The 165310-nt window shown below is 66.7% G+C and carries 140 protein-coding genes, 3 tRNA genes, 1 pseudogene and 1 other annotated feature; of the genes and pseudogenes, 69 read left to right on the top strand and 75 right to left on the bottom strand.

Annotated elements, in window-relative coordinates; all coding sequences use genetic code 11:
• Nucleotides 1-498: histidine-type phosphatase (locus BSZ14_RS01010; RefSeq protein WP_139330246.1), on the bottom strand; the 498-nt coding region annotated here is incomplete at its 3' end.
• Nucleotides 499-643: 145 nt separating this feature from the next.
• Between BSZ14_RS01010 and BSZ14_RS01015 the strand changes: the two genes are divergently transcribed.
• Complete coding sequence (locus tag BSZ14_RS01015) at nt 644-2452, top strand: DUF885 domain-containing protein (protein WP_076709352.1); 1809 nt, start codon at nt 644-646, stop codon at nt 2450-2452.
• A 143-nt stretch (nt 2453-2595) separates the two neighbouring features.
• On the opposite strand, the gene BSZ14_RS01020 is transcribed toward BSZ14_RS01015, so the two are convergent.
• Both BSZ14_RS01020 and BSZ14_RS19950 read right to left on the bottom strand, forming a co-directional pair.
• A complete protein-coding gene (locus BSZ14_RS01020; RefSeq protein ID WP_076709353.1) occupies nt 2596-4335 on the bottom strand; it encodes a chloride channel protein in 1740 nt (579 codons plus the stop codon).
• Between the two features lie 124 nt (nt 4336-4459).
• The gene (locus BSZ14_RS19950; protein ID WP_076709355.1) at nt 4460-4693 is read right to left on the bottom strand and encodes a hypothetical protein; all 234 of its coding nucleotides are present in this window, start codon (nt 4691-4693) and stop codon (nt 4460-4462) included.
• 157 nt (nt 4694-4850) lie between these two features.
• On the opposite strand from BSZ14_RS19950, the gene BSZ14_RS01030 reads away from it, so the two are divergent.
• On the top strand, nt 4851-5957 hold the full coding sequence (locus BSZ14_RS01030; RefSeq protein WP_076709481.1) for a DNA alkylation repair protein: 1107 nt from the start codon (nt 4851-4853) through the stop codon (nt 5955-5957).
• A 49-nt stretch (nt 5958-6006) separates the two neighbouring features.
• Here the strand turns inward: BSZ14_RS01030 and BSZ14_RS01035 are convergent, their stop codons facing one another.
• The gene (locus BSZ14_RS01035; protein WP_042487819.1) at nt 6007-6327 is read right to left on the bottom strand and encodes a hypothetical protein; all 321 of its coding nucleotides are present in this window, start codon (nt 6325-6327) and stop codon (nt 6007-6009) included.
• 147 nt (nt 6328-6474) lie between these two features.
• Between BSZ14_RS01035 and BSZ14_RS01040 the strand changes: the two genes are divergently transcribed.
• From BSZ14_RS01040 to BSZ14_RS01055, 4 genes are read left to right on the top strand one after another with little or no spacing between them, the layout of a single operon-like run.
• Entirely contained in the window at nt 6475-6969 is a 495-nt protein-coding gene (locus tag BSZ14_RS01040; RefSeq protein WP_241823589.1) for a Csu type fimbrial protein, read from the top strand.
• A complete protein-coding gene (locus BSZ14_RS01045) occupies nt 6969-7700 on the top strand; it encodes a fimbrial biogenesis chaperone (protein ID WP_083748024.1) in 732 nt (243 codons plus the stop codon). The genes BSZ14_RS01040 and BSZ14_RS01045 overlap by 1 nt, the downstream gene beginning before the upstream one ends.
• Nucleotides 7678-10077 (top strand): fimbria/pilus outer membrane usher protein, encoded by a 2400-nt coding sequence (locus BSZ14_RS01050; protein ID WP_076709356.1) that lies wholly within the window; start codon nt 7678-7680, stop codon nt 10075-10077. Before BSZ14_RS01045 ends, BSZ14_RS01050 begins: the two co-directional genes overlap by 23 nt.
• Entirely contained in the window at nt 10074-11024 is a 951-nt protein-coding gene (locus BSZ14_RS01055) for a Csu type fimbrial protein (RefSeq protein WP_076709358.1), read from the top strand. Before BSZ14_RS01050 ends, BSZ14_RS01055 begins: the two co-directional genes overlap by 4 nt.
• A 391-nt stretch (nt 11025-11415) precedes the next feature.
• On the opposite strand, the gene BSZ14_RS01060 is transcribed toward BSZ14_RS01055, so the two are convergent.
• Both BSZ14_RS01060 and BSZ14_RS01065 read right to left on the bottom strand, forming a co-directional pair.
• Nucleotides 11416-12057, bottom strand: coding sequence for a UPF0149 family protein (locus BSZ14_RS01060; RefSeq protein ID WP_241823590.1), 642 nt, complete (start codon nt 12055-12057; stop codon nt 11416-11418).
• 5 nt (nt 12058-12062) lie between these two features.
• On the bottom strand, nt 12063-12245 hold the full coding sequence (locus BSZ14_RS01065; RefSeq protein WP_042487991.1) for a hypothetical protein: 183 nt from the start codon (nt 12243-12245) through the stop codon (nt 12063-12065).
• Between BSZ14_RS01065 and BSZ14_RS01070 the strand changes: the two genes are divergently transcribed.
• Complete coding sequence (locus tag BSZ14_RS01070) at nt 12229-12546, top strand: aldo/keto reductase (protein ID WP_445190528.1); 318 nt, start codon at nt 12229-12231, stop codon at nt 12544-12546. The genes BSZ14_RS01065 and BSZ14_RS01070 overlap by 17 nt on opposite strands.
• Here the strand turns inward: BSZ14_RS01070 and BSZ14_RS01075 are convergent, their stop codons facing one another.
• Nucleotides 12547-12858: an ArsR/SmtB family transcription factor gene (locus BSZ14_RS01075; RefSeq protein ID WP_076709484.1), complete on the bottom strand. Its 312-nt coding sequence runs from the start codon at nt 12856-12858 to the stop codon at nt 12547-12549.
• Nucleotides 12859-12989: 131 nt separating this feature from the next.
• Here BSZ14_RS01075 and BSZ14_RS01080 point away from each other — a divergent pair, with 131 nt between their 5' ends.
• Entirely contained in the window at nt 12990-13724 is a 735-nt protein-coding gene (locus BSZ14_RS01080) for an SDR family oxidoreductase (protein WP_198930425.1), read from the top strand.
• A gap of 269 nt (nt 13725-13993) precedes the next feature.
• Entirely contained in the window at nt 13994-15100 is a 1107-nt protein-coding gene (locus BSZ14_RS01085; RefSeq protein WP_241823591.1) for a metallophosphoesterase, read from the top strand.
• Between the two features lie 10 nt (nt 15101-15110).
• On the opposite strand, the gene BSZ14_RS01090 is transcribed toward BSZ14_RS01085, so the two are convergent.
• Nucleotides 15111-16901 (bottom strand): ABC transporter ATP-binding protein, encoded by a 1791-nt coding sequence (locus tag BSZ14_RS01090; protein WP_076709362.1) that lies wholly within the window; start codon nt 16899-16901, stop codon nt 15111-15113.
• A gap of 233 nt (nt 16902-17134) precedes the next feature.
• Nucleotides 17135-18043 carry a LysR family transcriptional regulator gene (locus BSZ14_RS01095; protein ID WP_076709364.1) on the bottom strand — a complete coding sequence of 303 codons (909 nt, stop codon included), beginning with the start codon at nt 18041-18043 and terminating at the stop codon, nt 17135-17137.
• Between the two features lie 89 nt (nt 18044-18132).
• Between BSZ14_RS01095 and BSZ14_RS01100 the strand changes: the two genes are divergently transcribed.
• Both BSZ14_RS01100 and BSZ14_RS01105 read left to right on the top strand, forming a co-directional pair.
• Nucleotides 18133-19167 carry an aldo/keto reductase gene (locus BSZ14_RS01100; RefSeq protein WP_076709488.1) on the top strand — a complete coding sequence of 345 codons (1035 nt, stop codon included), beginning with the start codon at nt 18133-18135 and terminating at the stop codon, nt 19165-19167.
• Nucleotides 19168-19184: 17 nt separating this feature from the next.
• Entirely contained in the window at nt 19185-20348 is a 1164-nt protein-coding gene (locus BSZ14_RS01105; protein WP_076709365.1) for an MFS transporter, read from the top strand.
• A 165-nt stretch (nt 20349-20513) separates the two neighbouring features.
• Here the strand turns inward: BSZ14_RS01105 and BSZ14_RS19530 are convergent, their stop codons facing one another.
• The 4 genes from BSZ14_RS19530 to BSZ14_RS01120 all read right to left on the bottom strand — a co-directional run bounded on the left by BSZ14_RS19530 (nt 20514) and on the right by BSZ14_RS01120 (nt 22306).
• Nucleotides 20514-20666 (bottom strand): hypothetical protein, encoded by a 153-nt coding sequence (locus BSZ14_RS19530; protein ID WP_158069149.1) that lies wholly within the window; start codon nt 20664-20666, stop codon nt 20514-20516.
• The gene (locus BSZ14_RS19535; RefSeq protein WP_076709366.1) at nt 20663-20875 is read right to left on the bottom strand and encodes a hypothetical protein; all 213 of its coding nucleotides are present in this window, start codon (nt 20873-20875) and stop codon (nt 20663-20665) included. Before BSZ14_RS19535 ends, BSZ14_RS19530 begins: the two co-directional genes overlap by 4 nt.
• Before the next feature lie 196 nt (nt 20876-21071).
• Nucleotides 21072-21146 (bottom strand) — tRNA-Gln (locus BSZ14_RS01115).
• Nucleotides 21147-21208: 62 nt separating this feature from the next.
• Nucleotides 21209-22306: a branched-chain amino acid aminotransferase gene (locus BSZ14_RS01120; RefSeq protein WP_076709367.1), complete on the bottom strand. Its 1098-nt coding sequence runs from the start codon at nt 22304-22306 to the stop codon at nt 21209-21211.
• Between the two features lie 57 nt (nt 22307-22363).
• Here BSZ14_RS01120 and BSZ14_RS01125 point away from each other — a divergent pair, with 57 nt between their 5' ends.
• Nucleotides 22364-22861, top strand: a complete 498-nt coding sequence (locus tag BSZ14_RS01125; protein WP_042487794.1) for a MarR family transcriptional regulator — start codon at nt 22364-22366, stop codon at nt 22859-22861.
• A gap of 213 nt (nt 22862-23074) precedes the next feature.
• Here the strand turns inward: BSZ14_RS01125 and proC are convergent, their stop codons facing one another.
• The 5 genes from proC to BSZ14_RS01150 all read right to left on the bottom strand — a co-directional run bounded on the left by proC (nt 23075) and on the right by BSZ14_RS01150 (nt 26193).
• Nucleotides 23075-23875 carry a pyrroline-5-carboxylate reductase gene (proC, locus tag BSZ14_RS01130; protein WP_274533632.1) on the bottom strand — a complete coding sequence of 267 codons (801 nt, stop codon included), beginning with the start codon at nt 23873-23875 and terminating at the stop codon, nt 23075-23077.
• Nucleotides 23872-24375 (bottom strand): YbjN domain-containing protein, encoded by a 504-nt coding sequence (locus BSZ14_RS01135; RefSeq protein ID WP_042487792.1) that lies wholly within the window; start codon nt 24373-24375, stop codon nt 23872-23874. Before BSZ14_RS01135 ends, proC begins: the two co-directional genes overlap by 4 nt.
• 138 nt (nt 24376-24513) lie before the next feature.
• The gene (locus BSZ14_RS01140; protein WP_076709369.1) at nt 24514-24795 is read right to left on the bottom strand and encodes an accessory factor UbiK family protein; all 282 of its coding nucleotides are present in this window, start codon (nt 24793-24795) and stop codon (nt 24514-24516) included.
• Between the two features lie 21 nt (nt 24796-24816).
• On the bottom strand, nt 24817-25335 hold the full coding sequence (locus BSZ14_RS01145; protein WP_076709491.1) for a TspO/MBR family protein: 519 nt from the start codon (nt 25333-25335) through the stop codon (nt 24817-24819).
• A 123-nt stretch (nt 25336-25458) separates the two neighbouring features.
• Entirely contained in the window at nt 25459-26193 is a 735-nt protein-coding gene (locus BSZ14_RS01150; protein WP_083748027.1) for a TlyA family RNA methyltransferase, read from the bottom strand.
• Between the two features lie 162 nt (nt 26194-26355).
• Here BSZ14_RS01150 and BSZ14_RS01155 point away from each other — a divergent pair, with 162 nt between their 5' ends.
• On the top strand, nt 26356-27036 hold the full coding sequence (locus BSZ14_RS01155) for an RBBP9/YdeN family alpha/beta hydrolase (protein ID WP_076709370.1): 681 nt from the start codon (nt 26356-26358) through the stop codon (nt 27034-27036).
• A 355-nt stretch (nt 27037-27391) separates the two neighbouring features.
• On the opposite strand, the gene BSZ14_RS01160 is transcribed toward BSZ14_RS01155, so the two are convergent.
• The gene (locus BSZ14_RS01160) at nt 27392-27574 is read right to left on the bottom strand and encodes a hypothetical protein (protein ID WP_076709372.1); all 183 of its coding nucleotides are present in this window, start codon (nt 27572-27574) and stop codon (nt 27392-27394) included.
• The gene (dxs, locus tag BSZ14_RS01165) at nt 27571-29496 is read right to left on the bottom strand and encodes a 1-deoxy-D-xylulose-5-phosphate synthase (RefSeq protein ID WP_076709373.1); all 1926 of its coding nucleotides are present in this window, start codon (nt 29494-29496) and stop codon (nt 27571-27573) included. Before dxs ends, BSZ14_RS01160 begins: the two co-directional genes overlap by 4 nt.
• 148 nt (nt 29497-29644) lie before the next feature.
• On the opposite strand from dxs, the gene BSZ14_RS01170 reads away from it, so the two are divergent.
• Entirely contained in the window at nt 29645-30121 is a 477-nt protein-coding gene (locus BSZ14_RS01170) for a GNAT family N-acetyltransferase (protein ID WP_241823594.1), read from the top strand.
• Here BSZ14_RS01170 and BSZ14_RS01175 read toward each other — a convergent pair.
• From BSZ14_RS01175 to BSZ14_RS01200, 6 genes are all read right to left on the bottom strand, one after another.
• Nucleotides 30118-30828 (bottom strand): hypothetical protein, encoded by a 711-nt coding sequence (locus tag BSZ14_RS01175; protein WP_089413556.1) that lies wholly within the window; start codon nt 30826-30828, stop codon nt 30118-30120. The genes BSZ14_RS01170 and BSZ14_RS01175 overlap by 4 nt on opposite strands.
• A 97-nt stretch (nt 30829-30925) precedes the next feature.
• Nucleotides 30926-31237, bottom strand: a complete 312-nt coding sequence (locus BSZ14_RS01180) for a hypothetical protein (RefSeq protein ID WP_076709375.1) — start codon at nt 31235-31237, stop codon at nt 30926-30928.
• A 156-nt stretch (nt 31238-31393) separates the two neighbouring features.
• The gene (locus tag BSZ14_RS01185) at nt 31394-31984 is read right to left on the bottom strand and encodes a hypothetical protein (RefSeq protein WP_089413557.1); all 591 of its coding nucleotides are present in this window, start codon (nt 31982-31984) and stop codon (nt 31394-31396) included.
• 344 nt (nt 31985-32328) lie between these two features.
• A complete protein-coding gene (locus BSZ14_RS01190; RefSeq protein ID WP_076709378.1) occupies nt 32329-34140 on the bottom strand; it encodes a DUF885 domain-containing protein in 1812 nt (603 codons plus the stop codon).
• A gap of 79 nt (nt 34141-34219) precedes the next feature.
• Nucleotides 34220-35860 (bottom strand): DUF5597 domain-containing protein, encoded by a 1641-nt coding sequence (locus BSZ14_RS01195; RefSeq protein WP_076709379.1) that lies wholly within the window; start codon nt 35858-35860, stop codon nt 34220-34222.
• A gap of 83 nt (nt 35861-35943) precedes the next feature.
• Nucleotides 35944-36330, bottom strand: a complete 387-nt coding sequence (locus BSZ14_RS01200) for a hypothetical protein (protein ID WP_139330248.1) — start codon at nt 36328-36330, stop codon at nt 35944-35946.
• A gap of 385 nt (nt 36331-36715) precedes the next feature.
• On the opposite strand from BSZ14_RS01200, the gene paoA reads away from it, so the two are divergent.
• From paoA to paoC, 3 genes are read left to right on the top strand one after another with little or no spacing between them, the layout of a single operon-like run.
• Nucleotides 36716-37369 (top strand): aldehyde dehydrogenase iron-sulfur subunit PaoA, encoded by a 654-nt coding sequence (gene paoA, locus BSZ14_RS01205; RefSeq protein ID WP_076709495.1) that lies wholly within the window; start codon nt 36716-36718, stop codon nt 37367-37369.
• A complete protein-coding gene (locus tag BSZ14_RS01210; protein ID WP_076709382.1) occupies nt 37366-38316 on the top strand; it encodes an FAD binding domain-containing protein in 951 nt (316 codons plus the stop codon). Before paoA ends, BSZ14_RS01210 begins: the two co-directional genes overlap by 4 nt.
• Nucleotides 38313-40523, top strand: a complete 2211-nt coding sequence (paoC, locus tag BSZ14_RS01215; protein ID WP_076709384.1) for an aldehyde oxidoreductase molybdenum-binding subunit PaoC — start codon at nt 38313-38315, stop codon at nt 40521-40523. Before BSZ14_RS01210 ends, paoC begins: the two co-directional genes overlap by 4 nt.
• Before the next feature lie 214 nt (nt 40524-40737).
• On the opposite strand, the gene BSZ14_RS01220 is transcribed toward paoC, so the two are convergent.
• The 3 genes from BSZ14_RS01220 to BSZ14_RS01230 are packed head-to-tail and all read right to left on the bottom strand — an operon-like array spanning nt 40738 to nt 42946.
• Nucleotides 40738-42288, bottom strand: coding sequence for a tryptophan halogenase family protein (locus BSZ14_RS01220; RefSeq protein WP_076709385.1), 1551 nt, complete (start codon nt 42286-42288; stop codon nt 40738-40740).
• Complete coding sequence (locus tag BSZ14_RS01225; RefSeq protein WP_076709387.1) at nt 42258-42713, bottom strand: hypothetical protein; 456 nt, start codon at nt 42711-42713, stop codon at nt 42258-42260. The genes BSZ14_RS01220 and BSZ14_RS01225 overlap by 31 nt, the downstream gene beginning before the upstream one ends.
• Nucleotides 42713-42946, bottom strand: a complete 234-nt coding sequence (locus tag BSZ14_RS01230; RefSeq protein ID WP_076709388.1) for a type II toxin-antitoxin system Phd/YefM family antitoxin — start codon at nt 42944-42946, stop codon at nt 42713-42715. Before BSZ14_RS01230 ends, BSZ14_RS01225 begins: the two co-directional genes overlap by 1 nt.
• Nucleotides 42947-43124: 178 nt before the next feature.
• Here BSZ14_RS01230 and BSZ14_RS01235 point away from each other — a divergent pair, with 178 nt between their 5' ends.
• The 7 genes from BSZ14_RS01235 to BSZ14_RS01265 all read left to right on the top strand — a co-directional run bounded on the left by BSZ14_RS01235 (nt 43125) and on the right by BSZ14_RS01265 (nt 53122).
• Nucleotides 43125-44486 carry a cation:proton antiporter gene (locus tag BSZ14_RS01235; RefSeq protein ID WP_042487729.1) on the top strand — a complete coding sequence of 454 codons (1362 nt, stop codon included), beginning with the start codon at nt 43125-43127 and terminating at the stop codon, nt 44484-44486.
• A gap of 465 nt (nt 44487-44951) precedes the next feature.
• Nucleotides 44952-47462 carry a glycoside hydrolase family 9 protein gene (locus BSZ14_RS01240; protein ID WP_076709390.1) on the top strand — a complete coding sequence of 837 codons (2511 nt, stop codon included), beginning with the start codon at nt 44952-44954 and terminating at the stop codon, nt 47460-47462.
• Nucleotides 47463-47568: 106 nt separating this feature from the next.
• Nucleotides 47569-48021, top strand: coding sequence for a MarR family winged helix-turn-helix transcriptional regulator (locus tag BSZ14_RS01245; RefSeq protein ID WP_042487724.1), 453 nt, complete (start codon nt 47569-47571; stop codon nt 48019-48021).
• Entirely contained in the window at nt 48018-49421 is a 1404-nt protein-coding gene (locus BSZ14_RS01250) for an efflux transporter outer membrane subunit (protein ID WP_042487722.1), read from the top strand. Before BSZ14_RS01245 ends, BSZ14_RS01250 begins: the two co-directional genes overlap by 4 nt.
• Nucleotides 49418-50599: an efflux RND transporter periplasmic adaptor subunit gene (locus BSZ14_RS01255; protein ID WP_076709391.1), complete on the top strand. Its 1182-nt coding sequence runs from the start codon at nt 49418-49420 to the stop codon at nt 50597-50599. The genes BSZ14_RS01250 and BSZ14_RS01255 overlap by 4 nt, the downstream gene beginning before the upstream one ends.
• Nucleotides 50599-52158: a DHA2 family efflux MFS transporter permease subunit gene (locus BSZ14_RS01260; protein ID WP_076709393.1), complete on the top strand. Its 1560-nt coding sequence runs from the start codon at nt 50599-50601 to the stop codon at nt 52156-52158. Before BSZ14_RS01255 ends, BSZ14_RS01260 begins: the two co-directional genes overlap by 1 nt.
• Before the next feature lie 166 nt (nt 52159-52324).
• Nucleotides 52325-53122, top strand: coding sequence for a ThuA domain-containing protein (locus BSZ14_RS01265; RefSeq protein ID WP_241823595.1), 798 nt, complete (start codon nt 52325-52327; stop codon nt 53120-53122).
• On the opposite strand, the gene BSZ14_RS01270 is transcribed toward BSZ14_RS01265, so the two are convergent.
• From BSZ14_RS01270 to rpsB, 14 genes are all read right to left on the bottom strand, one after another.
• Nucleotides 53123-54523, bottom strand: coding sequence for an L-serine ammonia-lyase (locus BSZ14_RS01270; protein WP_083748028.1), 1401 nt, complete (start codon nt 54521-54523; stop codon nt 53123-53125).
• Nucleotides 54524-54595: 72 nt separating this feature from the next.
• Nucleotides 54596-54913, bottom strand: a complete 318-nt coding sequence (locus BSZ14_RS01275) for a PilZ domain-containing protein (protein WP_042487712.1) — start codon at nt 54911-54913, stop codon at nt 54596-54598.
• 136 nt (nt 54914-55049) lie between these two features.
• A complete protein-coding gene (gene rpmE, locus BSZ14_RS01280) occupies nt 55050-55280 on the bottom strand; it encodes a 50S ribosomal protein L31 (RefSeq protein ID WP_042487709.1) in 231 nt (76 codons plus the stop codon).
• Nucleotides 55281-55475: 195 nt separating this feature from the next.
• Nucleotides 55476-55919, bottom strand: coding sequence for a 3-hydroxyacyl-ACP dehydratase FabZ (gene fabZ / locus BSZ14_RS01285; RefSeq protein ID WP_076709498.1), 444 nt, complete (start codon nt 55917-55919; stop codon nt 55476-55478).
• 52 nt (nt 55920-55971) lie between these two features.
• On the bottom strand, nt 55972-56640 hold the full coding sequence (locus BSZ14_RS01290; RefSeq protein WP_076709396.1) for an OmpH family outer membrane protein: 669 nt from the start codon (nt 56638-56640) through the stop codon (nt 55972-55974).
• Nucleotides 56640-59384 (bottom strand): outer membrane protein assembly factor BamA, encoded by a 2745-nt coding sequence (gene bamA / locus BSZ14_RS01295; RefSeq protein ID WP_042487703.1) that lies wholly within the window; start codon nt 59382-59384, stop codon nt 56640-56642. Before bamA ends, BSZ14_RS01290 begins: the two co-directional genes overlap by 1 nt.
• Before the next feature lie 70 nt (nt 59385-59454).
• Nucleotides 59455-60591 (bottom strand): RIP metalloprotease RseP, encoded by a 1137-nt coding sequence (gene rseP / locus BSZ14_RS01300; RefSeq protein WP_076709397.1) that lies wholly within the window; start codon nt 60589-60591, stop codon nt 59455-59457.
• Nucleotides 60588-61745 (bottom strand): 1-deoxy-D-xylulose-5-phosphate reductoisomerase, encoded by a 1158-nt coding sequence (gene dxr / locus BSZ14_RS01305; RefSeq protein WP_076709399.1) that lies wholly within the window; start codon nt 61743-61745, stop codon nt 60588-60590. Before dxr ends, rseP begins: the two co-directional genes overlap by 4 nt.
• Complete coding sequence (locus BSZ14_RS01310; RefSeq protein WP_198930430.1) at nt 61745-62512, bottom strand: phosphatidate cytidylyltransferase; 768 nt, start codon at nt 62510-62512, stop codon at nt 61745-61747. Before BSZ14_RS01310 ends, dxr begins: the two co-directional genes overlap by 1 nt.
• 65 nt (nt 62513-62577) lie before the next feature.
• Entirely contained in the window at nt 62578-63294 is a 717-nt protein-coding gene (locus BSZ14_RS01315) for an isoprenyl transferase (protein ID WP_076709501.1), read from the bottom strand.
• A gap of 41 nt (nt 63295-63335) precedes the next feature.
• Nucleotides 63336-63893: a ribosome recycling factor gene (gene frr, locus BSZ14_RS01320; protein ID WP_042487694.1), complete on the bottom strand. Its 558-nt coding sequence runs from the start codon at nt 63891-63893 to the stop codon at nt 63336-63338.
• Between the two features lie 3 nt (nt 63894-63896).
• Nucleotides 63897-64622, bottom strand: coding sequence for a UMP kinase (gene pyrH, locus BSZ14_RS01325; protein ID WP_056439658.1), 726 nt, complete (start codon nt 64620-64622; stop codon nt 63897-63899).
• A 400-nt stretch (nt 64623-65022) separates the two neighbouring features.
• Nucleotides 65023-65958, bottom strand: coding sequence for a translation elongation factor Ts (gene tsf / locus BSZ14_RS01330; protein ID WP_042487691.1), 936 nt, complete (start codon nt 65956-65958; stop codon nt 65023-65025).
• A gap of 159 nt (nt 65959-66117) precedes the next feature.
• The gene (gene rpsB, locus BSZ14_RS01335; RefSeq protein WP_042487688.1) at nt 66118-66927 is read right to left on the bottom strand and encodes a 30S ribosomal protein S2; all 810 of its coding nucleotides are present in this window, start codon (nt 66925-66927) and stop codon (nt 66118-66120) included.
• A 125-nt stretch (nt 66928-67052) separates the two neighbouring features.
• Between rpsB and BSZ14_RS19955 the strand changes: the two genes are divergently transcribed.
• Nucleotides 67053-67532, top strand: a complete 480-nt coding sequence (locus BSZ14_RS19955; RefSeq protein ID WP_241823596.1) for a hypothetical protein — start codon at nt 67053-67055, stop codon at nt 67530-67532.
• Here BSZ14_RS19955 and pssA read toward each other — a convergent pair.
• Nucleotides 67471-68292 carry a CDP-diacylglycerol--serine O-phosphatidyltransferase gene (pssA, locus tag BSZ14_RS01345; RefSeq protein WP_076709402.1) on the bottom strand — a complete coding sequence of 274 codons (822 nt, stop codon included), beginning with the start codon at nt 68290-68292 and terminating at the stop codon, nt 67471-67473. The genes BSZ14_RS19955 and pssA overlap by 62 nt on opposite strands.
• Before the next feature lie 13 nt (nt 68293-68305).
• On the bottom strand, nt 68306-69028 hold the full coding sequence (locus BSZ14_RS01350) for a phosphatidylserine decarboxylase (RefSeq protein WP_042487681.1): 723 nt from the start codon (nt 69026-69028) through the stop codon (nt 68306-68308).
• Nucleotides 69029-69171: 143 nt separating this feature from the next.
• Between BSZ14_RS01350 and BSZ14_RS01355 the strand changes: the two genes are divergently transcribed.
• The gene (locus tag BSZ14_RS01355) at nt 69172-70392 is read left to right on the top strand and encodes an NADP-dependent isocitrate dehydrogenase (RefSeq protein ID WP_042487678.1); all 1221 of its coding nucleotides are present in this window, start codon (nt 69172-69174) and stop codon (nt 70390-70392) included.
• A 243-nt stretch (nt 70393-70635) separates the two neighbouring features.
• Here BSZ14_RS01355 and BSZ14_RS01360 read toward each other — a convergent pair whose 3' ends face one another.
• A complete protein-coding gene (locus BSZ14_RS01360) occupies nt 70636-71082 on the bottom strand; it encodes a c-type cytochrome (RefSeq protein WP_076709404.1) in 447 nt (148 codons plus the stop codon).
• Between the two features lie 113 nt (nt 71083-71195).
• On the opposite strand from BSZ14_RS01360, the gene BSZ14_RS01365 reads away from it, so the two are divergent.
• Entirely contained in the window at nt 71196-72974 is a 1779-nt protein-coding gene (locus BSZ14_RS01365) for a cation:proton antiporter domain-containing protein (protein ID WP_076709405.1), read from the top strand.
• A gap of 199 nt (nt 72975-73173) precedes the next feature.
• Here BSZ14_RS01365 and BSZ14_RS01370 read toward each other — a convergent pair whose 3' ends face one another.
• The 6 genes from BSZ14_RS01370 to BSZ14_RS19180 all read right to left on the bottom strand — a co-directional run bounded on the left by BSZ14_RS01370 (nt 73174) and on the right by BSZ14_RS19180 (nt 81195).
• On the bottom strand, nt 73174-76005 hold the full coding sequence (locus BSZ14_RS01370; RefSeq protein WP_076709407.1) for a valine--tRNA ligase: 2832 nt from the start codon (nt 76003-76005) through the stop codon (nt 73174-73176).
• Between the two features lie 42 nt (nt 76006-76047).
• Nucleotides 76048-77670: a histidine kinase famiy protein gene (locus BSZ14_RS01375; RefSeq protein ID WP_076709408.1), complete on the bottom strand. Its 1623-nt coding sequence runs from the start codon at nt 77668-77670 to the stop codon at nt 76048-76050.
• A gap of 61 nt (nt 77671-77731) precedes the next feature.
• Nucleotides 77732-78298, bottom strand: a complete 567-nt coding sequence (locus BSZ14_RS01380) for a DUF2497 domain-containing protein (protein ID WP_042487665.1) — start codon at nt 78296-78298, stop codon at nt 77732-77734.
• A 42-nt stretch (nt 78299-78340) separates the two neighbouring features.
• Nucleotides 78341-79873 (bottom strand): TolC family outer membrane protein, encoded by a 1533-nt coding sequence (locus BSZ14_RS01385; RefSeq protein WP_042487650.1) that lies wholly within the window; start codon nt 79871-79873, stop codon nt 78341-78343.
• A 6-nt stretch (nt 79874-79879) separates the two neighbouring features.
• On the bottom strand, nt 79880-80548 hold the full coding sequence (locus BSZ14_RS01390) for a protein-L-isoaspartate O-methyltransferase family protein (protein WP_089413559.1): 669 nt from the start codon (nt 80546-80548) through the stop codon (nt 79880-79882).
• A gap of 449 nt (nt 80549-80997) precedes the next feature.
• Nucleotides 80998-81195, bottom strand: a complete 198-nt coding sequence (locus tag BSZ14_RS19180) for a hypothetical protein (RefSeq protein ID WP_139330250.1) — start codon at nt 81193-81195, stop codon at nt 80998-81000.
• Between the two features lie 154 nt (nt 81196-81349).
• Between BSZ14_RS19180 and BSZ14_RS01395 the strand changes: the two genes are divergently transcribed.
• From BSZ14_RS01395 to BSZ14_RS01415, 5 genes are all read left to right on the top strand, one after another.
• A tRNA-Cys gene (locus BSZ14_RS01395) sits at nt 81350-81423 on the top strand.
• 159 nt (nt 81424-81582) lie between these two features.
• On the top strand, nt 81583-83469 hold the full coding sequence (locus BSZ14_RS01400; RefSeq protein WP_076709410.1) for a M61 family metallopeptidase: 1887 nt from the start codon (nt 81583-81585) through the stop codon (nt 83467-83469).
• Between the two features lie 132 nt (nt 83470-83601).
• Nucleotides 83602-84162 carry a PAS domain-containing protein gene (locus tag BSZ14_RS01405; RefSeq protein WP_241823597.1) on the top strand — a complete coding sequence of 187 codons (561 nt, stop codon included), beginning with the start codon at nt 83602-83604 and terminating at the stop codon, nt 84160-84162.
• Between the two features lie 50 nt (nt 84163-84212).
• Entirely contained in the window at nt 84213-87608 is a 3396-nt protein-coding gene (locus tag BSZ14_RS01410; protein ID WP_338012063.1) for a CheR family methyltransferase, read from the top strand.
• A complete protein-coding gene (locus BSZ14_RS01415; RefSeq protein WP_076709413.1) occupies nt 87601-87987 on the top strand; it encodes a response regulator in 387 nt (128 codons plus the stop codon). Before BSZ14_RS01410 ends, BSZ14_RS01415 begins: the two co-directional genes overlap by 8 nt.
• Before the next feature lie 230 nt (nt 87988-88217).
• Here the strand turns inward: BSZ14_RS01415 and BSZ14_RS01420 are convergent, their stop codons facing one another.
• The 5 genes from BSZ14_RS01420 to BSZ14_RS01440 are packed head-to-tail and all read right to left on the bottom strand — an operon-like array spanning nt 88218 to nt 94610.
• Nucleotides 88218-89498 (bottom strand): TolC family outer membrane protein, encoded by a 1281-nt coding sequence (locus BSZ14_RS01420; RefSeq protein WP_076709414.1) that lies wholly within the window; start codon nt 89496-89498, stop codon nt 88218-88220.
• Nucleotides 89491-91890, bottom strand: a complete 2400-nt coding sequence (locus tag BSZ14_RS01425; protein WP_076709416.1) for an ABC transporter permease — start codon at nt 91888-91890, stop codon at nt 89491-89493. The genes BSZ14_RS01420 and BSZ14_RS01425 overlap by 8 nt, the downstream gene beginning before the upstream one ends.
• Before the next feature lie 25 nt (nt 91891-91915).
• The gene (locus tag BSZ14_RS01430) at nt 91916-92674 is read right to left on the bottom strand and encodes a GIN domain-containing protein (RefSeq protein WP_076709417.1); all 759 of its coding nucleotides are present in this window, start codon (nt 92672-92674) and stop codon (nt 91916-91918) included.
• A 13-nt stretch (nt 92675-92687) separates the two neighbouring features.
• The gene (locus BSZ14_RS01435; RefSeq protein WP_042490673.1) at nt 92688-93365 is read right to left on the bottom strand and encodes an ABC transporter ATP-binding protein; all 678 of its coding nucleotides are present in this window, start codon (nt 93363-93365) and stop codon (nt 92688-92690) included.
• Nucleotides 93366-93377: 12 nt separating this feature from the next.
• Complete coding sequence (locus BSZ14_RS01440) at nt 93378-94610, bottom strand: efflux RND transporter periplasmic adaptor subunit (protein WP_076709419.1); 1233 nt, start codon at nt 94608-94610, stop codon at nt 93378-93380.
• A 198-nt stretch (nt 94611-94808) separates the two neighbouring features.
• On the opposite strand from BSZ14_RS01440, the gene BSZ14_RS01445 reads away from it, so the two are divergent.
• Both BSZ14_RS01445 and BSZ14_RS01450 read left to right on the top strand, forming a co-directional pair.
• Nucleotides 94809-96017 (top strand): sigma-54-dependent transcriptional regulator, encoded by a 1209-nt coding sequence (locus BSZ14_RS01445; protein WP_076709420.1) that lies wholly within the window; start codon nt 94809-94811, stop codon nt 96015-96017.
• Nucleotides 95977-97173, top strand: coding sequence for a sensor histidine kinase (locus BSZ14_RS01450; protein WP_241823599.1), 1197 nt, complete (start codon nt 95977-95979; stop codon nt 97171-97173). The genes BSZ14_RS01445 and BSZ14_RS01450 overlap by 41 nt, the downstream gene beginning before the upstream one ends.
• 81 nt (nt 97174-97254) lie before the next feature.
• Here BSZ14_RS01450 and tpiA read toward each other — a convergent pair whose 3' ends face one another.
• Both tpiA and glpK read right to left on the bottom strand, forming a co-directional pair.
• On the bottom strand, nt 97255-97968 hold the full coding sequence (gene tpiA, locus BSZ14_RS01455) for a triose-phosphate isomerase (RefSeq protein WP_076709506.1): 714 nt from the start codon (nt 97966-97968) through the stop codon (nt 97255-97257).
• A gap of 2 nt (nt 97969-97970) precedes the next feature.
• Nucleotides 97971-99464, bottom strand: a complete 1494-nt coding sequence (gene glpK / locus BSZ14_RS01460) for a glycerol kinase GlpK (protein WP_076709423.1) — start codon at nt 99462-99464, stop codon at nt 97971-97973.
• Nucleotides 99465-99586: 122 nt separating this feature from the next.
• On the opposite strand from glpK, the gene BSZ14_RS01465 reads away from it, so the two are divergent.
• The 3 genes from BSZ14_RS01465 (at nt 99587) to BSZ14_RS01475 (ending at nt 102713) form a co-directional block, all read left to right on the top strand.
• Nucleotides 99587-101092: a glycerol-3-phosphate dehydrogenase gene (locus BSZ14_RS01465; protein ID WP_076709425.1), complete on the top strand. Its 1506-nt coding sequence runs from the start codon at nt 99587-99589 to the stop codon at nt 101090-101092.
• Nucleotides 101089-101898 carry a DeoR/GlpR family DNA-binding transcription regulator gene (locus tag BSZ14_RS01470; RefSeq protein ID WP_076709426.1) on the top strand — a complete coding sequence of 270 codons (810 nt, stop codon included), beginning with the start codon at nt 101089-101091 and terminating at the stop codon, nt 101896-101898. The genes BSZ14_RS01465 and BSZ14_RS01470 overlap by 4 nt, the downstream gene beginning before the upstream one ends.
• Nucleotides 101899-101960: 62 nt before the next feature.
• The gene (locus tag BSZ14_RS01475; RefSeq protein WP_042490680.1) at nt 101961-102713 is read left to right on the top strand and encodes a FadR/GntR family transcriptional regulator; all 753 of its coding nucleotides are present in this window, start codon (nt 101961-101963) and stop codon (nt 102711-102713) included.
• Between the two features lie 16 nt (nt 102714-102729).
• Here the strand turns inward: BSZ14_RS01475 and BSZ14_RS01480 are convergent, their stop codons facing one another.
• Genes BSZ14_RS01480 through BSZ14_RS01495 form a run of 4 tightly spaced genes read right to left on the bottom strand, consistent with a single transcriptional unit; the run spans nt 102730 to nt 108873 of the window.
• Nucleotides 102730-103725, bottom strand: a complete 996-nt coding sequence (locus BSZ14_RS01480; RefSeq protein WP_076709428.1) for a DUF2891 domain-containing protein — start codon at nt 103723-103725, stop codon at nt 102730-102732.
• A complete protein-coding gene (locus BSZ14_RS01485; protein ID WP_076709507.1) occupies nt 103722-104627 on the bottom strand; it encodes a DUF979 domain-containing protein in 906 nt (301 codons plus the stop codon). The genes BSZ14_RS01480 and BSZ14_RS01485 overlap by 4 nt, the downstream gene beginning before the upstream one ends.
• The gene (locus tag BSZ14_RS01490) at nt 104624-105286 is read right to left on the bottom strand and encodes a DUF969 domain-containing protein (protein WP_076709429.1); all 663 of its coding nucleotides are present in this window, start codon (nt 105284-105286) and stop codon (nt 104624-104626) included. Before BSZ14_RS01490 ends, BSZ14_RS01485 begins: the two co-directional genes overlap by 4 nt.
• Complete coding sequence (locus BSZ14_RS01495; protein WP_445190529.1) at nt 105286-108873, bottom strand: hydantoinase B/oxoprolinase family protein; 3588 nt, start codon at nt 108871-108873, stop codon at nt 105286-105288. Before BSZ14_RS01495 ends, BSZ14_RS01490 begins: the two co-directional genes overlap by 1 nt.
• A gap of 160 nt (nt 108874-109033) precedes the next feature.
• Between BSZ14_RS01495 and BSZ14_RS01500 the strand changes: the two genes are divergently transcribed.
• Nucleotides 109034-111724 (top strand): TonB-dependent receptor domain-containing protein, encoded by a 2691-nt coding sequence (locus BSZ14_RS01500; RefSeq protein ID WP_076709431.1) that lies wholly within the window; start codon nt 109034-109036, stop codon nt 111722-111724.
• Here BSZ14_RS01500 and BSZ14_RS01505 read toward each other — a convergent pair.
• Nucleotides 111702-112436, bottom strand: a complete 735-nt coding sequence (locus tag BSZ14_RS01505; protein WP_076709432.1) for an acid phosphatase — start codon at nt 112434-112436, stop codon at nt 111702-111704. The genes BSZ14_RS01500 and BSZ14_RS01505 overlap by 23 nt on opposite strands.
• A 242-nt stretch (nt 112437-112678) precedes the next feature.
• On the opposite strand from BSZ14_RS01505, the gene BSZ14_RS01510 reads away from it, so the two are divergent.
• The 6 genes from BSZ14_RS01510 (at nt 112679) to BSZ14_RS01535 (ending at nt 123854) form a co-directional block, all read left to right on the top strand.
• Nucleotides 112679-115411, top strand: coding sequence for a TonB-dependent receptor (locus BSZ14_RS01510; protein WP_076709434.1), 2733 nt, complete (start codon nt 112679-112681; stop codon nt 115409-115411).
• Between the two features lie 150 nt (nt 115412-115561).
• The gene (locus BSZ14_RS01515; protein ID WP_076709435.1) at nt 115562-116068 is read left to right on the top strand and encodes an RNA polymerase sigma factor; all 507 of its coding nucleotides are present in this window, start codon (nt 115562-115564) and stop codon (nt 116066-116068) included.
• Nucleotides 116061-117074, top strand: a complete 1014-nt coding sequence (locus BSZ14_RS01520; RefSeq protein ID WP_076709437.1) for a FecR family protein — start codon at nt 116061-116063, stop codon at nt 117072-117074. The genes BSZ14_RS01515 and BSZ14_RS01520 overlap by 8 nt, the downstream gene beginning before the upstream one ends.
• Before the next feature lie 513 nt (nt 117075-117587).
• Entirely contained in the window at nt 117588-120374 is a 2787-nt protein-coding gene (locus BSZ14_RS01525) for a TonB-dependent receptor (protein WP_083748033.1), read from the top strand.
• A 64-nt stretch (nt 120375-120438) separates the two neighbouring features.
• Complete coding sequence (locus BSZ14_RS01530; RefSeq protein ID WP_076709440.1) at nt 120439-122733, top strand: alpha-N-acetylglucosaminidase; 2295 nt, start codon at nt 120439-120441, stop codon at nt 122731-122733.
• A 5-nt stretch (nt 122734-122738) separates the two neighbouring features.
• The gene (locus BSZ14_RS01535; protein ID WP_076709510.1) at nt 122739-123854 is read left to right on the top strand and encodes an acyltransferase family protein; all 1116 of its coding nucleotides are present in this window, start codon (nt 122739-122741) and stop codon (nt 123852-123854) included.
• Nucleotides 123855-124012: 158 nt separating this feature from the next.
• On the opposite strand, the gene galA is transcribed toward BSZ14_RS01535, so the two are convergent.
• The 3 genes from galA to BSZ14_RS01550 form a co-directional block, all read right to left on the bottom strand.
• Complete coding sequence (gene galA, locus BSZ14_RS01540; RefSeq protein ID WP_198930426.1) at nt 124013-126898, bottom strand: beta-galactosidase GalA; 2886 nt, start codon at nt 126896-126898, stop codon at nt 124013-124015.
• A complete protein-coding gene (locus BSZ14_RS01545) occupies nt 126895-129705 on the bottom strand; it encodes a glycosyl hydrolase 115 family protein (protein WP_076709441.1) in 2811 nt (936 codons plus the stop codon). The genes galA and BSZ14_RS01545 overlap by 4 nt, the downstream gene beginning before the upstream one ends.
• 128 nt (nt 129706-129833) lie before the next feature.
• Nucleotides 129834-131519 (bottom strand): alpha-L-fucosidase, encoded by a 1686-nt coding sequence (locus BSZ14_RS01550; protein ID WP_076709443.1) that lies wholly within the window; start codon nt 131517-131519, stop codon nt 129834-129836.
• A gap of 323 nt (nt 131520-131842) precedes the next feature.
• On the opposite strand from BSZ14_RS01550, the gene katG reads away from it, so the two are divergent.
• A complete protein-coding gene (gene katG, locus BSZ14_RS01555; RefSeq protein WP_076709444.1) occupies nt 131843-134107 on the top strand; it encodes a catalase/peroxidase HPI in 2265 nt (754 codons plus the stop codon).
• Between the two features lie 66 nt (nt 134108-134173).
• Here katG and BSZ14_RS01560 read toward each other — a convergent pair whose 3' ends face one another.
• Together BSZ14_RS01560 and BSZ14_RS01565 are read right to left on the bottom strand one after the other, a co-directional pair.
• Nucleotides 134174-135565, bottom strand: coding sequence for a sensor histidine kinase (locus BSZ14_RS01560; RefSeq protein WP_076709446.1), 1392 nt, complete (start codon nt 135563-135565; stop codon nt 134174-134176).
• Nucleotides 135555-136220, bottom strand: a complete 666-nt coding sequence (locus tag BSZ14_RS01565; protein WP_042490696.1) for a response regulator — start codon at nt 136218-136220, stop codon at nt 135555-135557. Before BSZ14_RS01565 ends, BSZ14_RS01560 begins: the two co-directional genes overlap by 11 nt.
• Before the next feature lie 100 nt (nt 136221-136320).
• Here BSZ14_RS01565 and BSZ14_RS01570 point away from each other — a divergent pair, with 100 nt between their 5' ends.
• The 6 genes from BSZ14_RS01570 to BSZ14_RS01595 all read left to right on the top strand — a co-directional run bounded on the left by BSZ14_RS01570 (nt 136321) and on the right by BSZ14_RS01595 (nt 143941).
• A complete protein-coding gene (locus tag BSZ14_RS01570; RefSeq protein WP_076709447.1) occupies nt 136321-137397 on the top strand; it encodes an ABC transporter substrate-binding protein in 1077 nt (358 codons plus the stop codon).
• Entirely contained in the window at nt 137397-138890 is a 1494-nt protein-coding gene (locus tag BSZ14_RS01575; protein ID WP_076709449.1) for an OprO/OprP family phosphate-selective porin, read from the top strand. Before BSZ14_RS01570 ends, BSZ14_RS01575 begins: the two co-directional genes overlap by 1 nt.
• 184 nt (nt 138891-139074) lie before the next feature.
• A complete protein-coding gene (locus tag BSZ14_RS01580) occupies nt 139075-140376 on the top strand; it encodes a CitMHS family transporter (protein ID WP_076709450.1) in 1302 nt (433 codons plus the stop codon).
• Between the two features lie 4 nt (nt 140377-140380).
• Nucleotides 140381-141028 carry a YjbE family putative metal transport protein gene (locus tag BSZ14_RS01585; protein WP_076709452.1) on the top strand — a complete coding sequence of 216 codons (648 nt, stop codon included), beginning with the start codon at nt 140381-140383 and terminating at the stop codon, nt 141026-141028.
• Between the two features lie 37 nt (nt 141029-141065).
• Nucleotides 141066-141722 carry an alpha/beta fold hydrolase gene (locus BSZ14_RS01590; RefSeq protein ID WP_076709454.1) on the top strand — a complete coding sequence of 219 codons (657 nt, stop codon included), beginning with the start codon at nt 141066-141068 and terminating at the stop codon, nt 141720-141722.
• An 89-nt stretch (nt 141723-141811) separates the two neighbouring features.
• Complete coding sequence (locus BSZ14_RS01595) at nt 141812-143941, top strand: TonB-dependent siderophore receptor (protein ID WP_076709456.1); 2130 nt, start codon at nt 141812-141814, stop codon at nt 143939-143941.
• A gap of 97 nt (nt 143942-144038) precedes the next feature.
• On the opposite strand, the gene BSZ14_RS01600 is transcribed toward BSZ14_RS01595, so the two are convergent.
• On the bottom strand, nt 144039-144266 hold the full coding sequence (locus tag BSZ14_RS01600; RefSeq protein WP_042490723.1) for a hypothetical protein: 228 nt from the start codon (nt 144264-144266) through the stop codon (nt 144039-144041).
• Nucleotides 144267-144412: 146 nt separating this feature from the next.
• On the opposite strand from BSZ14_RS01600, the gene BSZ14_RS01605 reads away from it, so the two are divergent.
• The gene (locus tag BSZ14_RS01605) at nt 144413-144598 is read left to right on the top strand and encodes a hypothetical protein (RefSeq protein WP_042490725.1); all 186 of its coding nucleotides are present in this window, start codon (nt 144413-144415) and stop codon (nt 144596-144598) included.
• A gap of 138 nt (nt 144599-144736) precedes the next feature.
• Here BSZ14_RS01605 and BSZ14_RS01610 read toward each other — a convergent pair whose 3' ends face one another.
• Entirely contained in the window at nt 144737-145345 is a 609-nt protein-coding gene (locus BSZ14_RS01610) for a S24 family peptidase (protein WP_338012064.1), read from the bottom strand.
• A 105-nt stretch (nt 145346-145450) separates the two neighbouring features.
• On the opposite strand from BSZ14_RS01610, the gene BSZ14_RS19820 reads away from it, so the two are divergent.
• From BSZ14_RS19820 to BSZ14_RS01665, 11 genes are all read left to right on the top strand, one after another.
• On the top strand, nt 145451-145627 hold the full coding sequence (locus BSZ14_RS19820; protein WP_167334730.1) for a hypothetical protein: 177 nt from the start codon (nt 145451-145453) through the stop codon (nt 145625-145627).
• Complete coding sequence (locus BSZ14_RS01620) at nt 145624-145977, top strand: hypothetical protein (protein WP_076709461.1); 354 nt, start codon at nt 145624-145626, stop codon at nt 145975-145977. Before BSZ14_RS19820 ends, BSZ14_RS01620 begins: the two co-directional genes overlap by 4 nt.
• Before the next feature lie 75 nt (nt 145978-146052).
• A complete protein-coding gene (locus BSZ14_RS01625) occupies nt 146053-148185 on the top strand; it encodes a TonB-dependent receptor (protein ID WP_076709463.1) in 2133 nt (710 codons plus the stop codon).
• Nucleotides 148186-148398: 213 nt separating this feature from the next.
• Complete coding sequence (locus BSZ14_RS01630; RefSeq protein WP_076709465.1) at nt 148399-149583, top strand: acyl-CoA dehydrogenase; 1185 nt, start codon at nt 148399-148401, stop codon at nt 149581-149583.
• Between the two features lie 142 nt (nt 149584-149725).
• The gene (locus BSZ14_RS01635; protein WP_076709466.1) at nt 149726-150850 is read left to right on the top strand and encodes a CaiB/BaiF CoA transferase family protein; all 1125 of its coding nucleotides are present in this window, start codon (nt 149726-149728) and stop codon (nt 150848-150850) included.
• A 36-nt stretch (nt 150851-150886) separates the two neighbouring features.
• A complete protein-coding gene (locus BSZ14_RS01640; RefSeq protein ID WP_076709468.1) occupies nt 150887-151438 on the top strand; it encodes a (2Fe-2S)-binding protein in 552 nt (183 codons plus the stop codon).
• A 125-nt stretch (nt 151439-151563) separates the two neighbouring features.
• Nucleotides 151564-152529 (top strand): RcnB family protein, encoded by a 966-nt coding sequence (locus BSZ14_RS01645; protein ID WP_076709469.1) that lies wholly within the window; start codon nt 151564-151566, stop codon nt 152527-152529.
• Between the two features lie 73 nt (nt 152530-152602).
• Nucleotides 152603-153289: a prolyl hydroxylase family protein gene (locus tag BSZ14_RS01650; RefSeq protein WP_042490735.1), complete on the top strand. Its 687-nt coding sequence runs from the start codon at nt 152603-152605 to the stop codon at nt 153287-153289.
• Nucleotides 153290-153379: 90 nt separating this feature from the next.
• The gene (gene recJ, locus BSZ14_RS01655) at nt 153380-155134 is read left to right on the top strand and encodes a single-stranded-DNA-specific exonuclease RecJ (protein WP_076709471.1); all 1755 of its coding nucleotides are present in this window, start codon (nt 153380-153382) and stop codon (nt 155132-155134) included.
• Nucleotides 155135-155191: 57 nt separating this feature from the next.
• Nucleotides 155192-155266 (top strand) — tRNA-Glu (locus BSZ14_RS01660).
• A 98-nt stretch (nt 155267-155364) separates the two neighbouring features.
• Nucleotides 155365-157323: a site-specific integrase gene (locus BSZ14_RS01665; RefSeq protein ID WP_139330252.1), complete on the top strand. Its 1959-nt coding sequence runs from the start codon at nt 155365-155367 to the stop codon at nt 157321-157323.
• 305 nt (nt 157324-157628) lie between these two features.
• On the opposite strand, the gene BSZ14_RS01670 is transcribed toward BSZ14_RS01665, so the two are convergent.
• Both BSZ14_RS01670 and BSZ14_RS19185 read right to left on the bottom strand, forming a co-directional pair.
• Nucleotides 157629-159236 (bottom strand): ORC-CDC6 family AAA ATPase, encoded by a 1608-nt coding sequence (locus BSZ14_RS01670; protein WP_076709473.1) that lies wholly within the window; start codon nt 159234-159236, stop codon nt 157629-157631.
• On the bottom strand, nt 159233-159946 hold the full coding sequence (locus BSZ14_RS19185) for a hypothetical protein (protein ID WP_139330254.1): 714 nt from the start codon (nt 159944-159946) through the stop codon (nt 159233-159235). The genes BSZ14_RS01670 and BSZ14_RS19185 overlap by 4 nt, the downstream gene beginning before the upstream one ends.
• 380 nt (nt 159947-160326) lie before the next feature.
• Between BSZ14_RS19185 and BSZ14_RS01675 the strand changes: the two are divergent.
• A pseudogene (locus tag BSZ14_RS01675) lies at nt 160327-160530 on the top strand (integrase); the annotation flags it as partial.
• A 37-nt stretch (nt 160531-160567) separates the two neighbouring features.
• On the opposite strand, the gene BSZ14_RS01680 reads toward BSZ14_RS01675, so the two are convergent.
• Nucleotides 160568-161796, bottom strand: a protein-coding gene (locus BSZ14_RS01680; protein WP_089413561.1) for an IS3 family transposase whose coding sequence is annotated in 2 segments (ribosomal slippage) — nt 160568-161508 and nt 161508-161796 — 1230 coding nt in all. Because the reading frame shifts where the segments join, the coding sequence is not laid out codon by codon here.
• Nucleotides 161399-161515, bottom strand: a sequence feature (AL1L pseudoknot). Its footprint overlaps the gene before it by 117 nt.
• 89 nt (nt 161797-161885) lie before the next feature.
• Between BSZ14_RS01680 and BSZ14_RS01695 the strand changes: the two genes are divergently transcribed.
• The 5 genes from BSZ14_RS01695 to BSZ14_RS01710 all read left to right on the top strand — a co-directional run bounded on the left by BSZ14_RS01695 (nt 161886) and on the right by BSZ14_RS01710 (nt 163844).
• A complete protein-coding gene (locus tag BSZ14_RS01695) occupies nt 161886-162122 on the top strand; it encodes a hypothetical protein (RefSeq protein ID WP_198930427.1) in 237 nt (78 codons plus the stop codon).
• A 71-nt stretch (nt 162123-162193) separates the two neighbouring features.
• Nucleotides 162194-162490, top strand: a complete 297-nt coding sequence (locus BSZ14_RS01700; protein ID WP_037528217.1) for a putative quinol monooxygenase — start codon at nt 162194-162196, stop codon at nt 162488-162490.
• 10 nt (nt 162491-162500) lie between these two features.
• Nucleotides 162501-162680, top strand: a complete 180-nt coding sequence (locus tag BSZ14_RS19190; RefSeq protein ID WP_139330256.1) for a hypothetical protein — start codon at nt 162501-162503, stop codon at nt 162678-162680.
• Nucleotides 162681-162698: 18 nt separating this feature from the next.
• Nucleotides 162699-163439: an SDR family oxidoreductase gene (locus tag BSZ14_RS01705; RefSeq protein WP_076709476.1), complete on the top strand. Its 741-nt coding sequence runs from the start codon at nt 162699-162701 to the stop codon at nt 163437-163439.
• Nucleotides 163440-163550: 111 nt separating this feature from the next.
• Nucleotides 163551-163844 carry a putative quinol monooxygenase gene (locus tag BSZ14_RS01710; protein WP_076709478.1) on the top strand — a complete coding sequence of 98 codons (294 nt, stop codon included), beginning with the start codon at nt 163551-163553 and terminating at the stop codon, nt 163842-163844.
• 391 nt (nt 163845-164235) lie between these two features.
• Here BSZ14_RS01710 and BSZ14_RS01715 read toward each other — a convergent pair whose 3' ends face one another.
• Nucleotides 164236-165099 (bottom strand): hypothetical protein, encoded by an 864-nt coding sequence (locus tag BSZ14_RS01715; RefSeq protein ID WP_445190530.1) that lies wholly within the window; start codon nt 165097-165099, stop codon nt 164236-164238.
• Nucleotides 165100-165310: the final 211 nt, after the last annotated feature.

Below are 165310 nucleotides of genomic sequence, written 5' to 3' on the forward strand. Positions count from 1 at the left end.
CCGCCGCGCCCGCGCCTTTGCCGCATCGAACGCCACCGCCCGCTCGTCGATCGGCGAGAAGATCGGGTCGGCCACGTCCTGCGGCTTGTGATCGATCGCGACGGTACAGCCGGGCGCGAGCGCGGCGGCATAGGCCTCGGCGGTGCGGATCGTGCGTTCGTCGCTATCGGCGACGATGCGGAGTTGGGCGCAACCCGATCGCGGCAGCAGGCCCGCCGCCGTCCAGACGCGCCGGTCATAGCTTCCCAGTCGCTCGACGCCCGTGCGCCCGTGCGGGGTCAGATAGCCCGGCGCGACCGGCCAATTCGGCCACGGCTGGTTCGCGGTGCCCTCGGGCATCGGCGGCGACTTGGTCGGTGGGCGGACACCGTGCCGCATCAGCAGCACGATCCGGTCGAGCTTCAGCCCCTGCGGCACGGCAGGCTCCTGCGCCGAGGCCGTACCCGCCAGTAACAGGCCCCATGCCGAAGCCCCCACCAGTCGCGCGAAAATCGTCATGAACCGCCTGCCCCTTTTGCTTTCCCGACCGGCGGTAAGGCGGCGGAGAGACAGAAAAGCGACACGGGCATGAACATTATGTTACAACTGCAAGGCGGCCGCATCCCCGTTTGACCTGTGCCGCCGTGCCGGTCATCCTACCGCCATGACCAGCTTTTTCTCCCGTCGCGAAACCCTGGCCGGGATCACCGCCCTCTCCGCCACCGCCTCCTTAAGCGCCGCCGCCCCCGCCCGCGATGCGGGCGCGCTGCTCGATCGGCTGGCGTGGCAGTTGCTCGAACTCGTGCCCGAGCGGGCGACGACGCTGGGCGTGGATACCGGCCCCCATGCCGATCTGCGGCGCAGGCTGGAGGATCGCTCGCCCGCCGGTATCGCGGCGCGGCAGCGTTTCCTGGCCGATGGCCTGAAGCAGGTGGCGCGGGTGCCGCGAACAGGGCTCGATCCCTCCACGCTGACCAGCCTTGCCGTGGTCGAAAGCGCGTTCCAGACCGCGCTGGACGGCATGGCGCTGCCCTACGGCGTCGCGACGATCGGTGACTGGCGCAACACACCCTATGCCGTCATCCAGAATGTCGGCGCGTGGCTGGACGTGCCGCAGATGCTCGACGGCGACCAGCCGGTCCGCGACCAGGCCGATGCGGAGGCCTATCTCGCCCGCCTTGCCGCCATGCCCGCGCAACTGGATGGAGAGACCGTGCGCATCCGTCAGGCGCGCGAACAGGGACTAGTGCCGCCGTCTTTCCTGCTCGAAAAGACGATCAGGGGCATGACCGGCACCATCGCCGAGGCGGCGAAGGCCGACGGCCCGCTGATCGGCCCGCTTGCCCGCAAGACGACCGCGATCCCCGGCGACTGGACCAACCGCGCCGCCGGGATCGTCCGCTCGGCAATCGTGCCCGCGCTGGAGCGGCAGCTGGCCGAGCTACAGGCACAACGCGGCGTGGCGATCACGGCGCCCGGCATGAATGTCCGCCCGCACGGGCCGGAATGGTATGCCTGGGGCCTTCGCGCCGGGACGACCACACGGCGCAGCGCAGCCGAGCTGCATGCCATGGGCAAGGCCCGGCTCGCCGATCTCCAGGCGCAGATGGATATCATCCTGCGCAGCGAAGGGCTGACCCAGGGCAGCGTCGCCGAGCGTGCCATCGCGTATCAGAAGCGTCCCGGCATCGGCTTTCCCGATGGCGACGAAGGGCGGCGGCAGATTGTCGCCTATATGCAGGGCCGGATCGACGCGATCCGCCCGCGCCTGCCCGATGCGTTCCGTCGGCTGGCGCGCGGGAATCTGGAAATCCGGCGGATGCCGCTGGCGCAGGAGCCGGGCGCACCCGCGGCCTATGGCGGCCCCGGCACCATCGACGGCAGCGTGCCGGGCAAGGTCTGGGTGAACCTGGGCGATCCGTCGATCCACAACCGCGTGACCATCCCCGACCTCGTCTATCATGAGGGGATACCCGGGCATGTCTGGCAGGGCGAATATGCGCAGAAGCTGCCGCTGATCCGGTCGATCCTGGCGTTCAACGCCTATTCGGAAGGCTGGGCGCTCTATTCCGAACAGCTCGCCGACGAATTGGGCATGTATCAGGACGATCCCGCCGGGCGGCTGGGCTATCTGATGGGCCTCGCCTGGCGCGCGGTGCGACTGATCGTCGATACCGGCATCCACGCGATCGGCTGGTCGCGCGACAAGGCGCTGGCCGAATTCGTCGCCGCCACCGGCCTGCCGCGCAGCAATGCCGAGAGCGAGGTGGACCGCTATTGCTCCTGGCCGGGTCAGGCCTGCGGCTATGAGGTCGGCCGGGCCGAGATCGTGTCGCAGCGCACCCGTGCGCAAAGGGTGCTCGGGACGCGCTATGATCTGCGCGATTTCGACCAGGCCGTGGTCGATGGCGGCAACGTGCCGCTGAATGTGCTGGCGGAGAATGTGACGCGCTATATCGACGGAATGCGCTGAGGCCGCTCATTCCTCCCCTGCAAGGGGAGGTGGCAGGCCGAAGGCCTGACGGGGGGTGTCCCGCTATCGAGAAGGGTGACACCCCTCCACCATCCTGCGGATGGTCCCCCCCATCTTACAGGGGAGGAATGAAACAAGTGCGGTCAGTCCTCGCCGAACAAGGCCCGCTGCGCCTTGTCCATCTCCTCGGCATAGCGGCGGCGGACATAGGGTTCGGACAGCAGGCCCAGCACCGTCCGGTCCGGGCCGACGACCGCCATTTCGTCGGCTCCCGCCGCGTCGAGCGCGCGCATGACCGCCTTCACATCCGCCTCGGGCGCCAGCGCATGGTCACGGTGGATGGCGAGCGTCGCGACCGGCTCGGCCGGGTCCAGTCCGTCGACATAGGCGCGCGCGGTCTGGACGATCCCGGCATAATGGTCCTGTTCATCGACCAGCACGACGCGGCTGGTCGACCCCAGCGGAAAGGCGCGGCGAAACTCGGCGATGGTCCATGCCGAGGGCGTCGCGCGCTCGACCCGGCGCATCATGCGGCCCGCCGTCAGGGTCCGCATCCAGCCGATATCGCGGGCGCTCTTGATCGTCTCGCCGCGCAGATGCAGCCGCCAGGTCGAGAAGGAATAGCCGAAGGTCTCGCGAACGATCGTCGTCGTGACCAGCGAGGCCGCGATCGCCGCCCCCGCCAGCGAGAAGTCGTGCGTGGCCTCCAGCACCAGCATCGCCATGGTCATCGGCCCGCCGACCACCGCCACCGCGAAGGCCGCCATGCCGACCAGCGCGGCATTTTGCGGATCAACGACCGGCGCTCCCGCCACCCACCCGATCAGGTCGGCATAGATATGGCCGAGCAGGCTGCCGAGGAACAGCGAGGCGAAGAACAGGCCGCCGCGAAAACCGAAACCCAGCGATACGATCGACGCCGCGCTCTTCATGATGAAGATGGCGGCGAGGAAGCTGAGCGGCAGGCCATATTCCAGGTCGAGATGCAGCGCCCCGTGACCCGCCGACAGCACCTGCGGCGTCAGCCAGGCGAGCGGGATCAGCAGGACGCCCCCCAGGACCGGCCGCCACGCCGCCGGGATGGGCAGGCGACGGGTCAGCGTCTCCATTTCGGCGACGGCGCGCATCAGCGCGATGCCCAACGCCGCCGCCACGGCCCCCAGCCCGGCATAGATGAGGTAATGATGGGTCAACACCGCCTCGCCCGCCACCGCATTGACGAGGTAGGGCTGTGCCCCCAGCATCTGCGCGACCAGCACGCCGGTCAGCGCGGCGGCGGCGACCGGCGCGATGGCGGCAGGCGTATAGGCGCCGATGACGATCTCGAAGGCATAGAAGGCCCCGGCCAGCGGCGCGCCGAACGCCCCCGCGATCGCCGCCCCCGTCCCCGCCCCGACCAGCACGCGCAAGTCGCCGCGCCGCAGCCGCAACCAGCTGCCGGTGATCGAGGCCAACCCCGCACCCAATTGCGCATAGGCCGCCTCCAGCCCGACCGATGCGCCGAAACCGTTCGAGATGATCGTCTGGCCCGAAATGACCAGACTGTCCGACCAGGACATGCGCCCGCCATGCAGCGCATTGGCCTCCACCGCGTCGACCAGCCGCCGCTTGCGCGCACCCGTGACCCGCGAGAACAGGACCAGCACCAATCCCCCCAGCGGCAGGGCGAGCAGCCCCCAGGCCGGGATGATCGTGCTGGCACTCAAGCGCTGATCCACCTCCAGCGTGAACAGCAGCCGCTGCAATCCCCGCGCAATCGCCCCTTGCGCCACGCTGAGCAGCCCCGCCGCCGCACCGATCGCGATGGCGAGCAGGACGAGGCTGGCTTCGCTGGATCGGACCCGGTGGCGAAACCAGGATGGCGAGAGTCGGGGGAAGGACATGGCGTTCGCTATGTCGCGAAACCGGCGGGCCTGCCAGCGTCGTCAATCGTCATCGGCCCGAACGGCATGACGGGCAACTCGGGCAGAAGGCCGACCGACCTTTTCCAAACCTGGACTCGACGGATCAGCAGGCTGCCACGAGATCGGGCAAGGCAGCGGCCAGCCGGTCGACCTCCGCCATCGACGTGAACAGCGCGGGCGTGACGCGGATGCACACTCCCCCGGCCGGTCCGGTGCGACGGACGGTGAAAATACGATGCCGGTCGAGCAGCAACTGCGCTGGCGTATCGAACTGGGTCCGGCCCCGCTCACGGGTGCCGGTGACGATCACGTCGCTGCCCGCGCCCGTATCCGGCACGGCCTGCGCTCAGGCGGCGAAGGTGCGACTATCGGCAGGCCGTGGCAGCGGCGTTCCGTGCCCGCGGCGGTTTGATGACGGCATTTTGCGCACACGATGTCGCGTCCATGCGGTAATGGTCGCCACCAGCGATATTCGGGGCGGACGACCGACCATCATGAGCGACGCAAGAATCTATCCCCTGATGAAGGACATTCTGGGCAGCGTGGCGGTGACGATCATCGCCGATGCGAGTGCGGCGGCGTCGCCCGTCTTCGACCGCGCGGGCTTTCTCGATGCGGCGCTGGACGGGCTGGAAGGGTTGTCGATCATGGAGCGGGTGCGCCATCTCGCCGACGCGCTCCATGGGGCCTTGCCGACCGACTATGCGACCGCGCTCAATATCGTCCGGGCCATCGCGCCGCAGCTGACCCACAGCTTCCAGGCCATGGCCGTCACTGAGTTCGTCGCCAGACAGGGCTTGGACCATTTCGATCGGTCGCTGGCGGCGCTGGCCGACCTGACCCGGTTCGGCTCGGCGGAGTTCGCCATCCGCCCGTTCCTCGCCGCCGACCCCGAGCGGACGTTGGCGCAGATGCTCCGCTGGACCACCGACCCGAACGAGCATGTCCGTCGCCTCGCCAGCGAGGGCAGCCGCCCGCGCCTGCCCTGGGCGTCACGCGTTCCGGCGCTGCGGGGCGATCCGACCCTGGCCGCCCCGATCCTCGAGGCGTTGCGGAACGATCCCAGCCTCTATGTCCGCAAGTCGGTCGCCAACCATCTGAACGATATCGGCAAGGATCGTGCGGACTGGCTGGTCGATCATCTGCAAGGCTGGGACCGGGATACGCCGCATACCGGCTGGATCATCCGCCATGGCTTACGCACGCTGATCAAAAAGGGCGATCCGCGCGCGCTGACGCTGATCGGGGTCGCGCATGGGGCGGCGGTGCGGGTCGACCGTTTCACCGTCGAACCCGCGACCGTCAAGCTGGGCGAGGCTGTCACGCTCGCGGCGGAGCTGTCATCCCTGACCCGAGCCGACCAGCGCCTCGTCGTCGATTATCGACTCCATTATGCGCGGGGCGCAGGCAAGACGGCGGCCAAGGTCTTCAAGCTCAAGACCTTCGACCTTGCCGGATCGGCCTCGGCCACGCTGGGCATCCGGCAGGTCCTTCGCGATTTCAGCACGCGCCGCCACCATCCTGGTCGCCATGAGGTCGAACTGCTCGTCAACGGCCGGACCATGGCCATTGCGGCGTTCGATCTGATCGGCCCGGCCTGAGTCCCCCCTTCCCCCCCTTGCAGGGGGAGGAATAGAGGGAAATCCAGCCTCAATTCCCTTCCGCGTCGACCGTGAAGACCACCGGCCGCCCGCGCGACATCGGGTCCCAGCCCGCCGCCAGGGCGGAGCGCACGCAACGCGTGATCGTCGGGTCGTCGAGCTGGAGCCGCCCGCGCGGCAAACCCTTGAGCAGCCGCTTCGGGGCGGGGAACTCCATATGCGCCTCGCGCCCGGCGCCCTGTTCGGAAAGCGCGATGGTCATGCCCTTCCAGCCTTCATCGTCCGACAGATGGGGTTCGCGCTGGAGGTGCCAGTCATAGGTGACGCCGTCGACGGTCACGCTGCCGGCCTGAATTTGGGTTTTCGACATGGACCGCGCCCTAGCACGTTCGGCGCGCCAAGGCACAGGCCGCCGTCATCAAGACCGCATCCCAAGATTCTCGTCCGATTCCGCAGCTTTAGCAGCTTGATAAGGACTTCAGCCTTTTGATGAGACGTGATTTGGAGGCACAATATCGTGAAACCCTATCTCGCACATATCGGCATCGCGGCACTGGGCTGCGTCCTGATCGCCGATCCCGCCGCCGCGCAGCAGAGCACGCAGTTCCAGGTATCGATGACGATCCAGGCCGAATGCCGCCTGACCTCGGCCAGCGACCTGGCCTTCGGCAATACCGGCGTGATCCAAGCCGCGATCACCTCGACCAGCACGATCGGCGTCCAGTGTACCAACACCACACCCTATAATATCGGCCTGAATGCCGGGGCGGGCACGGGGGCGACGGTGGCGGCGCGGCGGTTGACCTCGGGCGCGGGGGCCACGGTGGTCTATGAGCTGTTCCGCGATCCCGCCCGGTCGCAGATCTGGGGCAATACCCCGGGCACCGACACGCTGGCCGGGATCGGCAATGGCGCGGTGCAGTCGCTGACGGTCTATGGCCGCGTCCCGGCCCAGACCACCCCGGCGGCGGGCAGCTATACCGACACCGTTCAGGTCACGGTGACATACTGATGATGCCGTCCATGAAGCGGGCGCTTGCGGCGACGGGGGCGATGGTGCTGACGATCCCGGCGATCGGCCATGCCTCGGACATCCGGGTCGCACCGGTCGCCATCGACCCGCTGCCGGGCGCCCGCACGACCTCGCTGACGCTCAGCAATGCCGAGCAGCGGCCCGTGCGTATCCAGGTCCGCGTGATGAAGTGGACGTCGCGCGACGGAGCCGATGTCCTGACCCCCACCAATGACGTGGTCGCCAGCCCGCCCTTCTCCACGCTGGCCCCGCAGCAGCAATATCTGATCCGCGTCGTCCGCACGGCCAAGGCCGCACCGGTCGGCGAGGAAGCGTATCGCGTCCTGATCGACGAAGTGCCCGAACCGACCCGCGCACAGCCGGGCACCGTCAATCTGGTGGTGCGTCAGTCGATCCCCGCCTTCTTCTCCGACATCCCGCGCCGGATGCCCGATGTGGAATGGCGGATCGACCGGTCGGGCGGCGGCGCGGCGCTGGTCGGGCGCAACAAGGGCAACCGGCGCCTGCGCATCGCCGACCTTCAGCTGATCGCGGGCAGCCAGCAGCTTCTCGCCCGGTCGGGACTGGTCGGTTATGTGCTGGCCGGGTCCGACCTTCGCATTCCGCTGAACCCCGGCACCGCCCTGCCCGGCGGCACCGACCTGCGGATGCGGGCCGTTTCCGATGGCGGCCCGATCGAGGTCTCCCTTGCGACCCAACCGCGCCGGTGAGCTGGCCTGGATCATCCTGGCCATGCTGGCCTGCGCGCAGACGGCCGGTGCGCAGGACAGCGACAGCCTTCGTGTCGGGGTCGATGTCGACCCCAGCCGCCAGGATCAGGCGCTTCAGCTCGAGGTCTATCTGAACGACAAGCCCACCGGCTATGTCGCGTCGTTCACGCAACGCGCAGACGGCAGTTTCACCGCACCCGTCGCCCAGTTGCGGACGCTGGGGGTCAAGGTCCCGCCGGATGCGGTGGCGGGCGACGTCCCGCTGGAGCGCATTTCCGGGCTGCGCTACCGCTATGAACAGATACGCCAGATCATGTGGCTGGCCGCGGGGCCGACCGTACAGAACCCGACGTTGATCGACGGCGGGCGCGGCGACCGTTCCGGCCGGACGCCCGACCGGCCACCCTTCGGCGCGGTGCTGGACTATACGCTGTTCGCCAGCGGGGACCGGAGTGCGGTCGGTCCACGCTTTACCGGCGCATCGGGCGCGTTCGGGACGCGCGTGTTCGGTGCGTTCGGCCTGTTCGAGAGCAGCGCGGTCGGCCTGTTGTCGGATGGGCCGCGCTTCACCCGGCTGGCCACGACCTACAGCTATGAGGACCCGGCGCGGCTGGTGACGCTGCGCATGGGCGACACGATCAATGGCGGCCATGCCTGGACCCGCCCGATCCGCATGGCGGGCCTTCAGATCCAGCGGTCTTTCGGCATGCGCCCCGACCTCGTCACCATGCCGGTCCCTCGACTGCTGGGCAGCGCCGCCACCCCCTCGACGCTCGACCTGTTCATCGACCGGGTTCGCACCCTGTCGGCCGATGTGCCCCAGGGTCCCTATGCCGTCATGCACCCGCCGGTCGTGCAGGGTGCGGGCGTCGCCACCGTCGTCATCCGCGATGCGCTGGGGCGGGAAACCGTGCAGACCGCGCCCTTCTATGCCTCGCCCCAATTGCTGGCGGAGGGGCTGACCGATTTCAGCGCCGAGATCGGCTTTGCGCGGCGCAGCTATGCGATCCTGTCGAACGACTATGATCGGCGGTTGGTCGCCTCCGCCTCGGTGCGCCGCGGCATGACCGATCGGCTGACGCTGCAGGGGCATGCCGAACTGGGCGCGGGCCTTGTCCAGCTGGGCGCAGGCGGCGTCGTGACGTTGCGGGACCAGGCCTTGCTGTCGCTCGCCGGGGCGGTCAGCCAGGCCGGGGGTCGCACCGGCGGGCTGGTCGATATCGCCTTCGAGACGCGCCGTTCCGGCTTTTCGGTGCTGATCCGTTCGATGCGGACGATCGGTCGTTATGAGGATCTCGCCTCGCGCACATCGTCCTTCGGCCCGATCCTGGCGGGCGACCGACGGATCTTCGGGGCGCCGCGCGAGGTCGACCAGATCTCCTTATCGCTGCCCATCGCCGCGACCTCGGCCTCGGTCGGGGCCAGCCTGGTCAACTCCAGGACGGCGGCGGGAGACCGCTATCGGCTGGCCAGCCTGTCCTCGACCGCCAATGTCGGGCGTCTGTCGCTGTTCGCCAACGCCGTTGCGGACCTGAGCGGCGACCGCAGCTTCGGCCTGTTCGTCGGGGCCAGCCTGCCCTTCGGGCGACGCGCCTCGGTGACGACCGGCGCGACGGTGTCGGAGGGGCGCGTATCGGGCTATGCCGAGATGTCGCGCCAGGGCGCGCACGAACCCGGCTCCTGGGGCTGGTCGGTGCGCGTCGCCGATGGCCGCGAACGGGCGGCCCATGCCATCGTCCGCCATACCACCGGCTTCGCGCAGTTCGAGGCGACCGGCCTCTATGCGGGCGGCAACCTCTCCGGGACCTTGCAGGCGGAGGGCGCGGTCGCGTTGATCGGTGGCGACCTCTATGCGGCGCGGCGGCTCGACCAGTCCTTTGCGGTGGCCGATGCGGGCGCGAGCGGCGTGCGGGTGTACCGCGAGAACCGGCTGGTCGGCACCACCGGCGCGTCGGGCAGGCTGCTGGTCCCCGACATCGCCCCGTTCGAGCCAAGCGCGATCTCGATCGACCCCTCCTCGCTGCCGGTCGACGCACGCATCGCCTCGACCCATGCCGAGGCGGTGGCCTTTACCCGCGTGCCCGCGCTCGTCGCGTTCGGCGTTGCGCGTGAAACCGATACGGCGCTGGTCGAGTTCATCGATGGCGAGGGGTGGCCGCTGCCGCTGGGCTCGGGGATCGAACGGGCCGGGCTACCCCCGGATGTGGTGGGCTATGACGGGGCCGCGTTCCTCTATTCGCTCGGGGCGCGGAACGAGGCGATCGTCACCGATCCCGATGGCCGCCGCTGCCGCGCGCGTTTTCCCTTCGCAGCGCAACCCGGAGAGCAGGTCCGCATCCGGGCCGTCTGTATGCCCATGGCGAGCACGGCCCCATGACCCGGCTGATCCTCCTGCTGTTTGCCGCTATCGCCTGTCTGGTAATGCCTGCCCCGGCACAGGCGCAGACCTGTTCGGCCACGGTGTCGTCGATCGATTTCGGCAGCCCCTCGCTGCTGACCAGTGGTCCGGTCGATGTGACGGGGACGGTCACGATCACCTGCACCAGCATCCCGCTGCTCAGCGTCGTCAAGGTCTGTTCCGGCATCGGCGCGGGCAGCGGCGGCACGGACGGCTCCGGCCGGTTGATGACGGGCACCGCAGGATCGCTGCGGTATCAGCTCTATCAGGACGCGGCGCGATCGATCGCCTGGGGATCGCTGGACAATCCGGTATTGGGCACGGTGCCCGCGATCATCATCTCCAACCTGTTGAACGGGGCCGGTTCGGCAACGCGCACGCTCTATGCGCGACTGTTCGGCGGCCAGGGGACGACGGTGCCGGGGGCCTATCGCTCCAGCTTCATCGGCAACGCCACGCTGTTCAGCTATGGGGCCGAACTGCTGGGCACCAGCACCAACTGCACCGGCTTTGCGGGCACCGCCTCCGTCCGTCCGACCTTCGAGGTGACGGCCTCCCCCGCCAAGGGCTGTACGGTCGCGGCCACCGCGCTGACCTTTCCGACGACCGGCGTGCTGGCACAGGCGGTCACGGCGCAAAGCGGCCTGACCCTGACCTGCACCAGCCAGACGCCCTATGCCCTGCGGCTCGACGCCGGGCGCAATGCCGATGCATCGGGCGACCGCCGGATGCGGGGACCATCAGGCAGCTTCATCACCTATGGCCTGTTCCGCGACCCCGCCTTCTCATCGAGCTGGGACAGCGGAGTCCAGGCCTCGGGCACCGGCCTCGCCCAGGCGCTGGCGATCCATGGGCGGGTGCCCATGCAACCGACGCCCGCCCCCGGCCTCTATACCGACACCGTCGTCGTAACCGTGACCTATTAGAGCGGGGGTGATTTGCCAGATCGCGACGGTGATCCGCCGGCCGGTGAGCTGCTGCCGGTCTCGCGGACACGAAGACAAGCTACCTGCGCTTTGGCGCTCGAAGTCCACGGGGTTGAGACAGCCCAAGGTCGAGAGGCGTCGCGTCGGAGATAGATGACGTCTTCATCCGACCACGAAATTGCACCGCGCCGCCGTCCCTGACCAGGCAAATCCCCGGTGCGGTTGTCGGGCCGACATATGGCTCAGTTATCCGGGATCCATTCCACTGGATAATCGAGCAGTTGTTTGGTGGGGTGACCGTGCGCCCCCACCCTGTCGCGGAGGCGCAGCACCTGGTCGATCTGGTGCGGCGAAGATCGGAAAGGTCCGCCCGCCGGGGCGGCGGATCAGGTCAGGCGCAGCAATGCTTGTGCTTCTTTCCCGATCCGCAAGGGCATGGATCGTTGCGGCCCGTCTTCGCCTTCACGACAACAGTCGCCTTCGCATCGCCGACACCCGCACGGGCCGCATAGAGGCGCTGGACCATGTCCGTCAGTTCGACCACCGCACGATCCTGGAAGGCGTTGACCTCGACGCTGTCGAGATCGCTCTCGTCGCGCGCGATCGCGATCAGCGCCAGAAGGCGGTGCCATGGATCGGCCCATTCGGTATCGGCGGCCGCTGCGTCCCACGCCTCCGGGCGTAACGCGATCGCATCGGAAAAGCCGTCGACCCAATATTCCCACAGAACCTCGCCATCCCGCTCATCGACGTCGAGGATCGGCTGCAACCTGCCGCGAGACAGGTCGCGCGCAATCTCGTCGCGCCGCGCCGCGACCGCCTTGACGAACCATTGTACGTCGAGCGGGTCCTCGAAGGGTGGGACGCCATCGCCCTCGACGCCCCATATCACCGTCATCCATTCATCGACGGGGATCGGTTCGGGACAGACGATAAGCCCGGTTAGGAAACCGTCGAGCTCGGAGAGCAGCATCGGTTCTTCGACCGGAAGTTCCGCCAGCGCGCCATCGAGCCGCCGGAAGCGAGACGGCATTTTCCTCACAGGCTGATACCGCGTCGGCGCATCTGTTCCTCCGCCATGGCACGCAGCGGCGTCGGATCACCTCGGGCGAAGATGTCGGCGAAGTCGAGCAGATCCTCATCGCCCAATGCCGCCACCGCCGCCTCGATGGCGGCAAGGCGCCGAAGGTCGAGTTCCGTCCGAGTGGCGAACCAATACAACCTCGCCCACCGCGACGACGACGGGTTTATCAATGCGCTGGCGGCGGAGGGCGTCGCCTATGTGCCCTTCTTCCCGCTCGGCGGGTTCAGCCCGCTTCAGTCGGCGACATTGTCCGACGTCGCGGCGCGGCTTGAGGCAACGCCGATGCAGGTGGCGCTGGCATGGCTGCTTCAGCGATCGCCCAACATCCTGCTGATCCCCGGCACCTCGTCGGTCGCGCACCTCCACGAGAACATCGCCGCAGCCTCGCTGACGCTGCCCGAAGACGTGGTGGCCGAACTCGACGCGATCGGCCGGTAATCAGGCCGGTTGGTTGGCGAGCACCGCGTCGAGTAGCCCCGGAAACCGCTGGTCGAATTCGGCGCGGCGCAGTGTGTTGATCATTTCACGCCCGGCTTGCGTCGTCTCGATCAGCCCCGCCGCGCGCAGCAGCTTCAGATGGTTGGAGAGCGTGCTCTTCGGAATGGACTCGCACGGCGCGGCATCGGTGCAGCTCAGCCGCTCGGTCTCGGCGAGCCGCGCCACCATGGTCAGCCGGTTGGGATCGGCCAGCGCGTGCAGCGCCAGATCGAGTGGAACGTCCTCCAGCCGGGGGTGAGTGAAGCGGGCCATATAATCGATATAGGGCACCAATTCTATTTTAATAGTTCGGCATTCTTGAACTGTTGTAGCGTCATCCCATTTACCGCCTGCCGACAGCGCACGACGGCGTGATCGCGGGCCAGCATTTTCGGAGAATATCTATGTCGATTCAGGGCAGGACAGCGCTCGTCACCGGCGGATCGCGCGGCATCGGCTCGGCCATCGCCAAGCGGCTGGCGGCGGATGGCGCGACTGTGGCAATTACCTATGCCGGCAACAAAGCCGCCGCCGACGCTACCGTGTCAGCGATCGAGAGCGCGGGCGGCACCGCCTTCGCCTTCCAGGCAAACGCCGCCGTTCCCGCCTCGCAGCGGGCGGGCGTCGAACAGGCCGCCGCCGCTCTGGGCGGGATCGACATTCTGGTCCACAATGCCGGTGTGGCGGAATTCTCGACCGTCACCGAGGACACTGACGAGACGTACGACCGTCAGTTCGGCGTCAACGTCAAGGGCCTGCACGTCGGCACCCGCGCAGCGCTGCCGCACCTTCGCGACGGCGGCCGGATCATCCTGATCGGCAGCATCTCGGGCGAAATGGCTTTTCCCGCGACTACGGTCTACAGCGCGACCAAGGCCGCCGTGGCGGCGCTGGCACGCGGCTGGGCCAAGGACCTTGCCCCGCGCAACATACTGGTCAACACCCTGCAGCCGGGGCCGATCGACACCGACATGAATCCCGCCGACAGCGAATTTGCCGGGCAGGTGCTGCAGGCGATCCCGCTTGGCCGCTACGGCAAGGTCGAGGAGATCGCGGGCGCGGTCGCCTTCCTCGCCGGGCCGGATGCGAGCTACATCACCGGCACGACGCTAAACGTCGACGGCGGTGTAACGGCTTGAAATCAATCCTCGGCTACCCTCGGTAGAGGGGAACGCTGAAATTCGGGCGAGTATGACGCGAACGTCTGAACCCCATACTCGCCCGTCCCTCGCGGTGATGACCGAGGCCATGTGATTTCTACGCGCGCCGCTGTTGTTGCGACGGCGGGCCGCGCCGAAATCATATCCAAGCTCCTTTCCTCGTGGCCTGTGGTGGACACGTACGGCGTGCGCCTCGTTTACAGGTGACATTGCCTGAAAAAGCCGGAGCCCGTGCCATCTTCAATGTCGTGTTTGCCGTACCGGCGCTGATCGTCCTAACACGCTGGCTCTGGCCCTTGCCGCTGCCGCTCTGGGCCAAGATCCCCGCAGGCATACTGATGCTCGCGGCGTCGCAGTTCCATTTTTGGAGCCGACTGTCGTCGGGTTCGGTCTTCGCGCCCGAGTTCCCGCGTCTGGTCGTGATCGTCTTCAACTGGGCGTTCGGCGCGCTGGTCCTGCTCGCCGTATTGCAACTGGTGATCGACCTGGGGGCGCTGCTCACCATGCTGGTGCGGCGGGAGGTGATCCGGGAACCGAACGCGTTGCGCTATACCATTGCCAGCTTGGCCGCGGTGCTGGCCGGGATCGGGGTCGCCAACGCGCTGCGCGTTCCGCCGATCAAGGACGTGACGGTGGCGATCCGCGACCTTCCGCCATCCTTCGACGGATATCGGGTCGTTCAACTTACCGACCTTCATATCAGCCGCCTCTTCACGTCCGATTGGGCGCAGGCCGTCGTCGATCGCACCAATGCGTCCGGCACGGACCTGATCGTGGTGACCGGCGACTTCATCGACGGCTCGGTCGAAATGCGTCGCCATGACATAGCGCCTCTGCAGCAGCTGCATGCGCCGAACGGGGTCTACGCAATCCCGGGCAACCACGAATATTTCTTCGATTACGGCGCCTGGATGCGGCAGCTCTCGGGCATGGGTTTCCGCATGTTGCCCAACGCGCATGCGGTGATCGAACGCGGCGGCGACCAGTTGATCGTCGCCGGTGTCACCGACCTGTCGGCACCGAGCGTCGGCGAGCCCGGGCCGGACCTTGCCCTCGCGCTGAGAGGTGCGCCCGCCAACGCGCCGATCCTCCTCCTCGACCATCAACCCGGAAAGGCACGCGATGCCGCCGCACGTGGCGTCTCGCTTCAACTGTCCGGACACACCCATGGCGGCATGATCGCCGGGCTCGACCGGATCGTCGCACGGGCCAATGCCGGGTTCGTGTCGGGACGGTACGACATCGGCGGCATGACGCTCTACGTCAGCAACGGCACCGGCCTGTGGCCGGGCTTCGCGGTCCGGTTGGGCGTGCCGTCCGAGATCACGCGGTTCACGCTACGGCCGATGTTGTAGTCGATCCCGATTAGGCAATTTCCGGCGTCGTCGACCCCGCCTGCCGCTCGAACAGCCGACGATAATGGCCACCCTCGACGGTCAGCAGATCATCATGCGTTCCGTCCTCCACGATCCGCCCCGCCGAGAACACCAGAATGCGGTCCAGCGCCCGGACGGTCGAAAGCCGATGCGCGATGACGATGGCGGTGCGGCCGACCATCAGCCGCTCCATCGCCTGCTGGATCGCCGCCTCGCTTTCGGAATCGAGGCTGGACGTCGCCTCGTCGAGGATCAGGATCGGAGCATCCGCCAGGAACGCGCGCGCGATCGCCACGCGCTGGCGCTCACCGCCCGACAGCTTCACCCCCCGCTCGCCGACCAGCGTACGATAGCCCTTGGGCAGCGCCATGATGAAGTCATGGGCATTGGCAAGCCGCGCGGCCTGCTCGATCTCGTCCTGGCTGGCCTCGGGGCGGCCATAGCCGATATTCTCGGCCAGGGTGCGGTGGAACAGTACCGGTTCCTGCGGCACGATCGCGACCTGCTGGCGAAGCGACCGTTGCGTCGTCAGCGCCACGTCCTGCCCGTCGATCGTCACCCGGCCGGCATCGACGTCGTAGAGCCGCTGGATCAGCTTCACGAAGCTGGTCTTGCCCGATCCCGACGGTCCCACCAGACCGACACGCTGCCCGGCCGGGATCGTGACGCTCAGATGCTCGTAGAGCGGGCGATCCTGCCCGGCATAGCGGAAGGTCACGTCCTCGAACCGGATCGCGCCCGCCTCGATCGCGATCGGTCGGGCGTCAGGGCGATCGGCGACACCCAGTGGCTCGTCGTGGAGCGCGACCAGTTCCTCCATCTCGTTCACCGAGCGCTGGAGCTGATGGACATATTGCCCAATGTCGCGAAGATAGCCGTTGAGCACCAGATAGCTGGTGATGACATAGGCCATGTCCCCCGCGCTCGCCTGCCCCCGCGACCACAGCCACAACGCCGCGCCGGTGGCGACGATGCGGATGAGCCACAGCAGCGCGAGTTGGCCGGACCCCGCCCAGGTGAACGCCATCCAGGTCCGGCGCGTACGCCGGTGCCACTTGGCGACGGTGCGCTTGAGCAGCGCTTCCTCCTGCGCTTCGCCGCCGAATGCCTTCACCACCGCGTTCGTGCCGATCGCATCGGCCAGCACGCCGCCCAGCTTCGTGTCCCACTGGTTCGACAGCCGCGCGATCGGGGCGAGCACGCGCGTCGCCAGGCCGACGGTCAGCACGATATAGGCAAGCGCCCCGACCCCCATCACCGACCCGAGCAAAGGCCAGTGCGCGGCCAGCAGGACCACCGTCCCGAGCAGCACCGTCAGCGACGGCAACAGCGAGAGAAGCAGCACGTCATTGAGCGTATCGAGCGCCCACATGCCGCGCGTGATCCGCCGCACGGTCGACCCGGAAAAGGCGTTGGCATGCCAGTCGGACGACAGCCGCTGGACACGCGCGAACGCCTCCTGCGTCACGTCGCGCATCATGCCGAGCGTCAGCGGCGTGATCGCCCACCAGCCGAGATGGCGGAACACCACCATGGCCGCCCCCAGCAGGGTGATGACGCCGAACGCCAGCCACGCCGCACCGGAATCACCGCCACCAACGGCGTCGATCATCCGGCCGGCATAGAGCGGCACGAACACCTCGGTCAGCGTCGACAACAGCATCGCGATGGCACAGGCGGCCGCCAGCAGCGGCGTCCGGCGCCACAGGCGGAAGGTGAAGGAGAGAACCTTGCGCAGCACGGAGGCGCGAGGGAACAGGTCTTCGTCGTCGTCGGTCATGGAAACGTCACCGCACCAGCCGGCGCGGCCCTTGTGTCAGCGATGGGGGGAACGGCTATCGGGGAAAGCCGCGCAGGTCAGTGGCGGAACAGGCCGCCGATGTGCTGAATCCCGCGGACGGGCGTGATCTGATCGGTCATGGTCGCCCTCCTTTCGTGAATCGCTGGACAGCGATGCTGATAGCAGAAGATGCTTTCCGTCGCCATACCGGCGAGCGCGCCATGGATCCGCCGTCAATGCGCCAGCCGGTCGGCGAGGAAGTCGACAAAGGCCCTGACACGCGCCGGCACGGTCGAGCCGCCCACGAATACCGCATGGATCAGCTCGACGTCGCCGGGATTATAGTCTTCCAGGAGCGGCACCAGCCGCCCCTCTGCGATCGCATCCACCACACTGAACCGGCCGACACGGGTGATGCCGACGCCAGCGGCGGCAAGTTGCCCCAGCGTCTCGCCGTTGTTCGCCTCAATATTGCCCTTCACGGTCAGCGTCATATCCCTACCGTCGCGGCGGAACGGCCAGCTCGGCTCCGCCCGGCGGAAATTGAAGTTCAGGCAGTTATGGCCGTGAAGATCCTCCGGCACCACCGGCACCCCGTGACAGGCGAGATAATCCGGTGCGGCGACGATCACCCGCCGACTCTCACCCAGCTTGCGCGCGGTCAGACTACTGTCCGCCAGCGGCCCGAACCGGATCGCCACATCGGCTTGGCCTCCGGCCACGTCGACGAGCGTGTCGGTCAGCGCGATGTCGATCAGGATATGCGGATAGAGGCGCGCGAACTCCTTCAGCAGCGGCACCACGCACAACCGCCCATGCGACAGCGCCGCGCTGACCCGCAGCCGACCGCGCGGCGCGCCCTGATCGGCGATCTGCTGCTCGGCGTCGTCGAGGTCTGACAGGATCCGCCGCGCGGTTTGCAGATAGGCTTGGCCCTCGGCGGTCAACGTCAACATGCGGGTCGAGCGCAGCAACAGCCGCACGCCCAACCGTACCTCGATCCGGTCAATCGCACGCGCGACCGCCGAAGCGGTCAGGCCAACCGCTCGGCCCGCGGCGGAAAAACTCCCCTGCTCCACCACCGCAGTGAACAGCGCCAGTGAACGCGCTCGGTCGGTGCCCCCGATCAGCTTTGCATCCAACGCACAGCTCCTTCGCATTTCCGCCGGGTTATGCGCCGGCAACCGTCCCGCCATCTATGCACCTGATGGAAAACACGGAAGGGCGGCAAATGGAATATCGGCAACTGGGCGCATCGGGACTCCGGGTACCCGCGCTGTCGTTCGGCACCGGCACATTCGGCGGCACCGGGCCGCTGTTCGGCGCATGGGGACAAAACGATGCGGCCGAGGCGCGGCGGCTGGTCGACATCTGCCTCGATGCCGGGGTCACGCTATTCGACACTGCCGACGTCTATTCCAACGGCGCCTCGGAGGAGGTGCTGGGCGCGGCGATCAAGGGGCGGCGCGACGCGGTGCTGCTGTCGACCAAGACCGGCCTGCCGATCGGCGACGGACCGCAGGACTGGGGCGTCTCCCGCGCCCGGCTGATCGGCGCGGTCGAGGCATCGCTGCGCCGGCTCGGCACCGACCATATCGACCTGCTCCAACTCCACGCCTTCGACGCCTCCACGCCGACCGAGGAGCTGATGGCAACGCTCGACAGGCTGATCGCGTCGGGCAAGGTGCGCTATGCCGGCGTCTCCAACTATCCCGGCTGGCAGTTGATGAAGGCGCAGGGCCTGGCGGATCGGCACGGTTGGCCCCGGCTTGTCGCTCATCAGGTGTACTATTCGCTGATCGGTCGCGCCTATGAGGCGAACCTGATGCCGCTCGGCCACGACCAGGGTGTCGGCGCGCTGGTCTGGAGCCCGCTTGGCTGGGGCGGGTTGACCGGCAGGATCGGGCGCGATCGTCCGATCCCCGCGGGCAGCCGCCTGCATGACACCGAACGGTTCGCGCCCCCGGTCGAGGTCGAGCATCTCTATTGCGTGATCGATGCGCTGGAGGCGATCGCCGCCGAGACGGGCAAGAGCGTGCCGCAGATCGCGATCAACTGGTTGTTGCAGCGGCCGACCGTCGCGTCGGTCTTCGTCGGCGCGCGCAACGAAGCGCAGTTGCGCGACAATCTCGGCGCGGTCGGCTGGTCGCTGACGGCGGAGCAGATGACCGCGCTGGATGCGGCGAGCGCCGTGCTGCCGCCGTACCCGCACACCCCGTACGTGCAGCAGGAGGGCTTTGCCCGCCTGAACCCGCCACTCGTCTGACGAAAGGGAGCCATTCGATGAAACTGAATTTCCCCCTTCTCGCGCTCGCCATGGGCGCGTTCGGCATCGGTGTGACCGAGTTCGCGCCGATGGGCATGCTGCCAGGCATCGCATCCGATCTGGGCGTCTCGATCCCGGCGGCGGGGCTGCTGGTCAGCGCCTATGCGATGGGCGTCCTGATCGGCGCGCCGCTGATGACGCTGACGACCGGCAGCGTGAACCGGCGAACGCTGCTGATCGGGCTGATGGCCATCTTCACGATCGGCAACGCACTGTCCGCGATCGCGGACGGCTATTGGATGCTGATGGCGGCACGGATCGTCACCTCGTTCAATCACGGCGCGTTTTTCGGTGTCGGCTCGGTGGTCGCCGCCAGCCTCGTGCCGCCCGACCGGCGCGCGGGCGCGGTCGCCGCGATGTTCACCGGGCTGACGGTGGCGACGATCGGCGGCGTGCCGCTCGCGACGTGGGCCGGTGAGGTGCTGGGCTGGCGCACGGCGTTCGCGGGCATTGCCGGCGTCGGTGCCGGGGCGATCATGGCGCTGCGCTTTGCCCTGCCCTCGCTCCCGGCATCGACGGAGGGCGACATGGCGGCGGAACTCCGCGTCCTCACGCGCGGACCGGTGCTGGCGGCGCTGGCGCTGACCGTGGTTGGTGCCAGCGCGATGTTCACCGTCTTCACCTACATCGTCCCGATCCTGCATGAGGAAACCCATGCCTCGACCGGGTTCGTGACGGCGATGCTGGTGCTGTACGGGATCGGGCTGACGATCGGGAACACACTCGGCGGTCGCCTTGCCGATCGGTCGATCGAGCGGACGCTGATCGGCAGCTTCGCCGTCCTCGCGGCCGTGCTGATCGTGTTCGCGGGCGTCATGCAATGGCCATGGGCTGCCGCCGCCGCCATCCTCATCTGGGGCATCGCCAGCTTCGCCATCGTACCGCCGCTACAAATGCGGGTCATGGTGGCGGCCGCCGATGCGCCGAACCTTGCCTCGGCGATGAACATCGGCGCGTTCAACCTTGGCAACGCGATCGGCGCGGCGCTCGGCGGAGGGGTGATCGGCGCGGGACTAGGCTTGCCCGCCGTCGCGATCGCCGGTGCAGGCATGGCGGCCCTGGCGCTGGTAATCCTGCTGTTCGTTCAGCGCCGGCAAACGGCAGCGGTCTGTCCGGCCTGACCCCTTCCAGGCGCGATGGGCGAAGAGACGGGGTCAGGCGCCTGTTTCCTCCCTGTCGCGATCCTTGCTCCGTGTCGGCCGTGGTTTACGCAATCCCACCGGCAGGAGGTTGATCTTGCGCTGATCCGGGAGATGCCCCGTCACCACGGGGATCTTCTCGACCACCTACGTCAGCTTCTGGAGCGAGGCCGCTGCGGGGTAGCGCGTCTCGCCCTCGCCGCCCTTGCCACGGTGCCAGAGACGATCGTTGCGGAATTCGAGGAACACCTCCTGATCCTTCAGCTCGTCCGACACCATGTGCCGCGCCGATTGCATCACCTGCAAACCTCCGCCAGCTGCTCATCGTACATCGCCTTGGCGATCGCCTGGAGTTCCTGCTCCTTGATACCGGTCTTCTGCTTGGCCCGCCTGTCGAGCATCTCCAGCATCCTCGGCGTCACCGCCGTGAGCGCCGCCCCCATGTTGCGCGCTGCCTTCCGGTCGGTGGTCTGCAGCGAGAGCCGGACATCTAGGGTGCCATTATCCAAGAAACGGCGAATCCGGCGCCACCAGAAAATGTGCCCGCGCCGTTAAACATGTTGAAGACAGTCCAAAACCGCGGCCTTCCCGGCCAGCGCATTGGCACAATCCGATGCACAATTGTGCAGGTGCCAACGGCCGACCCTGATAGTCAGCCAGCATCTTCAAACACTTAGCAGCCAATTGGCTGAAATTTCAGGCAGATGGCTGGGGCGGCAGGATTCGAACCTGCGTATGACGGTACCAAAAACCGTTGCCTTACCGCTTGGCGACGCCCCAGTGGAGAGGCGCGCCTTATACCGGGCGCGCCGTTCTTGAAAAGCCCTTATTCCAACGAAAGATCAGCCCAGACGATGCATCCAGCCATGGGGGTCGGGGGCCTGGCCGCGCTGGATCGCGACCAGTTGTTCGCGAAGGCGCGTGGTCAGCTGGCCGGGGCCGCCGCTGCCGATGGTGAAGCGGCCCGCAGGCTCGGCGACGCTGCCGATCGGGGTGACGACGGCGGCGGTGCCGCAGGCGAAAGCCTCGACCAGGCGGCCGCTGGCGGCGTCGGCGCGCCACTGGTCGATGGCATAGGGCTCCTCACGCACCGTCAGCCCCTGCGCACGCGCGATGGTCAGGATCGAATCGCGGGTGATGCCGGGCAGGATCGTGCCGGTCAGCGGCGGCGTCACCAGCGAGCCGTCGTCGAACACGAAGAAGACGTTCATTCCGCCCAGTTCCTCGACCCAGCGGCGCTCGACCGCGTCGAGGAAGACCACCTGGTCGCAACCATTCGCGATCGCTTCCTTCTGGGCCAGCAGGCTGGCAGCGTAGTTGCCGCCGCACTTGGCCGCGCCCGTTCCGCCGGGGGCAGCCCGCGTGTAGCCCTGGCTGACCCAGATCGACACGGCGGGCGCGCCGCCCTTGAAATAGGCGCCGACCGACGAGGCGATGACCATGTAGAGATATTCGGCCGAGGGCTTCACGCCCAGGAACACCTCGCTGGCGAACATGAAGGGGCGCAGGTACAGCGCGCCGCCATCCTGTTCGGGGATCCAGTCGCGCTCGATCTCGACCAGCCGCTCGACCGATTCCAGGAAGAGGTTCTCGGGCAGTTCGGGCATCGCCATGCGCCGCGCCGAATCCTGGAAGCGGCGGGCATTCGCCTCGGGCCGGAAGAGCGCGGTGCCGCCGTCCGCCAGGCGATAGGCCTTCATGCCCTCGAAGATTTCCTGGGCATAGTGCAGGACCGACGCGGCCGGATCGACGCTGAGCGGAGCGCGCGCGGTGATTTGCGCGTCGTGCCAGCCCTTGTCGTCGCTGTAGCGGATCAGCGCCATGTGATCGGTGAAGACCCGGCCGAAACCCGGATCGACCAGCCGTGCCGCCCGCTCGCTCGCCGCGACCGGAGTCGCAGAAGGATCGAACCGAAACGTAAGGGCTTGGGGCGCTTCCATGGTCAACTCTCTGTTTTGGGTTGCCGTGGCCTAGGGCGTGTGAGTAGACGGGTCAACATGGCTGCCTCTAACCAGTCCGCATCGGCACAATTTCTCCGCGAGCCAGAACTCCGCAGGGGTATGGAATTGCTGTATTTCGGCAATAGCCATCTCGTGCGCTCGATCGATCGCGGTCTCGCCGCGCAGGGGTTGGGCCGTGCCCATCACCGTGCCCTGTATTTCATGGCCCGCAAGCCCGACATGACGGTCAGCGAGCTGTTGTCGCTGCTGGCGATCACCAAACAGTCGCTGGGCCGCGTGCTCAACGAACTGGCGAGCCGCGACCTGATCGAGACGCGCCCCGGAGATCGTGACCGGCGGCAAAGGCTGCTCCGGCTGACCCCGACGGGGGCGGCGATGGAGGCCGAGTTGTTCGATGCGCTGCGCGAAAAACTGTCCAAGGCCTATGCGCGCGCGGGGCAGCAGGCGGTGACGGGCTTCTGGACGGTGCTGGAGGGCTTCATTCCGGAGAATGAACGCGCCCGGATCGAGGATTTGCGGACCAACGACGGGTGATAGGGTTCGCGCGAAGCCGCGACGGCGCGAAGAAGCTTGGGTTTCACGCGGAGGCTCAGTGGACGCGGAGATGTTATGAACAGCGCCCCGCCAGGCCTTTTACCACTAGCGGATGAAATGATGAGATTGCCATCAGCCATCCACCTCCGCATCCATCGCTCTTCCGCGCGCAAAAATCTCTTGGCGCCGTCGCGGCTTCGCGTGAACTAAAAATCAGCCTCGCGCGGCTTGCGCCATTTCTCGATTACGCCGTTCGGACGCCTTCAGCGTATCGGCCATGAGCCGCTTGAGCGCGCCCCCCGCATCCAGCACGTTCAGCCCCTCGCGGGTCGAGCCGCCGGGACTGGCCACACGATCCGCCAGCACGGCGGGCGGCGCATCGGCCCCGATCGCCATCGCCCCTGCCCCGTCGACGGTCGCCAGCGCCAATTGCTGCGCCAGTTCGGGCGATAGCCCCAGCCCGACCCCGGCCTGGGCCAGCGCGTCGATAAAGCGGAACACGAAGGCAGGCCCACACCCCGCAAGCGCGGTCACGGCGTCGAACCGCGCCTCGTCCTCAACCCATGGGGCAAGGCCCAGCGGCAGGGCCAGCGCCTCGGCCGCCTCGCGCACGGCGGGGTCGGTGGAGCGGGTGTAGAGCGCCGTCACGCCCCGCCCGATGGCGACCGGCAAGTTGGGCATCATCCGCACCACCGCGCCCGCCGGAATATGGCTGGCCAGCGTCTGCTCCTCGACCCCCGCCAGGATCGACAGCAGGATGGCCGGGTTGAGATGCGCCAGTGTCGGGGCGATGTCACCCAATTGTTGCGGCTTGAAGCCCAGCATCAGGATTTCAGGCGTCTCGTCGGCGGGCGATGCCGTCAGCGAGCGGACACCCTCAGGCGCACGCGTGCCGCTGCGGGTAATGACGGTCACCTGCGCAGGATCGAGCCCTTCGGACAACCAGCGGCGCAGCATCGCGCCCGCCATGTTGCCGCATCCGACCAGCCAGATCGGCCCGACGGGAAAAGTCACGCTTCGCCCTGGGTTTCGATCAGCGCGGCGGCCAGCGCCTCGCGCGGGGTCTTGCCGCCCCACAGGACGAACTGGAAGACCGGATAGAAGCGCTCGCATTCCTCGATCGCCGATTCGACCAGCAACTCGGTCGCGGAAAGCGAGATGGTGCCGTCCTCGCCGCCATCGACCATCGCGGCGTGGCGATAGAGCAGGATGCCGCTGTTCGACCACAGCTCGAAATGGCCGATCCACAGCTGTTCGTTGACCAGTGCCAGCGCCTCATAGATGCTGGAGCGGCGGTCCTCGGTCACCTTTATGTCAGGGAATGCCAGGAATTGCAGCACGCTGTCATCGTCGCGCCAGAGCGCGCGAAGTTCGTACGTCGCCCAGCTGCCCTTGACCGTCGCGACGATTTCCTCGTCGTGGCGCTCATGTTCCCATCCATGCGCGGCGAAATAGGCCTCCAGCATATCGATGGGGGCCGATTCTTCGGCTTCATGATCGGTCGATTCAAGCATCAGAGGCCCTTGCGAACAAACCCGGACCAGCGCAGGTTGCACTGCGCAGGGCCGGGCTGCAAGCCGCCGGATGCCGAAAACTGTGGATAGCTGACCGGCCGGTCAGGCCGGACAGGGTCCCTTCCGCTACCAGGCCGGTCAGGATTCCGCCCCGGCGGTCATGCCGCCCGTCGTACCGTTGAGGCGCGCTTCCAGCGCATCCAGCCGAGCCTTCAGCGCATCCGCCTCGTCCCGCGCGGCGACGGCCATCGCCTTGGCAACCTCGAACTCTTCACGGCTGACGAAGTCCAGGCCGCCGATCCATTCGCGCGCACGCGTCCGGGCGCTGGCCTCGGCCTCGCGGCCCATGCCCGCCACAGTGCCGGCCAGGCCATTCATCACCTTGGCGAAATCGTCGAACAGCTTGTTGTCGGCCTGCATATCAAATTCCCAAAAATCGTTTTACAGCATTTGGGATGTCTGCGCCCCGGGCACAAGCCTTTCCGCATCGGGATTGAGCTGGTCGATCCGCCAGTTCAGCACGCCCGCGAAGGACAGCCACACCAGATACGGCACCATCAGCCACGCCGCACCCTTGCGAATGCGCGAGAAGGCGACCGTCGTGGCGATCGACAGCAGCAGGATGGCGATGATGACGAACAGCGCCAGCCGCACCTTGTGCGCGCCGAAGAACAGCGGCGTCCAGGACAGGTTGAGCAGGAACTGGACCACGAACAGGGCGATCGCGACCCCGCGCCCCCTGGCCCCGCGCGCATGGACGATGATCGCCAACGCCAGGCCGATCATGATGTAGAGCGTCGTCCACATCACGGGAAACACCCAGCCCGGCGGGTTCAGCTCGGGCTTGGTGAGCGCCATGTACCAGCCATTCTCGCTGCCCGACGGCACCACCCGGCCCGAGGCGAAGCCGAGCAGCAGGATCAGCGGAACGATCACGACCGCCCAGCGGAGGAATGACATGCGCAACTGGCCCTTCGACGCGATCGTGCCCACTCGTCCCTCTTTCGCCATGATGCCCGCCGATCTGCCCCACGGTCGCGGCGCAGTAAACGGAAAGCTCAACGCCAATCAGCCCTTACCCGTTCAATTTCGGGATGCGGCCACCAAAAACTCGATATTCCCCTCGGGTCCGGTGATCGGGCTCTGGGTGACGCCCGCGAGCTGCCAGCCGCTGTCGGTCAGCCATGCGACCACCTGATCGCAGACCCGCTGGTGGACAGCGGGATCACGGACGACCCCGCCCTTGCCGACCTCTTCGCGCCCCGCCTCGAACTGCGGCTTGATCAGGGCGAGCAGGCGCGCGCCGGGTTTCGCGAAGCTGAGCGGCCGCTCCAGCACCTTGGCCAGCCCGATGAAGCTGGCGTCGCACACGATGATGTCGACCGGCTCGGGGATATGCACCTCGGTCAGGATGCGCGCGCTGGTCTGTTCATGGACGATCACGCGCGGGTCCTGGCGCAGCGACCAGGCCAGCTGGTTGGTGCCGCTGTCGACCGCATAGACCTTCGCCGCGCCCTTTTGCAGCAGCACATCGGTAAAGCCGCCGGTCGAGCTGCCGACATCGATCGCGACCGCATCCGTGACGTCCCAGCCGAAATGCTCCAGCCCATGCGCCAGCTTGATCCCGCCGCGCGACACCCAGGGATGATCGCGCCCGCGCACGTCGAGCACGGCGTCCTCGGCCAGTTGCTGGCCGGGCTTGGCGATCTTCGTCTCGCCCGAAAACACGAGCCCCGCCATCACCAGCGCTTGCGCGCGGGACCGGGATTCCACGAGTCCGCGATCCACGAGCATCTGGTCGACACGCTGCTTGGCCATCGCCCGCCCCTACAAGCCGCCTCGGCCCGTCGCAAGACGTGATCCACCGGACGCATCGCCTATTGCCTATTAGATTAGTAGGAATAGATTGAGGCCATGGAGCGGGAGTCGGTCGGGCACCACGCCTTCCCACGATCCTCTCCGCTATCGAGGAGATGCCATATGGGTTCGTTCGCATCCTATGAGGCCCGCAAGCCAACGGTCCTCACCGTCCCCGGTCTCGGCGGCTCGGGCCGCTCGCACTGGCAGTCCCTGTGGGAAGAGGCGCGACCCGATACGATCCGCGTCGAACTGGGCATGTGGTCGACACCGCATCGCAACGCCTGGGTGACGCGGCTGGACCAGGCGATCCGGCAGGCACAGGCCCCGGTGATCCTCGCGGCGCATTCGCTGGGCTGTCTGGCGGTTGCGTGGTGGGCGGAACTCTCGCCGCAGCCCTATGGCTGGCCGGTCGCGGGCGCTCTGCTGGTCGCTCCCGCCGATGTCGACCGCACCGACGCGCCCGAGGCATTGCGGGCCTTCGCCCCCTCGCCACGCACGCCCCTGCCCTTCCCCTCGATCCTCGTCGCCAGCCAGGACGATCCGTGGATCTCGATCGACCGCGCACACAGCCTGGCAGTCGACTGGGGCAGCCATTTCGTCGACGCCGGGCATCAGGGGCATATCAACGCCGCCAGTGGTCTCGGCTGGTGGCAGGAGGGGCAGGAACTGCTCGGCCGGGTGATCGCCGCCAGCGGCATGGACCGGCCGTCGCCGTCCGGGCCTTTGTCACCCAGCGAAGCGCGGGCGGTGCTGGCGGTGAATGCGACCGATGCGGCGCAGGCGCATTATCTGGGGCGGTGAGGTCGGCCGGGCGATTGTCGGGCGTGCGCTTCGACTTCGCTCAGCGTGAACGGAGGTGGTCAGCCCGCCCCTCACCCGTTCAACGTGAACGGGAGTGATAGGCCCCCTCACCCCGTTCGGCCTGAGCGAAGTCGAAGGCGAAGGGAAAGCCTCTCCCCTCGCCTTCCCCGGCGAAGGCCGGGGTCGAGTTTCGATGACGCTGCGAGGGAATAGAGACGACGCTTGGGAGGCCAAACCGATCGGTGGGCTACGGCCTCTCACGCCAACTTACCGCGCCCTCTCATCCGGCCAGCAACCGGGTCCCGGCCTTTGCCGGGGAACGGGTTTACGGTAGGCCCGTGGCCTTCGACTTCGCTCAGGCTGAACGGGGGGTGGGATTCTGCTCGGTTTCGACAGCCTCTCGCTCTTCCCGTTCCGCCTCAGCCTTCGCCGCCGCCGTGGCAGCCTTCATCCGCCGCCACATCCGCACGTTCAGACCCACCATCATGACCACCGCCAGCGTCGTAAAGACGATGACGGCGGTCCAACCGCGGATCACGCCCGCGCACCTTCCGTGACGTTGGCGCTGTTGTGGCGCAGCGCCTTCAGCACCGTCTCGACGATCGCATCGGCATCCAGTCCGGCCTGCGCATATTGCACCTCGGGCTTGTCCTGGTCCTGGAAGATGTCGGGCAGGCGCATCGTGCGCAGCTTGAGGCCACCGTCGATCAGCCCTTCGTCCGACGCCATGGTCAGGACATGCGCGCCGAAGCCGCCGATCGCATTCTCCTCGATCGTCACCGCCACTTCATGGGTGGTCAGCATCCGGCGAATCAGCGCCTCGTCGAGCGGCTTGGCGAAACGCAGGTCGGCGACCGTGGTCGACAGCCCCTTGGCCTCCAGCGTGTCGGCGGCGCGCAGCGCTTCGGCCAGGCGGGTGCCCAGCGACAGGATCGCGACCTTCTTGCCCTCGCGCACGACGCGCCCCTTGCCGATCTCCAGCAGCTGCGGCGTCTCTGGCAGCGCCACGCCGACGCCGTTGCCGCGCGGATAGCGCACCGCGATCGGGCCGCTGTCATGGTTGACGCAGGTATGGACCATATGGACCAGCTCCGCCTCGTCGGCGGCGGCCATCACGACCATGTTGGGCAGGCTGGCGAGATAGGTGACGTCGAACGAGCCCGCATGGGTCGCCCCATCCGCGCCGACCAGCCCGGCGCGATCGATCGCGAAACGGACCGGCAGATTCTGGATCGCGACGTCATGGACCACCTGATCATAGGCGCGCTGGAGGAAGGTCGAATAGATGGCGCAGAACGGCCGCATCCCCTGTGCGGCCAGACCGGCGGCAAAGGTCACGGCGTGCTGTTCGGCGATGCCGACGTCGAAGAAGCGTTCGGGGTGCGCATTCGCGAACCGGTCCAGCCCGGTGCCCGACGGCATCGCCGCCGTGATGGCGCAGATGCGCGGATCGCTATCGGCTTCCTTGGCCAGCGTCTCGCCGAAGACGTTCTGGTAGGCGGGCGGTCCTGGCGGTGCCTTGGCCTGGGCGCCGGTGATGACGTCGAACTTCTGGACGCCGTGATATTTGTCCGCCGCCGCCTCGGCCGGGGCATAGCCCTTGCCCTTCTTGGTGACGACATGGATCAGGATCGGCCCCTGCTCGGCGTCGCGCACATTCTCCAGCACGGGGATCAGATGGTCGAGATTGTGTCCGTCGATCGGGCCGACATAGTAAAAGCCCAGCTCCTCGAACAGCGTGCCGCCCATGGTCATGCCGCGCGCGAACTCGTCGGTCTTCTGCGCGGCCTTCTGGATCGGGCGCGGGAAGCGCTTGGCGAGCTTCTTGAGCACGTCGCGCACGCCCAGGAACTCGCGGCTCGACACCATGCGCGACAGGTATGCCGACAGGCCGCCCACCGGCGGCGCGATCGACATGTCGTTGTCGTTCAGGATGACGACCAGGCGATTGCCCGCCTGCTCGGCATTGTTCATCGCCTCATAGGCCATGCCCGCCGACATGGCGCCGTCGCCGATGACCGCTATGCCCTTGCCCGGCGTGCCCGCCAGCTTGTTGGCGACCGCAAAGCCCAGCGCCGCCGAGATCGAGGTCGAGCTGTGCGCCGCGCCGAAGGGGTCGTATTCGCTTTCCGAACGCTTGGTGAAGCCCGACAGGCCACCGCCCTGGCGGATGGTGCGGATACGCTCGCGCCGCCCGGTCAGGATCTTGTGCGGATAGCATTGATGCCCGACGTCCCAGATCAGCCGGTCGTCGGGCGTGTTGAAGACATAATGAAGCGCGACCGTCAGTTCGACGACGCCCAGCCCCGAGCCCAGATGGCCGCCGGTGGTGCCGACGGCCGAGATCGTCTCGGTCCGCAACTCGTCGGCGAGTTGCCGCAACTGCTCGGGGGCCAGGCGACGAAGGTCGTCGGGAGTCTGCACCGTGTCGAGCAGCGGGGTCTGAGGAATGTCTGCCATCTGACCGGCTTATCGCAGCAAATCGATGGTGTCGATTGCAACTGTTCATCCTATCGTCATTGACGCAACCGAATAATTGCCCCGAAAAGGTGCAATGTTTACCTTCCGCTGGGCCGACGCCGCCGACATACCCGCCATCGCCGTCTTGATGGATCGCGCGATTTCGGTGCTGCAAAAGGGTTTCCTCTCGCCAGCCGAGATCGCGGCCAGCCGTTCGGTCATGGGCCTGGATACACAACTGATCGCCGACGGCACCTATTTGCTGGCCGAGCAGGACGGGCGGCTGGCGGGCTGCGGCGGGTGGAGCGCGCGGGCGACGCTCTATGGCGGCGATCATAGCCAGGCGTTGCGCGACGCGGCGATGCTCGACCCGGCACGCGACCCCGCGCGCATCCGGGCGATGTATGTCGACCCGGATTTTGCCCGGCAGGGGCTGGGCCGCGCCATCCTCGCCCGGTGCGAGGCGGCGGCGCGGGCGGCGGGCTTCACCTCTGCCGAGATGATGGCGACGCTGGCAGGCGAGCCGCTCTACCGCGCCTGCGGCTATGCCCCGATCGAGTCGATCCGGTCGGCCCCGGTCGAAGGCGTACAGGTTCCCCTTATCCGGATGGGCAAATCACTCTAACCGGGTGCCTGCGTCCTCAGACGGGGGAAGACCTCGTCGATCGGCCTGGTATCGGGCAGGATGTAGACATAGCCGCCCTTGCGACGGAAGGTCGGCCGCAACTGCCGGGTGTAAAAGGCCTGGGGGACGTTGATGCAGCCAAAGGTGATGCGGTTGTCGTCCGGCGTGGGCGACAGCATCCGCTCGCGACGTTTCTCGCGCGCGCCCGCATCCTTGGGGATCGGGTGCAACGCCACCGACGTCGCATAATCGACCCACAGCACGCGCTCGCCCGCCACCGGCAGGCCGAACTTGGCAAGATAGCGACCGGCAGGCGTCGTCTTCTCGGCGGGGCCGAGCGAGGCCAGCGTCTTGGTGCCGACACCCGGGCTCGCCTCGTCGCCCGGCATGATGCCGATCAGGACCGGCACCGCCGCCTGCCGGGTGCCATCGGGCGCGAACAGGAACAGGGTCGCATGGACCTTGTCGACCACCGCCCAGGGCAGGCCGCGATTGTCCTGCACACCGGATACCCAGTCGATCACCCGCTGCGCCGCCGGGGACGGGGTCAATACCGGCCCGGGCGCGACAACCGGTGCGGGTTTCGCTTTCGCCTTTGGTTTGGGCGGGGCCTTGCGGACGGCCTTGGCCGGCTCGGCGGCGCGCGCATCGGCAACCGCGGGGGCTAGGAGGGCGAAGCCCGCCAGCGACAGGATCAGGGACTTCATCGGTGCGGCATACTCAGGCAAAATGCCGGCCCCTCCCCCAGCAAGGGGGAGAGACCGGCACGTCATTCAGCGGATATCGTCGTTCAGCCCGCCGCCATCAGTGGCGCGGACGACGCGCGGGCTTCTGCTCCTGCACGGTCAGGCGCTGCTCGACGCCATCGACGCGGCCGCCCAGCTGGTCGAGCCGCTGGCCGTTCTGCTGCGCCTGGCCCGAAGCGGCCTGCGCCTCGGCAAGTGCCTGTTTGGCCGTACCATCGGTTTGCTGGAGCCGCGATTCGAGCGAGTCCACGCGCTGGCTCACCGGGGCGATCTGTTCACGCACGAAGGACTTCGTCGCGCAACCACCAAGACTGACGGCACCCGCCAGCGTCACGAGAGCAAGGAGGGATTTGGACGCGTAAGCAGACATAACAATTCTTTCAGTCGTTAACCAACTGCAACAACGAAGCCGAGTGCGAAAAGTTCGACAATCCTGTTTCTGTTCGAGCGTGCCGGGTTTTCGACCAAGCGTTTACTGAGACACTATTTGCACAAAGACCTATTGTGTTAAGATGCCGTTCAGGGTTCAGCGTTTGCGTGACGCAGCCTTGGCGAACGGATCGCGGGGAATGCCGTCCGTCGCATTGTCTGAACGGGTCGCCTTCGTCGGACGGGCCTTCCGCGCCGTGACGCAATCGCGCAGCGCGGCGATCGCCGCACCGCTGCCCGCCAGCGACAGGCGCTCGACCGGCACGTCGCCGCGCACGATGTTGAGCGCCTGCGACCGGGCGAGATAGGTCGGGAACGGCTTTTCGAAGCTGGTGACGAAACCCCGCTGGTCATCCGACGCCAGCCCGACCGCGAAATGCTTCGGATAGCTGCCGTTCGTCAGCTTGAAGTCGAGGGCCAGCCGTTCCCTGGGCTTGATCGACCAGTTGGCGTTCAGCACCGTCAGGTGGTTCGACCCGTCACGGTCGAGCCCCAGCAGCAATGTCGTATCACCCGGCCGGTCATAGATACGCGTCAGGAAACATCCGTCGCCATCCTCGCTGACCGCCAGCGTCCAGTCGCCGATCTTGCGCGGCAGGGCGTCCCTGTCGGCGGCCGTCGCTCCGGTCGGCGACAACGCGACCAGACCCAGCAGCGACAGGATGGACAGGGGGCGTGACAAGTTCATGGGCATCTTCCTTTGATGCCGATCCTATCCGGCTTACCCCCAATTGGCCAAGGCTCAGGTCCGAGAGGGATGCGCTATATCCTCCCTCGCCCCCTCGCAGAGGGGAGAGGGTTGCGCGGACTTGGTCTTTGCGCAGCAAAGGCCTGGTCGGAGCTGGGTGATGGGTGGGCGCGCACCCCCTCACCCAAGCTGCGCTAGAGTTGAAAGCGATCAGCATTGCACGGTTTTAGCCCCTCCCCTTCAGGGGAGGGGTGAGCAGAGTTGATCGTTTTCGACTCCAGCCAGCACGCTGGCAAGCTCCGCTAACCCTCTGCCCTGTCCAGGGGAGAGGGGAAAGAAGGACGTTACACCATCCGCTCGCGCACCACCCGTTCCAGCACGTCGAGCGGCATCGCGCCCAGCGTCAGGACGCGGTGGAAGGCCTTGGGGTCCCATTTCGCGCCCGCCTTGGCCTTGGCTTCGTCGCGCAGCCGGGTCCAGACGGTGTGCCCGATCTTGTAGCTGCACGCCTGCCCCGGCCAGACGGTGTAGCGGTCGATCTCCCCCTGGTTGCGACCGCGAGCGATGCCGGTGGTGGCGATCAGATAGTCCGTCGCCTTCTCGCGGCTCCAGCGCTTGGCGTGCATCCCCGAGTCGACGACGAGCCGGGTCGCACGGAACAGCAAGGATTGCAGATAGCCGACCTGCCCCAGCGGATTGCCCTCATACATGCCCATCTCGTCGGCCAGCTGTTCCGAATAGAGCGCCCAGCCTTCCGAATAACCCGAATAGAAGCCGCGCCGCCGGATCAGCGGAATGTCCTGGCTCTCCAGCGCGGACATGACCTGCAGGTGATGCCCCGGCACCGCCTCATGATAGGTCAGCGTCGCCAGCCCGAATTTCGGCCGGTCGAACGTGTCGCGCAGATTGATGAAGTAGATAGCGGGCCGCGACCCGTCGAGCGAGGCCGACTGGTAATAGCCGCCCGGTGCGCCCGCCTGGATCGCCTCCGGCACGCGGCGGATCTCGACCGGCGCCTTGGGCAGGACGGCAAATTGTTCGGGCAGGCGGCGGGTCATCGCGGCGACCTGCGCGCGCAATTGCTCCAGCAGCGCCTCACGGCCCGGATCGGTGTTCGGGAACAGCTGGTCCGGTCGCCGGTTGAGCGCGACCAGCCGCTCGCCGACGCTGCCCTGCGCCATGCCCTGCGCCTTCAGGATGGTGTCGATCCGCGCGCCGATCTGCGCCACCTGCGCCAGCCCGAGCCGGTGGATCTCGTCGCCGGTCATCTCGGTCGTGGTCGCAGCCGCCGCAGCCGCGCTATAATAGGCCTCGCCGTCCGGCAGCCGCCAGACGCCTGCGTCATGGACCGCACGGCCACGCAATTCGGTGACGAGCGCGCGTTGCCGGTCGAGCGCGGGGAAGACCCGCTCGGTCATCAGCCGCGCGACCGCCTGGGCACGGTCCGGCGGCAGGTTGGCGGCCTTCAGCTTGGCGGCCAGATCGACGGCCGGGCCGGTCGCCTCGGCGGGCTTGTCCCGCACCGCCGCCAGCTGTTTCAGCGTGGTGTCGAGGATATAGTCGGGCGCAAAGACGCCCTTGGCCGCATCCTCGCGCTGGCGCTCGGTTTCCGCATCGATCGCCGGGCCGAACGCCGCGACCCGCGACACATAGGCGTCGGCATCGGCGGCGTTGGTGACGCGGTGCTGGTTGCCCAGGAAATCGGGCACGTCGCGGTAAGCCCCCGACAGCTGGCTGAGCACATAGGGGGCATAGCGCCCCGCGCTGGCCCCATAGGAAAAGCGCTCGCCCGCGATCATCCGGTCGAGGCTATAAGCCAGGATGTCGTAATCCAGCCGCGCCCCCTCCCCCAGCGCATCGCGCGGGATGGTGGCCAGCTGCGCGCGTTCCTGCCGGGCGCGGGCGAACTGGCGCGCCTCACCCACCCGCGACGCATCGCTCAACCGCGCCTTCAGTCCCGCGCGCGGGCCGGTGTCGAGGCCAAGCGACGTCGCCTGCTCCGGGCTGTCCTCCAGCCGCGCATAGAAAAAGCGGTCCAGCATCGCCCGCAATTCCGCATCGCGCCCGCCCGCCCCTTTGGAAATCTTGGCCCAGGACGGCGTGGCGGCGGCCGCCGCGACAAGGCTGGCGGAGGCGAGGAACTGGCGACGCTGCATGAACACTCCCGGATCATTCTGGCTGAGCGGGTCAGGCTAAGCCGTTGATCCGGGTGTGCAAAGCGATTTGTCCCAGCCCTTAGCGATAGCGCCCCATCACGACCTTCAACACGACCGGCCGGTCGATCAGGTTGATCCCGTAATCGGTCTGGTCGCCGTTCCACACGCGGTCCATCGTCCAGCGACCGTCGGTGAAATGCCCCTCCTCGACCCGGACGATCATCGCCTTGGGGTCCGGGGTCGCCGGCTCGAAGCGAACACGGACATGGTCGCCGGTCATCAGAAATTCGTCGCGCGACAGCTGGACCACCGCAACGCCGCCGACCGGCTCGGCCTTCCACGGCGCAGGCTCGGACTTGAGCCAGCTCCAGCTCTTTTCGCCGAACTGCCACTGGCCGAACTCGGCGCGGATGCGCCAGTCGCCCAGCACCGCGTCTCGGTCGCTGCCGTCATCGGGCCTGGCGGTGCCCCAGCTCGGATGCTCGAACGCCGCCTTCGCCCAGTCGCGCATCACGCTCCCGACCGCGCCATAAGGTCCGGCAAACGCGTCCAGGGTCGCGGCGTCCAGTGCCTTGGCCCCCAGCGGATAGTTGAAGAAGCCGGTGTCATCCATGCCGAACGGCGCAAAGCCGATCGCACCGCGCCCCAGCGCCTCGTAGAAATAGCGCGCAAACTCGCGGCCATTGCCGATCTCGGGCACCAGCAGCGGATTGTCCGGCCGGGCATAGGCATTCATATACGCGACCACATTGGCGCTCGCCCGGTCGTAAATGTCGGGTGCCTCCAAGTCGATCGAGGGCGCCGCGACCTTCCAGATGTCGAGCACGTCCTGCTGCGGCCCCCCGCTCGCCACGCCGTCGGGATCGGGCACGTTGGACGGCCCCGCCAGCGCCGCGTTGACGTACATAGGCAGCGGCTTGACCGCCTTGCCCGCCGCGACGATCTCGTCGATGTAGCGCGCGGTATACCAGGTGTTGAACGCCCGGTCGGCCTGTGCCCCGAACACCGCCGCCCAGGTGCCGCGCGGCTTGCCGAGCCTGCGGCTCAGCGCCTCCGGGACGGCTCCGTCGAACAGCGTCTGCGCCGCCGCCGAATAGTCGCGCGGGTTGCGATAGCTGCCGACCTCATTCTCCGGCTGGACCATGATGACCGTGTTCTGCAGGTCATGCTCCTTCAGATAGGTCATCAGCCGGACAAAGGCACGCTTGTCCGCCTCCAGCGTGGTGCGCGCCATCGGGGTCAGCGCATAATGATCCTGCCCTGCCCGCGTCTTCATCCGGGGAAAGCGGCGATTGTCGAGCTTGACCCAGTCGGGCGTATAGCCGGGCGAGGTGTTCTTCCACGTCGCGAACCACAATAATATGACGCGCTTGTCATGGGCGCGCGCCTGATCGAGCAGGGTCTGAACGAAGCCGAAATCGAAACGCCCCTCTTCCGGCTCGATCTGTTGCCAGGCGACGGGGATTTCGATCGTATTGGCATGGATGCGGTCCAGCACCGGCCAGACCTGCGGCAGGGCGGCGGCATAGTTGCTGGAGTTGTTGACCTGCGCACCCAGCATCAGGAAAGGGCGGCCATCGACCATCAGCGCATGGCGGCCGTTTTTGCCGACGATCTGCGGCACCGGTGTCGTCTGTGGTACTGGCGTCGTCTGCGCCACCAGCGGGCTGGCCACCCCCAGCCCCAGTGCCAAGACGGCGAACCCCTTTGCCAGGCGCATCACGTCCCCTCCTTTTTCGCGATGATTGGCCTCAGGCTGTGCAACGGACGGTGCGCCCGATCAACGCCTATCGAACCGGCGCCTCACGCGGCCAGCCCGCGATCTGCCGATACGGTGTCAGGCGGACACGGCATCGGCGCGGCCAGGCGATAATCGTCCGCCAGCCGGGCGAGGTCCATGACGGTGAAGTCGCGGTCATAGCGCCCCACATCCTCCTCCTCCTGCTCACGCCAGTCGCCGATGTCCGCCATGCGGACCGGCCGACACGCGACGAGTCCGATCCAATGGGCCAGCAGGACGTCCAGCTCGCGCAGACCGTTCGCCGTCACCCGCGCCCGGACATGGCGATGCCGGTTGGACAAGGCGCATGCCTCCACCGCCCAGAGCGGCGCGATCCGCCTCTCCAGCACGTCGATGCCGGTCATCAGCGCCCGATGCGCCCGGTCCCGCTCCGCCGTGTTCGCCCTCATCGGCCGCCCATTCGGCGGCGCCAGTACCAGCGTCGCAGCCAACGGCCCAGCAACCGGGCGATCAAGCGCCCGCGCCCTGAAGACAGGAGAAATGGTTCACTGGGGACGGCTCCTTCGCAACAAGCGGGAGCACAAGGGTCTCTCAGCCGCCAGTGCTTGCGGTCGTCAAACCGGCGATAGGCGATGCTATCACGCCCGGCGGGCGGCGTCTTCGGATTTCTGGCGCGTCCGATGCGCCCCGGTGGCGAGCGCGACAATTTCTATCCCATGATATTTTCACCCGCCACCAAAACCCCTTACGTGCGTTATGAACGAAATGTCAGCCAGCGGTGCGCGCACCAGCGGCCGGACAGGGGTCTGGACAGGGTGCAAGGGAGCCGGGACATTGGCGGACAGCAGTGAATTTACCGTGTCGCGACGCGGCGTGATCGTCGGAGGCGCGGCCACCGCGATGGCCGCTTCCGCCCCGGCCGAGGCGCAGAACCAGAGGAGCACCATGCCCGCCGATCCCCCCGCCATGCCCGTGACGCTGACGGTCAACGGCAAGGCCCGCAGCCTGTCGCTCGACCCGCGTACGACGTTGCTCGATACGCTTCGCGAGCATCTGCACCTGACCGGCACCAAGAAGGGCTGCGACCATGGCCAGTGCGGCGCATGCACCGTGCTGGTCAATGGCGAGCGGATCAACAGCTGCCTCTCCCTTGCACTTCAGCATGAGGGCGACAGCATCACCACCATCGAGGGGCTGGGTACGCCCGAGAAGCTCCACCCGATGCAGGCCGCTTTCGTGCGCCATGACGGATATCAGTGCGGATACTGCACGCCGGGCCAGATCTGCTCGGCGGTGGCGGTGCTCGACGAGATCAAGCGCGGCGTGCCCAGCCATGTCCAGGCCGACCTGACCGCCAGGCCCCAGAACTCCGGCATCGAGATGCGCGAGCGGATGAGCGGCAATATCTGCCGCTGCGGCGCCTATTCCAACATTGCCGACGCGATGGCCGACGTCGCGGGAGTCGCGAATAAGGAGATGGGGGCATGAAACCCTTCACCTATGAACGCGCCAAGGATGCCGTCTCTGCGGCGCGCGCGGCGACCAAGCCGGGCGCCAAGTTCCTCGCAGGCGGCACCAACCTGCTCGACCTGATGAAGATCGAGGTCGAGACGCCGACCCATTTGATCGACGTGCAGGAGCTGAAGCTCGACCGGATCGAGAAGACGAAGGACGGCGGCCTGCGCATCGGCGCGTTCGTCACCAATACCGCACTGGCCGCCGACGAGCGCGTGCGGCGCGACTATGGCGTCCTGTCCCGCGCCATCGTGGCGGGGGCCAGCGGACAGCTGCGCAACAAGGCGACGACAGCGGGCAATCTGCTCCAGCGGACGCGCTGTCCCTATTTCTACGACACCAACATGGCCTGCAACAAACGCAGGCCAGGCAGCGGGTGCAGCGCGATCGGCGGCTATTCGCGCCAACTCGCCATTGTCGGCGCCAGCAACGACTGTATCGCGACCAACCCCAGCGACATGAACGTCGCGATGCGGGTGCTGGACGCGGTGGTCGAAACGGTGAACCCCGAAGGAAAGACCCGCGCCATTGCGATCGCCGACTTCCACCGCCTGCCCGGCAATACGCCGCATATCGAAACGGCGCTCCAGCCGGGCGAGCTGATCACCGCCGTCAGCCTGCCCCGCCCGGTCGGCGGCACCCATATCTATGAGAAGGTGCGTGATCGCGCCTCCTATGCCTTTGCGCTCGTCTCGGTCGCGGCGATCGTCCAAAAGGACGGCTCGGGCCGCGTCGCGGTCGGCGGTGTCGCGCACAAGCCCTGGCGGGTCGAGGCAGCCGAGGCTGCCATGCCGCAAGGGGCCAAGGCGGTGACGGCGACGCTGCTCGCCGATGCCCGCCCGACCAAGGACAACGAATATAAGGTGCCGCTCGTCGAACGGACGCTGGCGGCCGCCATCAGCCAGGTGAGGACCGCATGAAATTCACCGAACCAGCCGGCGCCAACCCCATCGACCGCATGACCGTGGTCGGTCGCCCGCAGGATCGTATCGACGGTCCGCGCAAGACCACCGGCACCGCGCCCTATGCCTATGAACGCCATGCCGAGGCTCCGAACGCCGCCTATGGCTGGATCATCGGCGCGGCCATCGCCAAGGGGCGCATCCGGTCGATGAACCTCGACGACGCACGCGGGGCGCCCGGCGTGCTGGGCATCGTCACCGCCGCCGAGGCGGGCAAGCTGAACAAGGGCAATTTCAACACCGCCAAGCTGCTCGGCGGGCCGGAGATCGACCATTATCACCAGGCCGTCGCCATCGTCGTCGCCGAGAGCTTCGAGCAGGCGCGCGCCGCCGCCGGGCTGGTACGGATCGACTATGACCGCGCCAAGGGCCAGTTCGATCTGGAAGAGGCGCTGAAGGGCGCGCCGCTGGCGGGTGGCGAAGAGGGCAAGCCCGGCAAGGAAGACCGGACCGGCTCGTTCGAAAGCGCTTTCGACGCCGCGCCGGTGAAGCTCGATGCCGAATACACCACCCCCGACCACAGCCATGCGATGATGGAGCCCTTCGCCTCGCTGGCGATCTGGGAGGGGGACCAGCTGACCGTCTGGACCTCCAACCAGATGATCGCATGGGGCCGCGGCGACCTCGCCAAGACGCTGGGGATGCCCAAGGAGAAGGTCCGACTGATCTCGCCTTATGTCGGTGGCGGTTTCGGTGGGAAGCTGTTCCTTCGCGCCGACGCCGTCATGGCGGCGCTGGGCGCGAAGGCGGTCGGGCGGCCGGTCAAGGTCGCGATGCAGCGGCCGTTGATGGCCAATAACGCGACTCACCGTCCCGCGACGACCCAGCGCATCCGCATCGGGGCGACCAAGGACGGCGCGATCCAGGCGATCGCGCATGAAAGCGGATCGGGTGACCAGCCCGGCGGCGGTCCCGAGACGGCGGTCAACCAGACCAAGCTGCTCTATGCCGGACCCAACCGCCTGACCGCGATGCGGCTGGCGGTGCTGAACCTGCCGGAGGGCAATGCGATGCGCGCCCCAGGCGAGGCGCCGGGCATGATGGCGCTGGAAATCGCGATGGACGAAATGGCGGAGAAACTGGGCATGGACCCGGTCGCCTTCCGCGTGAAGAACGATACCCAGGTCGATCCCGAAAAGCCCGATCGCCGCTTCTCGCAGCGTCAGCTCGTCCGCTGCCTGGAAGAGGGCGCACAGCGTTTCGGCTGGGCGCAGCGCAATGCCAGGCCCGCCCAGGTCCGCGATGGACGCTGGCTGGTCGGCATGGGCGTCGCCGCCGCCTTCCGCAATCACATGAACATGAAGTCGGGCGCGCGGGTCATGCTGAACAAGGATGGCCGGGTCGTGGTCGAGACCGACATGACCGATATCGGCACCGGCAGCTACACGATCATCGCCCAGACCGCCGCCGAGATGATGGGCGTGCCGATGGACGCGGTCGATGTCCGGCTGGGCGACAGCGACTATCCGGTATCGGCCGGATCGGGCGGCCAGTTCGGCGCGGCCAATGCGACGGCGGGCGTCTATGCCGCCTGCGTGAAACTGCGCGAGGCGGTGGCGCAGCGGCTGGGGTTCAACTCGGCCGACCTGACCTTCGCCGATGGTCGGGTGACGGGCGGCAACCGATCGGTCGCGCTTCGCGATGCCGCATCCTCGGGTCCGCTGACCGCCGAGGACCGGATCGAGTTCGGAACGCTCGACAAGACCTATCAGCTGTCGACCTTCGGCGCGCATTTCGTCGAGGTCGGCGTCGATGCCTATACCGGCGTCACGCGGCTCCGCCGGATGCTGGCGGTTTGTGCGGCGGGGCGCATCCTGAACCCCAAGGCGGCGCGCAGCCAGATGATCGGCGCGATGACCATGGGCGTCGGCTCGGCGTTGATGGAGGAACTGGCGGTCGACAAGCGCTTCGGCTTCTTCGTCAACCATGACCTGGCGGGCTATGAAGTGCCGGTCCATGCCGACATCCCGCATCAGGAAGTGATCTTCCTGGAGGAAGCGGACGACAAGGCCAATCCCATGAAGGCCAAGGGTGTCGGCGAACTGGGCCTGTGCGGCGTCGGCGCGGCGGTGGCGAATGCGGTCTACAACGCCACCGGCGTGCGGATCAGGGACTATCCGCTGACGCTGGAAAAGCATCTGGACCGCCTGCCCGCGATCGCCTGATGCGTTTTCCGTCCCTTTCCCTGGACGGGAGAGAGGGAAGGGTCAGCGAGCGCCCAGCCGCATAGAGTATAAGGGCCTGAAACAAACCCTCCCCTTCAGGGGAGGGGCCGGGGGTGGGGCGCTTCCGCAAGCGTGGCGTTCGTGGAAAGGCCTCACCCAAACCCCTCCCCTGGAGGGAGGGACTCACACTGCCACCATGTAATGCCGTCTTGCCCTAACCCCGCATCGCCGCGACCAGTTCGTCATGGCTCGGCAGGTCCGCCACGGCGCGGTCGCCGAACATCTGGAGCTTGCGGAACAGCCGCTCGGCCTCGCCGGACGCGCGGGTCGGCCTCGCATCGCCATCGGCAAAGCCCATGCCATAGAGGATGTACTGATAGTTGAAATGGGCGAAGCTCTCGACATCCAGCGTGAAGTCGAACCGCCCGGGCGGCCTATAGCGCCATTGCTCCAGCAAATCCCGTAGCCGGTCGGAGATCGTTCCCGCCGCGCCATTGTCATGCCAGAACGGCTCGTCCCGGCTGCTCAGGCAGTAATGCAGCTTCAGAAAGTCGACGATCGTCCGATACCGCGCGGTCATCAGCGTGTTGAAGCGCGCGGCGGGGGCGGCGATCGGCCCGCGATGTGGAAACAGCTCGGCCAGCATGGCGACCGCCGCCTCGATCAGGACGATGCCGGTCGATTCCAGCGGCTCCAGAAAGCCTCCGGCCAGTCCGATCGCCACGCAATTGCCGATCCACGGCCGCTGGCGATAACCCGGCTCGAAGGTCAGCAGGCGCGGCTTTAGCCTGTCGGGGTTGCGCCCCAGATAAGCGGCGAGCGTCGCCAGCGCGGCCTCGTCATCCATATGGGCGTCGGAATAGACCGTGCCGATCCCCCGCCCCTCGGCCAGTCCGATGTCCCAGGTCCACCCGGCCCGATGCGCGCTGGCGATGGTCATGGTCGGCAGGGCGTGCCCGCGCGTCGTATCATAGGGCAGACGGCAGGCGAGCGCGCGATTGGTGAACAGCTGGTCGCGCACCGACGCCAGAGGCTCCCCCAGCGCGCCGGAGATCAGCTCGGCCCGCTGTCCGGTGCAGTCGACATAGAGGTCGGCGGTCAGCATGCCCTGACGGTCGGTCACGACATGGTCGATCAGTCCATCCGCGCCGACCACCGCGCCCGTCAGCCTGCCCTCCAGATGCCCCACGCCCAGGCCCATGGCACGATCGGCCAGCAGCGCGACCAGCCGATGCGCATCGAAATGATAGGCATAGCTGAGCGGCCCGTCGAACGCCCCTTCCCCCGCCCGTTTCGGTCCCCGCCCGGCGGCGGCGACGCGGTGCTGGATCGTCACCGCTTCGGCAAAGGGCGCACGGGCCGCCGGGTCCTGCGCCAGCCAGTGCGCGACCAGGTCGACACCGTCCGCCTGGAAGGGCGGCTCGAACGGGTGGACATAGCGATGGCGCCTGCCCCCGTCCGGGGCGTGCCGCCAGTCGTCGAAGCGGATGCCCTGCTTGAAGGTCGCACCCGCCGCGCGAATGAATTGCGCCTCGTCGATCCCCAGGAAGCGCAGGGTCGAGCGCATCGTGGGAAACGCCCCCTCGCCCACGCCGATGGCGCCGATGGCCGGGTCCTCCAGCAGGGTGATGCGGGTTTCCGGCCCCAGGAAGCGCGCAAGATAGGCCGCGGTCAGCCAGCCCGCCGTGCCGCCGCCGACGATCAGGATCGACCTGGCCTGCCCCTCCACCACCCTCACATCCTCACGAACAGGTTGCGGAACCATTGCGAGCCGCCCTTCGTCGCCTGCCGCCAGTCCTCGCCCATATCGTCGGGCACGAAACCCCAGGGGCAGAACAGCTTCGGCCGCCCGGCCTTATAGGCCGCGACGTGCCGCGTGACGAGGGTCAGGCCATGGACCAGCGCCGTCGCCACCAGCAGGGCGTCGCGGGTCTGCGCATAGCCCAGCCCCGCCGACCGCCGCACCACCGCGACATCGACCGGCAGGATGCGTCCCTCGAAGGCAGGCAGGACCTGCGCCGCGATCCAGTCGTCGGCGTCCTTGTCTTGCTGAAGATCGAGCAGCGTCACCGCCGACAGGAAGAGTTCGTGACGCGGCACGCCCGTGGCCCAGTCGACCAGCCCCGGATCGGCCTGTCCCCGCCGCGCGCCGCGCAACGCGGTCACGACATCGGCATCGAGCAGATACATCAGCGCGTCCGGTCCCAGTCGCGCGGCGGCGGAACCTCGCCGGGTGCCGCATCGGGTTGGGCGAGCAAGTCGACGATCGTCTCGGTCTGGCGCGCCAATTGGCGGAACGCCTCGACGCCCAGCAGGACATGGGTGGGCCGTCCGCGATCGGTGATGAACACCGGCTCGATTCGGGCCAGCCGCTTGGCGCGGCTGACATCCTGGTTGAATTCCCGGCTGGTCAGCGTCTTCATCCGCCCCTCGGATATGTAGGTACGTGCCTACCTTGTAGCAGCCGCATCACAGTTTGCCAGCAGCCCGCCAAAATCGCTGCCCACCCGCCAAAATCCCGTTGCAACGCCCCGCGACTTGGCGTCGCTATCGCCGCGGCCGGACCGGAGATGCCCGGCGCGAGGGGGGACGCCAAGACCGATGAACGACGCGATCGACAGTTTCCGGAAGACCTTTGGCGGCATCCTGGCACCGCATGGCCCGGCCAGCGCCGGGGCGGCCGCCACCTATGTTCCCGGCGACTACAGCATCCATTTCTTCCTGCAGCTGGCGGTGATCCTGCTCGCCTGTCGCGTCGTCAGCTGGGCCGGACAGCGGTTCCTGGGCCAGCCGCCGGTCGTAGGCGAGATGATCGCCGGAGTCGTGCTCGGCCCCTCGCTGCTCGGCCTGTTCTTTCCCGACCTGCAGGCGGCGATCTTTCCCAAGGAAACCCGCAACGTCCTTTATGCGGGCGCCCAGCTGGGCGTGGCGCTGTACATGTTCCTGGTCGGGCTGACGCTCCGCCTCGATCACTTCCGGTCCAAGGCGCGCAGCGCGATGGCGGTGTCGGCCTCGGGCGTGATCGCACCGTTCCTGATCGCCGTGGCGATCACCCCCCTGCTGCTGAAGGTGCCCGGCCTGTTCACCGCCGGGATCAGCCAGGCCAATGCCACGCTGTTCATGGGCGCATGCATCGCGCTGACCGCCTTTCCGATGCTGGCGCGGATCATCAACGAACGGGGGCTGGCGGACAGCCCGCTGGGCACGCTGTCGCTGGCGGCCGGGGCGTTCGACGATGCCGCGTCCTGGTGCGTGCTGGCGATCGTGCTGGCGACCTTTGGCGGCGGCAGCGGGGTGGCGATCCTCGCGATCGGTGGAGCCTTTGTCTATGTCGGATTCCTGATCCTGTTCGGCCGCCGCCTGCTCGCGCCGCTGGGCCGGGCGGTCGAGGCGCGGGGCGAGATGAGCACGACCGTGCTGGCGATCACGCTGATGGCCTTTTGCCTGTCCGCCTTCATCATGGACGCGATCGGCGTGCATGGCATTTTCGGCGGCTTCATCTTGGGCGTCTTCATGCCGCGTGGGACTTTCGTCGCCGAGTTGAAGAAGAAGGTCGAGCCGCTGGCCGTCGTCCTGCTGCTGCCCATGTTCTTCACCTATTCGGGGCTGAACACGCGGATGGACATGGTCAATTCGCTGCCGCTGCTGCTGATCGCGCTCGGCATCCTGGCCGCGTCGATCGCCGCCAAGTTCGGTGCCTGCTATCTGGCGGCGCGGGCTTGCGGCGAGGACAATCGCACCGCCATGGGGATCGGCGCGCTGATGAACTCACGCGGGCTGATGGAACTGATCATCATCAATATCGGGCTGCAAAAGGGTATTATCGGCCCCACCCTGTTCTCGATGCTGGTGCTGATGGCGATCGTGACCACGATGATGGCCAGTCCGCTGTTCGAATATGTCTATGGCCGCCGGGCGCGGGTGCTGGGCGAGATGGAGACGCTGAACGGCGCCGCCGCCTGACCCGGCCCTTCACCGTCCTATTTGGCAGGCACGAAAAGGGCGGTCCCGGGGCCGCCCTTTTTGCTTCTCCGATCGGTCCGCTCGGCGCTCACCGCATCGATCGAGCGCAATACCCCGCGGATCGCGCAGGCCACCGACGAAGCGGGCCGGGTCCAGCCGCGCCACAGGTCGCAGGAGCAACGCTCCTTCTGTCGCTCTCATATCCGTGGATTATATGTGAGCGGTAAACACCACAGCGCCACATCGCACCCCGGACCGCTTGCCGCAACCATCTGCTCCGCCAAAGTTGATCCGGACTAAAGCGCTATTTTTTCGTTGTTTAATCGAAAAAGCTGGCACAGATTGCGGGCAAGGCGAGCGTGGAAACCGCGCCGCCCCGCGTTTTGGACAAGGCATAGGGCCGGTACAGTTCGTCGCCTTGTCCTCGATCGAAAATGATAGCGCTATTTATATTGAGGAGGGGTTATGCTGAAACACATAGGTGTCGCCTTGCTGGCGTCGGCGAGCATCATGGCGGCCTGCGCCGTCCAGGCACAGGTAACGACGCAGGGCACGGCACCGGCACTGTCCGTCACCCCCGCCGAGACGCTGGAGCGGCAGGGCCTGACCGTGATGGTCGACCAGAACCAGTTCAGCCCCATCTTCTTCGACGAGAAGAATGCCGGTATCCAGATCGTCCTGCACGGCGAGCGGATCGCCACCGATGGCGCAGTGCGCCTCAATCCCACGCCCGAGCAATGGGACCCCGTGCCTGCCTTTGTCGGCCGGGCACGCGGAACCGAGCCCAACCAGATCGTCGTCCGCTCGACCTATAAGGACCAGAATCTCGCCTATCGGGTGAAGGTGACGGCGGAGGGCGACGGCTTTCGCATCGCGGTCGACCTCGACCAGCCGCTGCCCGCCGCGCTTGTGGGCAAGGCGGGGTTCAACCTCGATTTCCTGCCGACCAGCTATTTCGGCAAGACCTATCTGATGGACACCGCGCCCGGCCTGTTCCCGCGCCATCCCACCGGCCCGATGGCCAGGGACGGATCAGGCGATCCGACACCTCTGGCCGCGGGGGGCAAGTCGATCACCCTGTCGCCCGAAGACCCGCTGACCCGCGTGACGATCACCTCGGATGCGGGCGGGCTGGCGCTCTATGATGCGCGCAACCGGGCGCAGAATGGCTGGTTCGTCGTCCGCTCGCTGATCGCGGCGGGGGCGAAGGAGAATGCCGTCGTCTGGCATGTCCGCCCCAATGTCGTGAAGGACTGGGTACGCCCGCCGGTCGTCTCGTTCAACCAGGCGGGCTATACGCCCGGCCGCGCCAAGGTCGCCCTGATCGAAACCGATCCGCACGGAACTGCGCCGGGCGAGGCGGAACTGGTCCGACTGGCCGCAGACGGTACGCGCCAGTCGGTGCTGCGTGCCGCCATTGCCCCGCGCGGACGCTGGATGCGGTACAATTACGCCGCCTTCGACTTCTCCCAGGTCCGCGAGCCGGGCGTCTATGCCATCGCCTATGGCGGTCAGGTGACGAACCCGTTCCGTATCGCCGCCGATGCCTATGACCGCATCTGGCAGACCTCGCTCGACACCTTCATCGCCGAGCAGATGGACCATGTCGGCATCCGCGAGCAGTACCGGGTCTGGTCCGCGCCCTCGCATCTCGACGATGCCCGTCAGGCGCCGCCCAACCATGTCCATTTCGACGGATACAAGATGGGGCCGAACCTCGATTCACCGTTCAAGCCGGGCGAGCATATCCCCGGCCTGAATGTCGGCGGCTTCCAGGATGCGGGCGATTACGACATCCAGACGCCGCAGAATGCCCAGGTGGTCCGCGACCTCGCCTGGGGTCGCGAACTCTATGGCCTGGACTGGGACGATACGAGCGTGGACGAGGCCGCCCGCGCGGTCGAGATCCGCAAGCCCGACGGCAAGCAGGACGCGTTGCAGCAGATCCGCCACGGCGTCCTGCAACTGCTAGCCCAATATAAGGTGTTCGGCCATGCCATCGTCGGCATCATCGATCCGGTGCAGCGCCAATATGCCCATCTGGGCGATGCCGGGTCGCAGACCGACAATCTGACCTACGACGCATCGCTCGGGGTCAGCGAGCGCAAGGGCGGGTCGTCGGGGGCGCAGGACGATCGCTGGGCCTTCACCACCGACCTGCCCGCCAACAATCTGGCGGTCGCAGGGGCTCTCGCCGCCGCCTCCCGCACGCTGGCGGACAGCGATCCGACGATGGCGGCCGAGGCCTGGGATGCGGCCAAGGTGCTGTGGGGACGCTATCAGAAGGGGCCGATCAAGTCGGGTGACGGACGCGACGATTCCGGTACGCCCTGGTCGGCGGACGGCGCCAATGTCGGCGCGACCGTCGAGATGCTGATCACCAGCAAGGGCGAGCGCATCTACGCCGACCGCCTGCGCGCGCTGATGCCCGTCATCACCAGGAATTTCGACTGGGTCCGCGCTCCGGTAGTGCGCGCCATTCCGTTCATGGATGCCGGATACCGTACCGCGCTGGTCCCGCTGGTCCGCCAGAGCAAGGCCAAGATGGATGCGGAGGCCGCCAGGAACCCCTTCGGCGTACCGATCAGCGAAGGCGGCTGGGCCGGATCGCATCAGGTCGTCGAGTTCGGCTCGACCGCCTTCCTGATGCACAAGGCGTTCCCGGAGATCATCGGCACCGACTATACGCTGAACGCCATCGACTATGTGCTGGGGCGGCATCCGGCCAACAACCTGTCGCTCGTCTCGACCGTGGGCACCGCGTCCAAGCTGATCGGCTATGGCCATAACCGCGCCGATTACGGCTTCATCCCCGGCGGCGTGGTGCCGGGTGTGCTGATCGTGAAGCCCGACTTCCCCGAGCTGAAGACCGAGTGGCCGTTCCTGTGGTTCGAGAACGAATACACGGTCGCGACCACCTCCGCCTATATCCTGGCCGCCAATGCCGCGATCGAGGCGACGAAGGAGCATCGCTGAAGCCTTTTGCGGGGCGGGCGGATCGGCCTGCCCCGCATCAGATGAATTTCATGTCATCTTCGCAACGACAATTGACTGCCAAGGCAATCATTGCCATGGCAGCGATATGACATTCCCTACGCCTGATCCCTTCGACCCCGAACGCTCGGTCGGGTATCTGACCAAGCGCGTGTATCAGCTTGCCCGCATCGGCCTGGAGCCGGTCTTCGCCGATGAAGAAGTCACCCATGTCCAATGGAGCGCACTGATGGCGCTGCACCATGGCGTGGGCGGCACGGCGGCCGAGCTGGCACGCCACCTGTGCCATGATACCGGCGCGACGACGCGGATCGTCGACACGCTGGAGGAGCGCGGCCTGATCGAACGCTGCCGCTGTACCGAGGATCGCCGTGTCGTGCGCCTGTCGCTGACCGAGGCGGGGCGCGAAGTCACCGCGCGGTGCAAGGTCAAGGTCGTCGCGCAGTGGAACGAGTGGCTGGCCGACTGGTCGCCCGAGGAGATCGAACGCTTCGTCGGCGACCTGCTGCGCCTGCGTAACAAGCTGGAGACGGTGGCATGAAGCGCTTCGCCTTTCTGACCGGGTTGCTGTTGGCGGGCTGTTCGGTGCCTCAGGCGCATCCCGCCATCACGGCCACCCCGCCCGAGAAATTGGGTCTGGCCGATGCGCAGGCCCCGCTGGTCGCCGCCGACTGGTGGCGGGGCTTGGGCGATGCGCAGCTCGACCGGATCATCGGCGACGCACTGAGCGGCAATCCCTCGCTCGGCATCGCGCTGGCACGCTTGCGGCAGGCGGAGTCGGTATTGGCCACCCGCCGCGCCGATGACGGCCCTTCGGTGACGCTGGACGCGCAGGAACAATATAACCGGCTGTCGGGCCGCTATATCATCCCGCCGCCCTATGCGGGCACGACCCAGTGGCTGGGCCAGGCGCAGGCCAATCTGAACTGGACCATCGACCTGTTCGGGCGACAGGCCGCCGCGATCGAGGCCGCCCGCGCCTCGACCCGTGCGGCGGCGCTGGACGTGACGGCGGCGCGCCTCGCGCTGGCGGGTTCGGTCGCGCAGACCTATGTCGAACTGGCCCGGGCCGAACGGCAGGCGGCGATCGCACGCCAGACCATCGCGACCCGCACTCGCTCGCTGGGTCTGATACAGACACGCATACGGCACCAGCTGGCCAGCCAGATCGACGCGTCGGGCGCACAGACGCTGCTCGCCCAGGCGCGAGTCGCCTTGGCGCGGGCCGAGACGCAGGCCGCGCTGTCGCGCAATGCGCTGGCGGCGCTGGCCGGACGAGGGCTGGATTATCCCGCGACCATCGCACCGACGAAGCTCGCCTTCGATGCCGCGCTGCCCATCCCGGCGACCGTGCCCGCCGACCTGCTGTCACGGCGGCCCGACATCGCCGCCGCGCTCGCCCGGATCGATGCCGCGGGCAAGGGGCAGGAGGTCGCGCGAAAGGCGTTCCTGCCCAATATCAACCTGACCGCGCTGGCCGGTTTCCAGGCGGTCGGCCTGGGCAATCTGTTCACCGCCGATGCGGGAGCGGCGGCGGCGGGTCCGGCGATCCATCTGCCGATCTTCGACAGCGGACGGCTGCGCGCCGGGCTGGCGGGTGCGACCGCCGCGCTCGATTTGGCGACGGCCGATTATAACAACCGCGTCGTCGGGGCGGTACGTGAGGCGGCCGATGCGGTCACGCGCAGCCGCACCATCGCCACGGAGCGCGCGCGCCAGGCCGAGGTGACTCGCGGCCTGTCAGAAACCCGCCGCCTGAACGCGATCCGCGTGTCGAGCGGACTGCAATCGCAACTCGGCCTGATCGATCCCGACATCCGCCAGCTGGAGTCGGATCAGGCCGACGCCAATCTCGCCGCCGACGCGGTCCAGGCGCGTATCGCGCTGGCCGTCGCCCTTGGGGGCGGTTTCTCTTCTTCTTCGCAGGGTATCACGCAATGAGCGACACCGAAGCCGCCCCCTCCCCCGCCGCTCCCACGACGCAAGCCCCGAGCGGCGGCAAACCCAAGGCCCGCCGCATGGGCCTGACCATCCTGGCGATCGTCGTCGTCCTCGCCGCGATCGTCTGGGCAGTGTTCCACTTCTTGCTCGCCAAACCCGAGGAAGAAACCGACGACGCCTATGTCGCGGGTGACGTGGTGGCGATCACCGCGCGCGATCCGGGGCAGGTACTGGCCATCCATGCCGACAACACCCAGACGGTGAAGGCGGGCCAGCCGCTGATCGACCTCGATCCGGCGACCGCCGATGTCGGCCTCGCCTCCGCCGCCGCCGAGCTGGCGCGTGCGGTGCGCGCGACCCGCGCCGACTTCACCAAGGTCAACCAGAGCAGCGCCGCCATCGTCCAGGCCCAGGCCGAGCTGACCCGCGCTCGCGCCGACTATGCCCGTCGCCAAGGCGCCGCGGCCGAGGGTGCGGTGTCGGGCGAGGAACTGTCCCACGCCGCCGATGCGGTGAAGGTCGCCAATGCAAACCTCGCCCTTGCCCGCGCCCAGGCGGCGCAGGCGCGGACCACCGTGCAGGGCACCGATGTCGACACCAACCCTGCCGTGATGGCAGCCATCGCCGCCTATCGCCGCGCCGCCATCACGCGCAGCCATATGCACGTCGTCGCCCCGATCAGCGGCGTCGTCGCCCAGCGCACGGTACAGGTCGGGCAGCAGGTCGCGGCGGGTACGCCGTTGATGGCCGTGGTGCCGCTCGACCGGCTGTGGGTCGACGCCAATTTCCGCGAGACCCAGCTCAAGGACCTGCGCATCGGCCAGCCCGCGACGATCACCGCCGACATCTATGGCGGCAAGACCGTCTATCACGGCAAGGTCATCGGCCTGGGTGCGGGCAGCGGCAACGCCTTCGCACTGCTGCCGCCGCAGAACGCCAGCGGCAACTGGATCAAGATCGTCCAGCGCGTGCCGGTGCGCATCGGGCTGAACGCCAATGAGCTGCGCCAGAATCCCCTGCGGGTCGGCCTGTCGGCGACCGTGACGGTCGATACCGCCGACCAGCGCGGGCCGCGCATCGGCTCCGCCGCGACCCAGGTGGACAGCACCCGCGGCACCAATGGCAAGGACCCGGCGATCGAAGCGCGCATCGCGCAGATCATCGCGGCCAATCGCTGATGGCCGGCGCCCCCGCTCAGGGCGGCGCGGGGGATGGCCCCGCACCGCTGAAAGGCCCGGCGCTGGCGCTCGTCGCCTTCGCGCTGGCGCTGGGCACCTTCATGCAGGTGCTCGATTCGACCATCGCCAACGTCTCGCTGCCCACCATCGCGGGCAATCTGGGCGTCAGCTCGGACAACTCGACCTGGGTCGTCACCGCCTTTGCCGTCGCGAACGGCGTGGCGGTGCCGCTGACCGGCTGGCTGATGGGCAAGTTCGGGGTGGTGCGGACCTTCTGCGTCTCGGTCTTCCTGTTCACCATCGCGTCCTTCCTGTGCGGCATCGCATGGAACCTGTCCTCGCTGATCGGCTTCCGCATCCTTCAGGGCGCGGTGTCGGGGCCGATGATCCCCGGCAGCCAGGCGCTGCTGATCTCGATCTTCCCGCCGCAGAAGCGGTCGACCGCGCTCGGCATCTGGTCGATGACGACGCTGGTCGCGCCGATCATGGGACCGATCCTGGGCGGATACATCTCCGACAATTATCACTGGAGCTGGATCTTCCTGATCAACGTCCCCGTCGGCCTGTTCTGTGCGGGCGTGTGCTGGCGCGGGCTGTCGAGTCGCGAGACGCCGACGCGCAACCTGCCGATCGACAAGGTGGGCCTTATCATGCTGGTCGTCTGGGTCGGCGCGCTTCAGATGATGCTTGACCTCGGCAAGAATGACGACTGGTTCCATTCGACCCGGATCGTCGTCATGACGGTGATCGCGATCGTCGGCTTCATCGCCTGGCTGATCTGGGAGCTGACCGACGCCAATCCGGCGGTCGACCTGTCGCTGTTCAAGGGGCGCAATTTCAGCATCGGGACGCTGGCCTTTTGTCTCGGCTATGCCGTGTTCTTCGCCAACACGCTGCTGCTGCCGCTCTGGCTCCAGACGCAGCTGGGCTATACCGCGACCTGGGCGGGCCTGGTCGCCGCGCCCAGCGGGGCGGTGGCGGTGGTGCTGACCCCCGTCGTCGCGCGCCTGTCGGGCAAGGTCGATGCGCGGATCATGGCGACCATCGCCTTTGCCGCTTTCGGCGTCTCCTATTGGATGCGCTCGGGACTGAACACGCAGGCGAGTTTCAGCGACTTCGTGCTGCCGCTGATGGTGCAGGGCATCGCGATGAGCACCTTCTTCCTCGCCATGCTGACCATCGCCCTGGACGGCGTGCCGCAGGCGCGGATTCCGTCGGCGACCGGCATCTCCAACTTCGCGCGCATCACGGCGGGCAGCTTCGCCGCCTCGCTGACCACGACCATGTGGGATCGACGCGAAGCGATGCACCAGGCGCATCTGTCCGAGGCGATCGGCCAAGGCCCGGTATGGCAGATGGCGAAGAACGGCCTGGGTCATCTGGGCTTCACCGACGTACAGGCCGCCGCCGCCGTGACGCGGCAGATGGTGGGGCAGGCCTATCTGCTCGCCTCGACCGACATCTTCTATGTGTCAGCCTGGCTGTGCATCGTGCTGGCCGCACTGACCTGGTTCACCCGGCGGCCCAAGCCGCATGACGGCCCGATCGCGGCGGATTGATGAACAATCCTCCCCGATTCGGGGAGGTGGCAGCGCTCCAGCGCTGACGGAGAGGGGCTTCCGCAAGAGGTGTCCCCGGTGGAAAGCCCCCTCCACCATGCTGCGCATGGTCCCCCTCCCCGTGCCGGGGAGGATTTGCTACGCTCCCCGAAAAGGGAGACGGATGATGTTGAAAACGCTGATGATGATGGCGCTGGTCGCGGTGGCGCAGGCACCGTCCGACCCGCATCTGCCGCCCAAGGTGGTCGACAGCATCGCTCCCACCCTGCCCGCCGGGATGAACCACGGCGTGCTGATCGTCTCCAAGACCAACGGATGGCGGCATTTCGAGCATATCCCGCATTCCAACGCGGTCTTGGCCGACATCGCCAAGGGCCTGCACCACCCCAGCTTCACCACCGAAAACGCCGCCGTCTTCAACGACGACCAGCTTTCCCGTTTCTCGGTCGTGGTCCTCAACAGCGCCAGCGGCGATTTCCTGTCACCCGAGCAGCAGGCCGCCTTCGCCCGCTTCGTCGCGCGCGGTGGGGGCGTGGTGGCGCTTCATGCGGCAGGCGACAACAGCCACAAGGCCCCCTGGTATGTCGAGACGATCATCGGCACGACCTTCACCGGCCATCCGAATGGCGAAGACCATATCCAGCCCGCCCGTATGGAGATCGTGCAGCCCCGCCATCCGATCATGGCCGGGGTCAAGACGCCGTGGACGCCCCGCGACGAATGGTACAGCTTCGACAGCAACCCCGCGACGCGCGGCATGACCATCCTGGCGCAGGTGGACGAAGCCAGCTATCGCCCTGGCGAGACGCTGCGCATGGGCGCGGCGCATCCCGTCATGTGGATCAACCCACGCAGCAAGGGCCGGGTCTTCTACTCCGCGCTGGGGCATGAGCCGCAGCTGTATGACGATCCCAATTACCGCCGCATCCTGACCAACGCGGTACGCTGGGCAGCGGGAAAGTGATCAGCACTCGACGACGTTGACCGCCAGGCCGCCGAGGCTGGTTTCCTTGTACTGCGACTTCATGTCCTCGCCGGTCTGGCGCATCGTCTCGATCACTTGGTCCAGGCTGACGATGTGCTTGCCGTCGCCGTGCAGCGCCAGATAGGCCGCGTTGATCGCCTTGATCGCGCCCATCGTGTTGCGCTCGATGCAGGGGATCTGGACCAAGCCGCCGATCGGGTCGCAGGTCAGGCCCAGATTATGCTCCATGCCGATCTCGGCCGCATTCTCGACCTGCGCGGGCGAGCCGCCCAGCGCCGCCGCCAGCCCCGCCGCCGCCATCGAACAGGCAACACCGACCTCGCCCTGACAGCCCATTTCGGCCGCCGAGATGGAGGCGCGCTTCTTGTACAGCATCCCCACCGCTGCCGCCGTCAGCAGCAGGGTGCGCACCCCGTCGCGCGTCGCGCCGTGGACGAAGGTCTCGTAATAACGCAGCACCGCCGGGATCACGCCCGCCGCGCCATTGGTCGGCGCGGTCACGACCCGGCCGCCCGCCGCATTCTCCTCATTCACCGCCAGCGCCCAGAGGCTGACCCATTCGAACACCAGGCTGGGGTCGGTGCGCGGTCCCCGGTCGAGCAGCTTCTGCCGGATCGCCTGGGCGCGCCGCTGGACCTTCAGCCCGCCCGGCAGGATACCCGACGCCGCACAGCCCCGCTCGATCGAGGCGCACATGGCGTCGCGCACCCGGTCGAGAAACGCGTCGGTGTCGCCATCTTCGCGCCATGCGGCTTCGTTGGCGCGGACAATCTGGGCGATGGAAAGGCCCGTTTCGCCGGTGCGTTCCAGCAGTTCCGCGCCCGAGGCAAAGGGATGCGCCAGCCGCCGGTTGTTCCGCATCGGCTCGGCGCCCTCCATGCGGATCGCACCGCCACCGATCGAATAGAAGCGGCGGACCACCGAACTGCCATCGGGCAGAAAGGCGGTGAAGACCATACCGTTGGGATGCGCGGGCAAAAAGCCCGGCCGAAAGAGCAGATCCTGCTCGGGATCGAAGGGGATCTCATGGCGTCCGTCGAGCATCAGCTGCCGCGTCTCGTGGATCTTTGCGAGCAAGCCATCGATGGCGTCCGGGTCGACCCGTTCCGGAGTCTCGCCCGCCAGACCCAGCAGCACCGCCCTGTCGCTATGGTGCCCGCGTCCGGTCAGCGAGAGCGAGCCGAACAACTCGGCCTGCACCCGGTCGGGGACCAGGCCGGTGTCGAGCATCTCGACCGCAAACGCCTTGGCCGCGCGCATCGGACCGACGGTGTGCGAGCTGGAAGGGCCGATGCCGATCGTGAACAGCTCGGTCACGCTGACCGCGGCGATGCTGTCCTCGCTGCGTGGTGTGCCGACGGGAATGGCGGAGAGCGTCAAGATCGTTCCAATTGTTACGGCTTTTGCCTCGTCTAGCGCACTCGCCATGCACTGACCAGCCGATGGAACGGATCAGGCGGTCATCGGGGCCAGTATGTCGAACGCCTCACGCGTCAAGGGCGTCTGGAAATGACACCCCGCGGCAAAGTCGGACGCCCACACGATCTTGGCCTCGATCTCGCCGACATGGGGCAGGCGCAACCAGATTTTCAGGCCGCGCCGCAATTCGGTATAGGTCTGAAGCCGCGCGCCGCTGATCGAAATGTCCGTCACCCGGCATAGCGCCCGGTCGAGCCCGCCGCGCCCCATTTCGGTGTCCAGCGCAGTCGCCGTGCGCGGGGAGCGACGGCGATTGGCAAATTCGGCAGGTTCGAATTCAGCGGCGAACATGGGGCCAGTCTAAACACCGCTGGTTAACAGACTGCAAACCTATTTCCGGCTCGCTTCCTCCCATAGACGCAAAAAACCCGGCGCTTCATGGGAAGCACCGGGTCCTTCGATCGTCCGGCGATGAGGCCGGAAGCGATTACTTGCGGAGCGTGAGACCGCCGCCGAAACGCTTGTTGAAGCGCGCGACCTGACCGCCGGTGTCCAGCATGGTGCCGCGACCGCCGGTCCAGGCGGGGTGCGCCAGCGGATCGATGTCCAGCTGCATCGTGTCGCCTTCCTTGCCCCAGGTGGAGCGGGTTTCGAACACGGTGCCGTCGGTCATCTGCACCTTGATCATGTGATAGTCGGGATGCGTATCGGTCTTCATGATATTGCTCCGGAAAATGGCTGGTTCCGACCAGCCTTCAAGCTCAAGGCGCGGCCCATAGCGGACCGCGCTCCGTTAGTCAAAAGCCCGTGACGGTCGCTTATGCCCCAGCTTAGAGTTGAAAGCGATCAGCATTGCACGGTTTTAGCCCCTCCCCTTCAGGGGAGGGGTGAGCAGAGTTGATCGTTTTCGACTCTAAGCTTCTGCGGGCGGATCGGCGATCATCGCGGTAAAATTGGCTTCCGCCACGACGACGCCGTCGATCTTGGCGACCCCTGCGAACTTGCAGACGCGGGTGCGCTTCGACACGAACTCGACCTCCAGGTGCAGGAGCACGCCGGGCTCGACGGGCTTGCGGAACTTCACGCCGTCGATCGACATGAAATAGACCAGCTTGCCCGAATTCACGAGGCCCAGGCTTTCCACGCCCAGGACACCGGCGGCCTGCGCCAGCGCCTCGACGATCAACACGCCCGGCATGATCGGACGGCCGGGATAATGGCCCTGGAAAAAGGCCTCGTTGATCGTCACCGCCTTTACCGCGCGGATCGACGTGTCGAGGACCAGTTCCTCGACACGATCGACCAGCAGCATCGGGTAACGGTGCGGGATCGCCGCCATGACCCGCGTCACGTCCATCGGGCCGATGACGGTCTTCGCCTCTTCGTTCACGACGTCGCTCACGGGGATATTACCGGCCGCTGTTCTGGCGACGGGCAGGCGCCGGGGCGGCGGCGGCGGGAGCAGCCCCGGCCGGGGCAGCGCCCTGCTGACCCTGCTGGCCAGGCTGCCAGTTGGCGGGCGGCGTGATGCTGACGGTCGGGACCAGCTTGTCCAATTCCGCCGTCACCGCGGACGTGATGTCGGCGGTCGGCTGCATGAACAGCACGGCCTGCGGGCTGACCAGCAGGCTGACATTCTTGGCGCGCACGGCGTTCTGCACCGCTTCGCCCAGACGCGCCTGGATCTGTTCGACCGCATAGGTCTGCGCACGGACAGCGGGCTGGGTCAGACGGCCCAGTTCCTGCTCGGCAGCCTGCTGCTTGGCCTGGATCGACTGGGCCTGGGTGCGCAGCGCGGCTTCGTTGGCGTTCGGCGCGGCGCGGGCGGTCTGGAACGCCTGGACCAGCGGCTCCAGCTCGCGGCCAAGCGCGGTGCGGCGGGTTTCGGCCTGATCGAGCTGCGCCTTGTAGGTCGTCTCGATCTGCTGACGGGCGGTGGCCCAGGCGCGCGAACCGGCGATCGCACCCTGCGGGTCGGCAACGGCGACGCCGTTCACCTGCGCGCTGGCGGTGGTGGCGACGGTCGCGGCCGGGGCGACAAGGGCCGCCGCCAGGAGGAGCTTCGAAATCGTCTTCATCAGAACTGAGTCCCTACGTTGAAAGTGATGAGCTTGGGATCGTCGCCCGGCTGCGTGACCAATGCCTTGGCCAGGTCGATGCGCAGCGGTCCGAATGGTGAATTCCAGTTCACACCGATGCCGATCGACACGCGCGGCTTCCAGGTGCCGAGGTAGAATTGCTCCTGGGCATAGTTGGTGTTCTGGAGCGCGATATTGGCCGTCCCACCGGAGCAGGCGCCACCCAGCGTCGCCGAATAGCCGGTCTGGCAGGTGGTGGTGAGGCCCGCCGTCTTGTCCGCCGTGGTGCTGTCGTTAGTGGGCACCTGGAAAAGCGGACGTCCCTGCGCATCGGTCTGGGCGACGGGCGCCAGCGTCGGCGAACCGTCCTTGTTGAACAACGGATTGCCGTTGGCGTCCTTCGCCTGCGGGAAGTTGAGCGAGGGCAGCGGGCGCGTGACGCCCCACAGGCTGCCCGCCTGGACATAGACGCTGGGACGCAGCCCCATCTCACGCGCGCCCGAACCCAACGGGATTTCCAGCTCCGCACGCGCCAGATAGTAAGCGCGGCCGCCCAGCGCGTCGTCGACGAACTGCTGGCGGTCCTTGCTGAGCGACTGGCTGCCGTCGTTGCCGATGACATAAGGCACGCGCAGCACGCGCGGGCCGACGCCGCGAATGTCGAAGCCGCGGAACTGCGGCTCGCCCAGATAGAAGCGGTCGACGATACGGACCGGATCGATGCCCGGACCACGGCTGCCTTCGAGCGAGTGGATATAGCCGCCCTCGCCCAGGATCGAGAAGACGAAGCCCTTGCCCAGCCCCTTGAACTTGGCGCCTTCCGCGCGGGTGCGGATATATTTCACGTCACCGCCCAGACCGGCAAAGTCCTGGCTGAACGAGAAGCGATGACCCGCCGTCGGACGCAGGCGGCTGTTCAGGCTGTCGTAGATCAGCGAGTAGCCGACCGACGAGGTCCAGCGATTGCCGATCGAGTCACAGAGATAACGCCCGGCCTGCTGGAAGTTACAGCTGCCGTCCGCGTTGAAGAAGGACGAGGCCAGGCCGACCTGGTCATAGGTCAGGCCATAGCGACCCGACAGCGACCAATATTCGGTCAGCGGCACGCCCGCGCGCACCTGGAAGCCGGTCGAAACCTGGCTGTAGGTCGTCTGGCGGGTGGTGCCGAGATAGTTGAACGAGTTGAAGTCGCGGCGGAACACGTCGACGCCCAGCGCGATATTCTTGTCGAACACATAGGGCTCGGTGAAGCCCAGTTCGATCGACTTGGAATAGGCCGAATAGTTCACGCCTGCGCGCAGTTCCTGGCCCTTGCCGCGGAAATTGCGCTGGGTGATGTTCGCCTGGATGATGAAGCGCTCCAACGACGAGTAACCGGCCGACAGCTGCAACGAACCCGTCGACTGTTCCTCGACATTGGTTTCCAGCACGATGCGGTCGGGCGTTGAACCCGGGTTCTGCTTGATCTCCAGCTTTTCCTGGAAATAGCCGAGCGAGTTGATGCGGTCCTGGCTGCGGCGGACCTGGAAGCTGTTGAAGGCATCGCCCTCGGCCACGCGGATCTCGCGGCGGACGACCTTGTCCTGCGTCTGCGTGTTGCCGTTGATGTCGATCCGTTCGACATAGGTCCGCTTGGCCTCGGCGATGTTGAACGTGATCGACATGGTCAGCGTGTCCTTGTCACGCTGGAAGTCGGGGTTCACATCGGTGAAGGCATAGCCGAACAGGCCCGCCGTCTGGCTAAGGCTGTCGATCGAGTCCTCGATCAGCTTGGCGTTGTACCAGTCGCCCTTCTTCATGGGCAGCGACTGGGCGAGCTTCTCATTGTCGAAGTCGCGGATCTGGCTGTCGACCTTGACGTCGCCGAACTTGTAGCGCGGACCTTCCTCCACCACATAGGTGATGATGAAGTCCTTCTTGTCCGGCGTCAGCTCGGCGACCGCGCTCGTGACCCGGAAATCGGCATAGCCGTTGGTCAGGTAGAACAGGCGCAGCTTCTGCTGGTCGGCGGCCAGGCGATCCTGATCGTAGCTGGTCGCCGAGGACAGGAAACGGAACCAGCGCGACTGCTTGGTGTACATCGCACCGCGCAGTTCGTCGTCGGAGAATTTCTCGTTGCCGATGATGTTGATCTGGCGGACCTTGGACTTCGGCCCTTCGCTGATCTCGAACACCACATCGACGCGGTTCTGGTCGAGATTGACCATCTTGGGTTCGACCACCGCGCCGAACCGGCCTTGGCGGCGATACAGCTCGACGATGCGCGCCACGTCCTGGCGAACCGCGGTCCGGGTGAAGATCTGGCGGGGAGACAGCTTGATCTCCTTCTTGATCTTGTCTTCCTTCAGGCGCTTGTTGCCCTCCAGGATGACCCGGTTGATGATCGGGTTCTCGCGCACGCGCAGCACGATGTCGCCCGTCTCCACGCCGGAGATCGAGAAGTCGGCGAACAGTTCGGACGCCTGAAGATCCTTCAGCGCCTGGTCGAGCGTCTCCGGGGTATAGGGAATGCCGACCCGCAGCTTGGTGTAGGACAACACCGTCTCGGGCTCGATACGCTGGGCGCCCTCGACCCGCAGCGTCTTGATCGTGCGCACCGGCGCTGGCGCCACGGCCTGCGTCGGAGCGGCACCCGCCCCGGCGCTCGGCGCGGCAGGCGCGGTCTGCGCCATGACGGGAACTCCCGACAGCATCGTGCCCGCCAGCAGCATGGCGCCCGCGCGCACAGTCTTCATACCCGTCATTGCTGTCACCAAACCCACCCCAGAAAAGTCGAACCGACCCCTGTCGTCGTCGCGCCCTGCCCCATCGGCGTCAGCCGATCAAGCTGCGGATATTGTTCCACAGCCCCAAATTGCCCAGATCGTTGAACGTTACGAAGAGCATCAGGGCCAGGATCGCGATCAAACCGCCACGGAATGCCCATTCCTGGGCCACCGGCTCCAGGGGGCGTCGCCGCACCGCTTCGATCGCATAGAAGAGAAGATGACCGCCATCCAGCATCGGCACTGGCAACAGGTTGATGAACCCCAGATTGATGGAGACCAGCGCCACGAAGAAAACGAAGGCGTCCAGGCCCAGCGCCATCTGCTCGCCCGACACTTTCGCGATCGATACCGGCCCGCCCAGTTCCTTGACCGAGCGGCGGCCGGAGATCACCTGGCCCAGCGTCTCGACCATCATGCGGACGATCTCACCGGTGCGATGAACCGCCACGACGGGTGCGCGCAACAGGCCCACCGGCCGGATGTCGACCGTACCCGCGCCACGCACGCCCAGGCGGCCGATGCGATAGCTGTTGCCGAAGCGGTCGCGCTGCTCCTCGGTGCCGATGGTCGCGCTGGTCGTGAAGGGCGTGCCGCCGCGCGTCGCCGCGATCGTCACCCGGTCCCCGGCACGAATCTGCACATAGCGGGCGATATCGGAAAAGTCGGTGACGGCTCGGTCGTCGATCGCCGTCACCCGGTCGCCGGGGCGTAGCGAGGTCGCGGCCGCCGCGCTGCCCGGCATGATCTGCCCGACGACCGGCGGCACGACCGCCTCGCCATAAGCATAGGCAAAGCCCGCCAGGATCAGGATCGCCGCGACGAAATTGATCGCAGGCCCTGCCGCGACGATGATCGCACGCTGCCACACCGGCTTGGCCTGGAAGGTGCGGGCGCGTTCCTCGGGCGGCAGCGACAGCCAGGCGGCGTCGGGCTGACTTGCCGGGTTCATGTCGCCCGCGAACTTCACATAACCGCCCAGCGGCAGCCAGCCGATCTTCCACAGCGTATCGCGCTTGTCGGTGAACCCGGCGATCTCGCGCCCGAAGCCGACGGAGAAGGTCTCGGCCTTCACGCCGAACAGCCGCCCGGCAAGATAATGCCCCATCTCGTGAACGAACACGAGCGGGCCGAGGGCAAGGACAAAGGCCAGGACGGTCAATAACAGGCCGGGGGTTTCGATCAAACGACGCAATCCTCAACGCGCTCGGCCGTTATCACCCTGGTCTCCGCATCGATCGCGATCACCGCGTCGAGCGACTCCGGTGGGGCGGGGTCGTAGCGATGGAGAACATCCTCGACGATTGCGGCAATTTCGAGGAAGCCGATGCGCCGGGCCAGAAAAGCCGCGACCGCGATCTCGTTGGCGGCGTTCAATATGGCCGGAGCCGCCCCGCCCGCCTCCAGCGCCGCGCGCGCCAGCCGCAGTGCCGGGAAGCGCACCGGATCGGGCGCGGCGAAGTCCATCCGCCCCAGCGCGACCAGATCCAGCGGCGCCATCGGCGTCGGCATCCGGTCGGGCCAGGCCAGGCAATGCGCGATCGGCACGCGCATGTCCGACGGCCCCAGCTGCGCCAGCATCGAGCCGTCGACATAATCGACCGCCGAGTGGATCACCGATTGCGGATGCAGCACGATCTCGATCCGGTCGGATGGGACCGGGAACAGGCGGGCCGCCTCGATCAGTTCCAGCCCCTTGTTCATCATCGTCGCCGAATCGACCGAGATCTTCGCGCCCATCGACCAGTTGGGATGCGCCACCGCCTGTTCGGGGGTGACGCGGCGCATCTCCTCCGTCGTCGATTGCCGGAACGGCCCGCCACTGGCGGTCAGGACGATCCGGCGCACCCGCTCGGGCCGCGCGAAGTCGAAGCACTGGTAGATGGCGTTATGCTCGCTGTCGGCCGGGAGCAGCGTCGCCCCCGCCTTGGCCGCGGCCGCCAGCACCACCTCGCCCGCCGAGACCAGCGGCTCCTTGTTGGCCAGCACCACCGTGCCGCCATTGGCGATGGCGGCCATGGCGGGCTCCAGCCCGGCACAGCCGACGATGGCGCCCATCGTCCAGTCGGCGTGCATCGCCGCCGCCTCGATCACCGCCGCCCGGCCGCCCGCCGCGCGGGTTTCCGTTCCCGCCAGCGCCGCGCGAAGATCGGGCAGGCAGCTTTCGTCCGCGACGACCGCCAGTTCGGCGTTGGTCCGCTTCGCCGCCGCCGCCAGCTTGGCGACGTCGCAATTGGCGGTCAGCGCGCGGACGCGGTAGCGATCCGGCTCACGCTCGATCAGGTCCAGCGTCGAGGTGCCGACCGATCCGGTCGCCCCCAAAATGGTCACGCTACGCATCAGAACAGATCCGGCAGAAAGATCAGGAGAGCGGCGATCGGCGCGACCGGCACGATGCCGTCCAGCCGGTCCATCACGCCGCCATGGCCGGGCAGCACGTTACCGCTGTCCTTGACGCCCGCGCGCCGCTTCAGCGCGCTCTCGAACAGGTCGCCCATCTGCGCCAGCACCGCCAGCAGCGGCGTCGCAACGACCAGATGCAGCGGCAGGCCATGCGCCCAGCGCATCAGCACCGCCAGCAGTGTCGCCGCCGTGATACCGCCGATCAGGCCCGACCAGGTCTTGGCCGGGCTGATGCTCGGGGCCAGCTTCGGCCCGCCGAACTGCCGCCCGACGAAGAATGCGCCGCTGTCACAGGCCCAGACGATCGCCATCGACCAGAGCGACAGGACCAGCCCGTCATCGTGCAGCCGGATCGCCAGCAGCGAAAAGACCGGCAGCCCGACATAAAAGGCCCCTGCCCCATATTCCGGGCGGCGCGACACGATGGTCAGGAAGAAAAAGGTCGCCGCGATCAACCCCAGCGCGAAAAAGCCCGGCCCCGCGGCCAGCCCCGGCGCCATGATGGCGAGGGGCACCGACAGCGCGAACTGGGCGAGCCGCTTCTGCCTGGCATCGACCTTCAGCAGATCGGACCATTCGGCCATCATGAACAGGGCGACGACGACGGCCAGCAGCCAGAAGGCCAGACCGCCCAGCACGAGTGAAACGCTGGCCACCGCGATCATCACGATACTGGCCAGGACCCGCTTGGTCAGGTTCGACATGCCGGACGCGGGGGTCTCGACCGGAGCCGCTTCGGGCACCCCAGCCTTGGGGGATTCGGGGTCGGTCACAGGCCGCCGAAACGCCGGTGTCGTCGACCGAACTCGGCCACCGCATCGGCCAGCGCCGTCTCGTCGAAATCGGGCCAGAGCGTGTCGACGAACAACAGCTCGGCATAGGCCGCCTGCCACAGCAGGAAGTTGGACAGGCGCTGCTCGCCCGAGGTGCGGATCACCAGGTCGAGCGGCGGCAGGCCATTGGTCTGCAGTTCGCCTTCGATCGCCTCCGGCGTGATCGCGTCCGCCGCCATCTCGCCCGCAGCCACCTTGAGCGCCAACCGACGGGTCGCCTCGACCAGTTCGGCCTGCGCCCCGTAATTCAGCGCGATGGCGAGGACCGGGCCGCTATTGGCCGCCGTCCGCGCGATCGCATCGTCGATCATCGCGACCAGATCGGCGGGAAAGCGGCGATAGTCGCCGATCACCCGCAACCGGACATTGTCCGACACCAGCTCGGCCAGGTCCTTGCGCAGGAAGATGCGCAAGAGGCCCATCAGGTCGCTGATCTCGGTTTCGGGCCGCCGCCAATTCTCCGAGGAGAAGGCATAAAGCGTCAGCGCCTCGATCCCCTGCGCCCGCGCCGCGCGCGCGATCCGGCGCACGGCATCGACCCCGGCCTTGTGACCGGCGAAGCGGGGCAGCAGACGGCGTTTGGCCCAGCGGCCATTGCCGTCCATGATGATCGCGACGTGACGCGGGACCGCACCCGTATCGGGCACGGCCACCAGCGACCCCAGAGCCGTCTGGGCCGAGGCGGCCGGAGGACTCACTTGCCCAGGATTTCCTTTTCCTTGGCCGCCGCCGCCGCATCCAGCTCGGCGATGGTGGCGTCGGTCAGCTTCTGCACCTCGGTCTCGTGGCGCTTGCGCTCGTCCTCGCCGAACACGCCCTTCTTCTCGTCGACCTTCAGGCTGTCCATGCCGTCGCGGCGAACGTTGCGCACCGCGATGCGCGCGCCCTCGGCATATTTGCCCGCCAGCTTGGCGAGTTCCTTGCGGCGCTCCTCGGTCAGGTCGGGGATCGGCAGACGCAGCGTCTGACCGTCATTGATCGGGTTCAGGCCCAGACCGGCAGAGCGGATCGCCTTTTCGACCGACGACACGTTCGACTTGTCCCACACCTGCACCGACAACATGCGCGGCTCGGGCGCGGAGACGGTGGCGACCTGGTTGAGCGGCATGTGGCTGCCATAGACCTCGACCGTCACCGGATCGAGCAGCGCGGTCGAGGCGCGGCCGGTGCGCAGGCCGTTCAGGTCGTGCTTCAGCGATTCGACCGCGCCCTGCATACGGCGCTCGAGGTCGGACTTGTCATAGGCTGCCATGATTTATGCTCCTGCGTTCTGGACGATCGTCGACACACCCTGACCCGACAGCACGGCACCGAAATTGCCATGTTCGCGGATGTTGAAGACGACGATCGGGATATTGTTGTCGCGGCACAGCGCGATGGCCGAGGCGTCCATGACCTTCAGGTCGTCGGACAGCACCTTGGAGAAAGTGACGGTTTCATAACGGGTCGCGGTCGGCACCTTCTTCGGATCGGCATCATAGACGCCGTCGACGCTGGTACCCTTGAACAGCGCGTCGCACTTCATCTCGGCGGCGCGCAGCGCGGCACCGCTGTCGGTGGTGAAGAAGGGCGAGCCGACACCGGCGGCGAAGATCACCACGCGGCCCTTTTCCAGATGCCGCTCGGCACGGCGGCGGATAAAGGGTTCGCACACGCTCGACATCGGGATGGCCGACTGGACGCGCGTGTCGACGCCGATCTGCTCCAGCGCATTCTGCACCGCCAGCGCGTTCATCACGGTCGCCAGCATGCCCATATAATCGGCGGTCGCCCGCTCGATCCCCTTGGCCGCCGCCGACAGGCCGCGAAAGATATTGCCGCCGCCCACGACGATGCACAACTCATAGCCCTGCGCGCGGACATCGGCGATTTCCTGCGCCACGCGCGCGGTGATCTCCGGCGAGATGGCCAGGCCACCCTCGCCCATCAGGACTTCACCCGACAATTTCAGAAGAATACGTTTGAAGCGCGGGGTGGTCATCGTTTCTCGGATCTTGGTGAGGAAAGTGGCGCGGACCTTAGGCGGCGACCGGCCAGCGGGCAACCACGGAGCGGCGGGTTGCGGGGATTTTCGTCGGACAGTGCGTCTCACCGAAGAGACTTGGCATTTCGCCCCTACCCCCGTTCAGGCTGAGCGAACGGAGGATGGACGCTCCTATTCCTCCCCAAGCTTGCTTGGGGAGGGGGACCATCGCGCCAGCGATGGTGGAGGGGCGGAACGGACATGGTCACGCCCCTCCACCACGCCCTGCGGGCGCGGCCCCCCTCCCCATCTGACGATGGGGAGGATTGGCGCACACCCCAAACGCAAAGGGAGCGACCACCCTGCGGCAGCCGCTCCCCTGCACCTTCACCGTCCCGTCACGGGACGGCGCGAAGCATTACGCCTTCTGCGGAACGCCCGACGCGGCGGCCACTTCGGCCGCGAAGTCCGACGCTTCCTTCTCGATGCCCTCGCCCAGCTGGAAGCGGACATAGTCCACCAGCTTGATCTCGGCACCGGCGTCCTTGCCGGCCTTCGCCACGACGTCGCTGATCTTGGTCTTGCCGTCGATCACGAACAGCTGGCTGACCAGCGCGTGCTCCTTGCGGTACTTGGCGATCGAGCCTTCGACCATCTTGGCGATGATGTCGGCGGGCTTGCCCGATTCGGCGGCCTTTTCGGTCGCGATCGCGCGCTCGCGCTCGATCTCGGCCTCGTCCAGGTCGGCCTCATTCAGCGCCTTGGGGAAGGCAGCGGCGATGTGCATCGCCAGCTGACGGCCCAGCGACTGAAGCACGTCATCGGCGGCTTCCGACTCCAGCGCGACCAGCACGCCGATCTTGCCCAGGCCCGGCGCCTGCTGGTTGTGGACATAGGACACGACCGCGCCCTTCGACACTTCGAGGCGCTTGGCGCGACGCAGCGACTGGTTCTCACCGATGGTGGCGACGTTGTTGGTCAACACTTCGGCGACGGTGCCGCCCTGCGGCATCGCTTCGTTCTTCAGCGCTTCGATATCGTCGCTGGTCTTCAGCGCGATCTCGGTCACGTCCTTCACGAACGCCTGGAACTGGTCGTTCTTGGCGACGAAATCGGTTTCCGAGTTCACTTCGACGGCAGCACCGACGGTGCCGCTGGTGGCGACGCCGACCAGACCTTCGGCGGCGGTACGGCTCGACTTCTTCTGCGCGGCCGCCAGGCCCTTCGTGCGCAGCCAATCCAGCGCGGCGTCCATGTCGCCAGCGGCTTCGTTGAGCGCCTTCTTGCAGTCCATCATGCCCGCGCCGCTCTTTTCGCGCAGGTCCTTGACCATCGCTGCGGTGATATCGGCCATTGTCTCAATCCTCTGTCTGAAAAGGGGGATGCGGGTAGGGCCGCCCCATCGGAGGCGGCCCTTAGCACGGCTTGCATGTCAAGCCGATGTCATCGACCGAAGGGTTGCCCCGCCCGGTCGATGATCGCCCCGCCCGCACCGCGGGGCTGTGTCACGCGATTACGCGTCGATCTGGCGCTCGGCCTCGACCGCCTGCTCGGCGGCTTCGGTCGGGGCGACGGTCAGCGCCTCCTCGACGGGCGGCTCGGCCATCGCGCCGAAGTCGGCGCCGCTGCGGCGCTGCTGCTCGTTGTTGCCACGGGTCGCGGCAATGGCCACGGCCTCGCAGTACAGACGGATCGCGCGGCTGGCGTCGTCGTTCGCCGGAACCGGGAAGGCGATGCCGTCGGGCGAGACGTTCGAGTCGAGGATCGCGACGACGGGGATGCCCAGCGTGTTGGCTTCCTTGATCGCCAGCTCTTCCTTGTTGGCGTCGATCACGAACATCACGTCCGGGATGCCGCCCATGTCGCGGATGCCGCCCAGCGACAGCTCGAGCTTGTCGCGCTCGCGGGTCAGGTTCAGCACTTCCTTCTTGGTCAGGCCGTGCGTGTCGCCCGACAGCTGCTCCTCAAGGGTCTTGAGGCGCTTGATCGAGTTCGAGATCGTCTTCCAGTTGGTGAGCATGCCGCCCAGCCAGCGGTGGTTGACGAAGTGCTGGCCAGCACGGCGAGCGGCCTCGGCGACCGGCTCCTGCGCCTGGCGCTTGGTGCCGACGAACAGGACCTTGCCACCGCCCGCGACGGTCGAGCTGATGAACTCCAGAGCGCGCGCGAAGAGCGGCACGGTCTGCGACAGGTCGAGGATGTGGACGCCGTTGCGGTCGCCGAAGATGTAGGGCTTCATCTTCGGGTTCCAGCGGTGGGTCTGGTGGCCGAAGTGCGCGCCGGTCTCGACCAGCTGCTGCATGGTGACGACGGGTGCCGCCATAAGATAATTCCTTCCGGTTAGTCCTCTGGGAAGCGGATGACGCGGCGGGCCAAGCCCATGCGCACCGAAATATGATGCTTCCCATGCGGTGTTGAGGGGGGCGCCCTTAGCCGATGCGAAACCCCATGGCAAGCGCCGAAGGACGTTCACTTTTGTTCCGAACACCGTTGACACAGGAACATCAGCGGAACATAAAGCGATCACAACAGGGAACACAGGTTGATCGTCGCATTGCGAATTCGCAACATCGTGAATTTGGCACGACTCAACCTGATGTCGCCGTTTCGGCGACGGAACTGGACGAAAAAATCAATGGTTACGACCCGGTTAATATGCCGGTTCGTCACGAACGGCAGGAGGCTGGCATCATGATGATCGTGGTGAGTGTTCTGGTTTTCACGGGCGCATTGGTCGCCGCCCTGACCACCATAGCGATGATGGTGGCACCCCAATGGCGCCGCATCCTGCATCTGGCCACGGGCCATGTCGAGCCTGCCTTTACGCCGCTGGCCACCTTGGTGGTGGCCGAGCGCCGGATCGCCGTCAGGCGCTGGGCGGCGGGGTCCCCTGCCCCTTCGCTGGTCCGCCGCCGCGTGGCCGCTTGAGCCGCGCATAGGCGATCATGGTGGCGGGGATGCTCAACAGATAGGCCAGGCACAGCGCGGTCAGTGCATGCCACGGTGCCGAGATCAGCGCGACCCCGACCAGCACAAGGATCGCCAGGGCCTCGAACCGCACATGGCGGCGCAGGCGGAACGAGGTCCAGGACAGTGTCGGCAGGCTCGATACCATCAGCATGGCGACAAGCGCGACCCAGGGCGCGACCAGATAGGGCGACGAGAAGATCGGCTCGCCGGTCCAGAACCAGAGATAGAGCGGCAACATCGCCAGTCCGGCCCCGGCGGGGGCCGGAACGCCGGTAAAGAAGCCCGCCGTCTTGCGCGGCTGATCGGCCACGTCGAGTTGCGAATTGAACCGCGCCAGCCGCAACGCGCAGAACACCGCCTGCAGCACAGCGCAGATCCATCCGATGCGCGGCAGATTTTCGAGCGACCAGAGATAGAGGATCAGGGCAGGTGCGACACCAAAGGAAATGGCGTCGGACAGCGAATCAAGCTCCGCCCCGAACCGGCTTTCCCCGCGCAACAACCGTGCGATCCGGCCATCCAGCCCGTCCAGCACGGCTGCGACCATGATCATGGTGACGGCCGCCTCCCATGATCCCGCGATGGCGAACTTCACCCCCGTCAGCCCGGACACCAGCGCAAGCGCCGTCACCGCATTGGGAATGATCGCCCGCAGCGGCAGACCGCGGGGCGGCTCGCCATCGGTATGGCGACGGGCGAAACGGGGGGAAAGGGCCATCGAAGCGCGCGGCTTACTGCGCGATGCCGGTCATCGGCTTGCCGCCGACACGGCCGATCACCGTCTCGCCCGCGACCGAACGCTGGCCCAGACAGACCTGCGGCGTGACGTCGTCGGGCAGATATACGTCGACGCGGCTGCCGAAGCGGATCAGGCCGACGCGTTGCCCTGCGGCAACCATGTCCCCGGGCTTCACGAAACCGACGATACGACGCGCGACCAGACCGGCGATCTGGGTGAAGCCGTATTTCCGGCCGTCGCGGCCTTCGACCACGAAATGCTGGCGTTCATTCTCGTCCGACGCCTTGTCCAGATCGGCGTTCAGGAACTTGCCCGAGATATAGACGACCTGGCGGATGACGCCCGCAACGGGCGTGCGGTTGATGTGAACGTCGAACACCGACATGAAGATCGACACGCGGACCAGCGGCGCCTCGCCCAGTTCGCCGACCAGCTCGCGCGGGATCGGAACGCGCTGGATCATCGTCACCAGGCCGTCGGCGGGCGCGACGATCAGGTCGTCGCCCTGCGGCGTGGTGCGGACGGGATCGCGGAAGAATGCCGCGATCCAGATGCACAGGCCGACGAACGGCCAGAACAGCACCTTGGTGATCAGCGTGGCGATGATGGTCAGGCCCGCCCCGATCAGCACATATTTGCGCCCTTCGGGATGGACGGCGGGAAAGCGCCACTTGACGGTGGTGGTCGCGACGGGGGGCTTTTCAAGCGAAGGCATCGGGCCTGTCTACCTGTCCACCGGCCATCGCACAATCTTTTCGGTTCGCCCCGGCCTTTTCGCCAACCATCGGGGGTGGTTGATCCGCCGCGCCCCCTCCCCTAGACGCGTCACCAAACCCGCCTAATCTGAAGGATGCGCATATGGCGAAGATCAAGGTAAACACCCCCGTCGTGGAGATCGACGGCGACGAAATGACCCGGATCATCTGGGAATGGATTCGTGAACGCCTGATCAAGCCGTATCTGGACATCGAACTGGCCTATTTCGACCTGTCGGTCCAGAACCGCGACGCGACCAGCGACCAGGTGACGATCGACAGCGCCCACGCCACCCAGAAGTACGGCGTCGCGATCAAGTGCGCGACGATCACCCCCGACGAGCAGCGCGTCGAGGAATTCGGCCTGAAGAAGATGTGGAAGTCGCCCAACGGCACGATCCGCAACATCCTGGGCGGCGTGGTCTTCCGCGAGCCGATCGTCATCAAGAACGTTCCCCGCCTGGTTCCGGGCTGGACGCACCCGATCGTCGTCGGCCGTCACGCCTTCGGCGACCAGTACAAGGCGACCGACTTCAAGGTCCCCGGCAAGGGCAAGCTGACCCTGAAGTGGGAAGGCGAGAATGGCGAGAAGATCGAGGAGGAGGTGTTCAACTTCCCCAGCGCCGGCGTCGCCATGGGCATGTACAATCTGGATGATTCGATCCGCGACTTCGCGCGCGCCTCGATGAACTATGGCCTGAACCGTGGCTGGCCGGTCTATCTGTCGACCAAGAACACCATCCTGAAGGCCTATGACGGCCGCTTCAAGGACATCTTCCAGGAAGTGTTCGACGCCGAATTCGCCGATCAGTTCAAGGCGGCGGGCATCGAGTATCAGCATCGCCTGATCGACGACATGGTCGCCTCGGCGCTCAAGTGGCATGGCGAATTCGTCTGGGCCTGCAAGAACTATGACGGCGACGTGCAGTCGGACACCGTTGCGCAAGGCTTCGGCTCGCTCGGCCTGATGACCTCGGTCCTGATGACCCCGGACGGCAAGACGATCGAGGCGGAAGCGGCGCACGGCACCGTGACCCGTCACTATCGCCAGCACCAGCAGGGCAAGGCGACCTCGACCAACCCGATCGCGTCGATCTTCGCCTGGACCGGCGGCCTGAAGTATCGCGGCAAGTTCGACAACACGCCGGACGTCGTGCGCTTTGCCGAGACGCTGGAAAAGGTCTGCATCCAGACCGTCGAGAACGGCCAGATGACCAAGGACCTCGCGATCCTGATCGGTCCTGACCAGCCCTGGATGACCACCGAGCAGTTCTTCGAGGCGATCCGCGTCAACCTCGAAACCGAAATGGCCAACTGGCAGTAATTTCTGCCATAAGGTTGTGAGAAGGGGCCTGGAGGCGTTGTCTCCGGGCCTTTTTTCTATTCCCCGACCTCCGTTCAGCCTGAGCGCAGTCGAAGGCCAAGGGCATACCTTTGCCAAAAGCACATTAGAGAGCTTGTCGCATGGCCTTCGACTACGCTCAGGCTGAACGGCGGTTGGTGATTAAAGCCGCGCCTATCCCCCCAGCCGTTCGCGCTGGGCGAAGGCGCAGCGCACGCCCCGCGCTCACCGCCCTTCCCGCTCCAGATAGGCGATCACATCCGCCCGCGCGAGCGGATCGGGCAGGCCGGGAAAGGTCATCTTCGTGCCCGGCGCGAAGCGTTGTGGCGAGGTCAGCCAGCGGTTCATCGTCGCCCGATCCCAATGCCCGCCGACCCGCTCCAGTGCGGCGGTATAGCCATAGCGCGCGCTCCCGCCCGCGACCGGCTTGCCCATGATACCGTGCAGGTTCGGCCCCGCCCGGTCGAGTTCGCCCTTGCCGATCGTATGGCAAGCCAGGCACTGGCCGAAGGTTCGCGCGCCCGCATCGGCATCCGCGACCCGCATCAGCGCGTCGAGCGACGGGTTCGGCCCCGCCTGCCTCAGCCGCTCGGCCCGGTCGCCATCCCCGCAGGCGGTCAGGGCCAGGCAAGGCAGGATGGCGAACAGGACGGTCAACGAAAGCGGCTTCATCCCGCCGCCCTAACGCCGCCGCCGCATCATACCCCATTGGACGAATCGCCCCATCGTCGTTTCGTGGGATTAACGACCTGACAAGCGCGGCAAAGCCGGGTTAGTCTGTCGTCATGGCACTTCGGTTAGACAATCAGGGCTTTTCCGACGCCCTCGTGATCCTCGGGGCGGCGGGGATCGTCATTCCGGCCTTTGCGCGCTTCCGGGTCAGCCCGGTCATCGGGTTCATCCTGGTCGGGCTGCTGGTCGGTCCGGCCGGGCTCGGCTCGCTGGTGCCCCATGCGCCGTGGCTCTATTATCTGACCATCTCCAACCCGGAGTCGATCGAACCCTTTGCCGAGTTCGGTATCATATTATTGCTGTTTTCCATCGGGTTGGAGCTGTCTTTTCGCAGGCTTTGGGCGATGCGGAGGCTGGTGTTCGGCACCGGCGCGGCCGAGTTGATCGGCTCGGCAACGCTGATCGGGATCGCGCTCCATATGCTGGGCCAAGGCTGGGGGGGAGCGATCGGTCTGGGCCTCGCCCTCACCCTCTCCTCGACCGCGCTGGTGCTGCCGCTGGTCGGCACGACCAGCCCCGTGGGTCGCGGCGCGTTCGCGATGCTGCTCTTCGAGGATCTGGCGCTGGTCCCCATCATCTTCGCGCTGGGCGCCATGGCCCCGACCGCCAGCGACGAGGGCTGGGTCGGCATTGCGGGTGTCGCCTTGCGCGGCGGGTTGACCGTCGTCGCCATGTATCTGGGTGGCAAGCTGGTCTTGCCGCGCCTGTTCGCCCAGGCCGCGCGTACCAAGAGCCCCGAGTTGTTCCTCGCCGCTTCGCTGCTGGTCGTCATCGTCGCCAGCGTGGCCACCACGGCGGCGGGCCTGTCGCCGATCGTCGGCGCGCTGCTGGCGGGCTTGCTCATCGCCGAGACCGAATATCATTCCGAGGTCGAGGTGATGACCGCGCCGTTCAAGGGCCTCGCGCTCGGCGTGTTCCTGATTACCGTCGGCATGAGCCTGGACCTGCGGTTGATCGCCAAGAACTGGGACATGCTGCTGCTCGCGGTGGTCGGCGTCGTCGCGGTGAAGGCGATCGTCACCTATCTGCTGCTGCGGGTCGCCCATGCCCGGCGCGGTGTGGCGGCGGAGACGGGGCTGCTGATGGGGAGCCCGTCCGAGACCACGCTGATCGTGCTGGGGACGGCGGCGCAGGCGCAGTTGATCCTGCCCTCGACCGCCAGCTTCTGGCAAACGGTGACCGCGATCGGCCTGACCATCACCCCGCTGCTCGCCAAGGCCGGCCGGGTCATGTCCCGCCGGATCGAGGCGCGTAGCGGCGACCAGCCCCCCGCGCCCGAGGCCGATGGCGATACCGGGCGCACGGTCATCATCGGCTTTGGCCGCGTCGGCAAGATGATCGCCGACATGCTGACCGTCCACGGCCAGTCCTATGTCGCGGTCGAGGCGGATATCGATTCGGTCGGTGAGGCGCGGCGAGCGGGCTATCCCGTGCTGTTCGGCGACGTGGCGCGCGCGGAACTGGTCGACCGGCTGAACCTGCCCGCCGCGCGGGCGCTGATCCTGACGATGGATGATCCGGTGCTGACCGTGCGGCTGGCGCGACGTATCCGAGAGGCGGCGCCCGACCTGCCGATCATCGCCCGCGCGCGCGACATGGCGCATGCGACCGAACTATACCGCGCGGGCGTCAGCGAAGCGGTGCCGGAGACGCTGGAAAGCTCGCTGCAACTCTCCGAGGCGGTGCTGGTCGATCTGGGCGTCGCGATGGGGCCGGTGATCGCATCGATCCACGAGAAACGCGACGAGCTGCGGCAGGTCATACGCCGCGAGGCACAGCTTCAGCGCGAGCCGCGTATCCGGCGGCTGCGACGGCTGGGGGAACAGGGGTGATCTCTATTCCTCCCCAAGCTCGGCTTGGGGAGGGGGTGTGCGGGCGAGATTGTGCCCCCGGCACAATCTTGGCTTGCCGGGGGCAAGCCAAAGCTCGCATACGCGCCAGCGATAGTGGAGGCCCCTTGCCCCTCGCCCCTCCACCACGGCCTTCGGCCGCGGTCCCCCTCCCCATCTGGCGATGGGGAGGACTTTTTTGTCAACCCAGGCGACCCAGCGCGGCGTGCAGGCGGGCCGCTTCGGCCATCTTGTCGGCGTGGTCGGCCTTCGCCTTCTCGACCGCTTCGGGCTTGGCGCGCTCGACGAAGCTGGCATTGCTCAGCCGCCCGCCCAACGCGTCACGTTCCTTCTCGACCGCCGCGATCGCCTTGGTCAGGCGCTGGCGTTCGGCGTCGAGGTCGATCACGCCCTCCAGCGGCAGGACGAAGGTCGCCTCGTCCACCACCACCTGCGCCGCACCGCCCGAGGCTTCGCCCTCGGCCGTATCGACGCGCGCCAAACGTGCGAGCGCCGAGGCCTGTCGCGCCAGCCGCGCCGTGGTGCCGTCATTCGCATCGCGCACATGCATCGGCAGGCGCGCGCCCGGCGGCACGTTGAGTTCGGTGCGCGCGGCGCGGATTTCGCTGACCAGACGAATCAGCCAGTCGATCTCACGCTCCGCTTCCGGATCGAGCGCGCGAGCGTCGGCCATCGGCCAGTGCGCCACGATCAGGTCGTGATCGCGTGCGCCCATCGCGTGCCACAGCTCCTCGGTAATGAAGGGCATGAACGGGTGGAGCAGGACCAGGATCTGGTCGAGCACCCAGCCCGCGACCGCGCGGGTCTCGTCACCCCCCTCTTCGCCGCCTTGCAGGACCGGCTTGATGAGTTCGAGATACCAGTCGCAGAAGCGGCTCCAAACGAACTGATAGATCGCGTTCGCCGCGCCGTCGAAGCGGTAATCGGCCAGCGCCAGGTCGACCGCCTGCACGGTCTTCACCGTCTCGGCGATGATCCACTTGTTGACCGCCAGGGTGGCGTTCGGAGCCTCCAGCGTCGCCGAAGCGCCGATGCCGTTCGCTTGGGCGAAGCGCGCCGCGTTCCACAGCTTGGTCGCGAAGTTGCGATAGCCCTCGACCCGGCGTTCATCCATTTTGATGTCGCGGCCCTGGCTTTCCATCGCCGCCATGAAGAAGCGCAGCGCATCGGCGCCATATTGGTCGATCAGGCCCAGCGGATCGACCGTATTGCCCTTCGACTTCGACATTTTGGAGCCATCGGCAGCACGAACAAGACCGTGGAGATACAGTGTCTTGAAGGGCACATCTTCCATGAAGTGCATGCCCTGCATCATCATCCGCGCATCCCAAAAGAACAGGATGTCGAAGCCCGAGATGAGGACGTCGTTCGGGTAGCGGCCCGCCAGCGTCTTGTCGCCCGTGTCGGGCCAGCCCAGCGTCGCGAAGGGCCACAGCGCAGAGGAAAACCAAGTGTCGAGGACGTCTGGATCGCGCCACAGCCAGACAGTATCATTTGGTTGCCCATTTGATACGACATGTCGGAAGTAGTTGCGTGGCCCCTCATGAGGCCTGTCTACAAACTCGATTTTCGTAATTCCGAACTTGCCGTAATGCTCTAGCGCAACCTTGCGAGCCTCGTCTTCGTCGAGAGCAACACAAGTCCAACCTAAATCGGTGGGTCCATCGCCACTTCCTGCGTCGGATATCACATACCCAGCCGCCGTAGGCCCAAACCATGCCGGAATCTGATGGCCCCACCAGAGCTGACGGCTGACGCACCAGGGCTGGATGTTTTCCATCCAGTTGAAGAAGGTCTTCTCCCAGGCTTGCGGCACGATCTTGATCTTGCCCGAGCGCACCGCCTCGATCGCGGGCTGGGCGAGCGTCTTGGCGTCGACATACCATTGGTCGGTCAGCCATGGCTCGATCACCACGCCGGAACGGTCGCCGAACGGGGTCTGGATCGTGCGCGGTTCGGCGTCATGCTCTTCGCCGTCCTTGTCGATGTGCGGGATCAGGACGCCCTCGTCCTTCAGCCGCGCAACGACGGCCTTGCGCGCGTCGGCGGTCGACAGGCCGAGGAACGCGTCCGGGATCAGACCGTCCGACGTCTGGCAGATATGCGCCTTGGCATCGAGCATGTTGAGCATGTCGCGCGCTTCGATCCCGGCGCGGCGGCCGACCTCGAAATCGTTGAAGTCGTGGCCGGGCGTGATCTTGACCGCGCCCGAACCCAGTTCGGGGTCGGCATGTTCGTCGGCGACGATCGGGATCAGGCGGCCGGTGATCGGCAGGCGCACCTGCTGGCCGATCAGTGCGGTGTAGCGCGCGTCGTCCGGGTGTACCGCGACCGCCATGTCGGCGAGCATCGTCTCAGGCCGCGTCGTCGCGACCTCGATAAAGCCCGATCCGTCGGCGAGCGGATAGCGCAGGCGCCAGAAGCTGCCCTTCACTTCGCGCGTCTCGACCTCCAGGTCGCTGATCGCGGTGCCGAGCCCGGCATCCCAGTTGACCAGCCGCTTGTCGCGGTAGAGCAGGCCCTGACGGTAAAGGTCGACAAAGACCTTCAGCACCGCCTTGCTGAAGCCCTCATCCATGGTGAACCGCTCATTGGCCCAGTCCATCGAGCAGCCCAGGCGACGCAACTGGCCGGTGATCTGGCCGCCGCTCTCCGCCTTCCACGTCCAGACCTTTTCCAGGAACTGGTCACGGGTGAAGTCGGTGCGCTTTTCGCCGCGCGCGTTCATCTGGCGCTCGACCACCATCTGGGTCGCGATGCCTGCATGGTCGGTGCCGACCACCCACAGCGCGTCCTTGCCCTTCAAACGGGCATGGCGGACCAAGATGTCCTGCAACGTGTTGTCGAGCGCATGGCCGATATGCAGGTTGCCGGTGACGTTGGGCGGCGGGTTGACGATCGTCCACGGCTCGGCATTGGGGCGGTCGGGGCGGAACAGGCCCTTTTCCTCCCAATGGCCATACCAGCGGGCTTCGATTGCGGCGGGGTCGAACGTCTTGGGCAGCTCAGTCATGACGCTGCCTTAATCACCCGCGCGGCGTGACGCCAGATGCTATCAGGTCCGGGCGCCCGGCCGGTCGAGCACCGCGCGAATCCGCTCGTTCAGGTCGGCGCGGCGATAGGGCTTGCGAATCAGCTCATAGGAGCGCGCGCCCTCATCGATCGCCTCGTCGGCAAAGCCGGTGGTCAGCAGGACCGACAAATGCGGATAGTCGCGCCGCACGACCTGGGCCAGCCCGACGCCGTTCATGCCACCGGGCATCAGGATATCGGTGAAGAGCAATGCGAAGTCGCTGTCCTGCGCCAGATGGTCGAGCGCTTCGCGGGCGCTGCGGGTCAGGACGACGTCATAGCCCAGATCCTCGAGCATCGACTTGCCGAGATCGCCGACATCCTGCTGATCCTCGACCATCAGCACGCGTTCGACCCCGCCGCTGCGAGCAGCCTGCACGGGAGCGGCGCGACGTTCGGTGACACCGGCGGCGCGGGGGAAATAAAGAGAGATCGCCGCGCCGTCCGCGTCCGTCTCGACCGTGGCCAGGCCACCCGACTGGCGCATGAAGCCATAGACCATGGCCAGCCCCAGGCCTGCGCCCTTGCCCATCTCCTTTGTGGTGAAGAAGGGGTCGAAAATCTTGTCCGCGATCTGCGTATCGATGCCCGGCCCGTCATCGGCGACACGCACCATGACATATTCGCCGGGTTCCAGATTGGCAGGCCCCTCGGGACTTTCGCCGGACTGGATCATGTTGCGGGTCGAGATGGTAATCTCGCCCTGCCCCGACCGTCGACCGATCGCCTCGCGCGAATTGGTGACGATGTTGAGCAGCGCCATCTCGGCCTGAACCGGATCGATCCGGCAATTCCAGAGATTTTCCTCCAGCCGCTGGCGCATCACGATGCCGTCACCCGCCGTGCGGTTCAGGATCGGGCGGAAATCCTCAATCAACTGGTTGAAGTTGAGCAGCCGATCGCGCAATTCCTGCTTGCGGGCAAAAGCGAGCAATTGCTGGGTCAGCGTCGCACCGCGCGCGGCAGCCGCACCGATCGCCTCGACCGCGCGCCTACCGCTGCGATCATTCTGGTCGACCCGCGCTTCCAGAATGTCGGCATAGCCGATGATGACCTGGAGCAAATTGTTGAAGTCGTGCGCGATGCCGCCGGTCAGCTTGCCGACCGCCTCCATCTTCTGTGCCTCGTGCAGCGCATCCTCGGCCTCGCGGCGGCGCGAGATGTCCAGCTGGCTGCTGAAGAAATAGACCAGCTCGCCCGCATCGTCATAGACTGGCGAGACGAACAGCGCGTTCCAGAAAGTCGAGCCGTTCTTGCGATAGTTGAGCAGTTCGACCGCGATCTCGTCGCGACGCGCGATCGCCGCACGAACCTGGGCCACCACGTCGCGGTCGGTTTCCGGCCCCTGCAGGAAACGGCAATTGGTGCCGAGAATTTCTTCCTCGGAATAGCCGGTCATGAAGCTGAAGGCTTCGTTGCAAAAGACGATGGGATTGTCGGGCTGCCGGGGATCGGTGACGATCATCGGCATACGCGTCGTCTTCACGGCGGCGAAGAAGATGTCCGACTGGCCCGAATGGGGCTGTGTCGCATCGGCGATCGGCGGGGACGACACGTGTGAGCGCGTCGATTTCGACAGATCGGGCGTCTCGGGTGTCGGGTTCATGCCCAACGAACCCGGACGAATGCCGCCGGTTCCCCCCAAACGGAAAAGCCGGCGGGCAGGATCAACGGCCTTCGCGCGTGATCCGGGCGATTTCGCGCGCGACCATCGCCTCGACCATCTCGGGCAGATGGGTGTCGAGCCATTCGCGCAGCATCGGGCGCAGCATGTCGCGAACCAGCCCTTCGAGCGTGCCATCGCTGGTGGGTTCGGGCTTGACCATCATACGGCTGAGCGCCTCCAGGGAACCACGGCTGGCCTCGGCCACGCGCGGGGAAACGATCGCCTCCTCGGCATCGTCCAGATCGGCCTGGACCGACGGGGCGGCGGGAGCGGGTGCGGCAACATAGGCCGACGGCTCGGGAGCTGGGGTCGGCGCGGGAACCGGTTCGGGCGCCACGGCGCGCATCGCCGATTCGGCGGCACGGGCGGCGGCGGCTTCGACCTTCATGCGCAGCGGCATGGGATCGCTGAGTTCCAGGACCTCGGGCGAATCATCCTCGACCGCAGGCGCGGGCACGGGGCGCGGCTGGCGACGCTGGCGGGCGGGCACTTCGCCCTCTTCGGCAATGATCCGTTTGATCGAGGAGAGGATCTCTTCCATCGACGGCTCGGCGCTGATCTCACCCATGACCGCAAACCCCATTCTTGCCCCCAAGGCCCCTGCCCGGCCTTATTGCCGGCTTGGTGCCTCCGCACCTGTGGTTAATGCGGGGCTTCTGTCAACAGGGGCGTTGACGTCGGGGTCGAGCGGACGGGTGATCGCCGCCGTCTGGGCCGGGGTTCCGGCGGTGGTGCCAGCGACCGGCGCAGGCTCGCCGTCGCCGCCCCAGTCGTTGATCTTGTTGCGGACGCGCGTGTAGTTGGCGACCGGATCATAGAGCGAACCGCCGTCCAGCCCCAGGTCGCGCGCCTCGGCATTGCCCATCGCCGCGATCAGCGCGAAGCCCGCGACATAGGCGTCGCGTCGCGCCGTCACCAGAGTGACCTGGCTGTTGAGCAATTCCTGCTCGGCGTTCAGGATGTCGAGCACGGTACGGGTGCCGACGCTGTTCTCGGCCCGCACGCCCTCCAGCGACAGCGAGTTGGCACGCACCGCCGATTCGGCCGAGGCGATCACCTGTTGCGAGGATTGCCAGACGGCATAGGCGGAGCGGACCTGCGCCACGACCTGCCGCTCGGTGCCGGTGGCGTTCTCCAGTGCCTGGCCACGCAGCGCCTCGGCCTGGCGGACCTGCGCCGCGGGACGTCCGCCCTGGAATAGCGGCATCGACAGCTGCGCCCCGACCGTCGCGTTGATGCCCGAGCCCGGCACGCTGCCCGCCCCCGGCGGCACGTTGATCGAGCCGAGATAGTTGAAATAATTCCCACTCGACACCGCCGAGATCCGGGGCAGCCGGTTGGCGCGCGCGACATTGATGTCATAGCGGGTCGCATCCGCCGCGCGCCGTGCAGCGATCAACTGCGGATTCTGGTCGAGCGCGACCGCCACCGCCTGGTTGGGCGAAGCGGGAAGCGCGGGGAGCGCGGGCGGCTGTTCCAGACCGACCGGCGCGACGCCGACGATGTTGACGTAATTTTCCCGGCTGGAGATCAGGTTCGCCTGCGCCGACTGAAGCTGCGCACGGGCCTGCGCCAGACGCGCCTCGGACTGGGCGACGTCGGTGCGGGTCAGGTCGCCGACCTGGAACCGATCGCGCGAGGCGCGCAAATTGGTGTCCAGCACATTGACGTTGCGGGTGTTGAGGTTGACGATCGCCTCGTCCCGGATGACGTTCATGTACGCCGCCACGACATTGGTGAAGAGGTTCGCCTCCACCCCGCGCAGCTGGGCGCGCCCCGCATCGACCCGCGTCTCGGCGGCGCGCACCGCATTCTTGACGGCGCCGCCCTGATAGAGCGGTACGGACAGCTGCAATGCGCCGGTCGCCACCCGCTCCGGATTCAGGAAGTTGTTGTTCGCGACGACGACATTGTCGGTAAACTGCGCCGTGGATTGCAGGGACGGCAGGCCATTGGACCGCGCGATCGGCACATTCTCATCGGTCGCGCGCTGGGCGGCGCGCTGACCGGTGATCGTCGGATTGCTCTGATACGCCCGCACCATCGCCTCGCGCAACGTCTCCGCCGAAGCCGATCCGGCCAGCAACAGGGCCGAACCGATCAGAACGCCGGAGGTCAGGGAGGAAGTCAGGTGCAGGCGCATGGTCCCTCAGAATTGAAAGGCGCGAGGACGGGCAAAGCCCGGCAGGATGGTGCATTCGGCATCGGCAAAGGCGCGGACGCCGTGGCCGCCTTCGGTTCGACGACCGCTGGCCAGACGGGTGACGCCGTTCTCGACCAGGCCGGTGACGATCCGGCCGCCGATCTTGACCTGCTCGACCAGCGCAGTCGGCAGTTCCTCGACCGCGCCGTCGATGACCAGCACGTCATAGGGGGCCGCGGCGGCGTGCCCGGCGTTCAGCGCGCCCTGCACGAACTCGACCTTGGCCTCACCCGCCAGCGCGGTGCGCGCGGCGGCGACCAGATCGGCATTTTCCTCGACCGCGATCACCCAGGTCACGATTTCGGCCAGCAGCGCGGCGGTATAGCCGGTGGCGGCACCGATCAGCAGCACACGGTCGCCCGCCTCCAGATAGGCCTCGGTCAGCAGACGGCCGGTCGCCATCGGCAGGTTGACCGCCCGCCCCTGGCCCAGGTCCAGCATCCCGTCGCGATACGCCACGGGCCGCAGCGCCTCGGGCACGAACGCCTCACGCGGGACACGCGCCATCGCGGCGACGACACGCTGGTCGCTGACCGCCGTGGTGCGCAGCTGGCTGGCCACCATCGCATGGCGCATCGCGTCGAAATTCGAGGAATCAAAGCTGGTTGTCATCATCGCCCTACCCTGTCGCACAGCCGTTTTAGTTGTGCAATACACTAAATTGGTTCCCGCCGCTTCTATCGCGTGGGGCGATTTCCGCCAAGCGCGGTTGAGCATCAGTGAACCTGGACGGCTCTAGGATATTAATCGCGGCATCAGCAGTCTCGCGAGAAGGCGGGTATCCTCCCCATGGAAGCGCGTGACCGGCCCGCCTCTCTCGATCAGTGGGCGGCGCAGACACGCCTCTTTGACCTTGGGGGCGACATCCCAGCGCTTGGAATAGGTCAGGCCCATCCGTTCTACGCGGGTGAGCCGACAGCATATCAGTCTGGATAGCAATGCAACGAGCATCATTTGCTCGACTGTTGCGCGCCGCAAGACTGAACACATCCGCAGCTATCCATGCAACTATACCAGCGACAAGAATAGAAACACCAAGCTTAGCCCGAGCGGAAAAGCTCGGCCTATCGATCATAGCCCCATAGCCGAAAAATATTACGCCGCTGATTAAGAAAGCCAGTGATCTGGAGCGCCTCAGGATTAGCAAACTTTAGAATTGGCACCGATAGGGCGTATGCGACGATCAGCCCCGCGCCGTAGCCCCACCAGTTACGGCGAAAACGCTCCTCGCGTTCTTTATCTTCAGAAGCTGATTCGCTCATTGCTACACAGTGACCTAGCTCTCCGTGCCGAGGCAATAAGGCATGCCAATGGGAAAGACGGAATAAGAACGCAGCACACTTTTTATAGCAATCCACAACTCCCCTGTTGACAGCCGAGCAAAAACCGCAGAAACGCCCGCCTCCCACGCATCGAGGCGCGATGGCGGAGTGGTGACGCAGAGGACTGCAAATCCTTGCACCCGGGTTCGATTCCCGGTCGCGCCTCCAGATTTTCCTGACATTTCGGATCACTGGACCAGCCCTGCGGGGCGGGGCGTGCGGTGATTCGGCTGGCTCCCGGCGGATCAGCCCTTTCCCGGAAAAGCGGTGGACCATGGCCAGTCTCCATGCCTAAGTCGCGGACTTACGGACACGAAGGGGAATGGCATGCGGTTTCTGGCGATGACGGCGGCGGTGGCGCTGGCCTCCACGGCGATGCGGCCGGTCGCGGCGCAGACCGCTCCCGCACCTCAAGCCACGCAGGCGCCGGTCGAATATGACATCGCCTTCCCCCGCGCCCAGCATCACGAGGCGCAGGTCAGCGTCACCTATCGCGGGCTGGACCGCACGCCCGTCCGCTTCCAGATGGCCCGCTCCTCGCCCGGCCGCTATGCGCTGCACGAGTTCGCCAAGAACGTCTATTCGGTGTCGGCCGTCGACGGCGCGGGCAGGCCGCTGACCGTCGAGCGGACCGATCCCTACGGCTGGACCGTGGTCGGCCATGACGGCACGGTGACGGTGCGCTACACGCTGTTCGGCGACCGGGGCGACGGCACCTATGCGCAGATCGATCCGACCCATGCCCGGCTGAACATCCCCGCGACCTTCCTGTGGGCGGTGGGGCAGGACGCACGACCGATCCGCGTCCGCTTTCACCCGCAAGCCGGGTGGAAGATCGCCACGCAGCTCGCGCCGACCAGCGACCCGACCGTCTTCACCGCCCGCGACCTGCAATATTTCATGGATAGCCCGGTCGAGCTGTCCGCCTGGGACGAGCGTCACTGGACGGTTGCGAACGGGGCGAAGACCTACACCATCCGCCTGACCGTCCATCATGACGGCAGCCCCGCCGATCTCGACCGTTTCGCCGCGATGGCGCAGAAGGTCGTGGCGCAGCAGATCGCCATCTTCGGCGAGACGCCCGCTTATGACTATGGCACCTACACCTTTCTGGCCGATTACATGCCGCAGATCAGCGGCGACGGCATGGAGCATCGCAACTCCACGGTCATCAGCCAGGCGCGCTCGCTGGCGGCGGGCAAATTCTCGCAGATCCAGACGCTGAGCCACGAATTCTTCCACAGCTGGAATGTGGAGCGCATCCGCCCCGCCGAGCTGGAGCCGTTCGACTTCACCCGCGCCAATGCCACGCCGTCGCTCTGGCTGGCCGAGGGCTTCACCCAATATTACGGTCCTCTGGCGGTGGTCCGTGCGGGCGAGATGCCGGTCCAGGATTATGTCGCCCAGCTGTCGGGCACGCTCAACGCGCTCATCAACTCGCCCGCGCGCCGTTATGGCGGGCCGCAGGAGATGAGCCTGCGCGCGCCCTTCGTCGATGCGGCGCAGTCGATCGATCCGACCAACCCGAACATCTTCTTTTCTTACTACCCTTACGGCGCGGTCATCGCGCTGGCGCTCGACATGGAGCTGCGGCAACGTTTCCCGCAGCTGTCGCTCGACGATTATATGCGCCAGCTCTGGCGGAGCTTCGGCAAGCCCGAGCGCAGCTATCGCCCCGACGATCTGCGCATCGCGCTGGGACAGGTGACGGGCGATCAGGCATTTGCGGACCGCTTCTTCGCGCGCAGCATCACCGCCAGCGGCCTGCCCGACTTCGCGCCGTTGCTGGCGCAGGCCGGGCTGACCCTGCGCCAAAAGAACCCGAAGGCGGCCTGGGCGGGCGGTTTGCCGGGGCCGGTCGAGGGTGGCATGGGCATAACGATCGCGACCATGCCGGGCACGCCGCTTTACGATGCCGGGCTCGACAAGGGCGACCGGATCGTCAGCGTCGATGGCCGTCCGCTCGCCGACCAGCAGGCGTGGACCGCGATCCTTTCGCGCCATGCGCCCGGCGACCGCCTTCCCATCGTCTATCGCCAGCGCGGGGGCGAGCGCAGTACCATCCTGACGCTGGCAGAGGATCCGACGATCGAGGTGGTGCCGAACGAAAAGATCGGCCAGCCGCTGACGCCCGAACAGACCCGTTTCCGCCAGTCCTGGCTGGGGCCACGCCCCGTCCCGACCACGGCTTCGCCCGTTCCGCCGTCGCAATGATTTCGTAAGACGGCGGGAACGTCATGATGCCCCGAAGGGTTCACCCATGTGAAGTTTTCGGGGGGCGCCGGGGGTCACGGCACTTGCGGAGGGAAGGACGCCATGCGAATGCGCGTCATGGAGCCAGGTTACGTGCACGATATTGAAATTCCCAGTCATCTGGCCGCTTATCTGGACCAGTCCCCCATCGCCCTGGCGCTGGCCGACGCGCGCGATGACAATCCCTTGATCTTCATCAATCACGGTTTTCGCGAATTGACGGGCTATACCAGCGAGGATGTGGTCGGGCGCAATTGCCGGATGCTCCAGCGCGATGCCGACAACAGCGAAGCGCGCGAGCGTATCCGCGAATCCCTTGCCAATGATCGCCAGGTCAACGTCCGCACCATGCTGATCAATTTCCGCAAGGACGGCTCGCCCTTCGTCAATCTGCTCTACATGTCGAAGCTGCGTCAGTTGGGCGGCGAGATGCCTTATATTTTCGCGTCGCAATTCGATGTCAGCCGCTCACAGCCCGAGCGGCTGGCCGCCTATGATGCGGAACTGGGCCGCACGCTGGGCAAGCTGACCCCGATCCTGGCGGAAAGCGGCATCGTGCTGGAGGGGTCGCTGACCGCCATCGCCAACACCGCCGCGACCATCGCGCAGGCCAAGCTCACCTTGTCGGACCTCGACCGGGCCGCCTTTCCGTGAGCGCGGACGCAGAGTCTCCGCAGACCGCCACCCATCAGGATAATGTTATCGTGCCCGTGCCCGTGGTCGGCATCGGTGCATCGGCGGGCGGGCTGGAGGCGCTTCGCGAGATGCTGACTCCGGCGCGCGCGCCGATGGGCATGGCGTTCGTCGTCGTCCAGCATCTCGACCCCAATCACGAGTCCATGCTGGCCCAGCTGCTCGACCGGCATACCAATCTGGAAGTGCGCCAGTGCGAGGGGCTGGAGCGGATCGAGGCCGACCGCGTCTATATCATCCCGCCCGGCCGGGGCCTCGCCATTCGCGGCGGCGTGCTGGAGCTGACCGACTTCGTCCAGCCGCGCGGGCTGCGCCGCCCGATCGACGATTTCTTCCTGTCGCTGGCCAGCGACCAGCAGGCCAATGCCGCCTGCGTCATCCTGTCCGGCACCGGCGCGGACGGCACCACCGGCCTGCGTGCGATCAAGGAAAATGGCGGCGTCAGCGTCTTCCAGAAGCCCGAAACCGCGCGCTATGACGGGATGCCCCTGTCGGCGGTCGGCACCGGGCTGGTCGATTTCGTCAAGCCTCCCAGCGAAATCCTCGATTGCCTCCATGCCTTTTTCGCCCGCCGCTCGGGCGATCCGAAGGAGCAGGAAGCCGAGGTCGTCGCCGACCATATCGACGACCTGTGCCGGGTGCTGCGCAACGCGGTAGGCCACGACTTTTCGGGCTATAAGCGGACGACGCTGGTTCGCCGGGTCGAGCGGCGGATGCATGTGCTCGGCATCGGCACCGGCTCGGCCTATCTGGCGCGGGTGAAGAGCGATGCGGACGAGTGCGAGGCCCTGTTCCGCGACCTGCTGATCAACGTCACCCGCTTCTTCCGCGATGCCGAACTGTTCGAGACGCTGCGCACCAGGGCGGTCGAACCGCTGACGCGGGAGCGCGACCCCGACGAGGATATCCGGATCTGGATTCCGGGTTGCTCCAGCGGCGAGGAAGCGTATAGCATCGCCATGTTGTTCGCCGAGGCCGCGCGCGAAAGCGGGCAGCCGCTGGCGGTGCAGATCTTCGCGACCGACATCGACGAACAGATGCTCCAGATCGCGCGCGAGGGCAGCTATCCCGCCTCCGCCATGGCCGATATTCCGGCCCATCTCCGCGAACGCTATACCATGCCGCATGCCGAGCGGTTCAGCATCGCCGCGCCGATCCGCGACATGATCCGCTTTTCCAACCACAGCTTGGTCAAGGACCCGCCCTTTTCGCGGATCGACTTGGTGTCGTGCCGCAACCTGCTGATCTATTTCGATGATAGGTTGCAGCAATCGGTGCTGCCGCTGCTTCATTATGCACTGCGGCCGGGCGGCTATCTGTTCCTGGGGCCTTCGGAGAGCGTCGGCCGGTTCGACCATCTCTTCCCCGCGATCGACGGCCATGCCCGGCTGTTCGAACGGTCGCCCGGTTCCCCCTCCTACCCCATCGACCTGCCCGGCGGCATGAGCCGCAGCCCGCGTCGGCGCGGCGAGCGGGGCGAGCGTGACGGAGGCTCGCCCAGCGGCGACGAAAGCACGGCGATGCGCCGCATCGTCGACCGCTATTCCCCGCCCAGCATGGTGGTGGACCAGGACGGCGGCATCCTGGCCGCGTTCGGGCGGTTGAGCCGATACTTCAACTTCCCCGTGACCCGCGCGGGCGGATCGGGTGCGATCACGCTGGCCCGTCCCGGCCTGCGCGAGGTGATCGGCCCGATGCTTCGCCAGGCGCGTGACGCGCGCAAGCGGATCGCGGCGCGCGACGTGGCGGTGACGACAGAATTTGGCGTCCAGAAGGTCGAGGTGATCTGCGACCCCCTGACCGACGGATCGCTGCTGTTCCTGTTCCGTGACTCCGCGCCGTTCAGTCCGGTCGAGGCGAGCGACCTCGCCGATCTGGAACCGGGTGACGACCATATCGAGGCGCTGGAGGACGAGCTGCGCCTGACCCGCCACCGGCTGCGGTCCACGGTCGAGGAGCTGGAGACGGCGAATGAGGAGCTGAAAAGCTCCAACGAAGAAATGATGTCGATGAACGAGGAGCTTCAATCGACGAACGAGGAGCTGTCGACGGTCAATGACGAGCTGAAGACCAAGGTCGACCAGCTGACCGTCGCCAATTCCGACCTGCGCAACTTCTTCGAATCGACCGATCTCGCGGTGGTCGTGCTCGACCGCAACCTGCGCATCCGCAGCTATACCGAGGCGGCGAGGGCCATCTTCCCGCTGCAACCCAGCGACCGGGGGCGGCTGCTGGCCGATGTGTCCACCCGGCTGGCGACGACCGACTATCTCGACGGCGCGGCGCAGGTCGCGGGCGGCGGTGCGGCGATGCAGCAGCGGGTGACGACGCGCGACGGCGGGCGCACCCTGTCGCTGCGCATCCTGCCCTATCGCACCCAGGGCGACGGGATCGATGGCGCGACGCTGGTGCTGACCGATATCACCGACGCGCTGAGCCTGGAGCGCGAACTCGCCGCCGAGCGCGAGCGGCTGGACCTGGCGATCAAGGCGGGCGGCATCGGCGTGTGGGAATATCGCGGCGGCACCGGCGAGATCTTCCTGGACGAGACGGGCCGCCACCTGTTCGGCTTTTCGCCCCAGGACACGGCGGACCAGGTGCATCAGGTGTTCGACCGGATCATCCCCGAGGACCGACCGGGCGTCGAGCTGGCGCTGGCCGAGGCGATGGCCGGGCGCGGCGATTTCGAGATGACGTTCCGGCTGGACCTGAATGGCAAGGAACGCTGGATCAAGGGTTTCGGCCGGGTCGTGACCTCTTCGGCGCCGCACCGGATGGTCGGCGTGTCGATCGACGTGACCGCCGAATATGCCATTGCCGAGACGCGCGAGCTGATGCTGCGCGAGATGAACCACCGGGTGAAGAACCTGTTCGCGATCATCTCGGGCATCGTCTCGGCGGCATCACGTTCGCATGACGACGTGACCGAAATGGCCGACGATGTGCGCGAGCGGATCGCGACCCTGGGCCGCGCCCATTCGCTCGCCTCCCCGGCGGGCGAGCAGCAGGCGATCGAGCTCGCGGCGCTGGTCGAGGCGACGATCGCCCCCTATCGCGGCCAGTCGACCATCACCATCGACGGACCGCCACTGCTGGTCGATCGCCGCTGCCTGTCGCCGCTGGCGCTGATCCTGCACGAATGGGCCACCAACTCGGTCAAATACGGCGCGCTGGCGCAGCCTTCGGGCGAGTTGGCGGTCGGCTGGACGCTGGCGGACGGCAAGTTGCGGCTCGACTGGTCCGAAACCGGCGGTCAGGTGCCCGACGACACCGGTGCCAAGGGCTTCGGCACGCTGCTCGTCCAGACTTCTTCACGCCAATTGGGGGCGGAGTTGGAGCGCAAAAGCCTCGACGGGCGTTTCCTCCTCAGCCTTACCTTGCCGGAGACGGTACTCTCGCATGACTAAAACCATTTTGCTGGTCGAGGACGAATTCTTCGTCGCGCTGGATCTTCAGTCCATCATCGAGGATGGCGGCTATCGCGTGGACGGCCCCTATGTCAGCGTCGAGGACGTGCTGGCGCATCTGGACGGCGACAAGCCCGAGCTGGCCTGCGCGATCCTGGACGTGCGCCTGCGCGACGGCGAAGTCTTCCCGGCAGCTGAGCGGCTGCACGAAGCGGGGGTGCCATTGATCTTCCATTCCGGCCATGCCGACGAACACGCGCTGCAATCGCGCTATCCGGGCGCGGCGGTGTGCGGCAAGCCGTGCTCGCCGTCCCTGCTCCGGCGGGCGCTGTCGATGGCGGTATCGGGTCCGGCCGAAGGGGATCGGGCGACGGGGTAAGTCGGGGAGGCGATCGCTCAGGCCGGTCTCTGCGAGACACCCTGCCCTCCCCCAGCCCAGTTTTGGGTAAACGATGCCCCACATCGTTTAGGTCATGCCGGGGGCATGATCAACCCGAAACTCACCTGCGGGGGGCGAGAGTCTGACGGGCGAGGCGCAGGCCTTAATCACTCCCCTCCCGCAGGCGGGAGGGGTCGGGGGAGGGAAAGGTGTCTCACCGAGCCCCCCCATCAACCAAAAGCCCCCCGCCCCATCCGCCCGATCGCGCGCAGCAAGGCCGCCTCCGCGATCAGCACATCCACCTGCGCCCGCGCCACCGCCAGCTGCGCCGCGCGATAGCTCTGATCGGCCACCAATATGTCGATCGTCGAGCGCAGGCCGAAGCCATATTCGGCCCGCACGCCCTTCAGCGCCAGATCGGCCGCCTTCAGCCCCTGCGCACTCGCCGTCAGCCGTCCTTGCGCGGCGGTGAGCGAGGCCCAGGCGGTGTCGGCTGCCCGCACCACGCCGCGCGCCACGGCATCCGCATCAAAGCGTTCCGCCCGCCGCACCGCCTCCGCCTGCCGCACGCGCGAGGCAACCAAGCCGCCGGTCAGCAATGGAATACGCAAGGCCAGCCCCGCATTGGCGGCGCTGTCGAAGCCGTTCGCCTGCCCTCCCGCCCATTGCACGCCGCGCCCATAGCCACCGGCCAGATCGACCGCCGGGGCACCATCGGCGCGCGCCTGGTCGATCCGTGCGGTGGCGGCTTCCACCCGGCGCTGCTGGGCCAGGAGCAGCGGGTTGCCGGCCTCCGCCGCCGCCCGTGCGTCGGCCAGGGTGCGCGGAAGGGCGGCGGGCGTCGCGATCGTCGCGTCCAGCACGCCCGCGTCGCGCCCCACGATCGCCCGGTACGCTGCCGCCGCGGTGGCCGCCGCCCCCTCGGCATCGACCAGGTTGGCGACGACGCTGGCCCGCTGCGCCTCCAGCTGTGCGACGTCGGTGCGCGTGGCCTGCCCCAGGCCGTATCGGGACCTGGCCTCCGCCACCTGGCTGTCGAGCCGCGCGATCCCGACCCGCGCGACCTCGACCGCCTGCTGGGTATAGAGCAGGTCGGCATAGGCGCCGACGACCCGCTCCAGCATATCGGCCTCGACATCACGCAAGCCTTGGCCGCCAGCCGCGACATCCCCCTTCGCCGCCCGCACCGCCGAGGACACCCGACCGCCGGTCCAGATCGGCAGGGTCGCATTGACACCGCCCAGCGCCGAGGTCGAGCCGGTGCGCACGCCCGTGCCATCGGAACCCAGACGGTCATACCCCGCATTGCTGGTCGCCCCCGCCGTCAGCCGCCCGGCGGCGCGCGCCTGGTTCGGCGTCTCGGCCAGCGCATCCTGCCGGGCACGCGCGGCGGCGAGTTCGGGATTGCCCTCCCACGCCGCCGCCATCGCCTCGCGCAGCGTCTCCGCCGAGGCGGGGGCGGCCGCGATCAGGGCCACCCCCATCAGCAGCCACGCCCGCCGCCTAGTCATGACGCAATGCCCAGGCAGGGGCCGCACGGCTGGCCTTGAGCGACTGGCCCAGCACGGTGAGCACCGCGATGGCCAGCGCCAGCGCCGTGGCGGCCGCGAAGTAGAACGGCGACAGCGCCACCCGGTCGTCAAACCCCGCCAGCCACGTCCGCATCGCGACATAGGCGAGCGGCCAGGCCACCAGATTGGCGATCAGCACCGGCCGCAAGAACTGCCCGACCAGCAAGCGGACGATATCGGTGGCCGAGGCGCCCAGCGTTTTGCGGATACCGATCTCCTTCACCCGCCGCTGCGTATTGAAGGAGGCCAGGCCCCAGAGCCCGACGCAGCCGATGAGGACCGCGAGACCCGCACCGATCCCGAACAGGCGCGTGGTCCGATCGTCAGCCTTGTAATATTCCTCCATATTCTGGCTGGCGGTCTTCGCCTCGAACGGAACTTGCGGCGCGATCTGGCGCCAGATGCCGCGGAGCGCTGTGATCGTCTCTCGAGGATCACCCTCGACGCGCAGGGTCGTGCGCGGGATCGTCGAGAAGCGCGAATGATAATAATACATGGTTGGATTGACGGGATCGCGCGGCGAGAAGAAGCGGGCATTCTCCACGACGCCGATGATCGTCCGGGGATTGGTCCGCCCAACCGTCTTGCCGATCGCCGCCTCCGGGCTGTCGAAGCCCAGTGCCTCGGCCCCCTTGCGGTTGATGACGACATTAGGGACTGTCCGCGTAGCATCGTCCGCGTTGCGCGCATCATCCACGCGATGTGCATCGTCAGGCAAGCGGCCAGCGAGCAGTTTGATACCGAAAGTCGGAAAGAAATTTGGCGACACGATGATCGCTTGAAGGCTGGCACCGGGTTCGGGCTTCCCCGGTACCGCATAATTGTCGCTGTTAAAACTACTAGCCCCCGGCGAAGAGTCGGACGTCGTCACCGATCGCACCCCGGGCAGCAACGCGGCTCGCGTAAGAAATGCGGTCAGTTGCGGCTCTGTGACAGCGCTGTCGCTGGTCGAACTGACGGTCACCAGACCATCCCGCCGAAACCCGACATCCGTGTTCCGGACATGCCGTGTCTGTGCGATCAGCACCACGGTTCCGATCATGAAGGCGATGGCGAGGGCGAACTGGAACACCACCAGCATCTCGCGGACCCGCGCCCCCGCCCGGCCGCCGCCCGGCGAGCGGGACGAGGCCAGCACCGCCGCCGCCGGAAAGCGCGACAGCATCAGCGCCGGGTACAGGCCCGCCAGACCTCCGACGAACAACGCCAACACCGCCAGTCCGGGTAGCACCACCGCATAGTCGAGCGACAGCTTCAGTCCCCCGGCGGCATTGATCATCGGCAGGCCCAGTTCGGCGAGAATCAGGCCGCCCAGTGCAGCGAAGGCCGCGATCAATATGGCTTCACCCAGAAACTGGCGGATCAGAGCCGTGCGATTCGCACCCAGAACCTTCCGCATGGCGACTTCCCGCGCCCGCAAACCGCCACGCGCCGTTGCCAGGTTCACGTAATTGACGATGGCGATCAGCAGGGTCAGCAGGCCGACGATACCCAAGGTCACGACGGTCATCTTGCGCCCGGGGGACGTCTGCAGATGGATATCCGACAGCGGATTGATCCTGAGGCTGAGTAGTTTGGCGGACGGTCCCTGTTCCTTGGCCCGGCGATCGACAAAGGCTCGCATCTGCGCTTGCAGACGTGTGACGGCCTGCGGCGTGTCGAACCGGAGAATGGTCCAGACCCTCTCGCTGCCCCAGTGGTTCCACATGGGGTCGGGATGCGGCGTGGGCGTCTTGACCAGCATCGAATAGGGCAATTCCGTATCCGGCGGCAGATCACGGAAGACACCGGCAATGCGATAGCGCGCCGTCTTTCCGAGGATGGTCAGCGTCATCGCCTGTCCGACCGGATTTCCGTTGGGGAAATACCGCTTCGCGATGGTTTCGCTGATCAGGACATTGTCCGGCACTTGCAGAGCGCGCACGGCATCGCCGGCCACGATCGGCAAGCGTACGATATCGAGGAAATTCGGATCGGCATAACCCAGCGGTTCGGTGGTCGCCGTGTTACCCCGCACCACGTTCACATCCATGACCTGAATGCGCGTTCCCACCGTATCGGGAAAATCCTCGCGAAGCTGATCGATCAGCCCGCCCATCGTGCCGGTGGAATAGCCGTCGGCCGGACTGCCCGGCATGTTCCAATATTCCTCGACCAGATACAGCTTGTCATGATCCGGCAGCCATTTCTCATACCCCGTCTCGAACCGGACATAGAGGCTTAGCACCAGAAAGACGGCGATCCCCACCGCCAGGCCGCCGATGTTGAGCGCGGCGTAGAGCTTGTGGCGCACAAGCGAGCGATAGAGCGACAGAAGCGCGAAGCGGTTCATGATGTGATGCCCCCGGACAAGATGGTCATCGACCGCAGGCGATGCGGACGAGCCCGCTCCGGGCGACGGTGCAGCGGGGATTTCCCTCGATGCTGACATCGGCCATGCCGCTGGCGCTCACATTCGCCTGTTCGGCGGCACCGACGCGCACATGGGCCGTGCCGCTCGCGCCGATCGTGACCTGCCGTGCGGACAGGGCGCGCGTATTCACCTCGCTCGTCCCGCTGCTGTCGATGGTCAGTTGCCCCGTATCGCCGTCCGCGCGAAGGACGCTCGCCCCCGACATGTCCAGCTTCACGCGTTCGGCACGCAGGCTCCGCACCGTCACGCCGCTCGCCCCCGACAGGCCGAAACTGGTCGTGCCACTACGCAGCGTCGACAGGCGAAGCACGCTCGCGCCGCTGGTATCCACCGCGAACGCCGGTGCCTCGAGGGCGGGCAGGTTCATCTCGGCCGCACCGCTGAGCTTGACCGCCCTGATCGCGGGCAGCGTGACGGCGATCGCGACACGGCGGTCATGGCCGTTGCAGCTATTGTCCTTGCGGCGGATGCGCAGCGCGCCGCCAATGGTGTCGATACGCAGCAGGTCGATATTGGCCGCCCGCCCCCGCGCCGACACGGCATAGCCGGAACCCAGCGAGACGGTCACGATATCGCACCCGCCAACGTCGATCCGGTCGAAGCCGCGCAGGTCGTAGCCGCGCGTCGTCTGCGCGCTTTCCTGTGCGGGTGCCGCAACGGCGGCAAGCGACAGCAGGGCGATGGCGGAAATCATCTTCTTCATCGGAATGTCCTTTTCAGATCGCGCGCATGGCGCTGGCGACGATGCGGCCGTCGAGCATGTCGATGCGGCGCTTGGCGAGGTCGGCATGGCTGGGCGAGTGCGTCACCATCACAATGGTCGCGCCCGCATCGTTCAGCCCGGTCAGGATGTTCATAACCTGCTCGCCATTGGCGGTGTCGAGGTTGCCGGTCGGCTCGTCGGCGAGGATCAGCTTGGGATCGCCCACGATCGCGCGGGCGATAGCGGCACGCTGCTGCTGGCCGCCCGACAGCTGGTGCGGGAAGTGGCGCGCCCGGTGGGCGATGCCGACCTTGTCCATCGCGGCGGCCACCCGACCGCGCCGATCCCCCACGTCGCTGCGATAGGCGAGGCCGAGTGCAACATTCTCCTCGATGGTCAGCTCGTCGATCAGGTTGAAGCTCTGGAACACGAAGCCCAGGGTCTCGGCGCGGAATTTGGCCAGCTGCTTCTCGTCCATCGCCGCCAGATCGCGGTCGCCGAACATGTATCGCCCGCCGGTCGGCCGATCGACCGTGCCCAGCGTGTTGAGCAGCGTCGACTTGCCACAGCCTGACGGCCCCATGATGGCCAGGAATTCGCCCGCCGCGACATGCAGGTCGATGTCGTGCAGCGCGGTGGTCTCCACCTCGTCGGAGACGTAGCGGCGCTGAATGGCTTCCAGTCGGATCATCGATCTTCCCCCTTATCGAATGTTCAGGATGTCGCCCTTCACGGACGCGGTGTTGCTGATGACGATGCGCTCGCCGGGATTGAGGCCGGAGAGGATTTCCACCCGTTCGGGATTGCGGCGGCCGATGCGGACGGCACGGCGGCGGGCATGGGCGCCATCGGGGTCGAGGACGAAGGCCGAACTGCCCCCCGTCTCCAGCCAGCCACCGACCGGCGCCACCACCGCACGGCTGGCCGCACCCAGCGTGATGCGGATATCGATCGTCTGCCCGCGATTGAGCCCGGCGGGCGCCTTGTCGAAGGTCAGTTCCACCTGGAAACGCCCGTCCTTCACGGCGGGCAACACCTTGGAGACGGTCAGCCTCGCCCCCTCCGAGGTCGTCGCCGACTGGCCCAGCGCGACGCGGCCGAGATAATATTCGTCGACCTGCGCGACGAGCTTCCACGAGCCCTCGCTATCGACCTGTCCCGCCGGGTCGCCGGGCTTCAGCGTCTGGCCGGGCTGGATGGTGAAGTTGGTCAGCCGCCCGCCCGCGGGCGCACGGATGGTCAACGCCTCCAGTCCCGCGCGCACCGCCGCCAGATTGCCGGACAGCCGCGTCTGGGTGTCGTTCAGCCGGGCGGACTGGGTGGCGGTGATCCGCGCCTCGGTCGCGCGGCCCGATTTCAACTGGGCAAGCCGCTTTTCCTGATAGGCGGCCTCCTCCTCGAAGCTCTTCACCCCCGCGTCCGACAGGAAACCCTGATCGTGAAGCTGGCGGCGGATGCCCAGGTCGCGGCGCGCCTTGATGAGGTCATATTCGGCCTGCGCCACCTGTGCCGCCCGGTCGAGCGTATTGCGCTCGATCCCCAGCCCCTCGCTCGCCACGCCGCCCAGCTGGCTGGCGATCTGCGCCTCGCGGGTCAGCACGTCGAGTTTGAGCTGCGGATTGGCCAGCGTGGCCAGCGGCTGCCCCTCGCCGACCATCTCGCCGTCCTGCGCCATCAGCTTTTCCACCTGCCCGCCCGACAGGACACCGACCAGCGTCGTGATGCGCGGCGTGACGGTGGCGCGGACGGGCAGATAATCGTCGAACGCGGCGCGCGTCACCTCGCCCGTCTCGACATTGGCGGCGGCAATGTCGGTCGACCCGGCGGCGGGCAGCAACCGCCAGACCAGCACCGCGCCGAGCGCCAGCAACACGGCGATCACCACCGGGCGGCGGCGCCACCAGGGCGCGGGCCTGCGCGCGATGACGCGGTCCATTCCCGGCCCCGGTGAAGTGCTTGCGCGTACGGGCTGTTCGGTCATCATGGATGGAGTGTCACCCAGGACGGGCGAAAAACCTAAACCCCTATGAATACGCCATTTTCACATGACCCTGCCGAATCCGACCGTTCGGCACCGGACGCACCGTCCGAAAATGGACGGTCCGACCCGGCGTCAAGCGCGCCATCCACCGCCTTGGCGATCCTGGTCATCGACGACAATCCGCGCATCGCCGAATCGCTGGCCATCGCGATCGATCTGGCGGGGCACCAGCTGGACGTGGCGCAAGGGCCGGAAGATGGCTTTTCGCGGCTGGCGGCCCGGCGCTACGACGCGATCCTGCTCGACCTGAACTATGCCGCCGGGCGGACGGACGGGGCGGAGGGGCTGGCGATGCTGGACAGGCTGCTCGCCGATGATCCGGGCGCGTGCATCATCGTCATCACCGCGCATAGCGGCATCCGGCTGGCCGTCGCCGCGATGCAGGCGGGCGCACGCGACTTCGTGATGAAGCCGTGGCGCAATGCCGAGCTGATCGCCAAGATCGAACTGGCCGCGCGCCGCCGCGCCGCGCCGCGCGATCATGTCACAAACGAAGGCAAGGCCGAACCCGCCCGTCTGCTGGGCGACAGCCCCGCCATCGCACATGTCCGCGACCTGATCCGCCGTGTCGGCCCGACCATGGCAGGTGTCGTCGTGACCGGGCGATCGGGCGCAGGGCGCGGCCTGATCGCGGCAGCGCTTCATGCCGCCTCCCACGCAGCCGGGCGGCCGATGCCGCGGATCGATGTGCGCGATCCGCTGGCCTGGGATCGGCTGGACGGCGCCGAGGGGGGCACGAGCTGGCTGCTCCGCCATCCCGACCGGCTGGACGAGATCACCCAGGCCCGGTTGCTCGACCGGTTGCGGCCCGAGGACCGCTATATCGCCATCGCCGACGATCCCCGTGCGATCATGCCCGCGCTCGCGCGGCGGATCGCGGCGGTGGAGATCGTCGCGCCCTCGCTGGCCGAACGACGGGAGGATGTGCCGCTGCTCGCCCGCCATTTCGCGCGGATCGCGGCCGAGCGGCACGGCCTGCCCCCGCCCCGCTTCACCCCCGCCGCCGAGGCGCTGCTGGCGACCGCGCACTGGCCCGACGAGGCGCGCGGCCTCGCCGCCGCGATCGAACGGGCGCTGCTGCTGGGCGAACAGGGCGTGATCGAGGCCGCGCTGCTCGCCCCCCCGGCCGCCCAGAACATGGCCCCGGCGACGTCCCGCGCGAGCTTCGATCTGGACGAGAGCGAACGCGCGATGATCGAGGCGGCACTGGTCCAGCATCACCATAATGTCACCCAGGCCGCGCAGGCGCTGGGGCTCAGTCGTGGCGCGCTCTATCGCCGAATGGCACGTCATGGGCTTTGACCTGTCGCGGCGGCGCGCGGTGGCGGCGGGGCTGTCCGGGCTGGCGCTGACCATCCTCGGCGCGTCGATGCTGGAGGCGTGGCAGAGGGGGATGCTGGGGTCGATCCTGGGCGCGGGGCTGTGCATCGCCTGGCTGATCGGGGCGGGATTCTGGACGGCGGCGCGGGCGGGGCGCGGTGGTGGCGGTCATGACATGACGCGCCCCGCCCCGGACGGCCCGCCGCTGGATGCATTGTTCGACCAGATCCCGCTGCCCCTGCTGCGCGTCGATACCGGGCGGGCGCAGGCGATCAACCGCGCCAGCCGCACCCTGTTCGCCACCGACGACCGGGTGATCCCGACCCCGCCCGCGCTGCGCGACACCGGACAGACGCAGTTGCGCCATGAAGGCAGAAGCTGGCGGATCGAGCGGGTGGCTGGCCCCGGTCGTATGCTGGTGATGCTGGTGGATATCGAGGCGGAACGCCGCGCGGCCGAGGCCCATGCCGATAACGAGATGATCGATATTCTCGGCCACGAACTGCTGAACGGCCTGTCGCCGATCGTCTCGCTGGCCGACAGCGCGCAGGTGGCGGCCGAACGGGGCGATGCCCGGCTGCCCGGCATATTGGCGACGCTGGCCCGGCGGATCGAGGGGCTGGAGCGCTTCACGCGGGCGTATCGGATGCTGGCCAGGCTGCCCGATCCGGTGCGGGCCGTAGTGGATATGGAGGAACTGGTCGGCGACCTGTCCCGCCTGTTCGCCGAGCGTTTCGGCGACCGGGTGACGCTGTCGGTCGACATGCCCGAAGCCGTAACCGGCTGGTGCGACCGCGACCAGATAACGCAAGGACTCTGGGCGCTGCTCCACAACGCCGCCGAAGCCGCACTGGCCGGAACAGTCGCCCCGGCGGTGACCCTCGCCGTCGTCGGGCAGGCGGATCGGCTGGTGGTGCGCGTGTCGGACAGCGGGCAAGGCATCCCCGCGCCGGAGCGGGCGCGGATCTTCCGCCCCTTCCACACCACCAAGCCGGAGGGTTCGGGCATCGGCCTGACGCTCGCCCGCCGGATCGCGCAGGCGCATGGCGGGGAACTGACCCTTTTGCCGGTCGCGGTGACGACGTTTGAGCTACTCCTTTCCTCCCCTGCAAGGGGAGGTGGCAGCGCGGAGCGCTGACGGAGGGGTATCAACCCTCTCGATAGCGGGACACCCCTCCACCGGCTTCGCTGGTCCCCCTCCCCTTACAGCGGAGCAAGTTTAATCCATCAACGCCAAGATCGCCGTAAAGGTATCGGCATCCAAACTCTGTCGGCCGACGAGAAAGCCATCGACTCCGCCCTGCGCAAACATCGCCGCAGCGTTTTCTGGCGTGACCGAACCGCCATACAGGACACGCGTACCCGAAACCGTATCGTGGATCAGCCCGGCCATGGCCGCGACCTCCGCCGGTTCGGGGGTACTATCGCCACCGATCGCCCAGACGGGTTCATAGGCGATGGATATCCCGTGCCCGTCCGTCCCGGCGAGCGAACGGGTCAGTTGCTCCCGAACCACCGCCGCCGAACGCCCGGCAGCGTGATCCTTCGCCGTTTCGCCGACGCATAGCACGACCTTCAGGCCCGTCGCTCGCGCGGTCCGCACCTTGGCGGCAATGGTTGCGTCGTCCTCATGATGATCCTGCCGCCGCTCGCTATGGCCCAGCAGGACCAGCGACGCCCCCGCCTCGCGCAGCATCGGGGCGGAAATATCGCCAGTATGCGCGCCGCTCGGCTCCGCATGGCAATCCTGCCCGCCGATGGCCAGGTCGGGACAAACGCCACGCGCTCGGTCGATCAGCGTCGCCGGCAGGCATAACGCGACGTCGACCGCCGGATGCTGCCGTGCCGCGTCACCGATCGCCGCGATGACGGGCAAGTCGCCGCCATCGCCATGCATCTTCCAGTTGCCGACCAGCAGAGGCCGCACCGCCATCGTCACGCGCCCGGCTTGGCCAGCGTCCGCGCCACCGCGTCGCGCCATCCGGCGACCAGCGGCGCGCGGGCATCCCCGGCCATGCCCGGCTCGAAACACGCCTCGCGCGACCAGAGCTGTTCCAGCGCATCGAGGCCCGACCACACCCCCGTCGCCAGCCCGGCATGGAAAGCCGCCCCGCGCGCCGTCGTCTCCAGGTCGGCGGGCCGCTCGACCGGCGTCTGGATCATGTTGGCGAGGAAGCGGCACAGCCAATCATTGGCCGCCATACCGCCATCGACGCGCAGGATGGCGGGGCCTTCGCCCGCATCGGCCTTCATCGCCTCGGCCAGGTCCATCGTCTGGTAGGCGACCGACTCCAGCGCCGCACGCGCCAGATGCGCCGCACTTGCCCCCAAAGTCAGGCCGTAGATCGCCCCGCGCGCATCCGGCTCCCAATAGGGCGCGCCCATGCCGACGAATGCGGGGACCATATAGACGCCGTGGCTGTCGGGCACCTGCGTCGCGAGGTCGTCGGTCTGGCTGGCATGGGTGATGACGCCTAGCCCATCGCGCAACCACTTCACCGCCGCGCCCGCGACGAAGATCGATCCCTCCAGCGCATAGGTCGTCCTGCCGTTCAGCCGATAAGCGGGCGTGGTCAGCAGCCGGTGCTTCGATGCCACCGCCGTCTCGCCCGTGTTGAGCAGCATGAAACAGCCGGTGCCATAGGTCGACTTGGCCATGCCGTGGCGGAAACAGGCTTGGCCGAACAATGCCGCCTGCTGGTCCCCCGCCATACCCGCAATCGGGATCGCCGCGCCAAGTAGATCGGGCGTCGTGGTGCCGAAGATATGGGCATTGTCATGCACCTCCGGCAACATCGCCATCGGCACGCGCAGCAACCCGCAGAGTTCCTCGTCCCAGACCCCGCGATGGATATCGAACAGCATCGTGCGGCTGGCATTGGTGATGTCGGTCGCATGCACCGCGCCGCCGGTCAGCCGCCAGAGCAGGAAGCTGTCGATCGTGCCGAACGCCAGCTCGCCCCGCTCGGCCCGCCCGCGCGCGCCCTCGACATGGTCGAGCAGCCAGGCGAGCTTGGTCGCCGAGAAATAGGGGTCGATCAGCAGGCCGGTCCGCTCGCGCACCAGATCCTCGACTCCGTCGGCCTTCAGCGTCTGGCATAGTTCGGTGCCGCGCCGGTCCTGCCAGACGATGGCGCGGTGGATCGGCTCGCCGGTGGCACGGTCCCAGACGACCGCCGTCTCGCGCTGGTTGGTGATGCCGATCGCAGCGATCTGCACTGCGGCGACGCCGCTATCCTCGATCGCCTTGCGCGCGGTGGCCAGCGCATCGCGCCAGATATCCTCCGGGTCATGCTCGACCCAGCCGAGTGCGGGGTAATGCTGTGCGAACTCGGCCTGTGCGATGGCGACCCGGCGGGCCTGTCCATCGAACATGATGCTGCGCGTCGAGGTCGTGCCCTGATCGATCACCAGAATGTGCGACGCCATCGCTCACCCCTCTCCCTGTTTTCGTTTCGGAACGTCACACGCTTTCATATGAACGTCAATGCTTTCGTTTTCCTGACGGAGGGTATATCAGGGCTGGCGTAGGAAAACAGGGACTCGGCAGCATGGTGGACCGGAACAGCGACATGATCGACCTGCTGATCGTCGGCGGCGGCATCAACGGCGCAGGGATCGCGCGCGACGCCGCCGGGCGCGGCCTGTCGGTGCTGCTGGTCGAGCAGGACGATCTGGCGAGCCATACCTCCTCGGCCTCGACCAAGCTGATCCATGGCGGTCTGCGCTATCTGGAATATGGCGAGTTTCGGCTGGTGCGGGAGGCGCTGATCGAGCGGGAGCGGCTGCTGAACATGGCGCCGCACATCATCTGGCCCTTGTCCTTCGTCCTGCCGCAGACCCAGTCGCCGCGCCCCGCCTGGATGGTGCGGCTGGGCCTGTTCCTCTACGATCATCTGGGCGGTCGCGAGAAACTGCCGGGCACGCGCACCGTTGCGTTGGAGCGCTCGGCGCTGGGTGACGGGCTTTCGCCGCGAAAGGGCAAGGCTTTCGTTTATTCGGACTGCTGGGTCGAGGACAGCCGCCTGGTCGTGCTCAACGCGATCGATGCCGCCGAGCGGGGGGCAAAGATCGCAACGCGTACCAAGCTGATCGACGCACAGCGCGAAGGCGATGGCTGGGTCGCGACGATCGAGGCGGCGGGCGAGACCCGCACCGTCCGCGCCCGCGCACTGGTCAATGCGGCGGGTCCCTGGGTCGCCGACGTCATCGGCCGCACCCATGGGGCGCGGCGCGATCGCGGCGTCCGGCTGGTCAAGGGCAGCCATATCATCGTGCCCAAGCTCTATGACGGCGACCATGCCTTCATGCTGCAGAATGACGACCGCCGGATCGTGTTCGCCATCCCCTATGAGGGCAGGTTCACATTGGTCGGCACCACCGACGAACCCTGGACCGATGCGCCCGCCAAGGCATCGATCAGCGCGGCAGAGACCACCTATCTGCTCGACACGGTGAACCGCTATTTCGCACGGAAGACCGGGCAAGCCGATATCGTGTGGAGCTATGCCGGTATCCGCCCGCTCTACGACGATCATTCGGCCAATGCCTCGGCGGTGACGCGCGACTATGTGCTCGATCTCGATACGGGCGCGGAGGGCGAGAGTCGGGCGCCGATGCTCAATATCTTCGGCGGCAAGATCACCACCTATCGCAAGCTCGCCGAACACGCGATGCGCGAACTGGCGCGCTTCTTCCCCGCCGCCGGGGGAGCGTGGACGGCCGGGGCGGCGCTGCCCGGCGGGGATATCGCGGACGCCGACTTCGACGCCTTCCTGCGCGCCCTGACCGCCCGGCACCCCGATCTGTCCCCCGCCCTGCTGCGTCGTCTCGCCCGCGCCTATGGCACGCGCGTCGATGCGATCCTGGCGCACGGCGATCTCGGCCCAGATCTGGGGGGCGGGCTGCACACCGCCGAAGTCGACTATCTGGTGAAGACCGAATGGGCGCGAACGGTCGAAGACATTCTCTATCGCCGCAGCAAGCTGGGCCTACACGTACCCCCCGAGACGACCGAGCGGCTGGCGGCCTATCTGGCCGGACAGGGCGTCGCGTGAAGCCCCCCGCCCCCGGATCGGCAGAGATCGTCGCAGGCCGTCATGCCGCGATCCTCGACGTGGCGCGGCGGACGGGCAGCGTCAGCGTCGATGAACTCGCCGAAAAGCTGGGCGTGACGCCGCAGACCATCCGCAAGGACCTGAACATCCTGGCGGGCCAGTCGATGCTGGCACGGGTGCATGGCGGCGCGGTCGTGACCTCGGGCACCGACAATCTCGCCTATGCCGAGCGACGCAGCGTCGCCGCTCCCGCCAAGGCCGCGATCGGGGTCGCCGCGGCCGCACTCGTACCCAACGGGGCCAGCCTGTTCATCAATATCGGCTCCACGACCGAGGCCATTGCCCGCGCGCTGGTCGATCACCGCGACCTGATGGTCATCACCAACAATCTGAACGTCGTCGACATTCTCGGCGGTCGCCCCTCGATCGAGGTCATCGCCGCCGGGGGCCGGGTCCGCGCCAGCGACCGGGCGGTCGTGGGCGCGCTGGCGATGGACTTCATCCGGGGGTTCAAGGTCGACATGGCGCTGATTGGTGCATCGGCGATCGATCCGGACGGCAGCTTCCTCGACTTCGACGTGGACGAGGTGCGGGTGTCGCAGACGATCATCGCCCAGGCCCGGCAGGTGCTGCTCGCCATCGACGGGTCCAAGCTGGAACGCGCCGCGCCGGTGCGGGTCGGCGACATGGGCGATGTCGATTTCCTCGTCACCGACAGGGCCGATCCGCGCCTCCGCGAAGCCGCCAGCGCCGCCGGGACGACCGTGGTCGAAACCGATGGCGGCGGAACGTCTAAATTGGTCTGACACACATTGGTCTGACACTGGCGCTTGACCAGCATCCCGGCTCGGCCCCTATAAGGGTCTTGATGGACAACAATACGACCCAGGACCGGCTCTACCGGGAACTCGCCCGCACGCTGATTACCGAGTTGCAGGAGGGCCGCTACCCGATCGGGACGCGGATGCCCGCCGAGCGCGAGCTGGCGACGCGGTTCGACGTCAGTCGTCCGGTCATCCGCGAGGCGCTGATCGCGTTGGAAGTCCAGGGTTTCATCGAGGTACGGATCGGGTCGGGCGCGCATGTCGTCGCGTTGCCGGGTCAGGGCGAGACGCCCGATTTCGGCGTCTCCGCGATGGAGGTGGCCGAGGCGCGACTGCTGTTCGAGCCGGAGGCGGCGGCGCTGGCGGCTTCGCAGATCACCGACAGCGAACTGGACGAGCTGGCGACTTTGGTCGATGCGATCGAGGAAGAGAACAACACGGTCGGTGGTGCCTTCCACGCCGACCGCGCCTTCCACACGCTGATCGCCCGCTCGACGCGCAACAGCGCCATTCTGGAAACGATCGACCGGCTATGGGAACAACGGCTACGCTCGGCCGAGAGCGTGCTGCTCGACGCCAAGGTCCGCGAGATCGACGTCCGCCCGATCGTCGAGCATCATGCCGCGATCCTGGAAGCACTGCGTTCGCGCGATCCCGTCGCGTCGCGGGTGGCGATGCAGCGGCATCTGACCGCCGCGCTCGAGGGCCTGCTGATCGCCAGCGAGGCTCGCGCCGTCGCGGAGGTGCGTCAGGCGCTGGCGGCGAAGCGCGACCGGACCGCGCACCTGAAGATCTGACAGGCGGCCCGCACCTTCACCCCGCCTCCAGCGCCAGCAGGGCGAAGGTGGGGAGCCAGTGTTCGCCCATATAATCGTCGCCCAAATGCGGCAGGCTGGCGGCCAGATGCGCCTCCGCCGTCGCCTTCGCGCGATCCGCGACCGGATGCGACGGCCCCAGCTTCGCGGCGATCACCCGCCAGCACCAGGCGCGGGTCAGGTTCAGCCCGTCGAGATGCGCGATCTTGCCGTCGGTCCGGTCGGACACGATGGCGGGGGTGAAGAGCGTCGCAGGCTCGCCCGTTGCGACATGCGGCAGGAAGTCGTCAAACCATTCGCGAAAAGCGGCGGCATTCAGCACCCGGCTCATCAGCAACGCCTCGCACAAGGCGGGCGACAGGAATTCGTCGCCGCCCGGCTCCCAGGCCTGACAGCTACGGTCCTGCCCGAACCAGCTCTGCGCCGCCGCTGCGATCCGTTCGCGCAATACAGCGTCGCGTTGCTCCGCCCAGTCCCACGCCAGCGTCAGGGCAAAGCCGCTGTTGAAATGCGTGCCGACCCGCAGGGGATAGGTCAGGCGGGGCAGAAAGTCGGCGAAACGGCGCGCGAACAACCGCGCCATTGGCTCCAGTACCTTCGCCCAGTTCGCATCATGACGGCTCGCCTCGTCGTGCAACGCCAGCATCCAGGCCCAGCCATAGGGCCGCTCGAACCCCGCCGCGCCTGGCCGCTCCAGATAGGCCAGCTCACCCGCCACCTTGTCGGGCACGAACACCGCATCGGCGCGGGCGCGGATCGCGGGCACAGCCTCCAGATCGGGATAGTGGCGGATCAGGCGCAGCAACTGCCACCAGCCATGGACGCAGCTATGCCAGTCGAAACTGCCATAAAAGATCGGGTGCAGCTCGGACGGGGTGCGCGCATCCTCCGGCCCGTTCAGGACGTGCATCAGCACATTGGGATATTCGCGCCCGACATGGCCCAGCGTCATGGCGGCAAAGCGTTCGGCGGCGGATCGGTCCAACCGGGTCATGCGATCATTCCGTAGAGAAGGAGGATGTTGAAGGCGAGCAGCGGCAGCGCAGTCGGCACCTGCGCGCGGATGACGGCATATTTGTCCTTCAGCCCCAGCAGCGCGGCGGGCAGCAGGTTGAAGTTGGCCGCCATCGGCGTCATCAACGTCCCGCAGAACCCCGCCAGCATGCCCACGGCGGCGACAATGGCGGGGTCCGCACCCATCTGGCGGATCAGGATCGGCACGCCGACCGCCGCCGCCATCACCGGAAAGGCAGCAAAGGCATTGCCCATGACGATGGTGAACAGTGCCATGCCCAGCGCATAGGCCAGCACCGCGCCGATCACGCTGCCCGCCGGGATCACCGCGCCGATCAGTGTACCGACGACACCCCCTACCCCCGCCAGCGCAAAGACTGCGCCCAGGCTGGCCAGCATCTGCGGCATCACCGCGACCCAGCCGATATCGTCGATCAGCCCGCGCCCGGCGACGAACGGCTCTGCCACTTTCGCCCGCAACAACACCCCGCACAGGACCAGCGCGATGATGGTGCCCAGCGTCAATGCCACCAGCGTCGCCTGCTTCGGGTCGACCAGCATCGGCACATGCTTGAACGCCAGCGTACCGACCAGGGCGACGACCGGGATGATGAGCGCAGGAATGAAGACCTTCGCGCCGTAACGATCTTCGGCAGGCTCCACGACCTCGGCCCGACGCATCCGCCCCGAGGCCGCGATGCCGACCAGCGCCAGCACCAGTACGCCGTTGGCCACATCGCCCAGCAGGTTGCCGAACAGGAAGGATATGGTGATCAGCGCATAAAAGGCGGCATTGGCAAAGCGCCGATCGCGCGCCGACAGAAGCGCGAAGACCGCAAAGACGATGCCCGCCACCGCATAGACCAGGTTCAGCCCGATCATCGCGCGCCGCCCCGCGACAGCCGCCGGTCGAGCCACCACAGCCGCGTGCCATGGATCACGAACGCCGCGATCGCCGTCGGGATCGCCCAGATCGACAGCTGGAACGGCTCCAGCAGGATACCATAGCCCTCCAGCACGCCCTTCATCAGCAGGATCGATCCGACCGCCAGGAAGATGTCCTCGCCGAAGAACAGCCCGACCGTATCGGTCGCCGCCGCCATCGCCTTGACCCCGTCGGCGTCCTTGGGCGCGCCGCCCTGACGCTCAGCGGCGGCCTCCGCCATCGGGGCGACCAGCGGGCGGACGGTCTGGGCAGGCCCCGCGACCGAGGTCAGGCCCAGCGCCGCCGTCACCTGCCGGAACAGCAGATAGCCGGTCAGCAGCCGCCCCGCCGTCGCGCCGCGAAGCCCGCCGACCAAAGCCCGCGCCCGCGCCTGAAGCCCCCGCCGTTCCAAGAGGCCGATCACGGGCAGGACCATATAGATCGCGGTCACATAGCGCGTCTCGTTAAAGGCATGGCCGAAGGTGGCGACGATGCGCACAGGATCAAGCCCCGCCGCAAAGCCGGTGACGAGCGCGGAGACGATGATGACCAGCAGCGGGTTGAAGCGCAGCAGGAAGCCGCCCGCGATGACGACGATCCCCGCCAGCACCCACATCAGCGCGTCCCCCGCCCATAGCCGCCGCCGCCCGGCGTCTCGATGATCAGCACGTCGCCTTCGCCCATGTCGATCCCGGCGGTCGAGGCCAGTTCCTCGACCGTGCCATCGGCCCGCTCGACATGGTTATGGCCTGACTGCCCTGCCCCGCCGCCGTTCAGGCCGAAGGGCGGCACGACGCGGCGGTTGCTGAGAATCGCGGCGCGCAAGGACTGGCGGAAGCGCAGGCGGCGGATCGTGCCGTCGCCGCCGTGCCGTTCGCCCGACCCGCCCGACCCGCGCCGGATGGCGAATTGTTCGAGCAGCACCGGATAGCGCGTCTCCAGCACCTCCGGGTCGGTCAACCGGCTGTTGGTCATGTGCGTCTGGATCGCGTCCGCGCCATCATGCCCCGGCCCGGCGCCTGCGCCGCCCGCGATGGTCTCGTAATATTGATAGCTGTCGTCGCCGAAGGTCAGGTTGTTCATCGTCCCCTGGCTGGCCGCCATCGCCTCCAGCGCGCCCAGCAGCGTGTCGGTCACGACCTGGCTGACCTCGACATTGCCCGCCACCACGGCGGCGGGGAAACGCGGGTTGAGCATCGATCCTTCGGGCACGATCAGCGTCACGGGTCGGAGGAACCCTTCGTTCAGCGGCACCGCCTCATCGACAAGCAGACGCAGGACGTAAAGGACGGCGGCGCGGGTCACGGCCAGCGGCGCATTGAAGTTGGTCGGCCGCTGCTCGCTGGTGCCGGTGAAGTCGATCGTCGCGCTGCCCTGATCCGCATCGATCGTCACGCGGACCGCGACGACCGCGCCGTCATCCAGCGCGTAGCGGAACGCGCCATCGGACAGCGTGGCGATCATCCGCCGCGCCATCGCCTCGGCATGGGCCTGGACATGCGCCATGTACCGGGTGACGACGCCCTGTCCCTGTTGCGCGGCCAGTTGACGAAGCCCGTCCGCCCCGCGTGCGCAGGCCGCGACCTGCGCGGCGAGGTCGGCGATATTCTGGTCGATATTGCGCGCCGGGTAAGGGCCGCTGGCCAATAGATCGCGGATCGCCTGCTCGCGCATCGCGCCGTCCTCGACGATCAGCACATCGTCGAAGACCACGCCCTCATCGGCCAGCGTCCGGCTGTCCGGCGGCATCGAGCCAGGCGTCGTACCGCCGACATCGGCATGATGCCCGCGTGCCGCCACGAAGAAGGCGGGTGCCGCGCCCCCGGCAAAGACCGGCATGACGACGGTGATGTCGGGCAGGTGCGTACCGCCGCGATAGGGATCGTTCAGGGCATAGACCTGTCCCTCGCGCATCGTGTTTCCGCGTGCCTGGATGACGGTGCGGATGCTCTCGCCCATCGAACCCAGATGGACCGGGATATGCGGCGCATTGGCGACCAGCCCGCCCTCGGCGTCGAAGATCGCGCAGGAGAAATCCAGCCGCTCGCGGATATTGACCGAGGCCGCGCTCCGCTGAAGCGCCGCGCCCATTTCCTCGGCGATGCCCATGAACAGCCCGGCGAAGATTTCCAGCCGGACCGGATCGACGCTTTCCTCCGCCGCCTGTTCGCTTCGTGCCGCAACCCGTTCTAGGAGCAGCGTCCCCTCCGCCAGCACCCGCGCGGACCAGCCGGGTTCGACCACGACGGTCGACACCGGATCGATGATGAGGGCCGGTCCCGATAGAACCGTGTCCGCCGCCAGTCCCTCTCGGGCGTGGACCGGCACGTCATGCCGCGCACCCGCCAGATACATGACGACGCGATCGACCGGATCGGCCGTCCGCCCGGCCAGGACCGGCGCTGGCAGGTCTTGCGCCTCGCCGCCCGCAATCGCCTCGACCCGCAGCTGATCGACGACCAGCGCATCCTCGCCGACAAAGCCGAAGCGCTGGCGATGCGCCTCGGCGAAGGATGTGGCCATCGCCTCGGGGCTATCCCAGACGACGCCGATCGTCTGGTCGTTGCGCGCATAACGAAGCTGCGCCAGCGCACTCAGCCGCACCGCCGCCGGATCGACGCCCTGCTCCGCCAGCCCCGCGACGGCGGCGGCGGACAGCTCGGCCAGCGATGCCTCCAGCGCATCGTCGCCCAGCGGCAGGCCGACTGTCGCCTCGCGCACCACGCTGCGATCGGCCAGCCCGATGCCGACCGCCGACAGCACCCCCGCGAGCGGATGGATCAGCACCTGCGCCATGCCCAGCGCATCGGCGACCAGACAGGCATGTTGCCCACCCGCCCCGCCGAAACAGGCAAGCGCATAGGAAGCCGGGTCCTCGCCGCGCGCGACCGAGACGGCGCGGATCGCCCGTGCCATGCTGGCCACCGCGATCGCGACCAACCCTTCGGCCGCCGCCATGGGGTCCAGCCGTTCGCCGGTCGCCGCCTCCACCTGATCGAGCAGTTCGGCCAGCGCGCGCTCGGCGGCCTCGCGGTCGGGCGGCGAGTTGCGGTCCGGGCCGAACAGCGCGGGGAAATGCCCTGGCTGAATCTTGCCCAGGATCATGTTGCAGTCGGTCACGGTCAGCGGCCCGCCGCGCCGGTAACAGGCCGGTCCCGGCTCCGCCCCCGCCGAGGCCGGGCCGACCAGCAAGCGCCCGCCATCGAAGTGACAGATCGACCCGCCGCCCGCCGCGACCGTATCGATCCGCATCATCGGCACCGCCACGCGCACTCCGGCCAGCACCGCATCGGAACGGCGGTCATAACTTCCCGCGAACAGCGACACGTCGGTCGAGGTGCCGCCCATGTCGAAGCCGATCACCCGGTCGAAGCCCGCGCCACGTGCCGTACGCGCCATGCCGACGATCCCGCCCGCAGGTCCCGACAACAATGCGTCCTTGCCGTGGAAACGATCGCCCGCGACCAGCCCGCCGCTCGACTGCATGAACAGCAATCCGCCCGCCGCCGCCTCGCCCAGCCCGGTTTCCAGGCCCTTCACGTAACGGCCGAGCACCGGCGACAGATAGGCATCGGCCAGCGTCGTATCGCCGCGTGCGACCAGCCGGATCAGCGGCGCGGTGCGGTGGCTGACCGAAATCTGGGTAAAGCCCGCCGCCTCGGCCAGTTCGGCCAGCGCCAGTTCGTGCGCCTGATGCTTCCACCCGTGCATCAGGACGATGGCGATCGATCGCAGCCCGCGCGAATGGGCCTGCGCAAAGGCGGCGGCCGCCGCCTTGCGGTCGAGCGGGGTCAGGACATGGCCATCCTCCGTCACCCGCTCGTCGATCTCGACGACCTCGGCGAACAGCGGCGGCGCGCGGCGGATGTCGCGCGCGAAAATATCGGGCCGGTCCTGATACCCGATCGCCAGCGCATCGCCGAAGCCGCGCGTGATCGCCAGCAGCACCGGCTCCCCCTGTCGCTCCAGCAGCGCGTTGGTCGCGATGGTCGTGCCGATGCGGACACCGCAGGCCGGAAGCGGTCCGTCGCCCACGCCGGTCAGCTGCCGGATCGCGGCTTCGGCCGCGTCGTAGCGGCGATCCGGGTCTTCGGACAGCAGCTTGGTGGTGACCACGCTCCCGTCCGGGCGCCGCGCCACCACGTCGGTGAACGTGCCGCCGCGATCGATCCAGAACTGCCACCGCGTCATCGCATCCTGCATGTCATCCTCCGTCGACGCCCTTAGTATCATTTGAAACGACTTTTGCCAGTGACATGCGCGCTACACAATTGCCGCCTAAGGGCGCGGCGGCAAGATGCTGATTTGGTAGTGACAGGAACGGCAGGGGACGAATGATTTCCGGTCCGCCAGGGGGGCGGCCATGACGATGCTCGTCGCGCTGGCGCTGGTCGCCGCGCAAGGCGATCCCCTGCTTCCCATCGATCTTCCTGCCCAGCCGGTGGGCGCGGGTCTGGACCGGCTGGCACGTCAGGCGGGCGAGGCGCTGGTCGCGCGGCCGGGCGATCTGGCGGGACGCCGCTCGCCCGCGCTCCGGGGCCGGATGCGCCTGTCGACCGCGCTGTCCCGCTGGTGCGCGCCCGCCGGTCTGTCCTGCCGCCGGATCGCGGGCGGTATCGTCGTGCGCGCCATCGGTCCCATGCCACGCATTGTCCCGCCGCACACGCGCCCCGCGCCGCCGCCCGAAGACCCGATGACCGGCCCCGACGTGATCGTCAGCGGCCGTCGCGGGACCATGGTCCAGGGTGAGCTGGAGCGCAGCTATTCCGCCTCGCACCTCGATGCGGTCGAACTGGCACGCCGCCCGCCGCAGAGCCTGGCGGAGCTGCTCTCGGGCCTGCCGGGGCTATGGGTCGATACCTCGGCCGGGGTGGCGGCCAACACCATCCGGGTGCGCGGCATTCCGCTCGACGGCTATCAGGCGATCGCGGTGCAGGAGGACGGCCTGCCGGTGCAGCACGACACGCTGCCCTGGACCGATATCGACCAGTTCGTCCGCCCCGACCTGATGATCGAGAGCAGCGACTATGTGCGCGGCGGTCCCTCCGCGATCTTTGCCAGCAATGCGCCGGGCGGCGTGCTCAACCTGCGCACCCGCGCGCCCCGCGACCGTCCGAGCGGAGAGATGCGGGCAACCACGACCGATTACGGCCTGATCCGCTTCGAGGGCTATGCGACCGGGCCGGTCGGGGATGGCTGGCGGGTGATCGCGGGCGGCTCGGCGACGCGCGACCCGACGGTACGGCGGATCGCCTCGACGCTGGGCGGCGGACAGCTGCGGGTGCGTGCCGATCATGACCTGGGCGACGGTGGACAGCTATCGCTGGCGGTGCATGGACTGGACGACGATACGCTCAACATCTCGTCCTTTCCCATGCTCTATGCGCGCGGGCGGATCGCAGTGCTTCCCGGCTTCGATCCCCGACGAGGAAGTTTCTTCGGGCCGGAGCTGGACCGACTGCGCTTCGCGGCACTGGGCGAGCGGCCGTTGGGGCGCAACAACCGCAACCGGATGGTCACGCCCTCGCTGGCCTGGACGCAGCCGGTTGGGGGCGGCGTGCTGACCCTGCGCGCCCATTACCGCGCGTCGCGGACCGAACGTTACGCCCTCTCCTCCTCGGGCGGCGCCATCCCGGCGGCGCGGGTCATGGCCGACGCGCTGCCGCGCCTGACCGCCGCCTTTCCGGCCACCGCGCAGGTCAGCTTGCGCCATGCCAGTGACGGCAGCGCCTTTACCCCGCTGCCCGGCAACGAGCGGGCTATCATGCTGAACCCGGTGGCGGCGGATACCCGGCTGAACGAGGGCATGATCGACCTGTCCTATGCCCATGCGCTGGAGGCGGCGGGGCATCACGACCTGACGCTGGGCCTCTACGCGGTAGGCTATCGATGGGATTTTCGGCGCGCAGTCGCGCGGGTGCTGCTGGAAGCACGCGAGCAGGGGCGGCGGCTCGATCTGGTCGCACTGGACGCGGGCGGGCGGGTGCTGGGGCGGGCGACCGATAACGGGCTGCTCAGCACGGGTTCGACCTATGAGGCGGTGCGCGGTCGCCAGCATATGATCGCCTTCTACGCCGCCGACGAATGGCAGCTGGCGCCACGCTGGCGGCTCGACTGGGGCCTGCGGCACGAGCGCGCCGCGCTGTCGGCCACGGTCGAGCGCCCCATGATCATCGACGGCGGTAATCCGACAACCCTGGCCGACGACCGGATCGCGGTCGGATCGGGGCTGTGGGACGCGCGGTCGAAGCGCATCGCCCGCGCTGCCGCGACTCTGGCACTGCACTGGCGGGCGAGCGACCGGCTGGGCGGCTTTGCCCGAGCGACCCGTGCGATGCGGCTGCCCGATCCCGGCGTGTTCCGCATCGGCGACGACGACGATCCCCGCGCGCTGACCATCGAGCAAGCCGAACTGGGGCTGATCTGGCGGCACGGCACCACCGGCCTCGACGCGACGCTCTTCGCCAGCCGCTTTCCCGACATATCCCTGCCGGACCTGTCGCTCGATCCGGCGACCGGCGCAGTGCGGGTGGGGGCGTATCAGGCGGCGGCGCGCACCATCGGGCTGGAAGTCGGGGCCGGGGCCGCGCCCCTGCCCGGCCTGTCGCTCCGTGCGACGGTGACGTGGCAGGACCCGCGCCTGCAATCCTATCGCATCGCCAGCGTGACCGGCGGCGCGCTGACCGTGACGGACCTCAGCGGACGCATCCCCCGCCGGGTGCCGCGCATCATGGCCAGCCTGTCGGCCAGCGCCGCCCTGCCCGGCACCGGCGTCACGCTGGACGGCGATGTCTCGGCGATGGGGCGGCGCTATGCCGATGACGCCAACAGCCTGGCGCTGCCCGGCTTCGCGCTGGTCGGCCTCGGCGCGGCGTGGGACCCGGCCGAAAAACTGACGCTCAGGCTACGCGCGACCAACCTGTTCGACCGGATCGCGATCATGCAGGGCGACGCACTGGGCGGAGAGGTGCAAGCCGGGGACAATGGCGGCGTCGTCACCGTCCGCGCGCAGCAGGGGCGGGTCGTCTCGTTCAGCGCGGACTGGCGATTTTAGCCCGGTAGCGCGCCAGTTCCTCGGCCGCCGCCGCCATGTCGCGCCGGAATGCGGCATTGCCGTGTTCGCGCGCCACGACCGCGCTCGCCGCCATGTAACCGCCCTCGACCGCGCTCTGGCTGTGCGAGCCGCAGATCCAGCGGCTGTCACCATAGTCGCGCCCGCGCGCCAGGATCGGCTGTGCCCGGTCGGGCAGCAGCTCGGCCATCAGCAGCGCAAAGCCCCACCCATGCGCGGTATGCCCCGACGGATAATCGCCATTGGCGATCAGCCCAGGCCTGCGCGGCTCGCAAATGGGCAGGTCGTTGCCGATAAAGGGCCGCTTCGACTGCCAATGCGCCTTGGCCGATCCGATCGCCGCCGAGCGATCCGCATCGAACTTCGCCAGCAACGCACGGGTCACGGGCAGCTTGGTCCAGTCGGGCCGGAAGCCCAGCGCGGTCGCGAAACGCTCGCCCATGTCGCTGGAGACGTCTGCCGTCGCCTGCTGCCAGCGCGCCATGCCGTTCAGCGCGCGGCTGTCACGAAAGGCCCGCGCATCGGCCAGCGCGCGCGGCGATCCCGGCGTCGGCGGTCCCGGCAGCACCGCCGCCAGGTCCAGTCCCTCGCCCGCCGCCAGATAGCCCGCCGTATCGCGCGCCGCTGCTGCTGTCGGGATCGAGACGGCCAGCGCCACCGAAGCCGCCAGCCCCCACCATGTCCGCTCCGCCATGCTACCCATCCCTTCCGAAGACTTGGCCCATCGTTCCCAAGAGCCCGTAGGCAGCCTATCGGGGACAGGGTCTTTCAAAACTTTCAACGCCCAAGACAAGCGGTGCGCCGTTGTAACAAAAACGCCATAAATGTCTTAAAACTTTTACAAAATTCCTTGTCCCCGTTTGGCGGCAACCCCCGTCTTCCCCGCGATCGTCCTCATGGCTGGACGAGCCATTTGTCTTTTGGGGGTTTGAAGTGATGGGAACCAAGCGAACGCTGTTGCTCGCGTCGAGCGCGCTGTTTGTCGCGCAGCCGGTACTGGCCCAGGATCAGGGCTATCAGGCAACGGCGGGGGCCACCGGCGGCGCGACGACCGAGGGCGGCGATGTCGTCGTCACCGGATACCGCACCAGCTTGGCGCAGGCGCGCAATTCCAAGCGCGACGCGACGATCATCAAGGACTCGATATCGGCGTCCGACATCGCCGCCTTCCCCGACCTGAACCTCGCCGAAGCGCTTCAGCGCCTGCCCGGCGTCGCGATCAACCGCGAGGCGGGCGAAGGGCGCCGCATCTCCTTGCGCGGTCTGGGTCCCGATTTCACCCGCGTCCAGCTGAACGGCATGGAAGTGCTGGGCAATGTCGACTCGCCGCAGGACAGCCGGGGCCAGACGACGCGCGACCGCGCCTTCGACTTCAACTTGTTCGCCGCCGAACTGTTCAACCATGTCGATGTCGAGAAGTCGTACCAGGCGCAGCAGACCGAGGGTGGTCTGGCGGGCACCGTCGGCCTCTTCACCGCGCGCCCCTTCGATTACAAGGGCACCAAGATCGCGCTGTCGGCGCAAGGTGGCAGCAACACACTGACCCGCGATTTCCAGCCGCGCCTGACCGGCCTGATCTCCAAAAACTGGGGCAATTTCGGCATCCTGGTGTCGGGCGCCTATAGCCGCCGAAACACCCGCGAAGAGGGCTTCGACACCTACCGCTGGCGCCGCAACAAGGCGAATGGCAGCGACATCAGCCGCCTGACCGCCGCCGAGCAGGCCAAGATCAACTCGGGCGACCTGCTGTTCGCGCGCGGCAACCGTCTGTCGGTATGGGACAGCAAGCAGGAACGCATCGGCCTGACCTCGTCGATCCAGTGGGCGCCGACCGACAAGGTCCATGTCACGCTCGACGGCCTGTACGGCCAGTTCAAGGGCGACCGTTTCGAGACCCACCTCGCCTCGCGCGGCGGCGGCAGCTCGACCTGGCTGGGCGGCGGCGAGACCTTTGCGGGCACCGTCTATCCCAACTCGCGGGTCAACGCGATCCAGTGGAACGATCGCAACGAGGTGACCTATCTCGACGTCTCGGGCGGCAAGGCGTCGACCGAGACCCGCGTCCAGAACACCAAGAACATCTTCAAGCAGGTGGTGCTGAGCGGCGATGCCGAGCTGGTCGACGGGCTGACCTTCACCTGGCTGGGCGGTGTCGAGCGGTCGCGCTACGACATGCCGGTCAACGACAAGTTCACCCTCGAAGGGTTTGGCGACGTCACCTCCGACTATCGCGGCGGCACCTATTCGCTGGTCAACACCTATAAGTTCAACACGACCGACCCGAATTTCTGGCACGCCAAGCGCCTCTACGTGAACAAAACGTTCCAGGATTCGGCGTTCGACAATATCAAGGGCCGCTTCGACTATAAGATCACTCCCGACGACACGATCAGCGTCGGCGGCGAATGGCGTCGCTTCGCCAATGGTGGATACTATGCCGAGCAGGACAATATCCTGACCAGCAGCTTCGTGTCGGGCAAGGTCAACGCCAATCCCAGCGCCTATGCCCGGACCTATACCGGCTATTCGGGGCAGGACTGGACGATCGTCGACTTCCCCAAGATGCTCCAGACGCTGGGCATCAACCGCGCGCAATATCTGAACAACAAGATGGGCGTATACGCGGTCGAGGAGCGGACCAGCGCCGCCTTCGTCCAGTATGACTGGAACCATATCCTGGGCGGCATCCCGTTCCGCGGCAATATCGGTGCGCGCTATTACCGTACCAATGTCACCTCCAACGGTACGGCCAATGTCGGCCCCGTCACGGTGCGCGGCGAATATGAGGGCGTGCTCCCGGCCGCCAACCTGATCTTCGAGCTGAACCCCGGCCTGATGCTACGCTTCGCCGCCTCGAAGAACATCAACCGCCCGGCGCTGGGCGCGCTGGCGGTCAACGGGTCGGTGACGAACGACAACGGCAATGTCACCGTGTCGATCGGCAACCCGAACCTGCGCCCGTACAAGTCGAACGACTATAATATCTCCACCGAATATTATTTCGGATCGGTCGGTTACGTCGCCGCCGCCTTGTTCTACAGGAATCTGGACGGCTATATCTCGACCCAGACGATCAACAACGTGCCCTATTCGCAGACGGGCCTGCCGGACAATCTCTATCCGGGCGTGACCGGATCGACCGTGGTCGACAGCTATTCGCGCCCCGTGAACCTGGCCAAGACCAACCTCTTCGGCATCGAATTGTCCGGCCAGACCGACTTCAAGTTCCTGCCCGCCCCCTTCGACCGGCTGGGCACGGCGGTGAACTTCACCTATGTCGACTCGCGGCTGGATTATTCGAAGATCTATCAGGGCAGCATCCCGACCACGCTGGAGGGGCTGAGCAAGTATAACGCCAACGCCACCCTTTATTATCAGGACAAGGCGTTCGACGCCCGCGTCTCGGCCAATTGCCGCAGTGGCTATATCTTCAGCGCCTCGCCGGTGCTGACCGCGCTCGGGCCGGACCAGGACGTGACCGGGTTCGAGGGCACGGTCTATGTCGACATGTCGGCGCACTATGCGGTCACGAAGAACGTCCAGCTGACGCTGAACGGCATCAACCTGACCAACCAGCGCGAGAAGCAATATTCGAACAGCACCCGGCGGCTGTACGTCGTGACCCGTTCGGGCACGACCCTGCTGGGCGGTGTCCGCGTCACCTTCTGATCCTGATCCCCGAACGCCCTTGATGTCCGGCCCGTCCGGGATATCAAGGGCACCTCTCCCGCGTCGGCCCGCCCAAGGGCTGGCGCGGTGTTTTTTCGATAAGGATTGTCCCCGGATGCGATGCAACCGGCTCTTCCTGAACGGGACCGAATGACCGACGCGAGCGCCTGGATCGCGGAGGGACGGACGCGTCTGCTGACCTATGTCCGCAGACGCATACGCGACCCCGAACAGGCGGAGGATATCGTGCAGGAGGCGATCATGCGGGTCATCGAGCAGGAGCGGAAGCAGGTCATCGACCAGCCGCTCGCCTATGGCTTTCGCGTGGCGGACTCGGTCATCTACAATCGCGGGCGGCGGGGGAGCGGGACCCACGCGCCGGTCGACCCCGAACTCGCCTGCGCCCTGCCGCTGGCCGATGAAATCCTCGACTATCGCCAGCGTTACGATCGTTTCCAGGCCGCGCTGTCGCGACTCCCTGCGCAACGCCGCGCGGTCTTTGTCGAACGGCATCTGGAGGGCAAGTCGCGCCAGCAGATCGCCGAGGACATGGGCCTCAGCGTCGAAGCGGTGAAGAAGCATCTGCTCCGCGCGATGATCGATCTGGACGGCTGTATCGACGACCTTCCCGTGCGGGGAGGTCGCCTGCATGACTGATCGCGACACCATGCTGGAGCAGGCCGCGGACTGGGCCGACCGGCTCGACACGCTATCGCGCAATGAACGGGCCGCGCTGGGCGCATGGCTGAATGCGGCGCCCGAGCACCGCGCGGCGCTGTCGCGGATGGTGCGCCTGCTCGGCGATCCGGCGCTGTTCGATGTGGTCGAGCAGGCCACACGCGACGTTGCGCCTCCCCCACCCCTTCCCCGCGCACGACCGCGCCGCTGGGCCGCATCGGGAATGGTGCGTCCCCGTCGCCGGGTCGCGGTCGGCCTCGCCGCCGCGCTGGCCGCTGCCGTGGCGGCGCCGGTCATTTGGCATGTCGCCGCCCCGGACGCGACGGTCGAGCGGGTCTATGCCTCCTCGGTCGGGCAGCAGCGTCAGGTGGCGCTGCCCGATGGCTCGGACATGACGCTGGATGCCGACTCGCGCGTCGCCATCGCCTTTTCGGATAGCGGCCGCGACCTGACGCTGGAGAGCGGCGCGGCGCGGTTCGAGGTGCGCCATGACGCCGCCCGGCCCTTTGCCGTGACCACGCCGGAGGGACAGATGGTCGCGCTGGGCACCAATTTCAGCGTCGATCGCGGCGCGGGGCATAGCGAGTTGCGCGTCTATCGCGGGCGCGTCAGGCTGACCGTGCCCGGCCAGGCGGCGGTGGTCGTGACCGGCGGGCACTGGGCGGAGGCGGGCGCGGGGCGGATCATGGTCCATGATTTCGATGTCGCCCGCTATCAGGGGTGGCAGGATCGCTGGCTGAGCGGCGACCGGATCCGGCTGGGCGATGCGGTCGCCCGGCTCGGCCGCTACAGCGCGCGGCCCATCCGGCTGGCCGATCCGGCGCTGGCGGACGAGACGTTCAACGGCCGCTTCCGGCTGGACACGCCGTTTGAAAGCCTGACGCTGATCGGTGCGCTGTTCGACCTGTCCGTCAAGGACGACGGGCGGACCATCCGGGTGGCGCGACCCGCCCGAACCAGCCAGGCCAATTGGCCGAACCAATAAGCGCAATACCAATCCAGACTCGGCGTTCGGAATGGTGCCCGCTCGGCATGGATCGATCGTTGCTCTACCTACCAGGGTCCCCTTCCGACCTGAAATGGCAAAATATTCACAATCGTAAAATATTGATATTAAACGGCTATTTTCTGCCAGCCATTGTCCTGACCAATTTCCGCGTGAAACCGCTTTCCACCCCGTTGACAGGCATGACCATTCCATGTCACCGATAAGACCATAAGATTACAACACCGCGATGCAGAAAGAAATATTCGGTCTTTCGGCGTGATGGGCGCACATGATCCAAAGGATCAGGCGGCCTTTATGACGGCGGACTTCGGACAGGCTCCGCGTCCCGACGCAGCAGATGAGACGGCCGATCCCGGTCCGTGAACGCTCACCCCGTTCCGGCCGCCGACGCCCCCTGCTTCCCGCCGGCCGCCGATAGCCCGTCCGGCAAAGTCTCGGGGAAGCCCGGCGCGATGTGCCCCGCGTCGGGATCAGAGGGAGGGAAAGAGCATGACCATGTCACCGTGCCACGACGCGTCGCGTCTCCGGCGCAAATGCCTGCTTCACACGACCGCCTTTACCGCGGCCTGGGCCGCATCCGCGATGATCGCCGTGCCCGCCATGGCACAGACCGGCGGCCCCGCCGCTACCTCGACCACCAGCATCGCCGCCGCCGCCGATGCCGCGCAGGCGACGCCCCAGACCGACACCGCCGGGGCCGATGCCCAGAACGAGATCACCGTCACCGGCTATCGCCAGAGCATCGCCTCGGCGCTCGCCGCCAAGCGCAACGACATCCGCATCACCGACGGCATCTCGTCGGAGGATATCGGCAAGTTTCCCGCCCAGAACATCACCGAGGCGATCCAGCGTATCGCGGGCGTCCAGATGTCCAACATCAACGGTCGCGGCTCAACGATCAGCATCCGTGGCCTGGGTCCGCAATATGCGCGCACCACGATCAACGGCCAGACCTTCGCCAGCGCCGACTTCAAGGACGGATTCCGCTACGACATCATCCAGACCGATCTGGCGAGCGCGATCCAGGTCATCAAGTCGCCGACCGCCGACATGGATACGGGCGGGCTGGCCGGCACCGTCAACATCGATACGGTCAAGCCGCTCGCCTATAAGGGGCCGAGCTTCATCGCGGGCATCAAGGGCTATTATTCCGACTATCGCAAGGCCGCGACGCCCAAGGTCAACGCCGCCTATATCAAGCGCTTCGCCGACGACACGATCGGCGTCATGCTGGATGTCGGCTATCAGAAGCTGAAGGATCGCGGCGACTATCTGTTCATCAAGAACTGGTATCAGCCGGGCACCGTTGCCGGGGCCTCCGATGCGCAGGTGCCGGGCAATCTCCGCTATCGCCGGATCGACCGCGATACCGAGCAGCTGATGGGCAGCGGCGCGATCCAGTGGAAGCCGGAGGACAATTTCGAGGTCCTGTTGCAGGGCGAATATTCGCGCGACCACACCCGCTACGACACGCGCCAGATGGTCTTCGGCCGCTGGGCCGCCTCGGCGGTGACGGTCAACAGCAAGGCCAACGGCGTCGCGAACAATATCAATATCAGCAACTTCAACGTCGACAACAACGACCAGCCCGAACTGCGCAACCTCCAGACCCAGGCCTATACCGGCACGGTCAACTGGAGCCCGACCGACACCACCCATATCAAGGCGATCGGCCATTATACCCAGGGCGATGCCAAGCTGTACGAATGGGCGACCATCGACGAGGTGCGCTTCGCGAACGGCGGCCAGCTCGACATCTCCGATCCGTTCAACGTCAAGTGGAACACCGCCAGCCTGACCGACGGGTCGATCTACAATATGGCGAACCGCACCTGGTACGCCTTCGTCGACGGCGCGACGCATATCCAGTCGGCCCGCGACCGCGCGGTCCAGACCGACTTGACCCAGGATCTCGACTGGCACGGGATCAAGGCGCTGGTCTTCGGCGCGAAATATCATCACGAGAGCTTCGACACCAAGGCGTATCGCCACGACCGCGACGCCGATGTCAGCGATCCCGTCACGTACCCCGAGTTCGCCTGGATCCCCGACCTGTCGAAGACCGGCGTGCTGGTGAACAACTTCCTGGGCGGGTCGATGGCGATCCCCAGCAGCTTCCTGTCGGTCAATGCCCCGCTGTGGCAGCAGATCCTGCGCGACAAGGGCATCAGCGTGCCCGACACGCCCGACTGGCCCAACACCTACCGCGTCGATCGTTATATCCCAGCAGTCTATGCGATGGCGAATATCGACGGCACGATCTTCAACCTGCCCGTGCGCGGCAATGTCGGCGTCCGCTACGAACATACCCACCAGAACGTCACCAGCAGCCTGACCAACGGCACCGGCAGCGACGCGACCCTTCTCGGCCAGCAGCATGTCGTGCAGGATTATGGCAACGTCCTGCCCAGCGCGAGCTTCGCACTGGACGTGACCCCGCACCTCGTCGCCCGCATCGCGGCGGCCAAGGTGCTGGTCCGGCCTCTGCTCAACAGCCAGACGCAGATGGCCGACACCATCACCCGCGTCACCACCAGCCTGCGGCCCAGCGTCTCGGTCGCGCAGGGCGAGAGCCGGTTGAAGCCGCTGACCGCCAACCAGCTGGACGTCAGCCTGGAATATTATCACGGCAAGGGTAACTCGATCACGCTGGCCGGTTTCTACAAGGCGGTGAAGAACGGCACCTTCACCCAATTCTACTGCCCCGGCTCGTTCGACGGCGTCGCACTGAACGGCGTGGTCAGCGACTGCCAATCGGCGGACCTGAAGACCGATTACAGCTTCAGCCGGGTGCTGAACGACGACCGGGTCATCCACATCAAGGGCCTGGAGCTGGGCGCATCGCAGAATTTCGATGCGATCCTGCCCGTCAAGGGCTTCGGCGCGGTCGGCAACGTCACCGTGGTCGACACCGATGCCAGCGCGATCGGCACCGGCTTCAACCTGCGCGACCTGTCGAAGCTGACCTGGAACCTGACGCCGTACTGGGAAAACGAGATGTTCAGCGTCCGGCTGTCGGTCAACCACCGCAGCTCGTACGTCCAGGACGCGGCGTCCAGCTTCTTCGTCAATGGCGGCCTGACCCATGTGGTGCGCCCGCGCACCCAGATGGACCTGGCGCTGGGCTACACGCCCGCCAGCTATCTCAGCTTCACGGCGGGCATCATCAACCTGAACAACACGCACGAAGACGCCTATCAGACCAACGCGAACACCTTCCAGCTCGCCAGCCGGACGGGGCGCACCATCTACCTCTCGGCGTCGACGCGCTTCTAGACCTCCCCTCTGGAGGGCGGGCCAGCCATGGTCCGCCCTTCCCTTTTGGTATGAACCGGGGACAATGAAGTTCGTGATGACCTATCCCAAGACGCTCGGCCTGATCGGCACCCTGTTTCTCACCGCCTCGATGGCCCATGCGCAGAGCGATGGCGGGCAGGCGGCGCGCGCCGCGCTCCAGCGGCTGGGCGTGCCGGAACGACAGGTCTCGGTGGCGATCCGACCCTCGACCGATTCCCGCTACCGCGTCCGGGTCGATCATGACCGGCTGAACGTCGAAGCCTCCTCACCCGTCGCGGCAGTGCGCGGGGCGGCGGCGATGCTGAATGCGCAAGGGCGGCTCGCGATCAGCTGGGAGGGCAATCGGGTCGGCCCGATGACCCGCCTGACGCCCGGTGACAGCGGCTGGGTTTCCTCGCCGTTCGACGTCCGCGCCTATCTGAACACCTGTACCTTCGGCTATACCACGCCCTGGTGGAGCTGGCCGCGCTGGGAGCGCGAGATCGACGCGATGGCGGTCCACGGCGTCGACATGCCGCTGGCGATGGAGGGGCAGGATTATGTCTGGCGCCAGCTCTGGCGCGAACAGGGGTTGAGCGAGGCGCAGCTCGCCCAGCACTTCTCCGGCCCCGCCTTCCTGCCATGGCAGCGCATGGGCAATATCGAGGGCTATCGCGCGCCCCTGCCGACCGGGTGGATCGATAAGAAGCACGACCTGCAAAAGCGTATCCTTGGTCGGATGCGCGACCTGGGCATGACGCCGATCCTGCCCGCCTTTGCCGGATATGTACCCAAGGCCTTTGCCGAGGCGCATCCGAAGGCGCGCATTTACCAGATGCGGTCCTGGGAGGGGTTCGAGGGGACCTATTGGCTCGACCCGTCCGATCCGCTGTTCGCCCCGCTGGCAAAGCGGTTCCTGCAACTCTACACCGCCGAGTACGGGCCGGGGAAATATTACCTCGCCGACGCCTTCAACGAGATGGTGCCGCCCATCGCGGAGGATGGCAGCGACACCGCCCATGCCGCCTATGGCGACGCGACCGCCAACACCCCCGCGCTCGATGCCGCGACCAAGGCGGCCGCCCTGCCCCGCGAGGTCCGCGATGCCCGGCTGGCCGCCTATGGTCAGCGGCTCTACGCCTCAATCGCCGCCGCCGCGCCGGGGGCGACCTGGGTCATGCAGGGCTGGCTGTTCGGGGCGGACAAGAAATTCTGGACCCCCGACGCCATCGCCGCCTTCCTGCGCGACGTGCCGGACGAGAAGATGCTGATCCTCGACATCGGCAATGACCGCTATCCCGGCATCTGGAAGACCACCAACGGCTTCGACGGCAAGAACTGGGTTTATGGCTATGTCCATAATTATGGCGGCAGCAACCCGGTCTACGGCGCGCCCGATTTCTACCGCCGGGATGTGGCGGCGATGTTCGCCGACAAGGGGCGCGGGAATGTCCGCGGCTTCGGTATGTTCCCGGAGGGGCTGCACAGCAACAGCCTGGTCTATGACTATGCCTATGACGTGGCGTGGCCGGGCGGCGACATGGCGCTTGGCCCCTGGCTGAGCCGCTACACCGCCGCGCGCTATGGCCGCAGCGACCCGGCGATGGTCACGGCGTGGCAGGATGTGGTCGCGGGTGCCTATGACGTGCGCTACTGGACCCCGCGCTGGTGGAACGAGCGCGCCGGGGCCTATCTCTTCTTCAAGCGCCCCGCCGCCGATGCGCCGACCTATCCCGCCGAACCGGGCGACCGCGCGAAACTGCGTGCCGGGATCGCGGCGATGCTCAGGCTTGCGCCCGCTTACGGGAAGAGTCCGCTCTATCGCTATGATCTGGTCGACCTGACCCGTCACGCCGCCAGCCTGTCGCTGGACGACAGCGTGAAGGCCGCCGTCGCCGCCTATCAAAAAGGCGATATTCCCGCCGGAGACCGAGAGACGGCGCGGGTCAAGGCGCTGGCACACGCCATCGACCATCTGATCGGCGGGCAACAGGAAAGCCTGGCCAGCTGGATCGCGGACGCCCGCGCCTATGGCGACACCCCCGCCGAAAAGGCCGCCTATGAACAGAATGCCAAGGCGCAGGTAACGATCTGGGGCGGACGCGGCCATCTGGGCGATTATGCGTCCAAGGCCTGGGCGGACATGTATGCCGATTATTACCTGCCACGCTGGACAGCCTATCTCACCGAAGCGCGCGCCGCCGCGCCCGCCAGGCGGCCGGTCGACGACGCCGCGTTCACGGCCAGGCTGCTCGACTGGGAAAAGGCATGGGTTGCCTCCTCTCACATCTACAAGGTCAGCGCCCCCGCCGACCCGGTGGCCGAGGCCCGCGCGCTGATGCAGGAGACCGCCCGGTGACGACGATGACCGCCAGACCCGAGCGTTTCGCCTCGCTCGACATGTTCCGGGGCGCGACCATCTTCCTGATGATCGTGGTCAACACGGCGGGCGCGGGCGGCGCGTTCAGCCAGTTGCAGCATGCGCCGTGGTTCGGCTTCACCCTGGCCGACCTGATCTATCCCAGCTTCCTGTTCGCGGTCGGCAACGCGATGAGCTTCGCGCTGACCCGGCCGATGCCCGAGCATGTCTTCCTGCGCCGGGTGTTCAAGCGCGCCGCGCTGATCTTCCTGCTCGGCGTGCTGATGTACTGGTTCCCCTTCGTCACGCATCAGGCGGACGGCAGCTGGATCGCCAAGCCCTTTGCCGTCACCCGGCTTACCGGCGTGCTGCAACGCATCGCGCTCTGCTATCTGCTGGGGGCGCTGCTCGCGCGCTATCTGCGGCCGAGCCACCTGCTCATCGCCGCCATCGGCCTGGTCGTCGCGCACTGGGCGATCCTCGTCGGCCTCAGCCCGACGGGCGAGGCGTTCGGGCGGTACAGGAATGCGGGCACGCTGTTCGACCTGTGGCTGATCGGGCCGGAGCATCTCTACAAGAAGGATCATGGCTTCGATCCCGAGGGGCTGCTCGGCACATTGCCCGCGACCGCCAATGTGATCGCGGGCTATCTGACGGGCCTCGCCATCCAGCGCTGGGGCAAGCATGGCGCGACGGTCGGGAAGCTGGCGGCGATCGGGGCCGCGCTGGTCGTCGTCGCACTGCTGTTCGCGCCGGTCCTGCCGGTGGCGAAGAAGCTGTGGACCGGCTCGTTCGTCGCGCTGACGGTCGGGCTGGACCTGATCCTGCTGGGCGCGACGCTGTGGCTGGTCGAGGTGCGCGGCGTAACGCTCGGACGCTCCTTTCTTCAGATGCTGGGGCGCAATCCGCTCGCCATCTACCTCTTTTCCGAGCTGCTCGTCGTCGTGCTGGAACTGGTCCATATCGATGGCGAGGGGCTTTACACCTGGGTCGGCCTCAACGCGTTCCAGCCGATCGCGCCGGGGCCGGTCGGGTCGCTGCTCTGCGCGCTGGTCTATACGCTGGTCTGCTGTGCGTTCGGGTGGGTGCTGGATCGCAAGGGGATTATCTTGAAGGTTTGAGGCAGGTGTCGGGGGCGTGCGCTTCGACTTCGCTCAGCGTGAACGGAGCGGGGTGCCTATACCCAACCTCCGTTCAGCCTGAGCCCTTCGGCTGGCTGGCAAGCCAGCTGCTCAGGATAAACTTCGGCGCTTTGCGCCGAAGTCGAAGGCCAAGCGACTCACCTCTCCCGAACCGAAATCGTCCGCCCCAATCCCGAAGCCCTGCCCGGCTCTGCTTCCACCAAGAGCACCACCTGCCGCTCCCCCGCCCCGGCCGGGAACGGCACGACCAGCGGCGCGCCTGCAAAGTCCGCCTTCTCCGCCCGCTTCACGCCGTCGACCCAGGCCTCGGCCCGCCCGACGACCTCGGCAAAGACCACCGCGCCGCCCTGCTCGGCCACCCGGCGGCGGGGCTTGAAGCTGGTGCGATAGGTCGACCAGACGCCCTCGCCCGGCCCCTCCAGCCGTCCGGGCCGCGCATAGACCAGGCTGTTCATGTCATTGCCCGCATAGCGCCGCAGCGGGTCGGGCCGGGTCGCGGTGAAGTCGCTCCGCTTCCAGTCGGTCAGCATCGCGACGGGCCGGGTCGCGGGCAGCATGGGCAAAGGCTCGGCCGCGATCACCCGCACCGACGCGCGCGCCGGTTTCAGGCCCGGCGCGGTCGCCTCGACCATCAGCGTACCCGCCCCCGCCTCGGCCCGGACCAGCGCCTGGGCCAGGCCATGGAAGAGGCGGCGCGCGGGCACGACCTCGGAGTCATGGTCGTTCGGGTCGCCATTGCCGACGCCGATCACCACGCCCTTCGTCACCCGAAAGCTGACCGGCGCATCGGCGTCCGGCACCACCCGCCCCTTCGCATCGACGGCCATCACGGTGAAGGGCTGCACATCGCTGCCCGTCCCCAGCATCCCGCCACGATCCGCGACCAGCTTCAACGCGACGGCCTTGCCCGTCGTCTCGACGGCGGTGCGAGACACCTCGCGCCCGCCGCGATAGCCGACCGCCTCAAGCCGTCCGGCGCTATAGGGCACCTGCCATTCGGGCATCGCCAGCCGGTCGACCTTTTTCTGGCCCAGCGACTGGCCGTTCAGACGCAACTCCACCGTATCGGCATTGGTCAGCGCCATCACCCGGATCGCCTGCCCCTCGCGCCCCGGCCAGGTCCAGTGCGGCGCGAGGGCAAGCGCGGGCGCATCGTCCACCCATTGCGCGCGGCGCAGGTGGAAGGCCATCTTGGCGAAACCGCACAGGTCCATGATGCCGAACACGCTGCTGGTCGTCGGCCATTCGAACGGCGTCGGCTCGCCATGATAGTCGAAGCCGGTCCACACGAACGTCCCCGCGACGAAAGGCCGCGTATCGATCATCCGCCAGCTTTCGTGATGGGTCAGGCCCCATTCGGCGGCGTCGGTGTCGTAGGAGCTGACCTCATGCGCGGCCATGTCGGTCTTCCACACGCCACGCGTCATGAAGGCACTGGTATCCTCCGAGCTGGTCATCGGCTTGTTCGGATGCGCGGCGTGGAAGCTGTCGTAGCGGCGATGCTGATAGTTGAAGCCCATCACATCGACCGCGTCCGACACGTTCAGCGGCGAGAACATGCCGTCATTCATCGCCGCCGTGACCGGGCGCGAGGTGTCGAGTTCCTTCACCGCCTCGGCCATGCGGCGGACCATCTCGTATCCCTGTTCGGTCCCTTGCATCGGTTCCTCGTTGAACACCGACCAGAGGAAGACGGAGGGATGGTTGCGATCGCGGCGAACCAGCCATTGCAACTGCCGCAGATAATCGGGGCTGGGGTTGAAGTTGCGGTTCTCGTCCATGACCAGCATACCCAGCCGGTCACATGCATCGAGCAGTTCGGGCGCGGGCGCATGGTGCGAACAGCGCAGCGCGTTGCAGCCCATCGCTTTCAGCCGCCGGATGCGCCACTCCCACATCGCATCGGGCATGGCGACGCCGACCCCGGCATGATCCTGATGGACGCAGACGCCCTTGATCTTGGTCGCCACGCCGTTGAGGTGAAAGCCGGTGGCTGCGTCGAAGCGGATCTCGCGAAAGCCGATCCGGGTGGCGCGGGCATCGATCGCCTTGCCGTCGCGCAGCAGCTGGGTCTCCACCCGGTAGAGGGTCGGCTGGTCGACCGACCAGAGCTGCGGCGACGTAACCGGGATGGCCATCGTCGCCTCGGCGGTCCTGAGCGGATCGACGGTCACGTCTGTCTCCGCCCGGCCGATGGTGCGGCCTGCCGGGTCGATCAGCACCGCCTCGGCGCGGACGGTCGCCGCCGTCTTCTGGATGTTGGAGACGGTCAGCGCGACCGGCACCGTCCAGCCCGCACCGTCGCGGCGCGGATCGGCGTGCAGGCCATCGGTGACGATGCTCACCCCGTCGCGCACCGCCAGCCAGTTGTGGCGGTACAGCCCCGCGCCCTCATACCACCAACCCTCCATCGTCTCGGCATCGACGCGGACGGCCAGCGTGTTCAGCTCCTCGCCAAACCGGGCATAGGGGGTGATATCGATCAGGATCGCGGTGTATCCGCTGAAGCTGTGCGCGACGAGGACGCCGTTGAACCAGACCTTGGCGTTGGTCGCCGCCGCGCCCAGCTGCACCTCCAGATAGCGCCCGCGCCATTCGCTCGGCACCTTCAGCGTGCGGCGATACCAGCCGATCCCGCGCCACCGATAGCCTTGCGCGACATTGGCCTTGGGATCGACCACCTCCTCCATCGCCCAGTCATGCGGCAGTTCGACCGCGCGCCAGTCGCTGTCGTCATAGCTGACCGCCGCCGCGCCCTGTGCGATCCCGGCCTTGGCATTCTGATAGCTTTCCTCATGCCCCAGGATCGGCGGCACGGCGATGTCGCCCTTGTGGAACAGCCAACCGTCATCCAGCCGCAGCAGGCCGGGATCGGCGATAAAGGGCGGCTCGGGCATAATGTCGAACGGCGCGGGCGCATCGCCGCTGTCCAGTTCCATCGGACGGTCGACCGCCAATGCGGGCGTCCCCAGCGCGGGTGCGGCCAGCCCGCTGGCCAGAAGAGTGCGGCGGGTCACGGTCATCGGGCAGTCTCCGGCCAAGAATCAGAGGCGAGCGGCGCGTAGAGCGGGCGGGCGCCGTCGAGCACCAGCTCGACACGATCGAGGATCAGGCCGGGGTCGAGCGGCACGATCGCCACCACGTGCGCCCCGGCGGGAAAGCTCTTGAGCGGGATGTCGGCGATCGCAGTGTTGGTCAGCACATTCTGCCGCCACTGGTCGCTGCGCCCGGTGGTCGCGAAATCGACCGTCTGCCAGTCGCCGTCGTCCAGCCGGACGGCGGCGCGAAGTCCGTGCGCGGGATCGCGCGGATGGGTCGGCAGCGCGACGATATGCAAGGTCGCCCCCGCCTCGGTCATGGTCGCAAACCGCCATGTTGCGTGCGTGCCCTGCGCCGCCGAACCGCGTGACGGCAGGGTCAGCTTCGCCCGCAGCGCGCCGTGCTGACTGCCGAGATCGGGGATCGCTTCCCAATCCGCGCCATAACTGGCTGTCAGCGCAGGCATGGTGACGCGACGTTCGTCCTCGATGGCCGTGCCCGGCTCAACATTGGGCGGGGTCAGCGCGGCCGCATGGACGACCACCGGCTGATCGCCGCAGCGCAGCGTCACCGGCCCGACCGCACCCTTGCCGTCGTAGCGCAGGGTCAGCCGCTGCTCGTAACCCCCGCGCGCGTTCAGTTCGCCCTTGCTTTGCGACAAGGACAGACCGGCGGGCATGTCGCTCACAGCCCAGGCCGTCGCCTGCGGCTGATGCTGATACAGCGTCACGGGCCGCGCGGCGGGAATGCCGCGGGTGAAGGTCAGGACATTCTCGTCCCCGATCCATGCGCCCCACAGCCTGGTGGCGCAGCCGCTTTGCGTCGAGGACTGCCAGTTCGGCCACATCGGCTCGGCAAAGACCGGCAGGCGGCGCGGCGCCATGTCCATCATCCCGCGCCACTTGCCGCCAGCGAGCGCATTGTAGCGCGCCGTATCCGCGACCAGCCTGGCATGGGCCGCCTTCGCCCGCGCGACATAGGCATTGGCGCTGGCTCGCTGATCGCGCGCGTACAGCTCGGCCAGATCGAGTGACAGGATACGCGTGTTCAGCCCCGCCGCGCCGCGCACCGGATAGAGGACCAGTTCGTAAAAGGCATCCTGCCGGTCCTTCGCGATACGCGTGCCGATCGCCTCCGCCTGCGCCGCGAGCGCCTGATAGGCCGCGATGCGCGCCTGCGCTTCTTCGCCATCCGACCGGACATAGCCGCTCGGGCGGTTGGGCGTGACCCATTCGGTCTGGCCGAAGCCCATGAATTCGGGCTTTCGCGGCCAGGCGAGGTCGTAGAAGCGCATCATCACATCGGCGATCGCACCCGCCTCCGCCTCGTCGAACTGCTCGGCCATGAAGCGGCGCAGATGCTCGCGCGGGGATTGGTCCAGCAGCTTGGTGTCGAACGCCAGGTCGAGGAAATATTGCGACAGATATTCGACCGGCTTGATGTCGCCGACATTGACCACCCAGATGCGCCGCGCATCGGCATCCCACGCCCGTCCCATCTCCTCGCGGATCAGCGCGGGATGCGTGGTGCCCAGCCACAGATAGTCATGCGGCCGTCCCCAATAAGACAGGTGGTAATAGACCCCCGCCCCGCCGGGCCGCTTCTGCTCCTCGGCCGTGCTGAGCCGACGCAGATAGCCGTAATTGTCGTCCGTCCACATCAGCGTGACGTCACCGGGCAGGGTCAGTCCGGCGTCATAGGCCTCCTGCAACTCATGATAGGCGACATAAAGCTGCGGAAGATGCGCCGCCGGTTTGCCCAGCGTGTTGGCCAGAAGCCCGCGCTGCCGCCCGACCACATCCTCCAGAATGCTGCGCCGCGCCGCCGTGGTCGTCACCCCCTGCATCGGCCCGTCATGCAGCCCCCGCAGGCCGACCGTATAGATCGCCTCCTGCCCCCTGGTCTCACCCACCCGCTCGCGCCAATAATCCAGGATCGCCTGGGGCCGCCGGGTGAAGTCGAACCCGCCGCGTTGCCCCTCGTCCCATTCGCGCAAGTTGTTGCGGAGCATCGGCTCGGCGTGCGAACTGCCGATGACGATCGCATAGCGTTTTGCGAGCGGCGCATTGCCCGGATCGCCGAAAAACGGCGTCGAGACCGAGTGCATCGCGGGCCACAGCGTGTTGGCCTTCAACCGCCACATCAGCTCAAAGACGCGTTGATAGGTCTTGGGACCGATATTGCCCTTTTCCGGATCGAAGGTCTTGGCCGCCCAGGGCTCCAGCCCCCAATCCTCGTCGTTCAGGAAGATGCCGCGATACTTCACCGATGGCGCGCGCGAGACGAACGCGGCGTCATCGATCACGATCCGCTCGCGACGGCGCGGGGTGACGTCCGCCCACCATTCCCAGGGCGACACGCCCAGCGCACGGGACAGGTCGGTCACGCCATAAGCGGCACCGCGCGCGTCCGATCCGACGATCAGCAGATAGCGCCGCCCGGCCATGCGGAACCCGGCCCGGACATAACGTTCCCAGCCGCCGGAGATCGGCGACAGATCGACGCCGCCCTGCGCCGCCAGCCGCTGGACGATCGGGGAAGCCGTCGTTCCGATCACGACGCACATCGCGGCACAGTTCGCCGCATCCTCGACGATCGCGCCCGGCCGTCCGCCCAGCGCCGTCAGGTCGCGGGCCAGAAGTTCGGCGGCGATACGGGTGGCCCCCTCGCCGTCCGGGGCCGCGAGCAGGCTCGCTCGCGTCAGGTCGAACTCGGCGGCCCGGGCGGGAGTGGCGAGGCCCAGCAACGATGCCAGGCCCGCCCCCATGACCATGATCCCCGTCCGTTTCATCCGCCCACCCCCATGGTTATCGGATCAGTCTAACCCGGAGGCTCAAGCTGTAAAGCTCATTTGCCTGACCAATTAGAGGCCTTTTCCAGTCCAGGGAAAGCGACCACCCCAGGTGGCCCCTTCCATCATCAGGCGGTGACGCCGTTGCCTGAAATCACCAGCGCGACGCCGATCTCATGCCGCGCGCCCGGCGGCAGCGTGACTTCCAGCGCCTCGGCGGTGCGCTTGAACGGCAGCGGGCTGTTGTCGCCCTGCAGCGTCACGCGCTGGATCTGGCCCGGCATGGTCGGGTTGCCCTGCGCCAGCAGGGTCATGCGCGCAACATTGTCCTCGGGCCAGCCCATCACCAGCGCATGGAGATTGCCGTTGCGCGTCACATACCGCACGTCGCGCGCGGTATAGGCGGACTTGGGACCCCCTTCGGAGAAATTGCCCGAATTGCCGCGCGTCGGGCCTTCGCCGTTCAGCTTCCACGGGCGGCTGGCATAGATCGCCTCGCCATAGCGGCCCATCCATTCGGCGATATCGTTGACGATCTTCTCTTCCTTGTCGTCGATCGTCCCGTCCCCGCGCATCGGCACCGACAGCATCAGATTGCCGTTCTTGGACACCACGTCGCACAAGGTATGGATGACGGTCGCCGCCGACTTGTAGCCGTCGTTCCGATAGGTCTCGATATCGTAATGCCAGTTGCCGATGCAGGTGTCGGTCTGCCACGGGAAGCGCTCGATATAATTTTTACCGCCACGCTCGACGTCGTCGACGATACCCGTGCGCCGCTGCGGCGGCGTCATCTTACTGGTGACGACGGCTTCCAGGCGACCACCATTCCACTGCATCGACTGGTTGTAGAACCAGGACGTGAAATCCAGGCCATATTGCTCCAGCGGCAGGTCGAAATTGTCGAAATAGACCATGTCCGGCCGGTATTTCTCGACCAGATCCCTGGCGCGGAGCAGCCAGTTGACCGCGAAGTTCGAGTTCGCCGGAACCCCTTCGTTCCACAGGCGGTCGGTCGCTTCGTGCCAGGCATTGGCCTCCGCCTCGGTTTTGATGCCGTCGGGCATTGGCATGTGGCGGCCGGTATAAAGCTGTTGCGGGTCCAGCCCCTCCCACCATTGCCCGCGTCCTTGCGCCGCGGTCAGCTTATAGGCGTCGTAGCGTTCGCCCGCCCGCGGGCCGGTCGGGTCATAGCCATAAGCGGGCTGGTTCCAGTGCCAGGCATGGGCCGAGTGGTTCGACACGGCGAAACGCAGCCCCCGGGCGCGGGCGCCCTTCGCCCATTCGCCGACGATATCCCGGCGCGGTCCCACCCGCGTCGTGTTCCAGGCATGGTATTGGGAATCATACGCGTCGAGATTGTCGTGATGGTTGGCCAGCGCCATGAAATATTTCGCGCCCGCCTTCTTGTAGAGGTCGAGCAAGCGGCCGGGGTCCCAGCGATTCGCCTTCCACCTGTTCTGGATCTGCATGAAGCCGACATCGGCCGGATGGCCATAGGTCTTGAGGTGATGATTATAGGCGCGGCTGCCGGGCAGATACATCTCGCGGGCGTACCAGTCGCCCTGTTCGGGCACGCACTGCGCGGTCCAGTGCGCCCACATGCCGAACTTGGCGTCGCGGAACCAGTCGGGCACGCTGTAACCCGCGGTCAGCGACGCCCAGTCCGGCGTAAAGCGGGAGGGCGGCGGCACCTTCAGCGCACGCCCCGCTCCCATGGCCTGCGGCGCCGTCGGCACCGCCGAGGCCGCGGCGGGCGCCAGTGCCGCCGCCGCGATCGCCCCCCCGATCATCTCGCGTCTGTTCGCCTTCATCCCTCGCTCTCCCTGCCATCGATGCCGTCACGCACACGGCCGCTTTCCGAGCCTGTACGCTCGGGCCGCGCTACCCTTCGCCGCTCTCTTCTGTGAAAGCTCTATATTATAAGCGCGATCCTAATTCACATTTGTCGGAGTTTGCAAGGCGTGTGGCGGAGGAGCGCCGGATACGGCCCACGATCCTCGATCCGGTTGCCGATCCGGCGCTACCGCACTGCACAATGCAATCGATGACTGTAATCGGGTTAACTCGCTTTGCTGCAGAGACCCGGTTTTCTAATCGCGCCCCGCACCACGAATAACAAACCAAAGGGGCCACCATGCCGATTGCACCCGTTTCCCTGATCGCGATGATCGCCGCGCTGACCAGCGCGCCGCAGCAGACCGACCGCCCCCAGCCCAAGGCCCCGACCGCCGCCAAGACCGTGACCCAGGACCCGCCCGCGCCGGTGGTCGCCCGCCCCGGCGGCATGACGAACCGCGACTGGTGGCCCAGCCGCCTGGACCTGACGGCGCTGCGCCAGCATGAGGACACCCGCGCCAATCCTTATGGTGCGGACTATGACTATCGGAAGGAATTCAACAGCCTGGACCTGGATGCGGTCAAGGCCGATATCCGCCGCGTCCTGCACAGCTCGCAGCCCTGGTGGCCGTCCGACTATGGCAATTACGGCCCCTTCTTCATCCGTATGGCCTGGCACAGCGCCGGGACCTATCGCGCCGGTGACGGGCGCGGCGGCTCGGACGGCGGCGAGCAGCGCTTCGACCCGCTGAACAGCTGGCCCGACAATGTCAGCCTGGACAAGGCCCGCCGCCTGGTCTGGCCGATCAAGCAGAAATATGGCCGCAAGCTCAGCTGGGGCGACCTGATGGTGCTCAGCGGCAATGTCGCGCTGGAGGATATGGGCTTCAAGACGGTCGGCTTTGCCGGCGGTCGCGTCGATGCGTGGCAGCCGGACGTCGTCTTCTGGGGGCCTGAGACCAAGATGATGGGAACCGAGCGCAGCAACGCGGACGGCACGTTGAAGCGGCCGCTGGCGGCGACCACCATGGGCCTGATCTATGTCAACCCGGAAGGGCCGAACGGCAATCACGATCCGATCGGCGCCGCCGCCGACATCCGCCGCGCCTTCGGCAACATGGCGATGAACGACGAGGAGACGCTGGCGCTGATCGCGGGCGGCCACACCTTCGGCAAGGCGCATGGCGCACACGCCCCGAAGGATTGCGTCGGGGCCGAACCGACGGCGGGTGCCATCGAGCAGCAGGGCCTGGGCTGGGCCAATAAGTGCGGCAAGGGCAATGCCCAGGACACCGTGACCTCGGGCCTGGAGGGCGCCTGGTCGGCCTCACCCACCCAGTTCACCACCCAATATATCGACAATCTGCTCAACTATGACTGGGTGAAGACCAAGAGCCCGGCGGGCGCGACCCAGTGGATTCCGACCGACCCGGCGGCGGCGCAGCTGGTGCCCGACGCGCATCTGCCGGGTGTCCGCCACGCGCCGATCATGTTCACCACCGACATGGCGCTGAAGGACGATCCTGCCTTCCGCAAGATCCTGGAGAGCTGGCAGAAGAACCCCGACCTGTTCGCACAGGCCTTTGCCCGCGCGTGGTTCAAGCTGACCCACCGCGACCTCGGCCCGCGTGCCCGCTATCTGGGCAAGGACGTGCCGACCGAATCCTATGTCTGGCAGGACGTGCTGCCCGCCGCCAGCTTCGCACCGATCGGTGCGGAGGATGAGGCCCGGCTGAAGTCGATGGTGCTCGCATCGGGCCTTTCGGGTCCGGCGCTGATCCGCACGGCCTGGGCCTCGGCCTCGACCTTCCGCAGCACCGACATGCGCGGCGGGGCGAACGGCGCGCGGCTGCGCCTCGACCCGCAGCAGGGCTGGGCGGTCAACGATCCGGCCGAGCTGAAGACGGTGCTGGCGAAGCTGACCGCGATCCAGAAGGACTTTGCGCGCAGCGGACGTCAGGTGTCGATGGCCGACCTGATCGTATTGGGCGGCAATGCCGCGATCGAGCAGGCGGCGCGGGCCGGGGGCATGACGGTCACCGTGCCGTTCAAGCCCGGTCGCGTCGACGCCACCCAGGCACAGACCGATCCGAAGTCCTTCGCCCATCTCGAGCCGGTCGCCGATGGCTTCCGCAACTATTACGGGCCGAAGGCAGAGGTCAGCGCACCCGAAGCGCTGGTCGACAAGGCGGACTCGCTGGACCTGACCGTGCCGGAAATGACCGTGCTGGTCGGCGGAATGCGCGCGCTGGCCGCCAATAGCGCCGGATCGAAGAACGGCGTGCTGACGACCCGTCCGGGAACGCTCAGCAACGACTTCTTCGTCAACCTGCTGTCGATGGACACGGTATGGACAAAGTCGGCGACACCGGGCCTGTATGAGGGCAAGGACCGGGCGACGGGCGCTGCCCGCTGGACCGCGACGCCGGTCGACCTGATCTTCGGCTCGAACTCCGAACTGCGCGCCGTGGCGGAGGTCTATGCCGCCGACGATGCCAGGGAGAAGTTCGTGAACGACTTCATCGCCGCCTGGACGAAGGTGATGGACGCGGATCGCTTCTGAAGCGGGATGCATGAGATGCCCCCCTCCCCTTCAGGGGAGGGGATCGCCCTGACTATTGCAATGTCATCACGGTCCGAGCACAGCACCAAAGCGCAACGTGATGCGCAGGCCCGGGCGGGTATTCACGATCTCCAATGCGGCATCGAGCCGCGATGCGGCCGAGCGGACGATGGCGAGGCCCAGTCCGCTGCCCTCGCTGTCGCGGGCGGTCGACAGGCGGGTGAAGCGCTCGCCCAGCCGGGCCAGATCGGCATCGGGCAGACCGGGGCCGTCATCGGCCACGTCGATCCTGATCCCCTCCCCCGCTTCGTCGGACACCGTCAGCATCACCTGACCGCCGCGACGATTATAGCGGATCGCATTGTCGAGCAGGTTGGACAGGATCTCGAACAACAGGGTGCGGTGGCTGGCGATCGCAATGTCGGCGGGTGCGTCGAGATGGATTTCCACCCCCGCCTCGATCGCCTGGGCGATGCGGCGGTTGATGACGGCGACCGCCACCTCGCGCAGGTCGACCCGTTCACGCGGTGGCGCGACCCCTGCCTCCTCGGCACGGGCGAGCGCCAGCAACTGCGTCACCAGATGTTCCAGCCGATCGGCGGCGTCGGCGATCTCGCCCAGTGCCGCCGGACTGCCACGTCTTGCCAGGGCGACCTGCACCTTGAGCACCGCGAGCGGCGTGCGCATCTGGTGCGAGGCGTCGGCGGTAAAGCGCCGCATCCCCGCCGTCGCGCTGTCCAGCCGGGCGAGCAGATGGTCGAACGCATCGGCAAGCGGGCGAAGCTCGACCGGCAGCGGCCCGGTATCGAGCGGCGACAGGTCCGGCGTCGCGCGCGTGTCCCGCGCCGCCACCGCGCCGCGCAAGCCCGCCAGCGGCCGCAGGCTCCAGGCGAGCGCGGGGCGGATCAGCAGCATGGCCACGCCCACCAGCAGCAACTCGCCCAGCACCAGCGCGACCACCAGCCGCCGTTGCAGCGCACGGCGACCGTCGAGCGTCTCGGCCACCTGCACGATGACCGGCGCGTCGATGCGGGGCAGCGCGCGGCGCACTTCGGCGATGCGGATATCCTGATCGCGGTAGCGGGCGAAGCGGAAGCGCGGCGTGTCGAGTGCCAGTTCACCGATGTTCGGCGCGGACAGATCGGCATAGCCGGTCAGCAGCCGTCCCCCTACCGCAATCCGGTAATAGACATTGTCGCGCTCGCTATTCTCCAGCATCCCGAAAGCGGCGGCGGGCAGGTCCAGCGTCACCTCGCCGCGCTCCACCTGCACCGTCTCGGCCACTGCGCCCAGCGCGCCACCCAGCACGCGGTCGTTGGTCCGGCGAACCACATCGGCGATCAGCGTCGCCCCCGCCAACCCCAGCAGCACCGCGATCGCCAGCATCGGCGCCAGCATCGCGGCAAGCAGCCGGGTGCGCAGCGCTACGGCGCGCCCGCGTGGAGGCTCAATGGGCATCGAGCATATAGCCGACCCCGCGCACGGTGCGGATCGCCGGGCCATCGGGGGCCAGCTTGCCGCGCAGCCGGGTAATGTTCACCTCGATGGCGTTGGGGCCGACCGGCTCGTCATAGCCGAACACCTCGGATTGCAGCGTCTCGCGCGGCACGATCTGCCCGGCGCGGGTGGCCAGCGCGTCGAGCACCGCCCATTCGCGGCGACGCAAGTCGAGTGTCCGCTCCCCCACCCTTGCCGCGCCGCGCGAACGGTCGAGGACGAGCGCGCCGACCACCAGCTCGGGCGTGGGATCGCCCCCGCGCCGCCGCCCCAGCGCGCGAATGCGGGCCTCCAGTTCCTCCGGCGCGAAGGGCTTGCGCAGATAATCGTCCGCGCCGAGGTCCAGCCCGCGCACCCGGTCGTCCAGCGCATCGCGCGCGGTCAGCATCATCACCGGCACCCGGTTGCCCTGCCGCCGGAGCGTCTGGAGCACCGAGAAGCCGTCAATATCGGGCAGCCCGACATCCAGGACGACAAGGGCATAGGCTTCATCCGCCGCGACCATCAGCGCGTCCTCGCCCGTCGCGACATGATCGACCGCATGGCCCGCCGCGCGCAACAACGCGACGATCCCGCGCGCCAGCGCCGCATCGTCCTCGACGATCAGAATCCGCATGACGCGGGCCTTGCGTGAAAGGCGGATGACAGCTTGGCGGGATAATCCATGGCATTGAGCTTACCCGAACCCAGAGGCGGGAAGCGAGAGGACCTGAACGATGCGAATGGTAATTCTATCGATGCTGATGCTGGGTGCCGTCGCGCCCGCTCACGCCGATGCGCAGCGCCCGGCCGGTTATCCCCGCTCCTATGACGCGCTGGTCGACGAGGCACGCGGCGAGCGCATGGTGCGCATCTATGGCAATGCCGACACTTCCGCGATGCAGCCGCTGATCGCCGCGTTCCGCCGCACCTATCCCGGCGTCCAGGTCAGCTATGACGATCTGGAATCGAGCACCATCTACGACCGCGTCGTCGCCGAGGCGCGCCGCCGCGCCGCCGGGGCCGATCTGGTCTGGTCCTCGGCGATGGACCTGCAGGCCAAGCTGATCAACGACGGTTATGCGCAAGGCTATCTCAGCCCGGAAAAACCCGCGCTCCCCGCCACGGCGGTGTGGAAGAATATGGGTTACGGCGTCACCGCCGAGCCGGTCGCCTTCGTCGTCAATCGCCGCCTGATCCCCGCCGCGCAAGTGCCGCGCACCCATGAGGCGTTCGAGCGATTGCTCCGCACCCGTCGCGGCGCGCTGATGGGCAAGGCCGCCACCTATGACCCCGCCCGGTCCAATGTCGGCTATCTCTATCTGACCGAGGATCATGCGATCACCCGCGACACCCGCTCGCTGGTGCAGGCGATCGCGGCGACCCGGCCGATCCTTTCACGAACGACCGAGCCGATGCTGGATGCGGTGTCGGCGGGGCGGATCGCCATCGCGTACAATGTGGTCGGCCCCTATGCGCTGACCCGGGCGATGCGCGACCCGAATATCCGGGTGGTCTTCCCGCGCGACTATACGATCATCGCCTCGCGCGTCGCCTTCATCGCGCGCGACGCCCGGCATCCGGCGGCGGCGCGGCTGTTCCTCGACTTCCTGTTGTCGCGCACCGGGCAGACGCTGCTCGCGAAGCAATGGCTTTTGCCGGTGCGGGCCGATGTCCGTGCGCCCCGCCTGTCGCGCGAACAGCAGCGCCCGATCCGCGTCGGGCCACAGCTTCTCGTCAATCTCGACACCATCAAGCGCCGCCGCTTCCTGGCCGACTGGCGCGCCACTCTTGCTCAAGAGGCCTCCAAGTGATGACTTCGATCCGAACCGCCACCGCGCTGGTCGCCCTGCTGGCCGCCACCCCCGCGCTGGCCCAGACGCCGAGCAACGACGACCTTGCCGCTCTGGTGCGCCAGCAGGCCGCCGAGATCGCGACCCTGCGCGCCCGGCTCGACCGGCTGGAAGGCACGACCGCTGCCGCGCCCGCTCCGGTCGCCGCCACGGCCCCCGCCCCGACCACGCCGCCCGCGCCGCAACTGGCGCAAAGCGACACGATCGGTCGTGATACGGTGACCCGTCCCTTCGCGCCGCAGCTGGTGCCACCCGGCCCCGCCGAGCGCGACGTCGCGCAGGCGCGGCAGGCCAATGCGGCGGGCGTGACGACCGAATGGGGCGCGGGCCTGCCCGTCTTCCACTCGGCGGACGGCATCTACACCTTCAAGCCGCGCGGTCGCATCCTGACCGATGTCAGCTCGACCTTCGGATCGGCCTATGACGGGCGCAACATCACGACCACGGGGATGCGCGCGCTGCGCCTGGGCCTGGAAGGCGGCGTCGGAACGCACTTCTTCTACCAGTTCGAGTCCGACTTCTCGGAAAACGAGGTCGATATCGTCACCGCCTTCATCGGCTGGCGCAACCGCATCCGACCGGGCCTCGATTACGACGTGCGCGCCGGGCACCTGTTCAACGATCGCGGGTTCGAGGGTTCGACGGGATCGGATTCGACGCCGTTCATGGAGCGCACCGTCGTCTCCACCGCCATCATCCCGCAGCGCGGCTTTTACGGCGTCGGCATCATGCCGCGCCTGTTCTGGAAGACGGGCCACGCCTCGCTGACCCTGACCGGTGACCGGATCGACGGCAACCAAGCGGTGAGCGACAGTCGCACCGTGCTGGGCCGCGCGCACTGGAACCCGATCAAGACCGACCATTCGGTCCTGCATGTCGGCCTCTGGGGCTTTGATGAGGCGTTGTCGTCGGCGGCGACCACGCTGACCCGCAACACGGTGATCGGCGGCCGCTTCAACGGCGCGTTGCGCGTATCGACCGGCGCGCTGCTCGGCGGGCGCAGCACCACCGGCTATGGCGCGGAACTGGGCGGCTATGTCGGCCCCGTCTGGGTCATGGCCGAGGCGGGCGAGCGCCGCGCGCGCCTGACCGGCGGCCGCCCCGATTTCCTCAGCAAGGCGTGGAGCCTGTCGGGCGGCTGGTTCGTCACCGGCGACCTGCCGCCGTACAACCCGCGTCTCGGCAGCTTCGGCCAGCCGCGCGTGCTGAAGCCGATCTTCGAGGGCGGACCGGGCGCGATCGAGCTGACCGCGCGCTATGAAAACCTTGATTACACCAGCCTCTTGACCGGCGGGCGCGGCTGGGCCGCGACGGCGGGGGTCAACTGGTATCTCAACAGCTTCACCCGGCTCCAGTTCAACTGGGTCCACTGGGACACCGACAATCGCGCGGGCGCCTTCACCGGCCCCGACAGCGGCGAGACGATCGGCACCCGCATCGCCGTCACCTTCTGAACATGACTTGAATCCGAACGAAGCCCCTCCCCTTCAGGGGAGGGGTTGGGGTGGGGCCTCTCCACAAGCGTCGCGCTCGCGGGAAGCGCCCCACCCCCGGCCCCTCCCCTGAAGGGGAGGGGTGGATCGGCCTCCCGTCATCACACTCGAAACGTCCTTTCCTCCTTCCCTGGAGCATCCTTCGATGGATCTTGCCCTGCTTGGCTTCCTGATGGTCGCCACCTTCATGACGCTCATCATGACGAAGCGGATGACCCCGCTCGTCGCGCTGATCGTCGTGCCGACCGCCTTCGCGCTGATCGCCGGTTTCGCCTCCGGCCTGGGCGACATGATGATCGACGGTATCAAGAACCTCGCGCCGACCGGCGTGATGTTGTTGTTCGCCATCCTGTTCTTCTCGATCATGACCGATACCGGCCTGTTCGATCCGCTGGTCAACCGACTGTTGCGGGTGGTCCATGGCGATCCGATGGCGATCCTGATCGGCACGGTGGTGCTGTGCGCGATCGTCAGCCTGGATGGCGACGGGTCGACGACCTACATCATCACCATCGCCGCCCTGCTGCCGCTCTACAAGCGCTACGACATGAACCGGCTGTACCTGTGCTGCCTGCTCATGAGCACCAGCGGCATCATGAACCTGACCCCCTGGGGCGGCCCGACCGCGCGTGCCGCCAGCGCGTTGAAGCTCGATCCCGCCACCCTCTTCCTGCCGCTGATCCCCGGCATGATCGCCGGGCTTGCCTTCCTGATCGGCCTGGCGATCTGGTTCGGCCGCAAGGAGCGCCGCCGCATCGGCCATGTGAAGGCCAACGAACCGACCGCCTTCACCGGCATGGCCGTGTCGCAGTTCCCCGAGGCCCGCCGCCCGCACCTGCGCTGGTTCAACGGCGCGCTGACGCTGGCGCTGATCGCCGGGCTGGTGTCGGGCATCCTGCCGCTGTCGGTGCTGATGATGCTGGCCTTCGCCATCGCCATGATCGTCAACTATCCGCAGGTCGCCGAGCAGAAGGAGCGGATCGCCGCCCATGCCGGTAACGTCCTGTCGGTCGTCTCGCTGATCTTCGCGGCCGGTATCTTCACCGGCATCCTGTCGGGCACCGGCATGGTCGAGGCGATGAGCCAGGAAGTCGTCGGCTTCATCCCGCCGGTCCTGGGGCCGTACATGGCGCCGATCACCGCGATGCTCAGCCTGCCCTTCACCTTCTTCATCTCGAACGACGCCTTTTATTTCGGGATGCTGCCGATCCTGGCCGAGGCGGGGGCGCATTACGGCGTGTCGCCGATGGCGATCGCCCGCGCCTCGCTGATGGGCCAGCCGGTCCATCTGCTCAGCCCGCTGGTGCCGTCCACCTATCTGCTGGTCAGCCTGGCGGGCATCGATCTCGCCGATCACCAGCGCTTCACGCTGGTTCCCGCCGCCGTGGTATGCGTGGTCATGACGCTGGTCGGGATGGCGGCTCTCGCCTTCCCGCTGATGGGCTGATCCGATGGCAACGCTCTGGCAGCATATCGTCGCCGACTTCGCCGCGATCGGCTCTCCGGCCGCGCTCGCCGCCTTTGCCCAGGTCGTCATGATCGACGTCCTGCTGGCCGCCGACAATGCCATCGTCGTCGGCGCGCTGGCGGCGGGGCTGCCCCCGGCGATGCGGCGCAAGGTGATCCTGGTCGGGGTCGTCGCCGCGCTGGTCCTGCGTATCGGTTTCGCGCTGGTGGTGACGCAGCTGCTCCAGATCGTCGGGCTGGTGCTGGCGGGCGGGTTGCTGCTGGTCTGGGTCGCGTGGAAGATGTGGCGCGAGCTGCGCGGTGGTGCGGGCGAAGACGATCCCCTCGCCGAACAGGCCCCGCGCCGCTTCTGGGCCGCCGCCTGGGCAGTGGCGGTCGCCGACATCTCGATGAGCCTCGACAATGTCCTGGCGGTCGCGGGCGCGGCGCGCGACCATCCGGGCATCCTCGCCATCGGCCTGATCCTGTCGGTCGCCTTGATGGGCCTCGCCGCCAATGTCCTGGCGCGCGTGATCGAGCGCTATCGCTGGCTCGCCTATGTCGGTCTGCTCGTCATCCTGTGGGTCGCGGGCAAGATGATCTGGGAAGGACTGACCGACCCGTCGCGCGGCCTCCTGACCCTGTTCGCCTGACGCCTCCGCGCAACCTCAATCTCCGGGAGACATAGCCATGATCCGCAACGCGCCGCCCCTCGTCCTGCTGCCCGCCATGGGATGCGACGGACAGCTTTGGGCAAGACAGGTCGTCGACCTGAGCGACATCACCCATCCGATGCTGGGCGACCTGACCGTCGACGACACGCTGGAGGCGATGGCGGCGCGCGTGCTGGCCCATGCCCCGCCGCGCTTCGCGGTCGCGGGCGTCAGCCTGGGCGGCTATGTCGTGCTGGAGATCGTCCGCCAGGCCCCCGACCGGGTGCAGCGGGTGGCGCTGTTCGGCACCCGCGCCTCGATGCAGATGCGCCCGCGCACCGTCGCCGACCAGGGCCTGCTCGCCACCGCGCCGCATGCCGACCCGGCCCTCACCCCGATCGTCAGCGGCCCGGTGCAGGCCATGGCCGAGCGCGTCGGGGCCGCCGTGTTCGAGCGGCAGCAACGCGCCCTGCTCGCCCGTCCCGACATCGCCCCCGCCATCGCGGCGGTGCGGGTGCCGACGCTGGTCGCGGTGGGCGATCGCGACCGCATCTGCCTGCCCGCCGACGCACGCGCGCTGGCGGACCGCATCACGGGCGCGCGTTTCCACGAGATCCGCCATTGCGGCCATCTGGCCCCGATCGAGCGCCCCGGCGAAGTGACCATGTTGCTGCGCGACTGGTTGCAGGGCTGACGGGTCCTTCGCGGCGCCGCCGCAAACCATGGTTGCGCCCCGACGTTATGGCCGTTAATGCGAGTCGATAGCGATAAGGGGGTTAAGCGATGAATGTCCTGAACGGTGCGGCCAGCCTGGCCGCCTTGATGATCTGTGCCCCCGCCATGGCGGCGATGACGGACCCCATCGCGGACACCCCTCCCCCTGGCGAGGACATCGTCGTGACCGGGCGCGCGCAGCATCTCTACCGGGTCGACACGACGACCGTCGGCAAGGTAGCCGAGGATCCGTTGAACATTCCGCAGGCGCTGCAGGTCATCAATGAGGATCTGATCACCGACCAGGGTGCGCGCGACGCGACCGATCTTTATCGCAACATCTCGGGCGTCAGCGCCTTCAGCTATGCGGGCGTCACCTTTCGCGGCTTTCGACAGGACCAGTCCTTCTATGACGGTCAGCGCGGCAATCCCTTTATCGGTTTCTCGGTGCCGCAGCTGTTCACCGTCAGCCGGGTCGAGGTGCTGAAGGGACCCGCAGGTCTGTTCTTCGGTCCCGGATCGCCGGGCGGCATCATCAACTACGTCTCGAAGACGCCCAGCGAGGTCAGTGCGTTGCGCACGGTCGCGACGCTGGGCAATTACGATCGTGCGGGCCTTTCGTCGGAGGCGACGGGCAAGGTCGATGCGGACGGCGTCGTCACCTATCGCCTGGGCGGCTTCTACGAGGCGATGAAGCCCTTTCGCTACAATACGAAGAACACGTCGCTGATCGGCGATGGCGGCCTGTCCTTCCGCACCAACCAGGGCGGCAAGCTGACCGTGCAGGCCACGGTCTATGACAATTTCCTGCGCGGCAATCGGCTGCGCGGCGTGCCGGTCGACAATGACGGCAATTTCCTGGGCGATATCCGCTGGAACGCCAATGAACCCACCGACTTCCTCCATCTGAAGTCGCAGGCCTATCAGGCGCGCTACGCCACCGAGATCGGCGACGCGATCACTTTCGACGCGGGCGCGCGCTATTTCAAGGCGACGGAAACCCAGCAATATCACGAGGCCCGCGGCTTCGTGAGCGGCAGCTCCGACCTGATCGCGCGCGAGTTCCGCGACCAGATCCGCGACGTCGACGGCCTGTCCTTCATGGCCAACGCAACCGCAAAAGTGCCGCTGTTCGGCATGGTCCACAAATTCCAGGCGGGTGCCGACTGGTATGACGAAACCAGCATCCTCAACTCGCGCATCCTGCGCTCGGGCGTCACGCCGCTGAGCCTCGGCAAGCCGGTCTATACCGCGACCGGCCGCGACGTGGCCCGCGCCGCCGCCCTGCCCTTCGCCAAGACGGATACCCGCACCCGGCGCAAGGGCGCCTATCTTCAGGATCAGGTCAGCGTCACCGACGCGCTGCTGCTGGTCGGCGGTGTCCGTTACGACCAGTTCGACGACGCGGTGACCACCACCACCGCCGGGCGGGTGACCGCGAACCCGTCCTACAGCGACGGCCGCTTCACCTATCGCGCCGGGGCGATCGTCAAGCCGCGCAAGGACGTGTCGCTCTACGCCAGCTGGTCGGGCAGTTTCGAGCCGCAAAGCGCCGCCAACCAGAATCCCGATGCGGGCGGCCCCTTCGCGCCGGTCACGGGCGGGCAGGTCGAAGGCGGCGTCAAGTCGGTGCTGCTGGGCGGGCGGCTCCAGGCCAATGCGGCGGTCTATCGGATCGTCCGCCGCAACATGCTTCAGGTCGATCCCAGCCTGGCGCCCGTCAACGGGCAGGATCAGCTGCGCCCCATCGGCCAGGTGACGAGCAAGGGGATCGAGATCGACCTGGCGACCGACATCACGCCCAGCTGGGCGCTGATGGCCAATTACGCCTATAACGACACCCGGATCACCGGCACCGTTGCGGGCCAGTCGCTGACCAATGCGGTCGGCAACCGCTTCGCCAATGCGCCGCAGCACCAGCTCGGCTTCTGGACCCGTTATCAGTTCGCCCCGATCGGCACCGCGATCGGCTTTGGTGGCGAATATCTGTCGAGCCGGATCAGCCTGTCGGGCCAGGCGGTACAGCCCTATACGATCTTCGATGCCTCGATCACCAAGTCGCTGGGCATCATGGAGCTGATGCTGCGCGTTGATAACCTGTTCGACAGACGCTATGCCGCCTCCGGCTTCTCGCTGCAAAGCGGCAGCTTCCCGGGCGAACCCCGGACCATGCTGGCGGAATTGCGCTTTCGCTTCTGACCGGAGGCCGGCCGGTCGACGGGGGAAACGACGCCGTGAAGGCCGAAGTCATGGTCGTCACCATCGGCCGGATCGACCACATGTCGCGACCAGACACCTAGTGAACGGTGCCGACCGCCTCCTGGCAGGACAGCAGGTCGATCAGCCGCTCGATCTGGCGCCAGCGACAGAAATGGATGTGATTGCCCTGGTCGCGGCTGCGATCGGCGCGGGCAGCGGCTTCGCCGCTCGCCGCCAGGCCAAAGGTTTCCATCATCTCGGCGGCGTCCGCCACATCTCGACCGGTCAGGAATGGCGCGACATAAGCGTCGCGAAAATCGCGCATGGAATCTCCCCCCGGAACCGCGCCGTGAAACTTCGGAGGGCACCCCTAGGCGCGGGTTATGAATTTAACCACCCCCTGAAATGGTTAACCCGATTTCGACCATGGATGGCTGGTTTCGTGCCCCCGCGCATGGCAGGAATGGCGCCATGAACGACCCGCAAATACCGCGCCCTCCCCAGTCTTCCGCTCATGCCGGGGGCATCTTCATCGCGTTGGGCGTGGTCGGCGGGATCGTCGCGGGGCTGGCGACCGGCGAGGTCACCATGGGGGTATTGATCGGTCTGGCGATCGGGATCGTCGTGGCGCTGCTGATCTGGTGGTGGGGTAGGTAAATCATAATCCTCCCCGGTTCGGGGAGGTGGCAGGCCGAAGGCCTGACGGAGGGGGGGCTTCCACAAAGGTCGTCCCTCGTCGCAATCCCCCTCCACCGTCGCTGACGCGACGGTCCCCCTCCCCGCGAGCGGGGAGGATCAGCTCGGCAGCCGCATCTGCCAGACGACGCGACCGATCACCGCGATCGGACCGTCCGGCACCGGCGGCGCGGCGGGGTTGTCGCTGGTCGCGACCAGCCCCCCTGCCGCCAGCCGCACCCGCTTGACCATCAGCACTTCGCCGACCCGGATCACGTAAAGCCCGCCGCGCGCATTGGGCCGGACGTCGCGCTGATCGACCACCAGATGATCGCCGTCGAGCAGCCCCGGCGCCATCGAATCCCCCCGCACCCGGATCACCGAAGCCGCCCCGTCGCTGAGCCCCAGCCGCCTCGCCAACCCGCGATCGATCGCCTCGACACCGATCATCACCTCGTCATCGACCGTCGCCCCCGGCCCCGCCGACGCCGCGACCGCCAGCCGGGGGACCAGCATCGGTCCGGTTTCGGGCAGCGCGCCCAGCCGCGCCTCGGCCACCCCGAAAAACTCCGCCAGCTGCCGCCGGTCGGCTTCCGCCAGCACACGTGGGCTGCCGCGCTGCACGAACTGCTGGAGATAGGCGTCGTTGCGGCCGATCATCCGCGACAAGGCCGCCAGGCTGACCCCGGCATCCGCCGCAAGCGCCTGTAATGTCGTCCTGATGTCCATGCCTGCCATGCTCCCGAATATAGGCATAGGAATTTTCCTAGACAAGTTGGAAATCAGAACAGATCATGAACATCGGAACAAGAATCGGACTTTGGGAGAATGTCCATGGAATTGTTGGGAGTGATCGACCGCTATCTGAAGGCCAGCCTCATGCCCGAGACGAAGTTCGGGCGGCTGGCGGTCAATGATCCCCGGCTGGTCAGCGACCTGCGCAAGGGACGCGAGCCGGGGCCTGAGATGATCGCGCGCGTCACCGCCTTCATCAAGGGACAGACCGCATGACCGTTCATGCCCGGATCGAGCGCGCCCCGTCGCCGCGCACCACCTCCAGCCGCCGCCCCGCCGATCGTGGCGAACGGCTGGCCCGCACGCTGGTCGCCCATGCGGCGCGCGCCGGATGCGCGGTGCGGTTGACGGTCGCCATGGTCGAACCCTGGTGTTCGGTGACGTTCAGCGGATCGGTGATCGTCCTGACGCTCGACGCCATGCCCGGCCCCGCCCTGACCCGCTGGCTGGCTGCCCTGCCCGAAGCGGACATTCCGCTCGGCCGCGACCTGATCGCCGACATCGCGGTGGAGACGGAACCGCGCGGGTTGCGCGTCCTGCTATGCCTGGACGCGGCGAACGGATGACAGGCGCATGAATTTTTCCTTGATATGTTGTAACAAGACTGTAGTCGGCAAGGCATCACAAATCGGAGCCGTCCCTTGTTCAAGCCCGTTCTCCTGTCCGGCCTGTCCGTCACCGCGCTTGCCAGCCTGCTGGCCGCTCCCGCCGCCGCGCAGACCACCAACGCCACGGCGGCCAATCGCGGCCGCGAGATCGTCGTGACCGCGCCGGTCCAGCAGTCGGAGGCCGATGTGCTGTCGGGCACTTCGATCGTCACCGGCGCGGAACTGGAACGCTCGATCCGCCCGACCATCGGCGAGACGCTGGCGCGCCAGCCGGGCGTGTCGGCGACCTCGTTCGGCCCCAACGCCTCACGCCCCGTGCTGCGCGGTTTCCAGGGCGAGCGTATCCGCGTGCTGACCGATGGCATCGGTTCGATCGACGTGTCGAACACCAGCGTCGACCATGCCGTCGTCATCAACCCGCTGCTCGCCGAGCGGGTCGAGGTGCTGCGCGGTCCCTCGGCGCTGCTGTTCGGATCGTCGGCGGTGGGCGGCGTGGTCAACGTCATCGACACGCGCATCCCGCGCTCGGTGCCGGAAAAGGGTTATCGCCTGTCGGGCATGGCGACCTATGGCTCGGCCGCGACCGAGCGTTCGGTGGCGGGCGCGACGGATGTCGCGGTCGGCAAGCAGTTCGTGCTGCACGCCGATGGCTCGTACCTGAAGACCGACGACCTGAAGATCGGCGGCTATGTCCTGTCCCCCCGCGCCCGTGCCGAGGCGCAGGCGTCGGCGGCGCAGGCCCCCAACGATCCGCTCGACTTCGGCCGGGTCGCGAACCTTCGCGGTCGCCTGCCCAACACCGCCAGCGAGACCTGGACGGCGGGTGTCGGCGGGTCGCTGATCACCGACACCGGCTCGCTGGGCATCGCCTACAGCCATTATGACAGCCTGTACGGCGTGCCGGTCCGCTACACCCTGACGCCGGGGGGCGAGGAACCCGAAGCCCCGCGCCTCAGCCTGGTCCAGAACCGCCTCGACCTGCGCGGCGAGATCGAGACGGGCGGCGGATTCCTCGACCGCATCCGCCTGCGCGCCGGTGCTGCCGAATATCGCCATTTCGAGCTGGAGGAGAGTGGCGAGGTCGGCACCGCCTTTTACAACAAGGGTATCGAGAGCCGCCTGGAACTGGTCCAGACCAAGCGGAACGGCTGGCAGGGCGCGTCCGGCGTCCAGTTCTTCAACCGCGACTTCGATGTGCGCGGCGAGGAGGCGTTCCTGCCGCGCAACAACACCGCGCAGGTCGGCCTGTTCACCCTGCAACAGCTGGATCGCGGCGCCTTCAAGATGGAGGCGGGTGCGCGCTACGAGCACACCTCGCTGACTGCGCGCACGGCCGTCAGCGACGACCGCTTCTTCCGGGGCCAGCGCAGCTTCGACGCCTTTTCAGGCTCGATCGGCGCCAGCTACGGCTTCGCGCCCGACTGGCGGGCGGGCCTGAATCTGTCGCGCACCGAGCGCGCGCCGTCCGCCGAGGAGCTGTTCGCCAACGGCCCCCATGCCGGGACCGAAGCTTATGAACTGGGCAATCCGGACTTCAAGAAGGAGTCGAGCTGGGGTATCGAGGCGACCGTCCACGGGCATGGCGAAGGCTATAGCTTCGACGCCTCGGCCTATTACAACCGCTTCTCCAACTATATCTACGACGCCTTGGTCCAGCAGCGTCCGTGCGAAGCCGCCGCCGCGCCCTCGGGCCGCGAGGTCGACCTGCCCTGCTTCGCCTATACCCAGGCCGATGCCCGCTATTACGGCATCGAGGCGGAGGGCTCGCTGCGCCTCGCCACGATCGGCCAATATGCGATCAATGCCGACCTGCTGGGCGATTATGTCCATGCCCAGATCATCGGCACCGGCCCCGCCCCGCGCATCCCGCCGCTGCGCCTGCTCGGCGGGCTGGAAGCGCACTCTGAGAGCGTGAATGCGCGCGTCGAGGTAGAGCGCAGCTTCAAACAGACCCGCGTGCTGGGCCTGGAAACGCCGACCGACGGCTTCACGCTGGTCAACGCCTCGGTCCAGTTGAAGCCCTGGGGCGCGGTCAATCCGACGACACTGACCCTGTCGGCGAACAACATCTTCGACGTGGATGCGCGCCGCCATGCCAGCGTCCTGAAGGACTTCGCGCCTTTGGCCGGTCGCGACCTGCGCGCAACGCTCAGCTTCAAGCTGTAAGCCGGTCTTTCCTCCCCTTGCAGGGGAGGTGGCAGGCCGCAGGCCTGACGGAGGGGTGGCCCCCGGTCGGCGAGGTTTCCTGCCCTCACCACGGGTGACACCCCTCCACCATGCTGCGCATGGTTCCCCTCCCCTTGCAGCGGAGGAATAGGCACCGGGGGTGGACAAAACCCCCGGCCTTCCCGAGAAGCGGGGACATAAGGAGAGAAACCAATGTCCCCGATGGGCAAGTTCGACTGGGCGGACCCGTTCCTGCTCGACGACCAGCTGACCGATGACGAGCGGATGATCCGCGACACCGCGCGCGCCTATGCCGACGACCGGCTGACCCCGCGCATCATCGACGCTTTTGCCAACGAACATACCGACCCGGACATCTTCCGCGAGATGGGTCAGCTGGGCCTGCTCGGCCCCACCATCCCCGAAGAGTTCGGTGGCGTGGGCGCATCCTATGTCGCCTATGGCCTGATCGCCCGCGAGGTGGAGCGGATCGACAGCGGATACCGCTCGATGATGAGCGTGCAGTCCAGCCTGGTCATGTATCCAATCCATGCCTACGGCTCCGACGAACAGAAGAGCCGTTACCTGCCCAGGCTGGCGAGCGGCGAGTGGATCGGCTGTTTCGGCCTGACCGAACCCGATGCCGGTTCCGATCCCGGGGGCATGCGCACCACGGCGAAAAAGGTCGATGGCGGCTATGTGCTGTCGGGCGCCAAGACCTGGATTTCCAACTCCCCCATCGCCGACGTCTTCGTAATCTGGGCCAAGTCGGAGGCGCATGGTGGCGCGATCCGGGGCTTCGTGCTGGAAAAGGGCATGAAGGGCCTGTCCGCGCCGAAGATCGAGAACAAGCTGTCCTTGCGCGCCTCGATCACCGGCATGGTGATGATGGACGAGGTGGCGGTCGGCGAAGACGCCCTGCTGCCGCATGTCGAGGGACTGAAGGGGCCGTTCGGCTGCCTCAACCGCGCGCGCTACGGCATCAGCTGGGGGGCATTGGGGGCGGCGGAATTCTGTTTTCACGCGGCACGCCAATATGGCCTGGACCGCAAGCAGTTCGGACGGCCGCTGGCCGCGACGCAGCTGTACCAGAAGAAGCTGGCCGACATGGAAACCGAGATCGCGCTGGGCCTGCAGGCGTCGCTTCGTGTCGGACGGCTGATGGACGAAGGCCGGTTCGCGCCCGAGATGATCTCGATCGTGAAGCGCAACAATGTCGGCAAGGCCCTGGACGTTGCCCGTGTCGCCCGCGACATGCACGGCGGCAACGGCATTTCGGGTGAATATCAGGTGATGCGCCACCTGATGAACCTGGAAACGGTCAACACCTATGAAGGCGCGCACGACGTCCATGCGCTGATCCTGGGCCGCGCCATCACCGGGATCGCGGCGTTTTGAGCAAGTCCCCATTCCTCCCCAAGCTATGCTTGGGGAGGGGGACCATCGCGTCAGCGATGGTGGAGGGGCTTATGCCCCGGCCCCTCCACCACGGCCTTCGGGCGCGGTCCCCCTCCCCATCTGACGATGGGGAGGAATTAGGATGACAAAACCCGCTCCCCTCGCCGGACTGAAAGTCGTCGAACTCGCCCGTATCCTCGCCGGTCCCTGGGCGGGACAGGTGCTGGCCGATCTCGGCGCGGAGGTGGTCAAGGTCGAAAGCCCCGATGGCGACGACACGCGCCGCTGGGGGCCGCCCTTCATTCCCAACCCGGACGGCACACAGGACGCCGCCTATTTCCATGCGGCCAATCGCGGCAAGACCTCGGTCGTCGCCGACTTCGCCACGCCAGAGGGACAGGCAAAGGTCCGCGCGCTCATCGCCGACGCCGATGTGGTGATCGAGAATTTCAAGCTGGGCGGCCTTGCCCGCTATGGCCTGGATTACGACAGCCTGTCGGCGACAAATCCGCGCCTGATCTATTGCTCGATCACCGGCTTCGGGCAGGATGGTCCCTATGCGCCGCGCGCCGGATACGACTTCATCGTACAGGGCATGAGCGGCATCATGGACCTGACCGGCGAACCGGACGGAGCGCCGCAGAAGATCGGCGTGGCGCTGGCCGATATCATGACCGGACTCTATGCCGTCATCGCGATCCAGGCCGCCCTCCACATGCGGACCCGGACCGGGCGCGGGCAGCAGATCGACATGGCACTGCTCGACACGATGACCGGCGTACTGGCCAACCAGGCGATGAACTATCTCGCCTCGGGCCGCACGCCGACCCGGCTGGGCAATGCGCATCCCAATATCGTGCCCTATGCCGCCTTCCCAGCGAGCGACGGCTGGTTCATCCTGGCAGTCGGCAACGACGCGCAGTTCCGCCGTTTCGCACACGTCGTCGGGATCGACGGCGACGATCCGCTTTACGCGACCAACGCCCTGCGCTGCGAACATCGCGCCGCCCTGACGCCGATCATCGAGGCCGCGACCGCCCGCTGGCCGCGCGACGAACTTCTCGCGGCGCTGGAAGCGGCAGGTGTACCGGCCGGGCCGATCAACACGGTCGAACAGGCCTTTGTCGACCCGCAAGTGATTGCGCGCGGCCTGGCGATCCGACCCGAACGGCCGGACGGATCGACCGTGCCGGGCGTCCGCACGCCGATCCGCTTTTCCGACGCGGACCTCGCGCTCGACCGCGCTGCGCCGATGCTGGGCCGGTAGCCCCCTGCCCCGGCATCGGCTAAGCCCGCTTCCGCGATGTCCAGCTTCACCGTCAACAACCAGCCTATCCGCTATCGCCTGCCGCCCGACACGCCCCTGCTCTGGGCGCTGCGCGACGCGTCGAATCTGACCGGGACCAAATATGGTTGCGGTACGGGCGATTGCGGCGCGTGTACGGTCGATATCGACGGCCGCGCGGTCCGCAGCTGTCAGGTGCCGATCGGCCGGATCGAGGGCCGCGTCGTCACCACGATCGAGGGGCTGTCGCGCGACCGCTCGCACCCCGTTCAACAGGCATTCCTCGCCGCCAATGTCAGCCAGTGCGGATATTGCATTCCCGGCATGGTCATGGCCGCCGCCGCGCTGATCCGCAAAAATCCCGATCCGTCCGAAGAACTGATCCGCGCACAGATCACCAATCTCTGCCGCTGCGGCATCTATCCGCGCCTGGTCGAAGCGATCCAGCGCGCCGCCCGCGCGGCCCGTGGCGAGGAGACCATCCCCGCCGCGCCGATGCCCGGCACCGATCCCGGCGATGCCGCCCGCGCCGTACACGCGCTGGTGCCCGGCGCGATGCGGGACGAGTGAACCCGCATCGGGCCGATTCTTTCCCGTTGCTGACAGGCCAGTTCAGCAATCGCTCAACGCCGTCATGCCATAAACCCTTCATGATCAGGGTCGGCTCGTGCGCCGACACATGGGACACGGGCACAATGAACAGGCATTGGATGGCGGCTCTGCTGGCGGCGACCGCGATGGTGGCAGGGGCGATGCCCGGCATGGCGAGCGCGCAGGCGATGATGGATCGCGGCCCGCAGGGTCGCCCCGAAGGCGGCCCGCCGCGTGGCGGCCCCGGTGGCCCCGGTGGCGGCCCTGCCGGTCGCGTCGAGCGGAGCGAGGGTCGCCCGATCTTCAACAATCGCGAAGCCTTCCCCGAAAACCGCCCGGCCTTCCGCCCCGACCATCCCGAGGCACCCCGTGCGCCCCAGCCCGCTCCCCGGTTCGAGCAGCGCGATGGCGATCGTCGTGGCGACCACTGGCGGCCCGAGCCCTCCCCCGCGCCAGTCCCGGGCGAAGAGCGTTCATGGGGTGGCAATCGTGGCAATTGGCGCGATCAGTCGCGGCCCACTCCGAGGCCGCAACCCGATCCAGGTCCCAGCGGCGTGCGCGTCGATCGACAGGATCGCGGCCCCGGCTCATGGCGAGACGACCGCCGGGACCAGTGGCAGGATCGGGGCCAGGACCAGCGCTGGCGCGACGACGAGCGGCGCCAGCGGGACGACCGCGACCGCTGGCGGCGCAGCTTCGGCGACTGGCGCGACCAGCACGACCAGGCCTATGGCTTTGGCGAGCGCCGGGCCTGGGCGAACCAGTGGAATCGCGGCTGGCGCGGCGACCGGCGCTATGACTGGATGGGCTGGCGCTCGCTGAACCGGGGCGCCTATCACCTGCCGCGCTATTACGGCCCCAATGGCGGCTATGGCTATCAGCGTTTCTCCAGCGGGGTGATCCTGGAGCCGATGTTCTTCGGCCAGAATTACTGGCTGGACGACCCTTACGCCTATCGCCTGCCGCCCGCTTACGGCTCGTACCGCTGGGTGCGCTATTATAACGACGCGGTGCTGGTCGACCTGCGCAGCGGGATGGTCGTCGACGTGGTCTACGACATCTTCTGGTGACCGGGGCGGGAGGGACGTGCAAGGCGTCCCTCCCCTCTTGTCTTTCCGCAAGCATCGTCGCACATCGGCGACCATGTCGTTCTTCCAGAGGAAGCCGAAGGGCCACCCCGCCGCCTCGCCCTTGCGCGCTCGTTTCGCGGTAACGGTCGCCGGGCATCTCGATGCGAACCCGGCGGTGACGCGCGTGGCGACCGACACGGCGCAGATCTATTATCATCCCGACTTCCTGACGGCCGCCCAGTGCGACACGCTGATGGCGATGATCGATGCCAACCGGCGGCCCTCGACCCTGTTGTCCGACCGGCCGGATTACGGCTTCCGCACATCGGAAAGCTGCGACATGGCGCGCTGGTCCCCCGATGTTCAGCCGATCGACGAATCGATCGCCGCCCTGCTCGGCATCGCGCCCGAGCAGGGCGAGACGATGCAGGGACAGCGCTATGCCCCCGGCCAGCAGTTCCGCGCCCATCACGACTATTTCCACGAAAGCGAAAGCTATTGGGAAAAGGTGCGCGTCCATGGCGGACAGCGGACCTGGACCGCGATGATCTACCTCAACGACGTGGCCGAAGGCGGGGCGACCTGGTTCCCCCAGGCGGGCATCCGCGTCGCGCCGCGCCGGGGCCTGCTGCTCGCCTGGAACAACATGAAGCCGGACGGCAGCCCCAATGAGATGACCCTGCACGAGGGGATGCCCGTGGTCGAGGGCACGAAATATGTCATCACCAAATGGTTTCGCGAGGGCAACTGGGTCAGTTGATCCCCGCTGCCCTTTGCCGCCGCCCTTGTCGCGACGCCGTGCTCCGTGGCATGGCATCGGCGTGAATTTCCCTGATTTCAAGTTCCGCCCATGACCGACGTTCTCGGCGTCGCCCAGTCGATCCTGGGCCAGCCCTGGCGCTGGCGCGCGCTGGCCGCCGATGCCCGCGACGGCCTGGGCCATGACGATCTGGTCGCCCAGCTGCTGCTCGCCCGGGGCTGCCCGCCGGGCGAGATCGAGGCGCATCGCAATCCCTCGATCCGGGGCTTCATGCCCGATCCATCGATCTTCCGCGACATGGACCGCGCCGCCGCCCGCCTCGCCGATGCGGTGATCGCGCGCGAGCCGGTCGCGATCTTCGGCGATTACGATGTCGACGGCGCGACCTCGGCCGCCGTGCTCGTACGCCTGCTCCGTGACCTGGGCCTGTCCCCGTGCGCCTATATCCCCGACCGGATGACCGAGGGCTATGGCCCGACCGAAGCGGCACTGCTGCGCCTTCAGGCAGAGGGCGCGAACCTGATCGTCACCGTCGATTGCGGCGCGCAGGCGTTCGAGCCGCTGGCGGCGGCGCAAGACGCCGGGATCGAGATACTGGTCGTCGATCACCACAAATGCGCGACCGAACTGCCCCGCGCCCATGCGGTGGTGAACCCCAACCGCCTGGACGAGACCGAGGGCGCGGCGCACGGCCATCTGGCCGCGGTCGGCGTGTGTTTCCTGCTGGGCGCGGCATTGATCCGCACCTTGCGCACCCGCGGCTTCTTTTCCGACCGGGCCGAGCCGCGCCTGCTCGACCTGCTCGATCTCGTGGCCCTGGGCACGGTGGCCGATGTCGCGCAGCTCAAGGGCCTCAACCGGGCGTTCGTGGCGCAGGGCCTGAAGGTCATGGCGCAGCGGCGCAATATCGGTCTGGCCGCGCTGACCGATGCGGCCCGGCTGACCCGCGCGCCGACCTGCTCCGACCTGGGCTTTGCGCTCGGGCCGCGCATCAATGCGGGCGGCCGCGTCGGTCGCGCCGATCTGGGCGTGCGGCTGCTGACCACCGACGACCCCGCCGAGGCGCGCGCGATCGCCGAAGAGCTCAACCATTTCAACGACGAACGCCGCGCGATCGAGGCGGGGGTGCAGGCCACCGCCGAAACCACCGTCGACCGCGACCGGCACGTCGCGCTTGTGTCGGGTGAAGGCTGGCATCCCGGCGTCATCGGCATCGTTGCCGGGCGGCTGAAGGAAAAGCTCGACCGCCCGGCCATTGTCATCGCGGTGGACGAACAAGGGATGGGCAAGGGTTCGGGCCGCTCGATTTCCGGCGTAGACCTGGGGGCGGCGATCCTGGCGGCCAAGGAGCACGGCCTGCTGATCGCGGGCGGTGGCCACGCCATGGCGGCGGGCCTGACGGTCGAGGCGCATCGCATCGCCGAACTGGCCGACTTCCTGGAGGAACGCCTTGCCGACGCCGTCGTGCGCGCCAGTGCGGGTCGCGCGCTGCTGGTCGATGCGGTACTGGCGCCCGCCGGGGTCAATCCCGGCCTGGTCGGCGCGATGGAGGCGGGCGGCCCCTATGGCATGGGCTGGCCCGCCCCGCGCATCGCCGCCGGCCCGTTCCGCGTGATCCGCGCCGATCTGGTCGGCACCAACCACGTCCGCGCCATCGTCGCGGGTGCCGACGGCCGCAGCCTGAAAGCCATGGCCTTCCGCCAGGCCGACACCGCGCTGGGCCAGGCTCTGCTGGGCGCGGGCAGCACCCGCCGCCTGTGGCTGGTCGGCCGCGCCAGGGTCGACGACTGGTCCGGCCGCGACGTCGCCGAACTCCATGTCGAGGACGCCGCATGGGCCGACTGAAAAAAGCGCTTGACGGTTTTGCAGCCCTCCCTTAGAGGCCCCTCCACGCCACCCGATGGCCCCTTCGTCTAGCGGTTAGGACGCGGCCCTTTCACGGCTGAAACACGGGTTCGATTCCCGTAGGGGTCACCATCTCCCAGCTAAGTAGCGGAGATCGGCGGAATACCAGCAAAATCAACGCTTCGTTAGGCGCCCGGTGCTACAAAAGGGTGCTACAAATGGGGCGTCGGATGTCGCATTCCGTCAGGCGTAATAAATCGAAGAACGAGCAGTTCCGCATGGTCGTGCCAGTCGACCTGCGAGCGATGGTCGGCAAGACCGCGTGGACAGAAAGTCTGGGCACAACGGACCCGCTGCTGGCCGCGGAGAAGCGCGGTATGCTGATCGCCCGGCACAAGGCGCTCATCCGCGAGTTGCGCGACGCCAGCGGCCGTCGGGCGGAAGTCGAAGCGCTGGCGTTGCTCGATCGGGCTTTTGCCGGACTCGCAGTCGCGCGCGGATCAATGGATGCAGCCGTCGGCCAGCAGCTAAATCTGCTCGCCACCTTCGTGTGTGATTCATGGACCGGCGGCGAGGAAGCCGGCCAGCCGCAATGGTGGGGCGACATACCCGTCCATGAACCTGCGACCATCATTGATGTGGTGCCATCGATCGACGCCGAGCCCGAACGCGACGTGTTCCGGCTCCGCGCTGAGATCCTCGAAGGGCGCGGCATCGCCGACGGGCTGGTCTATCAGGAATTGGCGACGATCCTGCTGCGTCGGCGCGTATTCCGGCCGATCTGGTTCGTGGTGAGCTACATGCGGTCGGTCGAGCCGCGTCTCGATCTCGAGCCCGACGACGTGTATGATGCTGTCGCGGAATCCTATCTGCGCAAGCTTGCCGAGCATCGGTTCGACCACTGGCCGTCCAATATCCACGCGGCCATGATCCCGTTCGCGCAGACAAACGTCCCGCAGCCCATCACCCTGCCCTCCCTTCCGGCGAAAGCTGCCGCCCAGACGCCTGGTCGCCACAACGGTCTGCTCGCCATGCCGCTGACCGAGGCGTGCCGCTACTGGCAGGAGCAGCGCCGCCCCGGTGCTTCGGCGATCACCGAAGCCAAGCGTGCAGTCGCACGCTTCGTCGCACTATTCGGCGACGTGGTGGTGGGCGACATAACCCGCGACCAAGTCATCGAATTCCGCAATCTCGTATCCGACATACCGCCGCAGACCGAACTGGCACGCGTGGTCGCGTCGGGGCGGAACTTACGCTCGGTCATCGACGCAGCGCGCCAAGTTCGCCGCGAGTGGGAAGCGGGCGACCGCAATCAGCCCGCACCCGACCGGCTGGCGCCGGGGTCGGTCAAAAAGGATGTCGGCGCGATCAGCTCGATCCTCGGCAAAATCCAGTCCGATCTCGGACAGGGCGTCAACGTCGCCGCCGACATCGAGATCGCTGGCTATTCCAAGACGCGCAAGGGCCAGAAGCGGCCGCGCCTGCCGTTTACCTCGGCGATGATGCAGACGTTGTTCGACTCGCCGCTGTTCACCGGCTGCGCAGGCAAGGGAGATGCGGCACGCGCCAAGCCGGGGCCGCACGTCTATCAGGATGAACTCTACTGGTGCCTGCTGTTCGGGGTCGTTGGCGGCCCACGACTGGGCGAGATCGGCCAGATCGCGCTCAAAGACATCCATGAGTGTGATTTGCGCCGGACCTACGGTGACGAGTTCGAGGGCCGCTGCACCTATGTCCATATCACCGGCACCGGCGAGGACCAGCACGTCAAGACCGAAGCATCGGAGCGCTACGTCGTCATTCACGAGCGTTTGATCGACCTCGGATTCCGTGACTATGTCGAGCGCCGCCGGAAAGCCGGGCATGCCCGACTGTTCGATCTTGAACCCGACCGCAACGGCAATTTCGTCAAGGAATTAAGCCGCCGGCTGAACCGCTATCTCGATCGCGTGGTGACGGAAGATCCTCGCTACGTCTTCCACTCGACACGGCATGAGTTCACCGACCGCGCGGATCTGAGCCAAATTCCGACGCGCGTCGCCAATTCGATCAAGGGACATTCCAATGCCACCGAAGGCGACAAGTACGGACTGGTCTCGATTCTGCACCAGCATGTTCACCTTGCGAACCTGAAAGTTGGCTTCATCGACTGGCCGCGGCTGATCGCGGCGGCGCAGAGCTCGAACTGATGCTGTTCACCGTCAGACCTTGCGTCCGGTCGATCTAACTCGACGTTTGAAGCGAGAATGGCTCGCCCCACTACGTTCACCGCCTCTATCACAATTACCAAAAGCGATCGAGTTCCGACAGCACACTGCCGCTGCGAACTGGCGAGAAGTGGGACAAATCCGACGTTCGCAAGCCGCTCTGGAATGGCAGGTGCCTATCCAACACCCGCCATTCCTGTAACTCTTAATGATCGTTCCCGGAATGCGCAGGAGTGGCCGGCAGCGGACTGTCGGGTTCGGCGCCGGATTGCGGGGTGAGCTGACGCTCACCCGGAGAGATATTCAAGCACCGAAGCCATGGCAGCATTGCGCATATGGCGTGCACGCTTGTCACCCACGTAATACGCTGTCTTTAGCGTATCCTCACTGGCATCGAGTACATCGCCGACGGAAAGAAGGCCGAGTTCGTTTAATTTCGACCTCTGCCATTCCGTAATATCCAAAACCTGATTAGACTTAGCAAGCTGTTCTGCCAAATCAAAATCTTCTTTAATATCCCCAAGGTCTGATTCTTGATCAGTCAAAGACTTATATGAAGGATGATTTGCGCCAAACTCGCTCATCCTCTTCGGAGTCAGCATTTTTGCTATCAAAAAGGAGGCCGTTGCCGGATTAGCCTCAAGTCCAAATAGGCAACCCAGATTGCAGAGATATCTCGTACCAACTTCGCTCCTAGTGGCACGAATTCCTGTAGCGTGCTCAGTCAAAACGCCTGTGTAACATAGAATACGAAGGGCTTCTTTGACAGACTCTGGAGCCTGTCTATGTATCCATATATATGCCGTAGAGTTGCGCTCATTAGCGATATAGCCGTCGTTTTTCTTTTTGATATCAGGAAGAACGACATCTTCCAAGAAAGTACGGCCCCATTCTATAACAGGTTTATGGCCAGAGTATTTTTCAGATAGCGCCGAATGCTCTGACCAAATTTCAGAACGGTAAAAAGCTCGCATAACGGCATTAACATCCGCCGATGACATCGACGATGCCGCTGAAACCGTCTTCAGTAGAATTCGAGGGTTTCCAGTCGCTGCGTAAGCTAGAGTTGCAAAATTTTGACCATTTTTCACAATATTTTTAAGTAAAGTCGAATCGGCCTGCTTTTCAACAATTTGCCTCATTCTATCGACATAGCCCGTTTCAATGATATCACGATTTAGTGATATCATTGTGGCATCATGAGTAGGCTGAAATGTTTCGCCATAACTTGTTACGCCGGGATAAACTGCGGCATTACAAGTTACACAATGGCTCCTTAGATCTCGAAACAATGTGAAAAATTGACGCTGCTGAGAAGGTAGAAAAATATGTGCTGCCTCGTCCATGAACAAGGCAAAGCGCTTTACTCCGATCTCTTCAGCCAAATCTTCCAAGGCATACTTCATGTCATCGATACTAGGGATTGCGCTAGAATCGATAGGCTGACCTGGATTTTTCCAAGACGCCTCGTAGGCCTTAATAAGTCCTTCCAAGGAGTCAGTGTCTGAATGATTTGCGGGGAGTCCCGCCAAAATGTTAGCCGACGCTGGGCTGGTTGCTAGTAGCCCGAGCTTGCGCACAGTTCTAAGAATTGCCGTGGAAACCCTTGCCAGCATCCAATGCCGAAACTGTTCTGGGTCTGCGGTGCGAAGGAGCGAGCTACTAACGAAAGTCACATAAACTGGGATCACACCCGTTTCTTTGCAATTCGCCAAAAGTTCCTGCTCGGCGACACGCATTAAAAATGATTTTCCAACGCCTCGACTGCCAATAAGGACAGTTGGATTTCGTCCTTTTAGCTGTTCAATTGCAGATCGATCTTCTTCGGTTTCGACGAAGAAGTTTAGAATATCTTTTGGACCAATATCTTCCGTACGGTATAGAAAATCGCTCATGCCACTTCACCGCTATTAATGTCACGCATAGGTCCAAGCATACTAAAATTTTCAAGAATCATATCTTGGAATTCTTGCCTCATTTCCGCCGAAACGTGGGGCATATACCTGCATAAAAATGCAAATTTAACCACTAGCCTTGCCGTATCCGAGCGCTCGAGCCACCCATCAGCATTTTCCTGATTGAAGACAATCTCTGCATCAATGCCATCATAAGATTGGCGGTTTCCGTGGACATACTCGGAGCATTCTCTGTACAAAGTTATAGCCAGAGCATGATACTGATCGCAAAAATCCTTCATATCTTCAAAAAACGCAGCTACAAAGTTTTTGGAAAAAACACCGTTTTCTTTAGAAGAAATCGCCGCCCAATTCGAGTCTTTTTTTCCCTTTAACCACAAATGTGCATCAATTTCATGCGCAGAAAACAATATACTTGATAGTGAAAGTTCAAAAAATAATCTTAGGCTGACATGCGCTTGACGATACTGAGCGAACGCTAACGCATATAGCGCATGCTGATATTCAATCCGGGCCAGCTGATACATATGTTCCTCAGCCCTGCCGGCCATGAGCTTGCTCAACCGGTCTAATTCGTCGGCATCATTGTGTGCCGCTGTGAAGTTTGCAAAACGCTCATGATCGCTCGATAGGTGCCTCAGAGCATCACCGCTCTTAGCCAGTATCTTCGTATAATGGTCGGCTATCATAAGTCGCTTTCTAACGGGACACTGCCATAGGTTTTCGGTACCTTTCTTGCGTATCTTGACTCTGCAATCAAGGTCGGCCTGCTGCCGTGCAATTGGCTGAATGACTGCATTGCACAGTCATGCTCCTAATTTTCCTCAGAGGTGCCGCAGGTGCGCCACGTCGCTTATCAGGAGCGCTTCGAAGACGTTTGTACCTTCAATTAGGGCGCGAATCCGACCGGCCAGATTGTCAAATCCGAATGGCGGGTTTCAGCGAAGCTGACGCTCGCATCGACCACGCTGAATGTCTTTAGCTGGTCGGCATAGGCCCCCGAGCAATACCAGACCCTCATACCCGCAAGCGTTCTTCCGAAGGCCGATCTGGCCATTGGAGAACGATCATGGAGATGCCTGAAACCGAGCGCGCCGTCACAAAGCGGCAAGTGTGGAATGCCGCAAGAACCGTCGGTGCGAAGCGTGCCCTCAAACCGAAGCAGATTTGGGAAATTCGGTTCTATCTCAATCAGCGTCGACGCCTGCGAGATCGGGCGCTGTTCGATCTGGTGATCGACAGCAAACTCCGAGGCTGCGACTTGGTGCAGATGAACCGCCCTGGGTTTGCCGGAGGCCGTGGGTTGTGAGTCACGCTGCCATATCGATGGTATCCGCGGCAGCATAATATTGATCTTCGGCTTCGGCAGGCGGGATGTTGCCGATGGGTTCGAGCAGGCGACGATGGTTGAACCAGTCGACCCATTCGAGCGTGGCATATTCGACGGCTTCGAAGCTGCGCCATGGCCCACGTCTGTAGATCACCTCCGCCTTATAGAGGCCGTTGATCGTCTCGGCCAAAGCGTTGTCGTAGCTGTCGCCGACGCTGCCAACCGACGGCTCGATCCCGGCTTCGGCGAGGCGCTCGGTGTACTTGATGGACACATATTGCGATCCGCGGTCGCTATGATGGACGAGACCGCCTCGATGGGCAGGCCGGCGGTCATGAAGCGCCTGTTCCAGGGCGTCGAGGACAAAGCCGGCATGGGCCGTCCTGCTCGCTCGCCAACCGACGATGCGCCTGGCGTAGGTGTCAATGACGAAGGCGACGTAGACGAAGCCAGCCCAGGTCGTGACATAGGTGAAGTCCGACACCCACAGCATGTTCGGTGCTGGCGCGCAGAACCTGCGGTTGACGTGATCCAGCGGGCACGGCGCAGCTTTGTCGCTGACCGTCGTGCGAACCGGCTTGCCCCGGATCACGCCCGCCAAACCCATCTCGCGCATCAGCCGCTCGATGGTGCAGCGGGCAACCGGAAAGCCCTCGCGCATGATCTGCCGCCAAACCTTGCGCACGCCATAAACCGCGAAGTTCTCGGCAAACACACGAGCGATCTCGGGCTTGAGGGCCCCATCCCGCTGCGCCCGCGCCGACAGGCGCATTGAATTTCGTCGCTGCGCGACACGCTCGAAATACGTCGATGGGGCGATCGGCAGAACGCGGCAGATCGGCTCGACCCCATAGGCATCGCGGTGATCGTCAATGAAGGCGATCATCGCCGAAATGGGCGGTCGAGCTCCGCCTGGGCAAAATACGCGGATGCCTTGCGCAGGATTTCATTGGACTGACGCAACTCGCGGTTCTCGCGTTCCAGCGCCTTTAGCTTGTCTGTCACCTCGCTCGGCACACCAGCGCGCTTGCCGCTGTCGACCTCGGCCCTCTTCAGCCACTCATGCAGCGTCTGTGGCGCGCAGCCGATCTTCTCCGCAATGGAAACCACTGCCGCCCATCGCGACGGATGGTCGCGCTCGTGATCCAGCACCATCCGTACGGCACGCTCGCGGACCTCGGGCGAAAACTTGTTCGTCGTCTTGCTCATACTGGCTCCACCTTCTCAGGAGTTGGAGCCTCCGACAAACCCGGGGCGGTTCAGACCTGGCGCGAGACTGGATCTACGCGGGCTACCGCATGACAGTCTTCTCGGCGAGCGAGGAGAAGATCGCTGAGGAGCAAGTGCTGGAGGGCGAGCTCTACTTCGACATGGAAAAGGCGCTGCGGTCGGCCGGTGGCGTAGTCTCGGTCACTGACAAGAACTTCGCTTCGAATGTCGTCGTGGACCGGGAGCTGATCACCGGTCAGAATCCGGCGTCGGACCAGGCCATGGCCGACGCTTTGATCGAAGCCCTTGATCGCGCCGCTGCGTGAGTACCAGGATGACGGGCGGGGCGCTCAGGATGCGCCCCGCTTCGCATATAACCATCACAAGGAACGGTGCCATGACAGCCAACGTGAAGATTGTCGCCGTGCTCACCGCCCGTGCGGATACCGTCGACCGCCTGCACGCTCTGCTCGACGCCATGTTAAAGCCGAGCCGTGCCGAGCCGGGCAATTTGCGCTACGATCTTTGGCAGGACCAGAGCGATCCGAACCGCTTCGTCCTCGATGAACTGTACGCGGACGCGGATGCGGTTGCCGCCCATCGCGCGACGCCCCACTTCCAGAACTACCTCTCTCAGATCGGCGATCTGGCCGAGCGCGGCGCGTTCGTCCTCAACCCCGTCTCCGCGACCTGAGGGTGCTGCCATGGGCAAGTTTAAAGAATGGGTGGAGTCGGCGCTGCTGGCACAACCGTTCTACATAGAGGAGCTGCGGATGATCGGCCTGTTGGCACCTGCGCTTCGCCTGAGCCTTATGGGCCTCGTTTATCCACGCGGCGGCTACCGCTGGCGCGGGGCCGCGATCCAGCGGAAAATCAACATCTGAAATCAAGGACACACAGTCATGACCAAAGGTATCGAAGGCAAGGTTGTTCTCATCACCGGCGGCAGCACCGGTATCGGCGCGGAAACCGCGCGGCTTCTCGCTGAACGCGGCGCCAAGGTGGCCATCGCCGCCCGTCGCAAGGACAGGCTCGACGAGGTCGTCGCGGACATCGCCTCAAGCGGCGGCACGGCACGTAGCTACGCGCTCGACGTCACCGACAAGTCGGCGGTCCAGTCCGTCGTCGCCGCGATCATCGCCGACTTCGGTCGCCTCGACGTGCTGGTCAACAACGCCGGGCTGATGCCGATCCGTCCGATGGCCGAGGTCAACACCGACGAGTGGGACCAGATGATCGACGTCAATCTGAAGGGTACGCTTTACGGCATCGCAGCGGCCCTTCCCGGCTTTCTCGAGCAGGGCAGCGGCCACATCATCAACCTGAGCTCGGTTGCGGGCATCAAGGTCTTCGCACCAGGCGGCACGGTCTACTCCGGCACCAAGTTCGCCGTCAGCGCGATCAGCGAGGGCCTTCGCCAGGAGGTGGGCGAAAAGGTCCGTGTCACGTCTATCGAGCCCGGAGCCGTCGAAAGCGACCTGAAGTTCACGACGTCGGGCACGGCTGCCGAGACGGTACTCGACTTCTACAAGCAGGCCATCCCTGCGGCGTCGGTGGCGCGTGCTATCGCGTTCGCTGTCGAACAACCTGATGACGTCGACGTCAACGCGATCGTCATCCGGCCGACCGCACAGCAGTTCTGATTTCGACGAGGAGGCGGGGCCGCGTGTGCTCCGCCTCATGGGGAACGTACCGGCCCGCTCTTCCGTTACTTTGCCGAATAATGACTGTCGGTTTCACTTGAGGAGTCATTTATGCCCAAACTTTCCCTGTATGTACCACTGAAGGCCAAGCTCGGAAAAGAGCGTGATGTCGCCAATTTCCTGACCTCGGCATTGCCGCTCGTTCAAGCTGAGGCGGGCACTCTGACCTGGTATGCGATCGAGGAAGGTCCCGGTGCGTACGCGATCTTCGATACGTTCGACACAGAGGAGGATCGGCAGGCCCACCTTGACGGCAAGGTTGCCGCCGCACTGATGGACAAGGCAGAAGAACTGTTTTCTGAACCGCCGCAAATTCACAAGTTCACCCTGCTGGCCGCGAAATAGCGGAGCGGTCGGCACCCTAAGCTGCCGTTTTACTACAGGGTAAGGTTCGTGTTTCTATCCGGAATGGGTGGCCCGGCCGTATCGGGAAATGAATAAATGAATATGGCATGTCATCCGCGATAGTGGATGACCTTGTCTCTTGCACTTACCACATCTCTGAATTTAACGATAAGGCGCCGTTGATGTGTCGCGACGTGACGGCACCATTAGTTCGCGGGAGATTCTTGAGCACATCAATTTGGCGCGTTATTGGGCTGTTTTGGCTCAATCATTCAGAAAACCCCGCGTCAACCGCGGTGACACATCGCCGGCTCCCGCTTCCAGATTAGACCCATTCCAACGTGTGGTCGAGATGCACCTGATCGAACGTGCGTTCGGCCAGATTTACGACCTACAGCGCCGCCTTGAGATAGCGGGCGGTGAGACTGCCTTCCGCTCCCGCAACGACGCCAGGGACGCCGCTGGCAACGATACGGCCTCCATCTTCCCCGGCCCCCGGTCCCAGGTCGATGATCCAGTCCGCCTGTGTGATGGCGCGCATGTCATGTTCGACGACTACGACGGTATTGCCGGCGTCTACGAGGCCCTGCAGGTGTTGCATCAGCCGGTCGCCATCGGAGGGGTGAAGCCCCGAAGTTGGCTCGTCGAGGATGTAGATCGTGTTGCCGCGTTGAGCGCGTTGCAGTTCAGTCGCCAGCTTGATGCGCTGCGCCTCCCCGCCAGACAGCTCGGTCGCCGGCTGACCGAGCCGCAGATAGCCAAGACCGATCTCCCGCAACACATCGAGGGAGCGCATCACAGATGCCTCGCCAGCGAAGAAATCGCACGCATCGTCGACCGTCAGTTCGAGCACCTGGGCGATATTGCGCCCGTTCCATTCGACTTCGAGCGTTTGCGGGTTGTAGCGAGAGCCATGACAGGTCGAGCACGGGGCAAAAACGCTCGGCAGGAACAGCAGCTCCACCATGACGTATCCCTCGCCCTCGCACACAGGGCAGCGGCCTTGCGCGACGTTGAACGAGAACCTTCCCGGACTGTAGTGCCGCCGGCGGGCGAGCGGCGTATCAGCGAAGATCCGTCGCACATGGTCGAACATGCCGCTGTAGGTGGATAGGTTCGAGCGCGGCGTGCGGCCGATCGGTTTCTGATCGACCCGCACCAGCCTGCGAACATGCTCCATGCCTGCGACAATGCGTCCTTCGGTGTCGTTCTGCGCAACATCGAGCAGCGGATCGATATCCTCCTCCTCGGCCAAGGGGGAGCCGCCGAGGTGTTCCGTGACGAGCTCGGGCAGCGCCTGACTGACAAGACTGGATTTGCCCGATCCCGAAACGCCGGTGTGTCAATCGGCGTCCAAAAAGGACCCCCTATCGGCGTCCAAAAGGGACCCCCTTCGTCGAGCAGCGTGACGGGTATGACGGGTGCACCGTTCGCGCTGGTTGCGGCGTAGGGCGGGCGTAGCCCGA

This window comes from Sphingomonas sp. Sph1(2015), from assembly GCF_001970915.1.
GTDB lineage: Bacteria > Pseudomonadota > Alphaproteobacteria > Sphingomonadales > Sphingomonadaceae > Sphingomonas > Sphingomonas parapaucimobilis.

What these genes read in the sequence shown, in the direction of transcription:
- BSZ14_RS01170 (WP_241823594.1), top strand. Translation starts at nt 29,645, where the DNA reads ATGGATCGCGCGATTTCGGTGCTGCAAAAGGGTTTCCTCTCGCCAGCC.
- BSZ14_RS01020 (WP_076709353.1), bottom strand. Translation starts at nt 4,335, where the DNA reads ATGTCCTTCCCCCGACTCTCGCCATCCTGGTTTCGCCACCGGGTCCGA.
- BSZ14_RS01035 (WP_042487819.1), bottom strand. Translation starts at nt 6,327, where the DNA reads ATGTCGAAAACCCAAATTCAGGCCGGCAGCGTGACCGTCGACGGCGTC.
- BSZ14_RS01355 (WP_042487678.1), top strand. Translation starts at nt 69,172, where the DNA reads ATGGCGAAGATCAAGGTAAACACCCCCGTCGTGGAGATCGACGGCGAC.
- BSZ14_RS01090 (WP_076709362.1), bottom strand. Translation starts at nt 16,901, where the DNA reads ATGACCGACGACGACGAAGACCTGTTCCCTCGCGCCTCCGTGCTGCGC.
- BSZ14_RS19185 (WP_139330254.1), bottom strand. Translation starts at nt 159,946, where the DNA reads ATGATAGCCGACCATTATACGAAGATACTGGCTAAGAGCGGTGATGCT.
- BSZ14_RS01310 (WP_198930430.1), bottom strand. Translation starts at nt 62,512, where the DNA reads ATGTCGAACCTGACCAAGCGGGTCCTGGCCAGTATCGTGATGATCGCG.
- BSZ14_RS01610 (WP_338012064.1), bottom strand. Translation starts at nt 145,345, where the DNA reads ATGGACATCAGGACGACATTACAGGCGCTTGCGGCGGATGCCGGGGTC.
- BSZ14_RS01560 (WP_076709446.1), bottom strand. Translation starts at nt 135,565, where the DNA reads ATGCCCATTGAGCCTCCACGCGGGCGCGCCGTAGCGCTGCGCACCCGG.
- tsf (WP_042487691.1), bottom strand. Translation starts at nt 65,958, where the DNA reads ATGGCCGATATCACCGCAGCGATGGTCAAGGACCTGCGCGAAAAGAGC.
- dxr (WP_076709399.1), bottom strand. Translation starts at nt 61,745, where the DNA reads ATGCGTAGCGTGACCATTTTGGGGGCGACCGGATCGGTCGGCACCTCG.
- BSZ14_RS01240 (WP_076709390.1), top strand. Translation starts at nt 44,952, where the DNA reads ATGCTGAAACACATAGGTGTCGCCTTGCTGGCGTCGGCGAGCATCATG.
- BSZ14_RS01635 (WP_076709466.1), top strand. Translation starts at nt 149,726, where the DNA reads ATGACAAAACCCGCTCCCCTCGCCGGACTGAAAGTCGTCGAACTCGCC.
- BSZ14_RS01055 (WP_076709358.1), top strand. Translation starts at nt 10,074, where the DNA reads ATGACCCGGCTGATCCTCCTGCTGTTTGCCGCTATCGCCTGTCTGGTA.
- BSZ14_RS01290 (WP_076709396.1), bottom strand. Translation starts at nt 56,640, where the DNA reads ATGAAGACGATTTCGAAGCTCCTCCTGGCGGCGGCCCTTGTCGCCCCG.
- pssA (WP_076709402.1), bottom strand. Translation starts at nt 68,292, where the DNA reads ATGGCCCTTTCCCCCCGTTTCGCCCGTCGCCATACCGATGGCGAGCCG.
- paoC (WP_076709384.1), top strand. Translation starts at nt 38,313, where the DNA reads ATGAAATTCACCGAACCAGCCGGCGCCAACCCCATCGACCGCATGACC.
- rpmE (WP_042487709.1), bottom strand. Translation starts at nt 55,280, where the DNA reads ATGAAGACCGATACGCATCCCGACTATCACATGATCAAGGTGCAGATG.
- BSZ14_RS01515 (WP_076709435.1), top strand. Translation starts at nt 115,562, where the DNA reads ATGACCGACGCGAGCGCCTGGATCGCGGAGGGACGGACGCGTCTGCTG.
- BSZ14_RS01380 (WP_042487665.1), bottom strand. Translation starts at nt 78,298, where the DNA reads ATGGGTGAGATCAGCGCCGAGCCGTCGATGGAAGAGATCCTCTCCTCG.
- bamA (WP_042487703.1), bottom strand. Translation starts at nt 59,384, where the DNA reads ATGACGGGTATGAAGACTGTGCGCGCGGGCGCCATGCTGCTGGCGGGC.
- BSZ14_RS01480 (WP_076709428.1), bottom strand. Translation starts at nt 103,725, where the DNA reads ATGACCCGGTTGGACCGATCCGCCGCCGAACGCTTTGCCGCCATGACG.
- BSZ14_RS01230 (WP_076709388.1), bottom strand. Translation starts at nt 42,946, where the DNA reads ATGAAGACGCTGACCAGCCGGGAATTCAACCAGGATGTCAGCCGCGCC.
- BSZ14_RS01365 (WP_076709405.1), top strand. Translation starts at nt 71,196, where the DNA reads ATGGCACTTCGGTTAGACAATCAGGGCTTTTCCGACGCCCTCGTGATC.
- BSZ14_RS01385 (WP_042487650.1), bottom strand. Translation starts at nt 79,873, where the DNA reads ATGCGCCTGCACCTGACTTCCTCCCTGACCTCCGGCGTTCTGATCGGT.
- BSZ14_RS19180 (WP_139330250.1), bottom strand. Translation starts at nt 81,195, where the DNA reads ATGAGCGAATCAGCTTCTGAAGATAAAGAACGCGAGGAGCGTTTTCGC.
- BSZ14_RS01435 (WP_042490673.1), bottom strand. Translation starts at nt 93,365, where the DNA reads ATGATCCGACTGGAAGCCATTCAGCGCCGCTACGTCTCCGACGAGGTG.
- BSZ14_RS01140 (WP_076709369.1), bottom strand. Translation starts at nt 24,795, where the DNA reads ATGCAGGCCGACAACAAGCTGTTCGACGATTTCGCCAAGGTGATGAAT.
- BSZ14_RS01250 (WP_042487722.1), top strand. Translation starts at nt 48,018, where the DNA reads ATGAAGCGCTTCGCCTTTCTGACCGGGTTGCTGTTGGCGGGCTGTTCG.
- BSZ14_RS01045 (WP_083748024.1), top strand. Translation starts at nt 6,969, where the DNA reads ATGATGCCGTCCATGAAGCGGGCGCTTGCGGCGACGGGGGCGATGGTG.
- BSZ14_RS01530 (WP_076709440.1), top strand. Translation starts at nt 120,439, where the DNA reads ATGAAGTTCGTGATGACCTATCCCAAGACGCTCGGCCTGATCGGCACC.
- BSZ14_RS01245 (WP_042487724.1), top strand. Translation starts at nt 47,569, where the DNA reads ATGACATTCCCTACGCCTGATCCCTTCGACCCCGAACGCTCGGTCGGG.
- BSZ14_RS01200 (WP_139330248.1), bottom strand. Translation starts at nt 36,330, where the DNA reads ATGAGGGCGAACACGGCGGAGCGGGACCGGGCGCATCGGGCGCTGATG.
- BSZ14_RS01650 (WP_042490735.1), top strand. Translation starts at nt 152,603, where the DNA reads ATGTCGTTCTTCCAGAGGAAGCCGAAGGGCCACCCCGCCGCCTCGCCC.
- BSZ14_RS01640 (WP_076709468.1), top strand. Translation starts at nt 150,887, where the DNA reads ATGTCCAGCTTCACCGTCAACAACCAGCCTATCCGCTATCGCCTGCCG.
- BSZ14_RS01505 (WP_076709432.1), bottom strand. Translation starts at nt 112,436, where the DNA reads ATGGCGGAGCGGACATGGTGGGGGCTGGCGGCTTCGGTGGCGCTGGCC.
- BSZ14_RS01420 (WP_076709414.1), bottom strand. Translation starts at nt 89,498, where the DNA reads ATGACTAGGCGGCGGGCGTGGCTGCTGATGGGGGTGGCCCTGATCGCG.
- BSZ14_RS01490 (WP_076709429.1), bottom strand. Translation starts at nt 105,286, where the DNA reads ATGTGGGTGCTGGCGGGGATCGTCGTCATCGCGGGCGGCTTCCTGCTG.
- BSZ14_RS01370 (WP_076709407.1), bottom strand. Translation starts at nt 76,005, where the DNA reads ATGACTGAGCTGCCCAAGACGTTCGACCCCGCCGCAATCGAAGCCCGC.
- BSZ14_RS01075 (WP_076709484.1), bottom strand. Translation starts at nt 12,858, where the DNA reads ATGGCCCGCTTCACTCACCCCCGGCTGGAGGACGTTCCACTCGATCTG.
- pyrH (WP_056439658.1), bottom strand. Translation starts at nt 64,622, where the DNA reads ATGACCACCCCGCGCTTCAAACGTATTCTTCTGAAATTGTCGGGTGAA.
- BSZ14_RS01125 (WP_042487794.1), top strand. Translation starts at nt 22,364, where the DNA reads ATGGCTGCCTCTAACCAGTCCGCATCGGCACAATTTCTCCGCGAGCCA.
- BSZ14_RS01015 (WP_076709352.1), top strand. Translation starts at nt 644, where the DNA reads ATGACCAGCTTTTTCTCCCGTCGCGAAACCCTGGCCGGGATCACCGCC.
- BSZ14_RS01175 (WP_089413556.1), bottom strand. Translation starts at nt 30,828, where the DNA reads ATGAAGTCCCTGATCCTGTCGCTGGCGGGCTTCGCCCTCCTAGCCCCC.
- BSZ14_RS01695 (WP_198930427.1), top strand. Translation starts at nt 161,886, where the DNA reads ATGACAGTCTTCTCGGCGAGCGAGGAGAAGATCGCTGAGGAGCAAGTG.
- BSZ14_RS01565 (WP_042490696.1), bottom strand. Translation starts at nt 136,220, where the DNA reads ATGCGGATTCTGATCGTCGAGGACGATGCGGCGCTGGCGCGCGGGATC.
- BSZ14_RS01595 (WP_076709456.1), top strand. Translation starts at nt 141,812, where the DNA reads ATGAATGTCCTGAACGGTGCGGCCAGCCTGGCCGCCTTGATGATCTGT.
- BSZ14_RS19955 (WP_241823596.1), top strand. Translation starts at nt 67,053, where the DNA reads ATGGCAAGCGCCGAAGGACGTTCACTTTTGTTCCGAACACCGTTGACA.
- BSZ14_RS01600 (WP_042490723.1), bottom strand. Translation starts at nt 144,266, where the DNA reads ATGCGCGATTTTCGCGACGCTTATGTCGCGCCATTCCTGACCGGTCGA.
- BSZ14_RS01350 (WP_042487681.1), bottom strand. Translation starts at nt 69,028, where the DNA reads ATGCCTTCGCTTGAAAAGCCCCCCGTCGCGACCACCACCGTCAAGTGG.
- BSZ14_RS01375 (WP_076709408.1), bottom strand. Translation starts at nt 77,670, where the DNA reads ATGAACCCGACACCCGAGACGCCCGATCTGTCGAAATCGACGCGCTCA.
- BSZ14_RS01500 (WP_076709431.1), top strand. Translation starts at nt 109,034, where the DNA reads ATGACGATGCTCGTCGCGCTGGCGCTGGTCGCCGCGCAAGGCGATCCC.
- rpsB (WP_042487688.1), bottom strand. Translation starts at nt 66,927, where the DNA reads ATGGCGGCACCCGTCGTCACCATGCAGCAGCTGGTCGAGACCGGCGCG.
- BSZ14_RS01590 (WP_076709454.1), top strand. Translation starts at nt 141,066, where the DNA reads ATGATCCGCAACGCGCCGCCCCTCGTCCTGCTGCCCGCCATGGGATGC.
- BSZ14_RS01255 (WP_076709391.1), top strand. Translation starts at nt 49,418, where the DNA reads ATGAGCGACACCGAAGCCGCCCCCTCCCCCGCCGCTCCCACGACGCAA.
- BSZ14_RS01495 (WP_445190529.1), bottom strand. Translation starts at nt 108,873, where the DNA reads ATGCAGGATGCGATGACGCGGTGGCAGTTCTGGATCGATCGCGGCGGC.
- BSZ14_RS01185 (WP_089413557.1), bottom strand. Translation starts at nt 31,984, where the DNA reads ATGAACTTGTCACGCCCCCTGTCCATCCTGTCGCTGCTGGGTCTGGTC.
- BSZ14_RS01220 (WP_076709385.1), bottom strand. Translation starts at nt 42,288, where the DNA reads ATGGTTCCGCAACCTGTTCGTGAGGATGTGAGGGTGGTGGAGGGGCAG.
- frr (WP_042487694.1), bottom strand. Translation starts at nt 63,893, where the DNA reads ATGGCAGCCTATGACAAGTCCGACCTCGAGCGCCGTATGCAGGGCGCG.
- glpK (WP_076709423.1), bottom strand. Translation starts at nt 99,464, where the DNA reads ATGGCGTCGCACATTCTGGTGATCGATCAGGGCACGACCTCGACGCGC.
- BSZ14_RS01180 (WP_076709375.1), bottom strand. Translation starts at nt 31,237, where the DNA reads ATGTCTGCTTACGCGTCCAAATCCCTCCTTGCTCTCGTGACGCTGGCG.
- BSZ14_RS01260 (WP_076709393.1), top strand. Translation starts at nt 50,599, where the DNA reads ATGGCCGGCGCCCCCGCTCAGGGCGGCGCGGGGGATGGCCCCGCACCG.
- BSZ14_RS01155 (WP_076709370.1), top strand. Translation starts at nt 26,356, where the DNA reads ATGGGTTCGTTCGCATCCTATGAGGCCCGCAAGCCAACGGTCCTCACC.
- BSZ14_RS01430 (WP_076709417.1), bottom strand. Translation starts at nt 92,674, where the DNA reads ATGAAGAAGATGATTTCCGCCATCGCCCTGCTGTCGCTTGCCGCCGTT.
- dxs (WP_076709373.1), bottom strand. Translation starts at nt 29,496, where the DNA reads ATGGCAGACATTCCTCAGACCCCGCTGCTCGACACGGTGCAGACTCCC.
- BSZ14_RS01360 (WP_076709404.1), bottom strand. Translation starts at nt 71,082, where the DNA reads ATGAAGCCGCTTTCGTTGACCGTCCTGTTCGCCATCCTGCCTTGCCTG.
- BSZ14_RS01060 (WP_241823590.1), bottom strand. Translation starts at nt 12,057, where the DNA reads ATGCCGTCTCGCTTCCGGCGGCTCGATGGCGCGCTGGCGGAACTTCCG.
- BSZ14_RS01080 (WP_198930425.1), top strand. Translation starts at nt 12,990, where the DNA reads ATGTCGATTCAGGGCAGGACAGCGCTCGTCACCGGCGGATCGCGCGGC.
- BSZ14_RS01665 (WP_139330252.1), top strand. Translation starts at nt 155,365, where the DNA reads ATGTCGCATTCCGTCAGGCGTAATAAATCGAAGAACGAGCAGTTCCGC.
- BSZ14_RS01630 (WP_076709465.1), top strand. Translation starts at nt 148,399, where the DNA reads ATGTCCCCGATGGGCAAGTTCGACTGGGCGGACCCGTTCCTGCTCGAC.
- tpiA (WP_076709506.1), bottom strand. Translation starts at nt 97,968, where the DNA reads ATGGCGGTGCGGCCTCTGCTGGTCGGCAACTGGAAGATGCATGGCGAT.
- BSZ14_RS01700 (WP_037528217.1), top strand. Translation starts at nt 162,194, where the DNA reads ATGACAGCCAACGTGAAGATTGTCGCCGTGCTCACCGCCCGTGCGGAT.
- BSZ14_RS01620 (WP_076709461.1), top strand. Translation starts at nt 145,624, where the DNA reads ATGACCGTTCATGCCCGGATCGAGCGCGCCCCGTCGCCGCGCACCACC.
- BSZ14_RS01710 (WP_076709478.1), top strand. Translation starts at nt 163,551, where the DNA reads ATGCCCAAACTTTCCCTGTATGTACCACTGAAGGCCAAGCTCGGAAAA.
- BSZ14_RS01235 (WP_042487729.1), top strand. Translation starts at nt 43,125, where the DNA reads ATGAACGACGCGATCGACAGTTTCCGGAAGACCTTTGGCGGCATCCTG.
- BSZ14_RS01275 (WP_042487712.1), bottom strand. Translation starts at nt 54,913, where the DNA reads ATGTTCGCCGCTGAATTCGAACCTGCCGAATTTGCCAATCGCCGTCGC.
- BSZ14_RS01135 (WP_042487792.1), bottom strand. Translation starts at nt 24,375, where the DNA reads ATGCTTGAATCGACCGATCATGAAGCCGAAGAATCGGCCCCCATCGAT.
- BSZ14_RS01145 (WP_076709491.1), bottom strand. Translation starts at nt 25,335, where the DNA reads ATGTCATTCCTCCGCTGGGCGGTCGTGATCGTTCCGCTGATCCTGCTG.
- BSZ14_RS01100 (WP_076709488.1), top strand. Translation starts at nt 18,133, where the DNA reads ATGGAATATCGGCAACTGGGCGCATCGGGACTCCGGGTACCCGCGCTG.
- recJ (WP_076709471.1), top strand. Translation starts at nt 153,380, where the DNA reads ATGACCGACGTTCTCGGCGTCGCCCAGTCGATCCTGGGCCAGCCCTGG.
- BSZ14_RS01670 (WP_076709473.1), bottom strand. Translation starts at nt 159,236, where the DNA reads ATGAGCGATTTTCTATACCGTACGGAAGATATTGGTCCAAAAGATATT.
- BSZ14_RS01030 (WP_076709481.1), top strand. Translation starts at nt 4,851, where the DNA reads ATGAGCGACGCAAGAATCTATCCCCTGATGAAGGACATTCTGGGCAGC.
- BSZ14_RS01550 (WP_076709443.1), bottom strand. Translation starts at nt 131,519, where the DNA reads ATGAAGGCGAACAGACGCGAGATGATCGGGGGGGCGATCGCGGCGGCG.
- BSZ14_RS01545 (WP_076709441.1), bottom strand. Translation starts at nt 129,705, where the DNA reads ATGAAACGGACGGGGATCATGGTCATGGGGGCGGGCCTGGCATCGTTG.
- BSZ14_RS01105 (WP_076709365.1), top strand. Translation starts at nt 19,185, where the DNA reads ATGAAACTGAATTTCCCCCTTCTCGCGCTCGCCATGGGCGCGTTCGGC.
- BSZ14_RS01400 (WP_076709410.1), top strand. Translation starts at nt 81,583, where the DNA reads ATGCGGTTTCTGGCGATGACGGCGGCGGTGGCGCTGGCCTCCACGGCG.
- BSZ14_RS01580 (WP_076709450.1), top strand. Translation starts at nt 139,075, where the DNA reads ATGGATCTTGCCCTGCTTGGCTTCCTGATGGTCGCCACCTTCATGACG.
- BSZ14_RS01150 (WP_083748027.1), bottom strand. Translation starts at nt 26,193, where the DNA reads ATGGCCAAGCAGCGTGTCGACCAGATGCTCGTGGATCGCGGACTCGTG.
- BSZ14_RS01585 (WP_076709452.1), top strand. Translation starts at nt 140,381, where the DNA reads ATGGCAACGCTCTGGCAGCATATCGTCGCCGACTTCGCCGCGATCGGC.
- BSZ14_RS01535 (WP_076709510.1), top strand. Translation starts at nt 122,739, where the DNA reads ATGACCGCCAGACCCGAGCGTTTCGCCTCGCTCGACATGTTCCGGGGC.
- BSZ14_RS19820 (WP_167334730.1), top strand. Translation starts at nt 145,451, where the DNA reads ATGGAATTGTTGGGAGTGATCGACCGCTATCTGAAGGCCAGCCTCATG.
- BSZ14_RS01605 (WP_042490725.1), top strand. Translation starts at nt 144,413, where the DNA reads ATGAACGACCCGCAAATACCGCGCCCTCCCCAGTCTTCCGCTCATGCC.
- BSZ14_RS19190 (WP_139330256.1), top strand. Translation starts at nt 162,501, where the DNA reads ATGGGCAAGTTTAAAGAATGGGTGGAGTCGGCGCTGCTGGCACAACCG.
- BSZ14_RS01195 (WP_076709379.1), bottom strand. Translation starts at nt 35,860, where the DNA reads ATGCGCCTGGCAAAGGGGTTCGCCGTCTTGGCACTGGGGCTGGGGGTG.
- BSZ14_RS01210 (WP_076709382.1), top strand. Translation starts at nt 37,366, where the DNA reads ATGAAACCCTTCACCTATGAACGCGCCAAGGATGCCGTCTCTGCGGCG.
- BSZ14_RS01465 (WP_076709425.1), top strand. Translation starts at nt 99,587, where the DNA reads ATGGTGGACCGGAACAGCGACATGATCGACCTGCTGATCGTCGGCGGC.
- BSZ14_RS01190 (WP_076709378.1), bottom strand. Translation starts at nt 34,140, where the DNA reads ATGCAGCGTCGCCAGTTCCTCGCCTCCGCCAGCCTTGTCGCGGCGGCC.
- BSZ14_RS01475 (WP_042490680.1), top strand. Translation starts at nt 101,961, where the DNA reads ATGGACAACAATACGACCCAGGACCGGCTCTACCGGGAACTCGCCCGC.
- BSZ14_RS01425 (WP_076709416.1), bottom strand. Translation starts at nt 91,890, where the DNA reads ATGAACCGCTTCGCGCTTCTGTCGCTCTATCGCTCGCTTGTGCGCCAC.
- BSZ14_RS01520 (WP_076709437.1), top strand. Translation starts at nt 116,061, where the DNA reads ATGACTGATCGCGACACCATGCTGGAGCAGGCCGCGGACTGGGCCGAC.
- katG (WP_076709444.1), top strand. Translation starts at nt 131,843, where the DNA reads ATGCCGATTGCACCCGTTTCCCTGATCGCGATGATCGCCGCGCTGACC.
- fabZ (WP_076709498.1), bottom strand. Translation starts at nt 55,919, where the DNA reads ATGGACGTGACGCGGGTCATGGCGGCGATCCCGCACCGTTACCCGATG.
- BSZ14_RS01645 (WP_076709469.1), top strand. Translation starts at nt 151,564, where the DNA reads ATGAACAGGCATTGGATGGCGGCTCTGCTGGCGGCGACCGCGATGGTG.
- BSZ14_RS01510 (WP_076709434.1), top strand. Translation starts at nt 112,679, where the DNA reads ATGGGAACCAAGCGAACGCTGTTGCTCGCGTCGAGCGCGCTGTTTGTC.
- BSZ14_RS01485 (WP_076709507.1), bottom strand. Translation starts at nt 104,627, where the DNA reads ATGATCGGGCTGAACCTGGTCTATGCGGTGGCGGGCATCGTCTTTGCG.
- BSZ14_RS01120 (WP_076709367.1), bottom strand. Translation starts at nt 22,306, where the DNA reads ATGGAAGCGCCCCAAGCCCTTACGTTTCGGTTCGATCCTTCTGCGACT.
- BSZ14_RS01225 (WP_076709387.1), bottom strand. Translation starts at nt 42,713, where the DNA reads ATGTATCTGCTCGATGCCGATGTCGTGACCGCGTTGCGCGGCGCGCGG.
- BSZ14_RS01705 (WP_076709476.1), top strand. Translation starts at nt 162,699, where the DNA reads ATGACCAAAGGTATCGAAGGCAAGGTTGTTCTCATCACCGGCGGCAGC.
- BSZ14_RS01575 (WP_076709449.1), top strand. Translation starts at nt 137,397, where the DNA reads ATGACTTCGATCCGAACCGCCACCGCGCTGGTCGCCCTGCTGGCCGCC.
- BSZ14_RS01570 (WP_076709447.1), top strand. Translation starts at nt 136,321, where the DNA reads ATGCGAATGGTAATTCTATCGATGCTGATGCTGGGTGCCGTCGCGCCC.
- BSZ14_RS01415 (WP_076709413.1), top strand. Translation starts at nt 87,601, where the DNA reads ATGACTAAAACCATTTTGCTGGTCGAGGACGAATTCTTCGTCGCGCTG.
- BSZ14_RS01265 (WP_241823595.1), top strand. Translation starts at nt 52,325, where the DNA reads ATGTTGAAAACGCTGATGATGATGGCGCTGGTCGCGGTGGCGCAGGCA.
- BSZ14_RS01440 (WP_076709419.1), bottom strand. Translation starts at nt 94,610, where the DNA reads ATGGACCGCGTCATCGCGCGCAGGCCCGCGCCCTGGTGGCGCCGCCGC.
- BSZ14_RS01525 (WP_083748033.1), top strand. Translation starts at nt 117,588, where the DNA reads ATGACCATGTCACCGTGCCACGACGCGTCGCGTCTCCGGCGCAAATGC.
- BSZ14_RS01390 (WP_089413559.1), bottom strand. Translation starts at nt 80,548, where the DNA reads ATGATGACAACCAGCTTTGATTCCTCGAATTTCGACGCGATGCGCCAT.
- galA (WP_198930426.1), bottom strand. Translation starts at nt 126,898, where the DNA reads ATGACCGTGACCCGCCGCACTCTTCTGGCCAGCGGGCTGGCCGCACCC.